General features: G+C 53.6%; 219 protein-coding genes, 3 tRNA genes and 1 pseudogene (2 of these 223 only partly in view). 135 read left to right on the plus strand and 88 right to left on the minus strand.

Annotated elements, in window-relative coordinates:
• Both AAIE02_RS02950 and AAIE02_RS02955 read right to left on the minus strand, forming a co-directional pair.
• A protein-coding gene (locus AAIE02_RS02950; protein WP_498531942.1) for a glycosyltransferase family protein crosses the window boundary here: on the minus strand, positions 1-63 show its start. The gene continues 1791 nt to the left of window position 1, outside the view; only the first 63 of its 1854 coding nucleotides appear in the window; it begins with the start codon at positions 61-63; the stop codon falls past the left edge of the window.
• A 71-nt stretch (positions 64-134) separates the two neighbouring features.
• Positions 135-1064, minus strand: a complete 930-nt coding sequence (locus AAIE02_RS02955) for a DUF7916 family protein (protein ID WP_498532649.1) — start codon at positions 1062-1064, stop codon at positions 135-137.
• 323 nt (positions 1065-1387) lie between these two features.
• Here AAIE02_RS02955 and AAIE02_RS02960 point away from each other — a divergent pair, with 323 nt between their 5' ends.
• The gene (locus AAIE02_RS02960; RefSeq protein ID WP_498531943.1) at positions 1388-2137 is read left to right on the plus strand and encodes a GntR family transcriptional regulator; all 750 of its coding nucleotides are present in this window, start codon (positions 1388-1390) and stop codon (positions 2135-2137) included.
• 300 nt (positions 2138-2437) lie between these two features.
• Here AAIE02_RS02960 and artJ (AAIE02_RS02965) read toward each other — a convergent pair whose 3' ends face one another.
• From artJ (AAIE02_RS02965) to AAIE02_RS02990, 6 genes are all read right to left on the minus strand, one after another.
• Positions 2438-3169, minus strand: a complete 732-nt coding sequence (artJ, locus tag AAIE02_RS02965) for an arginine ABC transporter substrate-binding protein ArtJ (protein WP_008461072.1) — start codon at positions 3167-3169, stop codon at positions 2438-2440.
• Between the two features lie 155 nt (positions 3170-3324).
• Positions 3325-3993: an arginine ABC transporter permease ArtM gene (gene artM / locus AAIE02_RS02970; RefSeq protein WP_008461074.1), complete on the minus strand. Its 669-nt coding sequence runs from the start codon at positions 3991-3993 to the stop codon at positions 3325-3327.
• A complete protein-coding gene (gene artQ, locus AAIE02_RS02975) occupies positions 3993-4709 on the minus strand; it encodes an arginine ABC transporter permease ArtQ (RefSeq protein ID WP_008461075.1) in 717 nt (238 codons plus the stop codon). Before artQ ends, artM begins: the two co-directional genes overlap by 1 nt.
• Positions 4710-4717: 8 nt before the next feature.
• The gene (artJ, locus tag AAIE02_RS02980) at positions 4718-5449 is read right to left on the minus strand and encodes an arginine ABC transporter substrate-binding protein (protein WP_008461077.1); all 732 of its coding nucleotides are present in this window, start codon (positions 5447-5449) and stop codon (positions 4718-4720) included.
• Positions 5450-5469: 20 nt separating this feature from the next.
• Complete coding sequence (gene artP, locus AAIE02_RS02985; protein ID WP_008461079.1) at positions 5470-6198, minus strand: arginine ABC transporter ATP-binding protein ArtP; 729 nt, start codon at positions 6196-6198, stop codon at positions 5470-5472.
• Between the two features lie 227 nt (positions 6199-6425).
• A complete protein-coding gene (locus AAIE02_RS02990; protein WP_498531944.1) occupies positions 6426-6950 on the minus strand; it encodes a lipoprotein in 525 nt (174 codons plus the stop codon).
• A gap of 108 nt (positions 6951-7058) precedes the next feature.
• On the opposite strand from AAIE02_RS02990, the gene AAIE02_RS02995 reads away from it, so the two are divergent.
• Positions 7059-7382, plus strand: coding sequence for a heavy metal-binding domain-containing protein (locus AAIE02_RS02995; RefSeq protein WP_166995462.1), 324 nt, complete (start codon positions 7059-7061; stop codon positions 7380-7382).
• A complete protein-coding gene (locus tag AAIE02_RS03000; protein WP_008461084.1) occupies positions 7379-8209 on the plus strand; it encodes an N-acetylmuramoyl-L-alanine amidase in 831 nt (276 codons plus the stop codon). The genes AAIE02_RS02995 and AAIE02_RS03000 overlap by 4 nt, the downstream gene beginning before the upstream one ends.
• Here AAIE02_RS03000 and AAIE02_RS03005 read toward each other — a convergent pair.
• The 4 genes from AAIE02_RS03005 to poxB all read right to left on the minus strand — a co-directional run bounded on the left by AAIE02_RS03005 (position 8206) and on the right by poxB (position 13560).
• Positions 8206-9216 carry a 3-beta-hydroxysteroid dehydrogenase gene (locus tag AAIE02_RS03005; protein ID WP_008461085.1) on the minus strand — a complete coding sequence of 337 codons (1011 nt, stop codon included), beginning with the start codon at positions 9214-9216 and terminating at the stop codon, positions 8206-8208. The two genes, AAIE02_RS03000 and AAIE02_RS03005, sit on opposite strands and share 4 nt — an antisense overlap.
• Before the next feature lie 88 nt (positions 9217-9304).
• Positions 9305-10756, minus strand: coding sequence for an SDR family oxidoreductase (locus tag AAIE02_RS03010; RefSeq protein WP_498531945.1), 1452 nt, complete (start codon positions 10754-10756; stop codon positions 9305-9307).
• A 15-nt stretch (positions 10757-10771) separates the two neighbouring features.
• Complete coding sequence (gene ltaE, locus AAIE02_RS03015) at positions 10772-11773, minus strand: low-specificity L-threonine aldolase (RefSeq protein ID WP_498531946.1); 1002 nt, start codon at positions 11771-11773, stop codon at positions 10772-10774.
• 65 nt (positions 11774-11838) lie between these two features.
• A complete protein-coding gene (gene poxB, locus AAIE02_RS03020; protein WP_498531947.1) occupies positions 11839-13560 on the minus strand; it encodes a ubiquinone-dependent pyruvate dehydrogenase in 1722 nt (573 codons plus the stop codon).
• 150 nt (positions 13561-13710) lie between these two features.
• On the opposite strand from poxB, the gene AAIE02_RS03025 reads away from it, so the two are divergent.
• Positions 13711-14142, plus strand: coding sequence for a DoxX family protein (locus tag AAIE02_RS03025; protein WP_498531948.1), 432 nt, complete (start codon positions 13711-13713; stop codon positions 14140-14142).
• Positions 14143-14177: 35 nt separating this feature from the next.
• On the opposite strand, the gene hcr is transcribed toward AAIE02_RS03025, so the two are convergent.
• The 4 genes from hcr to aqpZ all read right to left on the minus strand — a co-directional run bounded on the left by hcr (position 14178) and on the right by aqpZ (position 18689).
• Positions 14178-15146 carry an NADH oxidoreductase gene (hcr, locus tag AAIE02_RS03030; protein ID WP_498531949.1) on the minus strand — a complete coding sequence of 323 codons (969 nt, stop codon included), beginning with the start codon at positions 15144-15146 and terminating at the stop codon, positions 14178-14180.
• Between the two features lie 9 nt (positions 15147-15155).
• Positions 15156-16808, minus strand: a complete 1653-nt coding sequence (hcp, locus tag AAIE02_RS03035) for a hydroxylamine reductase (RefSeq protein ID WP_498531950.1) — start codon at positions 16806-16808, stop codon at positions 15156-15158.
• A gap of 141 nt (positions 16809-16949) precedes the next feature.
• A complete protein-coding gene (locus AAIE02_RS03040; RefSeq protein ID WP_166995472.1) occupies positions 16950-17849 on the minus strand; it encodes a LysO family transporter in 900 nt (299 codons plus the stop codon).
• Positions 17850-17993: 144 nt separating this feature from the next.
• Positions 17994-18689: an aquaporin Z gene (aqpZ, locus tag AAIE02_RS03045; protein WP_039291469.1), complete on the minus strand. Its 696-nt coding sequence runs from the start codon at positions 18687-18689 to the stop codon at positions 17994-17996.
• A 410-nt stretch (positions 18690-19099) separates the two neighbouring features.
• Between aqpZ and AAIE02_RS03050 the strand changes: the two genes are divergently transcribed.
• Positions 19100-20755, plus strand: coding sequence for an ATP-dependent endonuclease (locus AAIE02_RS03050; protein WP_008461098.1), 1656 nt, complete (start codon positions 19100-19102; stop codon positions 20753-20755).
• Positions 20756-20776: 21 nt separating this feature from the next.
• Here the strand turns inward: AAIE02_RS03050 and AAIE02_RS03055 are convergent, their stop codons facing one another.
• Positions 20777-21724: a VirK/YbjX family protein gene (locus tag AAIE02_RS03055; RefSeq protein WP_498531951.1), complete on the minus strand. Its 948-nt coding sequence runs from the start codon at positions 21722-21724 to the stop codon at positions 20777-20779.
• A 142-nt stretch (positions 21725-21866) separates the two neighbouring features.
• On the opposite strand from AAIE02_RS03055, the gene macA reads away from it, so the two are divergent.
• Together macA and macB are read left to right on the plus strand one after the other, a co-directional pair.
• Positions 21867-22982 carry a macrolide transporter subunit MacA gene (gene macA / locus AAIE02_RS03060; RefSeq protein ID WP_498531952.1) on the plus strand — a complete coding sequence of 372 codons (1116 nt, stop codon included), beginning with the start codon at positions 21867-21869 and terminating at the stop codon, positions 22980-22982.
• On the plus strand, positions 22979-24925 hold the full coding sequence (gene macB, locus AAIE02_RS03065; RefSeq protein WP_166875463.1) for a macrolide ABC transporter ATP-binding protein/permease MacB: 1947 nt from the start codon (positions 22979-22981) through the stop codon (positions 24923-24925). Before macA ends, macB begins: the two co-directional genes overlap by 4 nt.
• Before the next feature lie 77 nt (positions 24926-25002).
• Here the strand turns inward: macB and cspD are convergent, their stop codons facing one another.
• Positions 25003-25224: a cold shock-like protein CspD gene (gene cspD, locus AAIE02_RS03070; protein ID WP_008461102.1), complete on the minus strand. Its 222-nt coding sequence runs from the start codon at positions 25222-25224 to the stop codon at positions 25003-25005.
• A 323-nt stretch (positions 25225-25547) separates the two neighbouring features.
• On the opposite strand from cspD, the gene clpS reads away from it, so the two are divergent.
• Positions 25548-25868 carry an ATP-dependent Clp protease adapter ClpS gene (gene clpS / locus AAIE02_RS03075; RefSeq protein ID WP_008461103.1) on the plus strand — a complete coding sequence of 107 codons (321 nt, stop codon included), beginning with the start codon at positions 25548-25550 and terminating at the stop codon, positions 25866-25868.
• A gap of 27 nt (positions 25869-25895) precedes the next feature.
• Positions 25896-28169 (plus strand): ATP-dependent Clp protease ATP-binding subunit ClpA, encoded by a 2274-nt coding sequence (gene clpA, locus AAIE02_RS03080; protein ID WP_166875461.1) that lies wholly within the window; start codon positions 25896-25898, stop codon positions 28167-28169.
• A 97-nt stretch (positions 28170-28266) separates the two neighbouring features.
• Here the strand turns inward: clpA and infA are convergent, their stop codons facing one another.
• The 5 genes from infA to trxB form a co-directional block, all read right to left on the minus strand.
• Positions 28267-28485 carry a translation initiation factor IF-1 gene (gene infA, locus AAIE02_RS03085; protein WP_002211347.1) on the minus strand — a complete coding sequence of 73 codons (219 nt, stop codon included), beginning with the start codon at positions 28483-28485 and terminating at the stop codon, positions 28267-28269.
• Between the two features lie 278 nt (positions 28486-28763).
• The gene (gene aat / locus AAIE02_RS03090) at positions 28764-29465 is read right to left on the minus strand and encodes a leucyl/phenylalanyl-tRNA--protein transferase (RefSeq protein WP_498531953.1); all 702 of its coding nucleotides are present in this window, start codon (positions 29463-29465) and stop codon (positions 28764-28766) included.
• Between the two features lie 61 nt (positions 29466-29526).
• Complete coding sequence (gene cydC, locus AAIE02_RS03095) at positions 29527-31248, minus strand: heme ABC transporter ATP-binding protein/permease CydC (RefSeq protein ID WP_498531954.1); 1722 nt, start codon at positions 31246-31248, stop codon at positions 29527-29529.
• On the minus strand, positions 31248-33014 hold the full coding sequence (cydD, locus tag AAIE02_RS03100) for a heme ABC transporter permease/ATP-binding protein CydD (protein ID WP_008461111.1): 1767 nt from the start codon (positions 33012-33014) through the stop codon (positions 31248-31250). Before cydD ends, cydC begins: the two co-directional genes overlap by 1 nt.
• Before the next feature lie 113 nt (positions 33015-33127).
• Entirely contained in the window at positions 33128-34096 is a 969-nt protein-coding gene (gene trxB / locus AAIE02_RS03105; RefSeq protein WP_336817855.1) for a thioredoxin-disulfide reductase, read from the minus strand.
• A 492-nt stretch (positions 34097-34588) separates the two neighbouring features.
• On the opposite strand from trxB, the gene lrp reads away from it, so the two are divergent.
• The 9 genes from lrp to AAIE02_RS03150 all read left to right on the plus strand — a co-directional run bounded on the left by lrp (position 34589) and on the right by AAIE02_RS03150 (position 48167).
• Positions 34589-35083: a leucine-responsive transcriptional regulator Lrp gene (gene lrp / locus AAIE02_RS03110; RefSeq protein ID WP_000228469.1), complete on the plus strand. Its 495-nt coding sequence runs from the start codon at positions 34589-34591 to the stop codon at positions 35081-35083.
• Between the two features lie 121 nt (positions 35084-35204).
• Positions 35205-38918, plus strand: a complete 3714-nt coding sequence (locus tag AAIE02_RS03115; RefSeq protein ID WP_498531955.1) for a DNA translocase FtsK 4TM domain-containing protein — start codon at positions 35205-35207, stop codon at positions 38916-38918.
• 176 nt (positions 38919-39094) lie between these two features.
• Positions 39095-39706: an outer membrane lipoprotein periplasmic chaperone LolA gene (lolA, locus tag AAIE02_RS03120; RefSeq protein ID WP_166995483.1), complete on the plus strand. Its 612-nt coding sequence runs from the start codon at positions 39095-39097 to the stop codon at positions 39704-39706.
• Between the two features lie 8 nt (positions 39707-39714).
• Positions 39715-41058, plus strand: coding sequence for an AAA family ATPase (locus tag AAIE02_RS03125; RefSeq protein ID WP_166995484.1), 1344 nt, complete (start codon positions 39715-39717; stop codon positions 41056-41058).
• Between the two features lie 94 nt (positions 41059-41152).
• Positions 41153-42445, plus strand: a complete 1293-nt coding sequence (gene serS, locus AAIE02_RS03130; protein ID WP_498531956.1) for a serine--tRNA ligase — start codon at positions 41153-41155, stop codon at positions 42443-42445.
• Between the two features lie 345 nt (positions 42446-42790).
• Positions 42791-45232: a dimethylsulfoxide reductase subunit A gene (gene dmsA / locus AAIE02_RS03135; RefSeq protein ID WP_498531957.1), complete on the plus strand. Its 2442-nt coding sequence runs from the start codon at positions 42791-42793 to the stop codon at positions 45230-45232.
• 10 nt (positions 45233-45242) lie between these two features.
• The gene (locus tag AAIE02_RS03140) at positions 45243-45860 is read left to right on the plus strand and encodes a DMSO/selenate family reductase complex B subunit (protein WP_008461158.1); all 618 of its coding nucleotides are present in this window, start codon (positions 45243-45245) and stop codon (positions 45858-45860) included.
• 1 nt (position 45861) lies between these two features.
• Entirely contained in the window at positions 45862-46722 is an 861-nt protein-coding gene (locus tag AAIE02_RS03145; protein WP_336983278.1) for a dimethyl sulfoxide reductase anchor subunit family protein, read from the plus strand.
• 296 nt (positions 46723-47018) lie between these two features.
• A complete protein-coding gene (locus AAIE02_RS03150; RefSeq protein WP_336983277.1) occupies positions 47019-48167 on the plus strand; it encodes an MFS transporter in 1149 nt (382 codons plus the stop codon).
• 131 nt (positions 48168-48298) lie between these two features.
• Here the strand turns inward: AAIE02_RS03150 and pflA are convergent, their stop codons facing one another.
• The 4 genes from pflA to ycaO form a co-directional block, all read right to left on the minus strand.
• Positions 48299-49039, minus strand: coding sequence for a pyruvate formate lyase 1-activating protein (gene pflA, locus AAIE02_RS03155; protein ID WP_008461164.1), 741 nt, complete (start codon positions 49037-49039; stop codon positions 48299-48301).
• 194 nt (positions 49040-49233) lie between these two features.
• Positions 49234-51516, minus strand: coding sequence for a formate C-acetyltransferase (pflB, locus tag AAIE02_RS03160; protein WP_008461167.1), 2283 nt, complete (start codon positions 51514-51516; stop codon positions 49234-49236).
• Positions 51517-51566: 50 nt separating this feature from the next.
• Positions 51567-52424, minus strand: coding sequence for a formate transporter FocA (gene focA / locus AAIE02_RS03165; RefSeq protein WP_008461168.1), 858 nt, complete (start codon positions 52422-52424; stop codon positions 51567-51569).
• A gap of 401 nt (positions 52425-52825) precedes the next feature.
• Positions 52826-54589: a 30S ribosomal protein S12 methylthiotransferase accessory factor YcaO gene (gene ycaO, locus AAIE02_RS03170; protein ID WP_008461170.1), complete on the minus strand. Its 1764-nt coding sequence runs from the start codon at positions 54587-54589 to the stop codon at positions 52826-52828.
• A gap of 338 nt (positions 54590-54927) precedes the next feature.
• On the opposite strand from ycaO, the gene serC reads away from it, so the two are divergent.
• The 12 genes from serC to AAIE02_RS03230 all read left to right on the plus strand — a co-directional run bounded on the left by serC (position 54928) and on the right by AAIE02_RS03230 (position 68953).
• Positions 54928-56013 carry a 3-phosphoserine/phosphohydroxythreonine transaminase gene (gene serC / locus AAIE02_RS03175; RefSeq protein WP_166995492.1) on the plus strand — a complete coding sequence of 362 codons (1086 nt, stop codon included), beginning with the start codon at positions 54928-54930 and terminating at the stop codon, positions 56011-56013.
• A 77-nt stretch (positions 56014-56090) separates the two neighbouring features.
• Positions 56091-57374 carry a 3-phosphoshikimate 1-carboxyvinyltransferase gene (gene aroA / locus AAIE02_RS03180; protein WP_498532650.1) on the plus strand — a complete coding sequence of 428 codons (1284 nt, stop codon included), beginning with the start codon at positions 56091-56093 and terminating at the stop codon, positions 57372-57374.
• Between the two features lie 192 nt (positions 57375-57566).
• The gene (gene cmk / locus AAIE02_RS03185) at positions 57567-58250 is read left to right on the plus strand and encodes a (d)CMP kinase (protein WP_008461178.1); all 684 of its coding nucleotides are present in this window, start codon (positions 57567-57569) and stop codon (positions 58248-58250) included.
• Positions 58251-58364: 114 nt separating this feature from the next.
• A complete protein-coding gene (rpsA, locus tag AAIE02_RS03190; RefSeq protein WP_008461180.1) occupies positions 58365-60038 on the plus strand; it encodes a 30S ribosomal protein S1 in 1674 nt (557 codons plus the stop codon).
• Positions 60039-60153: 115 nt separating this feature from the next.
• Positions 60154-60438: an integration host factor subunit beta gene (ihfB, locus tag AAIE02_RS03195; RefSeq protein ID WP_008461182.1), complete on the plus strand. Its 285-nt coding sequence runs from the start codon at positions 60154-60156 to the stop codon at positions 60436-60438.
• A gap of 201 nt (positions 60439-60639) precedes the next feature.
• Positions 60640-62907 (plus strand): ComEC family protein, encoded by a 2268-nt coding sequence (locus AAIE02_RS03200; RefSeq protein ID WP_498531958.1) that lies wholly within the window; start codon positions 60640-60642, stop codon positions 62905-62907.
• Positions 62908-62944: 37 nt separating this feature from the next.
• A complete protein-coding gene (gene msbA, locus AAIE02_RS03205) occupies positions 62945-64693 on the plus strand; it encodes a lipid A ABC transporter ATP-binding protein/permease MsbA (RefSeq protein ID WP_166995496.1) in 1749 nt (582 codons plus the stop codon).
• Positions 64690-65673, plus strand: a complete 984-nt coding sequence (gene lpxK, locus AAIE02_RS03210; protein WP_166995498.1) for a tetraacyldisaccharide 4'-kinase — start codon at positions 64690-64692, stop codon at positions 65671-65673. The genes msbA and lpxK overlap by 4 nt, the downstream gene beginning before the upstream one ends.
• 43 nt (positions 65674-65716) lie before the next feature.
• The gene (locus tag AAIE02_RS03215; protein WP_498531959.1) at positions 65717-66949 is read left to right on the plus strand and encodes a winged helix-turn-helix domain-containing protein; all 1233 of its coding nucleotides are present in this window, start codon (positions 65717-65719) and stop codon (positions 66947-66949) included.
• A 47-nt stretch (positions 66950-66996) separates the two neighbouring features.
• Positions 66997-67179, plus strand: coding sequence for a protein YcaR (gene ycaR / locus AAIE02_RS03220; RefSeq protein WP_008461191.1), 183 nt, complete (start codon positions 66997-66999; stop codon positions 67177-67179).
• Positions 67176-67922 carry a 3-deoxy-manno-octulosonate cytidylyltransferase gene (gene kdsB, locus AAIE02_RS03225; protein ID WP_008461192.1) on the plus strand — a complete coding sequence of 249 codons (747 nt, stop codon included), beginning with the start codon at positions 67176-67178 and terminating at the stop codon, positions 67920-67922. The genes ycaR and kdsB overlap by 4 nt, the downstream gene beginning before the upstream one ends.
• Positions 67923-68059: 137 nt before the next feature.
• Positions 68060-68953 carry a YcbJ family phosphotransferase gene (locus tag AAIE02_RS03230; RefSeq protein WP_166995503.1) on the plus strand — a complete coding sequence of 298 codons (894 nt, stop codon included), beginning with the start codon at positions 68060-68062 and terminating at the stop codon, positions 68951-68953.
• Here the strand turns inward: AAIE02_RS03230 and elyC are convergent.
• Positions 68930-69709, minus strand: coding sequence for an envelope biogenesis factor ElyC (elyC, locus tag AAIE02_RS03235; RefSeq protein WP_166995504.1), 780 nt, complete (start codon positions 69707-69709; stop codon positions 68930-68932). The two genes, AAIE02_RS03230 and elyC, sit on opposite strands and share 24 nt — an antisense overlap.
• Before the next feature lie 132 nt (positions 69710-69841).
• Here elyC and cmoM point away from each other — a divergent pair, with 132 nt between their 5' ends.
• From cmoM to AAIE02_RS03270, 7 genes are all read left to right on the plus strand, one after another.
• On the plus strand, positions 69842-70618 hold the full coding sequence (cmoM, locus tag AAIE02_RS03240) for a tRNA uridine 5-oxyacetic acid(34) methyltransferase CmoM (RefSeq protein ID WP_039301582.1): 777 nt from the start codon (positions 69842-69844) through the stop codon (positions 70616-70618).
• A 3-nt stretch (positions 70619-70621) separates the two neighbouring features.
• Positions 70622-71944: a chromosome partition protein MukF gene (mukF, locus tag AAIE02_RS03245; RefSeq protein ID WP_008461196.1), complete on the plus strand. Its 1323-nt coding sequence runs from the start codon at positions 70622-70624 to the stop codon at positions 71942-71944.
• A complete protein-coding gene (mukE, locus tag AAIE02_RS03250) occupies positions 71925-72641 on the plus strand; it encodes a chromosome partition protein MukE (protein WP_008461197.1) in 717 nt (238 codons plus the stop codon). Before mukF ends, mukE begins: the two co-directional genes overlap by 20 nt.
• Complete coding sequence (gene mukB, locus AAIE02_RS03255; RefSeq protein WP_008461199.1) at positions 72638-77095, plus strand: chromosome partition protein MukB; 4458 nt, start codon at positions 72638-72640, stop codon at positions 77093-77095. The genes mukE and mukB overlap by 4 nt, the downstream gene beginning before the upstream one ends.
• A 182-nt stretch (positions 77096-77277) precedes the next feature.
• Positions 77278-79116, plus strand: coding sequence for a L,D-transpeptidase (ldtD, locus tag AAIE02_RS03260; RefSeq protein WP_498531960.1), 1839 nt, complete (start codon positions 77278-77280; stop codon positions 79114-79116).
• Between the two features lie 184 nt (positions 79117-79300).
• Positions 79301-79849 (plus strand): peptidoglycan L,D-endopeptidase MepK, encoded by a 549-nt coding sequence (mepK, locus tag AAIE02_RS03265; protein WP_008461203.1) that lies wholly within the window; start codon positions 79301-79303, stop codon positions 79847-79849.
• A gap of 39 nt (positions 79850-79888) precedes the next feature.
• Positions 79889-80536, plus strand: a complete 648-nt coding sequence (locus AAIE02_RS03270; RefSeq protein WP_008461206.1) for an MBL fold metallo-hydrolase — start codon at positions 79889-79891, stop codon at positions 80534-80536.
• 57 nt (positions 80537-80593) lie between these two features.
• On the opposite strand, the gene AAIE02_RS03275 is transcribed toward AAIE02_RS03270, so the two are convergent.
• The 5 genes from AAIE02_RS03275 to AAIE02_RS03295 form a co-directional block, all read right to left on the minus strand.
• Positions 80594-81784, minus strand: a complete 1191-nt coding sequence (locus AAIE02_RS03275; protein ID WP_336708483.1) for an amino acid aminotransferase — start codon at positions 81782-81784, stop codon at positions 80594-80596.
• A 185-nt stretch (positions 81785-81969) separates the two neighbouring features.
• A complete protein-coding gene (ompF, locus tag AAIE02_RS03280; protein ID WP_336983271.1) occupies positions 81970-83064 on the minus strand; it encodes a porin OmpF in 1095 nt (364 codons plus the stop codon).
• 596 nt (positions 83065-83660) lie between these two features.
• Positions 83661-85061 (minus strand): asparagine--tRNA ligase, encoded by a 1401-nt coding sequence (asnS, locus tag AAIE02_RS03285; protein WP_008461212.1) that lies wholly within the window; start codon positions 85059-85061, stop codon positions 83661-83663.
• Positions 85062-85238: 177 nt separating this feature from the next.
• Complete coding sequence (pncB, locus tag AAIE02_RS03290; RefSeq protein WP_166875399.1) at positions 85239-86441, minus strand: nicotinate phosphoribosyltransferase; 1203 nt, start codon at positions 86439-86441, stop codon at positions 85239-85241.
• A gap of 263 nt (positions 86442-86704) precedes the next feature.
• Complete coding sequence (locus AAIE02_RS03295; protein WP_498531961.1) at positions 86705-87949, minus strand: hypothetical protein; 1245 nt, start codon at positions 87947-87949, stop codon at positions 86705-86707.
• 213 nt (positions 87950-88162) lie between these two features.
• Between AAIE02_RS03295 and pepN the strand changes: the two genes are divergently transcribed.
• The gene (gene pepN / locus AAIE02_RS03300) at positions 88163-90775 is read left to right on the plus strand and encodes an aminopeptidase N (protein WP_336708478.1); all 2613 of its coding nucleotides are present in this window, start codon (positions 88163-88165) and stop codon (positions 90773-90775) included.
• Between the two features lie 37 nt (positions 90776-90812).
• On the opposite strand, the gene ssuB is transcribed toward pepN, so the two are convergent.
• From ssuB to ssuE, 5 genes are read right to left on the minus strand one after another with little or no spacing between them, the layout of a single operon-like run.
• Positions 90813-91583: an aliphatic sulfonates ABC transporter ATP-binding protein gene (gene ssuB / locus AAIE02_RS03305; protein WP_498531962.1), complete on the minus strand. Its 771-nt coding sequence runs from the start codon at positions 91581-91583 to the stop codon at positions 90813-90815.
• Positions 91580-92371 carry an aliphatic sulfonate ABC transporter permease SsuC gene (gene ssuC / locus AAIE02_RS03310; RefSeq protein WP_166995520.1) on the minus strand — a complete coding sequence of 264 codons (792 nt, stop codon included), beginning with the start codon at positions 92369-92371 and terminating at the stop codon, positions 91580-91582. The genes ssuB and ssuC overlap by 4 nt, the downstream gene beginning before the upstream one ends.
• A gap of 9 nt (positions 92372-92380) precedes the next feature.
• Positions 92381-93526: an FMNH2-dependent alkanesulfonate monooxygenase gene (gene ssuD / locus AAIE02_RS03315; RefSeq protein ID WP_336983269.1), complete on the minus strand. Its 1146-nt coding sequence runs from the start codon at positions 93524-93526 to the stop codon at positions 92381-92383.
• Positions 93523-94500 carry an aliphatic sulfonate ABC transporter substrate-binding protein gene (locus AAIE02_RS03320; protein ID WP_166995524.1) on the minus strand — a complete coding sequence of 326 codons (978 nt, stop codon included), beginning with the start codon at positions 94498-94500 and terminating at the stop codon, positions 93523-93525. The genes ssuD and AAIE02_RS03320 overlap by 4 nt, the downstream gene beginning before the upstream one ends.
• Positions 94493-95068, minus strand: a complete 576-nt coding sequence (gene ssuE / locus AAIE02_RS03325; protein WP_008461226.1) for an NADPH-dependent FMN reductase — start codon at positions 95066-95068, stop codon at positions 94493-94495. Before ssuE ends, AAIE02_RS03320 begins: the two co-directional genes overlap by 8 nt.
• Before the next feature lie 247 nt (positions 95069-95315).
• Between ssuE and pyrD the strand changes: the two genes are divergently transcribed.
• Together pyrD and zapC are read left to right on the plus strand one after the other, a co-directional pair.
• Positions 95316-96326 (plus strand): quinone-dependent dihydroorotate dehydrogenase, encoded by a 1011-nt coding sequence (gene pyrD / locus AAIE02_RS03330; protein ID WP_213715925.1) that lies wholly within the window; start codon positions 95316-95318, stop codon positions 96324-96326.
• 153 nt (positions 96327-96479) lie between these two features.
• The gene (gene zapC, locus AAIE02_RS03335; protein WP_008461231.1) at positions 96480-97022 is read left to right on the plus strand and encodes a cell division protein ZapC; all 543 of its coding nucleotides are present in this window, start codon (positions 96480-96482) and stop codon (positions 97020-97022) included.
• Here zapC and AAIE02_RS03340 read toward each other — a convergent pair.
• Complete coding sequence (locus AAIE02_RS03340) at positions 97019-98134, minus strand: MOSC N-terminal beta barrel domain-containing protein (RefSeq protein WP_166995530.1); 1116 nt, start codon at positions 98132-98134, stop codon at positions 97019-97021. The genes zapC and AAIE02_RS03340 overlap by 4 nt on opposite strands.
• A gap of 103 nt (positions 98135-98237) precedes the next feature.
• Here AAIE02_RS03340 and rlmKL point away from each other — a divergent pair, with 103 nt between their 5' ends.
• From rlmKL to rmf, 6 genes are all read left to right on the plus strand, one after another.
• Positions 98238-100361 (plus strand): bifunctional 23S rRNA (guanine(2069)-N(7))-methyltransferase RlmK/23S rRNA (guanine(2445)-N(2))-methyltransferase RlmL, encoded by a 2124-nt coding sequence (rlmKL, locus tag AAIE02_RS03345; protein ID WP_498531963.1) that lies wholly within the window; start codon positions 98238-98240, stop codon positions 100359-100361.
• 5 nt (positions 100362-100366) lie between these two features.
• Positions 100367-102274, plus strand: a complete 1908-nt coding sequence (locus AAIE02_RS03350; protein WP_008461239.1) for an ABC transporter ATP-binding protein — start codon at positions 100367-100369, stop codon at positions 102272-102274.
• A 16-nt stretch (positions 102275-102290) separates the two neighbouring features.
• Positions 102291-103559: a membrane integrity-associated transporter subunit PqiA gene (gene pqiA / locus AAIE02_RS03355; protein WP_008461241.1), complete on the plus strand. Its 1269-nt coding sequence runs from the start codon at positions 102291-102293 to the stop codon at positions 103557-103559.
• Complete coding sequence (pqiB, locus tag AAIE02_RS03360) at positions 103549-105189, plus strand: intermembrane transport protein PqiB (protein WP_008461242.1); 1641 nt, start codon at positions 103549-103551, stop codon at positions 105187-105189. The genes pqiA and pqiB overlap by 11 nt, the downstream gene beginning before the upstream one ends.
• Positions 105186-105752 (plus strand): membrane integrity-associated transporter subunit PqiC, encoded by a 567-nt coding sequence (pqiC, locus tag AAIE02_RS03365; protein WP_008461243.1) that lies wholly within the window; start codon positions 105186-105188, stop codon positions 105750-105752. The genes pqiB and pqiC overlap by 4 nt, the downstream gene beginning before the upstream one ends.
• A gap of 259 nt (positions 105753-106011) precedes the next feature.
• Positions 106012-106179 carry a ribosome modulation factor gene (gene rmf / locus AAIE02_RS03370; protein WP_008461244.1) on the plus strand — a complete coding sequence of 56 codons (168 nt, stop codon included), beginning with the start codon at positions 106012-106014 and terminating at the stop codon, positions 106177-106179.
• 71 nt (positions 106180-106250) lie between these two features.
• Here the strand turns inward: rmf and AAIE02_RS03375 are convergent, their stop codons facing one another.
• The 5 genes from AAIE02_RS03375 to AAIE02_RS03395 form a co-directional block, all read right to left on the minus strand.
• Entirely contained in the window at positions 106251-107321 is a 1071-nt protein-coding gene (locus AAIE02_RS03375) for an ABC transporter ATP-binding protein (RefSeq protein WP_312744035.1), read from the minus strand.
• Positions 107314-109083 carry an ABC transporter permease gene (locus AAIE02_RS03380; RefSeq protein WP_498531964.1) on the minus strand — a complete coding sequence of 590 codons (1770 nt, stop codon included), beginning with the start codon at positions 109081-109083 and terminating at the stop codon, positions 107314-107316. The genes AAIE02_RS03375 and AAIE02_RS03380 overlap by 8 nt, the downstream gene beginning before the upstream one ends.
• 88 nt (positions 109084-109171) lie before the next feature.
• Positions 109172-110260 (minus strand): ABC transporter substrate-binding protein, encoded by a 1089-nt coding sequence (locus AAIE02_RS03385; RefSeq protein ID WP_166875364.1) that lies wholly within the window; start codon positions 110258-110260, stop codon positions 109172-109174.
• 232 nt (positions 110261-110492) lie between these two features.
• On the minus strand, positions 110493-111011 hold the full coding sequence (fabA, locus tag AAIE02_RS03390) for a bifunctional 3-hydroxydecanoyl-ACP dehydratase/trans-2-decenoyl-ACP isomerase (RefSeq protein ID WP_008461248.1): 519 nt from the start codon (positions 111009-111011) through the stop codon (positions 110493-110495).
• Between the two features lie 68 nt (positions 111012-111079).
• Positions 111080-112834 carry an AAA family ATPase gene (locus AAIE02_RS03395; RefSeq protein WP_336983264.1) on the minus strand — a complete coding sequence of 585 codons (1755 nt, stop codon included), beginning with the start codon at positions 112832-112834 and terminating at the stop codon, positions 111080-111082.
• A 176-nt stretch (positions 112835-113010) separates the two neighbouring features.
• Here AAIE02_RS03395 and matP point away from each other — a divergent pair, with 176 nt between their 5' ends.
• Positions 113011-113463, plus strand: coding sequence for a macrodomain Ter protein MatP (matP, locus tag AAIE02_RS03400; protein WP_008461251.1), 453 nt, complete (start codon positions 113011-113013; stop codon positions 113461-113463).
• A 91-nt stretch (positions 113464-113554) separates the two neighbouring features.
• On the opposite strand, the gene ompA is transcribed toward matP, so the two are convergent.
• A complete protein-coding gene (gene ompA, locus AAIE02_RS03405; protein WP_498531965.1) occupies positions 113555-114604 on the minus strand; it encodes a porin OmpA in 1050 nt (349 codons plus the stop codon).
• A gap of 357 nt (positions 114605-114961) precedes the next feature.
• Positions 114962-115471 (minus strand): SOS-induced cell division inhibitor SulA, encoded by a 510-nt coding sequence (gene sulA, locus AAIE02_RS03410; RefSeq protein WP_008461253.1) that lies wholly within the window; start codon positions 115469-115471, stop codon positions 114962-114964.
• 217 nt (positions 115472-115688) lie between these two features.
• Between sulA and AAIE02_RS03415 the strand changes: the two genes are divergently transcribed.
• Positions 115689-116318 carry a TfoX/Sxy family DNA transformation protein gene (locus AAIE02_RS03415; RefSeq protein ID WP_498531966.1) on the plus strand — a complete coding sequence of 210 codons (630 nt, stop codon included), beginning with the start codon at positions 115689-115691 and terminating at the stop codon, positions 116316-116318.
• Here the strand turns inward: AAIE02_RS03415 and yccS are convergent.
• Positions 116303-118441 carry a YccS family putative transporter gene (gene yccS, locus AAIE02_RS03420; protein ID WP_498532651.1) on the minus strand — a complete coding sequence of 713 codons (2139 nt, stop codon included), beginning with the start codon at positions 118439-118441 and terminating at the stop codon, positions 116303-116305. The two genes, AAIE02_RS03415 and yccS, sit on opposite strands and share 16 nt — an antisense overlap.
• Positions 118442-118453: 12 nt before the next feature.
• Positions 118454-118900, minus strand: coding sequence for a YccF domain-containing protein (locus tag AAIE02_RS03425; protein ID WP_498531967.1), 447 nt, complete (start codon positions 118898-118900; stop codon positions 118454-118456).
• A 130-nt stretch (positions 118901-119030) separates the two neighbouring features.
• Here AAIE02_RS03425 and helD point away from each other — a divergent pair, with 130 nt between their 5' ends.
• Positions 119031-121085 (plus strand): DNA helicase IV, encoded by a 2055-nt coding sequence (gene helD / locus AAIE02_RS03430; protein WP_498531968.1) that lies wholly within the window; start codon positions 119031-119033, stop codon positions 121083-121085.
• Here the strand turns inward: helD and mgsA are convergent, their stop codons facing one another.
• Both mgsA and csgI read right to left on the minus strand, forming a co-directional pair.
• The gene (gene mgsA / locus AAIE02_RS03435; protein ID WP_008461260.1) at positions 121086-121544 is read right to left on the minus strand and encodes a methylglyoxal synthase; all 459 of its coding nucleotides are present in this window, start codon (positions 121542-121544) and stop codon (positions 121086-121088) included.
• 99 nt (positions 121545-121643) lie between these two features.
• Entirely contained in the window at positions 121644-122291 is a 648-nt protein-coding gene (gene csgI, locus AAIE02_RS03440; protein WP_498532652.1) for a curli synthesis inhibitor, read from the minus strand.
• 168 nt (positions 122292-122459) lie between these two features.
• Here csgI and AAIE02_RS03445 point away from each other — a divergent pair, with 168 nt between their 5' ends.
• Positions 122460-122873 (plus strand): CoA-binding protein, encoded by a 414-nt coding sequence (locus AAIE02_RS03445; protein ID WP_008461263.1) that lies wholly within the window; start codon positions 122460-122462, stop codon positions 122871-122873.
• 29 nt (positions 122874-122902) lie between these two features.
• On the opposite strand, the gene hspQ is transcribed toward AAIE02_RS03445, so the two are convergent.
• Both hspQ and rlmI read right to left on the minus strand, forming a co-directional pair.
• Complete coding sequence (gene hspQ / locus AAIE02_RS03450; protein WP_008461265.1) at positions 122903-123220, minus strand: heat shock protein HspQ; 318 nt, start codon at positions 123218-123220, stop codon at positions 122903-122905.
• Positions 123221-123281: 61 nt separating this feature from the next.
• Positions 123282-124472: a 23S rRNA (cytosine(1962)-C(5))-methyltransferase RlmI gene (gene rlmI / locus AAIE02_RS03455; RefSeq protein ID WP_008461267.1), complete on the minus strand. Its 1191-nt coding sequence runs from the start codon at positions 124470-124472 to the stop codon at positions 123282-123284.
• A 161-nt stretch (positions 124473-124633) separates the two neighbouring features.
• On the opposite strand from rlmI, the gene yccX reads away from it, so the two are divergent.
• Positions 124634-124924: an acylphosphatase gene (yccX, locus tag AAIE02_RS03460; RefSeq protein WP_166995548.1), complete on the plus strand. Its 291-nt coding sequence runs from the start codon at positions 124634-124636 to the stop codon at positions 124922-124924.
• On the opposite strand, the gene tusE is transcribed toward yccX, so the two are convergent.
• Complete coding sequence (gene tusE / locus AAIE02_RS03465) at positions 124921-125250, minus strand: sulfurtransferase TusE (protein ID WP_008461270.1); 330 nt, start codon at positions 125248-125250, stop codon at positions 124921-124923. The two genes, yccX and tusE, sit on opposite strands and share 4 nt — an antisense overlap.
• A 136-nt stretch (positions 125251-125386) precedes the next feature.
• A complete protein-coding gene (yccA, locus tag AAIE02_RS03470) occupies positions 125387-126046 on the minus strand; it encodes an FtsH protease modulator YccA (protein ID WP_039291604.1) in 660 nt (219 codons plus the stop codon).
• Positions 126047-126274: 228 nt separating this feature from the next.
• On the opposite strand from yccA, the gene AAIE02_RS03475 reads away from it, so the two are divergent.
• Positions 126275-127900, plus strand: a complete 1626-nt coding sequence (locus AAIE02_RS03475; protein ID WP_498531969.1) for an ABC transporter substrate-binding protein — start codon at positions 126275-126277, stop codon at positions 127898-127900.
• Between the two features lie 156 nt (positions 127901-128056).
• Positions 128057-128144, plus strand: a tRNA-Ser gene (locus tag AAIE02_RS03480).
• Positions 128145-128242: 98 nt separating this feature from the next.
• Here the strand turns inward: AAIE02_RS03480 and AAIE02_RS03485 are convergent.
• From AAIE02_RS03485 to AAIE02_RS03515, 7 genes are all read right to left on the minus strand, one after another.
• A complete protein-coding gene (locus AAIE02_RS03485; protein WP_498532653.1) occupies positions 128243-129277 on the minus strand; it encodes a site-specific integrase in 1035 nt (344 codons plus the stop codon).
• Positions 129252-129494 carry a DUF4224 domain-containing protein gene (locus AAIE02_RS03490; RefSeq protein WP_498531970.1) on the minus strand — a complete coding sequence of 81 codons (243 nt, stop codon included), beginning with the start codon at positions 129492-129494 and terminating at the stop codon, positions 129252-129254. Before AAIE02_RS03490 ends, AAIE02_RS03485 begins: the two co-directional genes overlap by 26 nt.
• Positions 129495-129563: 69 nt before the next feature.
• On the minus strand, positions 129564-131594 hold the full coding sequence (locus AAIE02_RS03495; RefSeq protein WP_498531971.1) for a 3'-5' exonuclease: 2031 nt from the start codon (positions 131592-131594) through the stop codon (positions 129564-129566).
• A 141-nt stretch (positions 131595-131735) separates the two neighbouring features.
• Positions 131736-132080 carry an RrF2 family transcriptional regulator gene (locus tag AAIE02_RS03500; RefSeq protein WP_498531972.1) on the minus strand — a complete coding sequence of 115 codons (345 nt, stop codon included), beginning with the start codon at positions 132078-132080 and terminating at the stop codon, positions 131736-131738.
• Positions 132081-132126: 46 nt separating this feature from the next.
• On the minus strand, positions 132127-132264 hold the full coding sequence (locus AAIE02_RS03505) for a hypothetical protein (protein WP_164716872.1): 138 nt from the start codon (positions 132262-132264) through the stop codon (positions 132127-132129).
• Between the two features lie 10 nt (positions 132265-132274).
• On the minus strand, positions 132275-132463 hold the full coding sequence (locus AAIE02_RS03510) for a hypothetical protein (protein WP_498531973.1): 189 nt from the start codon (positions 132461-132463) through the stop codon (positions 132275-132277).
• Positions 132464-132753: 290 nt separating this feature from the next.
• Positions 132754-133182 carry a helix-turn-helix domain-containing protein gene (locus AAIE02_RS03515; RefSeq protein ID WP_498531974.1) on the minus strand — a complete coding sequence of 143 codons (429 nt, stop codon included), beginning with the start codon at positions 133180-133182 and terminating at the stop codon, positions 132754-132756.
• 89 nt (positions 133183-133271) lie between these two features.
• On the opposite strand from AAIE02_RS03515, the gene AAIE02_RS03520 reads away from it, so the two are divergent.
• Entirely contained in the window at positions 133272-133499 is a 228-nt protein-coding gene (locus AAIE02_RS03520; protein ID WP_498531975.1) for a transcriptional regulator, read from the plus strand.
• 5 nt (positions 133500-133504) lie between these two features.
• Positions 133505-134059 (plus strand): toxin YdaT family protein, encoded by a 555-nt coding sequence (locus tag AAIE02_RS03525; RefSeq protein WP_498531976.1) that lies wholly within the window; start codon positions 133505-133507, stop codon positions 134057-134059.
• A gap of 53 nt (positions 134060-134112) precedes the next feature.
• Here the strand turns inward: AAIE02_RS03525 and AAIE02_RS03530 are convergent, their stop codons facing one another.
• Complete coding sequence (locus AAIE02_RS03530; protein ID WP_498531977.1) at positions 134113-134304, minus strand: hypothetical protein; 192 nt, start codon at positions 134302-134304, stop codon at positions 134113-134115.
• Between the two features lie 71 nt (positions 134305-134375).
• Here AAIE02_RS03530 and AAIE02_RS03535 point away from each other — a divergent pair, with 71 nt between their 5' ends.
• The 4 genes from AAIE02_RS03535 to AAIE02_RS03550 are packed head-to-tail and all read left to right on the plus strand — an operon-like array spanning position 134376 to position 136599.
• Positions 134376-135464 carry a DnaT-like ssDNA-binding domain-containing protein gene (locus AAIE02_RS03535; RefSeq protein ID WP_498531978.1) on the plus strand — a complete coding sequence of 363 codons (1089 nt, stop codon included), beginning with the start codon at positions 134376-134378 and terminating at the stop codon, positions 135462-135464.
• On the plus strand, positions 135373-136029 hold the full coding sequence (locus tag AAIE02_RS03540; RefSeq protein WP_498531979.1) for a replication protein P: 657 nt from the start codon (positions 135373-135375) through the stop codon (positions 136027-136029). The genes AAIE02_RS03535 and AAIE02_RS03540 overlap by 92 nt, the downstream gene beginning before the upstream one ends.
• Entirely contained in the window at positions 135953-136276 is a 324-nt protein-coding gene (locus AAIE02_RS03545; protein ID WP_498531980.1) for a winged helix-turn-helix domain-containing protein, read from the plus strand. The genes AAIE02_RS03540 and AAIE02_RS03545 overlap by 77 nt, the downstream gene beginning before the upstream one ends.
• On the plus strand, positions 136273-136599 hold the full coding sequence (locus AAIE02_RS03550; protein WP_498531981.1) for a hypothetical protein: 327 nt from the start codon (positions 136273-136275) through the stop codon (positions 136597-136599). The genes AAIE02_RS03545 and AAIE02_RS03550 overlap by 4 nt, the downstream gene beginning before the upstream one ends.
• Positions 136600-136804: 205 nt before the next feature.
• Here the strand turns inward: AAIE02_RS03550 and AAIE02_RS03555 are convergent, their stop codons facing one another.
• Positions 136805-138322 carry a recombinase family protein gene (locus tag AAIE02_RS03555; protein ID WP_498532654.1) on the minus strand — a complete coding sequence of 506 codons (1518 nt, stop codon included), beginning with the start codon at positions 138320-138322 and terminating at the stop codon, positions 136805-136807.
• Positions 138323-139366: 1044 nt separating this feature from the next.
• Between AAIE02_RS03555 and AAIE02_RS03560 the strand changes: the two genes are divergently transcribed.
• The 35 genes and pseudogenes from AAIE02_RS03560 (at position 139367) to AAIE02_RS03730 (ending at position 167712) form a co-directional block, all read left to right on the plus strand.
• Positions 139367-139774, plus strand: a complete 408-nt coding sequence (locus tag AAIE02_RS03560; protein WP_498531982.1) for a LexA family protein — start codon at positions 139367-139369, stop codon at positions 139772-139774.
• Entirely contained in the window at positions 139771-139974 is a 204-nt protein-coding gene (locus AAIE02_RS03565) for a hypothetical protein (RefSeq protein WP_498531983.1), read from the plus strand. Before AAIE02_RS03560 ends, AAIE02_RS03565 begins: the two co-directional genes overlap by 4 nt.
• The gene (locus AAIE02_RS03570; protein WP_498531984.1) at positions 139974-140345 is read left to right on the plus strand and encodes a RusA family crossover junction endodeoxyribonuclease; all 372 of its coding nucleotides are present in this window, start codon (positions 139974-139976) and stop codon (positions 140343-140345) included. The genes AAIE02_RS03565 and AAIE02_RS03570 overlap by 1 nt, the downstream gene beginning before the upstream one ends.
• A pseudogene (locus AAIE02_RS03575) lies at positions 140330-141365 on the plus strand (DUF968 domain-containing protein). Before AAIE02_RS03570 ends, AAIE02_RS03575 begins: the two are co-directional and overlap by 16 nt.
• Positions 141366-141378: 13 nt before the next feature.
• Positions 141379-141780 (plus strand): antiterminator Q family protein, encoded by a 402-nt coding sequence (locus AAIE02_RS03580; protein WP_498531985.1) that lies wholly within the window; start codon positions 141379-141381, stop codon positions 141778-141780.
• 492 nt (positions 141781-142272) lie between these two features.
• Positions 142273-142587, plus strand: a complete 315-nt coding sequence (locus AAIE02_RS03585) for a hypothetical protein (protein ID WP_498531986.1) — start codon at positions 142273-142275, stop codon at positions 142585-142587.
• Positions 142577-143092: a lysozyme gene (locus AAIE02_RS03590; RefSeq protein WP_498531987.1), complete on the plus strand. Its 516-nt coding sequence runs from the start codon at positions 142577-142579 to the stop codon at positions 143090-143092. The genes AAIE02_RS03585 and AAIE02_RS03590 overlap by 11 nt, the downstream gene beginning before the upstream one ends.
• A complete protein-coding gene (locus AAIE02_RS03595) occupies positions 143089-143574 on the plus strand; it encodes a lysis protein (RefSeq protein WP_498531988.1) in 486 nt (161 codons plus the stop codon). Before AAIE02_RS03590 ends, AAIE02_RS03595 begins: the two co-directional genes overlap by 4 nt.
• Positions 143575-143776: 202 nt before the next feature.
• The gene (locus tag AAIE02_RS03600) at positions 143777-144160 is read left to right on the plus strand and encodes a hypothetical protein (protein ID WP_498531989.1); all 384 of its coding nucleotides are present in this window, start codon (positions 143777-143779) and stop codon (positions 144158-144160) included.
• A gap of 653 nt (positions 144161-144813) precedes the next feature.
• Positions 144814-144951 carry a lysis system i-spanin subunit Rz gene (locus AAIE02_RS03605; protein WP_442892798.1) on the plus strand — a complete coding sequence of 46 codons (138 nt, stop codon included), beginning with the start codon at positions 144814-144816 and terminating at the stop codon, positions 144949-144951.
• 159 nt (positions 144952-145110) lie between these two features.
• Complete coding sequence (locus AAIE02_RS03610) at positions 145111-145401, plus strand: hypothetical protein (protein ID WP_336983952.1); 291 nt, start codon at positions 145111-145113, stop codon at positions 145399-145401.
• A gap of 271 nt (positions 145402-145672) precedes the next feature.
• On the plus strand, positions 145673-146161 hold the full coding sequence (locus AAIE02_RS03615) for a DUF1441 family protein (protein ID WP_498531990.1): 489 nt from the start codon (positions 145673-145675) through the stop codon (positions 146159-146161).
• Positions 146161-148266 (plus strand): phage terminase large subunit family protein, encoded by a 2106-nt coding sequence (locus AAIE02_RS03620; protein ID WP_498531991.1) that lies wholly within the window; start codon positions 146161-146163, stop codon positions 148264-148266. The genes AAIE02_RS03615 and AAIE02_RS03620 overlap by 1 nt, the downstream gene beginning before the upstream one ends.
• Positions 148263-148478 carry a DUF6148 family protein gene (locus tag AAIE02_RS03625; protein ID WP_172567775.1) on the plus strand — a complete coding sequence of 72 codons (216 nt, stop codon included), beginning with the start codon at positions 148263-148265 and terminating at the stop codon, positions 148476-148478. The genes AAIE02_RS03620 and AAIE02_RS03625 overlap by 4 nt, the downstream gene beginning before the upstream one ends.
• Positions 148475-149977, plus strand: coding sequence for a phage portal protein (locus AAIE02_RS03630; RefSeq protein WP_498531992.1), 1503 nt, complete (start codon positions 148475-148477; stop codon positions 149975-149977). The genes AAIE02_RS03625 and AAIE02_RS03630 overlap by 4 nt, the downstream gene beginning before the upstream one ends.
• Positions 149978-149987: 10 nt before the next feature.
• Positions 149988-151931: a ClpP-like prohead protease/major capsid protein fusion protein gene (locus AAIE02_RS03635; protein WP_498532655.1), complete on the plus strand. Its 1944-nt coding sequence runs from the start codon at positions 149988-149990 to the stop codon at positions 151929-151931.
• A gap of 82 nt (positions 151932-152013) precedes the next feature.
• A complete protein-coding gene (locus AAIE02_RS03640; protein ID WP_498531993.1) occupies positions 152014-152340 on the plus strand; it encodes a DUF2190 family protein in 327 nt (108 codons plus the stop codon).
• The gene (locus tag AAIE02_RS03645; protein WP_498531994.1) at positions 152333-152608 is read left to right on the plus strand and encodes a DNA breaking-rejoining protein; all 276 of its coding nucleotides are present in this window, start codon (positions 152333-152335) and stop codon (positions 152606-152608) included. The genes AAIE02_RS03640 and AAIE02_RS03645 overlap by 8 nt, the downstream gene beginning before the upstream one ends.
• Before the next feature lie 9 nt (positions 152609-152617).
• Positions 152618-153196, plus strand: coding sequence for a phage tail protein (locus AAIE02_RS03650; RefSeq protein WP_498531995.1), 579 nt, complete (start codon positions 152618-152620; stop codon positions 153194-153196).
• Positions 153193-153594: a phage minor tail U family protein gene (locus tag AAIE02_RS03655; protein ID WP_498531996.1), complete on the plus strand. Its 402-nt coding sequence runs from the start codon at positions 153193-153195 to the stop codon at positions 153592-153594. The genes AAIE02_RS03650 and AAIE02_RS03655 overlap by 4 nt, the downstream gene beginning before the upstream one ends.
• A gap of 10 nt (positions 153595-153604) precedes the next feature.
• Entirely contained in the window at positions 153605-154348 is a 744-nt protein-coding gene (locus tag AAIE02_RS03660) for a phage tail protein (protein ID WP_312743902.1), read from the plus strand.
• Between the two features lie 9 nt (positions 154349-154357).
• The gene (gene gpG, locus AAIE02_RS03665) at positions 154358-154777 is read left to right on the plus strand and encodes a phage tail assembly chaperone G (RefSeq protein WP_498531997.1); all 420 of its coding nucleotides are present in this window, start codon (positions 154358-154360) and stop codon (positions 154775-154777) included.
• A gap of 62 nt (positions 154778-154839) precedes the next feature.
• Entirely contained in the window at positions 154840-155112 is a 273-nt protein-coding gene (locus tag AAIE02_RS03670; RefSeq protein ID WP_498531998.1) for a phage tail assembly protein T, read from the plus strand.
• The gene (locus AAIE02_RS03675) at positions 155096-158245 is read left to right on the plus strand and encodes a phage tail tape measure protein (protein ID WP_498531999.1); all 3150 of its coding nucleotides are present in this window, start codon (positions 155096-155098) and stop codon (positions 158243-158245) included. Before AAIE02_RS03670 ends, AAIE02_RS03675 begins: the two co-directional genes overlap by 17 nt.
• A gap of 3 nt (positions 158246-158248) precedes the next feature.
• Complete coding sequence (locus AAIE02_RS03680; protein WP_498532000.1) at positions 158249-158596, plus strand: phage tail protein; 348 nt, start codon at positions 158249-158251, stop codon at positions 158594-158596.
• Positions 158593-159348 (plus strand): phage minor tail protein L, encoded by a 756-nt coding sequence (locus tag AAIE02_RS03685; protein WP_498532001.1) that lies wholly within the window; start codon positions 158593-158595, stop codon positions 159346-159348. The genes AAIE02_RS03680 and AAIE02_RS03685 overlap by 4 nt, the downstream gene beginning before the upstream one ends.
• A gap of 1 nt (position 159349) precedes the next feature.
• On the plus strand, positions 159350-160060 hold the full coding sequence (locus AAIE02_RS03690) for a C40 family peptidase (protein ID WP_498532002.1): 711 nt from the start codon (positions 159350-159352) through the stop codon (positions 160058-160060).
• A gap of 30 nt (positions 160061-160090) precedes the next feature.
• Positions 160091-160501, plus strand: coding sequence for a hypothetical protein (locus AAIE02_RS03695; RefSeq protein WP_498532003.1), 411 nt, complete (start codon positions 160091-160093; stop codon positions 160499-160501).
• Between the two features lie 55 nt (positions 160502-160556).
• A complete protein-coding gene (locus AAIE02_RS03700) occupies positions 160557-161147 on the plus strand; it encodes a tail assembly protein (protein WP_498532004.1) in 591 nt (196 codons plus the stop codon).
• A 51-nt stretch (positions 161148-161198) separates the two neighbouring features.
• Positions 161199-164417: a TipJ family phage tail tip protein gene (locus tag AAIE02_RS03705; protein ID WP_498532005.1), complete on the plus strand. Its 3219-nt coding sequence runs from the start codon at positions 161199-161201 to the stop codon at positions 164415-164417.
• Positions 164417-165364, plus strand: a complete 948-nt coding sequence (locus AAIE02_RS03710; RefSeq protein ID WP_498532006.1) for a DUF6453 family protein — start codon at positions 164417-164419, stop codon at positions 165362-165364. The genes AAIE02_RS03705 and AAIE02_RS03710 overlap by 1 nt, the downstream gene beginning before the upstream one ends.
• A gap of 12 nt (positions 165365-165376) precedes the next feature.
• Positions 165377-166570 carry a tail fiber domain-containing protein gene (locus tag AAIE02_RS03715; RefSeq protein ID WP_498532007.1) on the plus strand — a complete coding sequence of 398 codons (1194 nt, stop codon included), beginning with the start codon at positions 165377-165379 and terminating at the stop codon, positions 166568-166570.
• Between the two features lie 136 nt (positions 166571-166706).
• Entirely contained in the window at positions 166707-166946 is a 240-nt protein-coding gene (locus tag AAIE02_RS03720) for a DNA polymerase V (RefSeq protein WP_336982425.1), read from the plus strand.
• A gap of 2 nt (positions 166947-166948) precedes the next feature.
• The gene (locus tag AAIE02_RS03725) at positions 166949-167326 is read left to right on the plus strand and encodes a HumD family translesion DNA polymerase (RefSeq protein ID WP_498532008.1); all 378 of its coding nucleotides are present in this window, start codon (positions 166949-166951) and stop codon (positions 167324-167326) included.
• Between the two features lie 158 nt (positions 167327-167484).
• Positions 167485-167712, plus strand: a complete 228-nt coding sequence (locus tag AAIE02_RS03730; protein WP_498532009.1) for a hypothetical protein — start codon at positions 167485-167487, stop codon at positions 167710-167712.
• Positions 167713-167880: 168 nt separating this feature from the next.
• Here AAIE02_RS03730 and AAIE02_RS03735 read toward each other — a convergent pair whose 3' ends face one another.
• The 5 genes from AAIE02_RS03735 to AAIE02_RS03755 all read right to left on the minus strand — a co-directional run bounded on the left by AAIE02_RS03735 (position 167881) and on the right by AAIE02_RS03755 (position 172544).
• The gene (locus AAIE02_RS03735) at positions 167881-168921 is read right to left on the minus strand and encodes a CAP-Gly protein (protein WP_498532010.1); all 1041 of its coding nucleotides are present in this window, start codon (positions 168919-168921) and stop codon (positions 167881-167883) included.
• Between the two features lie 288 nt (positions 168922-169209).
• Positions 169210-169308, minus strand: a complete 99-nt coding sequence (locus tag AAIE02_RS03740) for a YoaK family small membrane protein (protein ID WP_034810062.1) — start codon at positions 169306-169308, stop codon at positions 169210-169212.
• 436 nt (positions 169309-169744) lie between these two features.
• Positions 169745-170248, minus strand: a complete 504-nt coding sequence (locus AAIE02_RS03745) for a GNAT family N-acetyltransferase (protein ID WP_498532011.1) — start codon at positions 170246-170248, stop codon at positions 169745-169747.
• Positions 170249-171057: 809 nt separating this feature from the next.
• A complete protein-coding gene (locus AAIE02_RS03750; RefSeq protein ID WP_166994039.1) occupies positions 171058-171396 on the minus strand; it encodes a helix-turn-helix domain-containing protein in 339 nt (112 codons plus the stop codon).
• A 359-nt stretch (positions 171397-171755) separates the two neighbouring features.
• Positions 171756-172544 (minus strand): MipA/OmpV family protein, encoded by a 789-nt coding sequence (locus AAIE02_RS03755; RefSeq protein WP_498532012.1) that lies wholly within the window; start codon positions 172542-172544, stop codon positions 171756-171758.
• 126 nt (positions 172545-172670) lie between these two features.
• Here AAIE02_RS03755 and AAIE02_RS03760 point away from each other — a divergent pair, with 126 nt between their 5' ends.
• Together AAIE02_RS03760 and AAIE02_RS03765 are read left to right on the plus strand one after the other, a co-directional pair.
• A complete protein-coding gene (locus AAIE02_RS03760; protein WP_008455681.1) occupies positions 172671-173369 on the plus strand; it encodes a response regulator in 699 nt (232 codons plus the stop codon).
• Positions 173366-174553 (plus strand): sensor histidine kinase, encoded by a 1188-nt coding sequence (locus AAIE02_RS03765; RefSeq protein ID WP_498532013.1) that lies wholly within the window; start codon positions 173366-173368, stop codon positions 174551-174553. Before AAIE02_RS03760 ends, AAIE02_RS03765 begins: the two co-directional genes overlap by 4 nt.
• A 1-nt stretch (position 174554) precedes the next feature.
• Here the strand turns inward: AAIE02_RS03765 and attM are convergent, their stop codons facing one another.
• Positions 174555-175337, minus strand: coding sequence for an AttM family quorum-quenching N-acyl homoserine lactonase (gene attM, locus AAIE02_RS03770; RefSeq protein WP_336983858.1), 783 nt, complete (start codon positions 175335-175337; stop codon positions 174555-174557).
• A gap of 143 nt (positions 175338-175480) precedes the next feature.
• On the opposite strand from attM, the gene AAIE02_RS03775 reads away from it, so the two are divergent.
• Positions 175481-176356 carry a LysR family transcriptional regulator gene (locus AAIE02_RS03775; RefSeq protein WP_498532014.1) on the plus strand — a complete coding sequence of 292 codons (876 nt, stop codon included), beginning with the start codon at positions 175481-175483 and terminating at the stop codon, positions 176354-176356.
• 4 nt (positions 176357-176360) lie between these two features.
• On the opposite strand, the gene AAIE02_RS03780 is transcribed toward AAIE02_RS03775, so the two are convergent.
• Positions 176361-178667 carry a molybdopterin-dependent oxidoreductase gene (locus tag AAIE02_RS03780; protein WP_166993662.1) on the minus strand — a complete coding sequence of 769 codons (2307 nt, stop codon included), beginning with the start codon at positions 178665-178667 and terminating at the stop codon, positions 176361-176363.
• A gap of 532 nt (positions 178668-179199) precedes the next feature.
• Here AAIE02_RS03780 and AAIE02_RS03785 point away from each other — a divergent pair.
• Genes AAIE02_RS03785 through AAIE02_RS03805 form a run of 5 tightly spaced genes read left to right on the plus strand, consistent with a single transcriptional unit; the run spans position 179200 to position 184663 of the window.
• Positions 179200-180180, plus strand: coding sequence for a sugar ABC transporter substrate-binding protein (locus AAIE02_RS03785; protein WP_336983855.1), 981 nt, complete (start codon positions 179200-179202; stop codon positions 180178-180180).
• 32 nt (positions 180181-180212) lie between these two features.
• Positions 180213-181718 carry a sugar ABC transporter ATP-binding protein gene (locus AAIE02_RS03790; protein WP_336983862.1) on the plus strand — a complete coding sequence of 502 codons (1506 nt, stop codon included), beginning with the start codon at positions 180213-180215 and terminating at the stop codon, positions 181716-181718.
• The gene (locus AAIE02_RS03795; protein ID WP_498532015.1) at positions 181715-182704 is read left to right on the plus strand and encodes an ABC transporter permease; all 990 of its coding nucleotides are present in this window, start codon (positions 181715-181717) and stop codon (positions 182702-182704) included. The genes AAIE02_RS03790 and AAIE02_RS03795 overlap by 4 nt, the downstream gene beginning before the upstream one ends.
• Positions 182704-183711, plus strand: a complete 1008-nt coding sequence (locus AAIE02_RS03800; protein ID WP_336983854.1) for an ABC transporter permease — start codon at positions 182704-182706, stop codon at positions 183709-183711. Before AAIE02_RS03795 ends, AAIE02_RS03800 begins: the two co-directional genes overlap by 1 nt.
• A gap of 7 nt (positions 183712-183718) precedes the next feature.
• On the plus strand, positions 183719-184663 hold the full coding sequence (locus AAIE02_RS03805; protein WP_336983853.1) for a carbohydrate kinase family protein: 945 nt from the start codon (positions 183719-183721) through the stop codon (positions 184661-184663).
• Positions 184664-184693: 30 nt separating this feature from the next.
• Here the strand turns inward: AAIE02_RS03805 and AAIE02_RS03810 are convergent, their stop codons facing one another.
• The 3 genes from AAIE02_RS03810 to AAIE02_RS03820 are packed head-to-tail and all read right to left on the minus strand — an operon-like array spanning position 184694 to position 187870.
• Positions 184694-185722, minus strand: a complete 1029-nt coding sequence (locus tag AAIE02_RS03810; RefSeq protein ID WP_498532016.1) for a 2-hydroxyacid dehydrogenase — start codon at positions 185720-185722, stop codon at positions 184694-184696.
• Entirely contained in the window at positions 185719-187215 is a 1497-nt protein-coding gene (locus AAIE02_RS03815; protein WP_498532017.1) for an FGGY-family carbohydrate kinase, read from the minus strand. The genes AAIE02_RS03810 and AAIE02_RS03815 overlap by 4 nt, the downstream gene beginning before the upstream one ends.
• Positions 187216-187258: 43 nt before the next feature.
• Entirely contained in the window at positions 187259-187870 is a 612-nt protein-coding gene (locus AAIE02_RS03820; protein WP_166993674.1) for a methylthioribulose 1-phosphate dehydratase, read from the minus strand.
• Positions 187871-188117: 247 nt separating this feature from the next.
• Between AAIE02_RS03820 and folE2 the strand changes: the two genes are divergently transcribed.
• The 6 genes from folE2 to AAIE02_RS03850 are packed head-to-tail and all read left to right on the plus strand — an operon-like array spanning position 188118 to position 193746.
• Positions 188118-189047 carry a GTP cyclohydrolase FolE2 gene (gene folE2 / locus AAIE02_RS03825; RefSeq protein ID WP_498532018.1) on the plus strand — a complete coding sequence of 310 codons (930 nt, stop codon included), beginning with the start codon at positions 188118-188120 and terminating at the stop codon, positions 189045-189047.
• Positions 189037-189597: an LbetaH domain-containing protein gene (locus AAIE02_RS03830; RefSeq protein ID WP_008455674.1), complete on the plus strand. Its 561-nt coding sequence runs from the start codon at positions 189037-189039 to the stop codon at positions 189595-189597. The genes folE2 and AAIE02_RS03830 overlap by 11 nt, the downstream gene beginning before the upstream one ends.
• Before the next feature lie 2 nt (positions 189598-189599).
• Entirely contained in the window at positions 189600-190397 is a 798-nt protein-coding gene (locus tag AAIE02_RS03835) for an ABC transporter ATP-binding protein (RefSeq protein WP_008455672.1), read from the plus strand.
• A gap of 19 nt (positions 190398-190416) precedes the next feature.
• Positions 190417-191367, plus strand: a complete 951-nt coding sequence (locus AAIE02_RS03840) for an ABC transporter substrate-binding protein (protein WP_336983861.1) — start codon at positions 190417-190419, stop codon at positions 191365-191367.
• A 35-nt stretch (positions 191368-191402) separates the two neighbouring features.
• Positions 191403-192365 (plus strand): FecCD family ABC transporter permease, encoded by a 963-nt coding sequence (locus tag AAIE02_RS03845; RefSeq protein ID WP_498532656.1) that lies wholly within the window; start codon positions 191403-191405, stop codon positions 192363-192365.
• 31 nt (positions 192366-192396) lie between these two features.
• A complete protein-coding gene (locus tag AAIE02_RS03850) occupies positions 192397-193746 on the plus strand; it encodes a dihydroorotase (protein WP_336709674.1) in 1350 nt (449 codons plus the stop codon).
• Here AAIE02_RS03850 and AAIE02_RS03855 read toward each other — a convergent pair.
• The 4 genes from AAIE02_RS03855 to AAIE02_RS03870 all read right to left on the minus strand — a co-directional run bounded on the left by AAIE02_RS03855 (position 193743) and on the right by AAIE02_RS03870 (position 196371).
• Complete coding sequence (locus AAIE02_RS03855) at positions 193743-193892, minus strand: hypothetical protein (RefSeq protein WP_157141384.1); 150 nt, start codon at positions 193890-193892, stop codon at positions 193743-193745. The two genes, AAIE02_RS03850 and AAIE02_RS03855, sit on opposite strands and share 4 nt — an antisense overlap.
• A gap of 98 nt (positions 193893-193990) precedes the next feature.
• Positions 193991-194779 (minus strand): SDR family NAD(P)-dependent oxidoreductase, encoded by a 789-nt coding sequence (locus tag AAIE02_RS03860; RefSeq protein ID WP_166993686.1) that lies wholly within the window; start codon positions 194777-194779, stop codon positions 193991-193993.
• A gap of 173 nt (positions 194780-194952) precedes the next feature.
• Positions 194953-195402: a winged helix-turn-helix transcriptional regulator gene (locus tag AAIE02_RS03865; RefSeq protein ID WP_008455662.1), complete on the minus strand. Its 450-nt coding sequence runs from the start codon at positions 195400-195402 to the stop codon at positions 194953-194955.
• Between the two features lie 66 nt (positions 195403-195468).
• Positions 195469-196371 (minus strand): LysR family transcriptional regulator, encoded by a 903-nt coding sequence (locus AAIE02_RS03870; protein ID WP_336709688.1) that lies wholly within the window; start codon positions 196369-196371, stop codon positions 195469-195471.
• A gap of 74 nt (positions 196372-196445) precedes the next feature.
• Here AAIE02_RS03870 and AAIE02_RS03875 point away from each other — a divergent pair, with 74 nt between their 5' ends.
• Both AAIE02_RS03875 and agp read left to right on the plus strand, forming a co-directional pair.
• Positions 196446-197327 (plus strand): HARLDQ motif MBL-fold protein, encoded by an 882-nt coding sequence (locus tag AAIE02_RS03875; protein ID WP_498532019.1) that lies wholly within the window; start codon positions 196446-196448, stop codon positions 197325-197327.
• Positions 197328-197422: 95 nt separating this feature from the next.
• Entirely contained in the window at positions 197423-198667 is a 1245-nt protein-coding gene (gene agp / locus AAIE02_RS03880) for a bifunctional glucose-1-phosphatase/inositol phosphatase (RefSeq protein ID WP_498532020.1), read from the plus strand.
• Between the two features lie 35 nt (positions 198668-198702).
• On the opposite strand, the gene AAIE02_RS03885 is transcribed toward agp, so the two are convergent.
• Together AAIE02_RS03885 and wrbA are read right to left on the minus strand one after the other, a co-directional pair.
• Positions 198703-198930, minus strand: a complete 228-nt coding sequence (locus AAIE02_RS03885) for a YccJ family protein (RefSeq protein ID WP_008455653.1) — start codon at positions 198928-198930, stop codon at positions 198703-198705.
• A 10-nt stretch (positions 198931-198940) separates the two neighbouring features.
• Positions 198941-199537 carry an NAD(P)H:quinone oxidoreductase gene (wrbA, locus tag AAIE02_RS03890; RefSeq protein ID WP_166993692.1) on the minus strand — a complete coding sequence of 199 codons (597 nt, stop codon included), beginning with the start codon at positions 199535-199537 and terminating at the stop codon, positions 198941-198943.
• A gap of 377 nt (positions 199538-199914) precedes the next feature.
• Between wrbA and AAIE02_RS03895 the strand changes: the two genes are divergently transcribed.
• From AAIE02_RS03895 to rutR, 3 genes are all read left to right on the plus strand, one after another.
• Entirely contained in the window at positions 199915-200088 is a 174-nt protein-coding gene (locus AAIE02_RS03895) for a con-10 family general stress protein (RefSeq protein WP_008455651.1), read from the plus strand.
• Positions 200089-200242: 154 nt separating this feature from the next.
• Positions 200243-201178, plus strand: a complete 936-nt coding sequence (locus AAIE02_RS03900) for a DMT family transporter (protein WP_498532021.1) — start codon at positions 200243-200245, stop codon at positions 201176-201178.
• A gap of 37 nt (positions 201179-201215) precedes the next feature.
• Entirely contained in the window at positions 201216-201854 is a 639-nt protein-coding gene (rutR, locus tag AAIE02_RS03905; RefSeq protein ID WP_008455649.1) for an HTH-type transcriptional regulator RutR, read from the plus strand.
• A gap of 6 nt (positions 201855-201860) precedes the next feature.
• Here rutR and AAIE02_RS03910 read toward each other — a convergent pair whose 3' ends face one another.
• Positions 201861-202253 (minus strand): lysozyme inhibitor LprI family protein, encoded by a 393-nt coding sequence (locus tag AAIE02_RS03910; RefSeq protein ID WP_498532022.1) that lies wholly within the window; start codon positions 202251-202253, stop codon positions 201861-201863.
• A 61-nt stretch (positions 202254-202314) separates the two neighbouring features.
• Entirely contained in the window at positions 202315-206277 is a 3963-nt protein-coding gene (gene putA / locus AAIE02_RS03915) for a trifunctional transcriptional regulator/proline dehydrogenase/L-glutamate gamma-semialdehyde dehydrogenase (RefSeq protein ID WP_498532023.1), read from the minus strand.
• Between the two features lie 426 nt (positions 206278-206703).
• Between putA and putP the strand changes: the two genes are divergently transcribed.
• The 13 genes from putP to AAIE02_RS03980 all read left to right on the plus strand — a co-directional run bounded on the left by putP (position 206704) and on the right by AAIE02_RS03980 (position 219869).
• Positions 206704-208212 carry a sodium/proline symporter PutP gene (putP, locus tag AAIE02_RS03920; RefSeq protein WP_166875269.1) on the plus strand — a complete coding sequence of 503 codons (1509 nt, stop codon included), beginning with the start codon at positions 206704-206706 and terminating at the stop codon, positions 208210-208212.
• A 329-nt stretch (positions 208213-208541) separates the two neighbouring features.
• Positions 208542-209375 (plus strand): iron uptake transporter permease EfeU, encoded by an 834-nt coding sequence (efeU, locus tag AAIE02_RS03925; RefSeq protein ID WP_008455644.1) that lies wholly within the window; start codon positions 208542-208544, stop codon positions 209373-209375.
• Between the two features lie 64 nt (positions 209376-209439).
• On the plus strand, positions 209440-210564 hold the full coding sequence (gene efeO / locus AAIE02_RS03930; RefSeq protein ID WP_166875266.1) for an iron uptake system protein EfeO: 1125 nt from the start codon (positions 209440-209442) through the stop codon (positions 210562-210564).
• Between the two features lie 5 nt (positions 210565-210569).
• Complete coding sequence (gene efeB / locus AAIE02_RS03935; protein WP_498532024.1) at positions 210570-211856, plus strand: iron uptake transporter deferrochelatase/peroxidase subunit; 1287 nt, start codon at positions 210570-210572, stop codon at positions 211854-211856.
• A 704-nt stretch (positions 211857-212560) separates the two neighbouring features.
• Positions 212561-213349, plus strand: coding sequence for a phosphate starvation-inducible protein PhoH (gene phoH, locus AAIE02_RS03940; protein ID WP_008455641.1), 789 nt, complete (start codon positions 212561-212563; stop codon positions 213347-213349).
• 265 nt (positions 213350-213614) lie between these two features.
• On the plus strand, positions 213615-213938 hold the full coding sequence (locus AAIE02_RS03945; RefSeq protein ID WP_008455640.1) for a PTS sugar transporter subunit IIB: 324 nt from the start codon (positions 213615-213617) through the stop codon (positions 213936-213938).
• A gap of 90 nt (positions 213939-214028) precedes the next feature.
• The gene (gene chbC, locus AAIE02_RS03950) at positions 214029-215387 is read left to right on the plus strand and encodes a PTS N,N'-diacetylchitobiose transporter subunit IIC (protein WP_008455639.1); all 1359 of its coding nucleotides are present in this window, start codon (positions 214029-214031) and stop codon (positions 215385-215387) included.
• A 55-nt stretch (positions 215388-215442) separates the two neighbouring features.
• A complete protein-coding gene (gene chbA, locus AAIE02_RS03955) occupies positions 215443-215793 on the plus strand; it encodes a PTS N,N'-diacetylchitobiose transporter subunit IIA (RefSeq protein ID WP_008455638.1) in 351 nt (116 codons plus the stop codon).
• Positions 215794-215804: 11 nt separating this feature from the next.
• On the plus strand, positions 215805-216641 hold the full coding sequence (gene chbR, locus AAIE02_RS03960; protein ID WP_034808027.1) for a transcriptional regulator ChbR: 837 nt from the start codon (positions 215805-215807) through the stop codon (positions 216639-216641).
• 90 nt (positions 216642-216731) lie between these two features.
• On the plus strand, positions 216732-218075 hold the full coding sequence (locus AAIE02_RS03965; protein ID WP_008455636.1) for a 6-phospho-beta-glucosidase: 1344 nt from the start codon (positions 216732-216734) through the stop codon (positions 218073-218075).
• A gap of 45 nt (positions 218076-218120) precedes the next feature.
• Positions 218121-218882, plus strand: a complete 762-nt coding sequence (gene chbG / locus AAIE02_RS03970; protein ID WP_498532025.1) for a chitin disaccharide deacetylase — start codon at positions 218121-218123, stop codon at positions 218880-218882.
• Positions 218883-218983: 101 nt separating this feature from the next.
• Positions 218984-219331, plus strand: coding sequence for a nitrous oxide-stimulated promoter family protein (locus AAIE02_RS03975; RefSeq protein WP_498532026.1), 348 nt, complete (start codon positions 218984-218986; stop codon positions 219329-219331).
• A 79-nt stretch (positions 219332-219410) separates the two neighbouring features.
• A complete protein-coding gene (locus tag AAIE02_RS03980) occupies positions 219411-219869 on the plus strand; it encodes an NUDIX hydrolase (RefSeq protein WP_336983879.1) in 459 nt (152 codons plus the stop codon).
• Between the two features lie 448 nt (positions 219870-220317).
• Here the strand turns inward: AAIE02_RS03980 and AAIE02_RS03985 are convergent.
• The 3 genes from AAIE02_RS03985 to AAIE02_RS03995 form a co-directional block, all read right to left on the minus strand.
• Positions 220318-220405: transfer RNA gene (locus AAIE02_RS03985), tRNA-Ser, on the minus strand.
• A 196-nt stretch (positions 220406-220601) separates the two neighbouring features.
• The gene (locus tag AAIE02_RS03990) at positions 220602-220736 is read right to left on the minus strand and encodes an outer membrane channel protein (RefSeq protein WP_166993708.1); all 135 of its coding nucleotides are present in this window, start codon (positions 220734-220736) and stop codon (positions 220602-220604) included.
• Positions 220737-221207: 471 nt separating this feature from the next.
• Positions 221208-221295 (minus strand) — tRNA-Ser (locus AAIE02_RS03995).
• Positions 221296-221498: 203 nt separating this feature from the next.
• Here AAIE02_RS03995 and ghrA point away from each other — a divergent pair.
• From ghrA to AAIE02_RS04015, 4 genes are all read left to right on the plus strand, one after another.
• Positions 221499-222440, plus strand: a complete 942-nt coding sequence (ghrA, locus tag AAIE02_RS04000; protein WP_166875252.1) for a glyoxylate/hydroxypyruvate reductase GhrA — start codon at positions 221499-221501, stop codon at positions 222438-222440.
• A gap of 103 nt (positions 222441-222543) precedes the next feature.
• Positions 222544-223281, plus strand: coding sequence for a phosphatase (locus AAIE02_RS04005; RefSeq protein WP_008453572.1), 738 nt, complete (start codon positions 222544-222546; stop codon positions 223279-223281).
• 28 nt (positions 223282-223309) lie between these two features.
• A complete protein-coding gene (locus AAIE02_RS04010; RefSeq protein WP_498532027.1) occupies positions 223310-223864 on the plus strand; it encodes a TorD/DmsD family molecular chaperone in 555 nt (184 codons plus the stop codon).
• Between the two features lie 103 nt (positions 223865-223967).
• Positions 223968-224456, plus strand: a complete 489-nt coding sequence (locus tag AAIE02_RS04015; protein WP_498532028.1) for a DUF1097 domain-containing protein — start codon at positions 223968-223970, stop codon at positions 224454-224456.
• Between the two features lie 43 nt (positions 224457-224499).
• On the opposite strand, the gene csgG is transcribed toward AAIE02_RS04015, so the two are convergent.
• From csgG to csgD, 4 genes are read right to left on the minus strand one after another with little or no spacing between them, the layout of a single operon-like run.
• Positions 224500-225333, minus strand: a complete 834-nt coding sequence (gene csgG / locus AAIE02_RS04020) for a curli production assembly/transport protein CsgG (protein ID WP_166993716.1) — start codon at positions 225331-225333, stop codon at positions 224500-224502.
• A gap of 38 nt (positions 225334-225371) precedes the next feature.
• A complete protein-coding gene (gene csgF / locus AAIE02_RS04025; RefSeq protein ID WP_008453564.1) occupies positions 225372-225788 on the minus strand; it encodes a curli production assembly/transport protein CsgF in 417 nt (138 codons plus the stop codon).
• 9 nt (positions 225789-225797) lie between these two features.
• Complete coding sequence (gene csgE / locus AAIE02_RS04030) at positions 225798-226184, minus strand: curli production assembly/transport protein CsgE (RefSeq protein WP_008453562.1); 387 nt, start codon at positions 226182-226184, stop codon at positions 225798-225800.
• 4 nt (positions 226185-226188) lie between these two features.
• Positions 226189-226839 carry a biofilm master transcriptional regulator CsgD gene (gene csgD / locus AAIE02_RS04035; protein ID WP_498532029.1) on the minus strand — a complete coding sequence of 217 codons (651 nt, stop codon included), beginning with the start codon at positions 226837-226839 and terminating at the stop codon, positions 226189-226191.
• Between the two features lie 779 nt (positions 226840-227618).
• Between csgD and csgB the strand changes: the two genes are divergently transcribed.
• From csgB to AAIE02_RS04060, 5 genes are all read left to right on the plus strand, one after another.
• Positions 227619-228068: a curli minor subunit CsgB gene (csgB, locus tag AAIE02_RS04040; protein WP_008453558.1), complete on the plus strand. Its 450-nt coding sequence runs from the start codon at positions 227619-227621 to the stop codon at positions 228066-228068.
• A gap of 45 nt (positions 228069-228113) precedes the next feature.
• Positions 228114-228527: a curli major subunit CsgA gene (gene csgA / locus AAIE02_RS04045; protein ID WP_008453557.1), complete on the plus strand. Its 414-nt coding sequence runs from the start codon at positions 228114-228116 to the stop codon at positions 228525-228527.
• A 57-nt stretch (positions 228528-228584) separates the two neighbouring features.
• The gene (gene csgC / locus AAIE02_RS04050; protein WP_008453555.1) at positions 228585-228914 is read left to right on the plus strand and encodes a curli assembly chaperone CsgC; all 330 of its coding nucleotides are present in this window, start codon (positions 228585-228587) and stop codon (positions 228912-228914) included.
• A 120-nt stretch (positions 228915-229034) separates the two neighbouring features.
• A complete protein-coding gene (locus AAIE02_RS04055; protein ID WP_008453554.1) occupies positions 229035-229343 on the plus strand; it encodes a YmdA family protein in 309 nt (102 codons plus the stop codon).
• A 103-nt stretch (positions 229344-229446) separates the two neighbouring features.
• A protein-coding gene (locus AAIE02_RS04060; protein ID WP_498532030.1) for an outer membrane lipoprotein carrier protein LolA crosses the window boundary here: on the plus strand, positions 229447-229451 show its start. 601 nt of this gene lie beyond the right edge of the window; only the first 5 of its 606 coding nucleotides appear in the window; it begins with the start codon at positions 229447-229449; its stop codon lies off the right edge, out of view.

Below are 229451 nucleotides of genomic sequence, written 5' to 3' on the forward strand. Positions count from 1 at the left end.
TGTTGTTTTTTCCAGATTAAATTGAGTTAATAGACGAGAAAGTGAGGATGCAGCAAGTGGCATAATTATCGTACCTCATCGATATTTCATTGTGGGCGCATTCCAGCCGGTGTACCGGTCGGAATTAGTCATCATTAACGATTCACTGAGCGGGCGATTCGGCTGTAGGTATGCCTGACTCCTCTGATAGCTATCCCGTAGGCGAAAATATTTTCTGGCAGCGCGATCCCCATATAACCGGTATCGCCAATATGATGCAGGTCGGCACCGGCCATTTTGCTCATCAAGGCTATCTGGCGAACGGTATCCCGATCGGCACCTTCCTGAGAGGTACCAATAGCCGTCATTGCCATCATGCCGGCCGAGTGTGCGCAGCGAATTAGTGAGCTGGCTGCCTCAATACTCATGCCCGGTACAGTACCCGGGGCTGGGATCAGCGCAATATCAACGCCCTGGCGGGCAAATTCATGGAGATCGCTTTCATTTATAATGGCTGCACCGCTTTCCTGGACCACGCCCGCACCGTGCATTTTTCCACTGATAATGACGGCCTCGTCGCCAATGGCACTGCGGATTTTTCCTGCCGACTGAGCCAGAGCCATATTGCTGACGCCATTGTTTGGGTTACCAGTAAGAACTAAAATTTTTGCCCCCATCTGTACCAATTTGCGGGCATTCTCAGGTGTCGCCGCACGGCCTGGCTTCATTTTCCATAACTCATCATGTTCCGTGGCAAACCGTGGATCGACGGCTTCGAGATTGACGCCAATTACGCGGCCGGTTAGCTGTTGGAGCACATGTAAGGTCTGTGCCGGATCAATATCACCCGGCATACCCTGTATCAAAGGTTGTTGGCAGTCGAACATATTGATCAGCAGAATATCGGCACCCTGAGAGGCTGCAAGTTCAGCATTCGTGATGTTCGCGAGCAGAGGTTGAGTGATGGCGATGGTTTCACTGACCATGACCCGACCCTCGCTAGCGCGGATAGCGTGAAGTAGCTGCGGTTTGGTGAGCGCAGCCAGCTCAGAAGCGCTGCAGTCGAGTAAACGTTTCGATGTCATCATAGATTTCCTCATTGGCGCAGTAGTTAACGAAATCCTCCTGCGTTCTGCAGGGTATTTGTGTGGGAAAAAACGGTATTTCACCGTAATAAACGTTCCTGCATAAAAATCATTTGCAAATTCAAATGTTCACTATGTACCGGTTGTGTACCACTTGTGTACCATAATGGTAATGAGGGGAATTTTCATACTTATTTTGTCTTTTTTGTGATCTTGTACGGCTCTTTAGATCGCCAGAACAATCAAAAATCACGTCGTTGATATTTGTGTTGTTAATAAGTGGTATAGTTGAATCGCTACCTGGCAAACTGGACGTAAAGAGAATGAAGTTGTTGCAACCTGCTGATTTAAAAATCGATGGTTCAAATGCCATGCCGCTGTATCTGCAATTGGCGAATGAGATCCAGCGCGTGATTGATGAAGGTCAGCTTCGCCCTGGAGATGCATTGCCTTCAGAGCGCACGCTGATGGAGGCGTTAGGTATTTCTCGGGGTACCACCAGAAAAGCTATTGAGCAGCTTATCGAGGATCGAAGCCTTGTCCGAAATCCTGGCTCCGGGACCTATGTTGCTCCTCACGTTCGCCAGTCATTAGTCCAGCTGGAGAGCTTCAGTGAAATAGCCTTTGCCAGCGGGGGGGAGGCACAAAGCGAATTGGTGGGCTATGTTCGTCGAGCTGCGACTGAAAAAGAACAACAATTTTTACAGCTCGCAGAAAGTCATAAAGATATTGTCGAGCTGACGCGCCTGCGTAAAATTAGTGGCACCGTCGTTTCGGTGCAGAGGGCGATATTACCCGCGCCGTTGCTGAATAAAATCAACGAATTGAATGAATCGCTCTATCGCTATCTTGAGGAAAAAGGCGTCCCGGTGTTATCAGCCACCCAAAAATTTAGCGCAGTTGCCGCAGATAAGCACTTGGCCTATTACCTGAATATCTCGGAACGCGATCCTATATTATTGGTCACCCGTATCGGGTATAGCCATAATACTATTCCCGTGGAATATACGCAGACATGGTGTCTGAACGAATATTACGATTTCAAAATTGAACTCAAAACGACAGGTAAATAATCCATCAGGAAAATAAAATGCTACCCATTAGCGCCAGCATAATGTTATTTATTTTAAATTACCTGATGAATAAATATTATTTATCCAGAAGGGGATTTTATTATTCAGATTATGTTTTTGTATTCAGAATAACTAGCGTCGAGCATGTGGCTTGCCGATTAGATGAGTGGCGGCTCGCAGATGTGAGCAGGGATAAACCTGAGAGTGTGTTGCAACCTCTCAGGTTAGAAGAATAGCTAATATAGATCAGGCTAATAACCGGGTACGAAAGGCCATCATTTATAATGAATACAGGAGTTATCAGCCTGGGAACCACTGAGTGCTGATCTTCTGGTAAGTCCCGTCCGCTTTAATTGCCGCCAGCGCGTCGTTCAGCTTCTTCAGCAGGGCCTGATTATCCGGGCGAACCGCAATCCCTAAACCGGTGCCAAAGTACTGTGAGTCGGTCACATGCTTGCCCACGGTGCCCAGCTGCGGATTGGTCTTCAGCCATTCGTTCACCACGGCGGTATCACCAAACACGCCATCAATACGGCCATTTTTCAGGTCAATAATCGCGTTCTGGTAACTGTCGTAGGAGACGGTTTTGATCTCAGGATGTTTATCCTGCAGGTATTTCTGGTGCGTGGTGCCGTTTTCCATCCCGATACGTTTGCCTTTGAGATCGTCCAGCGAAGCAAACTGGCCTTTTTTCGCAATCACCACCGCCGAGTTGGCGTAGTAAGGGTTGGTAAAGGCGACCTGTTTGGCCCGCTCAGGTGTGATATCCATCCCGGAAATCACCGCGTCGTATTTACGAAACTTCAGGGAAGGGATCAGGCTGTCAAATGCGTGGTTGGTGAAGGTACATTCTGCCTGCATTTGTTTGCATAATGCTTTGGCCAGATCGATATCGAAACCGACGATCTGATTGCTGGCGTCCAGAGATTCAAAAGGAGGATAGGTTGCCGAAGAGCCGAAGTTGATTTTCTCCGCTGCGGCCGCGCTGAATGCGGTTGTAGCGAACATGGCGGCTAACAGTAACTTTTTCATGCGTGTTGCTCCTGTCTGTCAATATTGTTTTAAGTCGCCGTTTCCCGGCGTCAAACCACCATGCCAAATAGTGAATTTATATGCAATAAAAATGTATATTTATAATTAAATGAGCGTAAAAAAAGCGGGTTGCCCCGCTTTGTCTGTTAGCTTGTCTAGCTGCGGTGTTCAAAGGCCAGTGCCCGGCGTTCAATCAGGCGCATCAGCAAGGTAAGCAGCCCGTTGACGATGAGGTAGACCAGACCGGCTGCGCCGAAAACCGCCACATCATAGGTGCGGCCATACAGAAGCTGCCCGTAGCCCATCACTTCCATCAGCGTAATGGTGTAGGCCAGCGAGGTGCTCTTGAACACCAGCACGACTTCGTTCGAGTAAGAAGAGAGTGCGCGCTTGAAGGCGTACGGCAACAGGATGGCCAGCGTATCTTTCTTGCTCATCCCTAAGGCGCTGCAGGACTGCCACTGACCTTCCGGTATAGCGCGAATTGCCCCGTAAAACAGCTGCGTGGTGTATGCGGCGCTGTTCAGAGAGAGCGCAATCAACGCGCACAGCCACGGTTCGGAAAGCAGATGCCACAGCACCGGATAATGCTGAAGCGACGGGAACTGCCCTGGACCGTAGTAAATCAGGAAGATCTGCACCAGCAGCGGCGTGCCGGTAAACAGCGTGATGTAGGCGCGCACAATATGCACCAGCCCCGGCGTTTTCAGCGTCAGAACAATGGTGAACAGCAGCGACAGCACGAGCGCAACGGCAATGGAAGCGGCGGTGAGCGTCAGGCTGGTGTGCAGACCCTTCATCAGCTCCGGTAAATACTCGAGCATCAGCCAGGTCTCCGTTCAAAGCGCGTGGCGCGCAGGTCAATGCGCTTCAGGATGTACTGACTCAGCAGGGTGATGACCAGATAAATCGCCGCCGCAATCACATACCAGGTAAACGGCTCCTGGGTGCGCGTGGCGATACTTTTGGTTTGCAGCATCAGGTCATTCACGCTGATAAGCGACACCAGCGCGGTGTCTTTCAGCAGCACCAGCCACTGGTTACCGAGGCCCGGCAGCGCGTGACGCCACATCTGCGGCATGACCAGCCGGAAGAAAATCGCAGTTTTGGATAAACCCAGCGCCTGGCCCGATTCCCACTGCCCAACCGGCACCGCTTTCAGCGCGCCGCGCAGCGTCTGTGACGCGTAGGCGGAATAGAGCAGGGAGAGGGCAATCACGCCGCAGAGAAACGGGCTGACGTCAAAGTTCTCAATCTCCATTTTGACCGGGATCGCGGTAAAACCGAGGTTGAGGGTGAAGCCGTCAGAGAGTATCAGCAGCAGCTGGGAGGAGCCGAAGTAGATAAACAGCACCACCAGGATTTCAGGCAGGCCGCGGAAAAGCGTGACTACCCCGGAGCCTATCCATGCCACCGGGCGCCATTTGGCGGATTCCCAGACGGCAAAAATCATCGCCAGCACGAGGCCGACGATGAGGGCACAAACGGCAAGGCCGACGGTCATCCCGGCGGCGCTTGCTAATGGAAACAATTCGTTCATCGAGTCGATTACTTCTGGAACCATTTGTCGTAGATGGCTTTGTAGGTGCCATCTTGTTTCACTTTATCCAGCGCGGCGTTGAATTTGCTCTGCAGGTCAGTGTTGCCCTGGCGCAGGGCGATGCCGAGGCCGGTGCCGAAGTAATCTTTGTCGGTCACTTTGTCACCCACGGCAACCAGTTCCGGGCTGGCTTTCAGCCACTCGGTCACCACGGCGGTGTCGCCGAAGACCGCGTCGATACGACCGTTCTGCAGATCCAGCTTAGCGTTCTGGTAGCTGTCGTAAGGCACGGTGGTGATTTCCGGGTGTTTGTCGGTGATGTATTTCTGGTGGGTGGTGCCGTTCTGGATGCCCACTTTTTTGCCTTTCAGCGCGGCAATATCAGCGTACTTGCCCTTCACGCCAACGAACAGCGCGGAGTTGTCATAGTAAGGTTTAGTGAACAGTACCTGTTTTTCACGCTCAGGGGTGATGTCCATCCCCGCCATTACCGCGTCAATACGGCGGAATTTCAGGCTTGGGATCAGGCTGTCGAAGGCCTGGTTGGTGAAGGTACAGGTGGCATCGATCTGCTTGCACAGGGCGTTAGCGAGATCAACGTCAAAACCGACGATCTTGTTGTTGGCGTCGATAGACTCAAACGGAGGGTAAGAGGCTTCGGTAGCAAAACGGATAGTCTGTGCGGCGGTAGCAGAAAGGCTCAGAGTGGCTAAAAGAGTGGCCAGCAAAACTTTTTTCATTGTCGTTTTCCCGTTCAACATCAGTGAGAGAGATAGAATTTAAACGCATCGGTTTGCGGGTTAGCAAAGCAGCTGGCATCACCTTGTTCGATGATGTGGCCGTTTTCCATATACACCACGCGGCTGGCGGTTTTACGCGCCACTTCTACTTCATGGGTCACGATGACCTGAGTAATGTTGGTTTCCGCCAGTTCGCGGATAATGCTGACGATCTGCGCGGTGATTTCCGGATCAAGAGCGGCGGTAGGCTCATCAAACAGCAGAATCTGCGGCTCCATCATCAGGGCGCGGGCAATGGCAACACGCTGCTGCTGGCCACCGGAAAGGTGCAGCGGATAGCGGTCCATGTAGGGCTTCAGGCGCAGGCGTTCAAGCAGTTTATCGGCGCGTTCACGCGCCCGATCTTTGCTTAATCCGAGCACGCGGCACGGCGCCTCAATCAGGTTTTGCAGCACGGTTAAATGCGGCCACAGATTGTATTGCTGGAAGACCATACCGACGTTCTGGCGCAGATCGCGAATCGCTTTGTCGCTGGGGGCTTTGGCGAAGTCGAAAGTCGTGCCCGCAATGCTCAGCTTACCGGAACGCGGCATCTCAAGCAGGTTAAGGACGCGCAGCAGAGAGCTCTTGCCGGCGCCGCTCGGGCCCAGCAATACCAGCGTCTCGCCCTGCGGGCAATGTAGTGTGATATCGAACAGCGCCTGATGGGCACCGTAAAAGCAATTAATGCTGTCTAGTTGAATACTCATGCGCTGAAGTTGAATAGCAATTGAGGCCGCAAAGGGTACCTTTAACAGAATAGTTATGCAATCTTTGTGCGTTAAAACTTATAAGCAACCACTTACCTTGCCTAAAATTAGCACAAAATAGCGAGGCGGGTGGTGGCTAAGTATAAAAAACCGAGATCCCTGAATATACCAGACTATTTACAGGGGTTACGTTTCTTCCACCCGCATAGCGTAAGCATAAATTGCCGCTATTTGCCTTCAACTGCCTGACGCAGCGTGCCGGTTGGCGCATGGCTCGCCGCGCCGAGGTAACGCACATCGTCCACTGCCCAGCATTGGCCTTCACGGACCATCAACACTTCATCTTTCCAGGTCTGGCTGCCGCGGGTCAGCTCGACGCGCAGAGGAATATTTCGCGCATCGGTGTTGGGGATAGTTGACGCCGAAGCCACGCTGGCTTTGTCAGGGCCTTCAGACTGGCTGGAGAAGATATCGCTGCGGGTAAACGCGCTTTGCGCCGCCGGAGAGGTGCTGGATTTTTGCAGAAGCTGGAACAGGGAATCGCTCAGATAGGGGCGCAACGCGGCAACGGAACTCAGGCCTTCGCCCTTGTGCGCGATACGGTAATCATAGAACTGCTGAGCGACATCATCCGGGCCGCCGCTGATGCAGGGGCCGCTGCGGGTGCCGATGTCTTTGAAGGCCGGAGTGACGGTGGTACAGGCCGACAACACCAGCGCACAGGGGAGAAGAGCCAAAGCTGAGCTGCGCATTTTTATTTCCTTATTTTCTCAGGAGGACTACCTTAGCATAGCGTATTGGCTCAAAATCGCGTGGCGATTGCCGGGCTAACATGTTGATGGCAAAGAGAGGAGAACGTGATGCAGTTTACAACGACGCCAGGCCTGGAAGGCCACACCATTACTGAATACTGCGGCGTAGTGACCGGGGAAGCTATCCTGGGTGCCAATATTTTCCGCGATTTTTTCGCCGGGGTTCGCGATATCGTCGGCGGCCGCTCCGGGGCTTATGAAAAAGAGTTACGCAAAGCGCGGGACATCGCGTTTCGTGAAATTCAGGCACAGGCCGAAAGCCTGGGCGCTAACGCCGTGGTCGGGATTGATATCGACTATGAAACCGTCGGCAAGGACGGCAGTATGCTGATGGTTTGCGTCAGCGGGACGGCGGTGAAAACGCGCAAATGAAAACCAGGATCTTAGCGCTTGCCCTGGCGCTGTTACTGGCGGGCTGCGCCGGGCAAAAAGGGATTGTCGATCGAGGCAGCTATAAAGTGGACACCCTGCATCAGGCTCAGGCCGCTTATCCGCGGGTGAAAATTCTGGTGATCCATTACACGGCGGATGATTTTTCAAGTTCGCTTTCCACGTTGACCGATCGTAACGTCAGCGCCCACTATCTTGTTCCCGCCGAGCCGCCGCTGTCCGGCGGGAAACCCGTTGTCTGGCAGTTGGTGCCGGAAGAGCAGCTGGCCTGGCATGCCGGGGTCAGTTTCTGGCGAGGGGCTACGCGGATTAACGACACGTCCGTAGGTATTGAGCTGGAAAACCAGGGCTATACCCGGGTTGGCGGTGTTCAGCGCTTTTACCCCTTCAGCCAGCCGCAGATTGCGGTGCTTGAGGATTTAGCGAAGCAGATTATTGCGCGCTATAACATCGCGCCGCAGAACGTGGTCGCTCATGGGGATATCGCGCCGCAGCGCAAGGTTGATCCTGGCCCGCTGTTCCCCTGGAAGCAATTTGCGGAAAAAGGGATTGGCGCATGGCCGGACGCCGCTAGAGTGGCGTTTTATCTTAACGGCCGCGGCCCGCTGCAGCCCGTGGATAAATCCGAGCTGCTGGATGTGCTTTCCCGGTATGGCTACGAAGTGCTGCCGGGCATGACCGAGGCGCAGCAGAAAAGAGTGATTACCGCCTTCCAGATGCACTTCCGCCCGGCCAACTACAGCGGCGAGGCGGATGCGGAAAGCCTGGCGATCGCCGAGGCATTACTGGAGAAATACGGCCAGGGTTAGCCCCGGTGCAGCGTGCCGTGATCTTTCAACCACAGCGCGGTACGGCGAATGCCTTCATCAAGGGTGACGATAGGCTGATAGCCCAGCTCCGTTTCCGCACGCGTGGTGTCCAGCGTTAAATCGAAGTTCAGCTTGGAGACGCCGTAGTGCGTGAGCACCGGCTCTTTGGCAGACTTATTGCCAAAGTGCTCCAGGCTGCGGGCGATGATATCCAGCATCGGGTACGGCACCGAGCGAATGCGGCATTTAATGCCCAGCTCGTCGATCAGCTTCTGCACGATGGTCCGCAGCGGGCGGGCTTCCATGTTGGTGATGTTGTAGGCGCGGCCAGAAGGTAAATTCTGTTTCTGTGTCGCCAGCCACATCGCGTGTACCGCGTTTTCCAGATAGGTCATATCCACCAGCGCATCGCCGCCGCGCGGCAGCAGCACGCTGCCGTAGTGGCGCATCATCTGCACAAGGCGCGGGAAAAACACTTTGTCGTGCGGCCCAAACAGGCTTTGCGGGCGCAGAATGGTAAAACGGGTGTTCGGGTTGGCCTGCGCCAGCAGCTGAATCACCTCTTCGCTGGCGGCTTTGCTGCGGGCAAATTCGTTGGCGAAGCGCACCGGGCGAAAATCTTCGCTGATGTTGCGGTGGTGGTGGTAGTCGAAGTAGAGCGACGGCGACGAGATATGAATAAAGTCACGCACGCCCCAGGCCACGGCCCATTCGCCCAGACGGCGTGTGGCGCGGACGTTGGCGAGGTCGAAGGCTTGCTGGGTTCCCCACGGCGAGGTGAAGCTGGAGCAGTGCCAGAGCGTGTCGACGTCCGCAAGCATCACTTTCGCCTGGGAAGAGACCAGCTCCGTCAGGTCGGCATGGACAAATTCAGCGCCCATTTTCTGCAGCAGTTTGCCCATCGCTTCGTTGCGCCCGGTGGCCCGAACGCTGATGCCTCTGGCGCGTAAATACTCGACCGCGTTTCGGCCTAAACCGCTGGTGGCGCCCGTGACCAGTACCTTCATGTGACCAACTCGTTATGTTTTGGATTAACGCTGCGCATTTTTCCGTGAAACGGCAGCGCATGCAATGGGAATACTGAAAGATTAGGAGCTAACTTCTCTTTTTGATCGAGTTTTGTTCCGCTAAATGAACAATTCGCCGCGCCATTCCCCTAAAGATAAATAAATGGGCGGGGATCATCGCCAGCCAGTAGATCAAACCGGCGCAGCCGTGAGGATGCCACCAGGCTCTGACGTCCAGCCGACGCTGCTTGCCATCATCCTGCAAGGTGAACGACAGCCGCCCCAGGCCTGGGGCCTTCATACCAAACAGCAGCGTTAGCTCTTTTTCTGGTTCAGCGATAATCACTTTCCAGCTATCGACGGTGTCGCCCACTTCCAGCGTGGCTTTATCAGGCCGCCCTTTAGCAAGCCGATGCCCGACCAGCAAATCCATCAGCGCCCGGGTTTTCCACAGCGCATTGCCAAAAAAGTAGCCTTCTTTACCGCCTAGCTGGTTGATCACCTGCCAGAGCGAAGAGAGTGAGGCCTGGGTGGCCAGCGTGCAGCCCGCCTGTTTAGCAAAAAAACCGTAGTCAGGTCGCCAGCGGGCAAACGCCTGGGCGTCGTAGCCCCAGTCCTGGGAGTTGGCGAGCCGGTGTTCGTTGGCCAGCGTCAGGCGCACGGCGTCGTCAAAGCTGATGAGCTGCTGCGGGATGCGTTCGCGCAGGCTACGGTCATCCGCCAGCAAATCGTGTTCCAGACCCTGAATCAGCGCCTTAGCAATACCGGGCGGCACCGAGGTAATGACATTCAGAAACCACACGGAAATCCAGCTGGTGGGGAGTGGCACGGGGAGCAGCGGGCGGCGGCGGCCGCTGATAGCCATAAAGCGCTCGAACTGCTGCTGATAGCTCAGAACTTCCGGTCCGGCGGCTTCAAACAGGCGATGTTCTGTGGCCGGATGGTCCAGCAGTGCGACGAGGTAGTGCAGCAGATTATCCAAAGCAATGGGTGAAGTACGGGAGCGAACCCAGCGCGGCGGCGTCAGCACCGGCAGGTTGTACACCAGATCCCGCATGACTTCGAAGGCCGCCGAGCCAGCGCCAACAATAATCCCCGCGCGCAGTTCGGTGACCGGCACGCCGGAATCTCGCAGGATATCCGCGGTGATTTGCCGGGCTTTCAGGTGCTTTGAATGCGTTTGCCCGCTTTTGGCCTGCAAAGAGCTAAGGAAAATGACCTGCTTGACTGGATGTTCGGTCAGCGCGTCGCGCATGTTCAGCGCCGCCTGGCGTTCGAACTCCATAAAATTATCGCCGTCGCCCATGCTGTGGATCAGATAGTAGACGGTATCCGCCCCTTCGAGCAGGGCACCCAGGCGGTGCGGCCAGTGCAAATCTACGTGCCGGCATTCTACGCCTGGCCAGGGCTGTTTTTTCAGCCAGTCAATGCGGCGGGCTGCGGCGGTGACGTGATGTCCCGCCGCCACGAGTAACGGCACCAGATGCTGGCCAATGTAGCCGCTGGCGCCGAGGACCACTATCCTTTGAGGTTCTGCCATCGTCCCTGAGTCCCGTTAGTTTTGCAGGAAGCTGCGCCAGTGGGCGACGACTTCAGCCAGCTGGCTGCGGGTGACGTCCAGATGGGTGACCAGCCGAGTTGCCGGACCTGCGCTGAGGATGATGCCGCGCTCACGCATGTAGGGCCCTAAATCTTCTGCTTCTTCCGCCGTCATGCGCACAAAGACCATGTTGGTGTCCTGACGCATCACATCGACGCCGATTTCGCGCAGCTCGCCTGCCAGCCAGTGGGCGTTGTCGTGGTCTTCTTTCAGCCGCCCGACGTTATTTTTCAGCGCATACAGGCCTGCCGCCGCCAGAATACCGGCCTGACGCATACCGCCACCGGTCATCTTGCGCCAGCGTACAGCGCGCTTGATGTACTCTTTACTGCCCACCAGCAGGGAGCCCACCGGCGTGCCAAGACCTTTCGACAGGCAAATGGTGAAGCTGTCGCAGTAGCGAGTAATTTCTTCCAACTGGCAGCCGTAGGACACCACGGCGTTAAAAATACGTGCGCCATCTACGTGCAGCGCCAGATTGTGCTTGCGGGTGAATTCCCAGGCCTGCTGGAGATATTCGCGCGGCAGCACTTTGCCGTTATGGGTGTTTTCAAGGCTCAGCAATTTAGTGCGGGCGAAGTGAATGTCGTCCGGTTTAATTTTTGCCGCCACTTTATCCAGCGGCAGCGTGCCGTCACGATCCGCTTCAATGGGCTGAGGCTGAATGCTGCCCAGCACCGCTGCGCCGCCAGCTTCGTAGAGGTAGTTATGTGCGGCCTGGCCAACGATGTACTCTTCGCCGCGCTCGCAGTGGCTGAGCAAAGCTACGAGGTTGGCCTGCGTGCCGGTAGGTAAAAACAGGGCAGCTTCTTTCCCGCTGATTTTTGCCGCGTATGCCTGAAGCTCGTTAACAGTGAGATCATCGCCGTAAACATCATCCCCGGTCGGGGCGGCCATCATTTGCTCCAGCATGGCGCGGGAAGGGCGGGTAACGGTATCGCTGCGTAAATCGATCATGACGGGTCCTTTATCGAGAGGCTGCGCCCGGACGGTTATCCGGGCGCCTGAGGCAACCTTCTTTTTTACCGGAACCAGTTGGTTTTCGCCAGCTCGATCACTTCATCTCCTCGCCCGCTGATGATGGCGCGCAGCATATACAGGCTGAACCCCTTAGCCTGCTCCAGCTTGATCTGCGGCGGGATAGCCAGCTCGTCTTTGGCGACGACAACATCGACCAGCACCGGGCCATCAGTGCTGAAGGCCCGTTCCAGTGCAGCGTTCAGCTCCTCAGATTTTTCAACGCGGATGCCGGTAATGCCGCAGGCCTCGGCGATACGGGCAAAGTTGGTGTCGTGCAGTTCGGTACCGTCGGTGAGGTAGCCCCCGGCTTTCATCTCCATCGCCACGAAACCGAGCACGCTGTTGTTGAACACCACGATTTTAATCGGCAACTTCATTTGTGCTACGGACAGGAAGTCGCCCATCAGCATGCTGAAGCCGCCGTCACCGCACATCGCCACCACCTGGCGATCGGGCGCGGTGGCCTTGGCGCCCAGCGCCTGCGGCATAGCGTTAGCCATTGACCCGTGGTTAAACGAGCCCAGCAGGCGGCGTTTGCCGTTCATTTTCAGGTAGCGCGCGGCCCAGACGGTGGGCGTGCCCACGTCGCAGGTGAAAATGGCATCATCGGCGGCGTAATGGCTTATTTGCTGCGCCAGATATTGCGGGTGAATTTGCTTGCCTTCCGAGGGTTTGGCCAGTTCATCCAGCCCTTCACGCGCTTTGCGATAATCCTCCAGCGCTTTGTCGAGGAAGCTGCGATTGGTTTTCTCCTCCAGCATCGGCAGCAGGGCGGACAGCGTGGCTTTGATATCGCCCACCAGCGCCATGTCGACCTTGCTGTGCGCGCCTATGCTGCCGGGGTTGATATCAATCTGGATAATTTTTGCGTCCGTCGGGTAGAACGCGCGGTAGGGGAACTGGGTGCCGAGCAGGATCAGCGTGTCGGCGTTCATCATCGTGTGGAAGCCGGATGAGAAGCCTATTAATCCGGTCATGCCAACGTCGTAAGGGTTGTCGTACTCAACGTGTTCTTTGCCACGCAGGGCGTGAACAATGGGCGCTTTCAGGGTTGCCGCCAGCTGCACCAGCTCAGTATGTGCCCCAGCGCAGCCGCTGCCGCACATCAGGGCGATATTGTCGTTGTAGCGCAGGAGTTGGGCGAGTTTTTTAAGCTCATCATGAGGGGGAACCACAATGGGCTGCGGCGCAGGATACCAGTGCGTCGTGGCATGCTCTGGCGCGGGTTTGAGCGCTACGTCGCCGGGCAGTACCACCACGGAAACGCCCCGATTCAGAATGGCTTTGCGCATGGCAATCGCCAATACCTGCGGGATCTGCTCCGGGTTAGAAACCAGTTCGCAATAGTGGCTGCATTCGCGGAAAAGCTCTTCGGGATGTGTTTCCTGGAAGTAGCCGCTGCCAATTTCGCTGGAGGGAATATGGGCTGCAATGGCGAGCACGGGCACGTGATTGCGGTGGCAATCGTACAGGCCGTTAATCAGGTGCAGGTTACCTGGCCCGCATGAACCGGCGCAGACAGCAAGCTCGCCGGTGAGATGCGCTTCGGCCCCGGCGGCGAAAGCGGCCACTTCTTCATGCCGAGTTGGCATCCATTTAATCGTGCCCATCCGGTTGAGGCTGTCGCTGAGGCCGTTCAGCGAATCGCCGGTGACGCCCCAGATACGTTTCACGCCCGCGCTCTCAAGGGTTTTGGCCAGCCAGGCCGCTACGGATTGTTTCATCGGTTTTCCTTGTCCAGTGTGATAGCGCTTACAAGCTTAGTTCAATTCTGCGTAACGGCAGGGAATGGCCTCCCTAAAATTGGGGCTATTTGTTAGCAAATATTAAGCGTAAATTATTCTCGTTATCATTTTAAAAGGGTGGCAATTCATATGGTTACTAAATTGTTAAATGCAGTGAATGGCGCGCTAAATAAAGACGATCTGGGGAAACTTTTACTGCGTCTGGCGGTAGGCGGCCTGATGCTGTTTCACGGCCTGCACAAGCTGTTTGGCGGCGTGGGCGGGATTAAGGGAATGCTGGCGGCGCATGGCATCCCGGAATTTGTTGCCTATGGCGTGCTGCTGGGTGAGGTGCTTGCCCCGCTGCTGATTATTTTAGGGATCCTCACTCGCCTGTCCGCGCTTGGGCTGGCGTGCACGATGATTGTGGCCTGGCTGCTGGTGGGCGTGGGGGAAACCTTCATGCTGGATAAAACCGGGGCCTGGGGCGTTGAAAGCCTGATGTACTTTTTCCTCGGCGCGCTGGCGATAGTCTTTTGCGGCGCAGGGCGCTACGCGTTTGGCAGGTCGGCCTGGCGGTAGAAAAAGAAAAGGCACCGTGAAGGTGCCTGTTTAGATCAGGCGAGCACCAGGTCGCTCTGTGGATGGCAGGAGCAGGCCAGCACGTAGCCGCTGGCAATTTCTTCTTCCGTCAGTGTCATGGTGCTGGAGACTGTATAGTCGCCAGAAACCACTTTTGTTTTACAGCAGCCGCAAACTCCGGCGCGGCAGGCGGCATTCACCGGCACGCTGTTGCTCTCCAGCGCGGCAAGCAGCGTGCTGCCCACCGGTGAGTAGAACTCACGCATCGGCTGGAGCGTGGTGAACTTCAGGCCGCCCGCTGAGGGTGCAGCGGCTGGCGTGAAGAACACTTCCCGATAAAACGCCGTGACTCCCAGCGCTTTCACTTCTTTCTCAACCATGTCCATATAAGGCGCAGGCCCGCAGGTCATAACCGTCCGGCTGGCGATATCCGGCACCGCGGCCAGGATCTCGCGAGTCAGTCGCCCGGCAATAAAGCCGTGAGTGGCGTTGTTTTCTGCCACCAGCGTGACCGGGTAATGCCGCCATTCGTCAGCAAAAATCACGTCCTGCGGGGAGCGCACGTTGTAGATGACCTGCACGTCCGCTTGCGGGCGGTGTTTTGCCAGCCAGCGGCGCATGGCCATAATCGGCGTGACGCCGCAGCCCGCCGCCAGCAGCAGATAGCGCTCCGACACGATGTTTTCACAGCTGAACTCGCCCTGGGCTTCAGACAGCCACAGGTAGTCGCCGGCTTTCACTTCTCCGGTCAGCCACTCTGAGCCAGCGCCGCCGTCGATGCGGCGGACCGTCAGCGTGATGAACTCGCTCAGGCCCGGCGTGGAAGAGATCGTATAGGCCCGCAGCGTCTCGCTGCCGTTGCGAATGCTCACCAGCGCATATTGCCCGGCTTTGTAGGGATAGAAGTCGTGGTTGATCAGCGACAGCGTCCAGACATCCGGCGTTTCCTGGTGAATATGGTGTACCTGCATACGGTGCGGGCACAGAGGCGTTGGCATGGTCATGGCTGCTCCTTACGCGCTCATTAACTGTTGGATGTCTTGCTCAACGGTGGTGATGGCGCGCAGGCCAAATTTCTCGTTCAGCACTGCCAGCAGGTTTGGCGTCAGGAAGCCCGGTGCGGTTGGTCCGGTGACAATGTTAGTCACGCCGAGCGACAGCAGCGTGAGCAGAATTACAATCGCCTTTTGCTCAAACCAGGAGAGCACGAGGCTCAGCGGCAGGTCGTTCACGCCGCAGCCCAGTTTCTCGGCGAGGGTGACCGCCAGAATGATCGCTGAATATGCGTCGTTGCACTGGCCGGCATCTACCAAGCGCGGCAGCCCTTCGATGTTGCCGAAATCCAGCTTGTTGAAGCGGTATTTACCGCAGGCCAGGGTCAGGATTAGGCAGTCCTGCGGCACGCTGGTGGCGAAGTCGGTGAAGTAGTTACGTTCTCCGCGTGCGCCGTCGCAGCCGCCGACCAGGAATATGTGGCGAAGTTTTTCGCGGCTAACCAGATCGATGAGCGTGTCTGCCGCACCCAGTAACGTCTGGCGTCCAAAGCCGACGGTGATCAGGTGTTCGATTTCGCTGTACGGGAAACCGGCCATTTGCAGGGCCTGGGTAATCACCGGGCTAAAATTGTCGCCTTCGAGGTGGCTGACGCCCGGCCAGCCGACGATGCTGCGGGTCCAAATTCGGTCATCGTACGAACCTACAGTCGGGTCGATGATGCAGTTGGAAGTCATGACAATAGGGCCTGGGAAGCGGGCGAATTCCGTTTGCTGGTTCTGCCAGCCGCTGCCGTAGTTGCCGACCAGGTGTTTGAATTTCCGCAGTTCTGGATAGCCGTGCGCCGGGAGCATTTCACCGTGGGTGTAGACGTTCACGCCGGTGCCTTCGGTTTGCTCGAGCAAGTTATAGAGATCTTTCAGGTCATGGCCGGAAATCAGGATGCACTTCCCGGCGACCGGGCGTACGTTAACCTGGGTTGGGGTTGGATGGCCGTATTTGCCGGTTTCCCCCTGATCCAGAATGCTCATCACTTTGAAGTTCATCTGGCCGATTTCCATGGAACAGTCCAGCAGCGCGCCCATATCCGCAGGCCAGGTGCCGAGCCACGCCATGATGTTGTGGTACTGGGCGTAGATATCGTTGTCGTACTGGCCCAGCACATGTGCGTGTTCCATATAAGCGGCGGCGCCTTTCATGCCGTACAGGCACAGCAGGCGCAGGCCGAGAATATATTCGCCAATGTCGGCTTTGTCACGATTTGGCGTGAATTCAGCGGCCTGGCGCTGAAGTTCACCGAGGTCACTGCTGACCAACTGAAGCTCTGCCATCGGGTGAGTGACGATGGCCGCAGGATCGACAGCCAGCGTACGGATTTTCAGATCTTCGCGCATGGCAATGGCATCTCGGGCATAGCCAACGATGCGGCCGGAGTCGAAGTTCACGTTGGTCAGCGTTGAGAAGAAGGCGCGGGGAGCAAAGTTATCAATCTCGTGGTCGATAATACCGCGTTCGCGTGCGGCAACGGCCCAGGCGGACAGCCCCTGCAATGTCGCGATCAGCAGATCCTGTAGGTCGGAAGTCTGGGCTGTTTTACCGCAGACGCCCTGGGCATAGGTGCAGCCGTCGCCGGCCGGGGTACGAATGGTCTGTTCACACTGCACACAAAACATGATGTCACCTTAAAGTTATATTTTAAATACATGTTTAAGGTTAGGCTCCGGCTCAACAGGTTAAAAGGACTTTTTGGTGCAACTTAAAGGGAGATTGATATAGCTCAACTTTGGCGGCAGCAGGCTACCGCCAGCGAGGTATCAGGCGGCGAAGAAGGCGATGAGCAGCGGGGTCAGCAGGCTAAGAATAAATCCGTGCACAATGGCGGCAGGCACGATTTCCACACCGCCGCTGCGCTGCAGCACCGGCAGGGTAAAGTCCATCGAGGTGGCGCCACAAAGGCCCAGAGCCGTTGAGCGGCTGCGGCGCACCAAAGCCGGGATAAGCATAATAGCCAGTAATTCCCGCACCAGATCGTTAAAGAAGGTTGCGCTGCCAATCACCGGCCCGTAGGACTCAGTCATCAGGATCCCGGACAGCGAATACCAGCCGAACCCAGAGGCCATAGCCAGACCTGTTTTTATCGGCAGGCCAAGCAGTAGGGCGTTGATCGCCCCGGCGACCATTGAGCTGAAAACGACCACAATGGCGACAATAATGCCGCGACGGTTGAGAACGATTTGCCGGAAGGTCATGCCGCTGTTGCGAAGCTGGATCCCGACCAGCAGCAGCAGGAAAATAAGCGTATATTCGCTGGCCTCTGTGGCGTATTTAAGCACCTCAAATCCGGTCAGCCCCAGCAGGAAGCCCAAAGCCACTACCCCGCAAAGCTGTAAGGACTCCAGGGCCATCGCCAGGCGCGAGGGGAGTTTTTCCTGTTTGTGCTGATGCCGCCACGGGAGAGCACGTTCCAGCAGCAAGAGGCCGGCGATGTTACACAGCAGGATCACCCCGACGCTTATCACCGAGTAATGCAGGATAGTCAGCAGGTTGCTGGCGAGATTATCGAGGAACGCCAGGCTAATGCCCATCAGGAAGAGGATCACGTAAACAATCCAGCCCAGCAGGCGGTGAATCAGCCTGAGCAGGTGGATTTGTTTCAGCGGAATCAGGTAACCGACGAGCAACGGCACCAGGATAATAAGTAATCCTGACAGCATGGGAGGGACAGTCCTTGTAGTTAAAATGTTACGACGGATGTCACACTACCGAAAGAAAGGAATTGAGTCGAGTAGGGGCGAAGAAAAAGGTTTATGCGGGGAAAAGAAAACGGCAGGCTTACCCGAGTAAGCCTGCCTCGGGGCCTAGCTGCGTTTTTCCAGCAGGGTGCGGTAAATAATACCGCCCAGGATCCCGCCAATAATAGGCATCACCCAGAAAAGCCACAGTTGATCCAGCGCCCAGCCGCCCTGGAAAATAGCCACTGCGGTACTGCGCGCAGGGTTTACTGAGGTGTTGGTAACCGGAATACTAATTAAGTGAATTAAGGTTAATGCCAGGCCAATGGCTATTGGCGCAAAACCCGGTGCAGCAAATTTGTCCGTTGCACCGTGAATAACAATCAAGAATCCACAGGTTAATACGATTTCAATCACAATGGCGGACAGCATGGAATATCCACCCGGAGAATGTTCGCCGTAGCCGTTAGAAGCAAAACCGCTGGCTGCGGCATCAAAGCCTGCTTTACCGCTGGCGATTAAATAAAGGATAGCGGCAGCGACAATCCCGCCAATCACCTGGGCAATAATATAGCCAATCACTTCTTTAGCCGGGAAGCGGCCACCGGCCCAGAGGCCAAGTGTGACGGCCGGGTTAAAGTGACCACCGGAAATATGGCCGACGGCAAAAGCCATGGTCAGCACGGTTAAACCAAATGCCAGCGCGACGCCGACAAAGCCAATGCCCAATTCCGGGAATGCTGCCGCTAATACTGCGCTACCACAGCCACCAAATACCAGCCAGAACGTCCCGAAGAACTCGGCTGCTAATTTTCTAAACATAACCACCTCTGATAAAAGCCAGAAACAATGCAAGGTTCACGCGCTAAATCACATGACCCTGACTGTCGCTAATTCACCGTCATCAAGTGAATGACGAAAGTAATATTAAATGCGCGTTAATATTAGGTATTTCGCCATTTCGCCACCAGTACAATAAATTCTAGTTTTTTGATTTAGGGCAATGAGGTGTTATTCCTTTTTTGAGGAGAGGTAGCAGAAGTATAGGTTATCTTTGAATGAAGTAAGAATATTCCGGATAATAAAAAAATACGCCTCAGCACGAATTGATTATGGTAAAGGCGGCGTGCGTTTATCGCGTAACGCTTTGACATTGTGTGGTTACATTGCCTTCCGGGTTGCCGCTATACTCGAAAAGGACGCTGGATGAAAGCGGATGCACAGGAGGCGGTATGTTTCTCGAGCGAGTTGAGATGGTTGGTTTTCGCGGTATTAACCGTTTGTCGTTAATGCTTGAGCAAAACAACGTGCTGATTGGCGAAAATGCCTGGGGTAAATCCAGCCTGTTAGATGCGCTGACTTTGCTACTTTCCCCGCACCGGGAGCTGTACCATTTTGTTCGCGAAGATTTCTATTTTCCCCCCGGCGAGCTGCATGGCCGTGAAAGTCACCTGCAAATCATCCTGACCTTCCGCGAGGCGGCGCCTGGCCACCATTTAGGGCGGCGGTATCGTAACCTTTCCCCGGTTTGGGTGGCGGGGAACGACGGCTTCCATCGTATTTATTACCGTCTGGAAGGAGAGCTTGGGGATGAAGGGACGGTTTTAACGCTGAGAAGCTTTCTCAATGCCCACGGCCAGCCGCTGGCGCTGGACGAAATTGACGACATGGCGATGAATATCACGCGGCTGAACCCGGTGCTGCGCCTCAGAGATGCCCGATTCATGCGGCGGCTGCGCAACGGAAGCATGCCCGAAATGCCGGAAACGGAGCTGACCGCGCGCCAGCTGGATTTCCTGGCGCGAGAGCTGGTATCAAGGCCGCAAAACCTCACCGATGCGCAGCTGCGGCAAGGGCTGTCGGCCATGGTACAGCTGCTTGAACACTATTTCTCTGAGCAGGGCGCGATAGCCCACCAGCGCCTGATGCGGCGGCGTTCTCATGATGAGCAGCGCAGCTGGCGCTATCTGGATGTGATCAACCGGATGATCGACAAGCCAGGCAGCCGTTCGCACCGCATGATCCTGCTGGGCATGTTTTCCACGTTGCTACAGGCGAAGGGCAGCATTGCGCTCGACAGGGACGCTCGCCCGCTGCTGCTGGTGGAAGATCCTGAAACCCGGCTGCATCCGATTATGCTGTCTGTCGCCTGGCACCTGCTGAATCTGCTGCCGCTACAAAAAATTACCACGACCAATTCCGGAGAGCTGCTCTCTCTGACGCCGGTAGAACAGGTTTGCCGGCTGGTGCGTGAATCCTCCCGAGTGGCCGCGTGGCGGCTTGGACCGGGCGGTATGAACGCGGAAGAGAGCCGGAGAATTGCTTTCCACATTCGTTTTAATCGCGCGTCGTCACTCTTTGCCCGCTGTTGGTTGCTGGTGGAAGGCGAGACCGAAGTGTGGGTGATGAACGAACTGGCGCGCCAGTGTGGGCACCATTTTGATGCCGAAGGCGTGAAGGTCATCGAGTTTGCACAATCTGGCCTGCGCCCGCTGATTAAGTTCGCTCGCCGGATGGGCATTGAATGGCATGTGCTGGTGGACGGGGATGATGCCGGTAAAAAATATGCGGCAACCGTACGCGGCTTGCTGGACAATGACCGGGATCAGGAGCGCGATCATCTTACAGCGCTGCCTGCGCTGGATATGGAACACTTTATGTATCGGCAGGGATTTTCGGATGTGTTTCATCGCGTGGCTCAGTTGCCCGAAAATGTGCCGATGAATTTGCGCAGGATTATTACGAAAGCTATTCATCGTTCGTCAAAGCCAGATTTAGCTATCGAAGTGGCTCTGGAGGCGGGGCGTCGCGGCGTGGATGCGGTTCCGCCGCTGTTTCGTAAAATGTTTTCTCGGGTGCTTTGGCTGGCGCGTGGCCGGGCGGATTAGCGCCCGGCTGGAAATGCAGATCTAGAAATGACCGTTGATGCTGTTCATCATGCCGTCGAGCAATTCATAACGGCGGCGATATTCTGCACGTTTTTTGCTGGCAATGTCTTCCAGCGGTTTGCGTTCCACGCTGGATGGCAGGGCAAACAGGCCGTCGGCGCGAGGTTTACCGCTCATAGACTGCCAGAAACTGTCATAGTCCGCATGTAGACTGTCTTTCTTCTTCTTCTCGTAGCGCCATGAACGGTAAATATGCGTACCGTTGCCGACGGCCAGAATGCGCTCTGCGTCGAGAAGCTTCGCTAGTTCACAGGCAACCTCAAGCAGCATGCGTTTCGGGAACAGCCCGTGGCAAGCCTTTGTGGCAGCCTGAATGGCTTCATGAGGCACCCAAGTTTTGGCTCCCTGCAGGCAGCCAATAAAGAAGGTGTTCTTGCCTTCAAACTGGTTGAGAGTAAAGGTCATACGCGCCAGGGGAACGCCCTCTTCATTACAGAAGTTCAGGAAGGCTTCGCCTTCTTTACCTTCAATATCGTGAGAGGTGAGATCGATAAACATCAGCTCGTTGTTTTTACCCACCAGCGTGGCCAGGCGGTAACCTTCTGCAGAGAAATGCCCATTAAGCATTTTTTTCGGCATTTTCTCGGCAATTTTCTGGTAGTGATAAGCGATAGTATCCCGCGTATGCTTGCGTTTTAGCGGCAGCGCAAGGTAAGGGCGATGCAGGCGGCAAGGCAGACCTGGCTGAGCGTTTAGCATGCTGGCAAGATGAGGCTGGCTTGCGAGGTTGTTCATCAGGCTGGCGGTGTGTAAAGGCATCGCCAGTGAACGTAAAATAAACTTGCGGCGGTAAGCCTTCTTGCCCCAGGATGCTCCCGGCTGCCATTCCCCTGTCGCGAGGGAAAGGAAGAGTTTCCAGCCTGTTTGAGGCAGGGTTTCGGTAACATGCGCGGCAGCGATCTGGGACATAATAACAACCTGATATTCGGGAAAGATGGCACTATTTCAGCACGCCGGATGTCAACCGACGTTCAATAACTGTTACATATCTTCACATTGTGCAGTTTGTTTAAGAACTGTTTAATCATGCGTTAGCTATTTCAGGATTTATATGAAAATTAAGGGAAAATTTAAAAAGCGTTATTGGCTTTACGCGCTGGTGGTGGTGATATTTTTCCTCTGGCTTTGGCAGTTCTTGCATGTGCCAGCCCCACAATATCAAACGATGATCGTGCGTAAGGCTTCACTTCAGCAAAGCGTTCTGGCCACCGGAAAGCTCGATGCCGTGCGTAAAGTTGACGTCGGGGCGCAGGTGAGTGGGCAGTTAAAAACGCTGTCGGTTAGCATCGGCGATAAAGTAAAAAAAGATCAGCTTTTGGGGGTTATCGATCCCGAACAGGCAGAAAACCAGGTCAAAGAAGTTGAAGCCACGCTGATGGAGCTGCGTGCCCAGCGCATGCAGTCCGAAGCTGAAAGTAAGCTTGCCGCAGTAACACTTTCCCGCCAGCAGACGCTGGCAAAAACTCAGGCGGTGTCCCGCCAGGATCTTGATAAAGCGGCAACCGATTTGGCGGTAAAACAGGCTCAGATTGGCACCATTGATGCTCAAATTAAGCGTAATCAGGCTTCTTTGAGCACCGCGAAAACTAACCTCGAGTTCACCCGTATCGTCGCGCCAATGGCGGGGGAAGTGACGCAGATAACGACGCTGCAGGGGCAAACCGTGATTGCGGCGCAACAGGCGCCAAATATTCTGACGCTGGCTGATTTAAGCACGATGCTGGTGAAAGCGCAGGTCTCCGAAGCCGATGTTATTCATCTCAAACAGGGCCTGAAAGCCTGGTTTACGGTACTTGGCGACCCGATGACGCGCTATGAAGGCGTGCTGAAAGATATCCTGCCGACGCCAGACAAAGTCAATGAGGCCATTTTCTATAATGCGCGTTTTGAGGTGCCGAATCCGAAGGGCATTCTGCGCCTGGATATGACCGCTCAGGTGCATATTCAACTCGGCAGCGTAAAAGATGTACTGACGATTCCGCTGGCCGCGCTGGGCGAACCGATCGGTGATAATCGCTATAACATCACGGTGTTGCGCAACGGGGAAACCAAAACCCGTGAAATAACTATCGGGATGCGAAACGACACCCAGGTTCAGGTCGTTAATGGGCTGGAAGAAGGCGAAGAGGTGGTGACTGGTCGCGCCAATGCCGGGAGTAGCAAATGACGGCGCTGCTTGAATTAAAGGACATTCGCCGCAGCTATCCTTCTGGTGAAGAGCAGGTTGAGGTCCTGAAGGGCATCAGCCTGACGATTGAAGCCGGGGAAATGGTGGCGATTGTCGGTGCGTCCGGTTCCGGTAAATCGACGCTAATGAACATCCTCGGTTGCCTGGATAAACCCAGCAGCGGCAGTTATAAGGTCGCGGGCGTGGATGTGTCGGGGCTGGATAACGATGCGCTGGCGACGCTGCGTCGCGAGCATTTCGGTTTTATCTTCCAGCGTTATCACCTGCTTTCTCATCTGAATGCTTCGCAAAATGTTGAAGTCCCAGCGGTGTACGCCGGGACAACGAGAGCCCAGCGTCAGCAGCGGGCGCATGAGTTGCTTGGGCGTTTGGGGCTAAAGGAGCGGGTGGAATATCTGCCGTCACAACTTTCGGGCGGGCAGCAGCAGCGCGTCAGTATCGCCCGTGCGTTAATGAACGGCGGGCAGGTGATTCTGGCGGATGAACCCACGGGTGCGCTGGACAGCCATTCCGGCGAAGAAGTGATGGCCACGCTGAAGCAACTGCGCGAGCGCGGGCATACGGTGATTATTGTGACTCACGATCCGGCCGTGGCGGCGCAGGCTCAGCGTATTATTGAAATTCGCGACGGAGAAATTATCAGTAATCCTCCGCCGGTTCATCAGCCTGCGGCGCGCATGGTTGAAAATCAAACGCTGCGAAGCGGTTCGTCGATACAGCAAGTCATCAGCAGTTTCCGCGAGGCGCTCGGCATGGCCTGGCTGGCGATGGCCGCGAACAAGATGCGCACGCTGCTGACCATGCTTGGCATTATTATTGGCATTGCCTCGGTGGTCTCCATTGTCGTGGTGGGCGATGCCGCCAAGCAGATGGTGCTGGAGGATATTCGCTCCATCGGCACCAATACGATCGATGTCTACCCCGGTAAAGATTTTGGTGATGACAATCCGCAGTTCCAGCAGGCATTAAAATATGATGATTTGCTGGCTATCGGCCAGCAGCCCTGGGTAAGTTCGGCCACGCCTTCTATTTCCAGCAATTTACGCCTTCGCTACGGCAACGTGGATGCGGCGGCCAGCGTCAATGGCGTCAGCGGCGACTATTTTGATGTTTACGGTATGACTATGAGCCAGGGCGCAAGCTTTAACGACGAGCAGATGAAGGGCCGTGCGCAAGTTGTGGTGCTGGACGCCAATAGCAAAAGGCAGCTTTTCCCGAACAAAAGTGATGTTGTCGGGGAAGTTGTGCTGGTGGGGAATATGCCGGCCACGGTGATTGGCGTGGCGGAAGAGAAACAGTCGATGTTCGGCAGCAGCAAAGTGCTGCGCGTCTGGCTGCCTTATAACACGATGGCCGGGCGCGTGATGGGGCAAAGCTGGCTCAACTCAATAACCGTACGTGTTAAAGAAGGGTACGACAGCCACGAAGCCGAGCAGCAGCTTAATCGCCTGCTGTCGCTGCGTCATGGCAAGAAAGACTTTTTCACCTATAACATGGACGGGCTGTTGAAAACGGCGGAAAAGACCACACGTACTCTTCAGATGTTCCTGACGCTGGTAGCGGTTATTTCGCTGTTGGTTGGGGGGATTGGGGTCATGAATATTATGCTGGTGTCGGTCACTGAACGTACCAAAGAGATCGGTATCCGTATGGCGGTGGGCGCCCGAGCCAGCGATGTACTGCAGCAGTTTTTAATTGAGGCGGTGCTGGTTTGCCTGGTCGGTGGCGCGCTGGGGATATCGCTGTCGCTGGTTATCGCGTTCACGCTGCAGCTGGTGCTGCCGGGCTGGCAGATAGGTTTCTCGCCGGTGGCGCTGCTGACCGCGTTTGGCTGCTCCACGGCCACGGGGGTGCTCTTTGGCTGGTTGCCGGCCAGAAACGCGGCGCGCCTGAACCCCATCGATGCACTAGCTCGTGAGTAATCCCGGCGGTTGGTCATAAAAATGCCAGCCTTATGGGCTGGCATTTTATCTGCGGGATGTACACAATTAATGGGGAACTACGCGACCGCTTCCGCCTCGTGGGGAACGATCAGGCTGGCATGGTTGCCTTTAGGTCCCTGATGCACATCAAACCTGACAAGCTGTCCGGCTTTTAACGTTCTGTACCCGTCCATTTGAATGGTGGAGTAGTGAGCGAAGATGTCTTCGCCGCCGCCTTCCGGGCAGATGAAACCGAACCCTTTGGCGTTATTGAACCATTTAACAGTACCCGTCTCCATGCTTCGACATCCTTCGTAACTCTTAATAGTGAGATGGAATCAACCGGTGGGTAAGGGCGGGCTGTTCAAAACCTCGCCAACTCACACCGCTACAATGTAGATATTTTATACACTGCGTCAAGCGTCTGGCGGGGCAGGTAAGGCAACAATGAGTCAAAAATTTGAAGCAGTTAACGCTATTGCTATTAATGTGATGTAGCTCGCTTACGGAGATTCGTTACGGGATCGAATACGTTGTCATACGTTTGCGAAAAGCGTATTACACTCAATATAAGGCCTTGCCTGACAGTATGTTGGGCTTCAACAAACGATGATAAATCGCAATGGGTAAGACGAACGACTGGTTGGACTTTGACCAAATGGCGGCGGATAAACTGCGCGAAACGCTAAAACCGCCCTCCATGTATAAAGTTATACTGATGAACGATGACTACACGCCAATGGAATTTGTTATTGACGTACTGCAAAAGTTCTTTTCTTATGATGTTGAACGTGCCACGCAGTTGATGCTCACGGTTCACTATCAGGGTAAAGCTATCTGTGGCATCTTTACTGCAGAAGTAGCGGAAACCAAAGTGGCGTTAGTGAACCAGTATGCAAGGGAGAACGAGTATCCGTTGCTGTGTACGCTAGAAAAGGCCTGACAAGGCCGATAATTTGGGGAGGTGCCTATGCTCAATCAAGAACTGGAACTCAGTTTAAACATGGCTTTCGCCAGAGCGCGCGAGCACCGACATGAGTTTATGACCGTCGAGCATCTGTTACTGGCATTGCTCAGTAACCCATCTGCCCGCGAAGCGCTGGAAGCGTGTTCTGTGGATATGGTGGCGCTGCGGCAGGAGCTCGAAGCCTTCATCGAACAAACTACGCCGGTCCTGCCACCCAACGTTGAAGAGCGCGACACGCAGCCGACGCTAAGCTTCCAGCGTGTGCTGCAGCGAGCGGTGTTCCACGTGCAGTCCTCCGGGCGCAGTGAAGTGACCGGCGCCAACGTGCTGGTTGCCATTTTCAGCGAACAGGAATCCCAGGCAGCCTACCTGCTGCGCAAACATGAAGTAAGCCGCCTCGACGTGGTGAACTTTATCTCTCACGGCACGCGCAAAGACGAACCGAATCAGTCATCGGGTTCTGAAAATCCGGTCAACGAAGAGCAAGCAGGCGGGGAGGAACGTATGGAAAACTTCACCACCAATCTTAATCAGCTTGCGCGCGTGGGCGGGATCGATCCGCTGATTGGCCGCGATAAAGAGCTGGAGCGTGCTATCCAGGTTCTGTGCCGTCGCCGTAAAAATAACCCGCTGCTGGTCGGTGAATCTGGCGTGGGTAAAACGGCTATTGCCGAAGGGCTGGCGTGGCGAATTGTGCAGGGCGATGTGCCGGAAGTGATGGCCGACTGCACCATCTACTCGCTGGATATCGGTTCTCTGCTGGCCGGTACCAAATACCGCGGCGATTTTGAAAAACGTTTTAAAGCGCTGCTGAAACAGCTCGAGCAGGATCAAAACAGCATCCTGTTTATCGATGAAATCCACACCATTATTGGCGCGGGCGCGGCTTCCGGCGGCCAGGTCGATGCCGCTAACCTGATTAAACCGCTGCTCTCCGGCGGTAAAATTCGGGTGATTGGCTCGACGACTTATCAGGAGTTCAGCAACATCTTCGAAAAAGATCGTGCCCTGGCGCGCCGCTTCCAGAAGATTGATATTACTGAGCCAAGCGTTGAAGAAACGGTGCAGATCATCAACGGGCTGAAACCGAAATACGAAGCGCACCACGACGTTCGCTATACCGCGAAGGCGATTCGCGCGGCGGTTGAGCTGGCGGTGAAATACATCAATGACAGGCATCTGCCGGATAAAGCTATCGACGTCATTGATGAGGCGGGCGCACGTAGCCGCCTGATGCCGGTAAGCAAGCGTAAGAAAACCGTTAACGTGGCGGACATCGAAACCGTGGTCGCTCGCATTGCGCGCATCCCGGAAAAAAGCGTTTCCGCGAGCGATCGCGATACGCTGAAAAGCCTGGGCGATCGCCTGAAAATGCTGGTGTTTGGCCAGGATAAAGCGATTGAAGCGCTGACCGAAGCGATCAAGATGAGTCGTGCCGGTTTGGGTCAGGATCATAAACCTGTCGGTTCGTTCCTGTTTGCTGGCCCTACCGGGGTTGGTAAGACGGAAGTCACCGTGCAGCTGGCGAAGTCGCTGGGCATTGAGCTGCTGCGCTTTGATATGTCCGAGTATATGGAACGCCATACCGTGAGCCGTCTGATTGGCGCCCCTCCAGGCTATGTTGGTTTCGATCAGGGTGGGCTGCTGACGGATGCGGTGATTAAGCATCCACATGCGGTTCTGCTGCTCGATGAAATCGAAAAAGCGCACCCGGATGTCTTTAACCTGCTGCTGCAGGTAATGGACAACGGTACGCTGACCGATAACAACGGACGCAAGGCGGACTTCCGCAACGTGATTCTGGTGATGACCACCAACGCCGGGGTGCGGGAAACCGAACGTAAATCTATCGGGCTAATCCGCCAGGACAACAGCACCGATGCAATGGAAGAGATCAAAAAGATCTTTACGCCGGAGTTCCGTAACCGTCTCGACAACATTATCTGGTTCAACCACCTCTCTACCGAGGTGATTCATCAGGTGGTGGATAAGTTTATTGTCGAGCTACAGGTTCAGCTGGATCAGAAAGGTGTTTCGCTGGAAGTGAGCCAGGAAGCGCGTGACTGGCTGGCAGAGAAGGGCTATGACCGCGCGATGGGCGCTCGCCCAATGGCGCGTGTTATCCAGGACAACCTGAAAAAACCGCTGGCCAACGAACTGCTGTTCGGCACCCTTGTTGACGGTGGGCAGGTTACGGTTGCGCTGGATAAAGACCAGCAGCAGTTGACCTTCAACTTTGCGAGTGCGCAGAAGCACAAGCCGGAGGCCGCGCACTAGCGCTGGCTGAGGATGTAAAAAAGGCCGGGCATTGCCCGGCCTTTCTATTACAACGAACTCTCAACGCCGCCCATCTCAGGCCGCGGAATAAAAACTATCAACGGCTACGGAAGACAATGCGGCCTTTGCTCAGGTCGTACGGGGTCAGCTCAACGGTGACTTTGTCGCCCGTCAGAATGCGGATGTAGTTTTTGCGCATTTTACCGGAGATATGAGCGGTAACCACGTGCCCGTTTTCCAGCTCAACGCGGAACATGGTGTTAGGTAACGTATCAAGTACGGTACCCTGCATTTCAATATTGTCTTCTTTGGCCATCTAATCCTCTGGGGTATCACTACCGTAGTTTGAACCGGCAAGATAATGCCGAAGTTCGCTTATCATGTAAAGAATTGTTGGTGAAATCACCAGTGAAAGTGCATTTTGCTTATTACCCGCCGGTTAGCAGCTTGCCGCATGGCAACGTCTGCGACGAAGAACGCAAGGAGATAAATGAGAGGGTATTCCCTTAAACAATAAATCCCAGACAACGGCGGGGTAGCAGGCAAAAGCCACTTAGCGGCGCTAATTATAACACCCTCACATAAAATGTGTTGTTAAACATTATTGCTCAGCGCCTGCGGAACCCAGCAATGAGAGCCCAAGTTCTGGAGGCGAAGTTCCGCTAATGCCTGGAGATACTCTCTGCGAGGAATTTCAATCACGCCCAGCGAAGCCGTATGCTCATTTAATACCTGGCAGTCGATCAATTTGCCGCCGTGGCGAATAAAGTGCTGACAGAAAACCAGCAGCGCCGTTTTGGAGGCATTCACCCGGCGGCTAAACATAGATTCGCCGCAAAATAATGCCCCCTGCGCCACGCCGTACATGCCGCCTACCAGCTCTTTTCCTTCCCATACTTCAACGGAGTGGGCATGGCCTAATTCATGCAGGCGCAAATAAGCTTCTACAATGTCTGCGGTGATCCATGTGCCTTCATTTCGGTCGCTGGCGCAGCCATAGAGTACGCGCTCAAAAGCGTGGTTGAGCGTGACGGTATAAGGCGAAGTGCGATGAAAGCGCTTCATGCTGCGGCTAAGGTGAAACTGCGCCGGGTAAAGAATGGCGCGGGGATCGGGCGACCACCACAAAATAGGATCGCCGGGAGAAAACCACGGAAAGATACCCCGCTGATAGGCCATCAGCAGGCGTGCGGGGGTCAGGTCGCCGCCAAGCGCCAATAACCCATTAGGTTCACGCAACGCGCCTTCCGGCGAAGGAAAGGCAATCGAGTCACGAGACAGCTGTACCAGGCGCATGACGACCAATACTCCAGAGCAATAGAGCAATAATAAATTGATAATAGTCTATTCAGAACGCCTACAGGCGCTGGCGAAATTGATAATAACGTCCGCCGGACGCCATTAATTCAGCGTGATTACCTTGCTCAATTATTTGCCCGTTGTCCATCACAATTATGCTGTCAAAAGCGTTCAAACCGCGCAGGCGGTGAGTGACCATCAGCACCGTTTTATCTCTGGTGACTTCAGCCAACAAATCAAGGATTTGGCGCTCTGTTTCTGCATCCAGGCCTTCGGTAGGTTCATCCAGCAGCATAAGAGGGGCGTTATGCAATATTGCCCTGGCAATCGCAAGGCGACGAAGCTCCCCGCCGGAAAGCTGACGACCCCCTTCGCCAAGCCAGCTATTAAGCCCGCCGTCTTCAAGCAGTTTTTCAAGTCCTACCTGAGTCAGAGCGGTGCTGAGTTGGGTATCGCTGGCCTCTGGAGATGCCAGTAAAAGGTTATCGCGAAGCGTGGCGCTAAACAGGTGTACGCGCTGCGGGACAACGCTCGTTGCTTTGCGCAGAGTGACTTCATCAAAAGCGCTAAGGGCGATGCCGTTAAGTTGAATTTCGCCCTGCTGAGCATCCCATGCGCGGGTCAGTAATTGCAGTAAAGTGGATTTACCGCAGCCGGTTTTACCGAGGATCGCTATTCTCTGCCCGGCGCTGACAGACAGTGAAATGTCTTTCAGTGCAGACTGACTCTGGCCTGGATAAGTAAAACTCAGTTCACGAATGTCCAGAATTGCCCGCCGTTGCTCGGGCTGCGTTGCTTCAGGAAAAATAACTTCAGGTGTCTGGCTGGTGATTTGCGTCACGCGCAGCGCTGAGGCAATGACCTGGCCAAGATGCTGAAAGGCGCCGGTAACCGGGGCCATCGCTTCAAATGCCGCCAGGGCACAAAAGACGAACAGGGCAATCAGCGCGCCGGGAGATTGGCTTTCGCCTACGCCTGCGGATGCCATCCACAGCATCGTCAGTACGGCAATACCACTGATAAGCAGCATGATAGCCTGCGACAGGGCAGTTAACCCGGCCTGGCGACGTTGCGCTTCCTGCCAGCTGTTTTCCGTGGCATCTAACTGTTCGCGCGCGCGGTTTGCTGCGCCGAAAATGGTTAATTCCGCGTGGCTTTGCAGCCAGGAGGTGAGCTGCTGGCGATAGTTACCGCGTTGAACGGTTAGCGCTTCCCCGGTTGGCTGCCCGGCGCGGTAGAACAGCGGCGGCAGAAGGAGCAGGGTCGCGAGTAAAATTCCGCCAAGCGTTAAGGCAAGGGAAACATCAAGGAAACTCAGGCCAAAAGTCACCACCAGGATAACGACAAAAGCGCCGACGAGCGGGGAGATAACCCGCAAATAAAGGTGATCGAGCGTATCGACGTCTGCCACCACGCGATTGAGCAATTCTCCCTGGCGAAAGCGCGCCAGCCCGGCAGGGGAGAGGGGCAGCAGCTTGCTAAAGGTTGACACGCGTAAATGCTGCAGGACGCGGAAGGTAGCATCGTGGCTGACCAGACGCTCAAAATAGCGACCCGCTGTGCGGGTGATAGCCGCCCCGCGAACGCCTGCGGCAGGCAGCATGTAGTTAAAGCTGTAGAGCCCGGCAACGCCCACTACGGCCGAGGCAGAAAGGAACCAGCCGGAGAGCGTTAACAGACCAATGCTGGCAAGCAGCGTGATAATCGCCAGAACAACGCCTAAAGACAGTAACCATTTGTGGCGGCGATAAAGCGCCAGATAAGGCAGCAATGCGCGCATTAGATCTCCTCCTGGCGACTGGCCAGTAATAGAGCAAAGGGGCCTTCTTCAACGGAAAGCTGTTCGAAGTTTCCCTGCTGAACAATCAGCCCGTTCCGCATCACCCAAATTTGATCCCAACTGCTGATGTAGTCCAGTTGGTGAGTCACCATCAGTGTGGTTTGTTTCTGGGACGCTTCCGTGAGCGCTTCCATTACACGCTGTTCGCTGTGGGCATCCAGGCTCGCGGCAGGCTCATCCAGCAATAAAACACCGCAAGGGGAGAGTAAGGCTCTGGCTACGGCCACTCGCTGTGCCTGACCCACGGATAAACGGGTAGACTGATCGCCGATTGGGGTGTCGATACCTTCTGGCAGCTGCGACAGAAACTCTGTTACCGAGGCTTTATCCAGAGCTGCCTGCAAACGAGTGCCGTCCGCTTCTGGCATCCCAAGAAGTACGTTGTCACGTAGGGTAGCCGCCGGTAGCTGCGGATTTTGCCCCACCCAACTAAGCTGTGTGCGCCACCATTCAGGTGAAAGCTGTGCCAGCTCGACGCCATTGACCAGCAACTGCCCCTGATAGGGCAGGAAGCCGGACAGGACATTCAGCAGGGAGCTTTTGCCCGCACCGCTTTGGCCCACCAGTGCCACGCGTTGCCCGGCGGGAAGCATAAAATTCAGCGGTCCGGCCAGCACTTTCCCCTCTGCGGACAGAATTGTCATCTCTCGGGCTTCAAGAGTGAAAGTTCCGTTGCCCGAAAGCTGCACGGTTCCCTGCTCAGGGTGTTGCAGCGGTGCGTCGAGGAAGGTCTTCAGGGTCTCTGCCGCGCCCACGGCCTGAGCCCTGGCGTGATAGAAGGTGCCCATATCACGCAGCGGCTGGAAGAATTCAGGGGCAAGAATGAGCGCCAGGAAGCCAGCGAATAAAGTGACTCCAGCACCATAATGGCCGAAATTCAGCTCGCCAAGGTAAGAGAAGCCGAAATAGACGGCCACCACGGCGATAGATAACGAGGCGAAAAACTCCAGCACGCCGGAAGAAAGAAAGGCCATACGCAGCACTTCCATGGTGCGCTGACGAAAGTCCTGGCTTGCCGCGCGAATATTTTCAGTTTCCGCCGCGCCACGGTTAAATACACGAAGTGTTTCCATCCCGCGAAGACGATCGAGGAAGTGTCCGCTGAGCCTTGCCAGCGCCTGGAAATTACGGCGGTTCGCATCGGCTGCGCCCATGCCTACCAGCGCCATGAAAATAGGGATAAGCGGCGCGGTGCCTAGCAAAATGAGTGCGGCTGCCCAGTTGATCGGGAAAATGGCAATAATAATCAGCAAAGGCACCATGACCGCCAGCGACATCTGCGGCAGGTAGCGCGCGTAGTAGTCGTGCATGTCTTCTATTTGTTCAAGAACCAGCGTAGCCCAGCTCCCCACTGGTTTGCCCTGAATCCAGGCTGGGCCTGCCTGATGTAATCTGTCGAGTACCTGGCGGCGAATTTCCTGGCGAATGTGCAATCCGGCGTGGAATCCGACCTTTTCGCGCAGCCACACGATCCACGCGCGCAGCACAAATACCAGAACCAGCAAAATAAACGGCATGAGCAGTGCTTCACGCGGAATATTTTCCATGATCATGTGCTGGAGAATGCGTGCGAGCAGCCAGGCCTGGGCCACAATCAGTAAACCACTGACCAAACCGAGCAGACGTGACAAGCCGAGCCAACGGCGAGAGATAAGACTTTGCTGTTTTAGCCAGAGGCTAAGTTCTTGCTGACGGGTTTTATTCATCGCGTGCCAGATTCTGGTAGAAGAAGGAATTCTCAGGCAATTTTGACAGGCAATGTTACATGGCAGAAACAAGAAAGGCGACCAGCAAGGCCGCCTTTTTTAACATCTTTAGATTATTTACACTGTTCGGCCAGGCCGTCGAGATAGCGCTCGGCGTCCAGAGCGGCCATGCAGCCGGTTCCGGCAGAAGTGATGGCCTGACGATAAATATGATCCATCACATCGCCTGCGGCAAATACGCCTGGAATACTGGTCTGGGTAGCGTTGCCGTGAATACCGGACTGCACTTTAATGTAGCCGTTTTCCAGCTCCAGCTGGCCGTTGAAGATGGCGGTGTTCGGGCTATGACCGATAGCCACGAACAGCCCTGCAACTTCCAGTTCTTCGGTAACATCGGTGTTTTGCGTGTCGCGCAGGCGAAGGCCGCTGACGCCCATTTGATCGCCTGTGACTTCTTCCAGCGTGCGATGGGTGTGCAGCACAATGTTGCCATTCTGCACTTTATCCATCAGACGGTTAATCAGGATCTTCTCCGCGCGGAAGCTGTCGCGACGGTGGATCAAATGCACTTCTGAAGCGATGTTTGCCAGATAAAGCGCTTCTTCAACTGCGGTATTCCCGCCGCCGATAACCGCGACTTTCTGGTTGCGGTAGAAGAAACCGTCACAGGTGGCGCAGGCAGAAACGCCGCGGCCTTTGAAGGCTTCTTCGGAAGGCAGGCCAAGGTAGCGTGCAGATGCGCCGGTCGCGATGATCAGCGCGTCACAGGTGTATTCGCCGCTGTCGCCCACCAGGCGGAAAGGACGGTTCTGCAGATCGACGCTGGTGATGTGGTCGAACAGAATTTCAGTTTCGAACTTAGCCGCATGCTCGTGCATACGTTCCATCAGTAACGGACCGGTCAGGTCGTTAGGATCGCCAGGCCAGTTTTCGACTTCGGTTGTGGTGGTCAGCTGACCGCCTTTTTCCATCCCGGTAATCAAAACCGGTTTTAAGTTGGCGCGTGCAGCGTAGACCGCTGCGGTATAGCCCGCAGGGCCGGAGCCAAGAATAAGCAGCTTACTGTGTTTAGCTGTGCCCATGAGATCCTCATTGAACGTTTACAGACAATGGGGGTGATTGTAGGGAATTCGTTGCAGTAAAAAAAGAGTGCAGCAATGTTGTTAACGATGTGTGTCATTGATGCTGCCTATAAGCCCAATGAATATCGCCGTCATGTGCATAAATAATCATTGTAATAGCACGGTAATCACGGTGCGAAAATGATGAATAATCATCAGCCAAAAGGAATATCTGGCACGTTCCACTAAAAATAGATGTTTTGCTTTGACAATCCCCTAAGCATTTGCGAAAACATTCGAGGAAGAAAAACATTTGGTGATGTGGAAGCCGCGTGCTCTCGCGCAAACCTGATGCAAATTTACCGAGTTATTGAAATTTACGCATGACGTGGACAGACGCTATGCGTGATGTCGATAGCAGCCGCAAGGCATCGGTCTTCTCACGTACACCCTGAACATTGACGTCACCAGGGTTATGGCAGGTGAAGGAAGGAATAGAGAGAGACAATAATAATGGTAGATAGCAAGAAGCGCCCGGGCAAAGATCTCGACCGTATCGATCGCAATATTCTCAACGAATTGCAAAAGGATGGGCGCATTTCTAACGTTGAGCTTTCAAAGCGTGTTGGGCTTTCGCCGACGCCGTGCCTTGAGCGCGTTCGTCGTCTGGAACGTCAGGGTTTTATTCAGGGCTATACGGCGCTGTTAAACCCGCATTATCTGGATGCCTCGCTGCTGGTATTTGTTGAGATTACTCTGAATCGTGGCGCCCCGGATGTGTTTGAGCAATTTAACGCCGCAGTGCAGAAACTTGAAGAAATTCAAGAGTGTCATCTCGTATCCGGTGATTTCGACTACCTGTTGAAAACACGCGTGCCGGATATGTCGGCGTATCGTAAACTCTTAGGTGAGACCCTGCTGCGTCTGCCGGGCGTGAACGACACCCGTACTTATGTTGTCATGGAAGAGGTCAAACAGAGTAACCGTTTGGTCATTAAGACCCGTTAATACGGGCCAGGTGCAAAATTGGCGTATTTTGGTTACACTCCTGGGAATCCATACAGCAACAGCTCCGGCAGGCCGCCGGTGCTGTTGTCTCCATTGAGTTTAAGGACCTGGAGAGCCTTTCTTGAGCCAGGAATATACCGAAGATAAAGAAGTAACATTGCGGAAACTGAGCAGCGGGCGCCGTTTACTCGAGGCGTTGCTGATCCTTGTTGCCTTATTCGCCATCTATTTGATGGCTGCCTTGCTAAGCTTTAACCCCTCAGACCCTAGCTGGTCGCAAACCGCGTGGCATGAGCCCATCCATAATCTGGGTGGTGCGCCGGGAGCGTGGTTTGCTGATACGCTGTTCTTCATTTTTGGCGTGATGGCCTACACCATTCCGGTGATTATCATCGGGGGCTGCTGGTTCACCTGGCGCCAGCGCGACAGTGAAGAATTCATCGATTATTTTGCCGTTTCGCTGCGCCTGATCGGCGTACTTGCGATGGTGCTGACCTCTTGTGGCCTGGCGGCCATCAATGCGGACGATATTTGGTACTTCGCTTCGGGCGGCGTGCTGGGTAGCTTGCTTAGCACCGCTATGATGCCGCTGTTGAACAGCAGCGGCGGCACAATTGCGCTGCTTTGCGTTTGGGCTGCTGGTCTGACGCTGTTCACCGGCTGGTCCTGGGTCAGCATTGCTGAGAAACTTGGCAGCGCGGTGCTGACCGTGCTGACTTTTGCCAGCAACCGCACCCGCCGGGATAACACCTGGCAGGATGAGGACGAATACGAAGAAGAGCATGACGAAGACGAAGCGCCGCGGGTTTCTGCTGAGAAACGCGAATCTCGCCGGGCGCGTATTTTACGCGGGGCGCTTGCGCGTAAGCAGCGCTTATCGCAGAAGTTTGCTAATCCTAATGGTCGCAAAACGGATGCGGCGTTGTTCTCCGGCAAGCGTATGGATGACGCTGAAGACGATGTGTTGTTCAGCGCTCGTGGTGTAGAAGCGGATCCGAACGATGTGTTGTTCTCCGGGCATAAAGCGACTTTGCCAGAAGATCAGGAATACGATCCGCTGTTCAGTGGACACTCTGCCGTTGAGCCTATTGCAGCGGCTGCCGCGGCAACAACCGTTCACCAGTCGTGGGCTGCACCGGTACCGCCGGTTGCTTCAATGCCTCCAGTATCAACACCGGCACCTGCCGTTGACGCTGAGCATGCTGCCCCAGCGATTGCCTGGGAACCGGCACCGACAACGGTCACGCCAGAACCGGTTATTGCGCCTGCCCCGGATCATTTCACGTCGCCGCACCCGGCAAGCATACAACAGCAGGTTGTTCCTGAGACGCATCAAAGCTGGTCTGAACCCGTTGTGCCAGTGGCTCAGCCAGCCGTTGAACCACAGTCCGTGCCTGAGCCGGTAGAAGAGGTGAAATACGTTCGTCCGCCGATGTACCACTTTGAAGAAGTGGAAGAGAAGCGAGCCCGGGAACGTGAACAGCTTGCGGCGTGGTACCAACCAGTCAATGAGCCAAAGCCTGATCCTTACAGCTATGCGCCAGTAAAACCCGCTAGCCCGGAACCGGTTCAACCTTTGATACCGACATCTGCGCCCGCTTCCACGCCGTTATTGGCACCAGAAATGCCAGTGCCGGATATAACGCAGACTGCATCTGGTATTCAGCAGGCAGTAAAAACTGGGGCTGCAGCGGCAGCATTTTCACCCGTGTTCAGTATCGCCAGCGATGCGCCACGTCCTCAGGTAAAAGAAGGTATTGGCCCTCAACTGCCACGTCCAAACCGGGTACGCGTTCCGACTCGTCGTGAACTGGCGTCCTATGGCATAAAACTGCCTTCCCAGCGAATGGCAGAAGAGCAGGCGAGACTCGCCGAGAACCAGCAGTCTGAAGACAATTACGGCGATGAAGGCGATGCGCTGCAGCAGCACGAACTGGCCCGCCAGTTTGCGGCCCAGCAACAGCAGCGCTATGGCGAAGAGTACGAAGACGAAAGCTGGTCTGAAGAACAGCAGGCCGAGGCGGAAGAGGCAGAACTTGCGCGTCAGTTTGCTGCACAGCAGCAACAGCGCTATAGCGAGCAGCCACAGCAGAATAATGCGCCGTTCTCTCTTGACGACTTTGATTTCCAGTCATCGTTGAAGGAACTGGTGGATGATACGCCGAGCGAGCCGCTGTTTACCCCGAGCTTTGAACCGGCCCCGCAGCCAGTTCAGCACAGTCAACCCGCGGCACAGCCTTCTCAATATGCTCAGGCGGCTCAGCATCAGCCTGCTGCGCCAGAGCCAAAAGAGAGCCTGATCCACCCGTTCTTGATGCGCAACGGTGACGATCGCCCGCTTCAGAAACCGACCACGCCGCTGCCGTCGTTGGATCTACTGACTTCTCCTCCAACTGAGGTTGAACCGGTAGATACCTTTGCAATGGAGCAGATGGCGCGCCTGGTTGAAGCGCGTCTGGCGGATTACCGCATTAAAGCGGATGTAGTGGATTATTCCCCTGGCCCAGTCATTACCCGCTTCGAGCTGGATTTGGCTCCGGGTGTAAAGGCTGCCCGCATCTCTAACCTTTCCCGCGACCTGGCGCGTTCGCTCTCCACCGTCGCCGTGCGTGTGGTTGAGGTTATTCCGGGTAAACCTTACGTAGGCCTTGAGTTGCCTAACAAAAAGCGCCAGACCGTTTATCTGCGTGAAGTGCTCGACTGCGCTAAATTCCGCGACAACGGCTCTCCGTTGACCGTGGTTCTGGGTAAAGACATCGGCGGTGAGCCTGTCGTTGCAGACCTGGCGAAAATGCCTCACTTGCTGGTAGCCGGTACAACGGGGTCCGGTAAGTCGGTTGGCGTAAACGCCATGATCATCAGCATGTTGTATAAAGCAACGCCGGAAGATGTTCGCTTCATTATGATCGACCCGAAAATGCTTGAGCTGTCGGTGTATGAAGGCATTCCACATCTGTTGACCGAAGTGGTTACGGATATGAAAGACGCCGCGAATGCGCTGCGCTGGAGCGTGAACGAGATGGAGCGCCGCTATAAGCTGATGTCCGCGCTGGGCGTGCGAAACCTTGCGGGCTACAACGAACGCGTGCTGGAAGCTGAGCGCATGGGGCGCCCAATCCCTGACCCGTTCTGGAAACCTGGTGACAGCATGGAAGTGAGCCACCCGATGCTGGAGAAACTGCCGTATATCGTGGTGCTGGTGGATGAATTTGCCGACCTGATGATGACGGTAGGCAAAAAAGTAGAAGAGCTGATCGCCCGCCTCGCACAGAAAGCGCGCGCCGCAGGTATTCACCTTGTTCTTGCAACCCAGCGTCCATCGGTTGACGTCATTACCGGCCTGATTAAAGCTAACATCCCAACCCGTATCGCGTTTACGGTGTCGAGCAAAATTGACTCACGCACAATCCTGGATCAGGGCGGCGCTGAATCACTTCTCGGCATGGGGGATATGCTTTATTCCGCGCCAAACTCCACGACGCCGATTCGTGTGCACGGTGCCTTTGTGCGTGATGAAGAAGTGCATGCGGTGGTGCAGGACTGGAAAGCACGTGGCCGTCCGCAGTATATCACCGGCATTACCGATGATGAAGGCAGCGGTGACGGCGGTGGCGGCGGGATGGACGGTGACGAAGAGCTGGATCCGCTGTTCGATCAGGCAGTCGCTTTCGTGGTAGAGAAACGTAAAGCATCTATCTCCGGCGTGCAGCGCCAGTTCCGTATCGGCTACAACCGAGCCGCGAGAATCGTGGAGCAGATGGAAGCGCAGGGGATCGTGAGCCCACAGGGGCATAACGGTAACCGAGAGGTTCTTGCGCCACCTCAGTTTGAGTAATCCGGCCGAGCGCTAGTCCATTGAGCAAAAAAGAGCCGCGCCTGCGGCTCTTTTTGCAAAGATGGGTAAATTACCGGAAAATCAGCTTATTCTTCTGTTGCGGTAGCCGAAGACTTCACTAGAGTGAGCAGCAGAAGTGCCATCGTCAGGTGGTCAATGAATCCAGAGGGAACATAATGAAAAAAATCGTAATTGCCTGTGCGCTGTTAGCCGGCCTGACCGCAACCGGAGCCTGGGCTGACGCAGCCGGGGATTTGCAGGGTCGCCTTGATAAAGTTGGCAGCTTCCACGCAAGCTTCACCCAGAAAGTCACCGATGGTAGCGGCGCTGCCGTGCAGGAAGGCCAGGGCGATCTGTGGGTTAAGCGCCCAAACCTGTTCAACTGGCACATGACTCAGCCCGATGAAAGCATCCTCGTTTCCGACGGTAAAACCCTGTGGTTCTACAACCCGTTTGTTGAGCAGGTTACGGCTACCTGGCTAAAAGACGCCACCAGCAATACGCCGTTTATGCTGATTGCCCGCAACCAGTCCAGCGACTGGAAGCAATACAACATTAAGCAGAACGGCGATGACTTTGTGCTGACGCCAAAAAGCAGCTCGGGTAACCTGAAGCAGTTCACCATCAACGTCGGCCGAGACGGCACTATCCATCAGTTCAGCGCCGTAGAGCAGGATGACCAGCGCAGCAGCTATACTTTGAAGGCTCAGCAAAACGGCGCAGTGGATGCCGGTAAGTTTACGTTCACCCCGCCAAAAGGCGTCACGGTGGACGACCAACGTAAGTAGAGGCTTGAGTGAGCAATCTGTCGCTCGATTTTTCAGAGAATACCTTCCAGCCGCTGGCCGCGCGTATGCGGCCAGAAAATCTGGCGCAGTACATCGGCCAGCAGCATCTGCTGGCTGATGGAAAACCGCTGCCCCGAGCCATTGAAGCAGGTCATCTGCATTCCATGATTCTTTGGGGGCCGCCGGGCACCGGTAAAACAACCCTCGCCGAAGTGATTGCTCGCTATGCCAGCGCGGATGTTGAACGTATTTCTGCGGTAACCTCAGGCGTGAAAGATATTCGTGAGGCCATCGAACGTGCGCGGCAGAACCGCAATGCCGGGCGCCGCACCATTCTTTTTGTCGACGAAGTTCACCGCTTCAACAAAAGCCAGCAGGATGCCTTCCTGCCGCATATCGAAGACGGCACCATTACTTTTATTGGTGCGACAACCGAAAACCCTTCTTTTGAACTCAACTCGGCGCTGCTTTCCCGTGCCCGCGTGTATCTACTGAAATCACTGACCGTGGCGGATATTGAACTGGTGCTCGATCAGGCGATGAACGATAAAGCCAGGGGCTACGGCGGGCAAAATATCATCCTGCCGGACGAAACGCGTAAAGCCATTGCCGAGCTGGTTAACGGCGATGCGCGCCGGGCGTTAAATACGCTCGAAATGATGGCGGATATGGCTGAAGTTGACGCCAGCGGCAACCGGATTTTGCAAACCCAATTGCTAACGGAGATTGCTGGTGAACGCAGTGCGCGTTTCGATAATAAAGGCGATCGTTTTTACGATCTGATTTCAGCGGTACATAAATCAATTCGCGGTTCTGCCCCGGATGCCGCTCTTTACTGGTACGCGCGTATTATTAGCGCAGGTGGCGATCCGCTCTACGTTGCGCGGCGCTTACTGGCGATTGCCTCTGAAGACGTTGGTAACGCGGATCCCAGAGGTATGCAGGTGGCCATTGCCGCCTGGGATTGCTTCACCCGCGTAGGGCCAGCGGAAGGGGAGAGGGCTATTGCTCAGGCGATTGTTTATCTGGCCTGCGCCCCGAAAAGCAACGCCGTTTATACCGCATTCAAAGCTGCAATGGCGGATGCGCGCGAACGCCCCGATTATGACGTGCCCGTCCATCTGCGTAACGCCCCAACGAAATTAATGAAAGAAATGGGCTATGGCCAGGAATACCGTTACGCCCATGACGAGCCCAATGCCTATGCCGCCGGGGAAGACTATTTCCCACCTGAAATGGCGCAAACTCGCTACTATCGGCCGACCAACAGAGGTCTGGAAGGGAAGATTGGCGAAAAGCTAGCCTGGCTGACCGAGCAGGATCAGAAAAGCCCCACAAAACGCTACCGCTAATGCAGGCGTTGCGGTAAGGTTAGCAAGACTATCAAAGCGGTCGCAGGCTGTGGCCGCACTCCTATAAATTCAATTCGATAAGCACAGGATAAGCATGCTCGATCCCAATCTGCTGCGTACAGAGCCAGACGCAGTCGCTGAAAAACTGGCACGCCGGGGCTTTAAGCTGGATGTAGACACGCTGCGCTCTCTGGAAGAGCGTCGTAAAGTACTGCAGGTCAAAACGGAAAATCTGCAGGCTGAACGTAACTCGCGATCGAAATCCATCGGCCAGGCGAAAGCGCGCGGAGAAGACATTGAGCCGCTGCGCCTGCAGGTTAACCAGCTGGGTGAAGAGCTGGATGAAGCGAAAAACGAGCTTGATTCTCTGCTGGCAGAAATTCGCGATATGTCGCTGACATTGCCAAACATTCCTGATGACTGCGTGCCATTGGGCAAAGACGACAGCGAAAACGTCGAAGTCAGCCGCTGGGGCGAGCCGCGTAAATTTGATTTCGAAGTGCGCGATCACGTCACCCTGGGCGAAATGGCAAAAGGCCTGGACTTCGCTGCGGCGGTTAAACTCACCGGTTCCCGCTTTGTAGTCATGCAGGGGCAGGTGGCGCGTATGCACCGTGCGCTGAGCCAGTTTATGCTGGATCTGCACACCGAGCAGCACGGTTACATGGAAAACTATGTTCCGTATCTGGTTAACCAGGACACGCTGTACGGTACCGGCCAGTTGCCTAAATTTGGCGGTGACCTGTTCCATACTCGTCCGCTGGAAGAAGAAGCGGACAGCAGCAACTATGCGCTGATCCCTACCGCAGAAGTGCCGCTGACCAACCTGGTTCGCGACGAGATCATCGACGAAGATTCCCTGCCGCTGAAGCTGACTGCGCACACGCCGTGCTTCAGGTCTGAAGCTGGATCCTATGGCCGTGATACTCGCGGGCTGATTCGTATGCACCAGTTCGACAAAGTTGAGATGGTGCAGATAGTTCGCCCTGAAGACTCTATGGATGCGCTGGAAGAGATGACCGGCCACGCGGAAAAGGTTCTGCAACTGCTGGGGCTGCCATACCGTAAAGTGCTGCTTTGCAGCGGTGATATCGGTTTCGGTGCGCGCAAAACTTACGATCTGGAAGTCTGGCTGCCGGCACAGGATACGTACCGTGAGATCTCTTCCTGTTCCAACTGCTGGGACTTCCAGGCTCGCCGCCTGCAGGCCCGCTGTCGCAGTAAAGCAGACAAGAAAACTCGCCTGGTTCACACCCTGAACGGTTCTGGTCTGGCAGTTGGCCGTACTCTGGTCGCCGTCCTGGAAAACTACCAGCAGGCTGATGGCCGCATTCAGGTACCAGAAGTGCTGCGTCCTTACATGAATGGCCTGGAATACATCGGGTAATCCGCCGTTTGTGATGCATTGAAAAAGCGCCTAAGGGCGCTTTTTTTATACCCTAATTCCGAGGTTTTACGTCAACACCGCCTTTCTTGATACCAGACAATAACCCCTACTCCCAAAGAAGTATTATTGCTCACCGGAAGCGGGTGATGATTGTTCAATTAAAACTTACATCTAATCATCATTTGACGGCCGTGCTTCACAAGGCGTGACGCGGCCAGGTCAATCCTTCAATAAAAATATACCGGACACCCCTTTCACCCTTTAGCTGCGCAACGGAATGTGGGCTCTCAACCCGCGTGACCGCTGTCGGCTTATTTCAACTGTGAGCAAAACAAGTAGGTCACTATGACTGATAAAACCCCTAACGCGATCCTCGCGGCAGAGGTCAGCCGTCGTAAGCTGGTCCAAACCACGGCAATCGGTGGTTTAGCTGCTGCAACTAGCGCCTTCTCACTCCCCTTCTCTCGGCTCACTTTTGCCGCTCAAACCGTTAATCCCGGTAGCAGTGGAAAAGTGGTCTGGAGCGCCTGTACGGTGAACTGTGGCAGCCGCTGCCCGTTGCGTATGCATGTGGTGGATGGCGAAATTAAATATGTCGAAACCGATAACACCGGCGATGACGATTATGAAGGTTTACACCAGGTTCGGGCCTGCCTGCGTGGTCGCTCTATGCGCCGACGGGTCTATAATGCTGACCGCCTGAAATACCCGATGAAACGCGTTGGCGCGCGTGGCGAAGGGAAGTTCGAGCGCATTAGCTGGGATGAAGCGTTTGATACCATTGCCCACAGCATGCAGAGCATCATTAAAGAGCATGGTAACGAAGCTATTTATCTGAACTACGGTACCGGTACGCTGGGTGGAACCATGACGCGTTCCTGGCCGCCGGGTTCCACGCTGATTGCTCGCCTGATGAATTGCTGCGGGGGCTACCTCAATCATTACGGGGACTATTCCACCGCACAGATTGCCGCCGGTCTGAATTATACCTACGGCGGCTGGGCGGACGGCAACAGCCCATCCGATATTGAAAACAGCAAGCTGGTGGTGCTGTTCGGCAATAATCCGGGCGAAACGAGGATGAGCGGTGGCGGGGTAACTTATTACCTCGAACAGGCTCGCCAAAAGTCCAATGCCCGAATGATCATTATTGACCCACGTTACACCGACACCGGCGCAGGCCGGGAAGACGAGTGGATCCCTATTCGCCCTGGCACCGATGCGGCGCTGATTTCCGCACTGGCGTGGGTCATGATTGACGAAAACCTAGTAGATCAGGCCTTTCTGGACAAATACTGCGTGGGCTATGATGAAAAAACGCTCCCGGCCGGTGCGCCGCGCAATGGCCACTACAAAGCTTATATCCTGGGTCAGGGAGCTGACGGCATTGCCAAGACGCCTGAATGGGCTTCGCAGATAACCGGTATTCCGACCGATCGTATTATCAAACTTGCCCGGGAAATTGGCAGTGCTAAACCGGCCTTTATCAGCCAGGGGTGGGGGCCGCAGCGTCACTCCAACGGCGAGCTGGTTTCCCGCGCAATCGCCATGCTTTCTATCCTGACCGGTAACGTCGGTATTCACGGGGGCAACAGCGGGGCGCGTGAAGGCTCTTATAGCCTGCCGTTCGTGCGAATGCCTACGCTGGAAAACCCGGTTCAAACCAGTATTTCCATGTTTATGTGGACCGATGCCATCGAACGCGGCGCGCAGATGACAGCCACCCGCGACGGCGTGCGTGGTAAAGAGAAACTGGATGTACCGATTAAAATGGTCTGGAACTATGCCGGGAATTGCCTGATTAACCAGCATTCTCAGATCAACCGCACGCACGACATTCTGCAGGATGATAAAAAATGCGAAATGATCGTGGTAATCGACAACCATATGACGTCCTCTGCGAAATACGCCGATATTCTTCTGCCGGATTGCACGGCCTCTGAGCAGATGGATTTCTGCCTCGATGCTTCCTGCGGCAACATGTCTTATGTGATTTTTGCTGAACAGGCCATCAAGCCGCGTTTTGAATGCAAAACCATCTATGAAATGACGACCGAACTGGCGAAGCGTATGGGTGTGGAGCAGCGTTTCACGGAAGGACGGACGCAGGAAGGCTGGATGCGTCACCTGTATGTTCAATCTCAGGCAGCGATCCCTGAGCTGCCGAGCTTTGATGAGTTCCGCCAATTGGGGATGTTTAAAAAGCGTGACCCGGAAGGGCATCACGTCGCCTACAAAGCCTTCCGTGAAGATCCCCATGCCAACCCATTAACGACGCCGTCAGGGAAAATTGAGATCTATTCCGCTCAGCTTGCGGATATTGCCGCCACCTGGGAACTGCCGGAAGGGGATGTCATCGACCCGCTGCCGGTTTATAGCGCTGGTTTTGAGAACGTTGGCGATCCGCTGGCGGAAAAATGGCCGCTGCAGCTAACCGGCTTCCATTACAAAGCGCGGACGCACTCGACCTATGGCAACGTTGACGTGCTGAAGGCTGCCTGTCGCCAGGAGATGTGGATCAACCCGCTTGATGCAAAACAGCGCGGCATCGCCAATGGTGATGAAGTCCGTATTTTTAACGACCGCGGGGAAGTCCGCATTAGCGCCAAAGTGACGCCACGCATCATTCCTGGCGTTGTCGCCTTAGGGGAAGGCGCCTGGTATAGCCCCGATGTCAATAAAGTCGACCGCGGGGGCAGCATCAATGTGTTGACCACCCAGCGCCCGTCACCGCTGGCAAAAGGCAATCCATCCCACAGTAACCTGGTCCAGGTTGAAAAGGCGTAAGGAGCAGTAAATGACAACCCAATATGGCTTTTATATCGACTCCAGTCGCTGCACCGGCTGCAAAACCTGCGAACTGGCGTGCAAGGATTTTAAGAACCTGAGTCCGGAAGTTAGCTATCGCCGCATTTATGAATATGCGGGCGGTAACTGGCAGGAAGATAACGGTGTTTTCCACCAGGATGTTTTCGCCTACTACCTTTCTATCTCCTGTAACCACTGTGAAGATCCGGCCTGTACTAAGGTCTGCCCGAGCGGCGCCATGCACAAGCGGGAAGATGGGTTTGTGGTGGTGAACGAAGAGGTTTGTATCGGCTGCCGCTACTGCCATATGGCGTGTCCGTACGGTGCGCCGCAGTACAACGAAGAGAAAGGCCACATGACCAAGTGCGACGGCTGCTATGAGCGCGTTGCCGAGGGGAAAAAGCCGATTTGTGTGGAATCCTGCCCGTTGCGAGCGCTGGATTTAGCACCTGTCGACGAATTACGCAAAAAGTACGGGACTCAGGCCGCCATTGCGCCGCTGCCTGCATCGCACTTCACAAAACCAAATATCGTGATTAAACCTAACGCCAACAGCCGCCCAAGTGGGGATACCAGCGGTTATCTGGCCAACCCGAAGGAGGTGTGAGATGGGAAACGGATGGCATGAATGGCCGCTGATGGTCTTTACGGTGTTAGGCCAGTGCGTTGCGGGCGGGTTTATCGTTATGGCATTGGCGCTATTGTATGGCGTGAAGGACAGGGCGGTTCGCAAGCGCGCCGAATTGCTGATGGTGGTGCTATGGATCCTGATGGGCATCGGCTTTATTGCCTCAATTCTGCATCTCGGCTCGCCGCTGCGAGCGTTCAACTCCCTGAATCGCCTCGGCAGTTCAGCGCTGAGCAATGAAATTGCCAGCGGATCGGTATTCTTTGCGGTGGGTGGTTTCTGGTGGCTTTTGACCGTGCTCGGAAAAATGCCTCAGGCACTCAGCAAAGTCTGGGTCGTAATCACCATGATTCTGGGCGTGGTATTTGTCTGGATGATGAGTCGGGTTTACCTGATTGACACAGTTCCGACCTGGTTTAGCGTCTGGACGCCGCTGAGCTTCTTCCTGACGATGTTTATCGGTGGTCCACTGCTGGGCTATTTGCTGCTTTCTGCAGCCGGGGTTAGCGGTTGGGGGATGCGTATATTGCCTGTCGTCTCACTGCTTGCTTTGCTGGTTAGCATGGTTGTTGTGCTGATGCAGGGGATGGAACTGGCTACGCTGCATAACTCTATTCAACAGGCATCTGCGCTGGTGCCGGAGTACGGTTCGCTGATGGCCGGGCGGATGGTTCTGCTGGTGATTGCTCTGGTCGGCTGGATTGTACCGCAGCTGAAAGGCTCTCGGCCTGGCGTCGGTCTGCTGACGCTGGCGATGGTCTTGATGATTGCAGGTGAACTTATCGGTCGCGGCGTTTTCTACGGGCTGCATATGACGGTTGGTATGGCGATAGCGAGCTAACATTTCATCGAGTTATAAGCGCGTCTGAGGGCGCGCTTTTTCATCTTCTCGCATAAGAAAATTTCACCTGAATATCCATGAAATTTTTGATTGCTCATTTTGACCTGCTTCCCGCTATATCGCATCAAAAACAGCGAGATACAATTTACGTGACTCCGGTCACTTATTAGCAGGATAAGTTTTTCAAATCGTACCCGCTCAAACCCTCCATACCCCCCATTATTGCTGGATTGACAATCAATTTACCGGTGGCATGATGCGCACAAATTTCCTGATTTCCTCACGGTTTGATACCCATGACCACCTATACCCGTCCCGTATTGCTCCTGCTTTGCGGGCTTTTGCTGCTGACTCTGGCGATGGCGGTTTTAAACACGCTCGTCCCGCTTTGGCTGGCTCACGATAATCTTCCTACGTGGCAGGTCGGGATGGTGGGCTCCGCCTACTTTACCGGCAACCTGGTCGGGACATTGATTACCGGATGGGTGATTAAGCGCCACGGGTTTAACCGCAGCTACTATCTTGCCTCCATTATCTTTGCCGTGGGCTGTATTGGCCTCGGGCTGATGGTTGGTTTCTGGAGCTGGATGGTCTGGCGCTTTGTGGCCGGCGTGGGCTGCGCCATGATTTGGGTTGTGGTTGAAAGCGCCCTGATGTGCAGCGGGACTTCCCGCAACCGTGGCCGTCTGCTGGCGGCTTATATGACCGTTTACTACATCGGGATGGTGGTCGGCCAACTGATGGTCAGCAAGCTTTCTACTGAGCTGATGAACGTTCTGCCCTGGGCTACCGCGCTGGTGCTGGCCGCTATTCTACCATTGCTGTTTACCCATATCGTGAGCGATGGGGATGAACATCGGGATAACACGCCGGTCTGGCCGATGCTGCGTCTGCGCCAGGCTCGACTGGGCGTGAACGGCTGCATTATGTCAGGTATCGTACTCGGCTCTCTGTATGGTCTGATGCCGTTGTATTTGAACCATCAGGGCGTGAGCGACTCCGGTATTGGTTTCTGGATGGCGCTGATGATCAGCGCGGGTATTGTTGGTCAGTGGCCTATGGGGCGTCTGGCGGACAAATATGGCCGTCTGCTGGTGCTGCGTGTGCAGGTGTTTGTGGTGATTCTCGGCTGTCTGGCGATGCTCAGCAACGCCGCCATGGGGCCTGCGCTATTCGTTCTGGGGGCTTTTGGTTTCACGCTCTACCCGGTGGCGATGGCCTGGGCTTGCGAAAGGATTGAGCGTCATCAGCTGGTGGCGATGAATCAGGCGCTGTTGCTGAGCTACACCATCGGGAGCTTAATTGGGCCGACAGTGACTGCGCTGCTGATGCAAAACTACTCTGATAACGTGCTGTTTATCATGATGGCCACAGTGTCATTTGTTTACCTGATGATGCTGCTGCGTAAGGCGGGCCATCATCCAACCCCGGTGGCTCACGCTTAATCAGCTTGCCGCGTCTATAGACCCGATCTCATGGGCGTTTGTGGCTGGTTGAGCTATGTGAGGCCCTGCTGAGAAGTGAGCGAGCCGAAAGAAAAATATACGTGCTCCCACAGAGGGGAGCACGGTTCGAATCAGTACATTACTTTATGGCCGTACTGCTCCAGAATACCTTTCACCCGCTCCATCGTTTCCTTCTTCGGCGGGTGCACGCCATCCAGCTTGTATTCTTCGCCCATCGCCACCCACTTGTGTTTGCCCAGCTCGTGGTACGGCAGCAGCTCGATTTTTTCAACGTTGCCCATATCGCGGGTAAATTCCCCGAGTCGATGTGCAGAGTCGTCATCGTCAGACCAGCCCGGTACAACAACGTAGCGGATCCACACTTTAATGTCTTTTTTCGACAGATATTGCGCAAATTCAAGCGTGCGGTGGTTTGACACGCCCACCAGGTTTTGGTGGATTTCGTCGTTCATCTGCTTGAGATCGAGCATTACCAGGTCGGTGACTTCCAGCAGCTCATCAATCACCGGATCGTAGCGGCGAACAAAGCCGTTGGTGTCCAGGCAGGTATGAATCCCTTCTTTACGGCAGGCGCGGAACCAGTCACGTACGAACTCGGCCTGCAGAATAGCTTCGCCGCCGGATGCGGTAACGCCGCCGCCCGAGGCATTCATGAAGTGGCGATAGGTAACAACTTCTTTCATCAGCTCTTCTACCGTCACTTCTTTGCCACCGTGGGTGTCCCAGGTGTCGCGGTTGTGGCAGTAAAGGCAGCGCATCAGGCAGCCCTGAAAGAAGGTGATAAAACGGATACCGGGGCCGTCCACGGTACCGCAGGATTCAAAAGAGTGAATTCGTCCGATTGCTGACATTGCGGTGATCTCTCCAGATGTGGCCCGTCCAGGGCCTGTGTCGTGCACAGCTCAAGCCGGCTGTGTTAAGTCTGTTTTGACAGATACCCAGAGTATAGATAGCTGGCAAAGCAGGCTGAGGGTAGGGAGGTGAGTAAAAAGGCCCCACGGGAGTGGAGCCTTTATATAGTACGCTTCTTCAGTCTGACAAGGAATTAGATGGACTGAGTGAAGGTACGGGTAATAACGTCCTGCTGCTGCTCTTTAGTCAGCGAGTTGAAACGAACGGCATAACCGGATACGCGAATGGTCAGCTGAGGATATTTCTCAGGGTTTTCCATCGCATCCAGCAGCATTTCACGGTTCATTACGTTGACGTTCAGGTGCTGACCACCTTCGATGTTTGCTTCGTGGTGGAAGTAACCGTCCATCAGACCTGCAAGGTTGGTTTTACGCACGTCATCGTCTTTACCCAGCGCGTTTGGCACGATGGAGAAGGTATAAGAGATACCATCTTTCGCGTAGGCAAACGGCAGTTTAGCAACGGAGGTCAGAGAGGCAACGGCACCTTTCTGGTCACGACCGTGCATTGGGTTAGCGCCTGGACCGAACGGAGTACCTGCACGACGACCGTCTGGGGTGTTACCGGTTTTCTTACCATAAACCACGTTAGAGGTGATGGTCAGAACAGACTGGGTCGCGATAGCGCCACGGTAGGTGGTCAGTTTCTGAATTTTCTTCATGAAACGTTCTACCAGGTCAACGGCGATGTCATCTACGCGAGGATCGTTGTTACCGAACTGTGGATATTCACCTTCGATTTCGAAGTCGATAGCCAGACCGTCTTCGTCACGGATAGGTTTCACTTTCGCGTATTTGATTGCAGACAGGGAGTCAGCCGCAACGGACAGGCCAGCGATACCACAAGCCATGGTGCGAACAACGTCACGGTCGTGCAGAGCCATCAGAGACGCTTCGTAGCTGTATTTATCATGCATGTAGTGAATGATGTTCAGCGCGGTAACGTACTGTTTAGCCAGCCAGTCCATGAAGTGATCCAGACGATCCAACACATTGTCGTAGTCCAGAACGTCGGCAGTGATGGGGGCTTCTTTAGGACCAACCTGCATTTTCAGTTTTTCATCAACGCCGCCGTTGATAGCGTACAGCATGGTTTTCGCCAGGTTTGCACGAGCCCCGAAGAACTGCATTTGCTTACCAACGATCATCGGGCTTACGCAGCATGCGATAGCGTAGTCATCGTTGTTGAAGTCAGGACGCATCAGATCGTCATTCTCGTACTGCAGAGAAGAGGTATCGATGGAGACTTTAGCCGCGTATTTTTTGAAGTTCAGTGGCAGTTTTTCAGACCACAGAATGGTGATGTTTGGCTCCGGAGAAGGCCCCATGGTGTAAAGGGTGTTCAGGAAGCGGAAGCTGTTTTTGGTCACCAGAGTACGGCCATCAACGCCCATACCGCCGATAGATTCGGTTGCCCAGATTGGGTCGCCGGAGAACAGCTCATCATATTCAGGGGTACGCAGGAAGCGAACCATACGCAGTTTCATGACCAGGTGGTCAATCATTTCCTGAGCGTCTTGCTCGTTGATTTTGCCTGCTTTGATGTCGCGCTCGATGTAAGCATCCAGGAAGGTGGATACGCGACCGAAGGACATTGCAGCGCCGTTCTGAGATTTAACCGCAGCCAGGTAGCCGAAGTAAGTCCACTGAATAGCTTCCTGAGCGTTGGTAGCAGGACCGGAGATGTCGTAGCCATATTTGGCGGCCATCTCTTTGATCTGACCCAGCGCGCGGTGCTGTTCGGAGATTTCTTCACGCAGACGGATAGTTGCTTCCAGATCTTCACCGTTTTCCAGTTTGGTTTGCAGTGAGTTGAACTGAGCGAACTTGTCTTTCATCAGATAGTCGATACCGTACAGCGCAACGCGACGGTAGTCACCGATGATACGGCCACGGCCATAGGCATCTGGCAGACCGGTAATAACACCGGATTTACGGCAGTTCAGGATGTCTTTGGTGTAAACGTCAAACACGCCCTGGTTGTGGGTTTTGCGGTATTCGGTGAAGATCTTTTTCAGCATTGGGTCGAGTTCGCGACCGTATACTTTGCAAGAACCTTCGACCATTTTGATGCCGCCGAAAGGAATGATGGCACGTTTCAGAGGAGCATCGGTCTGCAGACCCACGATAGTTTCGAGGGACTTGTTGATGTAGCCCGCATCGTGAGCGGTGATGGTAGACGCGAGGTCGGTATCGAAGTCAACTGGCGCGTGAGTGCTGTTTTCCAGTTTGATGCCTTCCATCACGCTGTCCCACAGTTTGGTAGTTGCGTCGGTAGCACCTGCCAGGAAGGACTCGTCACCCTCGTAAGGGGTGTAGTTTTTCTGAATAAAGTCACGGACGTTAACTTCATTCTGCCAGTCGCCTTTAGCAAAACCTTCCCAGGCTGTGGCTAACTTTTCATTTTGCTCGGACATGTAACACCTACCTTTAATGTGGAGTTCTTAAACCTGCGTACTGACGGAGCTTAGTGCTTGTCGCCACCGCGCAGATAAATTACCCAGTATGTCAACCCAACCAGTAAACCTCCGCCGATGATGTTTCCGATGGTGACTGGAATCAGGTTATCGGTGATGAAGTTCAGCACGGTCAGATGCGAGAAACTTGCCGGAGAAGACCCTACGGCGGTCCAGAATTCCGGGCTGGCAAAGTCACGAACCACGATAGCCATCGGGATCATGAACATATTTGCGATGCTGTGCTCAAAGCCGCTGGCAACAAACATGGCAACCGGAAGGATCATAGCAAACATTTTGTCCATCAGGCTGCGGCCGGAGTAGCTCATCCAGACGGCGAGACACACCATCAGGTTTGCCAGAATGCCAAGGCAGACGGCCTCAACAAATGTGTGGTGCATTTTATGATCTGCGGTTTGCAGGACATTCAGTCCCCATGCGCCGTTGGCGGTCATATACATGCCGGACAGCCAGATCAGCAGCACAAAGAGTAGAGCACCGATCAGGTTACCGATGTAGACGTTAGCCCAGTTACGCAGTAGCTGGCCCCAAGTGATACGGCCGCTGGCTTTGGCTACGACGATAAGCACGGTGGAGGTGAAAAGGTCAGCACCGCAGATAACGCAAAGAATTAAACCCAGTGAGAAGCATGTGCCGCCAATCAGCTTGGCAATCCCAAACGGGATCGTGGATGTGCCTGTGGTGGCGGTGATGTAGAACACGAAGGCAATCGAAATGAAGACGCCGGCGGTAATCGCTAAGTAAAAGGTCGTTAGCGGTTGTTTCGTTGCTTTATAGACGCCAGCATCTTCGGCAATTTTTGCCATCGCTGGTGGAAGTACTAGATCAAAAGGGTTGTCAGCTTTCACACTAACTCTCTCTTATTTAATTCGGCGAGGAGATACTAACAAAGCATTATAGAGTAAAAATTGATGTGGATCATATCTCGCCAAGCTAATAGGCACTGAAAAAGCAGGTCTTTACCTGTTTTTCATCTTAATTTATTGATTATAAATGAAAAAATAAATTTTAATAATTATAGATAAAATTGAATTAAGAATCTCCCTTACGCGAAATTGGTTAATTATAATGGGGTATTTTTATATTTTGATAACATTATTGCCGCTGTCAAAAAATAACTATTTACCTGAAGTTAACCAAAAAATTACATAATAAATTATTATTGTTTCAATAATAAAAAGGGGCGCAAAAAGCGCCCCGTAATATAGCTCAGACAAGGTGCCGTGCGCACCAGGAAGTTGTCAGGAAATTACTTTACCTGCCAATATTTGGCTTTAGCGCGCTGTAATTTTTCGTACGCGGCCAGCAGCGCCTGATGCGCCGGGAAAGCTTTCAGATCTTTATCCACTGGCTGCAGCCCATAGAAGGCCGCTTCACCGCTCATTGCCGCGCTGGCGGCATCCACGGCTTCAGCCCCGTACATACGGACGAAAGCGTTCAGGTATTGCAGAGGCTCGCGCTCTTCTTCCTGTGACAACAGAAGCAGAGTTTGCAGGCAGCGGTAGTAGTTGGCACGCTCAGGACTAAAGATGGAAGCGTTGAACTCCATGGTCCATTCGGTCCAGATCAGTGCCTGCTCAAGATCGCCGCCCGCTAGCGCCAGCATGGCTTTCAGTTCGCCAATGCGCAGCGTGTACCAGCCGTTATCTTTCCCGGTAGCCAGGCCCAGTAATTCACGCACGCGGGTGAAATCATCGTGGCCTTCGTCGTCCAGTTGGGCAATCAGATCGAGGTAGTCTTGCTGCTCCCATTCGCTGTCCGGCAGCGCAAGAATTGTTTCACGCAGGTGGCTGCCCATGCTGTTGTTGGCCAGCAGCAGGTCGTCGGCAGGGTAAATATCAGACATGCCTGGGACGATAATACGGCAGGCGTAAACGTCTAAATGCTCGTAGTCGGCGATATACACTTCTTTATCTTCCGACTTGAAGATAGCCATCAGGGTAGCGAACTCTTCTTCCGTTGTGCCAGCAAAGCTCCAGTCAGCAAACGGGTAATCTGCATCCTGCTTGAACATATCCCAGGAAATCAGGCCGCTGGAATCGATGAAGTGTGTTTCCAGGTTCGCGTGTTCAGCGACTTCTTCATCGTCGAAGGTTGGCGGCGTAAAGACATCCAGATCTTTCAGGCCGCGCCCCTGCAGCAGCTCGGTGACGGTACGCTCCAGCGCTACGCCAAAATCAGGGTGCGCGCCGAAGGAAGCGAAACAGGTTCCGTTGGCCGGATTGAACAGCACGACGCAGATAACCGGGTACTTACCGCCCAGAGAACCGTCGTACGCAAAAATAGGGAAGCCTTCAGCTTCAAGCGTTTTAATGGACTCCACTACGCCCGGATAGCGGGCCAGCACATCCTGTGGGATCTCTGGCAGGCTGATGCTTTCTGCGATAATGCGGTTTTTGATATGACGCTCGAAGACTTCAGACAGACCCTGGACCCGTGCTTCATTAGCCGTGTTGCCCGCAGACATGCCGTTGGAGACGTACAGGTTACCAATGATGTTCATCGGGATATAAACAGTTTGCAGGTCTGACTGGCGGGTGAACGGCAGAGCACAAATACCGCGCTCTTCGTTCCCGGACTGCAGATCGATCAGCATCCCGGCGCCGACTTCGTTTTCCGGGTCGTAGAAAGCGCGCAGACGATCGTCGAGGATGCCCTCAGGCAGTTGGTCATCTTCCGGCAGCGGGAACCATTTCTCGTTCGGGTAATGCACGAACGGGCCGTTCGCAATCGTATCGCCCAGCCAGAAGTCGGCGAAGAAGTAGTTAGTCGACAGACGTTCAAAATATTCACCCAGCGCGGATGCCAGCGCGGCTTTTTTGGTCGCACCTTTACCGTTGGTGAAGCACAGGGCGCTGTCTTTGTCGCGGATATGCACCGACCAAACGTTGGGTACCGGGTTAAGCCAGGAGGCTTCTTCGATATTAAAACCGAGGTCGGTCAGCTTTTTCTGGAAGCGAGCGATGGAGTCTTCCAGGGCGGCATCTTTGCCGGGGATAAATGTCTGGGTCATGGGGTTCACTTTAATGGTACGCAAAACGCGCAATGATACGGGTTTTACCGGGCAGACGCTATCCTCCGCACGGTGCAGGCGACGCTAGCATAACAGGCTATGCCTGCTTACAGTAACTCGCGGTTATGGTAGTAAAATGACTGGCCGCCATTGGGCATGTCCGTCGTATTGCCTTGCCGTCGGAAATCGGGCAGTTTTTTCGCTTGCCGGAAGATTGTGTTGTGTGATTTTGCTCACATTGGTCTTCCGCGAGGGATTAACCATTGCAACACTGCGCCGCTGAATGATAAAACCGATAATGTAATAAAAACTTATTGCTCGAGGCGTGGTGAGGGGAAATGACACAGGTATACAATTTTAGTTCTGGTCCGGCGATGCTGCCGGCTGAAGTACTTCGTCGTGCACAACAGGAGCTGTGCGACTGGCACGGTCTGGGTACTTCCGTAATGGAAATTAGCCACCGTGGTAAAGAGTTTATTCAGGTCGCTGAAGAGGCGGAAAAAGATTTTCGCGATCTGCTGCAAATCCCCTCCAACTATAAAGTTTTATTCTGCCACGGCGGCGGGCGCGGTCAGTTTGCAGGCGTGCCGCTGAATATTCTCGGTGACAAAACCACGGCCGACTACATTGACGGCGGCTACTGGGCAAATAGCGCAATTAAAGAAGCGAAAAAATACTGCCAGCCGGTTGCCCATGACGTAAAAATCACCGTGGACGGTAAACGTGCTATCAAGCCAATGAGTGAATGGCTGGTATCTGATAACAGCGCATTTCTGCACTATTGTCCGAACGAGACAATTGACGGTATCTCAATCGATGAAACCCCAGATTTTGGTGATACCGTTGTTGCCGCCGATTTCTCTTCTACTATTTTGTCTCGCCCTATCGACGTTAGCCGTTTCGGCGTTATCTATGCTGGCGCACAGAAAAACATCGGCCCTGCCGGCCTGACGCTGGTTGTTGTTCGTGAAGATCTGCTAGGCAAGGCGCACAAAGCGTGTCCATCGATTATCGATTACACCGTGCTGAACGATAATGACTCAATGTTTAACACGCCGCCGACTTTTGCCTGGTATCTTGCAGGCCTGGTCTTTAAATGGCTGAAAGAGCAGGGCGGCGTTGCCTCGATGGATCGTATCAACCAGGCCAAGGCTGAGTTGCTGTACGGCGTGATTGATAACAGCGATTTCTATCGTAACGATGTTGCGGCTTCTAACCGCTCCCGGATGAACGTCCCGTTCCAACTTGCGGATAGCGCGCTGGACAAAGTGTTCCTTGACGAGTCCTTCGCTGCGGGCCTGCATTCCCTGAAAGGTCACCGCGTTGTGGGGGGGATGCGCGCCTCGATTTACAACGCGATGCCGCTCGATGGCGTCAAAGCGTTGACTGACTTCATGGTGGACTTCGAGCGTCGCCACGGTTAATTAATGCAGTAGCACTTCGCCCCGCGGCCCGTCTGCGGGGTTTTTATTCTGTTTGAGTTGAGAGTATTTTTCCCATGCTGGAATCCCTGACGTTACAACCCATCGCGCTGGTCGACGGCACCATTAATCTGCCAGGTTCAAAAAGCGTGTCTAACCGCGCGCTGCTCCTGGCCGCGCTGGCCAATGGCACCACGGTGCTGACCAATTTGCTGGATAGCGATGATATCCGCCATATGCTTAACGCGCTGAAGGCGTTGGGCGTGAGCTATACGCTTTCGGCGGATCGTACCCGTTGTGAAGTCACCGGCGTGGCCGGCCCTCTGCAGGCACAAGGTGAGCTGGAACTCTTTTTAGGGAATGCTGGCACCGCTATGCGTCCGCTGGCTGCAGCGTTGTGCCTCGGCAGTAACAACATTGTGCTGACCGGCGAGCCGCGTATGAAAGAGCGCCCAATCGGCCATCTTGTCGATGCGCTGCGCCAGGGGGGAGCGAACATTGAGTACCTTGAGCAAGAAAATTACCCGCCGCTGCGTCTGCGTGGCGGCTTTGGCGGCGGCAAGGTTGAAGTGGACGGCAGCGTATCCAGCCAGTTCCTGACCGCGCTACTGATGACCGCACCTCTGGCTGCACATGACACTGAAATCACCATTAAAGGCGAGCTGGTTTCCAAACCTTATATCGATATCACGCTGCATCTGATGAAAACTTTCGGCGTGGAAGTTGAAAACCGCGACTATCGCAGTTTCCTGATTCACGGCGCACAGCAGTATCAATCCCCAGGGGCTTACCTGGTAGAAGGTGATGCCTCCTCCGCCTCTTACTTCCTGGCCGCTGGGGCAATTAAAGGTGGCGTGGTCAAGGTTACCGGCATCGGGCGGAACAGCGTGCAGGGCGATATTCGCTTTGCTGATGTACTTGAGAAAATGGGCGCGAAAGTGACCTGGGGCGATGACTTCATTAGCTGTGAACGTGGTGAGCTAAACGCTATCGACATGGATATGAACCATATCCCGGATGCGGCAATGACTATCGCGACCGCGGCCCTGTTTGCTAAAGGCACGACCACGCTGCGTAACATCTATAACTGGCGCGTAAAAGAAACCGATCGCCTTAGCGCAATGGCGACGGAATTACGAAAAGTCGGTGCAGAAGTTGAAGAGGGCGAAGACTATATTAGCGTTACGCCACCGGCTAAGCTGACGTTTGCTGAAATCGGCACTTACAACGATCACCGTATGGCGATGTGTTTCTCGCTGGTGGCGTTATCCGATACGCCAGTGACGATTCTTGACCCAGGCTGCACGGCAAAAACCTTCCCTGATTATTTCGAGCAGTTAGCTCGCATCAGTACGCCTGTATAACGTTTGTAAAACCGCATCGTCTGATGCGGTTTTTCTTTCTCTCTACGATTCCTTACAACGCCCGTTGCGCAATTCTTCTACACTCAGCCTGATTCCCGTGGATATTTGCCTGGAAAGATAACAGTCCTGGCGGTTGCGGCGTATAATGCGCGGCGTTTACCACCCGCGAATCCAGCGATAGAGGAGAAAACGATGACGGCATCCGCCCCGGTAATAACGATTGATGGCCCAAGTGGCGCCGGTAAAGGCACGCTTTGTAAGGCCATGGCCGAAGCGCTGCAGTGGCATCTGCTGGACTCTGGTGCGATTTATCGCGTTCTGGCGCTCGCGGCGTTACATCACCATGTTGATGTGGCTTCCGAAGACGCGCTGGTGCCCCTTGCGGCCCACCTGGACGTTCGGTTTATTTCCACCGACGGCAATTTGGAAGTGATTCTCGAAGGGGAAGACGTTAGCGCTGAAATTCGCACTCAGGAAGTGGCAAACGCGGCTTCTCAGGTGGCCGCGTTCCCGCGTGTGCGCGAAGCCTTGCTGCGCCGCCAGCGAGCTTTCCGCGAAGCGCCGGGTCTGATTGCAGACGGCCGCGATATGGGGACCGTTGTGTTCCCGGATGCGCCGGTGAAAATTTTCCTTGATGCCTCCTCTGAAGAGCGCGCCCACAGGCGCATGCTACAGTTGCAGGAGAAGGGCTTTAGTGTTAACTTTGAGCGCCTTTTGGCCGAGATCAAGGAACGCGACGATCGCGACCGTAATCGGTCTGTAGCGCCGTTAGTGCCTGCTATAGATGCTTTAGTTCTGGATTCAACCAGTATGAGCATTGAGCAAGTGATTGAAAAAGCGCTACAATACGCCCGCGAAAAGCTGGCGCTCGCTTGAGATAGCGACCCATTTTGTAGTACCCCCGCTGCAATGGAGTGTGAGCGGGTATGTAAAACAACCCCATCCGGCATGAGGCCAGATGGACGTTAATCTAACTTTTGAAGATTAAACATGACTGAATCTTTTGCTCAACTATTTGAAGAATCCCTTAAAACAATCGAAACCCGTCCGGGTTCCATCGTTCGTGGTGTTGTTGTTGCTATCGACAAAGACGTCGTTCTGGTTGATGCGGGCCTGAAATCTGAATCTGCAATTCCCGCAGAGCAGTTCAAAAACGCAGCCGGCGAACTGGAAATCCAGGTTGGTGACGAAGTTGACGTTGCGCTGGACGCAGTAGAAGACGGCTTCGGTGAAACCCTGCTGTCCCGTGAAAAAGCTAAACGTCACGAAGCTTGGATCACGCTGGAAAAAGCTTACGAAGAAGCTGAAACTGTGGTTGGTGTTATCAACGGCAAAGTTAAAGGTGGCTTCACTGTTGAGCTGAACGGTATTCGTGCGTTCCTGCCAGGTTCCCTGGTTGACGTTCGTCCAGTTCGCGACACTCTGCACCTCGAAGGCAAAGAGCTTGAGTTCAAAGTGATCAAGCTGGACCAGAAACGCAACAACGTTGTTGTTTCCCGTCGTGCGGTTATCGAGTCTGAGAACAGCGCAGAGCGCGATCAGCTGCTTGAAAACCTGCAAGAAGGCATGGAAGTTAAAGGTATCGTTAAGAACCTCACTGACTACGGTGCATTCGTTGACCTGGGTGGCGTTGATGGCCTGCTGCACATCACCGATATGGCATGGAAACGCGTTAAGCATCCAAGCGAAATCGTGAACGTTGGCGACGAAATCACTGTTAAAGTGCTGAAGTTCGACCGCGAGCGTACTCGTGTTTCCCTCGGCCTGAAACAGCTGGGCGAAGATCCATGGGTAGCTATCGCTAAGCGTTATCCAGAAGGTACCAAACTGACTGGCCGCGTGACCAACCTGACCGACTACGGCTGCTTCGTTGAAATCGAAGAAGGCGTTGAAGGCCTGGTTCACGTTTCCGAAATGGATTGGACCAACAAAAACATCCACCCATCCAAAGTTGTTAACGTTGGTGATGTAGTGGAAGTTATGGTTCTGGATATCGACGAAGAACGTCGTCGTATCTCCCTGGGTCTGAAGCAGTGCAAAAACAACCCATGGCAGCAGTTCGCGGAAACCCACAACAAGGGTGACCGTGTTGAAGGTAAAATCAAGTCTATCACTGACTTCGGTATCTTCATCGGCCTGGACGGCGGCATCGACGGCCTGGTTCACCTGTCTGACATCTCCTGGAACGTTGCGGGCGAAGAAGCAGTACGTGAATACAAAAAAGGCGACGAAATTGCAGCCGTTGTTCTGCAGGTTGACGCAGAGCGTGAGCGTATCTCCCTGGGCGTTAAGCAGCTCGCAGAAGATCCGTTCAACAACTACGTTGCGCTGAACAAGAAAGGTACTATCGTTACTGGTAAAGTAACGGCAGTTGACGCGAAAGGTGCTACAGTTGAATTAGCAGATGGCGTAGAAGGCTACCTGCGTGCTTCTGAAGCTTCCCGTGACCGCGTTGAAGATGCAACTCTGGTTCTGAACGTTGGCGACGACGTTGAAGCTAAATTCACCGGCGTTGATCGTAAAAACCGTGTTGTTAGCCTGTCTGTTCGTGCTAAAGACGAAGCTGACGAGAAAGATGCAATTGCGACTGTTAACAACAAACAGGAAGAAGGCAACTTCTCTAACGCAATGGCTGAAGCATTCAAAGCAGCTAAAGGCGAGTAATCGTCCGAGCGTTGTATCCCGGCTTCTGCCAGGGTATAAAATCAGGGCGGCTTCGGCCGCCCTTGTTCGATTGAGAGCTGTAAGCTAATTTTCCTGAAAGGAAACCGGAGGAATCATGACCAAGTCAGAATTGATCGAAAGACTTGCAACCCAGCAATCTCACATCCCTGCAAAAGCAGTAGAAGATGCGGTGAAGGAAATGCTGGAGCATATGGCCTCTACGCTCGCCGAGGGTGAACGTATTGAAATCCGGGGTTTCGGCAGTTTCTCCTTACACTATCGCGCTCCTCGCACCGGACGTAACCCGAAAACCGGCGACAAAGTGGATCTGGAAGGTAAATACGTTCCACACTTTAAGCCAGGCAAAGAGTTGCGTGACCGCGCCAATATTTACGGCTAATTCCTTAGAGTTAGCAAAAATGGCACCTCAAATGAGGTGCCATTTTTTTTCTGATTTTGCTATTTTGCGAGCGCCTTCCTGAAGGCTAACGCAATATTGTTAAGCCGGACTCATCGGCGTTCAAGCCATCACGTATTTCTCCAATTGCTTCCTGATTTAATCTCAAGATTCCCGCACACTTCCTGTAACAAGGAGGTGGATGTGTTTTCTATTCCTGCCGTTGCTGGCGCCGTTCTGATTAGCGCTTTACCACTGTTATGGCTGCCGGTTATTCCAGAACAAAATGGGATTTTACTGTTCGTGGCGGCTGCACTGACATTGGCCTGTTTTTGGGGCCGTATCGTTTGGGTGCGCTATCTGGTGCTTTGCCTTTTATTCTTGAGCTGGAGCCTGTTGGGTGCGCGGCAAATGCTGGATATGTTCTCTGAGTTTGGGGAGAAACCGCTGACCGTGCAGGTGAAAATTACGAGAAGTGATGGCGAAAAACGGCATGAACTGCAGATAGTCAAACGGGATGATCGTTACCTGTTTCCTGCGCCAGGCGTTGTATTGCGAAATAGCGTATTACCTGAGCCTGTTTGTGAGGGGCAAACATGGTTAATGACGCTACGCCTTCGCCCGGTACATGGGCGTCTTAATGAAGGTATTTTTGACGGACAGCGCTATGCGCTTTCGCAGATGCTGCCGTTTAGTGGTCGGGTGTTGAAAGCAAGCCTTCTATCGGGCGGCTGTAATCTTCGAGGTAAATGGCTCCAACAAGCCAAAAATGCTACCGCTAATCTCCCGTGGCAGGGTGTGATTATCGCTCTGGGCTTTGGGGAGCGAATAGATGTCAGCGAAGACGTCAAAAAAATCATGCGTGATACCGGGACTGCACATCTGATGGCCATTTCTGGGCTGCATATTGCGTTAGCCGGTGGGATTGGCTGGCTGTTTGCTCGGGTTCTGCAATTTTGCCTGCCAGCTTCGATGATAGGGTTTCGTTTTCCCCTGGGGATGAGTTTTAGCGTCGCGCTATTTTACACCTGGCTGTCAGGGATGAATCCGCCGGCGGTCAGAACCCTGGTTGGAATGGGCATTTGGGCAATATTACGTCTGAGCGGCAGAAAGTGGTCATCCTGGGATGTGTTGTTGTGCTGTGTCGCGGGCATTGTGTTTAGCGAACCGATGGCTATTTTGTCTGAAAGTCTTTGGCTTTCCGCGCTTGCGGTATGCGGGCTTATCTTTTGGTACCAGTGGGTGCCGCTGCCTCGCATAACGATAAATCGCTGGCTTCGGCCTTTTGTCGATCTGCTTTATTTGCAAACAGGCATTACGCTGTTGCTCATTCCACTTCAGGTGATTTTATTTCACGGCATCAGTATGACTTCGCTGGCCGCTAATCTCTTCGCTGTGCCGTTGATTACCTTCGTTAGCGTGCCTTTCATTTTAGCCGGTATGGTGTTCGGAGAAGTCCCTGTCATAGGCGAGGTGCTTTGGTCACTGGCCGATAAATCACTTGCAGGCGTATTCGGGTTACTGGCTGGGTTGCCGGATGGGTGGAAAGAACTCGATCGCCGTTATCAATTTCTGGCGTTCATTGCCTGGTGGGCCATAGTGATATGGCGATTCGGTTTTTGGCGAAGCTCTTTCGCTACGGCAGCAGCAGTGTTGCTTATGATGATGTTTCCCTTTTGGCGTAAGCCGGAGGCAAATAGCTGGGCCGTCCATATGCTTGATGTGGGGCATGGGCTTGCCGTGGTTATTGAGCGTGAAGGGAAAGCGTTACTCTACGACACGGGCAACGCATGGCCAGGGGGAGACGCGGCTAAAACCGTGATTATTCCCTGGTTAAAATGGCGAAACCTTCAGCCTGAGCAGGTCATTATTAGCCATGAACATCTTGATCATATCGGCGGCTTGAAAAGTCTTAAGCAGCAGTGGCCTGCTTTAAATATTCGTAGTCCTTTACGCTGGAAGGGGCATGAGCCTTGCTTTCGTGGTCAACAATGGGCATGGCAGGAGATTCAATTCGATGTGCTGTGGCCACCCGAAGAGTATGAGGGAAGCAGCAACAATCGCTCTTGTGTGGTTAAAGTTAGTCACGGAGGATTTAGCCTTTTGCTTACGGGGGACCTGGAGGCGAATGCAGAATTGGCTATGCTGAGAAAACGGTGGCAAACGCTAGAAGCAAACGTCCTGCAGGTTCCACATCACGGGAGCCGAACTTCGTCCAGCGGTCCTTTACTGAGAGCCGTTTCAGGCAGCGTGGCACTGGCTTCTGCTTCCAGGTTTAACGCCTGGCGCCTACCGTCTTCAACAATTATTCATCGTTATCAGCAATACGGTTATCAGTGGCATGACACGGCACAATCAGGGCAGCTGACAATTGAAATAAAAGGTGATAAATGGCAAATCTCTGGCTTCAGAGAACAAATATTGCCCCGTTGGTATCATCAGTGGTTTGGCGTCACCCGAGATAATGGGTAGAATATGCGGCTATTTCATAAAAGGCTGGTTCGACTTAATGCAGAACGATAAAGATCTCTCCACATGGCAGACTTTCCGCCGGCTCTGGCCGATGATTTCCCCCTTTAGAACGGGTCTGATTGTGGCTGGGATAGCGTTAATCCTCAATGCGGCGAGTGATACTTACATGCTTTCGCTGCTTAAACCATTACTGGATGATGGTTTTGGTAAAACGGACTCTTCTGTACTGCTATGGATGCCAGTGGCCGTGATTGCGTTGATGCTGCTGCGCGGCGTGACCAGCTATGTTTCAAGCTACTGTATTTCATGGGTGTCAGGTATGGTGGTCATGAACATGCGTCGCCGACTGTTCAGCCACATGATGGGGATGCCGGTTTCATTCTTCGACCAGCAGTCCACCGGGACGTTACTCTCCCGTATTACCTATGATTCTGAGCAGGTTGCCTCTTCCTCTTCCGGCGCGCTGATCACCGTTGTCCGTGAGGGAGCATCAATTATTGGCCTGTTTATATTGATGTTCTGGTACAGCTGGCAGCTTTCAGTGATCCTGATCGTGTTGGCACCGGTTGTGTCTTTTGCCATTCGCTTTGTCTCTAAGCGCTTCCGTAATATCAGCAAAAACATGCAGAACACCATGGGGCAGGTGACAACCAGCGCAGAGCAGATGCTGAAGGGGCACAAAGAAGTGCTTATTTTCGGTGGCCAGCAGGTAGAAACCGATCGCTTTGACAAAGTCAGTAACCGCATGCGTAATCAGGGGATGAAGCTGGTTTCAGCCTCTTCTATCTCTGATCCGATTATTCAGCTTATTGCTTCCCTTGCGTTGGCCTTTGTGCTTTATGCCGCCAGCTTCCCTAGCGTGATGGAAACCCTGACAGCCGGCACCATTACCGTGGTGTTCTCCTCCATGATTGCGCTAATGCGTCCGCTTAAGTCACTGACTAACGTCAACGCTCAATTCCAGCGCGGGATGGCTGCGTGCCAAACGCTGTTCTCTATCCTTGACTCTGAGCAGGAAAAGGACGGTGGCAAACTGGTCATCGATCGTTCTAAAGGTGACGTTGAATTCCGCAATGTGACCTTCACCTATCCAGGCCGTGATGTCCCTGCGCTGCGCAATATCAACCTGACCATTCCAGCAGGAAAAACCGTTGCGCTGGTAGGGCGTTCAGGTTCGGGTAAATCGACGATTGCCAGCCTGATCACGCGTTTCTACGAGCAGCAGGAAGGTGCCATCCTGATTGACGGGCACGACATACGCGAATACACCCTTGCGTCTCTGCGTAATCAGGTGGGGCTGGTGTCGCAAAATGTTCATCTCTTTAACGATACCGTGGCGAATAATATTGCCTACGCCCGTACCGGCGAGTATTCCCGTGAAGATATCGAAAAGGCCGCGCGCATGGCTTACGCGATGGACTTCATTAGCAAAATGGATAACGGGCTGGATACCATTATCGGTGAAAATGGTGTACTGCTGTCTGGTGGCCAGCGTCAGCGTATCGCTATCGCTCGCGCGCTGCTGCGTGACAGCCCCATCCTGATCCTGGATGAAGCAACCTCTGCGCTCGACACTGAGTCGGAGCGCGCGATTCAATCTGCCCTGGATGAACTGCAAAAAAACCGCACATCACTGGTGATTGCTCACCGTCTGTCGACGATTGAGCAGGCTGATGAAATCGTGGTGGTGGAAGATGGTTGTATCGTCGAACGCGGGCCTCACCTGGAGCTGCTGGCCCATCGTGGCGTCTATGCCCAGCTACATAAGATGCAATTCGGCGAATGATAGAGCGTATCTGGTCGGGAAAATCACCTCTCTACCTGCTGCTGTTGCCGCTTTCCTGGCTTTATGGCCTGGTGAGCGGCGTTATTCGCCTGTCTTACCGTATTGGTCTGCGTGCCATATGGCGTGCTCCTGTACCTGTGGTGGTCGTTGGAAACCTGACGGCGGGGGGAAACGGGAAAACCCCCGTTGTTATCTGGCTTGTGGAACAGCTACAGCAGCGTGGCGTGCGAGTTGGCGTTGTGTCCCGGGGCTACGGCGGAAAAGCGGCAGCGTACCCTTTACTGCTTGACGCAAAAACCACACCTTCCGAAGCGGGAGACGAACCGGTACTTATTTTTCAACGCACCGGAGCGCCCGTCGCCGTTGCACCAAAGCGTAGCGAGGCTGTAAAAGCCCTCATCGCGGCTGAAGCTCCGCAAATCATCATTACCGACGATGGCTTGCAGCATTATGCTCTAGGGCGTGATAAAGAAATCGTTGTGATCGACGGGGCCCGCAGATTCGGTAATGGCTGGTGGTTACCTGCCGGGCCAATGCGCGAAAGAGCCGGGCGTCTGCGCAGCGTGGACGCAATTATCGTCAATGGTGGGGAACCGCAGGCTGGTGAAATCGCCATGCGCTTGAAGCCCGGGCTCGCCATTAACGTACTCACCGGTGAACGCCGGCCGGTCACTGATTTTACTGACGTTGTGGCTATGGCCGGTATTGGCCATCCGCCGCGTTTCTTTGCCACGCTTGCGCAATGCGGTATTACGCCGGTGAAAACCGTTGCGCTGGCCGATCATCAGGCAATTACCGAACAGGATATGTTAGCTATCGCGACGGCGGAGCAAGTCGTACTGATGACGGAAAAAGATGCAGTAAAATGCCGTGCGTTTGCCGGGGGGCATACAAACTGGTGGTATCTGCCGGTTGATGCGCAGCTTGATTCACCTCTCGCGGAAACTCTCCTCAAGCAATTACTGGCGCTGGTGCGTTAATCTCTGCGGCACCGGTTTTTCGTTCGTTGATTACAGGTGTGCCATGACCGTTTCACAACTTTCATTACGAGCAGCCCGAAATCTCCACCTTGCGGCCCAGGGATTACTTCAAAAGCCTCGTCGTCGTGCACGGCCCTCTGACGTTGCCGACGCGATTTCCCGCATGTCGCTGCTGCAAATTGACACCATTAATATTGTTGCCCGCAGCCCTTACCTCGTCTTGTTCAGTCGCCTTGGGCAGTATGAATCCGGCTGGCTTGATAGCGCCCTGGCGAGCGGAGAGCTAATCGAATACTGGGCGCATGAAGCCTGTTTTTTGCCGAAAAAAGATTTTGCGCTCATTCGCCACCGGATGCTGAGCCCTGAAAACATGGGCTGGAAATACCGTCCCGAATGGATGAATGAGCATGCGGAAGATATCAGCCAACTGCTCGCTTATATCAAAGACAATGGCCCCGTCCGTTCAGCTGATTTTGAGCATCCACGCAAAGGCACGAGCGGCTGGTGGGAATGGAAGCCACAGAAAAAACATCTTGAGGGGTTATTTACCGCCGGACAGGTGATGGTGACGGAACGGCGTAATTTTCAAAGAGTTTACGATTTAACCCAGCGCGTTATGCCGCACTGGAACGATGCCTTGCATCTGATTGAGCAGCCCGAGGCTGAGTTACTCATGCTGGAAAACAGCGCCCGTAGCCTGGGGATCTTCCGTCCGGAATGGCTCGCTGATTACTACCGACTGAAAAATATTGCGTTAAAGCCCCTGATAGAAAGCTGGCTTTCATCGGGCAATGTCATTCGCGTCCAGGCCGATAAACTGGGCGATATGCTGCTGCATCATTCGCTGCTACCGCTGCTTGAAAAAGCGCAGCAAAATCAGCTTAACGCTACCCACAGCGCCGTGCTTTCACCGTTTGACCCGGTCGTTTGGGATCGTCGCAGAGCAGAGGTGCTGTTTAACTTTTCCTATCGACTGGAATGCTATACCCCAGCGGAAAAGCGTCGCTATGGTTATTTTGTTTTACCGCTGCTGCACAAAGGGGCGCTGGTGGGCAGGATAGACGCCAAAATGCACCGTAAGCAGGGGGAGCTGGAGGTCATAAGCCTCTATCTGGAAGAGGGCATAAAAATCACCGACGCCTTGCAGGCAGGTCTGCGTGGTGCACTGACGGAATTTGCGCGATGGCAATCCGCGACGCATCTTACCCTGGGTATTTTGCCCGCAGAATTAAGAGAAAGCTGGGGTACTGGCTGGGAAATGGCCCCGGCTGGCTAGTCATTTATGCTATTCTGGTGCCGTTGATGCACTCATCTGGAGTAATTATGGAAAGTCGTTTACTTGAAATCATTGCCTGCCCGGTCTGTAACGGCAAGCTCTACTATAACCAGGAAAAGCAAGAGCTTATCTGCAAGCCTGATGGCCTGGCATACCCGCTGCGTGATGGCATTCCAGTTCTGCTGGAAAGTGAAGCCCGGACGCTGACTTCAGACGAGACCAACCCATGAGTTTTGTCGCCATTATTCCCGCTCGCTATGCGTCCACGCGTCTGCCGGGTAAGCCTTTAAAAGAGATTAACGGCAAAGCAATGGTGCTGCATGTTCTGGACCGCGCGCGCGAATCAGGTGCTGAGCGTATCATTGTCGCGACCGATCACCCGGAAGTTGCACGAGTCGTCGAAGCTGCGGGAGGGGAAGTCTGCCTGACCAGCCCCGATCATCAGTCCGGCACTGAACGCCTGGCAGAAGTTATTGAGAAATGTGGCTTCAGCGACGACACGGTAATCGTGAACGTGCAGGGCGATGAGCCAATGATCCCCCCGGTGATTATTCAGCAGGTTGCGAACAACGTCGCGAACAGCAAAGCTGGCATGGCGACCCTCGCAGTACCCATTGAATCTGCGGAAGAAGCGTTTAATCCGAATGCGGTAAAAGTGGTCATGGATGCGCAGGGCTACGCGCTTTATTTCTCACGCGCCACGATTCCGTGGGATCGCGAGCGTTTTGCCGCTTCACGTGAAGAGATTGGCGATACCTTCCTGCGTCATATAGGCATCTATGGCTACCGCGCTGGTTTCATCCGTCGCTACGTCAGCTGGGCACCGAGCCAGCTTGAACAAATCGAAATGCTTGAACAGCTGCGCGTCTTGTGGAACGGCGAAAAAATACATGTTGCCGTGGCGAAGGCCATCCCAAGTATTGGTGTGGATACGCCCGAAGATCTTGAACGCGTCCGTCTCGCAATGCGCTAATTCACCTTCAGCGTGAACAATCAAACCGGCTAACCAGGCCGGTTTTTCTTTTTCTGAAACCCAATTGATCTGGAGTGGTGACAACTTCGCCTGGTGCGCTCATTATTAAATCAACAGTATTACCAGGGGAAATCGGTATGGAATTGCTGCGTAAGGAGCTAAGTCACCTGCTGGGTGAGAAGTTAAGCCGTATTGAGTGCATTAGCGAACATGCGGAAACTGCACTTTGGTCGCTCTATGACAGCGGCGGCCACGCAATGCCGCTGCTCGCCAAAAGCTTTACCTCGCCGGGCCTGGCGACTCAATTGGCCTGGAAAATGTCGATGCTGGCGCGTTCAGGCACCGTCCGCATGCCGGTGGTCTACGGCGTGTTGACTCACGAAGAACATCCTGGCCCGGACGTTTTACTGATGGAGCGCCTGCGAGGGGTTCCCGGTGAAGCACCAACCCGAACGCCTAACCGCTGGGAGCAGCTCAAAGACCAGATTGTTGAGGGGCTCTTAGCCTGGCATCGCGTGGACAGCAGCGGCTGTGTGGGAAACGTCGACAGCACTCAGGAAAACATCTGGCCGCACTGGTACCGCCAGCGAGTCGAAGTGCTCTGGACTACGCTCAATCAGTATCAGAACACCGGGTTAACCATGCAGGATAAACGTATTCTGTTTCGTACCCGAGAATGTCTGCCGCGTATGTTCGAAGACTTCAGCGATAACTGCGTGCTTATTCACGGCAATTTTTCCCTTCGCAGCATGCTCAAGGATTCTCGTAGCGATCAATTGCTGGCGATGGTTAACCCCGGGGTTATGCTTTGGGCGCCGCGAGAATATGAGCTGTTTCGCCTGGCTGAGCCAGGTCAGGCCGAAAGCCTGCTTTGGCACTATTTGCAGCGCGCCCCGGTTGCCGAATCTTTCCTCTGGCGGCGCTGGCTATATGTGCTGTGGGATGAGGTAGCACACCTGCTGCAAACCGGCCGACTGAACCGGCCGGTGTTTGACAACGCCTCTAAGTCATTGCTGCCCTGGCTCTCCTGAAGGGCCTTTCAGCCACTGCCACAGGCGCCCGAGGGTTTCATAGCCCACGCGCTCGCTGTGCATCAGCCATACCGGGTCGGGGATAGCCTTTTCCCACGGATTCAGCGGAGAGGTTATCGCCAACTGGTTAGCCGGGGCAGGGAGAGGATGCAGCCCGGCCCGGGTGAAGAAGATCATCGCCCGTGGCAGGTGAGAAGCTGACGTCACCAGAATAAACGGCTGCTGGCCTATCAGCTTCGCGACGGCATGGGCTTCCTCTTCTGTGTCTTTTGGTGTGTCCAGCGTAATGATGTCGTCTCTGGCAACGCCGAGGCTTTCCGCAACCCTGGCACCAGCTTCTGCGGTACTGACGGGGTTGGTCATTGCTCTGGCTCCGGTAAAGATAAGTTTTGCCCCCGGATTGAGCTGTTTCAGACGAATCGCTTCGGCGAGTCGCGGTAAACTGTTGTCGATCAGATTTGAGCTGGGGGCCCAGTCCGGGTTCCAGGTATAACCGCCGCCCAGCACAACGATGTAGCGGGCGTTGTCTCCGTGTTGGCGAGTGGCGTAGGTGTCTTCGATAGGCTTTAGCATCCAGTCTGCGACGGGCTGCAGGCTAATCAGAAAAAGCACCAGCCAGCTGGCCGTGAGTAACCCTTTGGCCGTTTTTTGCCAGCGGGTAAACCACAGCAGTGCCAGAGCCACGCCCATGGTTAACAGCAGGAATGGCAGGGGAAGCAGCAGCCCGCCAATGATTTTTTTCAGTATAAAAAGCATGAAATTCGGATCCTTTTTAACCATCCAGCAGGTAAACCCCCGTGATATTACACCAGATGGGTTCATTCTCGTCCCGCCTGTGCCAAAATAGCGGTTTTGTCAGATGACCTCTTTTGCCACGGAGCTGTACCCATGGGTGACCGCAATTTTGACGATATTGCCGAGAAGTTTTCGCACAATATCTATGGCACAACCAAAGGCCAGTTGCGGCAGGCGATTCTCTGGCAGGATCTGGATGCTTTTCTGGCGACACAGCCCGCAACCTTAAAGGTGTTGGACGCCGGCGGTGGGGAGGGGCAAACGGCCACCCGTTTTGCTGAGCGGGGGCATGAGGTCGTGCTTTGCGATGTGTCCGCCGAAATGATTGCGCGTGCAAAAATGCTCGCTCAGGAGAAAGGTGTGAGCGACAACATGCATTTTGTACAATCTGCCGCTCAGGATATGGCTCAACATTTGGAAAGCCCGGTTGATCTGATATTGTTTCATGCGGTGCTTGAGTGGGTCACCGATCCTCAGGCCGTGCTAAAAGCGCTTTGGGATTGTTTGCGTCCCGGCGGCACTTTGTCGCTAATGTTCTACAATGCAAACGGCCTGCTGATGCGAAACATGTTTGTCGGAAACTTCGAATATGTACTGCAGGGGATGAAAAAAAATAAGCGCAAAACCCTTTCGCCCGACAATCCGCTGCAGCCAGAACAGGTTTATCACTGGCTGGAGCAAATTGGCTGGCAAATTACCGGTAAAACCGGCGTGCGGGTGTTTCACGATTACCTGCGAGATAAACACAAACAACGAGATGGTTTTGACGATTTGCTGACGCTGGAGACGCGTTATTGTCGGCAGGAGCCGTTTATCAGTCTCGGCCGCTATATTCACGTAACCGCGTTTAAGCCGCAGAGCCAAGGATAAATTATGAGTGATTTTTCCCAGACAGTGCCTGAACTGGTTGCCTGGGCCAGGAAAAATGATTTTTCGATCTCGCTACCGACGGAGCGCCTGACGTTTTTGCTGGCCGTGGCCACCTTAAACGGCGAGCGCCTTGATGGCGAGCTGAGCGAGGGAGAGCTGATTGATGCGTTTCGTCACGTCAGCGATGGTTTTGAACAAACGAGCGAAACCATCAGCGTGCGCGCGAACAACGCCATCAACGATATGGTCCGTCAGCGTTTGCTCAATCGTTTTGTCAGCGAGCTAACCGAAGGCAATGCCATTTATCGCCTGACGCCTCTGGGGATTGGCATCACTGACTACTACATTCGCCAGCGTGAGTTTTCCACGCTGCGTCTGTCTATGCAGCTTTCTATCGTTGCGGGCGAGCTTAAGCGCGCCGCTGATGCGGCCGATGAAGATGGCGATGAATTTCACTGGCACCGCAATGTTTATGCGCCGCTCAAATATTCCGTAGCGGAGATTTTCGACAGTATCGATCTTACCCAGCGCATTATGGACGAGCAGCAGCAGCAGGTAAAAGATGACATTGCCCAACTGCTGAACAAAGACTGGCGGGCGGCGATTTCAAGCTGTGAACTGCTGTTGTCAGAGACATCCGGCACGCTACGTGAACTGCAGGATACGCTCGAAGCCGCGGGGGATAAGCTGCAGGCCAACCTGTTGCGCGTTCAGGACTCAACCCTGGGGCGCGACGATCTTCACTTTGTAGACCGCCTTGTGTTCGACCTGCAAAGCAAACTCGACCGCATTATCAGCTGGGGCCAGCAGGCTATTGACCTGTGGATTGGCTACGACCGCCACGTGCATAAATTTATCCGTACCGCTATCGATATGGATAAAAACCGCGTCTTTGCTCAGCGTCTGCGCCAGTCGGTGCAAAGCTACTTCGATGCGCCATGGGCGCTGACCTACTCCAGCGCCGATCGCCTGCTGGATATGCGTGACGAAGAGATGGCACTGCGGGATGAAGAGGTCACCGGCGAGTTGCCAAGTGAACTCGAGTTTGAAGAATTTAACGAAATTCGTGAACAGCTGGCGGCGCTGATTGAAGCGGCGCTGCAGGTCTACAAAACCCAACAAGCTCCTCTTGATTTGGGCGTTGTGGTACGTGACTACCTCGTGCAATACCCGCGCGCGCGTCACTTCGACGTGGCGCGTATTGTTGTAGACCAGGCGGTGCGTCTGGGCGTAGCGGAAGCGGATTTCACAGGATTGCCGGCTAAGTGGCAAACCATTAACGATTACGGAGCCAAGGTACAGGCGCATGTCATCAACAAATATTGAACAAGTGATGCCGGTTAAACTGGCACAGGCGCTGGCTAACCCTCTTTTTCCTGCGCTCGACAGCCAGCTGCGCGCCGGGCGTCATATTGGCCTCGAAGAGCTGGACAACCACGCCTTCTTGATGGATTTCCAGGAATATCTGGAAGAGTTTTACGCGCGCTATAACGTGGAACTCATCCGTGCGCCAGAAGGATTTTTCTATCTGCGTCCACGTTCCACCACGCTAATCCCTCGTTCTGTGCTCTCCGAGCTGGATATGATGGTAGGCAAAATTCTGTGCTACCTCTACCTCAGCCCGGAACGCCTGGCCAACGAAGGGATCTTCACCCAGCAGGAGCTTTATGACGAGCTGCTAACGCTGGCGGATGAAAACAAGCTGCTGAAGCTGGTGAACAACCGCTCCACCGGGTCCGACCTTGACCGACAAAAGCTGCAGGAGAAAGTGCGTGCTTCACTGACTCGCCTGCGCCGTCTCGGCATGATCTGGTTTATGGGCCACGACAGCAGTAAATTCCGCATCACCGAATCGGTCTTCCGCTTCGGCGCCGATGTGCGCACCGGCGATGACCCGCGCGAAGCTCAGCTGCGCATGATTCGCGACGGCGAAGCCATGGCGGTCGAAAGTCGCCTGCAGCTCAATGATGAGAGCGATGAGCCACAACCAGGACTGGATAACGCGGAGGATGAACAAGAATGATTGAACGCGGAAAATTTCGCTCGCTGACGCTGGTTAACTGGAACGGTTTCTTCGCGCGTACCTTCGATCTCGATGAGCTGGTCACCACGCTTTCCGGGGGCAACGGGGCGGGTAAGTCCACCACTATGGCGGCTTTCGTCACGGCGCTTATCCCGGACTTAACCTTGCTGCACTTCCGTAACACCACGGAGGCGGGGGCCACCTCAGGCTCTCGCGATAAAGGTCTTCACGGCAAGCTGAAAGCCGGCGTGTGTTACTCCACGCTGGACGTCATCAACTCGCGCCATCAGCGCGTTGTGGTGGGGGTTCGTCTGCAGCAGGTCGCCGGGCGCGACCGTAAAGTCGATATTAAACCCTTTGCAATTCAGGGCTTGCCAACCTCGATTCAGCCGACGCAGTTACTGACTGAAACGCTGAATGAACGTCAGGCTCGCGTACTCAGCCTGCAGGAGCTTAAGGATAAAGTTGAAGCCATTGAAGGCGTGCAGTTCAAACAGTTCAACTCCATTACCGACTACCACTCGCTGATGTTCGATCTGGGCATTGTTGCCCGTCGCCTGCGCAGCGCCGCAGACCGTAGCAAATACTATCGCCTGATTGAAGCCTCGCTGTACGGCGGTATTTCCAGCGCGATCACCCGTTCCCTGCGTGATTACCTGCTGCCGGAAAACGGCGGCGTGCGTAAAGCCTTCCAGGACATGGAAGCGGCGCTGCGTGAAAACCGCATGACGCTGGAAGCGATTCGCGTCACCCAGTCCGACCGTGATTTGTTTAAGCACTTAATCTCGGAAGCGACTGACTATGTGGCGGCAGACTACATGCGCCACGCCAACGAACGACGTATCCACCTGGATAAAGCGCTGGAATTTCGTCGCGAACTGTTGATTAGCCGCCAGCAGCTGGCCGCCGAACAATATAAGCACGTTGATATGGCGCGCGAGCTGGGTGAACACAGCGGTGCGGAAGGCGATCTGGAAACGGATTACCAGGCCGCAAGCGATCACCTGAATCTGGTGCAAACGGCGATTCGCCAGCAGGAAAAGATCGAGCGCTACGAAGCTGACCTCGACGAGCTGCAAATTCGTCTTGAAGAGCAAAATGAGATCGTTGCCGAAGCGCACGAGCAGCAGGAAGAAAACGAGGCCCGGGCCGAAGCCGCCGAGCTGGAAGTGGATGAGCTGAAGAGTCAGCTTGCCGATTATCAGCAGGCGCTGGATGTGCAGCAGACCCGTGCGATTCAGTATCAGCAGGCGCTTCAGGCGCTGGAGCGTGCTCGTGAGCTTTGCCATCTGCCGGATTTAACCGCCGACAGCGCAGATGAATGGCTGGACACTTTCAAAGCGAAAGAGATCGAGGCAACCGACAAGCTGCTGTCTCTTGAACAGAAAATGAGCGTAGCTCAGGCGGCGCATAGCCAGTTCGAACATGCTTACCAACTGGTAACGGCGATCAGTGGCCCGGTGAGCCGCAGCGAAGCCTGGGACACCGCGCGTGAATTACTGCGCGACAGTAGCAACCAGCGCCATCTGGCCGAACAGGTCCAGCCGCTGCGTATGCGCCTCAACGAGCTGGAACAGCGCCTGCGAGAACAGCAGGAAGCTGAGCGCTTGCTCGCTGACTTCTGTAAACGCCAGGGCAAACAGTTCGATCCGGAAGAGCTTGAAGCGCTGCATGAGGAGCTGGAAGAGCGCATCGGCGCGCTGCAGCAAACCGTAGCCGAAGCAAGCGAGCAGCGCATGGCGCTGCGTCAGGAACTGGAACAAATTCAGGCCAGCATCAAAACGCTGAACCTGCGCGCGCCAAGATGGATTGCGGCGCAAACCAGCCTGACTCAGCTGTGCGAGCAAAGCGGCGAGCAGTTCGAAGCCAGCCAGCAGGTGACTGAGTACATGCAGCAACTGCTGGAGCGCGAGCGCGAATCCACCGTTGAGCGTGACGAAGTCGGGGCGCGTAAACGTGCCGTAGATGACGAAATTGAACGCCTCAGCCAGCCTGGCGGTGCCGAAGACCCGCGCCTCAACGCGCTGGCCGAACGTTTTGGCGGCGTGCTGCTGTCTGAAATTTATGACGATATCGGTCTCGAAGATGCACCGTACTTCTCCGCGCTGTATGGTCCATCCCGTCACGCCATCGTGGTGCCCGATCTTTCTTTAGTACGCGAACAGCTGGAAAATCTGGAAGATTGCCCGGAAGACCTGTACCTGATTGAAGGGGACCCGTCTTCGTTCGATGACAGCGTGTTTACCGTTGAAGAGATGGGTACGGCGGTACTCGTCAAAACCGCTGAACGCCAGTGGCGCTATTCGCGTCTGCCGGAGCTGCCGCTGTTTGGCCGTGCCGCGCGTGAAAACCGCCTTGAAGCGCTGCATAACGAACGTGAGTCACTGGCCGAGCGCTTCGCCACGCTTTCTTTCGATGTGCAGAAAAACCAGCGCCTGCACCAGTCGTTTAGCCGCTTTATCGGCCAGCATCTGGGCGTGGCGTTTGAAGACGATCCTGAGGCGGAAATTCGCCACCTCAACAGCCGTCGCGGCGAGATTGAGCGGGCGATCAACAACCACGAAAATGACAATCAGCAGCAGCGCCAGCAGTTTGAGCAGGCAAAAGAGGGCGTGGCCCAGCTTAACCGCCTGTTGCCGCGCATTAGCCTGCTGAATGACGAAACGCTGGCCGATCGCTGCGATGAAATCCAGGAGCGCCTGGATGAAGCCGAAGAATCCGCTCGTTTTATTCACCAGCACGGCAACCAGTTAATCAAACTGGAAGGCGTTGCCAGCGTGCTGCAGAGCGACCCTGAACAGTTCGAGCAGCTTAAAGACGACTACGCTCACGCGCAGCAAATACAGCGTGATGCACGTCAGCGCGCGTTTGCGCTGACCGAAGTCGTGCAGCGTCGCGCCCACTTCAGCTACAGCGATTCTGCCGCTATGCTGGACGGCAACAGCGACCTGAATGAGAAGCTGCGCCAGCGTCTGGAACAGGCTGAAGTGGAGCGGACGCGTTCCCGTGAAGCGCTGCGCCAGCATGCCCAGCAGCTGGGTCAGTACAACCAGCTTCTGGCGTCGCTGAAAAGTTCGTTTGATACCAAAAAAGAACTGCTGACGGATCTGCATAAAGAGCTGCAGGATATCGGCGTTCGTGCAGATACCGGGGCTGAGGAAAGAGCACGTGCGCGCCGCGATGAGCTGCATACCGCGCTCAGCAACAACCGCTCGCGCCGTAATCAGCTTGAGAAGCAGCTGACTTACTGCGAAGCGGAGATGAACAACCTGACCCGCAAGCTGAAGCAGCTGGAGCGTAGTTACTTTGAAATGCGCGAGCAGGTTGTGACGGCGAAAGCAGGCTGGTGCGCGGTCATGCGTATGGTGAAAGACAACGGCGTTGAGCGCCGCCTGCATCGTCGTGAGCTGGCTTATCTCTCCGGGGACGATCTGCGCTCCATGTCGGATAAGGCGTTGGGTGCACTGCGCCTGGCGGTGGCCGACAACGAACATCTGCGTGACGTACTTCGTCTGTCGGAAGATCCTAAGCGCCCTGAACGTAAGATCCAGTTCTTCGTCGCGGTTTATCAGCATCTGCGCGAGCGTATTCGCCAGGACATCATTCGTACCGACGATCCGGTTGAAGCCATCGAACAGATGGAAATCGAACTGAGTCGCCTGACGGAAGAGCTGACTTCACGCGAGCAGAAACTGGCGATCAGCTCCCGCAGCGTGGCGAACATCATTCGCAAGACGATCCAGCGCGAGCAGAACCGTATTCGCATGCTCAACCAGGGCCTGCAAAGCGTCTCCTTCGGCCAGGTGAAGAGCGTTCGTCTGAACGTCAACGTGCGCGAGGCTCACGCAACGCTGCTGAACGTACTTTCCGAGCAGCATGAGCAGCATCAGGATCTGTTCAACAGCAATCGCCTGACCTTCTCCGAAGCGCTGGCGAAGCTTTATCAGCGCCTTAACCCGCAGATCGACATGGGCCAGCGCACGCCGCAGACCATCGGCGAAGAGCTGCTGGATTACCGTAACTACCTGGAAATGGAAGTTGAGGTAAACCGTGGTTCAGACGGCTGGCTGCGTGCAGAGAGCGGGGCGTTGTCCACCGGGGAAGCAATCGGGACCGGGATGTCTATCCTGGTGATGGTTGTTCAGAGCTGGGAAGATGAGTCGCAGCGCCTGCGTGGGAAAGACATTTCCCCTTGCCGCCTGCTGTTCCTTGACGAAGCGGCGCGACTGGATGCCAAGTCCATCGCCACGCTGTTTGAGCTGTGTGAACGTCTGGAAATGCAATTAATTATTGCGGCTCCAGAAAACATCAGCCCGGAAAAAGGCACCACCTATAAGCTGGTGCGTAAGGTCTTCCAGAACAGCGAGCACGTTCACGTTGTTGGCCTGCGTGGCTTTGCGGCTCCGGCGCTGCCAGAGCCGCAGCAGGGTTCGGAAACGGCGGACGCCTCGTAAACCAGCGCTACTGGATGCGATATTATCAAGCGGGCTAAGGCCCGCTTTTTCTTTGTCGCGAACAGTCTTAATCTTTAATTTTCTTTACATTTTGTCAGGCAAATGGTTTTTACTGTTTATATACTAGTGGTGAATACTTCCCGCCTTTGACGGTGAGCACAGTAATAAACAGGGGGCAAGGGATGTTGCTTAGAAAAGCTAAAGATTTTCGATTATCGGCAGTCGGTTACTGCCTGGCGCTCAGTTTCGCTCCGCTGTTTGTGGCCAAGGCCGACGAGCCTGCCGTCGTTCCCTCCGACAGTTCTGCTTTCCAGACCGATCGGCCCACGGAACTCAATCAGCCTTTGGCGCAGTCTACGGCGACGGCCACGATGGCCGGAACTTTGCCAACAAACACCTCCACGATGTCGGCGGCACAAAGCCGGTCGCAGCTTATTGCGGGCCTGCCTGCGGGCTACACGCCGGTTTATCTCAACGCCCTGTCGGCCTTCTATGCTGCGCGTGACATGAAGCCGATGTGGGAAAACCGCGATGCGGTTAAAGCCTTTCAGCAACAGCTGGCGGAAGTGGCCATTGCCGGAATACAGCCGCAGTTTAACCAGTGGGTTGAGCTGTTGACCGATCCCGCAGTGACCGGTATGGCACGCGATGTGGTGCTTTCCGACGCCATGATGGGTTACCTGCAGTTCGTTTCGGGCATCCCGATTGACGGCAATCGCTGGCTTTATAGCAGCACGCCTTACAAGTTAAAAACGCCGCCCCTGTCGGTGATTAACCAGTGGCAGGTCGCCGTTGATCAGGGTTCTCTGGTGAACTTTATCGACAGCCTTGCGCCTCAGCATCCGCAGTATGCCCAGCTGCATCAGTCGCTGATTCATCTGTTGGCTGATACCCGTCCGTGGCCGCAGATGGCCGGCAAAGAGACCTTAAGACCAGGGCAGTGGAGCAACGATGTGGGGGCGCTGAGAGAAATTCTTGCCCGAACCGGCATGCTTCAGGACAAGCCATCGGGGGTGACCAGCGTGGCTGATGTCACCGTAAGCCCGTCCGCGATTAACGTCGAGGACGCGTCTCCTCAGGCTGGCAAGAAAAAATCTCAGGTTGCCGCCCGCGGCGTTTATAGCCGAGATCTGGTCGATGGCGTGAAACGCTTCCAGCAATGGCAAGGGTTAGGCTCGGACGGTGCGATTGGCCAACTGACGCGCGACTGGCTTAACGTCACGCCTCAGCAGCGTGCAGCCCTGGTAGCATTGAATATTCAACGTTTACGCCTGCTGCCGGACAAACTTGAAACCGGCATTATGGTGAACATTCCTAACTATTCGCTGGTGTATTACCTCAACGGCAATGAAGCCCTGGCTTCTCGCGTTATCGTTGGGCGTCCGGATCGTAAAACCCCGATGATGAGCAGCGCGCTGAACAACGTTGTGGTTAACCCACCGTGGAACGTGCCGCCAACGCTGGCGCGAAAAGATATTTTGCCAAAGGTTCGCCAGAATCCGGGTTACCTGGAACAGCACGGCTATAGCGTGATTCGCGGCTGGAGCAACAATGCGGAGATGATCGATCCGTGGCGCGTAGACTGGTCGACGATCACCGAGAATAATCTGCCGTTCCGCTTCCAGCAGAAGCCCGGCACGCAGAACTCGCTTGGGCGCTACAAGTTCAATATGCCGAGTTCTGACGCCATCTACCTGCACGACACGCCCAATCATAACCTCTTCCAGAAGGATGCAAGGGCGCTGAGTTCAGGCTGTGTACGCGTCAACAAGGCGTCTGAGCTGGCAAATATGCTGTTGCAGGATGCCGGATGGAATGATTCCCGTATATCCAGTACCTTGCAGGAAGGGAACACTAAATACGTCAATATCCGTCATAACACTCCGGTTAATCTGTACTATCTGACCGCTTTTGTCGGAAAAGATGGCCGCACCGAATTTCGTACAGATATTTACAATTATGATCTCACCGCGCGATCTGGCGCACAAAACCTCGCAAAAGCCGGGTTATTAATCCGCTAAACGCAACATTTCTAATGAATTAGTGGTCGTAGAAAATGTAAAACGCAGCCGGGCCCTCTGCAGGGCCCGCCGTTGCTGGGTTTTATCGTGCCTTGACTCCCCGGATTCGGGCAGCTATGGTGCGATGGCTGTGCGCAAAAGTGCATATTAAACCATCATTTTATTACCTGTAGACCTGGATATCATGGACAAATTTGACGCTAATCGCCGCAAGCTACTGGCTTTGGGGGGCGTGGCTTTCGGTGCCGCTCTCATGCCTTTGCCGTCGTTTGCCACCCTCTCGACACCACGCCCGCGTATTTTGACTCTCAATAACCTGCATACTGGAGAGTCACTGAAAGCTGAGTTTTTTGATGGCAGAGGCTATATTCAGGATGAATTAGCAAGACTTAATCATTTCTTCCGGGACTACCGGGCGAACAAGATTAAATCCATCGATCCTTCCCTGTTCGACCAACTCTATCGCCTGCAGGGGCTTTTGGGGACTAACAAACCGGTCCAGCTGGTTTCCGGCTACCGTTCCATCGACACCAATAATGAACTCCGTGCTCACAGCCGCGGTGTGGCGAAAAAAAGCTACCACACTAAAGGCCAGGCGATGGATTTCCATATTGAAGGCGTTTCGTTAAGCAATATTCGCAAAGCAGCATTATCTATGCGGGCAGGTGGTGTAGGATACTACCCCAGCAGCGACTTTGTGCATATTGATACCGGGCCGGTAAGGCACTGGTAAAACAACGGAATCCGGCTTTGTTGTCGGTAATGGAGCAGCATGAACTATCACATTATTCCGGTCACGGCTTTTGCCCAGAACTGTTCTCTTATTTGGTGCGAGGAAACGCAGCAGGCGGCGCTGGTGGATCCCGGCGGCGATGCGGCGCGCATTAAGCAAGAAGTGGCGCAAAAAGGCGTGCAGATTAGCCAAATTCTGTTGACGCATGGTCATCTCGATCACGTCGGCGCGGCGGCTGAGCTGGCGGCACATTACGGCGTGCCCGTTGTGGGGCCGGAAAAAGAAGATGAGTTCTGGCTGCAGGGACTGCCGCAGCAAAGCCGGATGTTTGGCCTCGACGAGTGTCAGCCTTTGACGCCGGACCGCTGGTTAAACGAAGGGGAATGTGTTTCCGTAGGGAATGTAACTTTACAGGTGTTGCATTGTCCGGGGCATACGCCTGGTCATATCGTTTTCTTCGATGCGGCCTCTCGTTTACTGGTTTCGGGCGATGTTATCTTTAAAGGCGGAGTGGGGCGCAGCGATTTCCCGCGTGGTGACCATGCGGCGTTGATTGATTCGATCAAACGTAAGCTGCTGCCGCTGGGGGATGATGTGACCTTTATTCCCGGCCACGGCCCAATGTCTACGCTGGGCTATGAACGCCTGCATAATCCGTTTTTGCAGGATGAGCAGCCGGTCTGGTAAAACTGGTTTCCAATAAACAAAGAGCCGCTTATGCGGCTCTTTTGCTATGCGTGGTGATTACAGCACGGCAACGATGGCTTCGCACAGCGGCGCCATGTTATCCGGCGTCATGCCCGCCACGTTAACGCGGCCAGATGCGACGGCGTAAACGCCAAACTCTTCACGCAGGCGGAGAACCTGTTCTTTGGTCAGGCCGCTGAACGAGAACATCCCGTTCTGGTTAATGATGAAGCTGAAGTCGCGGTTGGCGCCTTTCTCCTGCAGGGTATTCACAAACAGCTGACGCATGCGGTGAATGCGCTGACGCATATCGGTCAACTCTTGTTCCCACATGGTACGCAGCGCGTCGTTGCTCAGAATAGTCGCCACAACGGAGGCACCGTGTGCCGGTGGGTTGGAGTAGTTGGCACGAATAACCGATTTCACCTGGCTGAATGAACGGTCAGCGGTGTCGGCATCGGCGGCAACCAGTGTGAATGCACCCACGCGTTCGTTATACAAACCGAAGTTCTTGGAGTAGGAGCTGGCCACCAGCAGTTCTTTGTGGCCGGCTGCGAAAAGACGCAGGCCTTCGGCATCTTCTTCCAGACCACGAGCAAAGCCCTGGTAAGCAAAGTCAAACAGCGGCAGCCAGCCTTTGGCCAGCGACATCTCCGCCAGCGTTTTCCACTGTTCGGCGGTAGGATCGATCCCGGTTGGGTTATGGCAGCAGCCGTGGAACAGCACCACGTCGCCGGCTTCCGCCGCCTGCAGGCTGGCCACCAGGCCATCAAAGTCCAGGCTGTGATTTTCCGCATCATAGTAGGCGTACTCTTTCACTTCCAGGCCAGCGGCGTTAAACACGCTTTTGTGGTTAGGCCAGCTTGGGTTACTCACCCAGACGCGTTTTGCTGAGGTGTTTTTCGCCAGGAAATCAGCGGCAACGCGCAGCGCACCGGTCCCGCCTGGGGTTTGCGCCGTACGGGCGCGTTTGTCGGCAATAAGCGCGTTGTTTTTACCGAACAGCAGCTCTTGCGTGCAGCGGCCAAACTCTGGAATACCATCAATGCCCAGATAGTTTTTGGTGGTCTCATTTTCCAGCAGATAAAGTTCAGCTTTCTTCACGCTGGTCAGGACAGGGGTTTTACCGGTTTCGTCCTTATAGACCCCGATGCCGAGGTTAATTTTGGTTGGACGGTCGTCGGCGCGAAACAGGTCAGCCAGACCAAGAATAGGATCGGCAGGGGCAGCGGTAATGTTCTCAAACATGACGGGTTCCATTAGTGATATCGGGGGAAATCGCTTTCAGGTTAACTGCAGTTTTACGAATTGCCAACCGTTTGCGACAAAAAGAGACGGTTAGCGATAACATCGGGTTTATTCTACTTTTTTGCCATAAAAAAACAGGGCCGAAGCCCTGTTTTTAAACATTTCAGACAAACAAATGGCTGAAATTAGAACTGGTAAACGATACCAACCGCAACGGTGTCGTCGTCGCTCAGGCCCAGCTTGTTGTTTTTGTCCAGCTGGTTAATCTGGTAGTCAACGTAGGTAGACATGTTTTTGTTGAAGTAGTAGGTTGCGCCGATATCAATGTAGTTGATGTAGTCTTCGCTGCCGATACCTTCAACATCTTTCGCTTTAGATTTGTAGTAAGCGATGGATGGACGCAGACCGAAATCGAACTGGTACTGTGCTACAACGGAGAAGTCCTGAGTTTTGTTCAGGTAGCCTTTTGTGCCGTTGATTTTCAGACGAGTTGCGTTGTGGGTTTCACCGTACAGCGCGGCCAGGTAGATGTTGTTCGCGTCATATTTCAGGCCGGTTGCCCACTGCTCAGCTTTACCGTTGCCGTTGCCGTATTTCAGGTTGTTCTGCGTTGCCAGACGGTTAGCCGCGCCGTATGCGCCGACAACACCGAAACCATCAGCGGTGTAGCTCGCGGAGGTCGCCCAGCCGTCACCGTTTGAACGGATGACATCGTCAGTGCTGTTGTTTCCACGATCGTTTTTACCCAGGTACTGAACGCCGAAGTCCAGACCGTCAACCAGGCCGAAGAAGCTGTGGTTACGGTAAGTGGCCAGGCCACCGTTACGACCGGAGAAGAAGTTGTCGCTTGCGCCAGTATCGCCACCGAACTCTGGCAGCATGTCGGTCACGCCGATTGCGTCGTAAACCAGGCCGTAGTTACGACCGTAGTCGAAGGAGCCTGCGTCACCGAATTTCAGACCTGCGAAGGCCAGACGGGTTTTATTACCAGCCTGAGAGTCAGAACCGCCCTCAGAGTTGCTGCCGCTGAATTGATATTCCCACTGGCCGTAACCGGTCAGCTGGCTGTTGATCTGGGTTTCGCCTTTGAAGCCCAGACGAGCGTAAGTCTGGTCACCGGTGCCATTTGGGCCGTCGGTTTTACCGAAATAGTGCAGACCTACAGCTTTGCCGTACAGGTCAACTTTGTTGCCGTCTTTGTTATAGATTTCTGCAGCGTTAGCTGCACCGGCTACCAGCAGAGCAGGGATAACCACTGCCAGAATATTGCGCTTCATCATTATTTATTACCCTCATTGTGGTTTTTATGGACACCTGCCACTGCCGTCAATAATTCTTTACGGAACTATTGATGATAGTTTGGTGTCTTTCTGTATCTGTCAGGCATCTTTCCATCCATGAAACCGTTTCGCTAGCCTGAAAGTGCTACAAATGCGCACATTGAGTTTCAAAAAGAAAATATGTGTAACTAAATATTAATTTTAGGGAACTTTGTGAACCATTTCAAATTTCATTCTTAGCGCAACAAAAATGCTTCGCTTGTTAACATATATATATGAATTACTTATGTTTAATCCGCATAAGCTCAGTGAATGGGTATTTCATGCTCACAATTGTTCATTTTTTGACTTGTTTTTGGATGTCCAGATGTCTGTGTGAAAAGTGAACGATTGTGCTATGCCCAGCACCGATTTGAAATGCGAGCAAACTTAAGCGCAATTTTTGTTAAAGAGTGTGAGATAGAAACAGTTGGTAACCGGGCAGTCGGGAATGGAGGTTGAAATTGACGTTTGCTTAATGAGCGTTGAAGAAAATAGACCTTTTATTCTCAAATGTAAAAAAGGCCAGCGAAAAGCTGGCCTTTGGTTTTGTTGGCTTAGAAGCTGGCGTTACGTGGGGTACGTGGGAACGGAATCACGTCGCGCACGTTCTGAACGCCGGTAACATAGGCGATCAGACGCTCAAAGCCCAGGCCGAAACCGGAATGCGGCACGGTGCCGTAGCGGCGTAGGTCGCGGTACCACCAGTAATCTTCTTTATTCAGACCCATTTCAGCCATGCGCGCATCCAGCACATCCAGACGTTCTTCACGCTGGGAACCACCGATGATTTCACCGATGCCTGGCGCCAGGACGTCCATCGCGGCAACGGTCTTACCGTCTTCGTTAAGGCGCATATAGAAAGCTTTGATGTCTTTCGGGTAGTTTTTCACCACCACCGGTGCCTTGAAGTGCTGCTCGGCCAGGTAACGCTCGTGCTCGGAGGAGAGATCGACGCCCCAGTAAACCGGGTTTTCGAACTTATGCCCACAGTTCAGCAAGATGTCGACCGCATCGGTGTAGTTCACCTGCGCGAAGTCTGCGGAGATGAAACGTTCGAGACGCTCAATGGCCTCTTTGTCCACGCGCTCGGCAAAGAACTTCATGTCATCCATGCGTTCTTCCAGAACAGCCTTAAAGACGTACTTGAGCATCGCTTCGGCCAGACCGGCAACGTCGTCCAGATCGGCAAAGGCGACTTCCGGTTCCAGCATCCAGAATTCCGCCAGGTGGCGGCTGGTGTTGGAGTTTTCTGCACGGAAGGTTGGCCCGAAGGTATAAACCTTGGACAGCGCGCTCGCGTAGGTTTCGCCGTTCAGCTGGCCGGAAACGGTCAGGAAGGCTTCTTTCCCGAAGAAGTCTTTATCAAAATCGACTTTGCCTTCTGCGGTGCGAGGCAGGTTTTCCAGATCCAGCGTTGAAACGCGGAACATCTCACCGGCGCCTTCGGTGTCCGAAGCGGTGATCAGCGGAGTAGAGACCCAGAAATAACCGTTTTCATGGAAGAAGCGATGCAGCGCCTGAGCCAGCGTGTGACGAACGCGAGCCACGGCACCAATCATGTTGGTACGCGGACGCAGGTGAGCAACTTCGCGGAGGTATTCGATGCTGTGGCGTTTGGCCGCCATCGGGTAAGTATCCGGATCGTCAACCCAGCCGGTCACTTCAACTTTGGTAGCCTGAAGTTCGAATGCCTGGCCCTGGCCCTGAGACTCGACCACCTTGCCGGTCACAATCACGGAGCAGCCGGTGGTCAGGCGCAGCACGTCTTCATTGTAATTGGGCAGAGAATTATTAATGACGGCCTGTACAGGATCAAAGCAGGAACCGTCGTAGACGGCGAGGAAGGAGATACCAGCTTTTGAATCTCTTCGAGTACGTACCCACCCGCGCACGGTGACTTCGCTGTCAACGGCGGCACGGCCCTGGAGTACGTCGGCTACAGGCACAACGCTCATAGTTTTCTCTCTATTAAATGGTCAATGACAAAAAAAATAGTAACCCACAGATGGGGGTTATCTATGTTACCTGTCGCGCGCCATCAGACAAGCAGAATTAGCGTTACTGATGAAGAAATAAAGGAATGAGAGAAGGGCGGTGAATAGCGAAGCGGCTATTCACCGATTATCGCTGAATCAGCTGGCTTTTTTAACCAGCGGAAGGTCAAAGGCTTTGCGCAGTGCCCGAACAAAGGCTTTGTCGTGGCAGATGGTTTTTCCCGGGCTATCCGAAAGCTTAGCCACCGGCTTACCGTTGCACTCCACGAGCTTAATCACGATGTTCAGCGGCTTAACCTGCGGAATGTCGCAGGTCAGGCGTGTGCCGATACCGAAGCTGAGGTTAACCCGGGATGAGAAGCGGCGGTAAAGCTCCACGGCTTTGTTTAAATCCAGGTTATCGGAAAATACCAACACTTTGCTTAACGGATCGATACCCAGCTTCTGGTAGTGGGCAATGGCTTTTTCTCCCCACTCAACCGGGTCACCGGAGTCATGGCGTAGTCCCTGGTAGCGCGTGGCAAACTCCTTGCCGAAATCACGCAGGAAGGCATCCATGGTGATGCAGTCAGTCAGGGCTATTCCTAGCTGGTCGGGATATTCGTCCAGCCACGCCTGCAGCGCTGCACGTTGGCTGTTAGCCAGGTCCGGGCTTATCTGCTGATGCGCCTGGAACCACTCGTGGGCCTGGGTGCCCATCGGCGTAAGATCAAGCCGGCGGGCCAGATCGTAGTTGCTGGTGCCGATAAACCACGGCTCCTGCTTGAGGCGCTCGACAATCGCCTGCTGCACTTCCCGAGAGAAACGGCGGCGGGTGCCGAAGTCCATCAGGCGGAAATGGGAAAGATCCAGCCCGGCGGTCAGCGTGTTAAATTCCTGCAGCTTAGTTTCCAGGTGATCCAGCGCCATTTTTGGCGTCACGCCGGGGGCGCGATGCTGGTGAACGACTTCACTGATTACCGCCAGCAGGGGAACTTCCCACATGATGACTTCCCGCCAGGGGCCACTTAGGCGGATATCCAGGTGACCATGATTATTGGTCACCTGAACCTGAGCAGGGTCATAGCGGAAGTCACGCAGCCAGTCGAGGTAATCGGCTTTGAAAAAGGGCAGGCTTTTCAGCCAGTGAAATTCTTCGTCGCTGAGGCGCAGGTGCTGCATAGCCGCGACCTGCTCACGAATAGCCTCGGCATGAATGCCCAGCAGGTCGTCGCCGCGGCAGCGGAATTCCGCTGCGACATTTACGTCGTAATAGCGGTGATAAACCGCTTGCTGCATATGAAGCTTATAGGCGTCAGTATCCAGAAGCGTTTGCAAAATCGGGGAAGCGTGTCGTGTCATGGCGCGTTTCAGCATCCTCTCACAGGAGCGTTTCCATCAGTCCGGGCAAATTAAGACGCGGGAGTATACCCTGATTATCTGTTTATTGAAGCAGGATCACAACAATAGGGGGGCAGCCTCTGGAGGGGGTTATGGCGTGATTAACGCCATAATACAGTTCAATGCATTGAATTAAATGGTGTTTAGAGTACTAAACAAAACGTGCGACATCCTTTTCTCGTTGAAATCACCGGCGGCGAATGGCCGCCGATGTTGACTGGCAGCTAACGAATGCGAAGACTGCCGTTCTCCGCTTTTTCACGCAGGGTGTGATTCAGCGATTGAAGTTGCTCGAGCGTCATCCTGCCCATATTCGTTGTGCCCGACCCCAGCAGCGCGTGACTGAATCTGGCGAGTGCGGATGCATCCAGATACAGCGCCTTCAGCCCGTGCTGTTTTTTTTCATTCGGGGTTGGGTTGATACGAATCAGCGCGTCTTTCGGTAACGCGACGTTTTGTACCCTACAGGCAAGCGTCAGCGTGGCAAGATCGGCCAGGGATTTCACTTCAATTTCTTTGAGCTTGCCGCCGTTAGCTGTCCCGCTCAGGGGATGGTTTTCAGCCTGGTAGTTAAACATCGAGGCGGTGTTGCTCAACGAATTATGGATGGTATGGGTTTTCAGGTTGTTCACCTTACTGAAGCCAAACACCAGCGGCAGGGTTTGCCCATCGTTGAGCAGATTCAGGAACGGTAATTTTCCGCCGATCATTTCATTTTCAATGCGCTTAAAGGCGTTACCGATCAGTTTCCGCGTTTGTTCCCCGGAAGGTGGGTGGCTGTTATCCACGAATTTGATATGCGCCGGGACGCCGGTTTGCTGCAGGATTTGCTCCGGCGTTTCCTTTTTTAGGCGATAGCCGTTATTCGACAAAAGACGCACCAGGCTGTCATACACCGCCTCTTCCAGATTATTGCTGCTTTTTAGCGTCAGCGTTGAGGCCGGGAAATGGCTGGCAGAAGAAGCATGATTGATGGCTTTGCTCAGCACGTACAGGTTCGAGCGCGTCTCCACCGTGGTGGGCTTGATGCCCAGTCCTTTGGCGTACACGCGCGGTTTCTGGCGAAGATTCTCACGCGTTTCAAATTTGTTGCTCGACTCCCGAGTTCGATCTGAGAAAAACACTTTTCCCTCCAGCGACTGTGAACCGCCTTTAGGATCGTTCACGCCGCCTTTCAGCGCGCCGCTGCGCAATATTTCAAAGCCCCAGGGAGAGCCATGAAAAGCTTCCGGCTTGATATAGCCCGACGGCGCACTGGGATTCAGCGAAGCCAAAAGGCTGTGGTAAAGCCGCGCCCGCGTAGCGCCGTCAATATCACGGCGGTTAGCCAGCGCATCCAGCGGTGAGTTTCCGTGCTGGTCCAGAGCGACGGGTTTATAACCCTGCTGCCTTAGCTTCTGGATGGTAGCAATATCGTTTTGGGCAACGGCCTGATGAAAAGCCATAGGGCCGGAAGGAGGAATACGCATATTAAGTTCTCTCAGGAGGAAGGGGCTGCATTGAGTGGCGTAGGAAAAGGAAGAGTTCCGTGCCGGAAGGTGCAGGAGAGAAGCGTAATACCGCATAAAGCGGTAAAAAATTTGGGCTATCGGCCGCCAAAGATGAAGATTCTGCGTAGCAACATTCCGGCAACAGGAATAGACTGAAGTTCGTTATCTTACGGACGATGTATAAGGTTTTTTATGACACAACAGCCACAAGCCAAATATCGCCACGACTATCGCGCGGCGGATTATACGATAACCGATATCGATTTGACCTTTGACCTTGATGCCGCAAAAACTCAGGTCACCGCAGTCAGCAAAATTGTCCGTCAGGGCGAAGCGGGCGCTCCGCTGCATCTTGATGGTGAAGACCTCACGCTGGTTTCCATTGCCGTAAACGGTAGCGCCTGGCCGCACTATCGCCAGGAAGATGGCGCGCTCATTCTGGAGCAGGTTCCTGACGCCTTCACGCTGACGATTGTGAACGAAATTAGCCCGGCAACCAACACCGCGCTTGAAGGGCTGTATCAATCCGGGGAAGCGTTATGTACCCAATGTGAAGCTGAAGGCTTCCACCACATCACCTGGTACCTGGACCGCCCGGACGTCCTGGCGCGCTTCACGACCAAAGTCATCGCCGACAAAAACAAATATCCGTATCTGCTGGCTAACGGCAACCGCATTGCCGAAGGCGAGCTGGAAAATGGCCGTCACTGGGTGCAGTGGCAGGATCCGTTCCCAAAACCTTGCTACCTGTTTGCGCTGGTGGCGGGTGATTTTGACGTCCTGCGCGACAGCTTCAAAACCCGTTCCGGCCGTAACGTTGCGCTGGAGCTGTTTGTTGACCGCGGGAATCTGGATCGCGCTGACTGGGCGATGACCTCGCTGAAGGCGTCTATGAAGTGGGATGAAACCCGTTTTGGCCTGGAGTATGACCTCGACATCTATATGATCGTCGCCGTCGACTTCTTCAATATGGGGGCGATGGAAAACAAAGGGCTGAATATCTTCAACTCGAAGTATGTCCTGGCCCGCGCCGAAACTGCGACTGACAAAGACTATCTCGACATTGAACGCGTCATCGGCCACGAGTATTTCCACAACTGGACCGGTAACCGCGTCACCTGCCGCGACTGGTTCCAGCTGAGCCTGAAAGAGGGGTTAACCGTCTTCCGTGACCAGGAGTTCAGCTCCGACCTGGGGTCTCGCGCAGTTAACCGTATTCAGAACGTGCGTACCATGCGCGCGATGCAGTTCGCCGAAGACGCCAGCCCGATGGCGCACCCGATCCGCCCGGACAAAGTTATCGAAATGAATAACTTCTATACCCTGACGGTGTATGAGAAGGGCTCAGAAGTGATTCGTATGCTGCACACGCTGCTGGGCGAAGAAAACTTCCAGAAGGGCATGCAGCTTTACTTTGAACGCCATGACGGCAGCGCGGCGACCTGCGATGACTTCGTGCAGGCGATGGAAGATGCGTCCAACGTTGACCTGTCTCATTTCCGCCGCTGGTACAGCCAGGCCGGGACGCCGGTTGTCACCGTGCGTGACGACTACAACCCGGAAACTGAGCACTACACGCTGACTATCAGCCAGATGACGCCGCCGACCGCTGAACAGCAGGAAAAACACCCGCTGCATATCCCGTTTGATATCGAGCTTTACGATAACGAAGGGAAGGTCATTCCGCTGCAGAAGGACGGTCACCCGGTGCACCACGTGCTGAACGTGACCCAGGCCGAACAGACCTTTGTTTTCGACAATGTCTACTTCCAGCCGGTGCCGTCTTTGCTGCGCGAATTCTCTGCGCCGGTGAAGCTCGAGTACAAATGGAGCGACCAGCAGCTGACGTTCCTGATGCGCCACGCGCGGAACGACTTCTCCCGTTGGGATGCGGCGCAAAGCCTGCTGGCAAACTACATCAAGATCAACGTGAACCGCAGCCAGCAAGGGCAGCCGCTTTCTCTGCCGCTGCACGTGGCTGACGCATTCCGCGCCATTCTGCTGGATGAGAAGATCGATCCGGCGCTCGCCGCGGAGATCCTGACGCTGCCTTCGCAGAATGAAATTGCCGAGCTGTTCCAGACCATCGATCCTATCGCCATTGCTGAAGTTCACGGGGCGCTGACCCGCACCCTCGCAGCAGAGCTGGCCGACGAGTTCCTGGCTATCTATAACGCCAATAAGCTCGACAGCTATCGCGTGGATCACGGTGATATCGGCAAGCGCGCGCTGCGCAACACTTGCCTGCGCTATCTGGCGTTTGGTGACGTTGAACTTGCTGAGCAACTGGTACGCGAGCAGTATCAGCAGGCGGACAATATGACCGATTCTATTGCCGCACTGTCCGCCGCGGTGGCCGCGCAGCTGCCATGCCGTGAAGCGCTGCTGGCTGAGTACGATGAGAAATGGCACAAAGATGGCCTGGTCATGGATAAGTGGTTTGTGCTGCAGGCGACCAGCCCGGGCAGCAACACGCTGGCGAAGGTTCGCGAGCTGCTGAACCACCGTTCTTTCAGCCTGGGCAACCCGAACCGCGTACGTTCTCTGATTGGCGCGTTTGCTTCAGCCAACCCGGCCGCGTTCCACGCCAAAGACGGCAGCGGCTACCAGTTTATGGTCGAGATGCTGACCGAGCTCAACAGCCGCAACCCGCAAATTGCCTCTCGTCTGGTAGAGCCGCTGATTCGCCTGAAGCGTTATGACGCCGAACGTCAGGCTAAGATGCGTGCCGCGCTGGAGCAGTTGAAAGGGTTGGAAAACCTGTCCGGGGATCTGTTCGAGAAGATTGCCAAAGCGCTGGCGTAATCTTTGCCCCTGGCCCTTTCAGGGATAGGGTATTAAATCAGCCGGTGCGCACCTGGCGCGCCGGCTCCTCAGAACCTCGTTTCATCACTCTGGCAAGCACTTCAGCCTCCAGCTCCGCTAGCTTCACCGATCCCAGGCGGCGCGGACGCGGTAAATCAACCGTCAGGTCCATGCCAATTTTCCCCTCTTCTATAAGCAACACGCGGTCGGCCATGGCGACGGCTTCGCTGACATCATGGGTGACCAAAAGCACGGTAAAGCCATGTTCCTGCCACAAAGAAACAATCAGCTCCTGCATATCAATACGCGTCAGGGCATCCAGCGCGCCCAGCGGTTCGTCGAGCAACAGCAGGCGCGGGCGATGGATGAGCGCCCTTGCCAACGCCACGCGTTGCTTTTGCCCGCCGGAAAGTGCCGCTGGCCACTCATTGGCCCGATTTTCAAGCCCAACGGCGGTGAGCGCCTGAAGAGCTGCGTCTCGCCAGTTATTTTTCAGCCCGAGCCCGACGTTATCTATCACCGTTTTCCACGGCAGCAGCCTGTCGTCCTGAAACATCAGCCGCGTATCATCCTGGCTGTCCCGCAGCGGTGCACTGCCTGCGAATAGCGCGCCGTGATTGGGTGTTTCCAGCCCGGTAAGCAGGCGCAGTAGGGTACTTTTGCCGCCGCCGCTGCGGCCGACCACCGCCACGAACTGCCCGGCGGGGATACGCAGCTCAAGCTGATTGAGAATGCTTTTATCGCCGTAGCGTTTGCTGACGCCGTTGAGCCACAGCGGCGTGCCCTGGTTCAGACGAGCAGTTGTCATACCGTCTCCTCCTTTAATTGATAAGCCGGATGCCAGCGTAACCAGACGCGTTCCAGCAGGCGGGCGCTGACATCGGCGAGTTTGCCCAGCAGCGCATACAGCACGATGGCCACCACCACCACGTCGGTTTGCAGGAACTCCCTGGCATTCATCGCCAGATAGCCAATCCCTGAATTTGCCGAGATCGTTTCGGCGACAATAAGCGTCAGCCACATCAGGCCTAAGGCAAAACGTACGCCGACCATAATGGACGGCAACGCACCCGGCAGAATGACGTGCACGAACAGGCTAAACCCGGAAAGGCCGTAGCTGCGCGCCATTTCCAGCAGGCCACGATCGATATTGCGGATGCCGTGCCAGGTATTGATGTAAATAGGAAACAGCGTCCCGAGCGCCACCAGAAAGATCTTGGCCGTCTCATCGATACCAAACCACAGGATCACCAGCGGGATCAGCGCCAGATGTGGAACGTTGCGCAGCATCTGAATAGAGCTGTCCAGCAGGCGTTCGCCCCATCGCGACAGGCCGCTAATCAGACCTAAGATCAGGCCCAGCGATCCGCCGATGCTGAAACCAATCACGGCACGCCAGGAGCTGATAGCCAGATGCTGCCAGAGTTCACCGCTGGCTGAGAGGCTCCAGAAAGCCAGCACGACGCCCTCGGGAGAGGGCAAAATACGGGTGGAAAGCCAGCCTGCAGACGAAGCTAATTGCCAGAGAAGCACAATCGCCACCGGCAGCGCCCAGGGGGCCAGGCGCAGCAAGACTCTGTGCACGGACGCTTGCATGGTGCCTCCCTAGCTCTGCGCCACTTTACGCGGGATAAAATCGTTGGCGATAACTTCTCCTTTTTCCTGAACCTGTCGCGGCTGAGGAATTTCTGGGATCGCCACGTCAAGGTGAGGGAACAGCAGTTCGCCCGCGCGGTAGGCTTCTTCCAGATGCGGATAGCCGGAAAGAATAAAGCTGTCGATGCCCAGGTTGGCGTACTCGTTTATGCGGGCCGCGACCGTTGGCCCATCGCCCACCAGCGCGGTGCCAGCCCCACCGCGAACCAGACCGACACCGGCCCAAAGATTAGGGCTGATCTCCAGCTTGTCTCGCTTACCGCCGTGCAGGGCGGCCATGCGCTGTTGCCCGACGGAGTCGCTGCGGGCAAAAGCGGCCTGTGCCTTGGCGATGGTGATGTCATCGAGGTGAGAAATAAGCCGGTTTGCCGCCTGCCACGCTTCTTCGTTGGTTTCGCGCACAATAACGTGCAGGCGAATACCAAAGCGAACTTGCCGCCCCCGCGCTTCAGCTTTCGCCCGAACTTGCTCGATCTTTTCTTTTACCAAATGTGGAGGTTCGCCCCAGGTCAGGTAAAGGTCAACCTGCTCGGCCGCAAGATCCTGAGCGGCATCGGACGATCCGCCAAAATAAAGCGGTGGGCGAGGTTGCTGTACCGGGGGATAAAGCAGCTTCGCGCCTTTGACCTGGATGTGTTTGCCGTCATAGTCGACGGTTTCGCCTTCGAGGACGCGCCGCCAGATATGCGTAAACTCTGCGGAGGCCTCATAGCGCTCTTCATGGTTTAGAAAAACGCCTTCCGCAGCCAGTTCTTCAGCGTCGCCCCCGGTCACCAGGTTAAACAATGCTCGCCCGTTGGAAAGGCGATCCAGCGTGGCGGCCTGGCGAGCGGCAAGAGTAGGGGAGACAACGCTCGGGCGCAGTGCGACCAGGAACTTAAGCCGTTGAGTGACCGGGATCATTGAGGCCGCCACCAGCCAGGCATCCTCGCAGGAACGCCCGGTCGGGATCAGCACGCCGGTGAAGCCGATGCGGTCTGCAGCCTGAGCTATTTGCTGCAGGTAGCCATAGTCGACCGGACGTGCGCCCGTGTCGCTGCCAAGATAGTGCCCATCCCCGTGGGTAGGTAAGAACCAGAACAGATTCAGACTCATGACTTAGCTCCTTGTGTCTTGCCGGCGGGTTGCCAGATGCGGGTTCGGATATCGACTTTCTTTGGAACAAGGCGATTTTCATAAAACAGGTCGGCGGTATTTTGCTGTTTGGCGGCAGTCGCTTCGTTGACCGGCGTAATTTCTGAAGGAGGGCGATGGTCAAAGTAAGTGGCAATGACGGCTTCAGGCAGGCCCATCGTTTTAGCGAGAAGCGCTACGCTTGCTGCCCGCTGCGTGCGGGTGAGCGCGTCGGCATCGCTAAAGGTTTTCAGTACCTGTTGAAGAAACGGGCCGTTCGCTTCTGCATAAGGACGGGAAGCTAAATAGAACGACCCGGTTTGATTCAGCTCGCTGCCGTCCGTTAAGACGCGAACACCGCCGTTTAACAGCGCTGCCGAATAGTACGGATCCCAGATAGCCCAGGCATCGACGTTCCCTTGCTGAAAGGCCGCGCGGGCATCGGCGGGGGTCAGGTAAGCGGGTTGAATATCGGAAAACTTCAGTCCGGCTTGCTGCAACGCGCGCAGCACCAGGTTGTGTGAGCTGGAGCCTTTCTGGAAGGCAATCTTATGGCCTTTTAAATCCGCCACGGTTTTCAGGGGGCTATTTTCGGGGACCAGAATCACCTCTGCTTTCGGTTTGGGCGGCTCGGCACCTACATACAGCAGATCCGCTCCGGCGGCCTGCGCGAAAATAGGCGGGATATCGCCCGTGCTGCCCAAATCGATGCTGCCGACGTTCAGTGCCTCCAGCATTTGTGGCCCGGCGGGAAACTCAATCCACGAGACTTTGGTATTCGGGTATTGCTTCTCCAGGAGCTGGTGGCTTTTGGCTAACACCATACTGACGGAGCCTTTTTGGTAACCAATGCGCAGCTGTTCCGGGCCGCTGTCCGAGGCGTTGCTATAGGTTGAAAAAGCAAGCAGGCCGGCAAAAGCGAGCCACGGAGAGCGGCGTTTAAGCAAATTAAACATGGCTCACCCCTCGGGCGTTAAACGGCGAAGGTACCGCAAAGTCACGGCGGTGGAGCGCCTGCCAGAAGGTTTCCAGCGCTTCGTCCAGACGTTTTTGTAGGTTAGGCGTGAACTGAGGTTTGTGCTGGTAATCGGCTATCTGGCCGTCGTCGGCGAAAACGCCGTGCAGGATCTCCTGTGCTTTGAGCGCATTCAGCACCGGTTTAAGGGCATAGTCCACGGCGAGCATATGCGCTACGGTACCGCCGGTAGCGAGAGGCAGAACAACCTTCTTCTCTAAGGCGCGTTCGGGGAGCAAATCGAGCAGCGTTTTTAGCGCGCCTGAAAATGAGGCTTTGTAAACCGGGGTGGCGATAATCAGGCCGTCGGCAGTGCTGAGTTGTTCGGTGAGCGCCAGCAGCGCCGGGCTGTCGAACCTTGCATAGAGCAAGTCTTCAGGCGCGAAGTTCTGTAAGTGCCAGTGATAAACTTCAACATCAAGGGCGCTCAGCTTCTCCCGCGCATACTCCAGCAGCGAGCTGGAACGGGACGGGTAGCGAGGGCTTCCGGCCAGGGTAATCACACGCATCACGACTCCTTATAACTAATTGTTTGCTTTTATCTAACATTGATAACAATTAGCGTGATACTCGCAGAGATGATTTCCGTGGCTAAGTGATTTTTCCGGGATAGATTTGCGAAAAAGCGCATATTGCGCGCCGGGAAAGAAAACGGTTGCCTCTATTCAGGCTTTTTTGCGACAGGTCAATTCCAATCATCCCCCGGATCGTGAATAATAACGCCCCGGTCTGCACACCGGGAATCCAGGAGAGTTCATGTACTACCCCTTCGTTCGTAAAGCCCTTTTTCAGCTCGATCCAGAGCGCGCTCATGAGTTAACTTTTCAGCAATTACGCTTTGTCACCGGAACGCCGCTTGAGTGGCTGGTGCGTCAGAACGTGCCGTCAAAACCTGTGACCTGCATGGGGTTAACGTTCAAGAATCCGCTCGGCTTAGCCGCGGGCCTGGATAAAAACGGGGAATGTATCGATGCCTTCGGTGCGATGGGCTTTGGCTCCATTGAGATTGGCACCGTGACGCCGCGTCCGCAGCCGGGGAACGACAAGCCACGTATCTTCCGTTTGGTGGAAGCCGAAGGGCTGATTAACCGAATGGGGTTTAATAATCTCGGGGTGGATAACCTGGTCGAAAACGTAAAAAAAGCGCATTTCGACGGCGTGCTCGGGATTAATATCGGCAAGAACAAAGATACCCCCGTTGAACAGGGGAAAGACGATTATCTGATCTGCATGGATAAAATTTATCCATATGCTGGCTATATTGCGATCAATATCTCATCACCGAATACGCCAGGGCTGCGTACTTTGCAATATGGTGAAGCGTTGGACGATCTTTTAAGCGCCATTAAAAATAAGCAACAAGCGCTGCAAGAGATCCACCATAAATATGTTCCCGTGGCGGTGAAGATCGCGCCGGATCTTTCTGAAGAAGAATTGATCCAGGTGGCAGACAGTTTAGTTCGCCATAATATTGACGGGGTCATTGCAACCAATACTACTTTAGACCGCAGCCTTGTTCAGGGCATGAAACACTGCGATGAAACCGGGGGCTTAAGCGGGCGTCCTGTACAATTAAAAAGCACGGAAATTATTCGCCGCCTGTCTCAGGAATTAAATGGCCGCCTGCCGATTATTGGCGTAGGAGGGATTGATTCCGTGGTTGCCGCTCGCGAGAAGATGGCGGCTGGCGCTTCGTTGGTTCAAATATACTCAGGCTTCATTTTTAAAGGCCCACCGCTGATTAAAGAAATCGTTACCCATCTCTGATCATTTACCTTTTACAGACAACCAGGGCTTTATTTTCGGTCCTGGTTGTTTTATATTCCGCTACTGTTGCTTATTTAAACATATTGGTCTTTTATTAATATGGTAAGAATTTGAGTGGCAATTCAGCAGCGGGATAAATGAAGGGTAAGCATTATGCGAATAAAACCGGATGATAACTGGCGTTGGTATTTCGATGAAGAGCACGATCGAATGATGCTCGATTTGGCCAATGGTATGCTTTTCCGTTCGCGCTTTCCCCGTAAAATGCTAACCCCGGATGCCTTTGAAAATTCAGGTTTTTGTGTTGATGATGCGGCGCTTTATTTCTCTTTTGAAGAAAAATGCCGTGATTTACCGTTAGGGAAAGAGCAGCGCGCCGAGCTGGTGCTCAACGCCCTGGTAGCGATTCGCTTCCTCAAACCGCAGATGCCAAAAAGCTGGCATTTTGTCTCCCACGGCGACGGCTGGCAGCCAGAAGTAGGGGAAGGGGCCTGCGTGTGGCTAAGCGAGAATATGCAGCAGGTGAACCTGCTGGTGGTGGAAACCGGCGACAATGCCGCACTTTGCCTGCTTGCTCAGCAGGGGCTCACGTTAGCTGGCCGCACGATGCAGCTTGGGGATGCCATTAAAGTGATGAATGACCGGCTGAAACCGCAGCCTTTAAGCAGCGGCCTCAGTCTCGATCAGGCCGTTTAGCGCGACGCCACGCTCACATTCCCTGTAGGCACGCAGCTGCAGCATAAAATGGTGCCGTCCGCGCCAATGGCGCCTTTCTTCAGTGCTTTCACTTCGCCATCCAGCAACCTAACCCGACAGCTTCCGCATATCCCGGCCCGGCAGGAATAGGGGACGCGAATCCCTTTGTTTTCCAGCTGTTCCAAAAGAATCTGTTGGTTATTGCCCTGGAACGTCGTGCCTTCCCAGTCGATGCTGACGCTGCTTTCAGGCTGGCTCTGAGGTTCGAGGCTTTCCACCACTTCGCCGGGGCCATAAACATTCGCCGGCCTGTGGGCCAGCACCTCCAGCTCGTCGCCCACGCGAATAACTCCGCTGTTACGGGCAATCAAATTCTGACCAAAATCGACTGCGCCGCTATTATCCTGCGCGGTGCGGAACCCCTGCAGCGTTTTGAGCGGTTCTCCACTCGGATGTTTCAGGCCGCGTTCCGGGCTAACCGTCGTAAAAATACAGCGGCTGCAGGGTTTAGCCACGTCGAAAGTGACCCCGCCAATACGCACGACTTTCCAGGTATCCTCCGCCCACGCAGAGGCACCGGTCACCACGATATTCGGGCGAAACTGGGTCATTTTAACGCTGGCGGGGCAGCGGTTTTGCAGGTCGCGCAGCGAAGCTTCGTTGGTCAGCAAATAAGGGAAACCGTCGGCAAAAGAGAGCGGCACTTCTTCGTGGCGTTTCACCCGGCGGGTGGGCCGCTCACCAACCCAGCGCAGCTGCACCGGGCGAGAGAAGAACCCGCTCAGCCACTGATTAATTTCATCGGGCGCAATGAGCGCGGTAAAGTGCGTGCCCCAGACTTCTGTCGGCTCCGGCGTTGCGGCGAAATCAGCAAAGCGAATGCTGGCCGAGCTGCCGTCCGGCGCGGATAAATAAAGGCCGTCATGCACGAATGCGGGAGTGAACAGCACCATCTGCGGATGCTGGCGGGCGGTAATAAAGGTGCCATCCAGCTCGGTAATCATAAAGATGCGATCAAAGGCCAGGCCGCTGGTGGTTGCCTGCGCGTGGGAGAGCGCCAGGCCGCGCATAGATTTTACCGGGTGAATAAAGAGTTGAGACAAAGTAATCACGGCGCCCTCCGTGGGAAGTAAATATAAGAGGGCAACTTTATGACATGCGTTGCGGATTAGCTATAATGCGCCACAATTTTCTTTTTACCTGATAAGTGACGATATGAATTCTCTGTTTGCCAGTACGGCGCGTGGGCTTGAAGAGCTGTTAAAAACTGAACTAGAAAACCTGGGGGCCCAGGGCTGCCAGGTGGTTCAGGGCGGCGTACATTTCCAGGGGGATACTCGTCTACTCTATCAAAGCCTGATGTGGAGCCGCCTGGCTTCGCGCATTTTGCTGCCGCTCAGCGAATGTAAAGTCTACAGCGACCTTGATCTTTATCTCGGCGTGATGGCGATCGACTGGCCGGCGCTGTTCGGGCCGGGCGCAACCTTTGCCGTGCATTTTAGCGGCCTGAACGAAACCATTCGCAACAGCCAGTACGGGGCGCTGAAGGTAAAGGATGCGATCGTTGACTCCTTTACACGTAAAAACCTGCCGCGTCCGGATGTCGATCGCGAGAAGCCGGATCTGCGCATTAACGTCTGGCTGAATAAAGATACCGCCAGCATCGCCCTGGATCTCAGCGGCGAAGGCCTGCACCAGCGCGGCTACCGCGATGCAACCGGCGCGGCCCCTATTAAAGAGACGCTGGCAGCGGCTATCGTGATGCGCTCCGGCTGGCAGCACGGCACGCCGCTGTTGGATCCGATGTGCGGCTCCGGCACCTTGCTGATTGAAGGGGCGATGATCGCCACCGATCGTGCGCCGGGCCTGCACCGTAAGCATTGGGGCTTCCTGAACTGGGCGAAGCATGATGCCGATGTCTGGAAAGAGGTGGTAACCGAAGCCCAGGTTCGCGCCCGTCGCGGCCTGACTGAATATCAGTCTCGCTTCTATGGTTCAGATAACGACAGTCGCGTGATTGAACGCGCCCGTGCCAACGCCCGCCGTGCGGGTCTGGCTGACGTGATCAGCTTCGACGTTAAGGATGTGGCGAACCTGGTCAATCCGCTGCCGGAAGGCCCGGCGGGGACGGTTATCAGCAACCCGCCATACGGCGAACGTCTGGAAAGCGAGCCGGCGCTGATTGCCCTGCACAGCCTGCTGGGTCGCCACCTGAAAAACCAGTTTGGCGGCTGGCATCTTTCGCTGTTCAGCGCCTCCCCTGAACTGCTGAGCTGCCTGCAGCTGCGCGCTGACCGCCAGTTTAAAGCCAAAAACGGCCCACTGGATTGCGTACAGAAAAACTATCAGCTGGCGGCAAATCCTGCCGGCGTTGCCGCGGCCAGCGGCCAGATTGCCGAAGATTACGCCAACCGCCTGCGTAAAAACGTCAAGAAGCTCGACAAGTGGGCGCGTCAGGAAGGCATCGAATGCTATCGCCTGTACGATGGCGATCTGCCTGATTACAACGTGGCGGTTGACCGTTACGGCGACTGGGTTGTGGTGCAGGAGTACGCGCCCCCGAAAACCATCGATCCAAACAAAGCCCGCCAGCGTCTGTTTGACGTCATCGCGGCAACGCTTGCTGTGCTTGAGCTGCCGACGAACAAGCTGGTGTTAAAAACTCGCGAACGTCAGAAAGGGAAAAGCCAGTACCAGAAGATGGGCGAAAAGGGTGATTTCATGGAAGTGAGCGAATATGACGCTCGCCTGTGGGTCAACTTGACCGACTATCTGGATACCGGCCTGTTCCTCGACCACCGCATTGCCCGCCGCATGCTGGGGCAGATGAGCAAAGGCAAAGACTTCCTGAACCTTTTTGCTTATACCGGTACTGCAACGGTACACGCGGGGCTGGGTGGGGCGAAAAGCACTACTACGGTAGATATGTCTCGTACCTATCTTGAATGGGCAGAGCGCAACCTGCGCCTGAACGGCTTGACCGGCCGCGCCCATCGGCTGGTGCAGGCTGATTGCCTGGGCTGGCTGCGCGACAGCGACGAACAGTTCGACCTGATCTTTATTGACCCGCCGACGTTCTCTAACTCCAAGCGTATGGAAGACTCTTTCGACGTGCAGCGTGACCACCTTGCGCTGATGAAAGATCTGAAGCGCCTGCTGCGTCGCGGCGGTACCATTATGTTCTCAAACAATAAACGTGGCTTCAAAATGGACTTCGCCGGCCTGGCGGAGCTGGGCCTGGTTGCACAGGAAATTACACAAAAAACGCAGTCGCAGGACTTTGCGCGCAACCGCCAGATCCATAACTGCTGGTTAGTCACTCACGAATCCCGGGATTAATAGTCATGTCATTAATTAGTATGCACGGTGCCTGGCTGTCGTTTAGCGACGCACCGCTGTTAGATAACACCGAATTACACATCGAAGAAAACGAACGCGTCTGTCTGGTCGGCCGTAACGGCGCGGGCAAATCAACGCTGATGAAGATCCTCAACCGCGAAGTCCCGCTGGACGATGGCCGCATGGTTTATGAGCAGGATCTGATCGTCGCTCGCCTGCAGCAGGACCCGCCGCGTAACGTTGCGGGCACGGTGTATGACTTTGTGGCGGAAGGGGTGGAAGAGCAGGCGGAATACCTGAAGGCCTACCATGATATCTCCCACAAAGTAATGAGCGATCCGAGCGAGAAGAACCTCAACGAGATGGCTCGCATTCAGGAGATCCTCGATCATCAGGGCCTGTGGCAGCTTGATAGCCGTATTAACGAAGTGCTGGAGCAGCTTGGTCTTGAAGCGGATACCGAGCTGTCTGCGCTGTCCGGCGGCTGGCTGCGTAAAGCCGCGCTGGGGCGTGCGCTGGTCAGCTCTCCGCGCGTATTGCTGCTGGACGAACCGACTAACCACCTCGATATCGAAACCATCGACTGGCTGGAAGGCTTCCTGAAAGAGTTCCAGGGCAGCATTATCTTTATCTCCCACGACCGTTCGTTTATCCGCAATATGGCCACCCGCATTGTCGATCTCGATCGCGGCAAGCTGGTGTCTTACCCTGGTGATTACGATCAGTATCTGCTGGCGAAAGAAGAAGCCCTGCGCGTGGAAGAGTTACAGAACGCCGAGTTTGACCGCAAGCTGGCGCAGGAAGAAGTGTGGATCCGCCAGGGCATCAAAGCGCGTCGCACCCGTAACGAAGGGCGCGTTCGTGCCCTGAAAGCGATGCGCCGTGAACGCGGTGAACGTCGTGAAGTGATGGGCAGCGCGAAGATGCAGGTGGAAGAAGCGAGTCGCTCAGGCAAAATTGTCTTCGAGATGGAAGACGTTAACTATCAGGTTGCCGGTAAAACGCTGGTGCGTGATTTTTCCGCTCAGGTGCTGCGTGGCGATAAAATTGCGCTGGTAGGGCCGAACGGCTGTGGCAAAACCACGCTGCTGAAGCTGATGCTGAGCCAGCTTCAGGCCGACAGCGGCCGCGTACACTGCGGTACCAAGCTGGAAGTGGCCTACTTCGATCAGCACCGTGCCGAGCTGGATCCTGACCGTACCGTGATGGATAACCTGGCGGAAGGTAAGCAGGAAGTGATGGTGAACGGCAAGCCGCGCCATGTGCTGGGTTACCTGCAGGACTTCCTGTTCCATCCCAAACGCGCGATGACGCCGGTGCGTGCGCTTTCCGGTGGGGAACGCAACCGTCTGCTGCTGGCGCGTTTGTTCTTAAAACCTAGCAACCTGCTGATCCTCGATGAACCAACCAACGATCTGGACGTCGAAACCCTGGAGCTGCTGGAAGAGCTGATTGATGGTTACCAGGGCACCGTGATGCTGGTCAGCCACGATCGTCAGTTTGTCGACAATACCGTGACCGAGTGCTGGATCTTCGAAGGCCAGGGCAAAATTGGTCGCTATGTCGGTGGCTACCATGATGCCAAAGGCCAGCAGGGTTCCGCTCAGCCGCTGCGTCAGGCTGCTGCGGCTAAATCCGAGAAGGTCGAATCGCAAAAAGCAGAACCTGTTAAACGTGCCAATAGCAAACTAAGCTATAACCTGCAGCGCGAATTAGAGCAGTTGCCTCAACGGCTTGAGCAGCTTGAAGCCGATTTAGGCACGCTGCAGGCGAAGGTCGCCGATGCTGATTTCTTCAACCAGCCGCACGATGTGACCCAAAAAGTCCTGGCGGAAATGGCCGCGGCGGAACAGGCTCTGGAAGAAGCATTTGAACGCTGGGAGTACCTGGAAGCGCTGAAAAACGGCTCGTAATCTAAGGAGAGTTACGATGTGTGCCACGCACCACCATCGCTCGCATATTTTGTGTCGACAATGTGATTTGCTGGTGGCGCTGCCCGCCCTGCAGGATGGCCACAAAGCCTCCTGCCCGCGCTGTGGCACTCCGTTAGTCACGCAGTGGTTTTTGCCGCGTCAGCGGCCAACGGCTTACGCCTTGGCGGGGCTGTTTATGCTGCTGCTGGCTAACCTGTTTCCTTTCATCAATATGAAGGTGGCCGGGATCAGTAGCGAAGTCACGCTGATGCAAATTCCCGGCGTGATGTTTTCCGAAGATTACGCCAGCCTTGGCACCTTCTTTCTGCTTTTTGTTCAGGCGGTGCCGGCTTTTTGCCTGATAACTATCCTGCTGTTGGTCAACCAGGCAAAATTGCCTTTTGGGCTTAAACGCTGGCTGGCGCGAGTGCTGTTCCAGTTGAAAAGCTGGGGCATGGCGGAAATCTTCCTCGCCGGGGTATTGGTTAGCTTCGTGAAGCTGATGGCCTATGGGGACATTGGCGTGGGCAGCAGCTTTATTCCCTGGTGCCTGTTCTGCATTTTGCAGCTTCGAGCCTTCCAGTGCGTGGACCGGCGCTGGCTTTGGGATGATATTGCGCCCATGCCGCCAGTGCACCATCCGTTAAAAGTTGGTGTGTCGGGGATTAAGCAGGGGCTGCGCTCTTGTTCCTGCTGCACGGCTATCGTTGAGGCGGATACGCTGGTCTGCCCTCGCTGCGGGACACACGGCCACGTTCGCCGCAGGCACAGCCTGCAGTGGACGCTGGCGCTGCTGATCACCTCCATTATGCTTTATCTGCCGGCAAACATTTTGCCGATCATGGTCACCGAAATGCTGGGCAGCAAATATCCTTCCACCATTTTGGCCGGGGTGATCCTGCTCTGGAGTGAGGGATCTTATCCGGTGGCAATGGTGATTTTTATCGCCAGTATCATGGTGCCTACGCTAAAAATGATCGCCATCGCCTGGCTGTGCTGGGATGCAAAAGGGCACGGCAGGCGTGACAGCGAGCGAATGCACCTGATTTATGAAGTTGTTGAGTTTGTCGGCCGCTGGTCGATGATCGACGTATTTGTGATTGCCGTTCTCTCCGCGCTGGTGCGCATGGGTGGGCTGATGAATATCTACCCGGCTATGGGGGCGTTAATGTTTGCCTGTGTAGTGATTTTGACAATGTTTGCTGCGATGACTTTTGACCCTCGCTTGTCCTGGGATCGCGCTGACGATGTAACTGATGAGGAGTCTTCCGAACATGGAAAATAAGCACGGCGAGGCGAAAGTGCAGAAGGTAAAAAACTGGTCGCCGGTTTGGATCTTTCCCATCGTAACGGCGCTGATTGGCGCCTGGATCCTGTTTTATCACTACAGTCATCAGGGGCCGGAAGTGACCCTGATCACCGCCAACGCAGAAGGGATTGAGGGCGGTAAAACCACCATCAAAAGCCGCAGCGTAGACGTTGGGGTAGTGGAGAGTGCACAGCTAACGGACGATCTACACCATGTAGAAATTAAGGCGCGGCTAAATTCCGGGATGGAGAAGCTGCTGCACAAAGATTCCGTGTTCTGGGTGGTAAAACCGCAGGTGGGGCGCGAAGGGATCTCCGGGCTCGGCACGCTGCTGTCCGGCGCCTATATTGAGCTGCAGCCGGGGACCAAAGGCGAGCAGCCCGAGAACTATGCTCTGCTGGATGCGCCGCCGCTGGCGCCACCTGATGCCAAAGGCATTCGCATTACGCTCGACAGTAAAAAAGCGGGCCAGCTTACCCCAGGGGATCCGGTGCTGTTCCGCGGCTACCGCGTAGGCTCGGTGGAAACCAGCACCTTTGATACCAATAAGCGAGCGATTAGCTACCAGCTGTTTATTGCGGCACCAAACGACAGGCTGATTACCAGCAACGTCCGTTTCTGGAAAGACAGCGGCATCGCCGTGGATATGTCCGCCCAGGGGATGCGCGTGGAGATGGGGTCGTTAACCACGCTGTTTAGTGGGGGCGTCAGCTTCGACGTGCCTGAAGGCTGGGAGTGGGGCAAGCCGGTTGAAACGGGCGCTGACTTCCAGCTGTTTGACGATCAGAAAAGCATTCAGGATTCGCTGTATACCAACCATATCGATTACCTGATGTTCTTCAAAGATTCTGTTCGTGGTCTGCAGCCAGGTGCGCCGGTGGAATTCCGCGGCATTCGCCTGGGGACGGTGGCACAGGTTCCGTTCTTCAACGAAAAAATGCGCCAAAGCCTGAATGACGATTTCCGCATTCCGGTGCTGATCCGCATCGAGCCAGAACGTTTGAAAAATATGCTCGAAGATGGCGCGGATATCTCGACCAACCTGCAGGTATTGATCAAGCGCGGGCTGCGTGCCTCGATGAAAACCGGGAGCCTGGTGACCGGAGCGCTGTTTATCGATCTCGATTTCTATCCGAAAGAGAAAGCGCTGGGCGATCTGCCTCAAATCGCGGGCTACCCGCTTATTCCAACGGTGAGCGGCGGCCTGGCGCAAATTCAGCAAAAACTGCTGGAGACGCTGGATAAAATCAACAACCTGCCGATTAACCCGATGCTGGAACAGGCCACGAATACGCTGGCTGAAAGCCAGAAAACGATGCGCCACCTGCAGCAGACGCTAGATAATCTGAACAAGATTACTTCCAGTCAGTCGATGCAGCAGCTACCGGAAGATATGCAGAAAACGCTTCGCGAGCTGAACCGCAGTATGCAGGGCTTCCAGCCGGGCTCTGCGGCCTATAACAAGATGGTGGCGGATATGCAGCGTCTTGATCAGGTGCTGCGCGAGCTGCAGCCGGTATTGCGTACGCTGAACGACAAGAGCAACTCGCTGATATTTGAAGCGAAGGATAAAAAGGATCCGCAGCCGAAGAGGGCACAACCATGAAAAAGTGGCTCACGCTAGCCGCCGTCTTAGCGCTTTCCGCCTGTAGCGGGAGCGACAATGGCAAAACGTACTATCAGCTGCCGCAAACTTCACAGCCTGCTATGCAGGCCGTGAGCCAGCCTGGAAGCCACTTGCTGTGGGTCGATCAGGTCACCGTGCCTGATTTCCTCGCCGGCACAGGGGTGGTTTACCAGACGACCGATGTGCAGTATGTCATCGCCACCAGCAACCTTTGGGCCAGCCCGCTTGACCAGCAGTTGCGCAATGCGCTGGTCAGTAATCTCAGCAGCGCATTGCCAGGCTGGGTGGTTGCCTCCCAGCCGCTAGGCCACGATCAGGATGCGCTCAGCGTGAATGTGACCGGTTTTCACGGCCGCTATGATGGCAAGGTCATTGTCAGCGGAGAGTGGCTCCTGAAGCGTCAGGGCGAAATTATTAAGCGCCCGTTCCATATAGAACTGAAGCAACAGGATGACGGCTACGATGCCATGGTGAAAACCCTGGCTCAGGGCTGGCAGCAGGAAGCGAAGAGTATTGCTTCGGCGCTCACACGCCTTAATTGATAGGTAAAATGATTGGTACAAAAAAGCTGCGATTTTCACCTTCGGGTGGTCGCAGCTTTTCTTTTTTGCTGAACCGGTTAGCGACAGGCGCGCCTCAGTTTTTGTCGAAAAGATAACCAGAATATCGCGGAAATGTGACATTGGCGTGAATTTTGCGCATTGACGCTCACTGAATTTCGCGTTATTGCTTATCCGTGGTTGCACATTTTGTAATCACTGTTTTCTTTTCCACCAGACAATGTAATGAGGGAAACGAGGCATGAAGAGACAAAAACGAGATCGCCTGGAACGGGCACATCAACGTGGTTATCAGGCAGGTATCGCCGGACGCTCAAAAGAGATTTGTCCATATCAGACTCTGAATCAGAGGTCCTACTGGATGGGAGGCTGGCGAGAAGCCATGGAAGACAGGGCGGTTACTGCGTAATCACTGTCTCTTTAGAAAAAGAAACCTCCGCATCGCGGAGGTTTCGCCTTTTTGGACCGGTGTAACATCGATCAGGGTTTAGGGAAAATCCAGACGTGCTGCTCTGGCAACTGGAGATGATGCGGCTGAGCATCACGCATATCATTGCCGTAGGCGCGAATCACGAAATCATCTCCAGAGGTTCTGAAGAGATATTCCCAGCGATCGCCGAGATACATGCTGGTTAACAGCGGCAGCGTCATGCCGTTTTCCCCCGGCAGATCGGCAATCCGTACGCGCTCCACGCGAATCACCGCCGTCCCTTCCTGCCCGGCCACGACGCCAGCCCCAGCTTTGCCCCAGAGCGCCCATCCGCTGCCCTCAATGCGTGCTTTACCGTCGCGAACCTCAGTCACTTTACCGTTCAGGCGGTTATTGCTGCCCATAAACTCGGCGGTGAACAGCGTTTGCGGTGAGCCATACATCTCTTGCGGGGTGCCCTGTTGCTCAATTTTTCCGTTATTCAGCAGCAGAATACGGTCAGAAATGGCCATCGCTTCGTTCTGATCGTGGGTGACCATTAACGCCGACAGCCCTAGCTTGATAATCAGTTCTCTCAGGAAGACGCGGGCTTCTTCGCGCAGCTTCGCATCCAGGTTGGAAAGCGGTTCATCAAGCAAAATCACCGGCGGGTTATAAACCAGCGCCCGGCCAATCGCGACGCGCTGCTGCTGCCCACCGGATAGCTGATAAGGGTGGCGCTGGCCGAGGTGCCCAAGCCCCAACTGATCCAAAACGGCCTGTACGCGCTGGTTGATTTCCGCCGTCGCCACTTTACGCAGCTTGAGCGGGTAAGCGACGTTTTCAAAGACGGTTTTATGCGGCCACAGGGCATAAGACTGGAAGACCAGGCCAAGATTACGTTCTTCGGCCGGGATCTCTTTGCGGGATGCGCCGTCGTAAACGTTGCTTTTGCCGATAACAATTGTGCCCTGGGTGGGTTTTTCCAGTCCGGCGACGGCGCGCAGCAGCGTTGTTTTGCCGCTGCCGGAAGGGCCAAGCAAAGACACGACTTCGCCGCGCTTCAGCTCCATGGAAACGCCTTTCAGCACGGGGTTGTCGCCGTAGGTTAAGTGCAGGTTCTCGACCGATAACTCAATCATGTAATTTCACTCCAAAACGAAGGGCAATGCCGAGCCCTAACACCACGAACAGAATATTAATAAAGGAAAGTGCGGCGACAATATCGATGGCGCCCGCGGCCCACAGCGAAACCAGCATGGAACCGATGGTTTCCGTACCGGGGGAAAGCAGGTAGACGCCGGTAGAATATTCACGCTCAAAGATCAGGAACATCAGCAGCCAGGAGCCAATCAGGCCGTAGCGCGACAGCGGGATGGTGACGTGGCGGGTAATTTGCCCACGGCTTGCCCCGGTGCAGCGGGCGGCCTCTTCCAGTTCCGGCCCAACCTGCAGCAGGGTAGACGAGATAAGGCGCAGGCCATAGGCCATCCACACGACGGTATAGGCCAGCCAGACGCTGAATATTGTGCTGCGCAGCGAGCGTAGCCAGACGATAAGGTTATCCCGCAGCCACTGGGACCACGGCATACCGGAAAGCCAGCCGGACTTCAGCGCGTTATCCAGCCACATCGGCAGGAATAAAAACACCCACAGGAAGGCCAGACCGGCCAGCAGGCCAGGCACGGCACGAGGTACCAGCACGCTGTAGTCCAGGAAGCGGGTCACGTTGTCTGGTTTTCTGTGCATGGCGATGCCGATAAACAGGTAGCAAACCACCGCCAGCGCGCCGCCGATGACCCCTATCGCCATTGAGTTGACGATGGCCCGCAGCAGGTTGGGCTGTTCCCAGATAGTGCGGAAGGTATTGAGCGACAGTTCATCCCACAGTGAAACGCCCACGCCCCAGTTGGAGATAAAGGACCGCAGGATAACGCCAATCAGCGGCACCCCGATGGTAACGGTCAGCCAGAACGCCACGACGGCGCCTGCGACCCAGCGCCATTTACCCAGCGGCAGGGCTCGCGCCTGAGAGGCTTTGCCTTTGACGGTGACAAAGCGGTTTGCCGTGCGCATCAGTCGGCGCTGCAGCATGACCAGCGGGATAGTGATACAAATCAGCACGACAGCGACGGCAGCCATCAGATGATAGGACGGCGTCCCGAGCTTATTGGTGAGCTTGTAGAGATACGTTGCCAGCACCATGTTGCCTTCCGGGTCGCCCAGCACGAGCATCAGACCGAAAACTTCCAGCCCGAGGAAGAACAGCAGCACGGTGGCATATAGCATTGCCGGACGCACCATCGGCAGGCTGACGGCGGTCATCACCTGAAGCGGCGTTGCACCTGCGGTGCGAGCCGCTTCCTCTACGTCGGAACCTACGCTGCGCAGGGCCGAGGAGATGTAGAGATAGGCGTGGGGTACATGCGTCAGGCCTGCGATCACCACGATGCTCGACATGTCGTAGATATTCCACGGCACGAAACCAAGCAGCGACTGCGCCCACAGGGAGAAGAAGCCAACCGGGCCTGCGGCCACCACATAGCCAAATCCCAATACCATCGGCGACACAAAAATAGGCACCAGAATCAGCGGCTCGATGATGCGTCTGCCCGGCAGGTCAGTACGCACCATCAGGAAAGCCAGAATGCCGCCCAGCGGGATGGCAATCACCACCAGGCCAAAGGCCAGAATAAAGCCGCTCTTCAGCGCCAGGTAAAAATCGGAGTCGGTGAAGATAAATTCAAAAGATTCGAGGCTCCACTCCTTCGACGGGGAGAAGAAGGGGGCCGAGAGAAAACTCTGTATAACGATAAACGACAGCGGAATATAGATAACCAGCGCAGTTATCAGCACCACAATGCCGCGCGGCAGGCTTTGCCACTTTCTGCGTAATGCATCCATGTAACGATCCCTCAGGTCAGTTAGCCTGAATAGCCTAATGTGTTCGGGTTAAGCGAGGCGCAGCCGGACGGCACGCCTCATCAAAGGATTATTTCGCGGCGGCTTCGCGCCACTGTTTGATGTAGTCCAGGCGTTTTTTCTGCTGCAGGTATTCCAGCAGGGTTTCATCCACCGGAATCGGCTTCAGGGCGTTGCCGAGTTTTTTGGTCATGCCGTCGATGTCGTTGTCACCGTCGATATCATTGCGGATGGAAGGAATATCCGCCTGATTAGCGAGGATGTTTTGCCCCTTTTCAGACAGCACGTAGTCAATCCACAGCTTCGCCGCGTTGCTGTTTTTCGCTTCATTGCTGATAAAGGAGACGCGTGACAGCACCAGGGTGTAGTCCTTCGGATAAGCGATACCGAGGGAGGTGTCCGTTTTGGCACGGGCTTCGGCGTAAGAGCCCAGAATGTTGAAGCCAATCAGGTTTTCACCCGAGGAGACTCGCTCCATCATGGTGCCGGTTGAGGACTGAACCGAAAGGCCGCCTTTGGCTACATCGGCGAGCGTTTGGAAGTAATTTGGATCGGCCTTGTGATCCTGTACCGAAAGCATAAAACCGAGACCGGATTTTTCAATATCGTAAGTGGTGACTTTTTTGCTGAATTTTTCGGGCTGGCTGGCGATAAGTTTGGCCAACGCTGCATGGCTGTCAGGCACTTCATTGGCTGGGATCAGGCGTTTGTTATAGATAAAAATGACCGGCTCATAGGTGGTACCGTAGGCCTTGTCTTTCCAGACTGCCCACTTCGGCAACTGGCCTTGCTCCGGGGATTTGTATTCCTGGGCATAGTCGGTGGCGAGCTTTAATGCCGTGTCCATGGAAGAACTCCAGACCACGTCACCGCTGGTACCGCCGGCGGCCTGTTCGCTGATATAACGGTTGTACAGCTCGGTGCTGTTCATGTCGTTATATTCTACTTTGATGCCCGGATATGCGGCCTCAAAGCCCTGAATAAGCGGGGCCGCGGTTTTGGTGTCGGTGGTGGAGTAGAGCACCACTTTGCCTTCTTTGGTCGCGGCATCGATGATTTTTTGATAATCCGCCGGATAGCCCTGAGGCACAGCAGAAAATGCAGAGGTAGAGAGCAGCACGGCAGAAGCAAGGCAAGATATACGTAACTTATTCGACATTATTGTTAACCTCTAGTTACATTTGAGAAACTAAAAATCAACATAACGCATAACGTTTTCCAGGCAAGAGGGGGCGTTTTTTATCTTCACGATTTGTGATTTCGAACGTTGTTTAAGCAATTAACGCCATAAAAACCACGGCAAGAAAGCGTCATTCAGGCGGGCGATAGAAACAAAAAAGCACCCACTGCGAGCAATGGATGCTTTCGAGGTAAAGCCAGATGAAACGGTATTAGAAAGCAGACGTGTCTTTGAAAAGACCCACTTTCAGGTCGGTTGCGGTGTAGATCACACGGCCATCAACCAGTACTTCACCGTCAGCCAGGCCCATGATCAGGCGGCGATTCACAACGCGTTTGAAGTGAATGCGGTAGGTAACTTTCTTCGCGGTAGGGAGAACCTGACCGGTAAATTTCACTTCGCCCACGCCCAGCGCGCGGCCTTTGCCTTCGCCACCGAGCCAGCCGAGGTAGAAACCAACCAGCTGCCACATGGCATCAAGCCCCAGACAGCCAGGCATCACCGGGTCACCAATAAAGTGGCAACCAAAGAACCACAGGTCAGGGTTAATATCCAGCTCGGCTTCCACGTAACCTTTATCAAAGTTACCGCCGTCCTCGGTCATCTTGACTACGCGGTCCATCATCAGCATGGAAGGTGCAGGCAGCTGCGGGCCTTCAGCCCCAAACAGTTCGCCACGCCCTGAGGCAAGAAGATCTTCTTTCGTATAGGATTCGCGTTTATCTACCATGTCTACAGTAAGCCTTTTTATAATGAAGCACGCAGGTTAGCTAACACGTGTACGCTCAACAAGTCCGATCAGTTGTGGTTGAACCAGTTGAGCCAGCGTAGCGGCCACGGAAAGCGCTGGCGAACATCCGGCGCCGAGGCCTGAGCAATACGCTCCTGCACCGCACGCATCAGGGTGTTTTGCCCTTCGCCATCCCACGGGAGATTGGTCAATAACGGCAGGGCATCAGCCACGTCGTCAATTGCCCAAATCGAGAATTTATTTTGCTCGACGGCCTCCAGTACATCTTTATGCAGCGACAGGTGACGTACGTTCGCCAGAGGAATAATAACACCCTGGGCACCGCTAAACTCACGCTGCTGACAAATGCGGAAGAAACCTTCCACTTTTTCATTCAGCCCGCCAACGGGCTGTACACGGCCGAACTGATCCACAGAGCCGGTGATCGCAATGTGCTGATAAATAGGGACGTTAGCCAGGGCACTTATCAGGGCGCAAAGCTCAGCCATGGAGGCGCTGTCGCCGTCAACTTCGCTGTAGGACTGCTCGAAGGTAAGGGACGCCGAAAACGGGATTTGCTGGTCAAGCTGCAGCTCTGACATCAGAAATGCCTGCATGATCATCATCCCTTTGGCGTGAATGTTACCGCCGAGTTCTGCCTTGCGCTCTACGTCCGTAAACTCCCCATCACCAACGTGAACCACGCAACTGATACGGGAAGGTTCACCAAAGGCCCGTGGATGACCCGGGAATTCAATGACCGACAGCGCGTTAATCTGGCCGATCATTTCGCCCTCGGTTTCAATCAGGATTTGCTCCATCAGGATTTCATCCTGCATGCGCTCGGCCAGGAAACCTTCGCGCCATTCACGCTGTTCAAGCATTTGTTGGAGCTGTTCGGCGTTAAAGCTGTCTGCTTCGGTAAACGGCGCGACTTCACGCAGCTGGCGTGAAATCCAGGAAGGGCAGAGTGGCAGCATTTCTTGATCGCCCGTGTAGCGGACGGCCTCACGAATCAGCGGTTGCCAGGCATCGGCTGCAGGTGCTGGCAATGACTTCTCAGCGGCGATGGCATAGATCCACTGACACCAAAGCGCCATTTCATCGGCAGAAGCAATTTGCAGATTGTCTTCAAATTCACTGTAGATAGCGGCTGCAGCCAGATCCATCTCCATTTCCTGGAAATCCGCCAGCGAGTCGCGCTCGCCAACCAGGACCAGTTTGAAATCCAACGCTAATGACGGAATTTTTACCGGCAGCGGACGAGTTTCGTCAGGTGAAATCCAGTCGAAACGCCCCTGGGTCATGATTTGTTTCAGGCGTAGCCACAGCAGCGGCTGGGCAAGGACGCTACGCATCGACAGCACCAGGACGCCGCCGTTCACGCGATGGATCAGGCCGGGCTCCAACGACACCTCGCCCGCAAACTGCCGCACGCAGCCGAACAGTTGCTCCGGTTCAACCCAGTCAGCGGCAATAACTTCTCCGCTGGACGCAAAGTTATCGTCAGCGTTCCCGGCCGGGCGCAGGGTGACCCGATTACCTTCAATGAGATAATGTCCGCCGATGATTTCTTCGGCTTCATCATGGGATGCTTCAACGGCCGCGGCGATAAGATCCAGATACTCTTGTTCTTCCGGGGCTTTTATCAGCATTAGATCGACGGAAGAAACGGAAAGGTTGAGTTGCTCAATCCCGTAAACTAAACGAGGTTGAACCGCAGAAAGAGGGGCGGAGTCGGTATCATAAGGCTGTGCAAAAATTTCCTGATAGCTTTCGGTATCAGGCACCAGGGCACGCCAGTCAAGTCGATTAGTCGTCAAAGTCGCTATATTTTTTAATGAGATGTCAAAGGCGCGATTATACAAGAATCGCTCGGGTAGCACACGGATAAAGCAGTAACACAGTTTTATCCCTCTCACAGCTTTGATTTTCAGTTCAGCGAATGGCGTAAAAACTGTTATTCTGAACTAAGTTACACGGTCACACTGAGATCACAATGAAATATCAACAGTTGGAAAATCTCGAGAGCGGCTGGAAGTGGAAGTATCTGGTTAAGAAGCATCGCGAAGGGGAATTAATCACGCGATACATTGAGGCCAGTGCAGCCCAAGAGGCGGTAGAGCAGCTCCTGACGCTGGAGAATGTGCCGGTTCTGGTTCAGAGCTGGATTGATCAGCATATGAACCCGGCGCTGCATAACCGCATGAAGCAAACGATTCGTGCGCGGCGTAAAAGGCATTTTAACGCTGAGCATCAGCATACCCGCAAGAAATCCATCGATCTGGAATATCTTGTCTGGCAACGTCTGGCCGGGCTTGCTCAACGTCGCGGCAATACGCTTTCGGAAACGGTTGTTCAGCTGATTGAAGATGCGGAGCGCAAAGAGAAGGTGGAAAGCAAGATGTCGACGCTTAAGCAGGATCTGCAGGCTATGCTCGGTAAAAAATAAAGCACTGAAAGCGTGCACGACCTCGCCATCGCGAAGTCTCAGACAATAAAAAACCCCGCCATGGCGGGGTTTTTGTTCAAGGAAGGGTAACTTATGCCGCAGGCTGAGTTACAACTTCTTTGATACCTTTAACTTCGATCTCAACGCGACGATCTGGAGCCAGGCAGTCGATCAGTTTAGCTTTAGGCGCTACTTTGTCACAGGTGTTGCCGGTAACTGGGTTAGCTTTGCCCATGCCACGTGGAGAGATTTTGTTCGCTGGGATACCTTTAGAGATCAGGTAATCAACAACGCTCTGTGCACGTTTTTCAGACAGTTTCAGGTTGTACTGCTCGGAACCGATACGGTCGGTATAGCCCAGAACAACAACGGAACCATCTTTAGGATCCAGGTTGCTCAGCTGGGTGTACAGCTGATCCAGTGCCTGCTGACCTTCTGGTTTCAGGGTTGCTTTGTTGAAGTTGAACAGAACGTCAGACTTCAGAGTGAAGTGTTTGGTCTGTACTTCTGGAGCTGGAGCTGGAGCTACAACTGGTGCAGCTTCTTCCTGCTGGCCAAAGCGGTAGGAAACACCTACGCTCAGCATGCCGTTGTCAGGACGAACGCCAACGGTCTGTGCATCACCGATGTTGTTAACCCACTGGTATTCCAGACGGGTAGCGATGTCACGGGTAACTGCCCACTCAACACCACCAGCGAATACTGGGGAAACACCGGTGTCGTGGTTTTTACCAGCTTTGGTGTTTGTAGAGTCTGCACGCCATACCATGCCGCCCAGACGGGTGTAGATGTCCAGGTCGTCAGTGATTGGGTAACCCAGTTTGGTGGTCAGCTGTACGCCCTGAGCTTTGAAGGCACCGCTAACTTCGCTGCCTTTGTAAGGCATACGGCCAAGCCAGTCATAACCCATTTCAAAACCAACGTACGGGTTAACCTGATAACCACCGAAGGCACCAGCGCCCAGCTGGCTTTCGTGGGTGTTACCGTTGTTTTGCAGGTCCTTGTTATACCAGCCGGTATCGTGGAACTGAGACCAGCCCAGTTTACCACCTGCATACCAGGTGTTATCTTTCGGTGCGGCCTGCGCTACGGTAGCGAAGCCAGCCAGTGCCACTGCAATCGCGATAGCTGTCTTTTTCATTTTTTGCGCCTCATTATCATCCAAAAGGCCATGAGCTCTAAACCAATTTAAAGCCCAGGGTTAAATCCTTCGCCCGGGTTTACGCTCAATTGTTACTCTACCGATATATCGGTGTTATGAAGAGCAACCCTGGCGAGGTAAAGTCTACAACGTAGTTGGAAAGTTACAAGTGTGAAGTCCGTCAGGCATATGAAAAAAAACGACTTGCATACATATTTTTTTACAGAATGGACTGTTTTTTGAGCGGGGCGCCTATCCAATAAACCCCGTCAAACCGCCATATGACGGGAGTTTTTGAGTCATGACAGCGGATTATATGGCATACGTAAAAAATTCCAGGATTTCTCCTAAATTTACTTAATGATACAAACTAGAATGAATTTTTAGGCCATTTCGTGGTCTTGAACCGGATGTTCCTGTGCTGGTTGGACGCATAATAAAGCCCATCGCATTGCCAGCTTCGGCTGCTATTGTCAGCCGTAAATGTTCTTCATCTGTTAATTCTTCCGTAAGCCAGCCGATGACTACGCTGTAATTTCCCGTCTGCAAAGCTTTCACCATGGCATCAACGGTGCAGAGAGGATCTAACTGATTTGCCTGCATCACTTTTGCCAGCGGCAGCCCAGCCGCCTGCAGCCATGTACGGCTGAGTTTTTGCTGCGGTGTTAGCCATAGCTGCCAGCGGGATTGTTGTCCCAACTGCTGTAATAAAGGTAGCAGAATAAACTGCGTAACCCATGGGCTCTCTTCGCTGTAGACCACTTCACTGATTAACCCCTGTACGCTGTTATCAGAGAGAGACTGCGCCGGGGTGTGCGCAGTAACTGCAACATGACGAAAGTGAGTTTGAGCGTTATGTGAGTGCATAGTGAGTCCCGCCTAATGGGTTACTGTATGCATATACAGTAATATCTGTGCGAACAAAGATCAACCGGAATTTCGGAAAGTGTCTCGCATTTTCCGTACGCAAAAGCGACACCGATGAAATTGTCGTTGCCATTAGCTTTAACCTTACTTATTTTCAGGGATTAAGAGGGTTAGTAACTAAAGCAGCTATTTACCAGTTGATATATAAGGACATATTATGAAAAAGGTGACATTTCTTAGAATTCATAAATCACGGAAATATCTTTCGTCACTGGGTAAAATCGGCTACAGACCGTTATTTGGCGGTTATAGTCTGACCGTCGACGGTGTGGTTTTTGCTATGGTGGCGGAAGGTGAGCTTTACCTGCGAGCTTGTGAACAGTGCGCGGAATATTTCATCCAAAAGTCGGCCCCACCGCTGATGTACAGTAAACGGGGGCTCCCAGTCGCACTGAATTACTATCGTGTCGATGAAGAGCTTTGGGAAAATCCCGATAAACTCGTCCAGCTCTCTTCCCTGGCTTTACGAAGCGCCCAATGGGAGAAGACACAAATTAAGATACGTTCTCGCCGCCTTAAGGATCTCCCCAATCTTTCCCTGAATATTGAAGTTATGCTTCGTGAGGTGGGCATTAATGATCCACAAACGCTTCAACTCTTTGGGGCAAAACGGTCATGGCTAAAATTACGCAGTACCCGGAAAACGGTAGGTATTAAAGTACTGCTCGCGCTTGCAGGCGCTATTCGTGGTGTTCATGAGGCTGTACTGCCTGCTGATGTTCGCAAAGAATTGACGGACTGGTGGCGCCGCTATGAGCAGCGGCGCCAGCCTTATTCTGAGCACTGAGAGATTTGTTGCTGAAGACGAGAGATCTCTGGCAGAAGCGCAATTAATAACCCAATTTGTTGCAGCACCAGGGGTTCTTTTGTGTCTGCCCGAGTCTCAAGCTGCGAGATGCGGGCGGAGAGCCCTGTCAGAGCAGCCTGAACGCGTCCTTCATCGACAGGCAAGTGATGCAGTGCGTCATCAACGTAGCAGACGGCGTCATCAAGCAACATTAACGTATCGCCGTGGTTGAGTTTTTCCCTGTGCGCACCTAATGCAGAGATATAGCTGTTAAACGAGTGGTTCAGGCAAAGCAGACGGAACGCCGCTTCCCGCATCTCAGCGGAGACTCGAGGCTCGGAAGACATATTTGAAACCACGGAGGCCAGCTCGGCGTCTCTGTTATGGGCATCCCGCCGGGCAATGCGATATTCCAGGCGGTTATCACGTCCCTGATGGTACTGCTCAAGAATGGCATCCAGATAGCGACAATTGGCGTTGAACGCACGTTCAACGACTCGTGAAAGCCGGCGGAATTGCCAGTCAGGCCAGATGAAACTCACCGCCGCCCAGGCTATTGCGCAGCCTAAGAGGGTATCAATCACGCGCGGGAGAGCGACTTCAAAACCTTCTCCTAGCAGATTAAAACACAGTAATACCAGCAGAGTAATAAACATGGTGGCGTGGGCGTATTGCACATTGCGGAAAGCGAAGAACAGCACGCCAGTAATGACGATCAGTATCAACTGGCCTTCGAGAGACGGGACAAGCCAAAGTAAAGGCAGGCCAACGGCCACCCCAACCAGCGTGCCGATGATACGCAGCGCTAAGCGTCGCCGGGTTGCACTGTAGTTGGGCTGGCAGACAAACAAGCTGGTCAGAAGTATCCAGTAACCATGCTGCAAACCCGTAAACTGAATAAACGCATAGCCCACACAGAGCACCAGGGACATCCGCACCGCGTGACGAAAGAGTGCGGATTCAGGCGTGAGGTTAAGCTTCAGCCGCTGCCAGATATCATCGAAGCCGGTCAGCTTGTCGTCTGCCAGACGATTCTCGGGATCGTTCTGTGGCTCAGCAATCGCCTGTTCTGATTCAATGTTTGCCAGTTGCGCATCAATTGCCCTCAAGTTTGTAATCAGAAAGCCTAACGCTTTTATCTCAGACGTTGTTGCATGGCTGGCACGAATTCGGTCCAGAGCGGAGTCCAGATGAGTAAATGCGCGTTCAAACCGTGGGTCGTGCTGATAAGGGACTCGCAGCAGGATTGATCGAGAGAGCTGCTGGCAGGCATGAGATTGCATCGTTAGCAGACGCTGAAAGCGGAACATCACGTCGCTATAGCGAAACTTATCGCGTAAGGCCTGGTACTGAATATGAGACGAGCTCGCCCGCTCGTGAATATCCTGGGCTACGAAATAATAGTGAAGTGTTCGACGAGTCCCTCTCTGCCCCCGATCGCCGCGGAGGCGAGTTAGTAATGAGCTTTTCGTCTGGTTTAGCGTGGTGACTAATTGGCTGTTAGCCATAGCCAACTGGAGCATTGGAGCCTGGCTTTCTTCTTCGATATCAGGATCAAACAGCGAGGCTTTAATTTCCAGAAAGCTCGCGAGGCTTTCATAACAGCGTGCCAGGTTGTCCTGCAGGGGCCGAATCGGGAAAATTAAATGGCCTGCTAAGGTCAGCAGGTTATACCAGACGGCGCCGGCTAAAAGGAACAGTGGTTGCTGATACCAGTGCTCGTAGAGGGAAATACCGAGCATCGTGTAGATAGCAATCAGCAATGCACCAAAGGCAATGGTGGCATAGCGTTGGCCCAGCCCTCCAAGGAGGATAAATCCGCTGGTGGAGACCGTTAAGCCCACGGCAAACAGCCACGGCCAGGGAAACAGCAGCTCAACAGACGCTGAAGCAATGAAAAAGCTGACTAAAGTGATCAGTAAATTTCGTAGCCTACCACTTACCCGGTCGTCGAGATCGGCCAGGGCGGCAGCCACAACGCCAAGCGTGAGGGGGATCGTCAGCTTGACTTCACCGAGCCACCACGGCAGTGCCGCAGTGCCTGCAAGGGCAATAAATATGCGCAAGTTGTAAAGCCAGGCGCTGTTCCAGGTGTAACGACGTACCAGTGGGCTTAGGGTCAGCACAACGGCTCCTTACTGGAAACGGCGACGTGCATTGGATTCGCGTGCTGCTCTTGCCACTTCGACTGGAACAACCCGGCGACCAACGGGCCATAACGCAATGACAGCAATCTTGAAGTTCGCAATTCCTACAGGGATCCCAATTACGGTAATACACTGCGCGATGCCCGCCATGATATGCATAATGCACAGCCACCAGCCGAAGAAGATCAGCCAGAGAACATTCAACAGTGTCCCCCCCGTATTTAGCAGCGTATTTTTACCCTGTGGATTAAGCTCATCCACATGAATGGCTTCATTGCCGTAGGGCACAAAGGAAAGCTTGGTGATTTCCCAGCAGGAGCGAGTCAGTGGCAGGGTGAAAATCAGCACAATACTCACCAGCGTGGCAAATAGCCAGGAGAGGGTGGTCAAGAAGCCACCCAGCACGAAGTTCAGAACATTAAGTACGGTACGCATAGTGACGCTTCCCTGACAGAAAAATAAAGAGTGATTAACCGCAGAAATTATAACGCGTTTTTACTCTGGAGCGTCATTCCATCGGCAGTTAAACTTGAGCCATAACTCTTACATTGGATCGGGCAACGTAATGGAACTCAAAGCAACTTCTCTTGGCAAGCATTTAGCTCAGCACCCTTATAACCGGGTCAAACTGCTGCCTGCCGGCGTTGAGGTTAAAGGCGATCGCCACGAATATCTTATTCCATTCAATCAGTTAATCGCGATTAACTGTAAGCGTGGCCTGGTTTGGGGAGAGCTTGAATTCGTTCTTCCAGATGACAAAGTGGTTCGCCTGCACGGTACCGAATGGGCGGAGACCCAGCGCTTTTTCCATCATCTGAGTTCGCTCTGGCTCAACTGGAGCACGGAGATGAGTGAAGTTGCCGCCGAAGTATTAACCGCTCAGCGAGAGGAGATTGCGCAGCGCACTCGCAAGGAGCTGTGGTTCCGGAGAAGTGATATGCAGGCGTTACAGGATAACCTCCGCGCAGCTATTTCAGCCCTCCCGCTACCGCATGCCCGACTTGGTGAGTTCGAAAATTGCCGGGAAGCGTGGGCCATATGTAAAGCCTGGCTTGAACAGGGTGAAGAGCGCCGACACCAGCGTAATAGCGCTTATACCGAACGGATGCTGGAAAAATATGCCGCTTTCTTTGAGCTGGTTGAAAGTTCGCCGCTGAATCCGTCTCAGGCCAGGGCGGTGGTGAATGGAGAAGATTCGCTCCTGGTGCTGGCTGGGGCCGGTAGCGGCAAAACCTCCGTTCTTGTGGCGCGTGCCGGATGGTTGTTACAGCGCGGTGAAGCAACAGAGGAGCAAATCCTGCTGTTAGCCTTTGGCCGTCAGGCCGCGCAGGAAATGGATGAGCGTATAGCCAGCCGCCTTAATACCGAAGCGATTTCTGCCAGAACTTTCCATTCACTGGCGCTACACATCATTCAACAGGGGAGCAAAAAAGCCCCTCGAGTCAGTGAACTTGAGAGCGACACAGCGGCTCGCCATCAGTTGCTGATCGACAGCTGGCAGCAGCAATGCCGGGAAAAGAAGGCGATGGCCAAAGGCTGGCGGCAATGGCTTAGCGAAGAGCTTGAGTGGGATGTTCCAGAAGGTGAATACTGGCAGGACAAACGCCTGGCGAAGCGGCTTGCCAGCCGGCTCGACCGCTGGCTCGGCCTGATGCGGATGCACGGAGGTTCACAGGCTGAAATGATAGACAGCGCGCCAGAAGAGGTCAGAGAACTCTTCACTAAACGTATTAAGCTGATGGCGCCATTGTTAAAAAGCTGGAAAGCCGCCCTGAAAGCCGAAGAGGCGGTAGATTTCTCCGGGCTGATTCATCAGGCAATTAATGTGCTCGAAAAGGGGCGTTTTATCAGCCCGTGGAAGCATATCCTTGTCGACGAGTTTCAGGACATTTCTCCCCAGCGGGCCGCCTTACTGGCTGCTTTAAGACGGCAGAATTCCCATACTTCGCTTTATGCCGTGGGAGATGACTGGCAGGCAATCTATCGATTTAGCGGAGCAGAAATGACGCTCACCACGGCATTTAGCCACCATTTTGGGGAGGGTGACAGCTGCGCTCTGGATACTACTTATCGTTTTAACGACCGAATTGGCGAGATTGCTAACGGTTTTGTACAGCAAAATCCGTATCAACTGCGTAAGCCGCTCAATAGCCTCTCTAAAGGGGACAAAAAATCGGTAACTCTGCTTGCCGATGACAGGCTCGATGATTTGCTGGACAAACTTAGTGGGTACGCCTTGCCCGAACAGCGAATTTTGGTGCTCGCGCGGTATCACTATTTGCGTCCGGAAAGTCTGGAAAAAGCCTCCACGCGATGGCCTAAGCTCAACATCGATTTTATGACTATCCACGCCAGCAAAGGGCAGCAGGCGGACTATGTGATCATTCTTGGTTTGCAGGATGGAAAAGAAGGTTTTCCGGCACCCGCGCGGGAGTCAATCATGGAGCAGGCGCTCCTGCCACAGCCGGAGGATTTCCCGGACGCAGAGGAGCGGCGTTTACTTTATGTCGCGCTGACGCGGGCACGTCATCGGGTCTGGCTTATGTTCAACAAGCAGGAACCTTCTGTCTTTGTTGAGGCACTTAAGCGGCTGGGTGTGCCCGCGGCTAATCGCCCGTGATTATTTCAGGCGTTCATTCAGATAGCGTTGGTAATCCGGAATAAGAATATCCACGCTCTCATTGAAGCCCGGAGAGTGAATAATAAAGTCTGCGGTAGAAAGGTTGGTGGCGACCGGGATATTCCAGACGGTCGCCAGGCGCAGCAGGGCCTTAACGTCGGGATCGTGAGGAACGGCATTGAGCGGGTCCCAGAAGAAAATCAGGACATCAATTTTACCTTCGGAAATTAAAGCGCCTACCTGTTGGTCGCCCCCCATTGGGCCACTGAGCATGGCGTTGACTTCAAGCCCTGTTGCTCGCTGAATTAAATTACCCGTTGTCCCGGTGGCATAGAGAGTGTGGTTGGCAAGCGTTGCTTTGTGGCGCTGTACCCACTTCAAAAGCGCGTCCTTACAGTGATCGTGGGCAACCAGTGCGATATGTTTTTTTACCGCAAGGGTGCGGGTTGTTAGTTCCATTCTCTTTTCCTGGGTAGTTTTAGGCTGCTAACAGATTACTAAAAGCGCCCGGGGCTGCAAGAGCAGAACGTCAAAAAAGCGAGGCATCTCGAGGCATTGCTATGGGTTGTGGGTCTCATTTGCCCAGCGTAGAAAACGCGCCCGTGTCGGATTATCGGCCCGGCTGAACCAGTATCTCAGCCGTTGCTCTGTTAGCACTTCAGACTGCGCCGGTGGAAGATCTGGATTAGCCTGGGCAAATTGCAGAATACCTTCGTTGGCCATGCGGTTTGCGAATCCGGGCATTGACGCTTTTTTTTCTGATTTGTTATAGCGCTGTGTCTCTTCTTCATAATCCGTTCCGGTTGGATCGGGTTTGATCTCCAAAATATCGGTTCGGATGGGAATGGAATGCTCCTGTCCGTCCTGCAGCTTAATTTGAAAGGCGGCTCCAGAATGATTGGGATCTTTTAGCGGTATAACAATATTGACCTGATCTATCTCTTTGGTGTCAAAACTGATCACCGTCGGGGGGGAAACCCCAGAAGACCGGCTGCGTGCGTTGTTTATTTTTTTTTCAACGCGCAGAACCAACTGATGAGGCCCATTATCTATTTCAATGCTGTCCGCCCCTTTAAGGAGCGAGCTGGAAACTCTTTTACCATCCAGAACCAGTAAATCCACATCGGCTGAAAGGCGCAGCGTGGTTCCCCATACCAGGGTTGGCAGCATCAATATTAGCCCTGCAAGTGGCAGACCTGCTCTCATTTCACTCTCCCTGGTGAACATGCTGAGTGGATATTTCAAAGTTTTTCCTGAGACCTGTTTATTAACATATAGACATATTTTCAGAAATTGCGCGCCTGAGTATCCAGTAGAAAGATGGCTGGGTGACGGGGTTTGGCATACACTTCAGACAACATCTTAGGGGGCGCTATGAAACAAAGTGATATCGAAAATATCCTGAAAACCACCCGTACCATTGCGCTGGTGGGGGCCAGCGACAAGCCCGATCGTCCGAGTTATCGGGTGATGGATTACCTGCTCAAACAAGGTTATGAGGTTATTCCTGTGTCGCCGAAGGTCGCGGGTAAAACGCTGTTAGGGCAGCAGGGCTATGCCACGCTTGCGGACGTACCGAAGAAAATTGATATGGTCGATGTGTTCCGTAATTCTGAGGCCGCCTGGGGCGTAGCGCAGGATGCCATCGCCGTGGGAGCGAAAACGCTATGGATGCAGCTTGGCGTGATTAATGAGCAGGCTGCGGTGCTGGCACAGAATGCGGGATTAAGCGTTGTGATGGATAAATGCCCGGCGATTGAAATCCCTCGCCTTGGGCTGGCGAAATAAGAAAAACCCCGCATCGGCGGGGTTTTTAATCAGTTACGCAGGCGTGGGGCCTGAAGCTGTTGGCGTATCGAGGCAGCCAGTTCGTCCATTGACGGCTGTTCAGGGTGCTCGTCGTCATCTTCAGAACTGAGCTGAGCTTCGGCGAGATAGGTATGAATCGCCTGGCCATCCTCATCTTCCATGACAACGTGGTACCACGGTGCCGCGCGGAGTGCGCTATTGTCGGCCAGATCGTCTTCCTGCGGCTCATCGAGCGAATACTCGGGGTCAATGTCGACCACTACGCCCAGATAGCCCAGTAAAGAATGGCGAACCTGCTGGCCAATACCGAATTTGCTGGCAATCATAGTCACCTCCCGGGAACATTACTCTGCATACGAATATGCGGGCAATTTCCGCCTTTTCAAGCTACATGACTCGACAGGCAAACCCTTTCAGATACAGCCCTTCCGGGTAGGTTGCGATCACCGGGTGATCGGCCGCCTGGCGGAACTGTTCTATAAATTGTACATCACGCCCGGCATCTACGGCGGCATCGGCGATGATTTTCTGGAATAAATCTGTGGTCATCAGCCCGGAGCAGGAGAAAGTCATCAGAATGCCGCCAGGGTTCAGTAACTGAATCGCTAACATGTTGATGTCTTTATAGCCCCGGCAGGCGCCCGCCAGCTGGTTTTTGTTTTCAACAAATTTAGGCGGGTCCATGACGATGACGTCGAATTTCTCGCCCTGGTCGCGATATTTGCGCAGCAGTTTGAACACATCGTCACGAAGAAACTCGGCTTTGCTGAGATCAAGCTTGTTCAGCTCTACGTTTTTTCTGGCGATATCCAGCGCATCCTGAGAGGTATCCACGCTTACCACCTGGCTGCAGTTACCCATCAACGCGGAAACGGCAAAACCACCGGTGTAGGAGAAGCAGTTCAGGACGCGTTTATTATCAACGTAGCGGCGAGTGGCGAAACGGCTGTCGCGCTGATCGAGGTAATAGCCCGTTTTATGCCCGCCCTGAATGTCTACCAGCAGCTTCATACCGTGTTCTTCGATAGGCAGCAGGGCAGGAGGCAGTTCACCGCTGACCGGCCCCTGAGTCAAAGCCATGCCTTCTTTCTTACGCACGGTCACATCGGAGCGATCGTAAACAGAGCATTCAGGGTAGAGAGACTGCAGGGCGGCAACGAGGGCCGGGCGCTGATATTCTGCGCCGGCAGACAACAGCTGCAGCACCAGGAAGTTGCCAAAACGATCGATAGTCACGCCCGGTAAACCGTCAGATTCACCGGCGATCAGTCGGTAGCTGTCCAGCCCATCACGCTTAGCCAGCCAGTCTCTCCACTGCTGGGCCTGCTGCAGGCGGCGAGTAAAGAAGGCGATATCAATACTTTCAGCCTGATCAAAGGTCCAGACGCGGGCGCGGATTTGCGATTCAGGGGAATATGCCGCTCGGGCTAGCCATTTGCCCTGGCTGTCCACCACATCAACCGTTTCACCGAGACTGGCCTTGCCTTCCAGGCGTGCAACAGCCCCAGAGAAAACCCATGGATGACGGCGCAATAACGACTTCTCACGCCCTTTGGCTAACACTAAACGTACGCTCATAATTTATTTGCTGCTTCGCTAAGAAATGGGCGCCATTTTCCGGTTTAGGGCCGCTAATTGCAATTTATTCACGTGAAAGCCTCACAGAGTGGGTTACTGCCAAAGAAAAAAACACGGGGTTTGTTAGACTTAGAACTGTTTTGAGCGTTCAGGCGGAGGCAATGATGAGTTCAGACAAACAGTGCGTGAAGTGTTGGGTACACGGCATGGTTCAGGGCGTGGGCTTTCGTTACAGCACTCAGCGTGAGGGGGAAAAGCTTGGCTTAACCGGCTATGCCCGTAACCTGGATGATGGCAGCGTGGAGGTGGTGGCCTGCGGAGAGGCGGGGCAGGTTGAAAAGCTACTGGCGTGGCTAAAAGCCGGCGGGCCACGTAGCGCCAGGGTTGATAAAGTTCTGACTGAACCGTATCAACCCGAACGCGAATGGATCAACTTTGGTATCCGCTACTAGATACACTTCACCGGTTTTGGCAGGCCAGCGATTTTTGTGGCCTGTTTGGCCGGGCCTTTCGGGAACAGGCGATAAAGATAGCGGCTGTTGCCTTTCTCTTCGCCGAACTTGTTCGCCATAGCCTTAACCAGCATGCGAATGGCCGGGGAGGTATTAAACTCCAGATAAAACTCGCGTACGAAGCGAACCACTTCCCAGTGCTCTACCGCCAGGGTAATGCCTTCTTTGGCGGCAATCTCTTCCGCCAGCGGCTCGCTCCACTCCTGGCTATTTTTCAGGTAGCCATCGGCATCTGTCTCTATTTCTCTGCCTTCAAAGGTCAACATAGTTATCCGCTATTTACGTCAAATCGGGCGAAGTGTAGCAAATTTTCTCTGTGGGCTTAAGGGCGGAATGCTGCAGGATTGAGGGCAAAAAAAAGAGAATGCACAAGGCATTCTCTTTTAGGGATTACGGCATCAGTTAGTCGCGGCTGGCAAAACCAAGGATGCTCAGCAGGCTAACGAAGATGTTGTAAAGAGAAACATACAGGCTTACGGTCGCGCGGATGTAGTTTGTTTCGCCGCCGCGGATAATGTTGCTGGTCTCAAACAGGATGGCGCCAGAAGAGATCAGGATAAACACCGCGCTAATCGCCAGGTGCAGAGCCGGGAGCTGCAGGAAGATGTTTGCCACCATACCAATCAGCACAACCACCACGCCCGCCATCAGCATGCCGCCGAGGAAGGACATGTCTTTACGTGTTGTCAGCACATAAGCAGAGCAGCTAAAGAAGACCAGTGCGGTACCACCCAGCGCCAGGCCAATAACATCACCCATGCCTGCGGACAGATACGCATTCAGCATTGGCCCCAGGATATAGCCCAGGAAGCCGGTAAAGGCGAATGCAGACAAAATGCCCACTGGTTTATCCGCAGTTTTGTAGGTCAGGAACATCAGGCCGTACATGCCGACCAGCGTCAGAATCAGCCCTGGAGAAGGCAGCATCAGTACGGTGCTGGCGGTTGCCGTCAACGCGGAAAATGCCAGCGTTAAACTCAGCAGGAAATAGGTATTACGTAGCACCTTGTGGGTGCTGAGCAGTGACGAACGGTCACGCGAGGAGGTAATAATGCGATCCATTCTAAACTCTCTCTTTTTTACAGGTGTTTTATGGTCATGAGCATAATGCCCGCCTTTATTAGACAAAAGCCTTTTTACCCATCTTTACCTCGTGCAGTTTATCACATTGTAAAAAATTAATGCCATAACACCCACTTATAGGTGGCTGAAAAATATTGCTTTATTACCTAAAGCCGACTAAGAGTGTTAGCCGTACCGTCGTTAAATAACATTAATAAGGCGTAGGTCATGAAAGCAAACAACAACACATTCTCAAAATCATTGGTTGCTCTGGGTCTGCTCAGCGCTATTTCCAGCGCATGGGCAGCAGACGTTCCGCCGGGAACCGAGCTTGCAGCCAAACAGGAGCTGGTACGTAACAACGGCAGTGAACCGGCGTCGCTGGATCCCCACAAAGTGGAGAGCGACGTTGAAAGTAATATTATCGGCGACTTTTTTGACGGCCTGATTCGCGTCAAAAACGATGGTTCTATCGAACCTCATCTGGCCGAAAAATGGGATAACCAGGACAACAAAGTCTGGACATTCCATCTGCGTCCGGGGATTAAGTGGTCCAACGGTGAACCTATCACTGCGCAGGACGTGGTCTGGAGCTGGAAGCGGTTAGTCGATCCTAAAACGGGCTCCCCTTACGCAACTTATCCCGGCACGATGCATATCGAAAATGCCAATGACATTGCCGAAGGCAAAAAGCCGGTCGATAGCCTGGGTGTGAAGGCGCTGGATGCCAACACCGTTCAGGTGACGCTGGACCAGCCAACGTCGGCCTTCCTGCTGATGCTTGGCCATACGTCTATGGTACCGGTGAGCGAAGCTGCGGTAGAAAAATTTGGGGATAAATGGACCCAGCCGGCCAACTTCGTGAGCAGCGGTCCGTATAAGCTGTCGCAGTGGGTGGTGAACGAGAAAGTCGTCGGCGAGCGTAATAAGCAGTACTGGGACGATGCTCATACGGTGATTAATAAGGTGACTTATCTGCCTGTGACTTCCGGTACAGCAGATATAAACCGCTATAAAGCGGGTGAGATCGACATCACCTATACCGTGCCGGAAACGCTGTTTGCCTCACTGAAAAAATCGATTCCGGACCAGGTCCATATCACGCCTTATCTGTCCACTTACTATTATGAATTCAATACCACCAAAGCGCCGTTTAACGACCCACGCGTTCGTCTGGCATTAAACCTGGCGCTGGATAAAGATATCATCGCCGGTAAGGTGTTAGGGCAGGGGCAAAAGCCTGCGTGGCTGGTAAGCCAACCTAAAATTGGCGGGATAACGCTTAAGCCTGCGGAGTACGGTAGCTGGAGCCACGATAAGCGTGTCGCTGAGGCGAAGAAATTGCTGGCAGAGGCGGGTTTTAACGAATCTCATCCGCTGAAGTTCAACCTGCTTTATAACACCTCGGAATCTCACCAGCGCATTGCCATTGCGGCCAGTTCAATGTGGAAGAAGAACATCGGCGTCGAGGCGAAGCTCCAAAACCAGGAATGGAAAACCATGCTGGATACCAAACGTACCGGCAATTATGACCTGGTGCGCTACGGCTGGATTGCCGACTACGATGATGCGGCGACCTACCTGAATAACTTCCGTACCGGCGATAGCCAGAACAGTTCCAAATACAGCAATCCTGCCTACGATGAGATCATCGCTAAGGCTTCACAGGCCACCACCCAGGAAGAACGTGCGAAGTACTATCAGCAGGCCGAAGATATTCTTGCGAAAGACGTCCCGACCATCCCTATCTACCACTATGTGAAGGTTCAACTGGTGAAACCTTACGTAGGAGGTTATGCACCGAGCACGCTGGGCAAATATTTAACCCAGGATCTCTACATCAAAAAGCACTAATGCTGACGCTGCCCTCTCCGGAGGGCAGAAAAGCGGCTTGAAACTGAGCATGTTGCTGCTGTTTCAGGCAAATAACACAAATATGATGAAATTTCAGGCGATTGAACAAAATCGTGCTTTACATGAAGTATGGGTATGTTTATAGTTCGCCTCGTTGGAAGTGTGGCCGAGCGGTTGAAGGCACCGGTCTTGAAAACCGGCGACCCGAAAGGGTTCCAGAGTTCGAATCTCTGCGCTTCCGCCAACAAATTCAAGGGGTTGCCGAAAGGCGACCCCTTTTGTTTTTGGGGTGTTGGTATAGTGTTGGTATATTCACTTGGTATATTCTTGTCCTTAGCCCTCTCATTTTCCCTCTGTTTTGCTCAGTACCGGTGCCGCGAGTGTTGGTGAAATTTTCACTTTTCGGTCATACGTCGTCACCTGACTTTCTGTTTTGTGGCCTGAGAAGAGTTGCTTGTCCCTACTGCTCCCTTCGTAATCTGAAATAGCCTTGGCCTTAATGTCGTGAAATGTTCCGGGTACAGCGTGGCCCAGTTTTAAAGCTGCAGCTTTCTTTGCTTTATTCCACCAGGTGTTGAACGTTTTCTTATTCATGGCGCCGCCTGATGGCCCAGGAATTAGAAAGCCGGCCGCAGACCTTCCAGACAATTTTTCAATAGCCAGATCAACCGCCGCTCGAAGGCGGGGGGACCACTGCTTGATCTGCTTTTTACCAGTTTTGTTTTGCTCAATAAAAATCCCTTCATGCCTGACGTCTGCGATCCGCAGATCCAGAACGTCACCCTCGCGCGCGGCGCAAAGATATGAAATCTCCATTGCCACCTGAATCTCTGGGGCGGCGCATTCGTACACAGCGAGGTAATCTTCATCGGGGATATAAACGTCCCGGTCGATGAGAGTGAATTTTCGAATCCCCTTGCAGGGGTTGCCATTCACATACCCTCGCTCAAAACCCCAGCCAAATACACGGGACATGCTGGCCACTTCTTGGTTGGCCTGATTTTTACTGCTCATCCCGCGCTTATCCATAAAAATACGAACCTGTTCAATCCGTATATCGTCGGCCTTCATTTTTCCGAACACGGCCAATAGTTGTTTCTGATGCTGGTGGTAGTCCTGCTGCGTTCGTAGCGCCCGCTCGGTAAACGCCGGGCTTTCGATAAACATGCCCCACAATTTGGCAAAGGTCATAACGTCATGGCGCTTGGCCTTTTCCTCTTCATATCTTTGCCAAAGTTTTGAGATCGATGTTTCACGGATTTTCCCCAGACTAATACTTAGTTTGGTTCCCTTTGGCTTCCAGACATAGCTGTACTTATTTTTTGTTACCCGCGGTGGAAGGTGGGTATCTTTAGGATCTTTTCTTGGCCTGCCCATAGATAGCGTCGAAGTCCGGCTCTGTTGCAACATATTCGTCAACCTTTGGTAGTTCGGTGGTCCCCGGCAAAATATTTCTGCGCAACACGATTGGGCGATTCCGTCCATCAGTTGTGAATGGAATGCCGTGACAGCGCAACTGGCGCTGCTGCTGCGTATAACGCATATATCCGGTGATTTCCTGAATCTCCTGAGGTGACAACGTAAGTTCATGCATAGGTCATCCCCTGATGACCGGCCTGATAAAGGTTACCTGGCCGGCGCGTTATTTTATGAATAAGGAAAATCAGTTTTGAATCAGCTTCTGCCAGATGGCTGAAACGTATTTAGCCTGGTGGAGGGCATCGGCCAGGGCGTTATGTTGATCTCCTTCGAATGGGATTTCATAACGCGGATTGATACCTATCGCCTTACCCAGCTCAACGATTGTTCGCACATCGCGATCATTCCAAAATTCCCAGAGCGCCGGGATTCCAGTTCGCTTATAAGATCTGCGTAACAAAACATTGTCGTATGTTGCGCCGTTCCCCCATAGCTGAACGGCGGCCGGGCCATTTGCAGCGTTTTCGCAGATAAACTCGTTCAACTGGAGCAGGGCGTCATCAAGAGGGATGGCATCAACCAGAATTGCAGAGCGGGCCTCCGCGGACTGTTTCATCCACCATAGAATGGTGTCAGCGTCTGGCAGGCCATCAGATTCCATGGAAGAGGCCAGGCTGATGACCTTGTAAAACTCACCTCCCATCTCGCTGGTTTTAGGATTGAAAAACACGGCGCCAATGGACACGATTGGAGCGTCGGGGTTTGAACCGAATGCCTTCAGGTCAACCATGAGATGAGTAAACAGCTGCTCTTTAGTTTCATCTTTACGGTGACCGGTATCGTTTTTCAGGGTTTCTGCTTCCTGATTAACAACAGCATGGCTTTCAGTTGAGTTAATTGCTGCTTCGCCTGGTATCACTTCAGTGCCAGCTTTGGTTTCATGGTTGATAGTTTCTTCCACCGGCACATAGTCAGTATTCTCCGCAGCAGTATCTTTCGAGGGGGCATTAAAGAGAGCTGTCGCATCGAAAACACCGGCCCCGACTTTTACCAGTTGGGCTGGTGGCTGGTTGCTTTCTGCATGCTGCTTATCAACATTCTCGCCGCTTTCTTCCACGGCTGCGGGTGCCTTAAAATAGTTCTGAATAGCGTTCCAGCGCTCTTCGCTATTTGGTTTCCCGTCATCCGGCATGAATTTAATCTCAAGCAGATTTTTAACAACGTAACTTGTAAGAGCCGGGATGGAATGCAGCGCTTCATCAGGTGCGTTACGAACCAGGACAAAAATTGCGCCTCGGGAAAAATCCAGAATGCCGGGCGATTTGCGAAGAACGGCACTCCATGTTTTCCATGGTTCTTCTTTGTTGGTGATTATTTCCTTCGCCCGACGAACAACGCCTGCCGGAAATTCGTAGATATTAAAATCCATGGGGAGGGTGGCCGCCGCGATTTCAATATCAAGAACATCCAGGGAAGGGGCCAGATCCGGATTGCGGTCAGTTTTTATCTGTCTACCTGCATTGGTTCCGGCATCAGTCCTGATCATGTTCTCCGGTTCGCTTTTAACGGAATGGACGGCAGCAGGCTGTGGCGCAGACTTTGCCTTCCATTTTTCAATGACGTCAGCCCTGTGGTTACCGCGGCCGGCTGAATTGTCATTCAGGGCTTCGATCCACTCTTTTGAGAACGCCAGAACGTGAGACAACTCAGGAGTCTTTCCATCCAGTGGCCAGATAATCTTGATAGCCTCAAGGAGGGTATGGCGTATATGGTTGTGGCACTGCTTTAGAGGCTCAACGGAGTTAACCGCCAGAATGACATTCTGGAGATAGTTATTGTCCATATCCATTTGGGCCTTGATTGCGGCAGCTCGCTCTTCTGGTGTTGCAGTAAACATGCCTCCGATCCAGAAGTGAGCAAGTTCTACGTTGAGACCCATTTTGTAACTTTCAATGGCGTCACTTAGCTCCTCTGCTTCTTCGTCGTCAACTGCAGCCGTTTGAATCAACTGCCAGGTTCTGCCGTCTTCCGCCAGCTCGTAACGTTTACACCATTCAAAATTAACAGTGCCTTCCTCCGGAAGATCATCGAAAACAGGGAAATCAGTCCTGACTGGCTTGTTGTAATCGTGGCCACGGCCGGTTTCTATACCGGCATCTTCCAGGGCCACATCAAGCATCAGGTTTGCGCGGGCTTCGGTTTTTGCTGTCTGCCAGTGGATGGCATCAGGCTTGCCTGATTTTTGAGTTGCTTTGATTAAATTAAAGAATTCCATATCGGGGCCTCTTTTTTGGATGTAAGATACCCGCAGCCAGTGATTGCCGCTTTTGGGTAGTGGTCATTGGTCAAAACTCGATTTCGGAAAGCTTTGGTCGGCTGACCGGGTACTTAACCCGCCTTGCGCGGGTTTTGTGCTTTATGGGGCTGCTGATTGACTCTTTGCCAGCTCAGACAGCAGCACACCATCCAAAGCGGTCAGAACGGGTTTAAAGGTGCTGTTATTGGGGATTTTGCTGACAGCCCGGATAACTTCTGAAACTGAAATATCACCAGCGCGGGGCGCATAACCGCCGCCTGGGCCTCGTTGAGAAACAACGAGCTTTCCGACGCGCAGCTTATTGAAAATCTGCTCGAGGTAAGAGGTGGAAAGATTCGCCTCTTTGCTAAGCGTGGTCAGGGCTACGAACGAGCCGTTTGAAATGCGCTGTAGTGCCGCCATTGCGTGAACGGATGCCATCACGCGCTTCATGCCAAATTCCATAATCACATTCCTCGGCCAGAGCAGGCCATTGGTCAAAACTCGATGTTTAACGAACTGCAGGCTGTTGGTCGGCAGCCGGGTTGCCCTTCTGGGCCAGGATGTAACAGAGTTTACGAAGCATCACTTCAAAAACATTCAGGCGAGTAGCCTGATGTGCTGCTGGTTTACGTGCGAAATCAATCATGCCTTTCCCCTTACCAAACCTCCGGCCAGCCTCTTATGACGGCGGCCACGCCAATCTCCGATGATTTATCGTCAGGATTTAATCTGCGATGCTGTCCATCTGCGATCCTGTCTGCGTCCTTCCAGTCCTCCGCCATAACGCGATAAGTGCGATAACCACCATCGCCGTTAATGACTACGGTGAATTGTTTCTTAGCCATGAATCCTCTCTCTTTGCCCTTATCGCCAGGCTGGCGGAACGGTACTGCCTGCTGCGCATTTCAATGTATGTGTCATCTCATCCGGTGTTTCGTATGCCGCCGGCAGCTACTTCGTGGGCTTCCTGCCTGGATGACTGATTTTGTAAATTCAAACTACAAATAAATATGTCAATCGTCAATGTAATTTTGACATAAAAATTATCAATGATTGTTTTGTTTGGTTGGATTCATATGCGCAAGGCAAAAGAAAAGCCGCTAGAAGCGGCCTTTAGACGTGAGTTTTTGTGGTTTTATGCGGGGGGATCGATTTTACGCTTGCTTAGGAACTCAGCCATGAATTTATCAAGCTCTTCCAGCCGATCGCTGGCAAGCCCTATAAATTTGTCTTGTTCGCTCTCTGGAAGCTGATCAAAGACTTCTAAAAGAGCACTTTGCTTCTTACTCAAAATAGTCTTACTGAGAGTAGCAGCTTTTAAATTCGCTTCTTCTTCGTCGGTCATAAAGAACCAATACAACGGTTTTCCAAGGGCTTGCGGGAAAAGCTCGAGCTTTTCTTTGCGAGGGAAATTGCCAGTGTTGCACCAGTTGCTGACTGTCTGCGAATTAACTCCAACTCTACGGCCTAACTCAGATTGAGAAATGCCGGCTTCATCAAGAGCCCTTAACAGTCTTTCTTCGAAGTTCATATCTGTATCCAAATCAAACCAGTAACTAAGCATACAAAGTTTCTTTTCAATTGTGGCTGATTAAGTTTATTGACAGTGACAAATTATTTATCAATTATGTGATACATAATTTGGGAGGAGCAATGAAAGAAGTTATACAACAGAAAATCATTTCACTTTGCGGTAGTCAGTCTGAACTTGCACGCCGCCTAGGCAAAAACTCACAGACTGTGTCGGTTTGGTTTCGTACCAAAGTAGCAAGCACAGAGGTTCTGAATGCCTGCAGGGTTCTTGGTTGGGAAATAACTCCACACGAACTGCGTCCTGATCTCTATCCAAATCCATCAGATGGATTACCTAGACAGGAGTAATAACTATGCATTTAGCAACTGATAAACAACATATCAAACCATCCAGATTTACGCTGAAAACACAAAATCAGAATGTTGGCCATCGCCGTGACGGCATTAAGCATCGTGCTCTCCGTGACGCAGTGCATGAGTGGGAACTCATTTTGCCGGGCCAGGCACAGGAAAAGATTGCTCGGCTGGTGGCAGAACAGTGGGAAAGGCTGGGTGGCAGGGGAATAACGATAAACAAGCAGAATCTTTTTCGTTATCTGAAAAATGAAACCAACTCCGACAAATACACCGCTTACGTAATGCAGCTTGCCGCGGCGATCAGTGAATCCATGCCCCTGGAGATTGCCAGAAAGCACGGGCTGCGTTCTGGAATGACTGAGGCTGAGCTGGTGGCCAGAGCGATTAAAGAGTGCGGTGAGGCGCACCAGGCCAAATTGTTAGGCGCGCCGCTGCAGAAGCTTGAGAAAGAGATTAGAGAGGCAGCTATTGCGCTTTTCAACATGTTGCCCTCAGACGTAGCAGGACCGCTGCTTGCCAGCATAGGCGCAGTGACGCCGCAGTTTTTCTAATCGAGTTTTGACCAATGACCAATTTGAACAAGCAGGATAAATACCCGCTTTGGCTAGCTGATCTTTTTAGCAGCTTCTACAGCTGTGTTGAGTCCAGAAATTATCCATTCAGCATCAAGGTGGTGGATGCGGATCGTACTAGGGTCTTCCCCCAATGCATTGGTTTGGGAAAGGCAGATGTATCCATCCTCAATGGTGAATTCAATTTCATCCCTTTGAGGAATATTAAAAACGGCGTCCGTCATAGTGTTTTTTCCTTTTTAGAACAATTGAATATGAGTGACAAAAACGGTGCTGATAGCTATCTGGAGAAATTATGACAGATAAAGAAAGCAATGATAAGGCTAGGGCTATGGCTAAAAGTAAGGCAAGTAATGAGCCTTATCGCAAAGTGAAGATCACCATGTGGGATGATCCAAAGTTTCGCGCTCTATCTCCTTTGCCGCCAAGCGGTCAAAGCTTATTTATTTATCTGCTGACCAGCCCGTTTACCGGAATTATTCCAGGTTTGTTTAAGGCGGGGCGCGCAGCACTTGCTGAAGAACTTGGATGGGAGCAGGAAGCCTTCGACTTAGCCTTAGGAGAAGGCTTATCTCTTGGCATGGTGAAAGCCGACCTTAAAGCCAGAGTTTTTTGGCTTCCTAAGGCAGCAGCACATAACCCTCCAGCATCAGTGAACGTAATTAAATCGTGGGCCCGCGCATTCGAGTTACTTCCTGAATGTGACCTGAAATGGGAGGCATGGAGTTCGCTACAAGCCACATGTTATGCGGTCTCCGAGGCTATGGGTAAGGCATACGACATGGTAATGCCTTTGCCTAAGGACAAGCCTAAGTCTTTGCCATCAGGTATCCAGAAAGCAGTAAGCAGTGAACAGATATTAAAACCTAAAAACATTATGTCCGGCACTGAGAAAACTCAGCCCCAGACAAGAGAGCCGAGTCCGCCGGAAGAAATTTTTATATCGCTGCCGTTAATCGGTGGTCTGTCGCATGACGTAACGCTGAGTTACCTCGAAAGCCGAAGGGAGCTTTACCCAGCGGTGGATGTACCTCAGGAGCTGCGGAACATGTGCGGCTGGCTCGAAAGTAACCCGAAGAAGCGCAAAACGCCGAACGGCATCAAAAAATTCATCACAACCTGGCTGCAGCGTTGCCAGGATAACCCCAAAAACAGGCAGGTGACCAATGGGCAAAACTCAGCTGGAAACACGGAGTCCATCGCAGAACGGCAGTTACGTGAGGGGCGCGAGCAGTACATTCGGGAACGACAGCACTACGGTGGACACACCGGCATGGCGGTTGTGGGAGCTCATGACAAAAATCTACAGCAACCGCTGGATTGCGAAGAATGGCAATCGTCCCTCGGATCTCTGGGAGCAGCAGATTGGCGCAATGAGCAGTGAGCAGCTGACCAGGGTTTGCAATGCCTGTGTTGAGCGTTGCGCCGCGGGCAGTACATGGCCACCTGATTTTGGCGAGTTCGTGGCGCTGGTCGCCGAAGCTGGCGGCGGGGCGATCGGATTCACGACCGCTGATGTACTTGCAGAGCTTACTCGCTGGCGCAACGAGTCATACAAGTACCCGAGTTCAGAACAGTTTCCGTGGCGACACCCGGTTATGTATCACATCTGCATCGATATCCGCTGGGCTGGTGTTGAGCGGCGTTTAACGGGGCCGGAACAAGAAAAGCTGGCAGGTAGTTTGCTGCAAAAGTGGGAGAAGAAAGTCGCAGCAGGTTATTCGGTACCGCCGGTTCGTCGACAGCTTGCAGCGCCGCGCGCACCAGCCGGACCAACACCTGCTCAGGAAATGCATGCTGAATTTTTACGGCGTAAAGCAGCCGGAATGCTTAGAATAAATCGAGTTTTGACCAATGACCAAAGGATTAAACATGAACAGCGAAAACCATCAGAAAGTGATCGGCTTTCTCAAGGAGAACAAAAGGGCCACTGCCCGGCAGTTGGCTAAGGTTCTGGAGCGCGATAGCACCGGAGCATGGAACATCCTGATGCACCTTCTGCGAAAGGGAATCATCAAGCGCTGCGGCACAGCTGCTTTTCCCGAGATGAGACTTGCCCAGGGCTGGGAAAGCAAGGTATGCCGCCGGAAAACAGCGCCGCGCCACCAGCGGGCCAGACAGGCAATGGCTGAGGTATGCCGGAAGAACTGGCAGGGCTATGGGGTTCATAAAATATTCGGGATTGCAGGCAAATGAGTATGAAAATTGAAGTACTGCCGGTTGAGCGCGATAAGCACGGTTACTGGACTCACCTAGAATACGAGAAGTTCTGCGATGGTCGCGAGTCTATTTCTTCCGCTGAGTTTAACGAATGGCTGGCCGAAAACGGTCTGCAATGGCACGTCGAATACCGTGACGAGGATGAGGTTGATCCGGACATAGACGGCTACGACATCTCAAGATGGAAACCAGAGCTGTTAGCCCCTGGCGATGGCTGGTTTGTTGGCTCTATTCACGACACCGAAGATGGCGCGGTGTGCATCTGGCTTCGTCATAAAGAGCTTCAACATAAATATTAATATTGAAGCGTTGAGGGATCTATTCAACATACGCAATAGTTACAGCGATTCACTATAAGCAGCTCGCTCCTCAGTTCTAAATACCAGTATCTCCGGGGCGGGTTGTTTTTAGTGGGGCAGATTCGAACTAGCATAGAGTTGAATTTTATATGATGGCCATTTTTATAATAAAAGGTTAATGCTATCTACATCAAGTTAAAATGATTCAGAAAATGAGGGTGTTATTATCTATATAAGCTAAGGAGTTGATGAAGCTATCATGGTGAATGATTTTGTTAAGTGGGAAATTTAATATCACCAAACCATTCATCAAGTAGATATTACATTGTTGTATTGCTGTGTTAATTGTAATTTTTTCAATGTTACTTAACGCAAAGTCACGGCACTTCTCTCTATTTATTTTGTTGTTTAGTTCCATATTTGCAACCACTTCGCCAGAATTAATGTCTCTTCTGGATTTGAGGTTTCTTAATTTTAACTCACTATCACGCATATCTTTACTAAGGGCTCGAACTCGGTTCGCTAACTCCGTGACATCGGGGGCTATCTGAAGTGCATCAAGGAGGTGATTAATCTTTAAATGAGTATCAGCTATATAATTTTCGAGTTGTTTTATTGCATTTTTACCTGAGAAATTAGCTTGCAAAGAATCCATGTTTGCTAGTAACACGCTAACAAGATGTCGATCTGTAATATCTCGCCTAATTGGAGGTGTACTGCAACGGTGGAGTCTCCTCATCGGACATACGTAATATCCCATCCCTTTAGAATCGATTCCTGTCATAATCATTGAACATCCACATGAACTGCAACGCAGAATAGAACGGAATAAATTAATTAGATAAGGGTTATCATTTTTTATATCATGGCCAAATGGAGTTAGTCTGATTTCTTGTACATCTTGGAAGATTTTTTTTGAAATGATCGGTGGGAAATAATTCTCTATACTTTTAACACCTTTAGACATTGTTCTGTATGATGGGCAATATGTCCCGATGACAGCTTTATTTCCAAGTATTTTTTCAATAGTTGATGGATTCCATATGCCTGACTTTCCGCACAGCGTCTGGGCGTTTTTGTCATTGAGGATTTTGGTAATCCCATTTATTGAATTACCTTTTAAACGCAACTTAAAAATATATTTAATAGTTTTTGCTTGTTGAGGTAATATCTCAAAATGCTTTCCATCCTCACTTGCTCGTAACCAGCGTGGACATGACCTTGTAAGGATTTTTCCTTTGCTTTCCGCTTCCTCCCTTTTTTTTTGCCACACAGATCGCATACGCTTGGACTTAATTTCACTCTCTTCATTAGCACGTTGCGCAATTAAAATAGCTTTAATTAAAACATAAGGGTCATTTAGAGACGCTTCATTGTAATGCGTCTGGTCAGATAAGGTTACAACTTCGACACCTGATTTTAATATATGTCTTAGCCTTTCAGTGGCGTCACCTATTTTTTCTCTCGAAAGTCTGTCAAGGCTCTCAACCAGCAGGACGGTACCTTTATTGATGAACCCATGTTCGATTGCATCAAGAAAGTCTGACAGAGCTCCACGAAGAGCATTTATTCCATTAAAAGCACTTAGGCCTAAGTCCTGATATGTAATATCATCTAATTCATATTCTGGGTTCTGGGCAATCCATTCATCAACTAGCTGATTCTGGCGTCGAAGGGAATCACCATATTGCTGAATTGGTGTAGAGAATCGAACGTATGCAATGGCTTCTTTTTCATATCACGGCTCCTCTAAGTTTGGAAATATCCTCTCACGCTTCAGGTGTAAGTAATGTGAGCTCGCTCAATTTTTGAACGCATTAATACGCTGTAAAGCTCGTGAATGTTTATGGGGCAGTATCCAAGTTTTAGAAAGATAGACACATTCATATTTACACGAAGAATAGTTGAAAAACTCCAGCAGAGTGCCTAAAGCAGACTTTATAGAAATTATAGCACTGTAATTAGGATGTCTTACTATTTTTGACTTCTAACAAGAAATATTTACAATAAATATATAAAGTCACTTTATTGGGTAATGAGAGGCATCGGCTATCATACCCGTGGTTCCCTTTAATCGTTCACCTTCGACTGGAATATCCTGGTGTGTAATCTGCTTACGGAAAGCTGATGGCAGATTTCCGTAATGCAATTGGCAGCGTCATTTTCTGGGGATTTGTTAGGCGCAACCTTCTCCGAGTTATGCGCCTGTAAGTATCGGCAGCATAACTGCATGGATAAATCTTAACCTACTGAAAAAACGATAGATCTAACCTAAAGGCTCTGAAGAGCCTTTTTCATTGCAATCCAAAATAAACAGGTTAATAATGCCTGTACATTCATACAGTGTTTTAAGGTGGGGAGGAATTTTGGGCAAAAAAATCATCCTCCGTTATACCCTGAAAGACGTGCTTCATAGCTACTCGCATGGCGGGGGATGAAGCCATGGTAAGGTCGTTCGGGGCAGCCAGAGGGGAACGAAGTGATAAAAATTAATGAAGAGTTGCCGGACACAGGCTACGCGCTTATTCGTTGCGAGGATTTTGCAGTGGTCGCAAGATTCGGCTCATTCCCTGATGGTGGAAGGGCGCTTTTATACAGGCGTGGTGATGAGGTGTCATTCGTTCCCCTGCGGCCAGACGAGATAATTGGCACACCGACACTGTTTACAGAGATGCTTGAGAAAGCGGGCTACCGGATTACCAGTTGCTTTGATACACTTCACTCGTAGGCCTGAACACCCTGCACCTGCTGCGCCACGGAGACTACCATGGCGCAAAACACGTCAAAAAAATCTGAAACATACCAACCCGACAGCCGTAGCGGCTCAGCCGGGATTTTTACACGTCCGGTAAAAAAACATTCTCTGACTCCTCGCCAGCAAGAAGTATTCGATCTTCTGGTTTCATTCTTGCAGCAAAAAGGCTATCCGCCTTCAACAACGGAGCTTGCTGAGTTACTCGGCGTAAGTTCACCAAACGCTGCGGCAGAGCATCTCAAAGCCCTCGAGCGCAAAGGCTTTATCGCTATCACCCGGGGCGTTTCCCGCGGCATATCGATTGTTGGTTGCAAGGAGCCGATCCTGGCGGTGCAGTTGCTGCAGGAAATGGTTGATGGCTATCCCGGCGCAAGGGAGAGGGCTGTCGCGTTCCTGGAACTTCACGGAGCGCAGCTATGAAAAAGGGCTGGTTCCAACATGACAACCTGACAGCAGAACAAGCTGAAGAGTTGGTGGCGCGATATAAGGCCAATGGCGTCGTTACGGAAAAGAGCCTTGCTCCGGATTACACCAGCTGGATTGTCAGCGCGCTACTTCCTGAAGGTAAAACGCCGCCGCGAATCGACCGCACCTACCAACAGCCATGCTGGAGGCAGTGATGAAAGCCTACAGCATAATCCCTATGGGCAAACCGCGAATGACACGCGCTGATAAGTGGAAGAAGCGCCCCGAGGTCTTACGGTATCGGGCGTTCTGTGATGCGGTGCGCCTGAATCGAATTGAGCTGCCTGAGTGTGGTTATCACGTAATTTTTGTTCTTCCAATGCCGCCGAGCTGGAGCAAAAAAAAACAGGCGGAGTATGACGGCAAGCCTCACCAGTCACGGCCCGATAAAGACAACCTTGAGAAAGCGTTACTTGATGCTTTATTTGGCGAGGACAGCCATATCTGGGACGGGCGCGTTTCAAAGATATGGGGAACAAACGGGAAGATCATTATCCGGGAGGCCGAACCATGCGCGCTATTCTGACCGTAGAGATTGCACATAATATGGGTGTGATCTTGCTCAAGCCGGGCCGGGACCTGATGCAGCTTTTTGGTTATGGCAGGGTCCTTGTAGAAATACCTCCAAAAGCGATGGCAAATCTTCCATCTGGAAAGATACCGGATGCGCGGCAGCCCTTAGGTGAAGATAAATCTCTTGATACGTTTTTCGCAGATGAGCGAGTCATTCAGGCTGCCGGCGGTATCACGTCGCTCGAGTCCTGGCTATTTCGCCGCATCCCTCATTGTCAGTGGCCACACACGGATTATCACCATAAAGAAAAGGTAATGATGCGGCATAGCCCTGGCGCTATGCGCCTTTGCTGGTCATGCGATAACAAATTACGGGAACAGAGCACAGAGCAGCTGGAAGCCATCGCGCTGCAGAATGTAAAAGCCTGGGTAATCGAAACAGTCCTTTCAAAACTCGGATTCAATAGCGATAGAGAGCTTTCACTGGCAGAGCTCTGCTGGTGGGCCGTTTATATGGGTGTTTCCGAAGCGATAGGAGAGGCAATGGCCCGGCGCGCACTCAACTTCAAACCAGAACCCATTCTCTCGGTTTATCGTGAAAGTGAAATCGAGCCATCTGTTCCGGCCACCAGCGAACTGGTGAAAAGAGCTGCATATTTCCGAAGTCAACAACAGCAGGAACAAGTCAGAGAAAAGCCCGTTGTTGTGCTGGTGGCAGATCCCGAATCACCTCAAACGTTTTTTTCGCGACCAAAACGAATTCGTTGGGAAAAACCTGACTATCTGAAATGGGTTAAATCACAACCGTGCGAGGGCTGTGGTTCTTCAGCGGATGATCCCCACCACCTGATCGGGCATGGACAGGGGGGGGATGGGCACAAAATCGCATGACAGCTTTGCTATTCCCCTGTGTCGGAAATGCCATGACGAACTTCACCGAGACCAAAGGGAATTCGAGCGTAAGAACGGTTCTCAGTTGGTCATGCTCAAAAACACTTTGGACCGAGCCTTTGCGCTTGGTGTACTGGCTTAATTAGGAGAACACTATGCGTAATATTCAACTGGTATTAGAACGCTGGGGCGGCTGGGCTGTACAAGAAGGGACCCAGGTTGACTGGTCACCAATCGCTGGTGGCTTTAAAGGGCTTCTGCCGTCGGAAAGCAAATCCCGTCCATCCTGCTGTGATAACGATGGAATGATAGTCGACACCGCCATTGTCATGTTGAAGAAAGCAGGACGCGTCGATGAGCTGGACATGGTGATGCTTCACTACATGTACGACGTGTCGAAGTCTACCCTGGCGCGGTGGGAGAAGTGCTCAGAAGGAAAAATACGCAGCCGCCTGATGATTGCCGAGACGTTCATTGATGCATGCATCATCATGAGTGGCGCCACCTTAGAAATGGATGAGTGGGCGCACAAGAGCAAAATAAAAAAAGTTGCTTAGAGGTCTATTCGTTACGAATCTCAATGGTTATTGTGATAAGTGTGGTCACAAAGACACATTACTTATCAAAGGATAAGTCTTGCAATTGCAAGATTTACTCATATCCTCATTCGGATGAGTTGAACATTAATATCATTCATCTGGGATAAAAAATGGCGAAAGGGCAGTTAGTTCCATACGAAATACGTAATGAAGTCAGTAACGCTCTCTTTGATTACTTTTCCGGTGATGCGGTTATAGTTTCCATATCGCCTAAATTTCGGACAGATCACTTCCCGCATGAAGGGCAAGCGTATATTTACTTCGAAGGCAGTAGTAACTACTTCCAGTGTAGCTTTAAGTACTTTTATGACGAAAATTCTGTAAAAACCTTGTCAGTTACAAGAGATTGGCGTGATTAGACTCTACACAACAATTATCTCTCAGGCTCGCTTCGGCGGGCCTTTTTATTTTCCATACACAGCACCCGCATCCAGAGCGAGGTGAGAGACCATGAAAATGAATGACCAGACGCCTAATGCCGTTACACAGCTTTTTGCTTGGATAGCGGCGTTTGCGTCGGCCGTGGGCATCACGACTCAGGATGTTGTGTACATGATTTTTGGGCTGGTGGGCGTCATCGTCTCTTTAGCTTCATTCTTCTCAGGGCGACTAGATGCAAGACGTTTCAGGCTCCAGGACGAGAAGCGAACCGAGCTGCTTGAAAAATACCTTGAAGATATCCATCAAATCCCGCTGGAACAGCGCCCAACCAGCGCGCAAGTCGTGGCAGAAACCATTAACAGGATAAGCGCCAATGCAAAATAAAAAGGTTGGGGCGGCCGGCGCGGTCTGCTCAGTGGGGGCGGTTATCGCGATTGTTTTGGGTAGCGGAAACGTCAGGACGAATCAGCGCGGTCTGGAATTAATCGGCAACGCTGAATCCTGCCGCCGTGATCCGTATGTCTGTCCGGCTGGGATTATTACTGATGGCATCGGCAATACGCACGGCGTGAAGCCCGGAACGCGAAAGACTGATCAGCAGATTGCCGCCGACTGGGAAAAGAACATCCTGGCCGCCGAGCGCTGCGTGAACAGCTACGGCAACGGGAAAAAGCTTTCTGATAACACCTTCTCTGCGGTCACCTCGATCACGTTTAACGTTGGTTGCGGAGCAATGCAGAAATCGACACTGTATCAGCAGCTGCGCAGCGGGCAGATTACCCAAGCCTGCGAACAATTCCCACGCTGGGTGTACGGCGGTGGCGTCATATTATCCGGCTTAGTTACTCGCCGTGGTGCAGAGAGGCAGCTTTGCCTGGACGGCTTATGACAATAGGCAACCGCATACTTATCCTTGCGCTCACTGTTAGCCTGGCCGGTGGCTTTTATTACCACTTCAAATATCAGGCAGAACAAAAGCGCGCGGATGATGCTGAGCTGCTTGCAAAACAGCGCCGGCAAACAATAAACGACATGCAGACCCGCCAGCGCGATGTGGCTGCACTGGACTCGAAATACACGAGAGAACTGGAAGATGCCAAACAGACTATTGAAGAGCTGCGCGCTGCCGTTGTTGCTGGCAATAAGCGGCTGCGCCTCAACGCCACCTGTAAGCCAGTGCGTACCGCCGCCAGCGCCCCCGGCGTGGATGATGCAACCGGCCCCGGACTTACTGACTCCGCTGAACGGGATTATTTCCGTCTCCGGGAGCGAATCGAAACCAGCAACAAGCAAATAACAGGGTTACAGGAATATATCCGGCAGCAGTGTGCGAACCAGGCAGCATCAATGAAGGCATTACTTAATCACTAAGGAATCTACATATGAGATATAAATTTTTTCTTTTGGCTATCCTGTGCACCAATCTGGCAGGCTGCACGACACTTTATTACCGCTAACTATTATGAGAAAGCTAATACCTGCTGTTGTGCTGCTACTCAGTGGCTGCATAAATGTCTATGGGCCAGTAAAGCCAGGCGCTCAGGGAGACTCTACTCAAACAAAAGCTCCAGGTATGGATGATGCGGCATCGATCGTTAAAATTGGTAACCGTAAACCGCAAGAACTTTTCAATGCAGTAACAGCTTACTATCAACAAAAAGGGCTTAACCCGTCGGTGCAGGACAACACCACCGGGATTGTTGCGGCTGTTAGTAGTGATGAGGGAGTAGTAAGTACCTATCTGGACTGTTCCGCGCTTCCGCAAACACAAAATATACAGGAGCAATCAAGAATTGTGACCCAGATATGGAGTGCAGGAGAAGGTAGCAATGTGAGCGTGGTTGTTACAGGAGTTGTGGGTTTAGTCACTTCGGATGGAAACGATAAGGTCAAGCCCGTTGAGTGTAAAAGCACGGGTTTGTTTGAAAAGGATCTGCTTGAAATCTTACGAAAGTGAATTTTTTTGCTTTCTTTTAAAAAAAACTCTCAGGAGCAGGAAATCCTTCTATTCCTGAGAGGATGCAAACAGCATCATCGTTACAAAGTCGCGCTACTGTACAGAGTTTCCTGAACCAATCAACTTGTTTTGAAAGTTTTTAGGAATAAATAAATTATTTTTGAAATGTCCTATCTAAAGTGAGATTACCTTCTAAGATTGGTTAGCGGTTTCCGCGTATTGCTCTCTTATGCCTTGTTTTAAACCGCTCTGTCCGAGCGGTTTTTTTTCGATAACTGTTTGTGATTTGAATTGCTCTGTAGTATCGAGGCAAAGGTGGCATATCTTCGTTAGCTAATCGAAACCCGTTTAGTTGGATAAATTATTTACTCGTGAACGATAAAAAATTCTGGTTGGAGCAGACAAAGAACTAAAAAACGGCAATGACCCTTTTCGATCCTGTTTCAGCTTGACTAGAGTAACTGGAGTTTTTTGGTGTGTATTCAGAAAAAATAAGCGGGAGGCGACATCACTTATCCCGCTGAAGATTAAGATTTTACTCATCCATTTACCGTAAAAACTCCTACGAGACTTTAGTGAGAATTTAAGATAAGTCAAATTAAATGTGACTTGCATCACATTAATGAGTGATTAGTGTCAGCCGGCAGCGCTGCGTGACAGAAACCAGACTTACTGATGTCGTTAAATGCGATTATTTCCGTCTCAGGGAGCGAATCGAAACCAGCGGCAAAATGATTGCAGGGCTGCAGGAGTACATCAGGCAACAGTGCAGGAGTGGGTATGAGCAATGAATAGCAAAGAAACAGCGTGCCAACGATGCGTAGTAAGTTTGCAATCGTGATTGGTATTATTACAAGTAATCTGCTGAGAAAGTATTAAAAACAATAAAGTAATTCACTAAATCTCCGATAATGGTGACCGCAAACGTCATTTATATTATGGAGCAAGATGTGTTAGTGAAGAACGTTGAGAAAAAAATATGGGATATTCAAGGGTTTGATGTGGTGTTCAAGACTCCAGAGGGCGTAAATGTTCGGGGTGATAAGCGCGATATGCCAAGCTATCAGGGAAAGCGTGCATCAAAAAATGATATGACAGTAAGTGAGTGGAAAGAAAAACATTTCAAAAAAATGTATCCAGGTTATGACTGTGATGTTCTCTTGGGTGATGAGGAATCAGCGCACGGCTCTACTAAGTTGGGTACCGTTCGTGATTCTTACCAAGAGGGTGATGATCTATAGGATATTTTGTATAGTCATAACGGCTTAAGCCACTGGCACCCACTAGTGGCTTTTTTATGCGCGGTACCCTTGGCGGTCTTTGATTGATAGTAATGATAAACAATATCATTCGCGGGTCCTCCCGGCGGGGGGGGCTGCCACGGGGCGGCTTGCTCGCGGGAATCGGCTAGTTTTTCGGATCCATGGTCATCATCATCATGTGGGTAGGTTCTTGTTTTTTATGAGGGCCATTTTTCAAAGATGTCGAATCGTTTAAAAAGTGTTCACCATCATGGACCAGGAAATTGCCTCTCTCAAACTCAATATCAACCAACTGGCGGCCATCACCGATGTTCACCGGCAGACGGTTGCCGCCCGGCTTAAAAATGTAGAGCCCGCAGCGGGCAGTAACAGCAAATTAAAGCTCTACCTCATCGCGGATATTCTGACCGAACTGATGATCCCGATGGTATCAACCAATCTGGAGGATATGCCGCCGGCCGACCGCCTGGCTCACTGGAAAGCAGAAAATGAAAGGCTCAAGTTTGAGCAAGACACTGGCCAGCTTATTCCTGCGGATGAGGTTGCCAGAGAGTTTTCACTGATGGCAAAAGCCGTCGTCATGGTGCTCGAAACCCTTCCCGATATTCTTGAACGCGACTGCGCGCTGCCGCCGGTGGCGGTTTCTCGCGTCCAGAGCGTGATTGATGATTTACGTGACCAGCTGGCTCAAAAAGTCCTGGATGCAAAAGAAGAGGAGGCCGAAACAGAGGAGGACTGATGGCTAAGCGGGCATCAGCAAGTGGTATCCGCCGCGACGTTTCCGGCATCCTTCGCGCGCCGCGCAGAATGGAGGTCGCCGAGGCGGTCAGTTCTTATATGCGTGTCCCTATGGGGGCAGGTAATTCCGTTCCATGGGATCCTGATCTGGCTCCCTATGTTATCGAACCGATGAACTGCCTGGCATCACGAGAATACGATGCGGTTGTTTTCGTAGGCCCGGCGCGAACGGGCAAAACGATTGGCCTGATTGATGGCTGGATCGTCTACAACATTGTGTGCGACCCGGCAGATATGCTGGTGATTCAGGTTTCAGAGGAAAAGGCCCGCGAGCATTCGAAGAAGCGCCTGGACCGCACATTCCGCAGTAGCCCGGAAGTGAAAACTCGGTTAAGCCCGCGCAGAAACGATAACAACGTTTATGACCGCACCTTCCGCGCCGGGAACTACCTGAAGCTGGGTTGGCCGTCGGTCAATATCATGTCGTCCTCTGATTATAAAAGTGTGGCGCTCACTGATTACGACCGCTTTCCGGAAGATATTGACGGCGAGGGGGATGCGTTTTCCCTGGCCTCAAAACGAACCACCACTTTTATGTCGTCGGGTATGACGCTGGTGGAAAGCTCCCCAGGGCGTGACGTGCGCGATACGAAATGGCGCCGTAGTTCGCCACATGAAGCACCACCCACCACGGGTATTCTTTCGTTATACAACCGCGGTGATCGCCGCCGGCTTTACTGGCCATGCCCGCATTGCGGTGAATATTTCCAGCCGGAAATGGACAACATGACCGGCTACCGTGAAATAGCCGATCCTGTTGCTGCCAGCGAGGCGGCGGTGCTCCAGTGCCCGGCCTGTAAGGGCAAAATCACACCTGATATGAAACGCTCCCTGAATATGAAATGCGTGTGGCTCCGCGACGGGCAGCGTATTGATGCTGATGGAGGCATATCGGGGGAAGGGCGGCGGTCCCGTATTGCTTCCTTCTGGATGGAGGGGCCGGCCGCCGCTTACCAGACCTGGGCGCAGCTGATTTATAAGTTTCTTACCGCCGAGCAGGAGTACGAGGCCACGCGTAGCGAAGAAACGTTAAAAACTGTGGTAAACACCGACTTTGGTCGGCCATACCTCCCGCGCTCCAGCATGGAGCAACGCAAAAGCGAGCTGCTGGAACAGCGCGCCGAAGATGTACCCAAGCGTAGCGTTCCCGATGGCGTCTGCTTCCTGACCGCGACGGTGGACGTTCAGGCCGGACGAAACCGCCGGTTTGTGGTCCAGATTACCGGCTACGGTGCCATGGGGGAGCGCTGGCTGGTGGACCGGTACAACATCAAGCAGTCGTTACGCTGTGATAGCAATGGTGAAAGCCTGCAAATTGATCCGGCAAGTTATCCCGAGGACTGGGATCTGCTGCTGACCGACGTTTTCAATAAAACTTGGCCACTGGCCTCCGACCCGACAAAGGGCATGCGGTTAATGGCGATGGGCGTCGATTCCGGCGGCGAAGATGGGGTGACCGATAACGCTTATAAATTCTGGCGGAAATGCCGCCGCGATGGACTGGGTAAAAAGGTCTACCTCTTCAAAGGCGACAGTACCACCCGCGATCAACTCATTAAACGCACGATGCCTGATAACACTAACCGAACCGGTCGCCGCGCGCTGGCTGCCGGTGACGTTCCGCTCTACCTCCTGCAGACCAATGCCCTGAAAGACCGGGTGAACAATGCGCTCTGGCGTGAATCACCTGGGCCCGGGTATGTGCATTTCCCGTCATGGCTGGGGAGCTGGTTCTATGAAGAACTGACGTATGAGGAGCGGGCGGTTGACGGCAAGTGGAGCAAGCCCGGTCGGGGAGCGAACGAAGCGTTCGACCTGCTGGTTTACGCGGATGCCCTTGTGATCATGCACGGCTACGAAAAAATCAAATGGCCGGATGCGCCTGAATGGGCGCAGCGGGACACATGGATTGAATCTTTACCTGGGGAAGATGCCTCACCGCCACTCCCGGCAACTATCGCTAAGCCAGTCAGTAAAAAAGAACGGCGCAAGCGCGACAAAACTGAACAAACTAACCCATGGAAAACCTCAGGAGGCTGGGTATGAACCAAAGCGATATTGAAGCCATGATCCAGCGCTACAGTCAGGCTGAAATGGCTGTCCTGGACGGAAAATCAATCCGGTTTAACGGTCAGGAAATGACGATGGAAAACCTCTCCGAGATTCGAAAAGGGCGGCAGGAATGGGAGCGGCGCCTCTCTTCACTGAATCAGAAAAAGCAGGGGCGGCCCGGTTACCGACTGGCGAGGTTTAAATGACAATTCTGGATAACGTAATCGGCGCATTTTCGCCGGGCTGGAAAGCATCGCGGCTCCGCGCCAGGGCGATGATCAAGGCCTATGAAGCGGTAACGCCGACCCGAACACATAAAGCGCGCCGGGAAAACAGGACGGCTGACCAGCTAAGCCAGATGGGTAACGTGTCGCTCCGGGAGCAGGCCCGTTGGCTCGATAACAACCATGATCTGGTGATTGGCATCTTCGATAAGCTTGAAGAGCGGGTTGTGGGATCAAAAGGGATTGTTGTTGACCCTCACCCAAAGCTGACGAACGGCAAGGTTGCCAAGAAACTGGCGAAGGATATTCGTAAGAAATGGGGAGAATGGTCTGTCAGGCCGGAGGTTACCGGGCAGTTTACCCGACCCATGCTGGAACGTCTGATGCTGAGGACCTGGCTCCGCGACGGGGAGGTTTTTGCTCAGCTGGTGCAGGGGAGCGCCACAGGACTGGTTCCCGTGGCCGGGGTGCCTTTCTGGCTTGAAGCTCTGGAGCCTGATTTTGTCCCAATGACCAGTGATGCCGCAAAAAAGCTGAATCAGGGCATCACTGTCGATGACTGGGGGCGGCCTAAAGCGTATCAGGTTTATAAAAGCCTCCCGGTGGCTGGCCGGCAGTTCGATACGAAAGAAATCGACGCGGCCAATATGCTGCATCTCAAATTTACCCGGCGTTTGCACCAGACCCGCGGAACGTCGTTGCTCTCGGGGGTGTTAATGCGCCTGAGTGCTCTCAAAGAGTATGAAGATTCTGAACTGACTGCGGCACGTATCGCGGCAGCCCTCGGGATGTACATCAAAAAGGGGGATGGACAAAGCTTTAATACGGACAGTTCCGCGCCGGAAGATCGTGAACTCGATATCCAGCCGGGCATGCTTTACGACGATCTTGAGCCCGGTGAAGAAATCGGCATGATCAAATCCGACCGGCCAAACCCCAACCTCGAAACCTTCCGAAACGGCCAGCTTCGCGCTGTTGCCGCCGGCAGCAGGCTCAGCTTTTCCAGCGCGGCCCGGAATTATAACGGCACTTACAGCGCGCAGCGGCAGGAGCTGGTGGAGTCGACGGACGGCTATCTGATTCTGCAGGACTGGTTTATTGGCGCCGTTACCCGGCCCATGTACCGGGCCTGGCTGAAATTGGCCATTGCCAGCGACGAAATTAAAGTTCCACGCGGTGTAGATATGGACTCCCTCTACAGCGCGGTTTACTCGGGGCCGGTCATGCCATGGATTGACCCGGTTAAAGAGGCCAATGCCTGGAAAACGCAAATCCGGGGCGGTGCCGCGACTGAATCTGACTGGGTACGCGCCAGCGGGCGTAACCCGGATGAAGTGAAGAGCCGCCGAAAAGCTGAAATTGACGAAAACAAAGAACTGGGACTGGTGTACGACACCGACCCCGCCAACGACAAAGGAGGCACCAGTGCCGAAGCCAAACCACAGGACGGCCCGCCGTCCGAAAGCCAGCGCAAAAAATAGCTGGTTTCGCATGCAAGCCGGCGCCACAGGGGATGCCGATATTTTTATCTATGACGAGATTGGTTATTGGGGGGTAACGGCGAAACAGTTTGTCAGCGATTTGAACGCACTCGGCGAAGTCAGCCACATTAATCTTCACATTAATTCGCCAGGTGGCGATGTCTTTGATGGCATCGCCATTTTTAATGCGCTGAAACATCACGGCGCGGCGATCACGGTGCATATCGACGGGCTGGCGGCTTCTATGGCGTCGGTCATTGCCATGGTGGGTAACCCGGTCATCATGCCCGAAAACACGATGATGATGATTCACAAGCCCTGGGGCTTTGCCGGTGGGGATGCCAACGATATGCGCGACTATGCCGATCTGCTGGATAAGGTTGAAAGTGTCCTGATCCCTGCCTACGCACAAAAGACCGGCAAAACCACCGAAGAGATTGCCGCGATGCTGGAAGATGAAACCTGGATGGATGGCGCTGAATGCCTCGCCCTGGGTTTCGCTGACCAGACCACTCCCGCTCTGCAGGCAATGGCCTGTATCCATTCAAAACGTATTGAGGAATTTGAAAAAATGCCAAACAGCATTCGTAATATGGTCACTCCACCGCGCAACACCGTTCCGCGTGAACCACAAAAGCCAAATGCTCAGGCGCCAGTAAACGCACCTGGTCCTGTCGACGAAACCGCAATCCGTGCGCAGGTGATGGCAGAGCAAAAAGCTCGCGTTACCGGCATTAACGACCTGTTTGCCATGTTTGGCGGTAAGCATAGCGAACTGCAGGCCAGCTGCGTGGCCGATTTAGATTGCACCGTTGAAAAGGCGAAAGACCAGCTGCTGGCCGCCCTGGGCAAATCCAGCACCCCATCCAACAAAAACAGCGCCGCGCACATTCACGCCGGGAACGGAAACTTTGTCGGCGACGGTATTCGCCAGGCGCTGATGGCCCGCGCAGGCTATGAAAAGCAGGAAAGCGATAACGTCTACAACGGCATGACCCTGCGCGAATATGCCCGTATGGCGCTGACTGAGCGCGGGATTGGCGTTTCCAGTCTTAACCCGATGCAGATGGTCGGCCAGGCACTGACGCAAAGCACGTCGGACTTTGGCAACATCCTGCTGGATGTGGCGAATAAGTCTCTGCTGCTTGGCTGGGAAGAAGCCGCCGAAACCTTTGAACAGTGGACCAAAAAAGGCCAGCTCTCTGACTTTAAAACCGCGCACCGCGTTGGTATGGGTGGTTTCCCTTCATTGCGTCAGGTTCGTGAGGGGGCAGAGTACAAGTACATCACTACCGGCGATAAAGGCGAGACTATTGCGCTGGCCACCTTTGGCGAGATCTTCTCTGTTACCCGTCAGGCAATCATCAATGACGATCTGAATCAGCTCACTGATGTTCCGATGAAGATGGGGCGCGCGGCGAAAGGCACAATCGGTGATCTGGTCTATGCCATTCTGACCCAGAACGCGAAACTGTCCGACGGTAAACCCCTGTTCCACGCGGATCATAAAAACCTGTCCAGTGGCGCAATTTCCGTGGGCAGCATTGATGAAGCCCGGAAAAGTATGCGGCTGCAGAAAGAAGGCGAACGTACGCTCAACATTCGTCCGGCCTACATGCTTGTTCCGGTTGGGCTGGAAACGCTCGCAAACCAGACTATCAAGTCTGCCAGCGTGAAAGGGGCGGATATTAACGCCGGCATCAACAACCCGATTCAGAACTTTGCGGAAGTGATTGCTGAGCCGCGCCTCGATGCTGCTGATGCCGCTGCCTGGTATCTGGCTGCAGCGAAAGGCAGCGACACTATTGAGGTGGCTTACCTCAATGGTATCGATACGCCGTACATCGACCAGCAGGAAGGGTTTAACACTGACGGTATCGCCACGAAAGTCCGTATTGATGCGGGTGTTGCGGCGCTGGATTATCGCGGCCTGGCCAAATCTTCCGGCAAGTAATCTTCTACGTTTTACCTCCTCGCCCGTCAGGGCTTTTTTTATACCCAAAATCAGCCCCGGCAGGGGCTGAGTGGAGAATGTTATGGCTAAAAACTTCGTGCAAAACGGGAACACGATCCCGGTAAACAATGCCGGAAACAGTGAAATCCTGAGTGGCGATCCGGTGGTTATTGGTTCGCTTGTCGCGGTGGCAATTACGGATATCCCTGCCGGCGGTACCGGGGATGGTTTCGCTTCCGGGGTGTTCCTTCTGCCTAAACTGGCTACCGATGATATCGCCGCCGGTACGGCGGTGTTCATCAAATCCGGAAAAATCCAGCTCGATAAAGCGGATGCCGTCTCCGCGGGCGTTGCCTGGGAAGCTGCGGGTACTGGCGTGACCGTCGTTGAAGTAAAAATCAATGGCTGACGCCTTTGACCGGCTGGCGGCCCGCATGGATGCGGCCACCATCGTGAAGATGGGTAAGACTGCCACCATTAACGGGCAGGACCTCGATGTTGTCCCGGCTGAACAGCTGGAGGACATGGGGCCTCTGTCAGGCAACGGCACCGCGCTGGTGGTTTTCTCCGTTGCCTATAAACCCCGCCGAAACGACGAGGTGACCTGGGAGGGTAAAACCCTGATGGTGACGCGGTTCGATTCGTTTAATGGCAAGCCGAGGATCCACCTTGAGTAAGGGGGTTTTATGTCAGTTAAAGGCCTGGAAAGGGTTATCCAGAACCTGAACAGCCTGAGCCGCATGATTGTGCCGGATGCCACCGCGAAAGCATTAAACCGTGTGGCGGGGCGAACGATAAGCCAGGGCAGTAAGCAGGTGGCCAAAGAGGTAACAGTCGATGATAACCGTAAAAAAGGGCTCCCGGTTCGACTGGTCCGGCAGCGCTCAAGGCTCAAAAAGGCCCGTCATGATCGTCTCGTCGCTTCAATAAAAATTAACCGCGGCAACCTGCCGGCAATAAAGCTCGGCGCAGCTCGCGTCAGGCTATCCCGCCGTAAAGGAGCCAAACACGGTCAGGGGAGCGTGCTGAAAGTCGGGCCTTATACCTTCCGCAATGCGTTTATCCAGCAACTGGCCAATGGCCGCTGGCAGGTGATGCGGCGTGTCGGGCGGGCCCGCTACCCCATCGATGTCGTGAAAGTTCCCCTGGAAGCGCCGCTAACGCAGGCATTCACCGCCATTTCAAAAAACCTTATCCAGAGCGACATGCCAAAGGAATTGTCTGCCGCACTTAAAAACCAGCTGAGGATCCACCTGACGCGATGAGCAAACACAGCGATATACGTGCCGCCGTTTTGGTGAAGCTGAAAGCTGACATCCCTGATTCGGTTACCTGGTTTGACGGGCGGCCGGCATTCCTGGAGGAGGGGGATCTCCCGGCGGTGGCGGTGTATTTGTCAGACGCCGAATATACCGGCGCCACGATTGATGCCGATGACTGGCAGGCGACTCTTCACATTGAAGTTTTCCTGAAAGCGTCAAATCCAGATACCGCGCTCGACGCCTGGCTGGAGGAAAAGATTTATCCGGCTCTGCAAGAGATCCCCGGACTTGAAGCGCTTATCGAAACCATGACCCCGCAGGGCTATGACTATCAGCGTGATGATGAGATGGCCACCTGGGGATCTGTCGACCTGACCTATTCTCTCACCTATTCAATGTAAGGAAATCACTATGGCAACCCCAAATCCTCTCGCGCCGGTCAAAGGTGCGGGAACCACACTCTGGCTGTATACCGGGAGCGGCGATGGATTCTCCAATCCGCTCTCAGACACTGACTGGAATCGCCTGGCAAAAATCAAGGAACTGACGCCGGGCGAAATGACTGCTGAATCCTACGATGACACCTATCTTGATGATGAAGATGCGGACTGGAACGCGACCGCGCAGGGCGCAAAATCTGCCGGTGATACATCTCTTACACTGGCATGGAAGCCGGGAGAACAGGGCCAGAAGGATCTTGTCGCCTGGTTCAACGATGGTTCTGTACGGTTTTATAAAATCAAATACCCGAACGGAACTGTTGATGTCTTCCGTGGGTGGTGCAGCAGTCTCGGTAAGGCTATCCCGGCCAAAGAGGTTATTACCCGTACAGCAAAAATCACCAATACCGGCAAGCCTGAACTGGCCGAGGAAAGCGGTAGCCCGACTATTAGTGTTACAGGGGTTACGCTTGATAAGGCTACGGCAAGCGTAGCAGTGGGGGCGACAACCACGCTGAAGGTGACGGTTAATCCTGCCAGTGCATCAGATAGTTCCTTCCGGGCTGCAACCTCTGACGGTGCAAAAGCGACGGTTATCGTTAGCGGCAACACGATCACTGTAACTGGTGTGGCCGCCGGTTCCGTCGACATCATTGTGATGACCAGCGATGGTAATTTTGTGGCGTCCTGCAAAGTCACCGTAACAGCATCTTAAGGAGGGCGCATGTTTCTGAAAAAAGAGAATTTCATCTATAACGATGAATCCGCAATCGTCTTCGAGTTATCTGCTCTGCAGCGTATTGAGTACCTGACGTTTTTGGCGCAGGAAGAGAAAACCGTTAGCGCTGGTAGCGACGACATCAGCGATCAGGAAATGACGGCCCGTCTGGTTGGTTCGAACATTCGATGTGGGGCGCATTTGATTGCGATGTCCTTGTGGCATAACGACCCGAAAGGTGCTGATGTGGATGCTCTGTATCAGCAGGTTCTCAGCAGCTGGCCGCCAGAAGCCATCGGTAAAGCCGAAATGCAGATTAAGCTGCTCTCCGGCATGCTCGTTCCGGTCGAAGATGATAATGCCGGTGATTCAGACAATACACTCGACGGCGTAGCCACAGAACCCGTTACGGCGGAAAAGCCCTGACCAGCGAGCTTAATTTTGTCCTGAATCTGGCGCGCGAGTTCGGGCGACCCGACTGGCGCGCCATGCTGGCTGGAATGACTTCCAGTGAGCTGGGCGACTGGCACCAGTTCTACCGGGAGCATTATTTTCAGGACGCGCAGCTCGACGCGCATTTTTCCGGGCTGCTTTATTCCATCTCTTCTCTTTTCTTCCGAGATCCGGAACTTACCCCTACACATTTTAGCCTGTTTTCTCCTTCCGGTAGTGCTATAAGCGATGATGAGCCGGATGATGAAGCGCTAATGACAACTGCCGAGGGGATCACAGGAGGTATCCGATATGGCCCAGCAGATTAGCGATCTGGTTATTAATCTGGATGTTGACAGTGCTACCTTCAGCGAACAGGTCGCGCGTATCAGGGGGCAGCTAACCGGAATGGCGGATGAGTCTGATAAGGCTCAGGTGCGAATGCAGCGCACAGCAGACCGTCAGAGTGCCGCGCTGAAAGGCGTTGGCGACACAGGCGTAGCGGCAGCTAATGAAATGAAATCACGCCAGTCTGCCGCAACGGAAGGGTTGACTAAGGACTGGCAAAAAGTATCAAAATCCGTCGATGAAACTCACCGACGTGTGGCTGAACTTACTCAGCGTTTGCGCGATAACGATACCCAGTCCTCTTCCCTCGCGAGGCGGCAGGATGAACTTGCCGCTTCCTTCTTCCGACAGATAGACGGCGTTCGCCAGCTGAATGGTGAAACGAAGTCTCTGGCGGGCATACAGGCGCGTTTCAGGGAAGCAAGAGCGCAGGGGAATATTACTCAGCAGGATTATCTTGCTCTTATTTCCAACACGGTGGCCAGACAAAAAGAGTTGCAGGCAGTTGAAGATAAATCAGCTGCAGCACGTGAGCGCTTTCTTCGTCAGCTGAAGCAACAGGTCGTTGAGCAGAAGCTATCCGGTACCGAACTGTTGCGAATGAAAGCCACGCAGGTAGGTGCCAGCGACGCAGCGGAGGTTTATATCCGTAAGCTGGAAGCGGCTAAAGTCGCCACGCATGGGTTGGGTTTACAAAGTTCGGCAGCACGTCGCGAGATCGGCATCCTGATTGGTGAGGTCGCCAGAGGAAACTTTGGAGCGCTGCGTGGTTCCAGTATTACGCTTGCCAACCGTGCTGGCTGGATAGATCAGCTTCTGACATTGCGTGGTTTGGGTATTGCCGGTGTTGTCGGTGGTATCGCTGCGGCAGTCTACGGGTTGGGTAAGGCGTGGTATGAAGGCAGTCAGGAGTCTGTAGAGTTTAACAAACAGCTGATTCTGACGGGTAATTATGCCGGTAAGACATCTGGCCAGCTACAGGCCCTGGCTCGTTCGCTTTCCGGGAATGGTGTTACACAGCATGCCGCAGCTGGTGTGTTGGCGCAGGTTGTCGGGAGTGGTGCATTCAGCGGGAACGACGTCAGCATGGTCAGCAATGTTGCTGCCAGGCTGCAGCAGGCTACCGGGCAGGCCGTCGACGAAACCATTAACCAGTTTAAGCGCCTGAAAGATGATCCTGTTAATGCAGTTGCCACGCTCAACGATTCCCTGCATTTCCTGACGGCTACGCAATACGAGCAAATTGCTTCCGCACAGTCGATGGGCGATACACAGAAAGCAGCTGAACTGGCTATGCGGGCTTACTCAGAAGCTGTTATCCAGCGAGCCGGTGCGGTAGAGGAAAACCTTGGCTCACTTGAGAAAGCCTGGAACTGGGTTAAGAATTCCGCTTCCGGCGCATGGGATGCGATGCTCGGTGTGGGGCGCAACCCTGACACTGCGATGAAGCGACAGGCGTCTTTTGCCGAATGGCAGGCAGCAGAAAAAGAATACCGTGCCTTATCCAAAAATCTCAAGGTTGACCCGGATTATGCAGGTAGTAACTCGCTGCAAAAGGCTGATGCTGAGCGACTGCGAAATGCGCGTCAGCAGGTCGATCTCAAAAAACAGGCCTACGACCTCGCCGATCAGCAGTACGCCAAGGAGGGGCTGGCTGCAGCGCGGGAAAAAATGCGTACGGACCAGCAGAGTCAGGCTATCCGGAATCAGCAGCAGTTTAATCAGTTGGTTGAAACAGGCACGACGGCGGCAGAAAAACGTGCCCTGCAGGAGAAAAAGCTCAATCAGCTTATCGAGAAAAACCGTCAGGACGCAAAAGACGGCATCGCCACGCTGTGGACCGATAAGGATATCGCCGCAGCACGGGCCGGGATAGAAAAGAAGTGGAAGGATCCAAAAACACCGAAGGGAAAAAGCTACTCAACGCCCGCTGGTGACAAGGCAGAAGAAAAGGCTCAGGCTGAACTTCTGACGCTGCAGGCCCAGCTCAAGACACTTGAGCAACATACCAGCGTTAACGATGTTATCAGTCAGCAGCGAAAGGATCTCTGGCAGACTGAAAATCAGCTTGCCGTTTTACAGAAGGCATCTGAAGGCCGTAATGGTCGCCAGCTTTCAGTGCAGGAAAAATCCCTGCTGGCCCATAAGGAGGAGACGCTCGAGTATAAACGCCAGCTTGCCGACCTGGGCGATAAGGTTGCCCGTCAGCAAAAGCTCAACGAGCTTGCTGATCAGGCGGTTAAATTTGAGCAGCAGCAGAAAGCGGCACGGGCGGGTATTCAGGCACAGTCAGAGGGAGTTTCCACCCGGCAGGCCGGGAGGGAGGCTACTCTTCAACGTCTCAGCGAAAGTTATGCCTACAATCCGCAGGCGCGGCAGAAGGTGCTGGAAGAACAGCGGGCAACTTTTGAGGCTGAAGATGCCCTGAGGGAAAACTGGCTGGCCGGTGCGAAGCAGGGCTGGGCGGAATATCAGGATTCAGCCACCAACGTATTCAGCTCTGTGCAGCAGATTTCGCAGGCGACCTTCAGCGGACTGGCGGGCCAGCTTACCAGTCTGGTGACAACCGGCAAATCCAGTTTCAGGGACTTCACTACCTCGATTCTCAAAATGATTGTCGACGTTATTAACCAGCTTCTGGTGGCTTATGCCATCCAGAGTGCGATGGGTTGGGTGAGTGGCGGTGCCAATACAGCGTCTACTGGCCAGTCATTCGCGGTACCGTCTTTCCGGCCCACGGGATTTGACGTTGGTGGTTATACCGGACATGGCGGTAAGTATGAGCCTGCTGGAGTCGTTCACCGTGGCGAGTTCGTTTTCACCAAAGAATCTACTAGCCGTATCGGCGTTTCCAATCTGTACAGACTTATGCGCGGTTATGCCTCTGGTGGTCTGGTCGGTGGCGGCAGCGCAGCTGCTTCCCCGATGGGGGTTAGCGTCTACGCGCCAGTTTCAGTCACGACAGCTCAGACTGGCGACCAGAAACAGCAGCAGGGCGGTAGTGATGCTATCACCCAGGCTTACCAGAAGGTGATCGACCGTTCCATCCGGGATGGTATCACCAGGGAAGTCCGTCCGGGCGGGATTATCTGGAACGCTAATAAACAGAGGTAAGCGATGACCATAGAGCATTTTACCTGGCGGATTCAGGCTGCGAGCCAACCCACGCTCAGCAGTAAGGATACTGTCAGAACGGCCCAGTTCGGCGATGGATACAAGCAGGTCAGTGGGGCCGGGTTGAATGATGAGGTACTTAATTATGCCTTTTCGTTTACTGGCGATCCTACTACGGCCAGAGAAATTTATGCGTTCCTCCGGAGGCATAAGACCAAATCATTCACATTTACACCACCTGGTAGTGATTTATCGCTCTGGCGTGTTGAGGCAGATAGTCTCCAGCGCGTCACCCTCAATAAAAAAGTCGAAACCGTTACGGCAACTTTTGAACAGGCATTTGCACCATGAGTCTTAACAGCGATTATCAAAAATTAGAGCCGGGCAATAGTGTCCGGCTTTTTGATGTGGATGGAACTGCTTTCGGTGTCAGCGATGTGCTGCATTTTCATGCGCACAATATTGCTCATACGCCGGAGGAAATAACGGCAGCGGGAGGCGATGAGATGAAGCTGCCTGCAAAATCCATCTGGTGGCAGGGACGAGAATACAAAGCCTGGCCCTGCCAGATAGAGGGTATTGAAGCCTCAACGGATGGCACCAGTGCGCAGCCTAAGCTGTCAGTTGCGAACCTGGACAGCTCCATCACGGCACTTTGTCTTGCTTATGATGATCTGCTGCAGGCGAAAGTCACGATTCACGATACGCTGGCCAAATACCTTGATGCGCAAAATTTCCCTGCCGGGAATGCTACAGCAGACCCTACGCAGGAAAAGCTGAAGGTGTTCTACATTGATGCTAAAAGCAGCGAAACGAACGAAGTAGTCGAGTTCACGCTTTCCAGCCCGATGGACCTGCAGGGGTTGATGATTCCGACGCGCCAGCTGCATGCGCTCTGCACCTGGTGCATCCGGAATAAGTACCGTACCGGCGACGGCTGTGATTATACCGGAACGCGATATTTCGATAAGCATAATAACCCTGTTGACGACCCTTCGCTTGATGAGTGTAACGGTACGCTCACGGCCTGCAAGCTCCGGCATGGAGACGGTAATGAGCTTCCGTTTGGCGGATTCCCCGGTACATCCCTTCTCAGGAGCTGATATGCGCCAAAAAACGATTGATGCCATTATGGCCCACGCTGCATCTGAATATCCTCAGGAGTGCTGCGGCGTAGTTGCGCAGAAAAGTCGCGTTGAGCGTTATTTTCCCTGCCGTAATATTGCTGATGATCCAACAGAGAATTTTCATCTTTCCCCAGAGGATTATGCCGCAGCTGAAGACTGGGGGGCGGTGATTGCCATTGTTCACAGCCACCCGGACGCGACGACACAGCCTAGTGAGCTGGATAAAGCTCAGTGCGATGCAACGCTGCTGCCCTGGCATATCGCCAGCTGGCCAGAAGGTGATTTGCGGACCATCCAGCCGCGCGGGGAGCTTCCCCTGCTTGAGCGACCGTTTGTGCTCGGCCACTTCGATTGCTGGGGCCTTGTGATGAGCTATTTCCGGCAAACACACGGGATTACGCTGACTGATTACCGTGTTGATTATCCATGGTGGGAAGACAGCTATTCTGACAATTTTTATCAGGATTGTTGGTATGAATGCGGCTTCCGTGAGTTCGATGGACCGCCCCGGCCTGGCGACATACTGATAATGCAGGTGCAGGCCAATAAGTGGAACCATGCCGGCATCCTTCTGGAGAACAATATGCTTCTACATCATCTTTATGGACATTTGAGTAATCGTGTTCCATACGGAGGGTACTGGCAGGAAAGGACGATGAAGGTTCTGCGCTATAAATCTCTGTGCTAATCTTTCCAAAATTATTCAAGGGAATAGCATATGAAAAAAATCCTCATCTTTCTTTTCGTTTTCGGTTTGTTCGGCTGCTCTACTGAGCCAGTATTACCTCAAAACGCAAAAGAGGTCCAGGCACCACCTCAATTCCATGAAAAAGAAAATACATCTGCAGTCACAATTGTTCGTGATAAAGGTTTTGTCGCTGGAGGTTGCGCGATCACATCTTACATAAATGGAATTAAGCTAGCGGAGCTAGAAGCCGGGGAAAAGGTAACAGCTTATTTGCCAGCAGGAGAGGTTAATATTGGGGCAGGTTTTTCAGGTCGTGGATTATGCAGTAACCATCCAAAAAAAGAACGGGAGTTTATAATTAAAGAAAAATCATCTAGGACTCTTAGGATATTTACAGACCAAAGTGCCAACATAGATATTCTTCCAATGACAGTGAATTAAACACCTTAAAAATTAAAAAGCCTCCTTCTGGAGGCTTTTTAATTAAGGATTAAAAATGCAAGAAATAATGACACGTATAGAGCTTGGTGGTGTACTGGGTAAAACGTATGGGAAAATTCATTACCGCTTAATCAGAACAACTCATGAGGCAACTCGGGCGCTAGCCGCCACGATTAAAGGTTTTGAGCAGTATATGATTGCAAGTCAGCGTCGTGGATTAACGTATGCTGTTTTCAAGGGGAAACAGAACATCAGCGAAGATGATCTCAGCTTTCCGGTTAAAGAAGATATTATTCGTATCGTTCCAGTAATTATTGGTAGCAAAAAGGCTGGGATATTTCAGACGATACTTGGCGCAGTACTTGTTGCTGTTGGTGCGGTATTAAGCTTTACTCCGCTTGCTGCGGCATCACCATATCTTATTTCAGCGGGTGTAAGTATGGTGGCCGGTGGTGTAATCCAGATGCTGTCACCTCAACCAGGCGGTTTAGCCAGTAAACAATCAGCCGATAACAAAGCCAGCTATGCCTTTGGTGGTGTGACTAACACTGCAGCTCAGGGATACCCAGTACCGCTACTTTATGGGCGAAGACGAATTGGCGGGGCAATTATCTCCGCAGGGATTTACGTCGAAGACCAACAGTAACTTTCCGATTCTTTCAGGCCACCGTTCGGTGGCTTTTTTTATGGGCGCAATATGGAAACTGAAACCATTATCAAAGGCCGCAAGGGCGGCAGTTCCAGCGCGCGAACCCCTACCGAGCAGCCAGATGATCTGCAGTCCGTTGCTAAGGCAAAAATACTGATTGCACTTGGAGAGGGAGAGTTTGCTGGAAACCTTACCGCGCGTGATATCTACCTGGACGGGACGCCGCTTGAAAACTCGGATGGCTCGCAGAACTTCAGCGGTGTCGCATGGGAATTTCGTGCCGGCGCACAGGCACAGAATTATATTCAGGGTATTCCAGGCACTGAGAATGAAATCAACGTAGGAACTACAGTTTCCAGCGATACGGCATGGACCCATACTTTTACCAATACACAGCTCTCCGCTGTTCGTCTACGACTGAAGTGGCCGTCGCTGTTTGAGCAGAAAGACAACGGAGATCTGGTTGGTTATTCGATTAACTATACCATTGAGCTGCAGACCGATGGTGGCACATGGAAGACAGTTCTGAATACCAGTGTTACCGGCAAAACGACCTCTGGTTATGAGCGCAGCCATCGAATCGACTTACCGCAGGCTGGAAGCACCTGGACGGTGCGCCTGCGTAAACTCACCGCAGATGCCAACAGTGCGAAAATTGGCGACACGATGACACTGCAGAGCTACACCGAAGTGATCGACGCAAAGCTTCGCTATCCGAACACCGCGCTACTGTATGTTGAATTCGACTCAAGCCAGTTTAACGGCTCCATTCCGCAAATATCCTGCGAACCGCGCGGTCGTGTTATCCGCGTTCCTGATACTTACGACCCTGAAGCCCGCACCTACAGTGGTACATGGACCGGGGGGTTTAAGTGGGCATGGACGGATAATCCAACGTGGATTTTTTACGATCTGGTTGTCAGCGACCGTTTTGGATTAGGTGACAGACTCACTGCTGCCAACATAGATAAGTGGACGCTTTATCAGGTTGCACAATACTGCGATCAGGCTGTGCCAGATGGTAAAGGTGGCAACGGTACTGAGCCACGTTATATCTGCAACGTATACGTTCAGGACAGAAACGATGCCTATACCGTTCTGCGGGATTTTGCAGCCATCTTCAGGGGAATGACATGCTGGGGTGGGGATCAGATTGTAGCGCTGGCGGATATGCCCCGTGACGTGGACTACATCTACACCCGCGCGAACGTTATTGACGGGCGCTTTAACTACGCGAGCAGCACGTCAAAAACGCGATATACCTCAGCTCTGGTATCGTGGTCCGATCCGGGCAATGCCTACGCAGATGCGATGGAGCCGGTCTTTGAACAGGCACTTGTGGCGCGCTATCGTGGATTTAACCAGCTCGAAATGACGGCTATCGGCTGTACCAGGCAGTCAGAAGCGAACCGAAAGGGGCGCTGGGGGATTCTGACCAACAATAAGGACCGTGTGGTTTCGTTCGATGTTGGACTGGACGGTAATATACCGCAACCTGGTTACATCATCGCTGTTGCAGATGAGCTGCTTTCCGGTAAGGCGATGGGAGGCCGCATAAGCGCGGTTAATGGTCGTGTTATTACCCTTGATCGTGATTCCTCTGTTGCTGCAGGCCATCGTCTTATGGTTAACCTGCCATCCGGCGCATCACAGAGCCGGACGATACAAAGCGTCAATGGTCGGGCTATAACAGTGACCACAGCATACAGCGAAATACCAGAGGCAGAGTCTGTCTGGGTTGTGGAGTCTGACGAACTCTATGCACAGCAGTACCGTGTTGTGAGTGTATCAGACAATAACAACGGCACATTCACTATCTCTGCGGTATACCATGACCCTGATAAATACGCCCGAATTGATACCGGTGCGATTATCGACCAGCGTCCGATCAGCGTTATTCCACCAGGTAATCAGGTAGCGCCGGGCAATATCGTGATCAGCTCTTTCTCTGTCGTGCAGCAGGGTATCAGTGTGGAAACGATGCGCTGCAGCTGGGACCAGGCACCTAACGCAATTTCCTATGAAGCGCAGTGGCGTCGCAACGACGGTAACTGGGTTAACGTGCCGCGCAGCTCTACCACCTCGTTTGATGTGCCGGGGATTTACGCAGGCCGCTACCTAGTGCGTGTGCGCGCTATCAACGCTGCGGAAATTTCCAGTGGGTGGGGTTACTCAGAAGAAAAAACGCTGACCGGCAAAGTCGGCAACCCGCCGAAGCCTGTAGGCTTCACGGCCACACCAATTAACTGGGGTATCAGCCTGGCATGGGGGTTCCCGGCGAATACCGGCGACACGCTGAAAACTGAAATTCAGTACACGCGACATAATGATTTTTCAGATCCGATACTGCTCACCGATGTTCCTTATCCCCAGGCGACTTATACGCAAATGGGACTTCGGGCCGGACAGGTTTTCTATTACCGTGCGCAGCTGGTTGATAAAAGCGGGAATGAGTCAGGCTGGACAGACTGGATCAGGGGGATGGCGAACGATAATGCTGATGATTATCTGAAAGATATCGCTGATGGTTTACTGACTGCGGACGACGGGAAACTGCTTACCGATAAAATTGACTTCGGCCTGCAGGCGCAACTTGAGGAGGCATTAAAGAGCGGAGATATCGCAAGGCAGCAGAATCGACAGCATGGTGAGGCGAGAGCACAGATTGCGGAGATATGGACCACTCGCGCTGATGACCAGGAGGCTCTAGCCCAATACCAACTGCAGGTAAGCACTAAGTTTGAACAGCAACAGGCAGTAGTTGACCAGAAGTTTACTGCCTATACCAAGGCTGATGAGGCTACAGCGATTTACACGTTAAAAACTGGCGTTGAGTTTAATGGCGAGTATTACGATGCTGGCCTTTCAGTGGCCACTATTGCTAACGGTGCTGGCATAACCACGCGCGTGGCCATCAATGCTAATCAGTTCGTCATGCTCTCCGGCCCAAATGGTGATCAATATTCTCCCTTCTCAGTTGTCAATGGCCAGGTATTTATAAATAGCGGCTTTATTCAGGATGGTACAGTAACAAATCTGAAGGTAGGCGATTTATGGTCAACTGACTGGGACGGAAATATGCAGGGCTGGTCAATTCCAAAAAATGGGCATGCTGTATTTAACAATGTAACTGTGCGGGGGGCGATATATGCAACGAGCGGGCAGTTTGGTTTCTCGAATGGTAATACCGGCGTCACTATCGACGGAAATGGATTTACGTTGGCTCTGTCTGGAGGTGGTCGTATTGTTCTTGGGGAGTGGCATTAATGGGACGAGGTTTATTAATCGACTATAACGATGGCTCCCCACGGATGGAGATAACGGCCGGATTACGCTGTCCATCATTTGCAGGTCAGACTGTAAATGTTCCACAGGGTGGTGGTGTGGTGTCAGTGGCAAAAACGGCTGGCTCAACAATGTTTATGCTGCCATCCAACACAACTACGGTGACGTATCGCCCAAATTTTCTTGTACCTGATATCGCGATGCTGACGGGCTTTGTCGATAACGGAAACGGAACCATCACACAAACAGACTGGGGGACGGACCCGAAGCGCCGCCCGTGGACGTATGCGGCCACCTTCGTGGAAATACTGGCCATCTCTCAGGCCGGTAATCGTGGGCTTTTGATTCAGGACTCAACCGACTTTACTGCCATCCCGCTCACTCAAAATTTCATGGGCTGTGTCTGGTATGGCAATTTCACTGTTTCCGGAAAAACGCCACTGCCGGTGGGTGGTGTGCCGTTTGGTTCATGGGATGCCGCTGGTGTGTCGCTGGCGTTTGATGGAACGAATCTTATGGCATTTCAGGTGGGTGACCAATACGGCGACATACCAGCAACTATCACGATCCGTCTGGCTATCTTTGCCACAAAGCAGCCAGTTCCGGGCAGGGGACTGACTTTCGTGAACGCTGCAGGGCAGGTGACGTTCTCGACGACCAGTAAGCCTTTTGTGTTTCTCAATGAATACTGGAACCCGGCAGCCGGTGCAAAAAATATCGCCGGTAAGATGGTGATGATTTGCAAAACAGGATTCAGAAGCAAGGCAAATAGCGGCTGGGACAGCCTGAAAGATAAAGGGATTGTTATGTCAGGAGGCGCAGTATATACCGCATCAAATGCAACAGCTGCGGTATGGACTGCACAATACACCATCGATAATGAACAAACTCTTAATTTAAATATCCCGCTTATTCCGGCATTTTATTAAAGGTATAAATATATGGCCCAGGGCTTGATTACGTTAACTAATGGTTCTGCTGCGGTCAGCGGGGCTGGAACTCATTTTGGTACAGATAATAAAATTGGTGATTTCATTGTCGGCTACATAAATGGACAGTCATATTCGCTCGCTATAGCTTCAATTGAGTCACCCACCGCATTAACGCTAACGGAGGTTTTCTACGGCCCGACGACAGCATCAGTGCCGTGGGATTCTGTACCATTGAGAGCTATTACAGCGATTCCATACCAGCTGGGTGTGCAGCAGCTCAAAGCGCTTCGCCTTATGAACCTTGAAAGCGATAACTGGCTGCAGATGTACACCAGCCCTGGCGACATTACTGTAAATTTGCCAGATGACAGACAGTATCATGGTCCTTCGTTATTAAAGTTGGGTTCAAGCTTAGACAATAAGGCGGACAAGTCTGCACTGGATACGTATGCGAAAAAGGGGCAGAACAGCGACATCACATCTTTAACCGGTCTTACAACTGCTTTAAGCCTGGCGCAGGGGGGGACTGGCCTCAAGAATCCATTCGGGACAACGGCTAACACATTCTGCCAAGGTAATGATTCACGACTTGTAACGGTCGCAAATAAAACTGGTGGGGAAATTTCTTCGCCGATCACGGTGCGGGGAGCCGGATTATCACCCAAATTAAATATAGTCGGCGCTGATTATGATCCATCTCAGGGCAGCGGCATCAGCCGGGTCGCGCGGCACAATGGGGATTATATTGATAATTACCTGGGGGGAGCGGCGACCGGACAGGCATACTCGCTGTTGTGGGCTTTTCGTTTTAGTACGGGTTCAATATTCTTCGGCATGAACAGTGCAGGTGATATGACAACACCGAAAGGCACCGTAATGACCAATGGATCAGACATCAGGCTTAAGCATAAATTTTCACCCGTTGTGAATTATGACGAAGCGGGGCAGCGGATTGATAAGATCGGAATCGTTGAATATCAGTGGAAATATAGCTCACGGGTATGCCGTGGGATGCTTGCGCAGCAGATTGATAGCATCGATCCTTTGTACACTTTTGCGGCTGGGAAAGCGACTGATGATGATGGTAAAGAGTTTGAAGTCTTAAACGTGGATCAGGCAGCAGTTATGGCTGATTTAGTCTTAGCAGTGCAGTCGCTTCGCGAGAGAGTGAGTGAGTTAGAAACAAGCCAAAAATCATCATGAAATTTACAAATCACGTAACCACTTCCCACTGCTGAACATTTTCCTTTTTTTGTGCAAACCCCTATCTCGCCCGGCATTGATCACTGAAAATATATAATTATACTGTATGCATGAACAGTATTTTATGGGGTGTGTTATGCCGAGACGAGACGACATTGAAGGAGCATTTTGGAAAGCTTTGAGGATAGAGGAAAACGGTCGGCGCACGGTCACTACTGCTGACTTTGTGAAAGAGTTGAACAAAGTGAACTGGCGGTGGAGCCTGAAGCAAGCGAACGACTGGATAGAGGCATCTGTGAGCACATTCAAAGATGTCTCTACAACCGAAGGGGAGGCCAGAATATTTATGGTTTACAACCCTAACGGAGGGCTTTGATCATGGGTTTTCCATCGCCAGCTCAGGACTATGTAGAGAGCCGAATTTCTCTCGACCGTCAACTGATCAGCAGGCCAGCTGCTACATACTTCATGCGCGCATCGGAAACATGCTTGCGCGCCGGGATTATCAAAGGGGCTCTGCTGGTTATCGACACGGCGGCCACGCAGTGTGACGGATCGATTCTGGCCTGCGCAATAGACGGGGAATTTCGTTTGCGCCGGCTGCGGCTCCACCCGCACAAATATCTTGAGCGGCTAGACACTGGCGCCCGGGAAAACCATGGATCAGATAATGAGCCCCTGGACGTGTTCGGCGTTGTGACGTACATCATCAACGATGCCCGCCTGGAAGAGTTTGACGACAACCCATGCATGTAATTCGTCGGCAGCAATTCCTCCATTTCTCCCCAACAATTCTTAATGGAAAAAGATGGTGACAGGCAACGTGTCTAGTGTGTTGACGGGCAAAGAAGGCAACAAAAAACCGCGTATGTGGTACGGTGGTTTAGTTATGAGGTAATTACGGAGATGTCGAAATGGACTTAAGCGAAGAGCGAGCGAAGTTGATGATGCTTTCTATGGGTAGGGCGGTGATGGACTTATCAGCTGCTAGTGAAAGAGTTACAAATAAAAGCATTGCCAAAAAACTTGCGGAATACCGCAGGGATTGTAGTGTTCTACCAGATAAGCTTATCTACCTTGATGCTGAGCACATAGTGATGGGGGTTGGGTATAAAAAAACCGCCCACAGAGATGGGCGGTAAGGAGCATAAAGGTAGCAATGCAACTAACAGAGAATGTCTTAACCTCAGAGTAATCCTAGCAGACAGTAGGTCCGTAGGCCTTTTTATTTATGATGAATCAGGAAATAAGCTACACATCAGAAAAGGGCGCCGGAATGCCAGTCTGATTATTATTCCCTACGGTTTCATTCAGGCTTTGATTTTACGGTATGCAGGGTGAGTATTGACTCCCCACAAACCACCCAGCGCACTGACAATGGCCCCCACCAGAAGAGCGAAAAATGACCATAGTGCAATTTTTGCAGCCACGCTGGCGGCTTCATCAGCTTTCTCTTTTGCCTGTTTTTTTAATTCAGCGTACTGAGCCTTCGCATCGTTCAGATTACTCTGGAGCTGGGCCATACGTTCGCTTGCCTCCTGAACGGTTTTGTCACGAGCATGAATGAAGTTATCAACGGCCTTGTCTGCTTCTTCTGGTGATAGGCTGGTATTGTCTGCCAGTGCTTTTTTCACTTCATTCCTGTCTATACCTTTGCTGACTGCTTCAGCCCGTGATTTCAGTTTATCGCTTAAGGTATTAATAATGGCGTCACTGTTGCCCGGGTTGACGGCCAAATCTTTGACAGAACCAGCAATGTCACTTCCAGCTGCCTGAAGCTGGGATTGCAGAAACTCAGGCTGAAGTTCTTTAATATTGGTCTTGCGTAGTGCATCAAGTACCTGTCGATCGGCATCTGGGGCTGTGAGCTGAGTGTTCAGTCCGAGCCTGTCAGCGAGGTTCTGGGCAATATCTGCTGTTACACCCGATACTTTTCCTGCAGCACTACCTAGTCCACTCACTGCAGTGCCTGTGGCAGAAGCTGCTGCGCCAATGGCGTTTCCGGTCATGTTCAGAATGCCGCCAGCGGCGGCGAAGCCCAGCACTGATGCCACGAGCAGGGACGTCGCCCATGAAAGAAATCCATGGATGGTTCCATCCTTACCCGCCAGTCTGCCAGCCACAAAACCGCCACAGGCCAGACTCAGCACTATCGAGATAACCGACCAGATTAGAACAGTCTTGCCAGCACCATTGACTACATCATCAGACTTAGGTGAAAGCATTGAAAAACCCAGGCTGGACCCAAGCGTAGCCAGAAGCAGGGATACTGCGATTACTGTTACCACGCCAGCGATGATACTACCCCATGAGACACGCCTGTTCAGATCCGCTTCTTTTACAAATTCCATTGTAATCTCCATTTAACCGCTAATGAAAAGGCGTGGTTAATCCACGCCTAGATTAATCTTAGTAAATAAATGGAGCACTGAGATCGATTAGCAGAAACAGGCATCAGCCACTCTGCCAGAGTTAGGGGATTTGGGGCACGGACGGTTAGTACTAAGCGCAAGACAGTGCATGTGAGACGCTTACATATCGGATTACTGACTGATTGAACTGGAGTCTCTTCACTTCGCTAACAAAAGCCGCATTTCTGCGGCCTCTATTTACTCTAACGCCTTGCATGCGGGCGCGTATCACTGCACCGGCATTGCATAACCACCGATGATAAACCATGCCAGTAGCAATACAGCAGAAACGATGATGGCAACTGGGAACAGATATCCTATTTTCATGGGCTGTGACTTCCTGTTAGTTGTTATGGCTACTGGCGCTATTCTGGTTTCTCGTCAGTCTATTATGCTTTGAAATTGTATAGATAAATGGGAGAGGGAATAACCTGGCGATTTAATCAGTGTGAGGCGCTACTGCCATATAGACGGCTGTCACGCCACGGATGAGGATGTTCATCGCCTGTTCACCCATGTGCGCTTTCTGCAGGCATTAGCATAGATGTATACAATTTGTCCCGTAGCCGTTTAAGGATTGTCAAATTAAGTGGGAGGCGAGGTTTGGCAATATGTGTTCCATCAAACGTTTTAGCACCAACCCATGATCAGTCGGCAGAAAAATTCACAGTAAGGCAATCGGTATTAATAGCCATTTTGCCTGAATCTAACAGGCGATGTGAGCAGGCAATCAGAAGTAAGACATTGTTCCCGAACATTATGATTAACGAATTACTGATAACTCGGGCTCCAGCAAAAGACTCATATCAAAACCAGTTATCCTAAAACCAAACTCTTTATATAAATTTAAAGCCCTTTGGTTGTCCGGTGATACTCTTAGCTCCACCTCAAACGCACCCTGACTAGCCAACTCATTCAGGAACGCACGGATAAAATCCCTGCCCATTCCCTTCCCCTGAAATTCTGGAATAAGCATTATATCTGATAAAAAAGCTGAGTTATCTTCCAGGCTGAACCACAGATATCCCACAGCCTGACTGTCATATTCATAAGTTCTAAAGTGGTTATTTGGAGTAAGCATACCCGCAGGCAAAGCTGTTTTAAATGATTTCGACGCCTCTACTTGAGCTTTTTTACGGCTGTACCGATGATTTGTCATCAGGTCTTCAACATAGTCATTTGAAGATAGGTCTGCCCAGAGGTCAAACTCGTCGCAATGCATGGGCCTATAAATTGATTTAAGGATTTTTGATTGTTTTTTTTTCAATCTACTGTCTCACTCTTACTAATAAAGCAAACTCAGTACTACTCTACCGACTTAACCATCAATCCACTATGAAAAAATGTAACATATAGCTTTGCCAACTTAACGCAATCCTGCTGACGCCGAAGTCTGCTCCTGGAGCATAGCGGACCTCAGCGGTATCAAAAGAGTTACCATTGAGGTTTTCCACTAGCAATAGGATGTTGAATACACTGAGGTAAAAAATAGGATTAATGGCTAAATGTTCTCCCCAAAACTAGAAATAACGATAGCGATTTCGGCAAGTTTGTGCATGATGATTTGGGCGTAAAACCAAAAGCTGGTTGTCATTAATGGTTAATAAAAACATCATCTTATGATGATTTTTGTATGTAGTGCTGCGTCATTAGTATCGTCCTAGGCCACGAATATGAACTAGGTATATCAAGTCACACAAAGTCAGTGGTAAGGATCTGGTTTTCAGTGATTATTTGGTCTGCATGAGAGTCTGAACGTGCGACCCCCGACCCCCGACCCCCGACCCCCGACCCCCGACCCCCGATGACGGATGGCAGTAAAGTGTTGGTATATTAAGTGTTGATAAGTCGGTAACTTGTTGATTTATAGCATTTCTATCTTTTCTGTTTATACCATGCCTACAAGTTAACTTATTGATTTAATGTAATTATAGTGCGGTCTTGAAAACCGGCGACCCGAAAGGGTTCCAGAGTTCGAATCTCTGCGCTTCCGCCAACATTTACAAGGGGTTGCCGTAAGGCAGCCCCTTTTGCTTTGGCGCTGTAGCAACGCGCTGCAAGTGCAGGCTTTGTACATCACCTTCGTACACCTTTAGCCTTCCTGTAAGTTCCTGGCGACATCTTAAAGCTGCGGGTAAACAGCCGGTTAAAGCTCTGCTGTGAGTCAAAGCCGTACTTCACCGAAATATCGACGATTCGTTCCTGGGTATTTTTGAGATCCTGTGCCGCCAGCTGTAATTTTCTGATTCTGATGTATCGGCCAATACTTTCGCCTTTATAATATAAAAAAATTCTCTGGAAGTGCCATTTAGAGTAGCCAGAATAGCGAGCAACATCCTCTATTCGTAATCGACGATGAATATTATTATCTATCCAGCCAGTGATGGTTTCTATGACTTTGGCGGAAATCTTCATGCTGATATCTCTCAGTGTTAGTAAATGCTTAGTTACGCGTTGAACGCTGCAGTAGCGATTTAATGAAATTTCTAAGATGGCAGGATAAAATATAACGATCGATGTTTTTTGTTTTATCTGAATGGCAACGCCTGACGTTGTTTTTATATAAGGGTGGTTTCGGAGGGTGTTTTGAATGTAGGCTTTTAACGTCTGTATTATTACAGACGTTAAAATCACCCTTTTCGTACAGGCACGCTTTAAAATCATGAACTCCCGTGGAGGAGAGAAATGCCACGAAGGTGAAAATCACAATAAGCGCGATCTTCATAACGATGCTTCGGCCTGTTGTTGTAATGAATACACAATGGCAAAAGAAATCAGAACGTATAATTGATGGCAAGCATACCGGTCGTACTGTCTTTTCTCATGACGATGGGGCTGTTGGAGGCTTTCTTATCAAGCCAGGCATAGCTCAGGCTAAACAAGCCTCCCCAGTGTTCGCTGAACTGATGGGTCAGCGTCAGGCTGGTATCCGTGCCGTAAAACCCACCGGCGCTGCTGTAGCGCGAGAAACCTGATCGGTTGTGCTGCTGTTCGTTGACGCCGTACCAGGTATTCATATAACGGGCATCGCCAAATAATGCGCTGGCCTGAAATGTAAGCGTATTAACTTCGTTCATAATCGGGATATAATTTATGGCTGTGGAATAAGATACGCCCTGATCATCATTTAACGGCAGCGTTGTTTTACCTTCAAAAACCAGCCAGGGGGCGACGGCCCAGCCAAGCGCAATACCCGAATTGACCGTAGACGAAATATCCCCCATGCCTTTAAGTTTATTCGAGCCTTTTCGCCAGCCTGAATTTTTGTCCGTGCGGCCTGAATCGTAACCCAATGTTGGCTCGAAATATAAACCATTATCGCTTTGAAGATGAATGCCAAGCCCATTCATGGAATCAAAGAAGATATTACTCATCTGAATGTGTATCAGTGGAATAACACTGGTGTTTTGTTCATTAGCTCCGCTGTATCGTGGAGAGGATATAGCTCCGAGGCCAAAAGTTGTCACGGTTTCATCAGAATTAAATTCACTTGCATACGATGATGAAATACTGGAAATTATCAGCGGTGCAATTATGTATTTTGTGCTTTTCTTCGTTAACATAATGATTCTCATCGTCAGGTGTTTATATTTTTTGTGCATACTTAGCTCAGTAAGTAAAAGGATTATGCTGAGGGCTTATCAATGAACGACCAGGGATTTGTGAAGAAACTGTCAAGGTAACATTAAATGAAAAATAAACGGGTCCTGGTGATTGAAGACGACGCTGATGCGGCAAATGTGTTGGAGGCCTATCTTAAACGCGAAGGCTATAGCGTTTCGGTGGCCGGGGATGGCCTGGCGGGCATGAACACGGTGGTTACCTGGAAGCCCGATCTTATTTTGCTGGACGTCATGCTCCCTGGGATGAACGGCACGGAAATTCTTGCGGCCGTCAGGCGAAAGGGCAATACGCCCGTCATCATGATCACCGCCATGGGCGAACCCTATGACAAGATCGGCGCTTTACGCTATGGCGCCGATGATTATGTGGTTAAGCCCTACAATCCCGGCGAAGTCATGGCCAGGGTGCAGGCCGTGCTCAGGCGCAGCCAGGCCAGCCAACTCCCCGCAGAAGATGTTTTACGCTGGGGTCCACTGGAGGTTGATGTCACCAATTTGGCGGCGCAGGTGTTGCATGAGGGACATCCTCCCCTGCGCCTGGATTTAACGCTCACCGAGTTTTCTATTTTGAAAACGCTAATGCGTGCCTCGACGAGGCCGCTCAGCCGTCAGTTTTTGCTCGAAGAGTGTCTCCCGGAAAGCGACGCTCTGGAGCGAGTGGTGGACACGCATGTCTATAACTTAAGGAAAAAGCTTGAGGCGGCGGGAGTTGATAATCTCATTCTGAACGTACGCGGCATTGGCTACAGGTTCTGCAAACCATGAACAACAAAAAGAGCAAATCGCTCCTGCTGTGGATATCGATTCGTATCATCGTGGTGGCCGTCAGCGTACTGTTTTTCATCGTGCTGGCGATGTGGAGCATCTACGCGGTTCAGTATTACTGGGTTGTGCATCACATGTCGCCTGCCGCTTACCAGGAGTTTCTGACGCTGCGGGCGAACCCTGACTTAGACATTGTTCGTTTTCATCAAATTGTGGATGCCCGCTGGGGAATTGAATACAGCACGCCTTCCATCAGCTCTCTCAACTGGGGCTGGCTGTTTATCTTTATTTCCATGGCGACCCCATTTGTGATCGTCAGCTGTTTACGCGCCACGCGTCCGCTTGCCGCGCAGTTTCGCAGCCTGACGGACGTCGCGGAGATAGTGGCTCAGGGGGATTTCAATCAACAGGCAAAACGGGTGGATGAATGCCCGGCGGAGGTGACTCGCTTTGCCAGCAACTTCAATAAAATGATTAGCCAGCTGGCGCTGTACGAACGCGAGCTTAAGGCCGCGCACGTCGCGGCCGCACATGAACTGCGCTCACCGCTTACCGCCGCTATGGGGCGGCTGCAGGGCATGATCGACCATGTGTTTCCGGCGGATGAAAAACAGCTGAATATGGTGATGACGCAGCTAAAAAACCTCAGCCACCTGACTGATGATTTGCATTTCCTTTCCCTGGCGAGTGCGGGGCAACTCTCGCTCCAGCACGGCGTATTCTCGCTTTCTGAAGTCCTGAATGAACGGGTAGCATGGCTAAAACCCCAGCTGGAAGCGGCCGGGATGTCCGTCTCGGTGGAGGCGGAAGATGAATTCTATTACTCAGGAGATGAAGCCCGACTGGGGCAGGTCTTCACCATTATCATTGAGAACATGCTTCGCTATTGCAGCAAGGACGATCGCATGTCCATTCGCTTTCGCCATCTTAAGCAGGGCATTGAAATCCAGTTTCTTGATACCGGGCCTGGCGTCGCCGGGGATTATCTGCCGCATATTTTTGAGCGTTTCACCCGCGGGGAGCGCTCGCGGGCAAGGGATTCAGGCGGCAGTGGGCTGGGGCTTTCTATTGCCAGAGAAATCTGTCATGCGCACCACGGGGATATCCACGCCAGCCTGCCTGCTGAGGGCGGGTTGCTGATGACGATAAATTTGCCCGTGCCGCTCAGTGAAGATGGAACCTGACTTACTCGTACCAGGCTGGTGCCAGGGTGAACTGCGGCCAGGCATCGGGATCGTGGCCGGGAATCAGCCTTGCCCCGTTGCACTCGGTCAGGTTTCTCAATTTTGCCACCGAGCGTGCAGCGTCGCTGGCTGAGGTCATCAAGCCCGGAAGCGCGCGGTCATAAAAATGATCCAGCGTATAGGCCGCATCAATCGCCAGCGTGAATGCCTTGCCGCTAGTGAGCGTCACCAGAAACGACTGATGCCCCGGCGAATGTCCCGGGGTCGAAATGCAGCGCAGCGTCCCGTCGCCGTACAAATCAAAACCGTCCTCATCCAGCAACTGCCAGTTCAGATTCTGGCGGGCAAAATCCTTGCGGCAATAGGCGCCTGCGGTGAACCAGTCCGGCTGAAAGGCATAGTTGTATTCCTGCCGCTGCACGATATGCAAAGCGTTAGGGAAGCGCCCAATGGCGCCGGTGTGGTCAGAGTGCAGGTGAGAAAGTAATACATAGCGAATCTCTTCCGGCTCAATGCCCAGCGCACGCAGCTGCGCCACGCATCCCTGTTCTTCGGTCATTAACGGCTGATAATGTTTGACCGTATCTCCCCAGTATGCCCGAGGATCGGCTAACCCTTCTGCCGCTAGCCCGCCGTCAATAATGGCGTGGCCTTTCGGGTGAGTCAGAAGGAACCAAGGGACGGGGATTTCATAGTGGCTCCCTTCCCCCTGATTCATCCTGATATCGTGATACTTGCAGCGTTGAGTGCCGGACTGGAAAAGATAAAGTCTGATCTCTGCCATGATGATATTCCTGATTAGTAAGAGCATTTGATAACGCATAAGCCGTCAGTTTTATGTAAATTGCACTGGCGCAGTAGATATCTGTTACTGCTTTCATCTATCGGAAAAACCAATATACTCAGTCCATGGATCTTCTGGCGGCAATGCGAATTTATGTGCGGGTGGTGGAGCGGGGCAGTATGTCCGCCGCCGCGCGCGATATCGGCATCGGACAGCCGGCGGTGAGTGAGAGGATTGAGCGGCTGGAAGCTCACCTTGGCACCCGTCTGCTGCGGCGAAACACGCGCCGAATGTCCATGACCGACAGCGGAGCGCTATTCTATGAACGCAGTAAAGTCGTGATTTCGGCGGCAGATCTTGCGCTGGCGGTCGTGGATGAGCGGGTGGGGCTAAAAGGGCTGATTCGCATCGCAGCACCCTTCGGCGCGGGTGAAGAAATTCTGATGCCCGCCTTGCTGAAGCTGAGAGCAAACCATCCCGATCTGAATATTGAGCTGGTCCTGAACGATCGCGTAGTCGATCCGGTGACGGAGGGCGTCGATATTTCGTTCAGGCTTGGTGATCCGGGTGAAGGCGATTTTGTGGCGTATCCGCTGGGTAATGTGCGGCGGGTGCTGGTGGCTTCCCCGGAGTATTTGGTGCGAAACGGTACGCCAACTTCCCCCGACGACCTGATTCACCATGCTTTTGCGCGAGTATCTGGCCTGTTTAACGACAACCGGCTACCGCTTATTTCACAACATAACCAGATTATCAGCGCCCGGCTGAACGTGGTGTTCAGCGCCAATCACTGGCGGCCGCTCAACACAATGCTGAGGGCGGGTGCCGCGCTCGGCGTGTTGCAATATCCGGTATGTCACCAGGCGCTGGAAAACGGCCAGCTTGTCGCTCTACTGCCGGAATACGCTGTGCCGCCATTTAGCGCCTTTTTACTTTACCCACCAATAAATAAAGCCTCCCGCGAGGTCAGTGCGTGTGTCGCATTCCTGAAAGACACGCTCGCGGAGGCTCTCGCGTAACCTCTCAGGCCACAAACTCGGGGGGATCAAACGCGGTAATCGGCGGGAGTACTTCTTTCCAAAGCTCAATTTCTACCCGGCAGCTTTGGGCGCTGCAACCCTGACCCAGGCGCGAAGAGCCCCGATCCTCGGTCAATACATTCGGATTGCCGTGTTTATCTAAAGAGCCCGGCGTGGAAGGATCCATCGGGTCATACCAGGCTCCGGTCGAGATCTGAACCACTCCCGGCAGGATCTGGTTACTGATGTGAACGCCAGCCAGAATGGCACCCCGGCCATTAAAGACCTTTACCACTTCCCCTTCCTGGATCCCGCGTTTACGGGCATCAGCCGGGTGCATCCACAGCGGCTCGCGCCCCTGAATTTTAGTGGCCCGGCTGACGCTGCCGTGGTCATACTGGCTGTGCAGTCGGGTGCGTGGCTGGCTGGAAAGCAGGTGCAAAGGCCACTGCCTGGCCTGCTGTTGCTGATAAGCGGCCTCTTCTTCATCCCAGAAGGGAAAGCCGGGGCACTCCCGATAGCCGAAACCGGCCACGGTGTCTGAATAAAGCTCAATTTTTCCCGACGGGGTGGAAAGCGGGGACTGTTGCGGATCTGCGCGGAAATCGGCCAGAAAAACTTGTGGCTTAGCGGGCGGCATGAACTCCAGTTTTCCCTTCTCCCAGAAGGTGTCAAAAGAGGGAAGCTCTACGCCGTCTTCCTGCGCTCTCTCCCGTGACGATTCATACAGATGCGGCAACCAGTCGGCGGCGGTCCGCCCTTCGCTGAAGGCGTCGTAAAAGCCCAATTTTTTCGCGAGCGCACAGAAAATGGTGTAATCATCCTGCGCTTCCGCGAGGGCCGGGATCTGCTGGCGCATAGCAATCATAAAGCCGTCATGGCTGCCGCTGCCGATATCGTCACGTTCAAGAGAAGTCGTCACCGGCAACACAATGTCGGAAAACTTCGCCTGCGCCGTCCAGTACTGCTCGTGTGCAACGATGGTTTCCGGTCTACGCCAGGCTTCAACCAGGCGGTTGAGATCCTGATGATGATGGAAAGCGTTGCCGCCAGCCCAATAGACGAGGCGAATATCGGGGTAGTGGCAGAGCTTGCCATCAAATTCATATTCACCGCCGGGATGTAACAACATGTCCGACAGGCGGGCCACGGGAATAGCCGTTTTTATCTTGTTCTCTCCTGCGGGAAGGCGAGGCCCGGAAAAAGGCACGCGCGCAGCACCTGCAAGATTGGTACAGGCATAGCCGAAAGCCAAACCTCCACCAGGCGTGCCTATCTGGCCTAGAAGAGAAGTCAGCGCCACGGTTGCCCAGTACGCCTGTTCTCCCTGGCGAGCACGCTGAATGGACCAGGAAATATTGATCATCGTGCGCTTGCCCGCCATGGTACGCGCGAGCGTTAAAATTTGTTCGGCATCAATGCCGGTGATATCTGCCGCCCAGTCAGCGGTTTTAGGCACGCCGTCGTGCTCGCCGAAAAGATAGCGGCGCAGCTGTTCGAAGCCAACGGTATGGCTATGGATAAAGGCTGCATCGTGCAGAGACTCTGCAATCAATGTATGGCAAAGCGCCAGCAGCAGTGCGGTGTCGGTGCCTGGGCGAATTGCCAGCCAGCGGGCGCTTTCTACGGCGCTGAGATCGTTTTGTACCGGGCTGATGTTCACGAACTGCACGCCATTTTGCGCCAGACGCTCAAGCCAGTGCTTCAGCATGTGGTCGTTTGCGCCGCCGCCGTTAACCTGAGCATTTCTAAGCGGTAGCCCGCCGATGGCCACAAACATTTCGCAATGTTCTGCCAGCACGGAGAAATGGGTGTGTTGTTTATGCAGCGGGCTTAACGGGCCAAGAATATGCGGCAGGATCCGTTCTCCGGCCGCGCTGCTGTAGGTATTGGTACTGGCGGTGTAGCCGCCAAAGCCTTTAAGAAAACGGTGCAGCTGGCTTTGGGCATGGTGAAAGCGCCCGGCGCTGGCCCAGCCGTAAGAGCCGCCAAAAATCGCTTCGTTACCACATCGCTCCTGCACCGAGCGGAGATCGCGTGCCAGCAAATCCAACGCCTGCTCCCAGCTCACCTCGACAAAAGGCTCTTTCCCTCTGCCTTCGCGTGAGGCCGGGCCGTTTTGCAGGTAGCCGAGGCGAACTGCCGGGCGACGAATCCGGGTATTCCCGGTGACGGCATCCGCCAGAGACTGGCCGATGCGGGAGGGGTTTTTGTCCCACGAGACGGGAGAAATGGCGGCGATACGATCGCCCTCGGTGGTGACCTGGTAGGTTCCCCAGTGCATTACCGCCAGCTGATGTTCCGCTTTCATGCTTATACCATGCGTTTTCAATAGGGCTAATGCGGCATCATACGGGGAGGTGGGCGCAAAGAGGAAATTCATCCAGCGATGAAAAATAAGGCAAATTGGTCGAACTTTAGCGAATACTGTTTCATTTAAATAAGTCGACAGGATTTATAATTAACTGGCAAGAATATATCGTCGTTTAATTTTATTTTAAGGGGTTTTGTTTTCTCTCTAAAAATAATTAACCCATGTATTTAGTGTTGTTGAATTATTTTCTTGTTGTCTGTTTTACATGTGTTTTTTTCATGTTTGTTTACCTCATTCTAAAGTGACTTAATGACATGGCTGTGGAAAGTATAAGATATATCTATTTTTTATTTTGGCTTGATAATGCTTGTTGTCATGCTGTCGCTTAATGGTGTTTTTTTGCCGGAGGCCAGGGCGCTCGCGACATTTATTGTCTCAAATAAGTGTAGCGGAATAAGCCCTTGCTGCCAGGCTGAAACCCGGATCATCAGGCTTAAGTGTGAATAATAACTACAGGATAACTATAGCAATGAAGGGTAAAAAAAGACTTCTGTCTGCCGCCGTAGGCCTGGTGTCGCTGGCATCAGGTGCTGCTTTCGCCACAGACACGCTCTCATTACAGGGGAAAACAATCGGGGTTGCCGTCGTGGGAACCCAGCACTTTTGGGATCGCGAAGCCTATAAGGGCGCTACCGAAGAAGTGGAAAAGCTGGGCGGCAAGGTTATCGGCGTGGATGGTGGCAGGGATAACCAGGTTCATGCCAATAACCACGATATTCTGCTGTCCCGGAAGGTAGATGCCGTAATCAGTATTTTGGGCGACAGTGCCGTTGAGCCTAAATTTAAAGCATTGCGCGACGCTGGTATTCCGGTCTTTACCGTTGACCATGTTTCTCAGTATTCCGTGAATAACACGACGTCTGACAACTACACTTTGGGCTCAACCATTGGCCGTTATATGGCTGATGCGCTTGGCGGCAAAGGTAATGTTGCGGTATTTAACGCATTCTCTAATTCATTACGCATTTGCGGCATACGTTATGACCAATGGAAATATGTCCTGAAGGACTACCCGGATATTAAAATTATTCAACCGGAGCTGGCAGAACAATTTGCTAACTCGCCGGAGGATGCTCGTAAGAAAACCCTCGAGTTACTTAGCCAGTATCCGAAAGGCAAGCTGGATGCTATCCATGTAGCCTGCTGGGACCAGCCGGCTATCGGTATCGTGCAGGCGCTGGAAGAGACCGGACGTGATAAAGATGTGAAGGTCACCGCCATCGACGCCGGCCCGGAAACGCTGGAAATCATGGCGGAAAAAGACAGTCCGCTGGTGGCCAACGTTGCTCAGCAGCCTCACCTGATTGGCCAGACGTCTGCCGAAAACGTGGCTCGCTACTTCGCAGGCCAGAAGCTACCAATTCAGACCTTTATCCCGGTTATCCCGGTGAAAGGCCCGGATGAAGCTAAAGCCGTGTACAAAAAACTGGGTTACGGTGAGCTGAAGTAGTGGACGCGGCAAAAACGCAGCGCGGCCTGGTGATGGACCGCATCAGTAAACGATTTGCCAATGTGACCGCGTTAAACGCGGTCACGCTGACGATCGGCCCCGGTGAAATTCACGGGCTTATCGGTGAAAACGGCGCGGGCAAATCCACCTTAATTAAAATTCTTGCCGGGGTTTACCAGGCCGATGGCGGCGCGGCCACGCTCGACGGCATCCCGCTTCCGCTGGGTAAGCCCGCGGCGATTGAGGCCCAGGGAATACGCGTTATTCATCAGGAACTTAATCTAATCCCACATTTTACCGTTGCCGAGTCGGTGTTTCTGGGGCAGGAATATCGCCGTGCCGGTGGGCTGTTGGACAGCAGGCGTATGCGACAGGCGACGAGAGATTTTTTCCTCCGTACCTGGAAACTGGATATCAACCCCGACCGCCTGATCCGGCAACTGAGTCTGGCCGAACGCAAGCTCGTGCAAATCGCCAGGGCGCTGATTGACGGCGCGGCAAAGCTGGTGGTCTTCGACGAACCTACGGCGCCGCTCGAAGCTCACGAAGCGAGCCTGGTGTCTGACGCTATCCTGCGTCTCAAGGAGCAGGGCATCGCGATTCTGTACATCTCCCATTACCTCAACGAAATTGCCGCGCTGTGCGATGCGGGCACCGTGCTGCGCAACGGGGAAGTGGTGGGCTACCCGGATCGCGAAGTGCTGCAGAATACCGATGCCGTCATTCATATGATGGTCGGCAGAGAAATTGACCGACTTTATACCCCTCGTCAGCACGAGGCTGATCCCACGGCTGGAGAAACACCGCTGCTTGCCGTGCGTTCGCTGTCTGACGGGCAGCAGCTACAGGACATCAGCTTTGAAATCCGTAAAGGTGAAATTGTCGGTCTGGCAGGGCTGCTGGGCGCGGGAAGGGACGTGCTGGTGGATACACTTTACGGACTGAACACGGCGAAAAAGGGCGAGATTGTCATAGAAGGGCGCTCCCGCCGTATTCGCTCCCCGCGGCAGGCTATCCGGGCCGGTATGGCGCTTGTACCTCGCGATCGCCGTCATCAGGGGCTGATCCTGCCGTTTTCGGCCACCGATAACATCAACCTTGCGTCGCTGCCGGACACGGCAACGTTTGGCTGGGAACACCGTTCCCGGGCGCTGCAAAAAGCCCTGGACTGGATTGCGCGGCTGAGTATTCGTCCTGCACTCCCGGCGCTGCCAGTACGCTTTATGAGTGGTGGAAATCAGCAAAAGGTGATTCTTGCCCGCTGGCTGGGGACTGACGCCCGCTTGTTTATTCTTGATGAGCCCACGCTCGGCGTCGATATCGGCGCACGCAGCGATATCTATCAGCGCACCCGACAGCTTGCCGAGCAGGGGCGTTCGGTGCTGGTTTCTTCCAGCGACGCGACCGAACTGCTGGGCCTGTGCGACCGCATTCTGGTGATGTGGCGCGGGGAAATGGTGGCGAACTTGCCCACTCAGGGACTGACCCTTGACGCGCTACTGGCAACGATTAACGGTGGGCAGGAGCATGCAGCATGATGATTGAAATTCGCCGTTTTGGGACAGGTTGCTCCGTTGCGTTGTTTGAAAAATTTCCGCTGCTGCTGTTTGTTGGCCTGTTTGTCTGGCTAAGCATTCAATCGCCGTGGTTCCTTAGCTGGCAGAACATCAGCCTGATGTTGGTGCAAAGCGTGCCGCTGGCGATCCTGAGCTTTGGCCTTGTCTGCGTGATTGCTGCCGGGGGAGATGACGTCGTTTCCGGCGGGATCGATCTTTCGCTCCCGGCCATCGCCGTGTTCGGCGTGGCGCTGTTAAGCCTGGGCATGAGCGAATGGCTGACGCCGTGGCCGCTGCTCTTACTGCTGGTGGCGGCGCTGAGTCTGCTGTGCGGGGGCATCAACGCGCTGTTGGTACTGGTTACCGGACTGCCACCGCTGTTGGCAACGCTCTCAACCTCGGTGGCCTTTACCGGCCTGACCGATCTGCTGACCGGGCAGCGCCGGATTAGCGTCAGCGACCCGCTGATGGTGGCGTTTCGCGACGGCAGCATGCTGGGCATTCCTTATGTGCTGATTTATCTGCTGCTGGTCTTCGTAGGCTTCCAGCTTTTGCTGCATCACACCCGCTTTGGCCAGCACTTGCAGGCGACGGGGGGCAGCAAAGACATGGCGCAGATGTCCGGGCTTAACGTGCGCCGTCTTATCCTCGCGTCCTGGCTTATTGCCGCCGTTGCGGCCGGGCTGGCGGTCTTCCCGCTGCTGGCGCAGGGGTCGGGCAGTTCCAGCGGAACCGCTACGCCTTTACTGATGGAGACGGTGCTGGCGACCTTCCTGGGCGCAGCCTTCTCCCGTCGCCGCGTGGTTACCGTTTGGGGGGCGCTTCTGGGGGCTATCCTGGTCAACGCCTTGTCTAACGGTCTTGGATTACTGGGGGTTAATATCTTCTGGGTCGGTGCCATTAAAGGCGGACTGATTCTTGTGGTGCTGGCGGCTTCTGCCCTGCAGCAGAAAGGGGGCAATAAATAATGAAAGTTTTTTCTGCTCTGGCGGCAACGCGTCCGGCCGGTGAGTCCGGGAGAAAACCGCGGGCCTGGCTGTCACGTGCGGGCTTTGCGCTGGTCACGCTGTTTTTCATTGTCCTGTTTAGCTGGTCAAACCCCGTTTTCCTGACGCTGGATAACTGGAGCAATTTACTTCAGGGCAGCGCCATTCTGCTGATTGTGGCGCTGGCGATGACGCTGATTGTCAGCGCCGGGGCGATCGATCTCTCCGTCGGCGTGGCTATCGACTTTGGCGCCATGCTGGCTTTAATTGCGCTCAAAACCTGGCAGCTTCCCTGGCAGGTGGCTGTGCTGTGCGCCCTGTTGGGCGGCGTGGTGATAGGCCTGGTCAACGCTTTTCTTATCCTCGCCTGCCGCATTAAACCGTTTTTGGCGACGCTAGGTACCTGGTTTATTGCCAGCAGCGCCGAGCGTATTTACACCGACGGCGGCGGGGCGATTTCCTGGCGGCGCATGGCCCCGGAATATCACGATTTAGCGGTGGGCAATGTTGGAGGGATCCCCACGCCGGTGCTTATCGTGCTCGTGGTCTGGCTGGTCGCCTGGCTGCTGACCGAACGGACGCTGTTTGGTAAGCGGGTGCGTGCGATTGGGCAAAACAGTGAAGCGGCGCGTATAGCCGGGATAGCCGATAAGCGAACCCTGTTCTGGGTGCTGATTGCCGCTTCGGCAATGTGTGCCGTGGGCGGCATTATTCTGTCTGCCAACCTGCGCCAGTTTACGCCGCTCGCCGGGCAGTCTTACCTGATGGATGCCATTGCCGCCGTGTTTATCGGCACCGCTTTTCAGCGTCAGGGGCGCGTGAGCATGGGGGGGACGCTTGGCGGCGTGCTGTTCCTCGCGATTATTGATAACGGGCTTAACCTGATGGGGCTGAACTACCTGGTGAAAGAGGCGCTGGTGGGCGTGATCCTGGTGGTGGCGCTGGCCGTTTCATTCTGGCAGGCGCGACTGCGCCAGCAGCACCAGTGAGGGCGTTATGAGCAAATTTGACGCTGTTTTTGTGGGCCTGACCATCCTGGATATTGCGGGGCGCCCTGTAGTGGGCATCCCCTCCGGCGGCGGCGTGCAGTTTATTGAGCAAATTCGCCTCAACCCGGCGGGAACTGCCGCCGGGGCTTTAGTGAATGCCGCCAAACTGGGCATTCGCACGTCAACCGTGGCCTGCCTGGGCGAGGACGAAAAAGCCGAATTTATTCTGGGCAGCTATCGTCGGCTGGGGATTGACTGCTCGCTGATCCAGCGCACGTCGCAAAAAGAGACATCGGCGACGATTTTGCCCATTCGCCCAAACGGTGAGAGACCTGCACTGCACTGCCGGGGCGCATCCGATGAGTTGTTCGTCGCTGAGGCTGATTTCGGTCGGGTACTGAATACGCGCTATCTGCACCACGGCGGCACCGGGCTGCTTGCGGCCATGGATGGCGGCCAGAGCGCTCGTTTACTGGCCGCGGCGCAAGCTCGGGGCGTCATCACCAGCTTTGATTTAATCGCACCTGATAGCAATACGCTGGCGCTCTTACGTCCGCTGTTGCCTCATGTGGACTATTTTATGCCTGCACTCGAAGAAGCCGCATTTATCTCCGGGCGCCTGTCGCCCGCAGAGATTGCCGATTTCTTCCTCGCGCTGGGTGCGAAATGCTGCATTTTTAAAGACAGCGTGCGGGGCTCCTGGCTATTCAGCCGCGAGAAAACCCGTCACTTCCCGGCCTATAACGTGATTGCCAGCGACACAACCGGTTGCGGAGACAGCTATTGCGGCGGGTTTATCGCCGCCCTGGCCAGGGGGCTTTCGGAGGAGGAAGCCTGCCGGGTCGCGTCTGCGACTGCCGCGCTTGTGGCGACAGGATTAGGCTCTGATGCGGGCGTGGTGAACTGGGAGCACTTGCAGGATTTTATGGCGACGACGCCGTTGCTGGCATAAAAAAACGGCCCCGAAGGGCCGTTTTTTCTCTTAGCGCCAGGCGTACAGCAGCGGCTCACCAGCCACAAACCGCTGAAGATCGGCGGCAATCATCGCGGTGTGTTTCTGGATGCTTTCTCGGGTTGCCCCCGCGATGTGCGGCGTAATGATGACGTTATCCAGCTCGCTGATAAACGGATGGTCTCTCCACAGCGGCTCCTGGTGGTAGACATCGAGTGCCGCGCCACCGAGCGGCCCGTGGCGCAAGGCTTCGATGAGATCGGCTTCCACCACCACGGAGGCGCGGGACGTATTGATCAGCTTCGCGCCCGGTTTCATGCTTTGCAGAAGGGACGCGTTGACCAGACCATCGCTGTGCGGCCCGCTGCTCAAATGCAGGCTAACAATATCTGACTCGCGGAACAGCGCGTCGAGCGTGGTTTTGTGCAGCCCCGGCTCGTCGATATCCTCGGCGGCGACAAACGGATCCACCACCAAAATATTCATCCCGAAAGCGCGGGCAATGCGCGCCACGCGGCGGCCAATATTGCCGTAGCCAATCAAACCCAGCGTTTTGTTGCGCAGCTCGCCGCCCTTGAACACTTCATAAGGACTTTCCGGGCTGACGTCCCAGACCACATCTTTGCGCAGGCCGGGCTGGGTTTGCTGCTCGCTTTGGCTTTCGCGGGTAAATGCGCCGCGCTTCAGAGCGGCATGGGACTGTGGAATATGGCGCATCAGGCCGAGCATCAGGCCCAGCGTGAGTTCGGCGGCGGCATCGGCGTTGCGTCCTGGCGTATAAAGCACGGTGATATTGCGGGCCCGAGCCGCCTGAACATCAATATTCACCGGATTGGCGCGAGTGCAGGCAATCACTTTCAGCTTAGGGCAGCTGTGGATCACTTCGGCGGTGATGTCGTCATAACTGGTGACAATCACCTCGGCATCGTGGGCGAGGTCGATAATCTGTGAGGCCTGAAGTTTAGGTTTACCGATGGCCCAGCCTTCGACAACCAGCTCGCCCAGTTGGCTAAACGGTTCAAGGCTGCCCGCATACTCGGCGGTAAAGACGATTTTCATTGTGCATTATCCTGAGAAAGACGTTGTAAAGCCTGGTGCCTGGCCTGCCACACCGGCTGGAGCTGTTCACGCAGCAGCCGGAACACCGGGAACAGCGCCCGGTAGGCGGCATGGGCCTCGGGTTGAGGCTGATAGCGGGTTTGTTCGATAGCCGGATAGTGTTCCAGCGCGCCTACGCTGCGGGCGGCCAGCAGCGCCGCGCCTCGGGCGCTGAGTTCATTAAAGTGGCTGGCAATGACGGTGCGTCCGGTACAGTCGGCGATAATTTGCAGCCAGGTGGCAGAAGCCGCGCCGCCGCCGGTGAGGTAAAGACAGCCCTCACTGGCATAGCCCGTGAGTGAATCCACAATCGCATACGCCAGTCCTTCAAAAACGGCACGCTGAAGCGCCGCGCGGGACGTGTGCTGGTCGACGCCAAAGAATCCAGCCCGGGCGGTGGGGCTGTAAAACGGTGCCCGCTCGCCGTTCAGGTAAGGCTGCCAGAAAACGCCGCCGCTGCCCGGCGGAATAGCGGTAATCTCTTTTTCCAGCGCAACCAGATCCGGCGTCAGCGAAATGTGCTGTTGCAGCCAGTCGATATTTGGTGTCCCGGCCTGCATTGGAAACAGGTTAATAAAACTGCCCTGTTCGGTATGGGTGACAAAGCGGGTGCCGCTGCTGACGGTCTCGCGCCCGTGGCACACCACGCCGGTGCAGCAGGTGGTGCCGAGAATGGTATAAATATCCCCGTCGTGAATAGCCCCGCAGCCTAGCGCCGCGCTGCACACATCGAGTGCGCCTGCAGCAACTGGCGTCGCTGGCGGCAGGCCGCAAAGCAGGGCGGCGGCTTCACTCAAGCTACCAGCCTGGGCGTCGGGGTGAAGCAGGGGCGGAAAACGTGTTTTCAGATCGTCGATGCCCAGAGCCTGAAGGGCGAAATCGGAAATCTCCCCGGTCAACTGGTTCAGCAGCGAAGCGCTGGTGTCGGTTAATTCAAGGGCGGCAACCTGTGTAAGCCGAAAGCGAATCCAGTCTTTAGCAAAGAAGATATAGTCGGCGGCGGCCAGGCGTTCCGGCTGATTTCGCTTGAGCCAGCAGAGCTGCAGGCTGGTGTTACAGGGCTGGAGCTGAGAGCCGGTTTCATCGAACAGTGCTTTGTCGAGGCCAGGCGACTGCAGCAGTTCGTCCATCAGCGCCCGGCTGCGGGTGTCGCTCCAGAGAATACCCGGGCCCACGGGATCGCCGTTTTTGTCGCTCAGCCAGACGCCTTCCCCCTGGCCCGCCAGGCCGATGGCCTTGAGTTTGCCCTGCTGTAATGCCGGGCTGTCGGCCACTTGCCGCAGCGTGCGCACGACGGACTGCCAGAGCTTCTCCATATCCTGTTCGGCGTAGCCCTGTGGGGAAAGCGTGGGAGAAGTGTTTTCCGCAGCGCTGGCGACGGCATGGAAATTACTATCAAACAGCACGGCTTTGACCCGCGACGTGCCGATATCAATACCCAGGAAATATTCCATACCTTAAGCCTCACGCTAGCGAACAGACACAGGAAGATAACGATTAATCGCGCTCGTACAGGCGGCGCTGCATTTCGCATTCGAACAGGAATTCAAGCCCTTCAAGCTGACGACGTGCTTCGGCGACGTCTTTGCCCCAGCAGGTCAGGCCGTGGCCACGCAGCAGGAAACCGTATTTCAGGGGAGCCTGTTCGGCATGCCGTTCAATGCGTTTTGCCAGCGCATCGATGTCCTGATCGTTATCGAAGATAGCAATTGGCACCGTGTCGAGGTGCGTCTGCTGGCCGGTCAGGGTTTTTTGCATTTCATAGCCGCTGATGTTCAACGCCGGGCCTTTTTCAATCCGCGACAGCACGGTGGCATTCACGGTGTGGACGTGCAGCACGACGTTTGCTTCAGGGAAAAGGCGATAAACCAGCGTGTGCAGTCCGGTTTCGGCGGAGGGTTTACGCCCCGACGGCGCCTGATTCGTGGCAATGTCTACCTGCAGGAAATCCTCGCTGGTCAGGCTGCCTTTGTCGCGCCCGGATTCGCTCAGCCAGCACCACTCGGCATCCTGGCGAATGGACATATTGCCGCCGGTCGCCGGAGCCCAGCCTTTAGCGCCAATCCAATGACAGGTGCTGACCAACTGCGAGAGCCTTTCTTGCCACATACGGTATTCCTCAATGCTTTTTAGTTTAACTGTCTAGCCGTCTAAATGGCTGTTTACATGATGCTATCATTGTGTGAACACTCGGGCAACACTTGCCGGGTGATAAGATATATCGAGCCAATCAGCGGTTTTACACCGAATTTTCTCCTGTGATCGGGCGGATTCGCTTTACGGCAAAACGTCGCTTTGCACAAATGAGTTTTGTTATGTTATAACGTAACAAAATTACAGCAAAACGATGTGCAATATGACGGTCACTCCAATGTTATGCCCCAAAATGCTGCCTGATATTCAGTCACTCAGAAGCCACGATTTCGACATGGCCCTGTCCTGGGTTGGCATGGAACAAATCGACCTTCCGGTGGAGGTCGCGGGGCGCCCGCTGACGGCGAAAGTCAACGCCGGGATCAATCTTCTCCGTTCCCCGGAAGCGGAAAAGGGCATTCATATGTCCCGGATCTATCTGCTGCTGGACGAGCTAACCCAGGGCGAAATTACGCCGGCGGTACTGCGCCGTTTACTGGGAGAATTTTTGGTTTCGCACCAGCGCAGCAGCGACCGCGCCAGCGTGGAAATCACCGGCGAACTGCTGCTGTCCCGCAAATCTTTAACCTCAAACCACTTTGGCTGGAAGGCTTACCCCATCCGCATCCTGGCGGAGCGTGGGGAAGGTTTTGCCGTCACGCTTCGGGTGGGGATCCCGTATTCATCTACCTGTCCGGCCTCGGCGGCGCTGAGTCGCAATCTCGCGCAGCAGCAGTTTCAGCGGGACTTTGGCTCGCGAAAGGAGGGGGTGTCCGTCGAAGAAATGCTGGCCTGGCTGGGCGAGAAGGGCATGCCGGGCACGCCCCACAGCCAGAGAAGCTGGGCGTGGGTTAGCTGCCAGCTGAAGCCGGATGTTGCTACGTTGCCTTTCGAGGAACTTATCGACCGCTGCGAGGCTGCGCTTGGCACGGCGGTGCAAACGGTGGTTAAGCGTAGCGACGAGCAGGCCTTCGCCCTGGCCAATGGCCAAAATTTGATGTTTTGCGAAGACGCCGCTCGCCGCCTGAACAAGGCGATGCAGGACGCGCCTTTTAGCACCGCTTTTAGCCTTCGCGTTGAGCATCAGGAAAGCCTCCATGCGCACAACGCGGTGGCCCGTATTCACTGGACAGGAAATCACCATGCTGCGTAAAAACCCTTCAGGCCATCTGCCACAGGTCTCTCCCAAAGCGTACATCGATCCCACGGCGGTGATTTGTGGCCGGGTCATTATTCATGACTATGTTTATGTCGGGCCTTACGCGGTGATCCGCGCCGATGAGCTGAACGCCGAAGGCGACATGGATCCTATCGTGATCCATTCCCATTCGAATATTCAGGATGGCGTGGTTATTCACTCGAAAAGCGGGGCGCCGGTGACCATTGGCAGCGGTACGTCGATTGCGCACCGGGCGATTGTGCACGGCCCTTGCCGGGTCGACGAGCGGGTGTTTATCGGCTTTAACAGCGTACTTTTTAACTGCCACGTACAAACCGGCTGCGTCATTCGCTACAACGCGGTGGTTGATGGGGTGACACTGCCGAAGCAAACGTATATTCCGTCCACCGAGCGCGTGGGGCCCGACTCTGATTTAAGCCACTATTCACGGGTTGACCCCGCTTCGGTGCAGTTTTCTGAAGAGGTGGCCAACACCAACGTCAAGCTGGTGGAAGGTTACCAACTGCTGCGCAACGAGTTCTGAGCATGCCTTTTTCCCCCGGAGAACCAGCAGCCGAGTTAAGCGTTTCCCTGCGGGCGATTGCCCGTCCGCAGGGCGCAGCCTGGCCGGTGGCGATTAATTTTCACCTGAGAAAAGGTGAGCGGCTCAGCGTGATTGGGCCAAACGGCAGCGGCAAAACGTCGCTGCTGCGGGCGCTGAGCCAGGAACTAAAGGCCGAGGGGGAAATAACGCTGGCGGGCCGCCCCTTAAATAAGCTCAACCCGCAGCTGCGGGCGAAGCTCGTGGCGGTCATGTCGCAAAACGATCTCCCCGATTTGCGTCTCTCCATTGAGGATTATGTCGCGTTAGGCCGGCTCCCGTTTGCCCGTGATATGCCGGAGCCAGAACATCGCTGCATTGTGTGTGGGGCGATGAAAGAGGTTGGTGTGCTCGGGATGCGGCATAAATCGCTGGCCTGTCTGTCCGGCGGGGAAAGGCAGCGGGCAATTCTGGCGCGAACGCTGGCGCAAACCTCCCGGTTGCTGTTACTGGATGAGCCGACTAATCATCTGGACCTGGCGGCACGGGAAGAACTGTTAGCGCTGGTGAAAGCTCGCGGCACAACGGTTATCGCCGTCCTGCACGATCTCAACTTAATCGAAGGGTTTGCTGACAAGGTCCTTATTTTGTCGGCGGGGCAACAGCAGGCTTTTAACGTGCCCGACGCCGCGCTGAATACCGAAACACTTCGCCCCATTTTCGGCCTCGACAGCTTTACCGTTGACCATCCAGGCCAGCAAGGCAGACGAGTCCGTTTTTTTGAACCTTCGCGCCCACGGTAAATTTTCAGGGATCGCTATGATGTTAAAAATCGCTACCGGCTTCTGGCTGGCCTTTACCTCCTTTACTGCCTTTGCCTCCGGCTTCCCTGTGACCATTGAGAGCTGCGGTAAACCCATTGTCTTTACCGCAGCACCAAAGCGGGCGGTAATCAACGACCTGAACATGTCGGAGATGGCTTTTGCTCTGGATTTACAGCCGCAGATTGTGGGTCTGACCGGCATCTCCGGCTGGTACAAAATGACGCCCGAATTTAAGCGACAAATGGGGACGATCCCTGAGCTTGCGCCCAAATACCCCTCGCTTGAAACGCTGCTGGCCGCCGAGCCAGATTTCTTTTTCGCGGGCTGGAATTACGGCATGAAAGTGGGGGGCGACGTTACACCTCAAAGTCTTGCCAAATACGGCATCAAAACCTTTGTGCTCAGCGAAAGCTGCGCGATTTCCGGGGAAAGCAAAACCAAGGCGACCCTGGATCTGCTTTATAACGATGAGCTTACGCTTGGCAAAATTTTTGGTAAGGCGGAGGTTGCTCAGAAGCTGGTTGACGGCTGGAGAGCGCGGCTGGCGGCTCTCCCCAAAGCACTACCGGGCGCAAGGCCACTGAAAGTCTTTGTGTATGACTCCGGGGAAGACAAACCGTTTACCAGCGGAAAATACGCCATGCCGCAGGCCATTATCGAGGCCGCTGGCGGTAAAAACGCCATGGAAGGGCTGGACACCAGCTGGGGGACAACCTCCTGGGAAAATGTTGCGTCGGCCGAGCCGGATGTCATCATTCTGCTGGATTACCAGACCGGCGGGGGCGCTGATTCGCTCCGCCAGTTCCTTGAGCGCCACCCGCTGATGAAGCTCACCCCGGCGGTGAAACAGCATCGATATCTTAAGCTGCAGTACGCCGAGTTGACGCCCGGCCCGGCAAATATCGCCGCGGTTGAGAAGCTCGCTCGCGTTCTGTTCGCGGCACAGTGAGGGTTTTAGCCTGGCGTTACCGCCGGGCCGCATGCCTGGCGGGGTTTCTCGTCATATTGTTTGCGGTGCTTAGCTTAGCGGAAGGCTCGGTCCGGCTCAGCCTGAATCAGGTGGTAAACGCGCTGCAACCGACGGCAACGGACATTTCACCGATGATTCGTGGGATCGTGCTGGACATCCGGCTGCCCAGAACGCTTCTCGCCCTGATGACCGGCGCGGGGCTGGCGGTGGTGGGCACGCTGCTGCAAACGGCCACGCGCAATGAGCTGGCGGACCCTTTTTTGTTCGGGCTTTCTTCGGGCGCGTCTGCCGGAGCGGTGCTGGTTTTTACCCGCTTCGGCGACTTCTTCGGCGTCTGGACGCTACCGGCGGCTGCTTTTGGCGGCGGGCTGCTTTCTTCGGTTGCGGTGCTGTCTTTATTCCAGCTCAAACGCGAACGGGGTGCCGAAACGCTGATTATTTGCGGGCTGGCGATCTCTTTCTTGTTCGGGGCGTTAACCAGCTACCTGATATTCGCCGGTGACCAGCGTACGGCCAGCTCGGTTTTATTCTGGTCGCTCGGCGGCCTGGGGTTGGCGCGATGGGATAACCTGGGATTTGCGCTGGGCGGTTTGCTGCTGCTGGCCGCATTTTGCCTGTTGAGATGGCGATCGCTGGATGGATTGCTCGCGGGGGATCGCACCGCATTTTCGCTGGGCATTAACGTGACCCGCCTGCGCACCGAAATTTTTCTGTGCTGCGCTTTTTCGACCGCCATTTTTGTATCGCTGACCGGCGTGATTGGCTTTGTCGGGCTGATGGTGCCGCATCTTTGCCGCCATTTTTCCGCCATTAAGCACGCCAGGCTGCTGCCTTTGTGTGCCCTTGTCGGGGCCTGTTTGTTGTGCGGCGGCGATTTGGTCAGCCGGGTGCTGGTTGCGCCGCAGGAGCTGCCCATCGGCATTATTACCGCCGGAATTGGCGGGCTGTTTATTGTTGTGATGGTTGCCCGACGCTAGCGCAGCCTTTTTAAGCCGGAGAAAACGACTAATGAAACCTCTGTTACTGACCAACGCGCTGATGATGAATGAGGATCGGCGTTACCAGGGCGATCTGCTCATTGTGGACGGGCGAATTGAAAAAATAGCCGCTGCGATCCCGGCTCGTACCACGTGGAATGTGCGCGATCTTGCCGGGAAGTGGCTGCTGCCGGGCATGATAGACGATCAGGTACATTTTCGTGAACCGGGGTTGATGCATAAGGGCACGATTGCCAGCGAGTCACGCGCGGCGGTGATGGGCGGGATCACCAGCTATATGGAAATGCCCAACGTTTCGCCGCCAACCACCACCAGACTGGCGCTGGAAGGTAAATTTCAGCGAGCCGCCGAGTGTTCGCTGGCCAATTACAGTTTCTATTTCGGTGCCACCAACGACAATCTGGAAGAACTTAAGGCGCTGCCAGCCGATGCCGCCTGCGGCGTAAAAGTGTTTATGGGTGCCTCCACCGGCAACATGCTGGTGGATGACGAACGCATTCTGGAGGCTATTTTCCAGCATGCGCCGGGGCTGGTGGCCACGCATTGCGAAGATACGCCGACTATCAAACGTAATGAGGCGCTGTGGCGAGAGCGATATGGGGAGCAGATCCCGGCCGCAGAACACGCAGCTATTCGCTCGGTTGAGGCCTGCCTGCTTTCATCTTCCCGGGCGGTCGCGCTGGCGAAAAAGCACGGCACGCGGCTGCATGTGCTGCATATCACCACGGCCGATGAGCTGGCGTTGTTTGAGCCCGCGCCCACGCTTGAAGCCTTACGCAGAAAAACGATCACGGCGGAAGCCTGTATCCATCACCTCTATTTTAATCAGGATGATTACGCGGCGCTGGGGCACAGGCTGAAGTGCAACCCGTCGGTGAAGGGCCAGGAACACCAGCGGGCGCTATGGCAGGCAGTTAAGACTGGTGTGATTGATATTATTGCGACCGACCATGCGCCGCACTTGCTGGCGGAAAAGCAGCATGATTATTTCTCGGCTCCGTCGGGATTGCCGCTGGTGCAGCACGCGCTGCCCGCGCTGCTGGATATGTGTGCCAGAGGGATTTTCACGCCTGAACTTATCGTCAGAAAAACCAGCCACGCGGTAGCCGAACGTTTTCAGATTAAGGATCGCGGCTATATCCGGGAAGGTTACTGGGCCGATCTGGCGGTGATCAACCCCTGGAAACGCGCCAGCATTGAGGGCAGTAATGTTGCCTACAAATGCGGCTGGTCACCCTTCGAAGGGCACACCTTGCAGGGCGGCGTGGTTGAAAGCACGCTGGTGAACGGGCACCTCGTCTGGGACGGCGAGTCAGTTGCCGAGGGGATTTACGGCCAGGCGCTGGCGTTTAACCGCTAGCGTTCGCGAGGTTTGAACAAATCTTCGATGTAGTGCATCAGCTCGGACATTTGTTGCAGGATATTGGCGCTGTCCACAATCAGCGCTCCCCAGAGGACAATCAGCGCAGCAACCATGCCTGCGGCTGAATAGTAAAACAGTTTCATCACAGCATCATATTGGCAGGAATTTGCCTCATTATAGCGAGACATGGCGGCCTGTCAGTAAATGATGGGCAGATGCCGGCGACATCTGCCCGGGAAAATTAGCGGGCGTAGCGAGGCGCTGGCTGCCCTACGCCTGCCGCATCAAACATCGCCTGCGCCGTAGTGGCGTAGGTTTCCCACAGGCTGAGATCGTGCAATGGCGGGATGGTGACAGCTTCCCCGCTGTCCAGTCCGGCCAGGGCGGAATCCACCAAATCATCCACTTTCATGACCGCACCTTCAGGCAATGAGTCCACCGACACGCCCGCACGATCCCAAATTTCGGTTGCTGTAGCCGCGGGCAGCACCGCCTGAATACGAATGCCGGTGCCGGCAGCTTCGGCCTGCAGAACTTTCGTCAGGTTCAATACATAGCCCTTTGTGCCGCTGTATACCGCGCTGCCCACCCAGCTCTGTACTGCCAGAATCGACGAGATATTGATCAGCGTGCCGCTGTTCTTTTGCTGGAAATTAAGCAGGGCGGCATGGCTCAGGCGAGTTAACGCCGTGATGTTCAGCGTGATAAGCGCCTGATGTTGTTCCACGCTGGCGGCGGTAAACGCTGCGCTGTGGGCGGTGCCCGCGTTGTTAACCAGCACGCTGATGCGCGGATCTTTCAGGGCCTCCTCAACGGCGGCAATGTCCTGGTCGTTAACCAGATCGGCTTTTAGCGTAGTCACGGTTATGCCGTGGCGGGCTTCAAGCTTCGCGGCCAGATCGCGCAGGCGATCTTCGCGCCGGGCAACCAGCAGCAGATCAAAACCTCGGGCCGCAAAACGATCGGCATAAACCGCACCAATACCGGAAGATGCGCCGGTAATGACCGCAATAGAACGAGAGTTAGCCATAAAACACCTCACATGAAGTAGAGTAACGTTAATGTGGTTTCATAATGAAACTTTGAGGTAAATGTAGATTTGTTGGTTTTATTATGCAACCAATATGAGGGATGTTTTTTCGTTATGCGCAGGAATTGCTAAAGGGAATATTAATAAGCACCTGAATAACAGATGCTTATTGGTCAGGAGGAGGAACGTGCCTGAGTGATTATTTCGTCCGGTTTTAGCTCACGACCATCTTCGGCCTGTAAGGTTAGCTTGCGGATAGGACGATGCTGCTGGCTATCGACGAGGACGCTGCGTGTCTCATCTTTGGCGTAGAGGTTTTCGCAGCCCCACTGTGAGAGGGCTGCTAAAACGGTCTGCAGCGCCCGGCCTTTTTCCGTCAGCACGTACTCGTGCCAGGCGCTGCCGTCCGATGCCGGGCGAAGCTCAAAAATACCGTTATCGACGAGCTGTTTCAGGCGAACGGTCAGCATATTTTTGGCGATGCCGAGGTTTTTTTGGAACTCACCGAAGCGAGACATGCCGTTCAGCGCATCGCGCACGATCAGCAACGACCACCAATCGCCGATCACGTCCAGCGTGCGGGCAACCGAACAGACGCTGTCTTCAAGGCTCTTACGTTTCATCATTCCTCCGATGGGTTTGCCGGGTTCTATTATAAAACTTTTTGTATGAGAGGCTGAGCGGTAATTTCAATGATACCAGGCGGCCAGCGTACGGCGCAGGCTGTCTATCAGACGCTGTTTCCATTCCACGGTGGAGGTCCGGTACTGCAAAAACAGGCTACCAATAGCCTGGTCGCCGGACAGCGGCAGCGTAAAAAGCTGGGCTTTGTTATTCAGGGTATCAAACCATGGGGCCGGCACGATAGCCATCAGCGGGGCATTGCGCAGGGCGGGAGCGAGCTGTCCGTAGTCGCTACAGGTAAAGGCCAGGCGGCGTTCGAGCCCGGCACGTGCCTGCTGGCGATCGAGCTCGTTAATGCCCTGTGGCCAGGGGTGACAATAGAAATGATCAAACTGCGGCAGTTCGTCAAAGGTCAGAGTTTCACGCCCGTTAAGTCTGGAGGACAGTGGTTCGCCGAAAACAGCAATCAGGCGCGTGCTGCCTACGCGCTCATAATGCAGGGCACTGACGCGTTTTTGATGATCGCCAATCGCAATCAACAAATCTATTCGTCCCTCCAGCAGCTCATCACGCCACGCACGCCGTTCAAACGTCAGGCATTCAATAATGGCCCCAGCCTGATGCCCTTTGCGGGCGAGTTCCGGCGTGAGCAACACATTCAGCGCCGGGGGCAGAACCAGACGAAATCGGCGCTCCTCCGCATGCTCTTCGCCAAATAATTCTTCATTCAGGGACACGAAGAGCGGGATCAGGCGTTCTTTAATACCGAGTGCGAAAGATGTGGGCACCTGGGCATTGCCTTCCCGACGAAAAAGCGGATCGCCCAGGGCATCACGCAGGCGGGCGAGAGCATGGCTGACGGCGGACGGGCTAAGCGCCAGCTTTTGCGCCGTTCGGCTGGTCGAGCCGGTGGTTAACATCACGTACAGCACCTTCAGCAGATTCATGTCTAATTGCAGGATATTCACGCCATCATTTCTCAATTGCATCGGACTAAATTGCCCGGCAGTATACTGCGCCTCCTGACCAAAAGGAGCCACCTGTGAACCGTTATAGTCTGTTATTTACCTGCATGATTTCAGTCTTCTCTGCCGGCAGTTCTGCGGCATTAAATCCAACCCAACCGCTGTCTGCCGCGCCGCCTTATTCGCTTTTTGAAGGCTGGGCCAAACCGGTCAAACCGTTCCGTATGGCAGCGGACGTCTGGTATGTCGGCACCGAAAATCTCTCGTCCATTCTGATTACCACGCCTGAGGGGCATATTCTCGTCGACGGTGCGCTGGACGCAAGCGCCAGCGGCATCAAAGAGAACATTGCTTCTCTGGGATTCGACATTCGCGACGTGCGGTTCATCCTCAACAGCCATGCCCGGCTCGATCAGGCCGGGGGCATTGCCAAACTGAAAAAGTGGAGCGGGGCAAAGCTGGTTGCCAGCAGGGAGAATGCTGACCAAATGGCGCGGGGAGGCAAAGAGGATTTTGCGCTGGGAGACGCGCTGCCCTTTCCACCGGTCACCACGAATAAAATCATTCATGACCACGAGACGCTAAAGCTGGGCGGCGTAACCGCGACAGCGCTGCTGACACCGGGGCATCTGCCGGGCAGCACGTCATGGCTGTTTGCACTGCCAGGTGGGTACACGCTTATTTACGCCGACAGTCTCGCCACGCCGGACTATTATCTGGTGGCGAACAAGAATTACCCGACGCTGGTGAACGACATCCGCCACAGTTTTGCCACGCTCGCGGCACAAAAAGCGGACATTTTTGTGGCGAACAAAGGGGAACGCTTTGGTCTGGCGGAGAAACAGGCCCGGCTTGCCGCCGGAGATAGCAACGCCTTTATCGACAGAGACGGGTTACAACGCTATGTGGATCTCTCTCGCCAGCGCTTTGAAGCGCAGCTGAAACAACAAACGGAATAATAGGGCTTTTTGCGATCCGCCAGGCAGGTCGGCTGTCATTTTTCTGTCACAATATATTCTTCACATTTTATTAATCACTCCCTGAGGAATAAGTAATGAAGAAAAAAATTGTTGCCTCATTGCTGGCCGCCGCCTGTCTTGCCCCAGGCCTGGCGAAAGCGGACACCGTGCCGGACGGCTACCAGCTGCAGCAGGTTTTGCTGATGAGCCGTCATAACCTGCGCGCGCCGCTGGCCAACAACGGCAGCGTGCTTGAGCAGTCTACCGCGCAGGCATGGCCGGAGTGGGATGTGCCGGGCGGGCAGCTCACCACCAAAGGCGGGGTGCTGGAAGTCTATATGGGGCATTACATGCGTGAATGGCTGGCGAGCCAGAATCTGGTAACCAGCGGCGAATGCCCGGCGCCGGAAAGCGTTTATGCCTATGCCAACAGCCTTCAGCGCACCGTCGCTACCGCGCAATTCTTCATTACCGGGGCTTTCCCTGGCTGCGATGTGCCGGTACATCACCAGGAAAAAATGGGCACCATGGACCCGGTGTTCAACCCGGTGATCACCAACGACTCGCCGGAGTTTAAAGCCAAAGCCGTTCAGGCGATGGAAAAACAGCGCACTGAATACAAGCTGGCCGACAGCTATAAACTGCTGGAGCACATTGTCGGCTATAAAAACTCGCCAACCTGCAAAGAGAAGCAGCTATGTGAGCTGAACGGGCCAAAAGACGTCTTTAGCGCCAATGCGACTCAGGAGCCGGGCGTTAACGGTTCCCTGAAGGTGGGCAATGCCCTGGTCGATGCGTTCACGCTGCAATATTACGAAGGTTTCCCGTTGGACCAGGTCGCGTGGGGAAAAATCAAAACGGCGGAACAGTGGCGCGTGCTTTCCCAGCTCAAAAATAGCTATCAGGACACGCTGTTTACTTCCCCGGAAGTGGCCCGCAACGTCGCGGCTCCGCTGGTGAAATACATTCAGAACGCGTTAACGTCCAAAGCAGCCGCTTCAGGGCCGAAAGTGACGCTGATGGTGGGGCATGATTCGAACATTGCGTCGCTGCTGACCGCGCTGCAGTTCAAGCCTTATCAGCTGCCGGGGCAGTATGAGCGTACCCCGATTGGCGGCAATATTCTGTTCCAGCGCTGGCATGATAAGACCAACAACCGCGACCTGCTGAAAGTGGAATACGTTTACCAGAGCGCCGAGCAGCTGCGCAATGGCGATGTGTTAACCCTGAAGCAGCCGCCAAAACGTGTGACGCTGGAGCTGGAAGGCTGCCCGACGGACACCAACGGCTACTGCTCATGGGATAAGTTTAGCGAAGTGCTGAATGAAGCCGTGAAGTAAGAAGAGGCTGCCCCCGAAAGGGGGCAGCAGAAGGATTAAACGTTTTTGCGCTCGATGGTCTGTTCGCCCCAGAAGAGCGAGTCCTTATCGGTTTTAGCAAAGGCGAGCGGCAGGACTTCATCGCTCCCTTCTTCCCAAATTTTTTCGGCCAGCTTTTCGTCATACTTCGCCAGCTCAAAAATGGCTTCTGCAATTTCTGGTGAGGTGTTGCGAAGACTCGCCCACTCGCCAACGTGGTGGGCTTTTGCCTGAGATGTGGTCATCACTCCTCCGTTAACCTTTCAGTTTAACCGCCAGGCCTGCGACGTGCTCTCCCTGATAGCGGGCGATCGCCAGTTCTTCCTGACTTGGCTGGCGTGAGCCGTCGCCGCCGGCAATGGTTGTTGCGCCGTAAGGCGTGCCGCCGCGAACCTGAGAAACATCAAACAGCTCCTGTGCCGCATAGCCGATAGGCACAATCACCATCCCGTGGTGGGCGAGCGTGGTCCAGGTGGAGGTGATGGTCTGCTCCTGGCCGCCGCCGGTGCCGGTAGAGCTGAATACGCTGCCCAGTTTGCCGTAAAGCGCGCCGGAAGCCCAAAGGCCGCCCGTTTGATCGAGGAAGGTGCGCATCTGGCCGGCCATATTGCCGAAGCGGGTAGGGGTTCCGAAGATGATAGCGTCGTAGTCGGCCAGCTCCTGCGGCGTAGCAACCGGCGCGGTGTGGGTTTTGCCCCCGGCTTTAGCAAAGACTTCCGGGGACATGGTTTCGGGCACGCGCTTTATCGTCACTTCCGCCCCATCGACTTTCTGTGCACCTTCCGCCACGGCTTTAGCCATAGTTTCGATGTGTCCATACATTGAATAATAAAGCACCAGTACTTTAGCCATCTTGCTTCACTCCTCAGTTGAACTGCAGTTTTACTGCACTCCTTTAAAGATATGACCTGTGGCGCAGAGTGCAAACCTGAATGGCCTTTCCTTGATACATCACAAGCGCAGATGAAATTTTGACCCTGTAGCATTAGCTAACATTTTACTGGCTGTTTTTTGACCATGTAGAAGAGGGGCTTATCGCGCCGCAGTGGAAGGATAAAAAGATAAGCTCACCGGCATGTTTCTGGATATGTCTGAACAGAAGCCCGACCGCGCCGGTGCACTAAGCTTAGAGCCACGCGGAAACGTTGGCGGCAGGCCCGCCTGGCCGCGTGGCAAAAGCGTTCTCTTTTATTGAATGCAATATGATGTCCTAAATCCGGAGGTTAGAAATGGCAAACCATCGTGGTGGTTCAGGTAATTTCGCTGAAGACCGTGAAAGAGCATCAGAAGCAGGTCGTAAAGGTGGCCAGCACAGCGGCGGTAACTTTAAAAACGATCCGCAGCGCGCCTCAGAAGCTGGTCAAAAAGGGGGTAAAAACAGCCACGGCAGCAAAAATAAATAGCCGTGACTTTGTGAAGCGCAGGGCGAATTAACGCTTGCGCCGAAATACCCCGACCGCCGGTTAGCCGGCGGTTTTCTATTTTCCCATTGCAACAAAATGTGACTGGAAGCACTATAGCACATCGACTTTCACCCTGATTTTTCCGGTCTCCCTCATGTCTGCGCCATTAAGCCGTTATAAATTCTCCGTTAAGCCGCAGGAAGCGCTGCTTATCCTCATCACCATGTTCTGGGGCGGCACATTCCTGGCGGTGCAGTACGCCATGACGATGAGCGACCCGTTTTTCTTTGTTGGTCTGCGCTTCGCCACCGCCGCCATTGCCGTCGGGCTGCTGTCGCTGAAATCTCTGCGCGGGTTAACCTGGCTGGAAATCAAAGCGGGGGGGCTGATCGGCGTGGCGATTGCCATCGGCTACAGCATGCAGACCTGGGGACTCCAGACAATTCCCAGCAGCAAATCCGCCTTTATTACCGCGATGTACGTGCCCGTTGTGCCGCTCCTGCAGTGGATTTGCCTTGGCCGTATGCCGGGGCTGATGTCCTGGATTGGCGTCGTGCTGGCCTTTGTTGGCCTGATTTTTCTTGCCGGGCCGGAAGGCACCAGCCTCTCGCTGGGGGCCGGGGAAATCATTACGCTTATCGGTGCCGTGGCGATTGCCGCTGAGATAATCCTGATCAGCGCCTGGGCGGGGAAAGTGGATATCAAACGTGTGACTGTAGTACAGCTGGCCACGGCTTCGCTGGTGTCGTTTGCAGCGATGGTCCCTGCCGGGGAAAGCGTGCCGCATTTCAGCCCTGGGCTGGTGATGATTGGCCTGGGGCTTGGGATTTTCAGCGCCATCATTCAGGTGACGATGAACTGGGCGCAGCGCAGCGTGTCGCCGACACGAGCCACGGTAATTTATACCGGCGAGCCGGTTTGGGCGGGGATCTTTGGCCGCATGGCGGGCGAGCGCCTCCCGCTGCTTGCGCTGGTTGGCGGGGCGTTGATCGTCCTCGGGGTGCTGGTTAGCGAACTGAAGCTCAAGCGCAAGAAAGCGGCAAACGCGAAGCGCGACTGGCAGGAAGATACCGAAGGCGAGGGCGTCTGAGCTATACTTCAGGCCAGCGAAAAAAAGGAGAACTCGCATGGCCGCCACCGACATCAAAACCCCTGGACGCCGATCGAAAGCCGTCGCCGCCAAAAAACAGGCCATTCTTGACGCTGCGCTGGCGTTTTTTTCGCAATATGGCATCCACGGCACCAGCCTTGAGCAGGTTGCCGAGCGGGCCGAAGTGTCAAAAACTAACCTGCTTTATTACTACCCTTCCAAAGAAGCGCTCTACATCGCAGTGCTGAAGCAGATCCTGGATATCTGGCTGGCGCCGCTGCGTGCCTTTCGGGAAGATTTGCAGCCGCTGGTGGCGATTGGGGAATACATTCGCCTCAAGCTTGAAGTTTCAAGGGATTATCCGCAGGCGTCGAAGCTGTTTTGCCTGGAGATGCTGCAGGGGGCGCCTTTGCTGAAAGGCGAGCTGACGGGCGACCTGAAGGCCCTGGTGGATGACAAATCGGCGATCGTTGCGGGTTGGGTAGCCAGCGGTAAACTTGCTGCCGTTGACCCGCATCACCTTATTTTTATGCTTTGGGCCACGACCCAGCACTACGCGGATTTTGCCAGCCAGGTTGAGGCCGTTACCGGCAATACGCTGCAGGATGAAGACTTTTTCCGCCGCACGGTGGAAAACGTGCAGCGGATGATTATTGAGGGCATTCGGGTGCGCTAATCGCGCTTACTTAGGGGGCAGGACGCAGCTTACGTCGCCCTCTTCGCACTCCAGCGTGCCCTTCAGCAGCTCGGTACGTTCCAGCGTTTTATCCGCCAGGCAGTTGGCACGTACCATCGGGTAGACCGAACCTTGTTCCGCGCCAGAACTCATAAAATCACAGTCCGCATCGCGGAAGGCAATCCACGCGTTCTGCGCCTTTTTAAGCAGTTCTTTTTGCTTGTCGGTTGCCCGGGACATCACTTCTTTATAGGTTTTATTCAGCCGCTCGTCCTGCTTTTTATACTCTGCGGTATAGCACTGGTTCATATCGGCCTGGGTGGCGGCGGAATCACAGCCATCGGCCCGGGCGGCCCCGCTCAGCAGCAGCCCGCCAACAAGTAAACACACGCGTTTCATTCTGGTGTCCTCATCAAAAAAAAGGCTCTCATGACGAGAGCCTTTGTATCCTGACAGACTGTTAACCGATTGTCATCAGGCTGGCGTTGCCGCCCGCGGCAGCGGTGTTCACGCTCAGAGAACGCTCCACGTAGAGACGCTCAAGCAGGATGTTACTTTCCCCGCGCGCGAAGCCCTGAACGGAAACAATCGCCCCGGTGCGAGCCGCGACGGCTTCGCAAAGTTTGCGCAGCTGGTCGGAGTCGCCGTGGTAAATCACCGCCTCAAACGGCTGCTTCAGCAGATCTTCCGGCTTGGCAAAATCAACCTGCTGCTGCACGGCTTTAGGCAACTGCTTCGCCAGGTCGCGATGCAGGCTGTCATCCGCCCACAGCACGCGGCTGCCCACGCTGGTTACCGCCGCCAACTGTACTAGCGTATCGCGCTCATCGTCGGCGACGCAAAGAATGCGTTCACGCGGCAGCAGAGCATATGTATTGCGCTCTCCGGTTGGGCCAGGCAGCACGCGCAGCGTTCCGCTTTGCGCCAGTTCACCAAACTGCTGGCAAACGGCTTTCAGCTCTTCGCGGTTGGTCGCCCACTCGCTCAGTGCCTGATGGGCAACCTGCAGATCGCTCTTCAGGGAGGCATCCACCGGGGTTTCCGCATCGTGGCGGTTGAAAGTGGTTTGCAGCGCATTTTCAGGGCGATTCGCCAGCAGGCGGTACAGGTACAGCGGACCACCGGCTTTAGGGCCGGTACCGGACAGGCCTTCGCCGCCGAAGGGCTGAACGCCAACCACGGCGCCGACCATGTTGCGGTTAACGTACATGTTGCCGACGTGGGCGGAGCCGGTGACCTGGGCAATCGTCTCGTCGATTCGGGTATGCACGCCGAGCGTCAGACCATAGCCAGCGGCATTGATCTGCTTAATCAGCGATTCAAGATTGTTGCGGCTGTAGCGCACCACGTGCAGCACCGGGCCGAACACTTCTTTCTTCATCTCGTCGAAGCTTTCCAGCTCGATAAGGGTTGGCGCTACAAAGGTGCCGGACTGCCATTCGCGCTCGTCCACGCTGTTTTCACGCACGGCCTGGAACACGGTGCGGCCTTTGGCGCGCATCGCCTGGATATGCTTCTCAATATTCTGCTGCGCTTCGGCGTCAATCACTGGCCCAATGTCGGTGGTCAGGCGGCCTGGGTTACCCATGCGGCATTCCGCCATGGCACCACGAAGCATTTGCAGCGTGTGGTCAGCCACGTCTTCCTGCAGGCAGAGTACGCGCAGGGCGGAGCAGCGCTGCCCGGCGCTGTCGAAGGCGGAGGAAACCACGTCCACCACAACCTGTTCGGTTAGCGCGGAGGAGTCCACGATCATCGCGTTAAGGCCGCCGGTTTCCGCAATCAGCGGCGTTGGGCGGCCCTGAGGATCGAGGCGGTCGGCGATATTGCGCTGCAGCAGAGACGCGACTTCAGTTGAGCCGGTGAACATCACTCCGCGTACGCGGGAGTCGCCTGTGAGCTGCGCCCCGACGGTTTCACCGCGGCCGGGCAACAACTGGAGTACGCCCGCAGGTACGCCTGCTTCAAGCAGGATCGCCACGCCCTGGGCCGCGATCAGTGGAGTTTGTTCCGCAGGCTTGGCCAGCACGCTGTTCCCGGCGGCAAGCGCGGCGGCAATCTGGCCGGTAAAGATAGCCAACGGGAAGTTCCACGGGCTGATACAGACCACCGGGCCAAGAGGACGATGCGTTTCATTGTCGAAATCGTCACGCACCTGGCCTGCGTAATAGTGCAGGAAGTCCACGGCCTCACGCACTTCGGCAATGGCGTTGCTGAAGGTTTTACCCGCTTCACGCACAAGGATGCCGATCAGCTGCTGCATGCGGCTTTCCATCATCACGGCGGCGCGTTCGAGAATAGCGGCACGCTCCTGCGGCGGGGTGGCAAACCAGATTGGCGCGTGGTTGACGGCATTCTCAAGGGCGAGGGAAACCTCTTCGCTCGTGGCTTCACGGGTGTAGCCCACAATGTCGGTTGGCTCGGCCGGGTTTTTCACCGGCGTTAATTCACCTTCAATAACCGGCTGTTCCAGCACCGGTGTGGCGTGCCATTTCTGTGCAGCGCTGTTCAGCAGGGCGGAAGAAAGCGACGCCAGACGGTGTTCATTGGCTAAATCAAGGCCGCTGGAGTTGGCGCGTTCCGCCCCGTAAAGCGCTTTCGGCAGGGCGATTTTAGGATGCGGCAACCCTGGCTGGCCCTCTTTGGCGGCCATGGCTTCCACCGCGCTCACCGGGTCCGCAACCAGCTCGTCCAGCGGCAGGGTGGCGTCGGCAATGCGGTTGACGAAAGAGGTGTTGGCGCCGTTTTCCAGCAGGCGACGCACCAGGTAAGCCAGCAGCGTTTCGTGCGTACCCACCGGGGCGTAAATGCGGCAAGGGCGGTTCAGTTTGCCGTCTGCGACTTTCCCCACCACCTGCTCATACAGCGGCTCACCCATGCCGTGCAGGCACTGGAACTCGTACTGGCCTGGGTAGTAGTTCTGCCCGGCCAGATTATAGATAGCAGCCAGCGTGTGGGCGTTATGGGTCGCAAACTGCGGATAGATCAGGTTCGGCACGGCCAGCAGTTTCTTGGCGCAGGCGAGGTAGGAGATGTCGGTGTACACCTTGCGGGTATAGACCGGGTATCCTTCCAGACCGTCGACCTGGGCGCGTTTGATTTCGCTGTCCCAGTAGGCGCCTTTGACCAGGCGAATCATCAGGCGGCGACGGCTGCGGGTGGCCAGATCAACCAGGTAATCAATCACAAACGGGCAGCGCTTTTGGTAGGCCTGGATAACAAAGCCGATGCCGTTCCAGCCCGCCAGCTCAGGTTCAAAGCAGAGTTTTTCCAGCAGATCGAGGGAGATCTCCAGGCGATCCGCCTCTTCGGCGTCAATGTTAATGCCAACGTCATACTGGCGAGCCAGCAGCGTGAGGGACTTCAGGCGCGGGTAAAGCTCTTCCATCACGCGGTCGTACTGCGCACGGCTGTAACGTGGGTGCAGAGCGGAAAGCTTGATGGAGATACCCGGGCCTTCATAAATCCCGCGGCCGTTGGACGCTTTACCGATGGCGTGAATCGCCTGCTGGTAGGAAACCATATAGGCCTGCGCGTCGGCGGCGGTCAGCGCAGCTTCGCCCAGCATGTCGTAGGAGTAGCGGAAACCTTTCTCTTCCAGCTTGCGGGCGTTAGCCAGCGCTTCGGCGATGGTTTCGCCGGTCACGAACTGCTCGCCCATCAGGCGCATCGCCATGTCCACGCCTTTACGCACCAGTGGTTCACCGCTTTTGCTGATGATGCGGTTCAGGGAGCGGGAAAGGCTGGCTTCGTTATGGGTGGACACCAGGCGGCCGGTAAACAGCAGGCCCCAGGTTGCCGCGTTCACGAACAGCGACGGGCTGCGGCCAATGTGCGAGTGCCAGTTCCCGTTGCTGATTTTGTCGCGGATCAGCGCGTCTCGGGTGGCTTTATCCGGGATACGCAGCAGCGCTTCCGCGAGGCACATCAGCGCCACGCCTTCCTGGGAAGACAGGGAGAACTCCTGCAGCAGGCTCTGAACCATGCCCGCGCGGCCGGACGCCGTTTTCTGGTTGCGCAGCTTGTCGGCCAGCTGGTAAGCCAGCTTTTGCGTTTGTTCGGCGATGGCCGGCGCCAGGCGAGCCTGCTCAAGGATCATCGGGACTGCGTCGGTTTCAGGGCGACGCCACGCGGCGGTAATCGCGGCCCGGCTGACGGACTGCGGCAGGATCTGCTCGGCAAAATCGAGGAACGGCTGCGCCACTTCTTCAGGCTGCACCGGAGATTCTTCGCTCTCATTGGCCGCCCCGGCCAGCAGGGCTGGTAGCTCAGGCAGCTCATCGCTGCTTTCCAGGCGCTCGAGATAATTAAAAATCGCCTGCTTAATCAGCCAGTGTGGGGTGCGGTCAATGCGTGAGGCGGCTTCTTTAATGCGGTCGCGCGTCGCTTCATCCAGTTTTACGCCCATCGTGGTGGTGCCCATACGACAGTCTCCAGGTTAATGATGATTCGGGGTTGTGCTTTGTTAGCCAGCAATATCTATGAAGTTGCAACTTTGTGCAACCTTGTTAAATCGAAGCCGATAAAGGGCCCACAAAAAAGAGGAATTGTTACCAGTAAGATAAGAAAATCGTCTGACGGAGCGGGAAGCGGAACGCTAGATTTATTGATGAAGTTAACACTTTTTAACGGTGCAACCGCTAAAAGTGTGAGTAAGTGCAACCTGGTGAAAAATGCTTACCTAAGGCAGATGCAAACGATGTAAATGCCGTGTTAAATCGTTTGTGAAAAATAAAGGGTTCCGGCAGGATGCATTCCCCATTACATCACGATAACAACACAGCGCCTCGTTCCGGCGCGAAGCAGCCTGGTCAGAGAGAGCAGGCGTAATAGCTATGGAGAAGTCTGAATGACAATTAGCACACCGATGCTGGTGACCTTCCTCGTTTATATCTTTGGCATGATTCTCATCGGCTTTATCGCCTGGCGTTCAACCCGCAGCTTTGACGACTATATTCTTGGCGGCCGTAGCCTCGGGAGCGTGGTGACCGCGCTGTCGGCGGGCGCCTCGGATATGAGCGGCTGGCTGTTAATGGGGTTGCCGGGCGCGATCTTTATCTCCGGGATTTCAGAAAGCTGGATCGCCATCGGCCTGACCTTAGGGGCGTGGATCAACTGGAAATTAGTGGCGGGGCGCCTGCGCGTTCACACGGAATTGAACAACAATGCGCTGACGTTGCCGGATTACTTTACCGGGCGTTTTGAAGACTCCAGTCGCCTACTGCGGATTATCTCGGCGCTGGTGATCCTGCTGTTCTTCACCATTTATTGTGCTTCCGGCATCGTGGCCGGGGCGCGCCTGTTTGAAAGCACCTTTGGCATGAGCTACGAAACGGCGCTGTGGGCCGGGGCGGCCGCTACCATCCTCTATACCTTTGTGGGCGGGTTCCTGGCGGTGAGCTGGACGGATACCGTGCAGGCCAGCCTGATGATCTTCGCGCTGATTCTGACGCCGGTGATGGTGATCATTGCCGTTGGCGGCCTCGATGATTCCCTGATGGTGATTAAGCAAAAGAGCATCGAAAACGTCGATATGCTGAAAGGGCTGAACTTTGTCGCTATCGTTTCGCTGATGGGCTGGGGCCTGGGCTACTTTGGCCAGCCGCATATTCTGGCGCGCTTTATGGCGGCGGATTCACACCACACCATCGTGAACGCACGGCGCATCAGTATGACCTGGATGATCCTCTGCCTGGCGGGTGCCTGCGCGGTGGGCTTCTTCGGGATTGCCTACTTTAACAACAACCCAGAGCAGGCCGGGGCGGTGACGCAAAACGGCGAACGGGTGTTTATCGAGCTGGCGCAAATCCTGTTCAACCCGTGGATTGCCGGGGTGTTGCTCTCCGCGATTCTGGCGGCGGTGATGTCCACGCTGAGCTGCCAGCTGTTGGTGTGCTCCAGCGCGATTACCGAAGATCTGTACAAAGCATTCCTGCGTAAAGGCGCGAGCCAGAAAGAGCTGGTGTGGGTAGGGCGCATGATGGTGCTGGTGGTGGCGCTGGTGGCGATTGCCCTGGCCGCTAACCCGGAAAACCGCGTGCTGGGCCTGGTCAGCTACGCCTGGGCCGGTTTTGGCGCGGCGTTTGGCCCGGTGGTGCTGTTCTCGGTGATGTGGTCACGCATGACCCGCAACGGGGCGCTGGTAGGGATGATTGTCGGGGCGGCAACCGTGCTGGTCTGGAAGCAGTTTGGCTGGCTGGGGCTGTACGAAATTATCCCTGGTTTCGCTTTCGCCAGTCTGGCGATTGTGGCGGTGAGCCTGCTGGGCAAAGCACCTTCAACGTCCATGCAGAAGCGTTTCGCCGAAGCCGATGCGGTTTATCACACCGCGCCGCCGAGCAAGCTGCAGCCTGAGTAACAGGTGATCTTTTACAGGGCCGGTTAATCCGGCCCTTTATAGGTTGCTGACAAAGAGGAAAAAAGCGTGGTTTTTCCCTCTTTGTGGTGAGTAGCCGAAAATCAATGAATTGATTTTCCTGTTTTTTAACGAGCTGTCTGATATTTCTTCTTTCGTCAGAGGGTTGTCATCAGTCTGAAGGGCCGGTTAATCCGGCCCTTTTTACATCTGGTCATAAATATGTAATCCCCGTCTCTTGTTTTTCTTTTCAGCGCTAATGATAATCACAATCGTTATGGTTTACTTTTCTTTACGTCAATTGACTTGTATTCACATCTGAGGTGTCAGGCATGTTTGTTCCGTTTCTCATCATGTTACGCGAAGGGCTGGAGGCAGCGCTCATCGTTAGCCTGATTGCCAGCTATCTGAAGCGTACCCAGCGCGGCCAGTGGATAGCCGTGATGTGGATTGGCGTTTTTGCCGCCGCTGCACTTTGCCTGGGCCTCGGTATCTTCATCAATGAAACCACCGGCGAGTTCCCGCAAAAAGAGCAGGAGCTGTTTGAGGGGATCGTGGCGGTTATTGCCGTGTTTATTCTGACCTGGATGGTGTTCTGGATGCGTAAAGTGTCCCGTAACGTCAAGGTGCAGCTGGAGCAGGCGGTGGATAACGCGCTGCACAGCAAAGGCAACCACGGCTGGGCGCTGATCATGATGGTCTTTTTCGCCGTCGCGCGTGAAGGTCTGGAGTCGGTGTTCTTCCTGCTGGCGGCTTTCCAACAGGACGTGGGCATTTGGCCACCGCTGGGGGCGATGCTGGGCCTGGCCACCGCCATCGTTTTAGGCTTCCTTATTTACTGGGGCGGGATTCGTCTCAATTTAGGCGCGTTCTTTAAATGGACCAGTCTGTTTATTCTGCTGGTGGCCGCAGGCCTTGCAGCCGGTGCCGTGCGCGCATTCCACGAAGCCGGGCTGTGGAACCACTTCCAGGACATCGCGTTTGATATGAGCAACACGCTCTCCACCCATTCGCTGACCGGCACCTTGCTGGAGGGGATTTTTGGTTATCAGGAAACCCCAACCGTGAGCGAAGTAGCGATGTACTTCATCTATCTGATTCCGGCGCTGGTGCTGTTCTTTATGCCGCCGCGCGTGAACAACCAGGCGACCAATACGGCTCGTTAATTGATTTCCGGCGGGGCGACCCGCCGTTCAGTGATAACTACTCATTGTTTAATAGGGATAGGTCATGACCAAACATTTTCGTCTGAAGGCACTGCACGTTGCGCTGCTCGCGCTTGTCTCTTCCACCTTTGCCGCGCAGGCGGCGGACATTCCCCAGGTAAAAGTCACCGTCACGGATAAACAATGTGAGCCGATGAATGTGACCGTGAACGCCGGGAAGACCCAGTTCATTATCCAGAATAACAGCCAGAAAGCGCTGGAGTGGGAGATCCTGAAAGGGGTGATGGTAGTGGAAGAGCGTGAAAACATCGCGCCGGGCTTCTCCCAGAAGCTGACCGCTAACCTGCAGCCGGGTGAATACGACATGACCTGCGGTCTGCTGACCAACCCGAAAGGCAAGCTGGTGGTGAAAGCGACCGGCAAACAGGAAGCACCTAAATCCGATCTGCTGGCGCTGACCGGCCCAATCACCGAATACAAAGCCTACGTGACCGCTGAAGTGGCTGAGCTGGTGAAAGGCACCAAAGCCTTTACCGACGCGGTGAAAGCCGGCGATTTAGAGAAAGCCAAAGCCCTGTATGCGCCAACTCGTCAGCATTACGAGCGTATTGAGCCGATTGCTGAGCTGTTCTCAGACCTCGACAGCAGCATTGATGCCCGTGAAGACGACTTCGAGAAAAAAGCGGATGACCCGAAATTCACCGGTTTCCACCGTCTGGAGAAGATCCTGTTTGGCGACAACACCACCAAAGACGCCGCGCAGTTTGCCGACAAGCTGAACGCCGACGTGCTGGATCTGCAGACTCGTGTTTCCGAGCTGGCCTTCCCGCCGAGCAAAGTAGTTGGCGGTGCAGCTGGCCTGATTGAAGAAGTCGCTGCGACCAAAATCAGCGGGGAAGAAGACCGCTACAGCCACACTGACCTGTGGGACTTCCAGGCGAACGTCGACGGCGCGCAGAAAATCGTTAACCTGCTGCGTCCTCAACTGACCAAAGAGAACCCGGCGCTGCTGGCGAAAGTGGATGCCAACTTCAAGAAAGTTGACGCCATTCTGGCGAAGTACCGCACCAAAGACGGGTTTGAAACCTACGACAAGCTGACGGATAACGATCGCAAGGCACTGAAAGGGCCGATCACGACGCTTGCGGAAGACCTGTCTCAGCTGCGTGGCGTGATGGGCCTGGACTAAGCATCATGAGCAATAAAGACAACACCGGCGCGCACCAACCGGCGCGCCGCCAGCTGCTGAAAACACTGGGCGCCCTTGGGGGCGCTTTTGCCGTGGGCGGCGGGTGCCCGATGGCGGCCCATGCGGCGAATCCGGTCTCTTCGCCGGGCACGCTGCCGCCGGATGGTCGCCTTGAAAGCCAACCGCTGTATGGTGAACACCAGGCCGGGATTCTGACACCCCAGCAGGCCGCCATGATGCTCGTGGCGTTTGACGTGCTGGCCAGTGACAAAGCCGACCTCGAACGTCTGTTCCGCTTGCTGACCGCCCGCTTTGACTTCCTGACCCGCGGCGGCCCGGCACCGGAAACGCCAAATCCACGGTTACCGCCGATGGACTCTGGCATTCTTGGGGCGGAAATTTACCCGGATAACCTGACGATCACGGTGTCTGCCGGCAGCTCGCTCTTTGACGAGCGTTTTGGCCTGCAAAAGCAGATGCCGAAAAAGCTACAGCCAATGACCAGTTTCCCGAATGATTCGCTGGATGCCAGCTTGTGTCACGGCGATTTGCTGCTGCAGATTTGTGCCAACACCAACGACACTGTGATCCACGCGTTGCGCGATATTATCAAGCACACGCCAGATCTCCTCAGCGTGCGCTGGAAGCGGGAAGGGTTCATCTCCAACCATGCGGCGCGCAGCCGAGGGAAAGAGACGCCCATCAACCTGTTAGGCTTCAAAGACGGCACGGCCAACCCTGACAGCCATGATAAACCACTGATGGACGACGTGGTTTGGGTAACGAAGCAACAGCAGGAGCCAGCCTGGGCTACCGGCGGTAGCTATCAGGCCGTGCGCATTATTCAGTTCCACGTTGAGTCCTGGGACCGTACGCCGCTGAAAGAGCAGCAGACTATCTTCGGGCGAGAGAAACACAGCGGTGCGCCGCTGGGTATGACAAATGAGCATGATGTGCCGGACTACGCCGCCGATCCTGACGGCGATGTGATTGCGCTGGATGCCCATATCCGCCTTGCAAATCCAAGGACCAAAGAAACGCAGTCGGGGTTGATGATGCGGCGAGGCTACAGCTATTCTCTGGGCGCCACCAAATCCGGCCAGCTCGACATGGGGCTGCTGTTCGTCTGCTACCAGCATGACCTTGAAAAAGGCTTCCTGACGGTGCAGGGCAGGCTGAACGGCGAGGCGCTGGAAGAGTACATCAAGCCGATCGGCGGTGGGTATTTCTTCGCGCTGCCGGGCGTGTCGGATAAACAGCATTATCTGGGGCAGGGGATGATTGAGGCGTAATTATTGCCGTACCGGTGATGAGAGCCGGGAACGAATCTTCCCCTCATCCCGGCCCTCTTCCCACAGGGGCGAGGGAGAAAACAGTCGACGGGAGCATTATTTATTCCCTCTCCCTGCCAGGGAGAGGGTAAATCCAGAAGCGACATTGTGACAGAGGGAAACCTTAGCCGTTCTTATCGAGAGTGGTTTATGTAGATTTTCATTTGCTAACAATTCGCTCCCCCAATTATTCATGACAATTCCCTATGACTATCCCGCTGATATATTTCTGTAATATTGATGTGCGAAAACGGTACACAGCAGCGGATTGTGATTAAACGTTACTTAAAAGTGAGATTTATGTTGCATTTTGGGTGATGTTTGGTGTACTTAAAGCATGAGCGGTAGTTCCCTGCTGTGACGTTTAATCACTACGGAGATCGCGAATGGTTGGGTCCTGTACTGGACGGTTACTTAAACACTTTACCCGCACTACCCAGCGCGGAGGCCTCTCCTCCGGCTTCGCTATCTTCACCGCTAAATTTCCCCATTCAGAGTCAAATCAGCGTCCTAACGGTGCGTCAGGCAACGTTTCGCGTTCGCTTAACGCACCCTCTCAACCGGCAGTTAATGGCTTACAAGGAAGCCAAACCTCATCCGTTAGTGGCCATAATCGCGCCTGTCCAGACGGCGCGGGAAATGAAACCAACTGTAAGGTGCCATCCATGGGAAGACAGAAAGCTGTGATCAAAGCTCGTCGCGAAGCAAAACGTGTGCTGAGACGGGATTCGCGTAGCCACCGGCAGCGTGAAGAGGAATCGGTCACCACGCTTGTGCAGATGAGCGGCGTAGAATCTATAGGCATGGCGCGCGACAGCCGCGACCATTCACCTATCGAAGCGCGGAATGAAGCTCAGGCGCACTATCTTAATGCCATCGAGAAAAAGCAGCTGATATTTGCTACCGGCGAAGCCGGCTGTGGCAAGACGTTCATCAGCGCGGCAAAAGCCGCTGAGGCCCTGATACATAAGGATGTCGACAGGATTATTGTTACCCGTCCGGTGCTGCAGGCCGATGAAGATCTCGGCTTCCTCCCCGGTGATATCTCAGAAAAGTTCGCCCCGTATTTCCGCCCGGTGTATGACATCCTGGTGCGACGTTTAGGGTCGTCTTTTATGCAGTATTGCCTGCGGCCTGAAATTGGTAAGGTTGAGATTGCGCCGTTCGCCTATATGCGCGGACGCACTTTTGAAAATGCCGTGGTTATTCTGGATGAGGCGCAGAATGTCACCGCAGCGCAAATGAAGATGTTCCTCACCCGCCTCGGGGAAAACGTGACGGTTATCGTCAATGGCGATATCACGCAGTGCGATTTACCTGCTGGCGTACCGTCCGGTTTAAGCGATGCGCTGAATCGTTTTGAAGAGGATGACATGGTCGGCGTTGTTCGCTTTGGTAAGCAGGATTGTGTGCGCTCGGCCCTCTGCCAGCGCACGCTGAACGCCTACGACTGACCGCCTTCAACGATTTAGACAAAAGCCCAAACTTCGGTTTGGGCTTTTTTATTTGCGCGAATTATTTGGCCAAACTGTGAAGGGGGTCATAACACCAGGTCAAGGAGAGACAATTTATGAGGCATGAGAATTATCTCTCTTCAGAATGCATGCCGTATACTTTCCTCAAGCAGAGACAATAGTCTCTCTCCACAAACCCGCTTTGGAACAGCAACAATACGCCACGGAAGTCCGTTACAGCGTATTGAGACTTGAGGAACAACTTATGCAAAAGAAAAAAATTTACCTGTTCTGCTCCGCTGGGATGTCAACCTCGCTGTTAGTGACCAAAATGCGAGCGCAGGCCGAAAAGTATGAAGTGCCGGTAGAAATTGAAGCTTTCTCTGAGTCTTTGGCCAGCGAGAAAGGGAAACATGCGGACCTGGTATTGCTTGGGCCACAAATTGCCTACATGCAGGCAGATATCAAGAAATTGTTGCCCACCAAGCCTGTAGAAGTTATCGATTCTGCTCTGTACGGTAAAGTCGATGGGCTGGGTGTGTTGAAAGCGGCTGTGGCAGCAATTAAGAAAGCAGCGGCCGAGAGTTAATTTTTTATTCTTGTTTTGTTTAATTTTCCGTCAAAGAGCGACTTACACCTACAGCCGTAAGTAATTACGGCTTTCAAGGATATTTATAATATGAGTAAAGTCATTGATTCACTTGAGAAGGTTCTCCTGCCTTTTGCTGTAAAAATAGGAAAGCAGCCTCACGTTAATGCCATTAAAAACGGTTTTATTAAATTAATGCCATTAACCCTAACGGGGGCAATGTTTGTTCTGATCAACAACGTATTCCTGAGCTTCGGCGCAGGGTCATTCTTCTACTCGTTAGGCATCCGTTTAGACCCCGAGACCATTGAAACCCTGAATGGGTTTAAAGCTATCGGCGGCAATGTGTACAACGGTACGTTGGGCATAATGTCGCTGATGGCGCCTTTTTTCATTGGCATGGCATTAGCTGAAGAAAGAAAGGTCGATCCTTTGGCCGCGGGCTTATTATCCGTCGCAGCCTTTATGACCGTTACGCCATATAGCGTAGGCGAAGCCTATGCCGTGGGCGCTAACTGGTTAGGCGGCCAGAATATTATTTCCGGTATGATTATCGGTCTGGTTGTCGCGGAGCTGTTTACCTTTGTTGTGCGCCGGAACTGGGTAATTACCCTGCCGGACAGCGTACCGGCCTCAGTATCCCGCTCGTTCTCGGCGTTAATCCCAGGCTTCCTGATTCTGTCTATCTTCGGGATCATCTCCTGGGCGCTGTCTCACTACGGCAGCAACTTCCACCAGATCATCATGGACTCCATTTCGACTCCGCTGGCGTCAATGGGGAGCGTGGTTGGCTGGGCATACGTGATTTTCAACTCCCTGCTGTGGTTCTTCGGTGTTCACGGTTCCCTGGCGCTTACCGCTCTGGATAACGGCATCATGACCCCATGGGCGCTGGAAAACGTGGCGCTGTACCAGCAGTACGGTTCTGTTGAAGCCGCTATCGAAGCGGGCAAACAGTTCCACTTCTGGGCGAAACCAATGCTCGACTCCTACATCCTGCTGGGGGGTTCCGGTGCGACGCTGGGTCTGATTATCGCTATCTTCATCGCCTCTCGCCGCGCCGATCACCGTCAGGTGGCTAAGCTGGCGCTGCCGTCAGGCATCTTCCAGATTAACGAACCGATTCTGTTTGGTCTGCCGATCATCATGAACCCGGTCATGTTCATCCCGTTTGTGGCGGTACAGCCGATTCTGGCCGCGATCACCCTGATTGCGTACTCCATGGGCATTATCCCGCCGGTCACCAACCTGGCACCGTGGACCATGCCTACCGGCCTGGGCGCCTTCTTCAACAGTAACGGCAGCGTCGCTGCACTGCTGGTGGCGCTGTTCAACCTGGGTGTTGCAACGCTGGTGTACATGCCGTTCGTTATCCTGTCCAACAAGGCACAGGCGGTTATTGAAGAAGAAGAAAGCGAAGAAGATATCGCTAACGCACTGAAATTCTAAGTTCAGCCGGGGGAGGGAATGCCTTCCCCGTTTTCAGAATCCGGGGAGCACGCTTATGTTTGATTTAGATAATGTTGTTGAAACTGAAGTAGAAGTGGACGATCTCGAAGAAGTGGTGATGGGCTTAATCATCAATTCAGGCCAGGCCCGCAGCCTAGCCTACGGCGCGCTCAAAAAGGCCAAGCAGGGTGACTTCGCCGGGGCTAAAGAGATGATGGACCAGTCCCGCACGGCGCTGAACGAAGCGCACCTGGTGCAGACTAAGCTGATTGAAGGCGACCAGGGCGAAGGCAAAACCAAAGTGAGCCTGGTGCTGGTACACGCGCAGGACCACCTGATGACTTCGATGCTGGCGCGTGAGCTGGTCACCGAGTTGATTGAATTGCACGAGAAAATGGACAAGTAGCAGGTCAGCATATGCAGCCAGAGATAGACAATATGGAAATTAACATTGTTCGTGAAAGCCAGCTGTTTAACGGCAAGTGTTTCCATGCGTTTATCTACACCAAAGAAGAGAGCGTGAGCGGGCTGCACCAGCATGACTACTACGAATTCACAATCGTGTTGACCGGGCGCTACTACCAGGAAATTAACGGTAAGCGCGTACTGATGGAGCGAGGCGATTTTGTCTTTATTCCGGTCGGTTCCCATCATCAGAGTTTCTACGAGTTTGGTGCGACCCGGTTATTTAACGTGGGGATCAGTCAGCAGTTCTTTGAACAGCATTATATGCCGCTGCTGCCGTCCCATTTGGTGGCCTCACAGGTTTACCAGATTAAGGATGAATTCCTGGCGTTTATGGAATCGGTGATTGCCTCGTTTAATTTCCGCGAAGGGGAATTTAACGAGTTCCTCGAAATGGTGAGTTTTTATGTCGTCAATCGACTGCGCCATTATCGGGAGTCGGAAAATCAGGATGATATTCCATTGTGGTTAAAATCCACCGTTGAAGGGATGCACGACAAAATGCGTTTTGGTGACAAAGCCTTATTAAACATGGTCGCGCTTTCGGGTAAGTCGCAGGAATATTTAACGCGCGCCACTCAGCGCTATTATGGCAAAACGCCGATGCAGATTATTAACGAAATCCGCATTAATTTTGCCAAGAAGCAGCTGGAGATTACTAACTCATCGGTGACCGATATTGCCTTTGAGTCCGGCTACAGCAGCCCCAGCATGTTTATTAAGAACTTTAAAAAGGTCACCTCTTTTACGCCAAATAGTTATCGGAAGAAATTGTACAGCATTAATTAAGGTGCTGGTTAATTACCACGGTCAATATTGCGTTTTTATTAACTTATTCAATTTTCTAAATACGGCGCGTGGCGCTGTACGGGAGCCTGTATGACTAAGAAATTAAAAGTTGTTACTATCGGTGGCGGCAGCAGCTATACCCCAGAATTACTTGAAGGTTTTATTAAGCGCTATCATGAACTACCGATTACCGAACTTTGGCTGGTGGATGTCGAAGCCGGTAAAGAAAAGCAGGATATAATTTTCAATCTTTGCCAGCGCATGATTGAGCACGCCGGTGTGCCGATGACGGTACACAAGAGCCTCGACCGCCGTGAAGCGCTGAAAGACGCGGACTTCGTGACCACCCAGCTGCGCGTGGGCCAGCTGAAAGCGCGCGAGCTGGATGAGCGTATTCCGCTGAGCCACGGTTATCTTGGCCAGGAAACCAACGGCGCGGGTGGCCTGTTCAAAGGGCTGCGCACCATTCCAGTGATTTTCGACATCATCAAAGACGTGCAGGAAATCTGCCCGGATGCGTGGGTTATCAACTTCACTAACCCGGCCGGGATGGTGACTGAGGCGGTATTCCGCCACACCAACTTCAAAAAATTCATCGGCGTGTGCAACATTCCTGTTGGCATGAAGATGTTTATTACCGACGTGCTGAAGCTGACCCCGGAAGATGACCTGGGGATCGATCTCTTCGGCCTGAATCACATGGTGTTCATCAAAGATGTGCTGGTGAACGGCGAATCCCGCTTTGCTGAACTGCTGGACGGCGTAGCCAGCGGTAAACTGAGCGCTAACTCGGTGAAAAACATCTTCGATATGCCGTTTAGCGAAGGGCTGATCCGTTCTCTGAACCTGCTGCCGTGCTCTTACCTGCTGTACTACTTCAAGCAGAAAGAGATGCTGGCCATCGAAATGGGCGAGTTCTACAAAGGCGGCGCGCGCGCCTCCGTGGTACAGAAGGTCGAAAAACAGCTGTTCGAACTGTATAAAGATCCTAACCTCGACGTGAAGCCGAAAGAGCTGGAGCTGCGCGGCGGGGCTTACTACTCTGACGCCGCATGCGAAGTGATCAGCGCTATCTACAATGATAAGCAGACCGAGCACTACGTGAACATCCCGCACCATGGGCACGTGGACAATATCCCGGCGGACTGGGCTATCGAAACGACCAGCATCATTGGCCGTGATGGCGCAAGACCGCACCCGCGCGTGACTCACTTCGACGAGAAAGTGATGGGCCTGATTCATACCATCAAAGGCTTCGAAGTGGCGGCGAGCCAGGCGGCGCTGAGCGGTGAATTCAACGATGTGCTGCTGGCGCTGAACCTGAGCCCGCTTATCCACTCTGACAAGGATGCGGAAGTGATTGCCAAAGAGATGCTGCTTGCCCATAAAGCCCATCTGCCAAACTTTGCGAAAACTATCGAAAAACTGGCGTAATGCCTTGCCCTCCCCGGACGGGGAGGGCCACTCAAGAGGGATGCTATGGACCGCTTACTGATTATCAACGCCGATGACTTTGGCCTGAGTAAGGCGCAAAACTACGGCATCATCGAAGCCTTTCACCACGGTGTGGTGACGTCAACCACCGCGATGGTTAACGCTGAAGCCATTAAACACGCTGCCGGGCTGTACGCACGCTATCCGGGGTTGGGGGTCGGCATGCACTTCGTGCTGACGCTGGGACAGCCGCTGACCAACATGCCGGTGCTAACCCGCGAAACGGGCTTACTGGGTAAATGGATTTGGGAGATGGCCGAGCAGGGGCAGTTGGATCGGGACGAGATCAAACGCGAACTGGAAAGCCAGTATCAGCGCTTTATCGAGATTTTTGGTATTGAACCAACCCATCTTGATAGCCATCATCACGTGCATATGATTCCGGAAATTTTCCCCATCGTTGCGGCGTTTGCCAGCGCGAAAGGGATCCCGCTGCGTGTCGATCGTGATGCCGCAGCCCGGGACAACATTTCCCTGGATGGCGTGCGGACTACGCAAGGGTTTAGCAGCGAGTTTTACGGCGATTCTATTTCTGAAAGCCTGCTTCTGGAGTGCGTGGATGCTTCGGCTAAGCGAGAGGAAGCCTCGCTGGAAGTGATGTGCCACCCGTCATTTGTGGATAACACGCTGCTGAAAAGCAACTACTGCTATCCGCGCCTTGCGGAGCTGGAAGTGCTTACCTCCGCGGCGTTGAAGTACGCGATTGCCGAGCGAGGCTACCGTCTGGGCACGTTCCGCGATCTCTAACCCCTATTCGTACTTCGGCCTGCTGTCGATAAGGTGTATTATTGCTGCATCTTATCGACAATCATTGACCGGACGTTTGTACCGGTTAACGAGGTGCAGCTATGTCCGGAAAACGCATCCAACGCGAAAAGCAAACCATCGCTAAAATGCTCGCCCTGTACGAGCGCAAAAACCCAGCTGCCAGCCCCGATCCAGACCACTACTCACGGCTATACGACTACGCTGCCAAAAGGTTGGATCGCTGCGCTTTTGGCGAAGAAAAGCCCGCCTGCAAGCAATGTCCTATCCACTGCTATCAGCCCTCAAAACGTGAAGAAATGAAGCGGGTGATGCGCTGGAGTGGTCCCCGAATGCTGTTTCACCACCCGATTCTGACCGTGCTTCATTTGATGGACAATCGCCGTCCGGTTCCGCCGCTGCCGGAGAAATACCAGCGTAAGAAAGAGTGACGGAGTCAGTCATGCCGGTTTCATCTTAATCGTGTATAAACGCTGACAATAACGCGGCGTTATGCCCGGAGGGTAGGCGATGGGATACGTGGAAGAAATGAGGGCGCTGGTAGGCCACCGGCTTTTATTACTGGCCGGGGCTAATGTCATCATCACCGATGATCAGCAGCGCATTTTGTTGCAGCTGAGGCGTGATGGCGGCTGGGGATTGCCCGGCGGTTTGCTTGAGCCCGGTGAAAGTTTTGAAGAAACGGCTATCCGTGAAGTGAAAGAAGAGACGAATCTTGATGTTCACGATCTGACTTTACTCGGCACTTTTTCGGGTTCGGACTATACGTTTACGCTCGAGAATAAAGACAGGATTAACGTCATTACTTCACTGTTCGAAGTGACAAGCTGGTCAGGCCGTATCATTAATGACCCTACAGAAGGTCTGGCGCTCACCTTCTTTGCGGAAAGCGAGATCCCGGCAGAAACAAAGGATGAATACAGGGGTTATATAAACTACTACCTGGCGCAAAGAGTTGCTAAAAAGTAACTGCAGGTTATATTCGAACCCATCCCTCATAGTGAAACATGCGAAAAAAAAGCCCGCATTTGCATGCGAGCTCTGCTTTAAATATGGCGGTGAGGGAGGGATATCATTCGCGCCGTCCATGGCGCTCGCCCTGCGGGTTGCCGAAGGCAATGCAAAACGGCTGTCCTGCCGTTTTGTCGAACCCTGGTCGAGGGTTCTCATCCGTCCCTCGTGGTGCAACATGCGAAAAAAAAGCCCGCATTTGCATGCGAGCTCTTCTTTAAATATGGCGGTGAGGGAGGGATATCACTCGCGCCGTCCATGGCGCTCGCCCTACGGGTTGCCGGAGGCAATGCAAAACGGCCATCCTGCCGTTTTGTCGAACCCGGTCGAGGGTTCTCACCCGTCCCTAAAGGGGTTACGGGCAATAAAAAAGCCTGAACGTGAGTTCAGGCTCTCTTATCGAAGATGGCGGTGAGGGAGGGATTCGAACCCTCGATACGTTGCCGTATACACACTTTCCAGGCGTGCTCCTTCAGCCACTCGGACACCTCACCATATTGTTTTGCTGCACACCTTAGGTGGGCAACGGGGCGCTACTATAGGGAGTCAGCCCTCTTCGGTCAAGCCTAATTTATGGATTATGCCGCGTTCGGTTAAGGTGTGAGCGGTTGAGGCGGTTTTAAGGCAAATTCGTCGAAAAAAGCTCCCGCCCGGGTAATTCCTGTGGGCGGGAGAGGGTTAATCATCGCGCTAGCTGGCATTACCTCCCAGCGACTGCCAGAGCGTAATGCGGTTCTCCAGCGCCGTTAAGGCTGTCAGATAATCGCCGATGCCAATCTGCTGCTGTTTTTGCACTATCTTCAGTGAGGCTTCCGCACTGGACATCGTCTGCTGTGCCAGCTCAAGGCTGCTGGTTTTTAACCTGATAAGGTTTTCTTGTCGGAATCAAATCAAGGTCGACGTACAAATATTGGGTGAATTGTGAAGGGTATATGGCGGTGAGGGAGGGATGATTCTCGCGCCGTCCGTGGCGCTCGCCCTGCGGTTTGCCGAAGGCAATGCAAAACGGTCATCCTGCCGTTTTGTCGAACCCGGTCGAGGGTTCTCATCCGTCCCTCGTGGTGCAACATGCGAAAAAAAAGCCCGCATTTGCATGCGAGCTCTTCTTTAAATATGGCGGTGAGGGAGGGATATCACTCGCGCCGTCCATGGCGCTCGTCCTGCGGGTTGCCGAAGGCAATGCAAAACGGCTGTCCTGCCGTTTTGTCGAACCCTGTCGAGGGTTCTCATCCGTCCCTCAAGGGGTTACGGGTAATAAAAAAGCCTGAACGTGAGTTCAGGCTCTCTTATCGAAGATGGCGGTGAGGGAGGGATTCGAACCCTCGATACGTTGCCGTATACACACTTTCCAGGCGTGCTCCTTCAGCCACTCGGACACCTCACCATATTGTCGCTCCAGCGCTGCTGGAACGGGCGCTAATTTAGGGAAAATGGGCTTCGCCGTCAATGCTAATTTCATGTTTTTGGTGCGTTTAGCCAAACTTCGTCCAACTTGATTCTTAAACCACCACAAGATGCTGCTTTTTATTACTTTGGGGCTTGCATGGCGAGTCGATTCGCGCAAGCCTAAGAAAAAAAGGAGGCAGTATGGACATTATTTTTCATCACCCCACTTTTGACACCGAGTACTGGCTGAATCGCCTTCAGCTGGCTTTGCCTGGCGCTCGCGTTCGCCAGTGGAAGCAGGGCGACCAGCAACCCGCAGACTATGCCCTTGTCTGGCATCCTCCGGTGGAAATGCTTAGCGGCCGTAAAGGGCTAAAAGGCGTATTTGCGCTGGGAGCGGGCGTTGACGCTATCCTCAGTAAACTTCAGGCTCATCCTGACATGCTGCCTGACGGCGTGCCGCTGTTCCGCCTCGAAGACACCGGCATGGGGCTGCAGATGCAGGAGTATGCGGTCAGTCAGGTGCTGCACTGGTTCCGTCGTTTTGACGATTACCAAAGGCAAAAACAGCAGGGGCAATGGCAGCCGCTGGACGATTATCGTCGCGAGGATTTCACCATTGGGATCCTCGGTGCAGGCGTACTGGGCGGTAAAGTCGCTGAAAGTCTTGTGGCCTGGGGCTTCCCGGTTCGCTGCTGGAGCCGCAGTAAGAAAGATTTCCCTGGCGTAGAAAGTTTTGCCGGTGGCGAAGCGCTGCCTGCCTTTTTAAGCGGCACCCGCGTGTTGATCAACTTGCTGCCTAATACGCCGCAAACCGTCGGCATCATCAATCGTGAATTGTTGAGTCAATTGGCTAAAGAGTCCTACGTGATAAATCTCGCGCGCGGGGTTCACCTTGTCGAAGCCGATCTGCTTGCGGCGCTGGATGCCGGGCAGCTCAAGGGGGCAATGCTGGACGTCTTCTCTAAAGAGCCGCTGCCGGAAAATAATCCGCTATGGGCACATCCTCGCGTGGCAATTACGCCGCATGTTGCAGCGGTAACTCGTCCTGATGAGGCGATTGCCTATATAGCAAAAACGATTACTCAACTGGAAAACGGTGAAGCCGTTTCAGGTGAGGTCTCACTTCAGCACGGCTATTAAGCATCAAGCCCGGCCCTGGCCGGGCTGATAACGTTCCGGAAGCAGGCTAAAAATTGTCATAGATTGCTGGTATCCTTACTTCAAAATAGAAAAGGAGAAAGCCATGTATCCCGTTGACCTGCATATGCATACCGTTGCCAGCACCCACGCCTACAGTACCCTCCACGATTATATTGCCGTTGCGAAAGCCAAAGGTATCAAGCTGTTCGCCATTACCGACCACGGCCCGGATATGGCGGATGCGCCGCATTACTGGCACTTTATTAATATGCGTATCTGGCCACGACTGGTCGATGGCGTCGGCATTTTGCGCGGTATTGAGTCGAACATTAAAAATACCGCCGGGGAAATAGACTGCACCGGCCCGATGCTGGACGCGCTGGATTTAATTATCGCGGGCTTCCATGAGCCGGTGTTCCCGCCCAAAGATAAAGCCACCCACACCGAAGCGATGATCGCGACGATGGCGAACGGCGACGTACATATCATCAGCCATCCAGGGAATCCTAAGTTTGAGATTGATATCCCAGCTGTTGCGGCGGCGGCGGCGAAGTATAACGTCGCGCTGGAGCTGAATAATTCTTCGTTTACCCATTCGCGTATTGGCAGCGGCCCAAACTGCCGCGCTATTGCCGAAGCCGTGCGCGATGCAGGTGGCTGGCTGGCGTTAGGATCCGACTCTCACACTGCCTTTACGCTGGGGGATTTCACCGAATGCCGTAAAATCCTCGACGAAATCAATTTCCCGGAAGAGCGGATCCTTAACGTCTCTCCGCAGCGCCTGCTGGGCTTCCTGGAAGCCCGTGGCATGGCGCCAATTGCTGAATTTGCCACACTGTAATTAACACCCGTAATGGATAGAGCCAGTCATGAATGAATTTTCAATTATTTGCCGCGTACTCGGATCGCTTTTTTATCGCCAGCCGCAGGATCCCCTGTTGGTGCCTCTTTTTACGCTGATCCGTGAAGGGAAGCTGGCGGCAAGCTGGCCACTGGAGCAGGATGAGCTGTTGGGCCGGCTGCAAAATAGCTGCGATCCGCAGCTGCTGGCGGGCGACTTTAACGCTTTGTTTGTTGGCGAAAAATGCAGCGTGCCGCCATTCCGTTCCGCCTGGGAAGAGGGCAGCGATGAAGGCGAAGTGCGCCAGTTCCTGAAGCAGCGTGGCATGCCGCTGGGTGAGTCCCCGGCCGATCATTTTGGGACGCTATTGCTGGCGGCCTCGTGGCTTGAAGACCAGTCTCAGGAAGATGAGTTTGAAGCGCAGGTGACGCTGTTTGATGACTACCTGATGCCGTGGTGCGGGACTTTCCTGGGCAAAGTTGAAGCCCATGCCACAACGCCATTCTACCGTACGCTGGCGGCGATCAGCCGTGAGGCGCTGCAGGCCATGCGCGATGAGCTGCAGGAATCAGAGGATGAGTAATTGTGATGTTAATCACAATTAAAATGTAACGCTGATTTCTTATTTGCAAAAAACGTGCGCCAGATCGTAGTGGTTGGTCCGGCCTCTGCTATGATACGGCGCCATGAAGACACTTATTCCATTAGCAATCACCACCGGTATTCTCTCCGGCCTTTGGGGCTGGGTGGCGGTGAGCCTCGGCCTGCTGGGCTGGGCCGGTTTCCTCGGCTGTACCGCTTATTTTGCCTGTCCGCAGGGCGGTATGAAGGGGCTTTTTATTTCCCTGTGTACGCTGTGCAGCGGCGTGCTGTGGGCGCTGGTGATTATTCACGGCAGCGCGCTGGCGCCGCAGGCGGAAATCCTGGGCTACATCATGACCGGCGTAGTTGCCTTCCTGATGTGTATTCAGGCGCGCCATATTTTGCTCTCGTTTGTTCCCGGGACATTTATCGGCGCCTGTGCAACCTTTGCCAATCAGGGGGAGTGGCACAACGTTGTACCTTCATTGCTTTTAGGCCTGGTGTTTGGCTTTGCCATGAAAAACAGCGGGTTGTGGCTCGCTGCCCGGCGGGACAAGCCAAAACCGAAAGCCAGCTCATTGCTACGCGAATAAAAAAAACCAGCGAAAGCTGGTTTTTTTATCGATGCACAGAGCCTCATGAAGTGGGCGGCGTTGAGAGCTGTTTGTATTTCACCAGCACCGGATTGTTAATATCGGCCGGGTTCTGTAGATCCCAGAGTCCCCGGTCGATACCGTCGTTGACCAGATAGATGACCCCCGTTTCAATGGCGGACATCAGGCACAGCATGACCGGCTCGTTGCTGGTATAGCCCACTTCACCTTCCAGCAGACGCTGATAATCAATAAACCGGAAGACGCCGGCTTGCACCTCGTATGACAGGATCGTTTTGCTGGTGTTGACGGACGACATAACTTCGCCGGTACTGACGTCCACCACCCTTAAATTAACGGCAATTTGATCAAGCTGGTACTGCGTGTCGGCCCCAATGCCAAAGTAGCGAGCGCCCGCACCACCCGACTTGACGTTACTCTCGTAGCCAATGATCGAGCCTTCAATCATCACATTGGCCGCCATCAGAGAGTGTAGCGGGGCGCGGTTATTATCGGCCACGGTGCCATTTTCCTGGGCGGCACGAATAATTTTGCGTTCGTTCAGCAGGTTTTGCAGCCCCTGGCGTTCAAGGGGGATAAACCAGCGGGAATCCTTCAATGCCGTGACCAGCATAGACGTCGCGCTCTGCGGTACGGCGGTAGAAAAGTTGCTGGCAGGATAGGGCTTGAACTGGCCCGTTTCGTCCTGAATGTTATACACCGAGACATAAAGCTTCCCTTTTGCTTCCGGCAAATGCGTCAGGTCGAGGTAGCTTTGCGCGCGCGGTAATAACGTTGGTTTGGCGGCCTCTTTTGGCGGAGCCGTTAAACAACCACTTAATAAAAACACCGCCATAATCAGAAGTATGCGCTGCATGATAGTGATCCTTTCAGAGGTATTATGATTTTAAGCCACTAAAAATTCGTGGAATTTGCCTGCAGGCCGGATACCTGAATGGTTGACGTTTTGCCGGTTTTGCGGTCGGTGACGTTGAGCTGAAGCTGGCCGTCAGTGTTAGCAATATCGACGATAAAATCATTGGTGACCATGCGCCCTGGTTTACCGGTATTAATATTGGTCAGCAGCCCGCCCAGCACCTGCGACTGCAGCGCCTGGGTGAAGTTATCCAGCGCGCTGGGCATTTGAATGCCGAGATCGCTGCTGTAGCTGGGATCTTTATAAGAGTTTTGCGCCTGGGCCGAATTTAACAAATAGGCGCCGTTATTGGGGTTACCGCCAAAATTGGGGTTCACAAACTGGAAAACCATATTCCCGCCCCAGGCCAGCGGCGTAAATAACAGCACGGGCAGTACGGCATGATAAATACGCATCATCGTCTCCTAGAATTCATCGTGGGTTAAATCGCTGGTGCTCAAAAGTTGCTTATCGATCAGCCTGCGTTTAAGCGCCTCATCGGTATGGACCAGTGCAACGTCAACGTTTTTGTCAAAGTCGCGCTTTGTGGGGAAAAGAAAAGCCTGATAAACAACATCCTGGCCTGCGGTAATCGTTATCCAGCTCCCCCAGCGGGCGCTGGGGCGCTCGTTGATGGTTAAATTACCGGTATAGTTGCTTTCCCATTTATCGCTGAAGGCGCGATAAAAGCTGTGGCCAACGGAGGTGACGGTATGGTCTGTCAGCAGTCCAGGGATCTCGACTTCTTCGGCCAGGACACTGCTTATCAGGCAGCAGCAAGCTGCCAGCGTAAATGCAGCTGAACGTTTCATGAGGCTATCGCCGAAGATTATCGTTGGCCCAGGAAACCGCCTGAGTTCGATTCTTGACGGCTATCTTTCTGAACAGGTTATACAGGTGCGTTTTGACCGTGTTCTCGCTGATAAACAGCGAACGCGCGATTTCAACATTGGAAGAACCAACGCGCAGCTTATTCAGTATTTCCTTTTCGCGCTGTGTCAGGCGGGATGACTCGGCGTTGTTAAACCGGTAGTTGCCGGAGTGGCTGATCAGATAACTGGCCAGTTTCTGCGGGAAGTAACATTCGCCAGCCAGTACCCCGCGCAGTCCCTCGATGACTTTGGGCTCTTCTACAGCAAGATAAAAAACGCCATTGATGTGCGGCCAGCTTTCAATCTCGCGGAAGGGATACTCCTCCGGCGTATTGAGTAACAACAATTTTATCTGACAGTTTTTACGACTTAGTTTATCCTGCCAGAACAGAATGGTCTTTTTATCTGTTTCCGCCATATCAAATAAAATCAGAACATTACCGGGAAACTCATCCAGTGGCCGCTGAATATTATGAATACGGCCATTTATTTCTAACGAGGCGCGCAGGTGCTGTAATAAGGCTGAAGCCTGGAGAGAGGGTTTTGTCATTAACAATAACGTAGGGCCCTGAAGGGCATGGACTTCATTATACATGATGAAACTCCACCTGGTTTATGTCGCTACCTTTTGAATTAATAAGAATTAATTCTCTATAACGTGACGAGTGCCGCGACGGTGCTGTATGTTAAATATTTTTAATCGCCGAAATGATTTTATTTCGGTCAGCAAAAGAAAATTAACTAAAGAAGTGGTAACTGTTTCCAATTTAGCGATTGGATATTTTAACGCAAGTGTTAACTATGTAACTAAATGTTTCTTTGAATATTAAAATGTTTCAATTGAGAGTGTTCGCTATTTAATTTTAAGCAGAAAGTTGTACGTTTTTTGCTTTCTGTATAGAAAATTAATTTTGATTTTTAATTTTAAATAATTGTATTTTATGTGTTTTATTTTTTATTTTTTTGTTTTTCTCACTCTGTTCATAATTTTAAAAACTGCGTTCCCAGCATTCAACCGCTTCGCTTAAGAAAACTGATCATGATGACAAGGTTTTTTCATAAACTGACTAAGCATCGCTTAAGTTGTGCTAAGTCAGTGAGAGTTAAGGTGACTTTAAATAAGTGTGCTAATGATTATCCGATCCCTGGATCAGGGGATTGTAATAGTGATGATTGTCTGTTTTTATTTCTTATTAATACTTTGGTGTGAATTTTATAATGCAAAATACCACCCCAGCATGAGATATTTTTAATTGTTGCCGTAACATACTCATTTGCGTAACGATGCAATAACACATTATTGTTGGTCCGTTATGCTTGACCTGAATGTTACGCGTCATATTGTTCCGGCATTATCTGGTTCAGGGTGACAGAATGAAAAAATATTTTATTTCTATAATGTTCGCTGGCCTGGCGAGTCATTGTTTTGCGGCGAGTAACGATCTCGCCACTGCTGAGTATAATTTTGCTGTCAATGAATTGAGCAATCCTCAATTTAATCAAACGGCCATTATTGGCCAATCTGGTAGCAATAATAATGCTGCAGTAGTTCAGCGGGGTCAGAAGCAACTTTCTGAGGTTACGCAAAGCGGAGCAGGCAACCGGGCAAACATCGAACAATCAGGTAGTTATAACCTGGCTTATATCTCGCAAGAAGGTAACGCCAACGAGGCGGGTATTAAGCAGGATTCATTTGGTAATGCGGCGCTTATTATCCAACGAGGTTCTGGTAATAAAGCAAACATTACCCAGTACGGTACCCAGAAGTCAGCAGTTGTTGTGCAAAACCAGTCACAAATGGCGATTCGCATTATTCAGCGATAAGCAAAATATTTGGGCTGAAACTATCAATCCGATGGGGGTTTTAGTATGAATCTTTTCAAAGTGGCAGCATTAGCAGCACTGGTTGTTTCCGCAGGTGCAATGGCGACCTATCCGCAGCAGGCTCAGCACTCGACCTTGAAAATATATCAGCAGGGTAACGGAAATAATGCCACAGCGCTGCAGTCGAATGCGTTCTATTCGAAGACTGAAATTAAACAGCTGGGCACGGTGAATGGGGCAAAAGTTGGCCAGGGCTCTGACAGCAGCGATATTAAACTGCTGCAGGATGGCTACGGTAACAATGCCACCATCAGCCAGTGGAACGGGAAAAACGCGCAGATTGATGTTCAGCAGTTCGGGACCAACAACGGAGCAGTGGTTAATCAGACGGCATCCAGCTCTCTGGTGTCGGTCACCCAGTTCGGCAACGGTAACCACGCCACTGCGTCTCAGTACTAAAGCGACCTGGCTATCGCGTGAACAGGGCCGACGGCCCTGTTTTTCTTTGGAGGTTGTATGCATACCCTGGTATTGCTTGCCGCACTCTCAAGTCAGCTGACGTTTAATACCCGGCAGCAGGAAAACATCTACACAATAACGCCTGTCGCGACGCTGGCGGCGGATTGCCAGTGCACCTTGACGCTGGTGGCAACCAAAACTGGTCCGTCGGGGAAAAGCTCCAGCCACCAAAGCAGCGAACTGTTTATAAAAGCACATCAGGCCGTCGATCTGTCGCAGCTAAGTTTGAATATTGACCCCGGAGACAGCGTCACGGTCACTGTTACCCTGAGCGACGGAAAAGCCTTTCACCTTGAGCAACAGTGGCAAAAGCCGGGGAAGTCTTGACCGCAAACAAATATATGTGACGGAAGTATTGCAAGAACAAAAAACATGGATCACTGTTTAATTATCTTTGATTTTCTGCCGATAACCTTCAGGGACGACAGCAATCGAGGAGTAATAAACGTGAAAGCAAGTTTTCAGCAGTATTTGCTTTGTCTGGCGCTGGGCATCGCGGTTTCACCGCTTTCTCAGGCTGCATCCTCTGGCATCATTCATTTTCGAGGTGAAATAGTAGAAGGCGGCTGTCAGTGGACGTCGGCCAGCTCCAATGTCGCCATGACCTGCACCGAAAAAGGCAAACCCGTCACTCAGACCGTTGCCCTTAGCTCTCTGGATGGTATTACCCTTCATAATGACAGTACGATGCAAACCCGTGTGAAATACCTCGACCCACAGCACAAAACAGCAGTGCTGTACGTTACCTATCAATAACGCCACGGCCCGTTTAACGCGGGCTGTGTATTTTTGGTTTCAGACCACATAGCAGAGTAAACTAACGCGGATCGATTTCAGTTGAACGCATAGGGTTATTGCTGTGAA

The sequence above is a fragment of the Cedecea sp. Ae19-4 genome (assembly GCF_059801165.1).

Excerpts from the sequence above, each read along its gene's own strand:
- AAIE02_RS03715 (WP_498532007.1), top strand. The coding sequence starts at position 165,377 with ATGGCCCAGGGCTTGATTACGTTAACTAATGGTTCTGCTGCGGTCAGC.
- macA (WP_498531952.1), top strand. The coding sequence starts at position 21,867 with ATGAAAATTAAGGGAAAATTTAAAAAGCGTTATTGGCTTTACGCGCTG.
- rpsA (WP_008461180.1), top strand. The coding sequence starts at position 58,365 with ATGACTGAATCTTTTGCTCAACTATTTGAAGAATCCCTTAAAACAATC.
- AAIE02_RS03645 (WP_498531994.1), top strand. The coding sequence starts at position 152,333 with ATGGCTGACGCCTTTGACCGGCTGGCGGCCCGCATGGATGCGGCCACC.
- infA (WP_002211347.1), bottom strand. The coding sequence starts at position 28,485 with ATGGCCAAAGAAGACAATATTGAAATGCAGGGTACCGTACTTGATACG.
- AAIE02_RS03670 (WP_498531998.1), top strand. The coding sequence starts at position 154,840 with ATGCTGGCTGGAATGACTTCCAGTGAGCTGGGCGACTGGCACCAGTTC.
- AAIE02_RS03230 (WP_166995503.1), top strand. The coding sequence starts at position 68,060 with ATGGAATTGCTGCGTAAGGAGCTAAGTCACCTGCTGGGTGAGAAGTTA.
- AAIE02_RS02995 (WP_166995462.1), top strand. The coding sequence starts at position 7,059 with ATGCAGTTTACAACGACGCCAGGCCTGGAAGGCCACACCATTACTGAA.
- AAIE02_RS03495 (WP_498531971.1), bottom strand. The coding sequence starts at position 131,594 with ATGGAATTCTTTAATTTAATCAAAGCAACTCAAAAATCAGGCAAGCCT.
- ghrA (WP_166875252.1), top strand. The coding sequence starts at position 221,499 with ATGGACATTATTTTTCATCACCCCACTTTTGACACCGAGTACTGGCTG.
- phoH (WP_008455641.1), top strand. The coding sequence starts at position 212,561 with ATGGGAAGACAGAAAGCTGTGATCAAAGCTCGTCGCGAAGCAAAACGT.
- AAIE02_RS03295 (WP_498531961.1), bottom strand. The coding sequence starts at position 87,949 with ATGCGTATTCCTCCTTCCGGCCCTATGGCTTTTCATCAGGCCGTTGCC.
- AAIE02_RS03855 (WP_157141384.1), bottom strand. The coding sequence starts at position 193,892 with ATGAAACTGTTTTACTATTCAGCCGCAGGCATGGTTGCTGCGCTGATT.
- AAIE02_RS03620 (WP_498531991.1), top strand. The coding sequence starts at position 146,161 with ATGGCTAAGCGGGCATCAGCAAGTGGTATCCGCCGCGACGTTTCCGGC.
- AAIE02_RS03530 (WP_498531977.1), bottom strand. The coding sequence starts at position 134,304 with ATGACGGACGCCGTTTTTAATATTCCTCAAAGGGATGAAATTGAATTC.
- cmk (WP_008461178.1), top strand. The coding sequence starts at position 57,567 with ATGACGGCATCCGCCCCGGTAATAACGATTGATGGCCCAAGTGGCGCC.
- AAIE02_RS03635 (WP_498532655.1), top strand. The coding sequence starts at position 149,988 with ATGCAAGCCGGCGCCACAGGGGATGCCGATATTTTTATCTATGACGAG.
- AAIE02_RS03485 (WP_498532653.1), bottom strand. The coding sequence starts at position 129,277 with ATGGGCAGGCCAAGAAAAGATCCTAAAGATACCCACCTTCCACCGCGG.
- mgsA (WP_008461260.1), bottom strand. The coding sequence starts at position 121,544 with ATGGAACTAACAACCCGCACCCTTGCGGTAAAAAAACATATCGCACTG.
- AAIE02_RS03700 (WP_498532004.1), top strand. The coding sequence starts at position 160,557 with ATGCAAGAAATAATGACACGTATAGAGCTTGGTGGTGTACTGGGTAAA.
- AAIE02_RS03025 (WP_498531948.1), top strand. The coding sequence starts at position 13,711 with ATGGTTACTAAATTGTTAAATGCAGTGAATGGCGCGCTAAATAAAGAC.
- AAIE02_RS03055 (WP_498531951.1), bottom strand. The coding sequence starts at position 21,724 with ATGTCCCAGATCGCTGCCGCGCATGTTACCGAAACCCTGCCTCAAACA.
- cmoM (WP_039301582.1), top strand. The coding sequence starts at position 69,842 with ATGGGTGACCGCAATTTTGACGATATTGCCGAGAAGTTTTCGCACAAT.
- aat (WP_498531953.1), bottom strand. The coding sequence starts at position 29,465 with ATGCGCCTGGTACAGCTGTCTCGTGACTCGATTGCCTTTCCTTCGCCG.
- AAIE02_RS03865 (WP_008455662.1), bottom strand. The coding sequence starts at position 195,402 with ATGAAACGTAAGAGCCTTGAAGACAGCGTCTGTTCGGTTGCCCGCACG.
- AAIE02_RS02990 (WP_498531944.1), bottom strand. The coding sequence starts at position 6,950 with ATGCGCAGCTCAGCTTTGGCTCTTCTCCCCTGTGCGCTGGTGTTGTCG.
- AAIE02_RS03675 (WP_498531999.1), top strand. The coding sequence starts at position 155,096 with ATGGCCCAGCAGATTAGCGATCTGGTTATTAATCTGGATGTTGACAGT.
- csgE (WP_008453562.1), bottom strand. The coding sequence starts at position 226,184 with ATGAAACGTTCAGCTGCATTTACGCTGGCAGCTTGCTGCTGCCTGATA.
- helD (WP_498531968.1), top strand. The coding sequence starts at position 119,031 with ATGGAACTCAAAGCAACTTCTCTTGGCAAGCATTTAGCTCAGCACCCT.
- AAIE02_RS03270 (WP_008461206.1), top strand. The coding sequence starts at position 79,889 with ATGAACTATCACATTATTCCGGTCACGGCTTTTGCCCAGAACTGTTCT.
- AAIE02_RS03500 (WP_498531972.1), bottom strand. The coding sequence starts at position 132,080 with ATGGAATTTGGCATGAAGCGCGTGATGGCATCCGTTCACGCAATGGCG.
- AAIE02_RS03550 (WP_498531981.1), top strand. The coding sequence starts at position 136,273 with ATGAGTATGAAAATTGAAGTACTGCCGGTTGAGCGCGATAAGCACGGT.
- AAIE02_RS03910 (WP_498532022.1), bottom strand. The coding sequence starts at position 202,253 with ATGAAACGCGTGTGTTTACTTGTTGGCGGGCTGCTGCTGAGCGGGGCC.
- AAIE02_RS03005 (WP_008461085.1), bottom strand. The coding sequence starts at position 9,216 with ATGAAGGTACTGGTCACGGGCGCCACCAGCGGTTTAGGCCGAAACGCG.
- AAIE02_RS03520 (WP_498531975.1), top strand. The coding sequence starts at position 133,272 with ATGAAAGAAGTTATACAACAGAAAATCATTTCACTTTGCGGTAGTCAG.
- trxB (WP_336817855.1), bottom strand. The coding sequence starts at position 34,096 with ATGGGCACAGCTAAACACAGTAAGCTGCTTATTCTTGGCTCCGGCCCT.
- hspQ (WP_008461265.1), bottom strand. The coding sequence starts at position 123,220 with ATGATTGCCAGCAAATTCGGTATTGGCCAGCAGGTTCGCCATTCTTTA.
- aqpZ (WP_039291469.1), bottom strand. The coding sequence starts at position 18,689 with ATGTTTAGAAAATTAGCAGCCGAGTTCTTCGGGACGTTCTGGCTGGTA.
- AAIE02_RS03650 (WP_498531995.1), top strand. The coding sequence starts at position 152,618 with ATGTCAGTTAAAGGCCTGGAAAGGGTTATCCAGAACCTGAACAGCCTG.
- ssuC (WP_166995520.1), bottom strand. The coding sequence starts at position 92,371 with ATGCAAGCGTCCGTGCACAGAGTCTTGCTGCGCCTGGCCCCCTGGGCG.
- AAIE02_RS03660 (WP_312743902.1), top strand. The coding sequence starts at position 153,605 with ATGGCAACCCCAAATCCTCTCGCGCCGGTCAAAGGTGCGGGAACCACA.
- csgD (WP_498532029.1), bottom strand. The coding sequence starts at position 226,839 with ATGTATAATGAAGTCCATGCCCTTCAGGGCCCTACGTTATTGTTAATG.
- AAIE02_RS03840 (WP_336983861.1), top strand. The coding sequence starts at position 190,417 with ATGTTAAAAATCGCTACCGGCTTCTGGCTGGCCTTTACCTCCTTTACT.
- AAIE02_RS03510 (WP_498531973.1), bottom strand. The coding sequence starts at position 132,463 with ATGGCTAAGAAACAATTCACCGTAGTCATTAACGGCGATGGTGGTTAT.
- putA (WP_498532023.1), bottom strand. The coding sequence starts at position 206,277 with ATGGGCACCACCACGATGGGCGTAAAACTGGATGAAGCGACGCGCGAC.
- pqiB (WP_008461242.1), top strand. The coding sequence starts at position 103,549 with ATGGAAAATAAGCACGGCGAGGCGAAAGTGCAGAAGGTAAAAAACTGG.
- AAIE02_RS03895 (WP_008455651.1), top strand. The coding sequence starts at position 199,915 with ATGGCAAACCATCGTGGTGGTTCAGGTAATTTCGCTGAAGACCGTGAA.
- AAIE02_RS03705 (WP_498532005.1), top strand. The coding sequence starts at position 161,199 with ATGGAAACTGAAACCATTATCAAAGGCCGCAAGGGCGGCAGTTCCAGC.
- AAIE02_RS03740 (WP_034810062.1), bottom strand. The coding sequence starts at position 169,308 with ATGAAAATAGGATATCTGTTCCCAGTTGCCATCATCGTTTCTGCTGTA.
- chbG (WP_498532025.1), top strand. The coding sequence starts at position 218,121 with ATGGACCGCTTACTGATTATCAACGCCGATGACTTTGGCCTGAGTAAG.
- csgA (WP_008453557.1), top strand. The coding sequence starts at position 228,114 with ATGAATCTTTTCAAAGTGGCAGCATTAGCAGCACTGGTTGTTTCCGCA.
- pncB (WP_166875399.1), bottom strand. The coding sequence starts at position 86,441 with ATGACACGACACGCTTCCCCGATTTTGCAAACGCTTCTGGATACTGAC.
- AAIE02_RS04010 (WP_498532027.1), top strand. The coding sequence starts at position 223,310 with ATGAATGAATTTTCAATTATTTGCCGCGTACTCGGATCGCTTTTTTAT.
- AAIE02_RS03590 (WP_498531987.1), top strand. The coding sequence starts at position 142,577 with ATGCAAAATAAAAAGGTTGGGGCGGCCGGCGCGGTCTGCTCAGTGGGG.
- AAIE02_RS03790 (WP_336983862.1), top strand. The coding sequence starts at position 180,213 with ATGGACCGCATCAGTAAACGATTTGCCAATGTGACCGCGTTAAACGCG.
- AAIE02_RS03755 (WP_498532012.1), bottom strand. The coding sequence starts at position 172,544 with ATGTTAACGAAGAAAAGCACAAAATACATAATTGCACCGCTGATAATT.
- AAIE02_RS02955 (WP_498532649.1), bottom strand. The coding sequence starts at position 1,064 with ATGACATCGAAACGTTTACTCGACTGCAGCGCTTCTGAGCTGGCTGCG.
- AAIE02_RS03515 (WP_498531974.1), bottom strand. The coding sequence starts at position 133,182 with ATGCTTAGTTACTGGTTTGATTTGGATACAGATATGAACTTCGAAGAA.
- elyC (WP_166995504.1), bottom strand. The coding sequence starts at position 69,709 with ATGCTTTTTATACTGAAAAAAATCATTGGCGGGCTGCTGCTTCCCCTG.
- ssuD (WP_336983269.1), bottom strand. The coding sequence starts at position 93,526 with ATGAGTCTGAATCTGTTCTGGTTCTTACCTACCCACGGGGATGGGCAC.
- chbA (WP_008455638.1), top strand. The coding sequence starts at position 215,443 with ATGTTTGATTTAGATAATGTTGTTGAAACTGAAGTAGAAGTGGACGAT.
- AAIE02_RS03615 (WP_498531990.1), top strand. The coding sequence starts at position 145,673 with ATGGACCAGGAAATTGCCTCTCTCAAACTCAATATCAACCAACTGGCG.
- msbA (WP_166995496.1), top strand. The coding sequence starts at position 62,945 with ATGCAGAACGATAAAGATCTCTCCACATGGCAGACTTTCCGCCGGCTC.
- AAIE02_RS03735 (WP_498532010.1), bottom strand. The coding sequence starts at position 168,921 with ATGGAATTTGTAAAAGAAGCGGATCTGAACAGGCGTGTCTCATGGGGT.
- ldtD (WP_498531960.1), top strand. The coding sequence starts at position 77,278 with ATGTTGCTTAGAAAAGCTAAAGATTTTCGATTATCGGCAGTCGGTTAC.
- serS (WP_498531956.1), top strand. The coding sequence starts at position 41,153 with ATGCTCGATCCCAATCTGCTGCGTACAGAGCCAGACGCAGTCGCTGAA.
- AAIE02_RS03595 (WP_498531988.1), top strand. The coding sequence starts at position 143,089 with ATGACAATAGGCAACCGCATACTTATCCTTGCGCTCACTGTTAGCCTG.
- cydD (WP_008461111.1), bottom strand. The coding sequence starts at position 33,014 with ATGAATAAAACCCGTCAGCAAGAACTTAGCCTCTGGCTAAAACAGCAA.
- AAIE02_RS04015 (WP_498532028.1), top strand. The coding sequence starts at position 223,968 with ATGAAGACACTTATTCCATTAGCAATCACCACCGGTATTCTCTCCGGC.
- AAIE02_RS03975 (WP_498532026.1), top strand. The coding sequence starts at position 218,984 with ATGTCCGGAAAACGCATCCAACGCGAAAAGCAAACCATCGCTAAAATG.
- AAIE02_RS03980 (WP_336983879.1), top strand. The coding sequence starts at position 219,411 with ATGGGATACGTGGAAGAAATGAGGGCGCTGGTAGGCCACCGGCTTTTA.
- pqiC (WP_008461243.1), top strand. The coding sequence starts at position 105,186 with ATGAAAAAGTGGCTCACGCTAGCCGCCGTCTTAGCGCTTTCCGCCTGT.
- ompA (WP_498531965.1), bottom strand. The coding sequence starts at position 114,604 with ATGAAAAAGACAGCTATCGCGATTGCAGTGGCACTGGCTGGCTTCGCT.
- AAIE02_RS03695 (WP_498532003.1), top strand. The coding sequence starts at position 160,091 with ATGAAAAAAATCCTCATCTTTCTTTTCGTTTTCGGTTTGTTCGGCTGC.
- AAIE02_RS03145 (WP_336983278.1), top strand. The coding sequence starts at position 45,862 with ATGGGAAACGGATGGCATGAATGGCCGCTGATGGTCTTTACGGTGTTA.
- AAIE02_RS03600 (WP_498531989.1), top strand. The coding sequence starts at position 143,777 with ATGGATGATGCGGCATCGATCGTTAAAATTGGTAACCGTAAACCGCAA.
- ihfB (WP_008461182.1), top strand. The coding sequence starts at position 60,154 with ATGACCAAGTCAGAATTGATCGAAAGACTTGCAACCCAGCAATCTCAC.
- AAIE02_RS03050 (WP_008461098.1), top strand. The coding sequence starts at position 19,100 with ATGTTTCTCGAGCGAGTTGAGATGGTTGGTTTTCGCGGTATTAACCGT.
- AAIE02_RS03830 (WP_008455674.1), top strand. The coding sequence starts at position 189,037 with ATGCTGCGTAAAAACCCTTCAGGCCATCTGCCACAGGTCTCTCCCAAA.
- yccX (WP_166995548.1), top strand. The coding sequence starts at position 124,634 with ATGATGAGTTCAGACAAACAGTGCGTGAAGTGTTGGGTACACGGCATG.
- AAIE02_RS03750 (WP_166994039.1), bottom strand. The coding sequence starts at position 171,396 with ATGAAGATTTCCGCCAAAGTCATAGAAACCATCACTGGCTGGATAGAT.
- AAIE02_RS03040 (WP_166995472.1), bottom strand. The coding sequence starts at position 17,849 with ATGCTGTCAGGATTACTTATTATCCTGGTGCCGTTGCTCGTCGGTTAC.
- agp (WP_498532020.1), top strand. The coding sequence starts at position 197,423 with ATGAAGAAAAAAATTGTTGCCTCATTGCTGGCCGCCGCCTGTCTTGCC.
- artJ (WP_008461072.1), bottom strand. The coding sequence starts at position 3,169 with ATGAAAAAGTTACTGTTAGCCGCCATGTTCGCTACAACCGCATTCAGC.
- AAIE02_RS03215 (WP_498531959.1), top strand. The coding sequence starts at position 65,717 with ATGACCGTTTCACAACTTTCATTACGAGCAGCCCGAAATCTCCACCTT.
- AAIE02_RS03350 (WP_008461239.1), top strand. The coding sequence starts at position 100,367 with ATGTCATTAATTAGTATGCACGGTGCCTGGCTGTCGTTTAGCGACGCA.
- AAIE02_RS03775 (WP_498532014.1), top strand. The coding sequence starts at position 175,481 with ATGCGAATTTATGTGCGGGTGGTGGAGCGGGGCAGTATGTCCGCCGCC.
- folE2 (WP_498532018.1), top strand. The coding sequence starts at position 188,118 with ATGACGGTCACTCCAATGTTATGCCCCAAAATGCTGCCTGATATTCAG.
- AAIE02_RS03965 (WP_008455636.1), top strand. The coding sequence starts at position 216,732 with ATGACTAAGAAATTAAAAGTTGTTACTATCGGTGGCGGCAGCAGCTAT.
- AAIE02_RS03720 (WP_336982425.1), top strand. The coding sequence starts at position 166,707 with ATGCCGAGACGAGACGACATTGAAGGAGCATTTTGGAAAGCTTTGAGG.
- AAIE02_RS03680 (WP_498532000.1), top strand. The coding sequence starts at position 158,249 with ATGACCATAGAGCATTTTACCTGGCGGATTCAGGCTGCGAGCCAACCC.
- mukF (WP_008461196.1), top strand. The coding sequence starts at position 70,622 with ATGAGTGATTTTTCCCAGACAGTGCCTGAACTGGTTGCCTGGGCCAGG.
- AAIE02_RS03800 (WP_336983854.1), top strand. The coding sequence starts at position 182,704 with ATGAAAGTTTTTTCTGCTCTGGCGGCAACGCGTCCGGCCGGTGAGTCC.
- csgI (WP_498532652.1), bottom strand. The coding sequence starts at position 122,291 with ATGAGAGCAGGTCTGCCACTTGCAGGGCTAATATTGATGCTGCCAACC.
- csgF (WP_008453564.1), bottom strand. The coding sequence starts at position 225,788 with ATGCGTATTTATCATGCCGTACTGCCCGTGCTGTTATTTACGCCGCTG.
- zapC (WP_008461231.1), top strand. The coding sequence starts at position 96,480 with ATGCGAATAAAACCGGATGATAACTGGCGTTGGTATTTCGATGAAGAG.
- artM (WP_008461074.1), bottom strand. The coding sequence starts at position 3,993 with ATGCTCGAGTATTTACCGGAGCTGATGAAGGGTCTGCACACCAGCCTG.
- efeB (WP_498532024.1), top strand. The coding sequence starts at position 210,570 with ATGAGCAATAAAGACAACACCGGCGCGCACCAACCGGCGCGCCGCCAG.
- AAIE02_RS03010 (WP_498531945.1), bottom strand. The coding sequence starts at position 10,756 with ATGGCAGAACCTCAAAGGATAGTGGTCCTCGGCGCCAGCGGCTACATT.
- yccA (WP_039291604.1), bottom strand. The coding sequence starts at position 126,046 with ATGGATCGCATTATTACCTCCTCGCGTGACCGTTCGTCACTGCTCAGC.
- AAIE02_RS03475 (WP_498531969.1), top strand. The coding sequence starts at position 126,275 with ATGAAAGCAAACAACAACACATTCTCAAAATCATTGGTTGCTCTGGGT.
- AAIE02_RS03730 (WP_498532009.1), top strand. The coding sequence starts at position 167,485 with ATGGACTTAAGCGAAGAGCGAGCGAAGTTGATGATGCTTTCTATGGGT.
- AAIE02_RS03795 (WP_498532015.1), top strand. The coding sequence starts at position 181,715 with ATGATGATTGAAATTCGCCGTTTTGGGACAGGTTGCTCCGTTGCGTTG.
- dmsA (WP_498531957.1), top strand. The coding sequence starts at position 42,791 with ATGACTGATAAAACCCCTAACGCGATCCTCGCGGCAGAGGTCAGCCGT.
- gpG (WP_498531997.1), top strand. The coding sequence starts at position 154,358 with ATGTTTCTGAAAAAAGAGAATTTCATCTATAACGATGAATCCGCAATC.
- ltaE (WP_498531946.1), bottom strand. The coding sequence starts at position 11,773 with ATGATCGATTTACGCAGCGATACCGTTACCCGCCCTTCCCGCGCCATG.
- AAIE02_RS03275 (WP_336708483.1), bottom strand. The coding sequence starts at position 81,784 with ATGTTTGAGAACATTACCGCTGCCCCTGCCGATCCTATTCTTGGTCTG.
- lpxK (WP_166995498.1), top strand. The coding sequence starts at position 64,690 with ATGATAGAGCGTATCTGGTCGGGAAAATCACCTCTCTACCTGCTGCTG.
- pyrD (WP_213715925.1), top strand. The coding sequence starts at position 95,316 with ATGTACTACCCCTTCGTTCGTAAAGCCCTTTTTCAGCTCGATCCAGAG.
- AAIE02_RS03850 (WP_336709674.1), top strand. The coding sequence starts at position 192,397 with ATGAAACCTCTGTTACTGACCAACGCGCTGATGATGAATGAGGATCGG.
- macB (WP_166875463.1), top strand. The coding sequence starts at position 22,979 with ATGACGGCGCTGCTTGAATTAAAGGACATTCGCCGCAGCTATCCTTCT.
- tusE (WP_008461270.1), bottom strand. The coding sequence starts at position 125,250 with ATGTTGACCTTTGAAGGCAGAGAAATAGAGACAGATGCCGATGGCTAC.
- AAIE02_RS03630 (WP_498531992.1), top strand. The coding sequence starts at position 148,475 with ATGACAATTCTGGATAACGTAATCGGCGCATTTTCGCCGGGCTGGAAA.
- AAIE02_RS03140 (WP_008461158.1), top strand. The coding sequence starts at position 45,243 with ATGACAACCCAATATGGCTTTTATATCGACTCCAGTCGCTGCACCGGC.
- AAIE02_RS03545 (WP_498531980.1), top strand. The coding sequence starts at position 135,953 with ATGAACAGCGAAAACCATCAGAAAGTGATCGGCTTTCTCAAGGAGAAC.
- AAIE02_RS03445 (WP_008461263.1), top strand. The coding sequence starts at position 122,460 with ATGAAACAAAGTGATATCGAAAATATCCTGAAAACCACCCGTACCATT.
- csgC (WP_008453555.1), top strand. The coding sequence starts at position 228,585 with ATGCATACCCTGGTATTGCTTGCCGCACTCTCAAGTCAGCTGACGTTT.
- AAIE02_RS03425 (WP_498531967.1), bottom strand. The coding sequence starts at position 118,900 with ATGCGTACCGTACTTAATGTTCTGAACTTCGTGCTGGGTGGCTTCTTG.
- pqiA (WP_008461241.1), top strand. The coding sequence starts at position 102,291 with ATGTGTGCCACGCACCACCATCGCTCGCATATTTTGTGTCGACAATGT.
- matP (WP_008461251.1), top strand. The coding sequence starts at position 113,011 with ATGAAATATCAACAGTTGGAAAATCTCGAGAGCGGCTGGAAGTGGAAG.
- csgG (WP_166993716.1), bottom strand. The coding sequence starts at position 225,333 with ATGCAGCGCATACTTCTGATTATGGCGGTGTTTTTATTAAGTGGTTGT.
- AAIE02_RS03580 (WP_498531985.1), top strand. The coding sequence starts at position 141,379 with ATGCGTAATATTCAACTGGTATTAGAACGCTGGGGCGGCTGGGCTGTA.
- AAIE02_RS03385 (WP_166875364.1), bottom strand. The coding sequence starts at position 110,260 with ATGTCGAATAAGTTACGTATATCTTGCCTTGCTTCTGCCGTGCTGCTC.
- ssuB (WP_498531962.1), bottom strand. The coding sequence starts at position 91,583 with ATGACAACTGCTCGTCTGAACCAGGGCACGCCGCTGTGGCTCAACGGC.
- csgB (WP_008453558.1), top strand. The coding sequence starts at position 227,619 with ATGAAAAAATATTTTATTTCTATAATGTTCGCTGGCCTGGCGAGTCAT.
- AAIE02_RS03375 (WP_312744035.1), bottom strand. The coding sequence starts at position 107,321 with ATGATTGAGTTATCGGTCGAGAACCTGCACTTAACCTACGGCGACAAC.
- mepK (WP_008461203.1), top strand. The coding sequence starts at position 79,301 with ATGGACAAATTTGACGCTAATCGCCGCAAGCTACTGGCTTTGGGGGGC.
- poxB (WP_498531947.1), bottom strand. The coding sequence starts at position 13,560 with ATGAAACAATCCGTAGCGGCCTGGCTGGCCAAAACCCTTGAGAGCGCG.
- rlmKL (WP_498531963.1), top strand. The coding sequence starts at position 98,238 with ATGAATTCTCTGTTTGCCAGTACGGCGCGTGGGCTTGAAGAGCTGTTA.
- rlmI (WP_008461267.1), bottom strand. The coding sequence starts at position 124,472 with ATGAGCGTACGTTTAGTGTTAGCCAAAGGGCGTGAGAAGTCGTTATTG.
- ompF (WP_336983271.1), bottom strand. The coding sequence starts at position 83,064 with ATGATGAAGCGCAATATTCTGGCAGTGGTTATCCCTGCTCTGCTGGTA.
- AAIE02_RS03810 (WP_498532016.1), bottom strand. The coding sequence starts at position 185,722 with ATGAAAATCGTCTTTACCGCCGAGTATGCGGGCAGCCTTGAACCGTTT.
- pflB (WP_008461167.1), bottom strand. The coding sequence starts at position 51,516 with ATGTCCGAGCAAAATGAAAAGTTAGCCACAGCCTGGGAAGGTTTTGCT.
- ycaR (WP_008461191.1), top strand. The coding sequence starts at position 66,997 with ATGGAAAGTCGTTTACTTGAAATCATTGCCTGCCCGGTCTGTAACGGC.
- AAIE02_RS03490 (WP_498531970.1), bottom strand. The coding sequence starts at position 129,494 with ATGCATGAACTTACGTTGTCACCTCAGGAGATTCAGGAAATCACCGGA.
- AAIE02_RS03625 (WP_172567775.1), top strand. The coding sequence starts at position 148,263 with ATGAACCAAAGCGATATTGAAGCCATGATCCAGCGCTACAGTCAGGCT.
- artJ (WP_008461077.1), bottom strand. The coding sequence starts at position 5,449 with ATGAAAAAAGTTTTGCTGGCCACTCTTTTAGCCACTCTGAGCCTTTCT.
- artQ (WP_008461075.1), bottom strand. The coding sequence starts at position 4,709 with ATGAACGAATTGTTTCCATTAGCAAGCGCCGCCGGGATGACCGTCGGC.
- AAIE02_RS03560 (WP_498531982.1), top strand. The coding sequence starts at position 139,367 with ATGGCGCAAAACACGTCAAAAAAATCTGAAACATACCAACCCGACAGC.
- pepN (WP_336708478.1), top strand. The coding sequence starts at position 88,163 with ATGACACAACAGCCACAAGCCAAATATCGCCACGACTATCGCGCGGCG.
- AAIE02_RS03820 (WP_166993674.1), bottom strand. The coding sequence starts at position 187,870 with ATGTGGCAAGAAAGGCTCTCGCAGTTGGTCAGCACCTGTCATTGGATT.
- AAIE02_RS03815 (WP_498532017.1), bottom strand. The coding sequence starts at position 187,215 with ATGGAATATTTCCTGGGTATTGATATCGGCACGTCGCGGGTCAAAGCC.
- ycaO (WP_008461170.1), bottom strand. The coding sequence starts at position 54,589 with ATGACCCAGACATTTATCCCCGGCAAAGATGCCGCCCTGGAAGACTCC.
- mukB (WP_008461199.1), top strand. The coding sequence starts at position 72,638 with ATGATTGAACGCGGAAAATTTCGCTCGCTGACGCTGGTTAACTGGAAC.
- AAIE02_RS03945 (WP_008455640.1), top strand. The coding sequence starts at position 213,615 with ATGCAAAAGAAAAAAATTTACCTGTTCTGCTCCGCTGGGATGTCAACC.
- efeO (WP_166875266.1), top strand. The coding sequence starts at position 209,440 with ATGACCAAACATTTTCGTCTGAAGGCACTGCACGTTGCGCTGCTCGCG.
- AAIE02_RS03540 (WP_498531979.1), top strand. The coding sequence starts at position 135,373 with ATGACAAAAATCTACAGCAACCGCTGGATTGCGAAGAATGGCAATCGT.
- fabA (WP_008461248.1), bottom strand. The coding sequence starts at position 111,011 with ATGGTAGATAAACGCGAATCCTATACGAAAGAAGATCTTCTTGCCTCA.
- AAIE02_RS03765 (WP_498532013.1), top strand. The coding sequence starts at position 173,366 with ATGAACAACAAAAAGAGCAAATCGCTCCTGCTGTGGATATCGATTCGT.
- AAIE02_RS03805 (WP_336983853.1), top strand. The coding sequence starts at position 183,719 with ATGAGCAAATTTGACGCTGTTTTTGTGGGCCTGACCATCCTGGATATT.
- AAIE02_RS03150 (WP_336983277.1), top strand. The coding sequence starts at position 47,019 with ATGACCACCTATACCCGTCCCGTATTGCTCCTGCTTTGCGGGCTTTTG.
- cspD (WP_008461102.1), bottom strand. The coding sequence starts at position 25,224 with ATGGAGACGGGTACTGTTAAATGGTTCAATAACGCCAAAGGGTTCGGT.
- AAIE02_RS03860 (WP_166993686.1), bottom strand. The coding sequence starts at position 194,779 with ATGGCTAACTCTCGTTCTATTGCGGTCATTACCGGCGCATCTTCCGGT.
- asnS (WP_008461212.1), bottom strand. The coding sequence starts at position 85,061 with ATGAGCGTTGTGCCTGTAGCCGACGTACTCCAGGGCCGTGCCGCCGTT.
- rmf (WP_008461244.1), top strand. The coding sequence starts at position 106,012 with ATGAAGAGACAAAAACGAGATCGCCTGGAACGGGCACATCAACGTGGT.
- AAIE02_RS03535 (WP_498531978.1), top strand. The coding sequence starts at position 134,376 with ATGACAGATAAAGAAAGCAATGATAAGGCTAGGGCTATGGCTAAAAGT.
- lolA (WP_166995483.1), top strand. The coding sequence starts at position 39,095 with ATGAAAAAAATCGTAATTGCCTGTGCGCTGTTAGCCGGCCTGACCGCA.
- AAIE02_RS03835 (WP_008455672.1), top strand. The coding sequence starts at position 189,600 with ATGCCTTTTTCCCCCGGAGAACCAGCAGCCGAGTTAAGCGTTTCCCTG.
- AAIE02_RS03585 (WP_498531986.1), top strand. The coding sequence starts at position 142,273 with ATGAAAATGAATGACCAGACGCCTAATGCCGTTACACAGCTTTTTGCT.
- AAIE02_RS03640 (WP_498531993.1), top strand. The coding sequence starts at position 152,014 with ATGGCTAAAAACTTCGTGCAAAACGGGAACACGATCCCGGTAAACAAT.
- AAIE02_RS03885 (WP_008455653.1), bottom strand. The coding sequence starts at position 198,930 with ATGACCACATCTCAGGCAAAAGCCCACCACGTTGGCGAGTGGGCGAGT.
- attM (WP_336983858.1), bottom strand. The coding sequence starts at position 175,337 with ATGGCAGAGATCAGACTTTATCTTTTCCAGTCCGGCACTCAACGCTGC.
- sulA (WP_008461253.1), bottom strand. The coding sequence starts at position 115,471 with ATGCACTCACATAACGCTCAAACTCACTTTCGTCATGTTGCAGTTACT.
- AAIE02_RS04005 (WP_008453572.1), top strand. The coding sequence starts at position 222,544 with ATGTATCCCGTTGACCTGCATATGCATACCGTTGCCAGCACCCACGCC.
- ssuE (WP_008461226.1), bottom strand. The coding sequence starts at position 95,068 with ATGCGTGTGATTACCCTGGCCGGAAGCCCTCGCTACCCGTCCCGTTCC.
- hcp (WP_498531950.1), bottom strand. The coding sequence starts at position 16,808 with ATGTTTTGTGTGCAGTGTGAACAGACCATTCGTACCCCGGCCGGCGAC.
- AAIE02_RS03380 (WP_498531964.1), bottom strand. The coding sequence starts at position 109,083 with ATGGATGCATTACGCAGAAAGTGGCAAAGCCTGCCGCGCGGCATTGTG.
- AAIE02_RS03525 (WP_498531976.1), top strand. The coding sequence starts at position 133,505 with ATGCATTTAGCAACTGATAAACAACATATCAAACCATCCAGATTTACG.
- clpA (WP_166875461.1), top strand. The coding sequence starts at position 25,896 with ATGCTCAATCAAGAACTGGAACTCAGTTTAAACATGGCTTTCGCCAGA.
- AAIE02_RS02960 (WP_498531943.1), top strand. The coding sequence starts at position 1,388 with ATGAAGTTGTTGCAACCTGCTGATTTAAAAATCGATGGTTCAAATGCC.
- AAIE02_RS03320 (WP_166995524.1), bottom strand. The coding sequence starts at position 94,500 with ATGTTTAATTTGCTTAAACGCCGCTCTCCGTGGCTCGCTTTTGCCGGC.
- AAIE02_RS03710 (WP_498532006.1), top strand. The coding sequence starts at position 164,417 with ATGGGACGAGGTTTATTAATCGACTATAACGATGGCTCCCCACGGATG.
- AAIE02_RS03505 (WP_164716872.1), bottom strand. The coding sequence starts at position 132,264 with ATGATTGATTTCGCACGTAAACCAGCAGCACATCAGGCTACTCGCCTG.
- rutR (WP_008455649.1), top strand. The coding sequence starts at position 201,216 with ATGGCCGCCACCGACATCAAAACCCCTGGACGCCGATCGAAAGCCGTC.
- AAIE02_RS03685 (WP_498532001.1), top strand. The coding sequence starts at position 158,593 with ATGAGTCTTAACAGCGATTATCAAAAATTAGAGCCGGGCAATAGTGTC.
- AAIE02_RS03570 (WP_498531984.1), top strand. The coding sequence starts at position 139,974 with ATGAAAGCCTACAGCATAATCCCTATGGGCAAACCGCGAATGACACGC.
- putP (WP_166875269.1), top strand. The coding sequence starts at position 206,704 with ATGACAATTAGCACACCGATGCTGGTGACCTTCCTCGTTTATATCTTT.
- chbC (WP_008455639.1), top strand. The coding sequence starts at position 214,029 with ATGAGTAAAGTCATTGATTCACTTGAGAAGGTTCTCCTGCCTTTTGCT.
- AAIE02_RS03780 (WP_166993662.1), bottom strand. The coding sequence starts at position 178,667 with ATGAAAGCGGAACATCAGCTGGCGGTAATGCACTGGGGAACCTACCAG.
- artP (WP_008461079.1), bottom strand. The coding sequence starts at position 6,198 with ATGAGTATTCAACTAGACAGCATTAATTGCTTTTACGGTGCCCATCAG.
- AAIE02_RS03900 (WP_498532021.1), top strand. The coding sequence starts at position 200,243 with ATGTCTGCGCCATTAAGCCGTTATAAATTCTCCGTTAAGCCGCAGGAA.
- clpS (WP_008461103.1), top strand. The coding sequence starts at position 25,548 with ATGGGTAAGACGAACGACTGGTTGGACTTTGACCAAATGGCGGCGGAT.
- pflA (WP_008461164.1), bottom strand. The coding sequence starts at position 49,039 with ATGTCAGCAATCGGACGAATTCACTCTTTTGAATCCTGCGGTACCGTG.
- chbR (WP_034808027.1), top strand. The coding sequence starts at position 215,805 with ATGCAGCCAGAGATAGACAATATGGAAATTAACATTGTTCGTGAAAGC.
- lrp (WP_000228469.1), top strand. The coding sequence starts at position 34,589 with ATGGTAGATAGCAAGAAGCGCCCGGGCAAAGATCTCGACCGTATCGAT.
- efeU (WP_008455644.1), top strand. The coding sequence starts at position 208,542 with ATGTTTGTTCCGTTTCTCATCATGTTACGCGAAGGGCTGGAGGCAGCG.
- AAIE02_RS03760 (WP_008455681.1), top strand. The coding sequence starts at position 172,671 with ATGAAAAATAAACGGGTCCTGGTGATTGAAGACGACGCTGATGCGGCA.
- AAIE02_RS03655 (WP_498531996.1), top strand. The coding sequence starts at position 153,193 with ATGAGCAAACACAGCGATATACGTGCCGCCGTTTTGGTGAAGCTGAAA.
- wrbA (WP_166993692.1), bottom strand. The coding sequence starts at position 199,537 with ATGGCTAAAGTACTGGTGCTTTATTATTCAATGTATGGACACATCGAA.
- cydC (WP_498531954.1), bottom strand. The coding sequence starts at position 31,248 with ATGCGCGCATTGCTGCCTTATCTGGCGCTTTATCGCCGCCACAAATGG.
- AAIE02_RS03725 (WP_498532008.1), top strand. The coding sequence starts at position 166,949 with ATGGGTTTTCCATCGCCAGCTCAGGACTATGTAGAGAGCCGAATTTCT.
- AAIE02_RS03000 (WP_008461084.1), top strand. The coding sequence starts at position 7,379 with ATGAAAACCAGGATCTTAGCGCTTGCCCTGGCGCTGTTACTGGCGGGC.
- AAIE02_RS03415 (WP_498531966.1), top strand. The coding sequence starts at position 115,689 with ATGAAAAAGGTGACATTTCTTAGAATTCATAAATCACGGAAATATCTT.
- hcr (WP_498531949.1), bottom strand. The coding sequence starts at position 15,146 with ATGACCATGCCAACGCCTCTGTGCCCGCACCGTATGCAGGTACACCAT.
- kdsB (WP_008461192.1), top strand. The coding sequence starts at position 67,176 with ATGAGTTTTGTCGCCATTATTCCCGCTCGCTATGCGTCCACGCGTCTG.
- mukE (WP_008461197.1), top strand. The coding sequence starts at position 71,925 with ATGTCATCAACAAATATTGAACAAGTGATGCCGGTTAAACTGGCACAG.
- AAIE02_RS03990 (WP_166993708.1), bottom strand. The coding sequence starts at position 220,736 with ATGTCCAGTGCGGAAGCCTCACTGAAGATAGTGCAAAAACAGCAGCAG.
- AAIE02_RS03785 (WP_336983855.1), top strand. The coding sequence starts at position 179,200 with ATGAAGGGTAAAAAAAGACTTCTGTCTGCCGCCGTAGGCCTGGTGTCG.
- serC (WP_166995492.1), top strand. The coding sequence starts at position 54,928 with ATGACACAGGTATACAATTTTAGTTCTGGTCCGGCGATGCTGCCGGCT.
- AAIE02_RS03565 (WP_498531983.1), top strand. The coding sequence starts at position 139,771 with ATGAAAAAGGGCTGGTTCCAACATGACAACCTGACAGCAGAACAAGCT.
- AAIE02_RS03690 (WP_498532002.1), top strand. The coding sequence starts at position 159,350 with ATGCGCCAAAAAACGATTGATGCCATTATGGCCCACGCTGCATCTGAA.